Raw genomic sequence first — 230,686 nt, forward strand, 5'->3', positions numbered from 1 at the left:
ACAGCCTCTTCGACGCTCGCGCCGGGGAGGATCTCGTTCGCGATCGCCTCTTGCTCGGCGACCATTCGGGCCAACTCTTCCAGGCCCCACTCATAGGTCTCGTCCAGATCGATCTGCGCGCCGAGGAACCGTTGCGAGTACAGCTGGTACAGGTCGCGCCCGACGCCGTCCTGTTCGGATGCCGCGGGGGCCAGCTCGCGCGTGAAGAAGTCGGCCAGCTGATCGTAGGCGACGCGCGCGGCGTTGCTGCTGGTGGCGAGGTCGCGCGCCAGCGAGGCGGGCAGCTGGCCTTCGGCGGGGGCAGCTTCGCTCGTGAACTCCGCGAAGAAGCCGCCGTCGGCGGTGTAGCGGGCGATCTGCGTCACGACTTCGGTGACCTGACGACGGGCGGGCACGACGCCCGTCGCGATGCCCTCACGCAGCGTCTCGATGTAGCCGCGGATGGCTCCGGGCAGTGCGCCCAAACGGGTCGAGATGACCGACCAGTCCTCGACCGTCGCGGTCGGCATGAGGTCGAACACATTGCGCAGCTCTTGCGCGGGCGAGGCGATCACGTTGACGTCGCGCAGGTGGGCGCCCACCTCGTGCAGGGCGATGTCGAGCTCGAGGTCACGCGAGAGGTCTGCCTTCGTGACGACGTCCACGTCGTCGACGGGGTCAGCCGCCTGCAGGGTGGCGAGCGTGTCCTTCACCGCTGCGAGCGTCTTCTCGTGGCCCGCGAGCGACTGGTCGCCCAAGCGGTCGTTGTACTCGAAGCGCCCGATGTAGGTCGCAAGACTCGGGGCCAGCTCCGCTGCGGTGTCGACCCAGCCCTCGGCGATCGTGTCGATGGGGGTGGGCGTACGTGGGGTATCGGTCATGCTTCGAGGATAGGTAGTGCACCGTCCGTGTCGCCACCCGGTGGCCTGCGGCGCGGCCACGCGTCGCGCCGGTGGCCCCGCGGCGGGGCTCGCGCCGAGGTCAGTGCCCGGCGACGTCCCAGTTCTCGCCGCGGCCGATCTGCACATCCAACGGCACGGAGAGCTGCGCTGCGTCGCCCATGCGGTCGCGGACGATCTTCTCGACGGCATCCCACTCGCCCGGCGCGACCTCGATGACCAGTTCGTCGTGGATCTGCAGCAGCACACGCGAGGTCAGTCCGTCTGCGACCAGTTGGTCGTGGATGTGAAAGAGCGCGAGCTTCATGATGTCGGCCGCGCTGCCCTGGATGGGAGCGTTCAGCGCCGCGCGTTCGGCGTTCTCGCGAAGCACGCGGTTGGGGCTGCCGAGGTCGGGGAACGGCCGGCGCCTGCCGAAGATCGTCTCGGTGTAGCCGTCGATGCGGGCCTGCTGCACGGAGGAGCGCAGATAGTCGCGCACCGCACCGAAGCGCGCGAAGTACTCGGTCATGAGCTGCTTGGCCTCGGCCTGCTCGATGCGCAACTGCTTCGACAGACCGAACGCGCTCAGGCCATAGACCAGGCCGTAGCTCATCGCCTTGACCTTCGTGCGCATGGCGGGCGTGACGTCGGCCGGTTCCACACCGAACACGCGCGAGCCGACGAAGCGGTGCAGGTCTTCACCCGAGTTGAACGCCTCGATGAGTCCGGCGTCGCCCGACAGGTGCGCCATGATGCGCATCTCGATCTGGGAGTAGTCGGCCGTCAGGAGCGTCTCGTATCCGGCGCCGACTTCGAAGGCCGCGCGGATCCGATGCGATTCCTCACTGCGGATCGGGATGTTCTGCAGGTTGGGGTCGGTGCTCGACAGACGCCCGGTCTGGCTGCCCGTCTGCAGGTACGTGGTGTGGATGCGACCTGTCGCGTCGATCGCGGTGTCGAGCGACTCGATGATCTGACGGAGTTTCGTGGCCTCGCGGTGCTGCAGCAGCAGGGCGAGGAACGGGTGGTCGACGCTCTCTTGCAGGTCGGCGAGAGCCGCGGCATCCGTCGAGTACCCGGTCTTGGTCTTGCGGGTTTTGGGCAGCTGGAGCTGCTCGAACAGCACCTCCTGCAGCTGCTTGGGCGAGCCGAGGTTGACCTCACGGTCGATCTCGGCGAACGCCAGTTGCGCGACACCTTCAGCGCGGTCGGCGAGCTCTGCCGAGAACGTGGAGAGCTTGTCGTGCGAGACGGCGACGCCCGCGAGCTCCATGTCGGCGAGCGTGTCGAGCGTCGGCAGCTCGATATCGGTGAGCACGGTGAGGATGGGGGCGGGCATCTCATCGCGCAGCGGTGCGGTCACCCGCAGCGCGTACCAGGCGAGCTGTGACGGCGTCGCACCCTCGGTCTCGGGGACGAGCTGGGTGGGGTCGGCCTCGGGCAGCTTCTCGTCGAGGTAGCGGTCGACCAGGTCGCCGAGGGTCTTGTCGGGGAAGCTCGGGCGCAACAGCCAGCCGGCGAGGATCGGGTCGAACACGAGTCCGCCCAGCCGGACGCCGGCGCGTCGCAGCGCCTTCACCTGCGGTTTGGAATCCGTCAGGATCTTCGGCGCGTCGGAGGTGAGCCACGGGCCAAGCGCGGCCGCGGCGTCATCGGTCCACGTGGCCTCGGCCGCAGCGTCGGCCGATGCGATGCCGATACGCGCCGGAAGTCCCCCCTCGATCGTGATCGTCACGGCCAGCTCACCTGTTGCAGACGCGGCCCAGTCGGCGAGAGCCGCGGCATCCAGCTGCGCGGGCACGGGGGCGGCAACGGCGGGGGCGGATGCCGCGTCGACATCGGCGGCATCGGCACCGACGGCCTCGAACACGCGCGGCAGCAGCGTGCGGAACTCGAGCCGCGCGAAGATGTCGCGGACGGCCTGCGCGTCGATCGGCTGTACCGCGAGGTCTGCGGGCGTGACGGGAAGCTCGACGTCGCGCAACAGGGCGTTCAGCGACCGGTTGCGGCGCACGTCGTCGAGATGCTCGCGGAGGTTGCCACCGACGACACCGGTGATCTTGTCGGCGTTGTCGATCAGGGCATCCAGACTGCCCCACTGCGTCAACCACTTCACGGCGGTCTTCTCGCCCACCTTCGGCACGCCGGGCAGGTTGTCGCTGGTCTCGCCGACGAGCGCGGCGATGTCGGGGTAGTTCGCGGGCGGCAGGCCGTACTTCTCGACGACCGCGTCGGGCGTGTAGCGCTTGAGCTGCGAGACGCCCTGCACGCTCGGATACAGCAGCGTCACGTCATCGGTGACGAGCTGGATCGTGTCGCGGTCGCCCGAGCAGACGAGCACGTCCATGCCCGCTGCGGCGCCCTGCGTGGCGAGCGTCGCGAGGATGTCGTCGGCCTCGATGCCCTCCTTCGTGAGCACCGTGACGTTCATCGCCGCGAGGCAGTCCTGCAGCAGCGGGATCTGACCCTTGAACTCGGCCGGCGACTCAGACCGGGTCGCCTTGTACTCGGGGTACTGGTCGGTGCGGAAGGAGTGGCGCGACGTGTCGAACGCGACCGCGAGGTGGGTGGGCCGTTCGGCCTTGAGCAGATTGACGAACATCGACAGGAACCCGTAGATGCCGTTGGTGTGCTGCCCGTCCTTCGTCGAGAAGTTGTCGACCGGCAGGGCGAAGAACGCACGGTAGGCCAGCGAATGGCCGTCGACGACGAGAAGGGTAGGCTTTTCGGAGTCCGTCACCCTGCAACTCTAGACGCGGGGTGCGACACGCACTCCCGCATCCGATCGCATCCGAAGGTGGACGATGACAGCTCAGGGCACCCCCACGGCATCCGAGGGTCTGGAATGGGCCACGGCCCGCGGCATGGGAGCCCTCGCCCAGAAGATGGGCATCGAGTTCACCGAGTTCACCGTCGAGCGCGCCGTCGCCACGATGCCCGTCGAGGGCAACACGCAGCCGGTGGGGCTCTTGCACGGCGGCGCCTACGTCGTGCTGGGTGAGTCGCTCGGCTCGATGGCGGCGAACCTGCACGCGGGGCCGGGGCGACTCGCCGTCGGCGTCGACATCAACGCGACGCACACCCGGTCGGCGGCCTCGGGCTACGTGACGGGCGTCTGCACGCCCGTGCACCTGGGCCGCTCGATCACGGTGCACGAGATCGTCGTGACCGACGATCAGGGCCGCCGCTGCTCGACGATCCGCATCACCAACATGATCAAGGACCGCTGAGCGGCGTCCCGCCCGATCCCCCGCCGGTCGCTCGCACCGCTCGGCCGCGTCGGTCGCTCTGACCGCGAGACTGCAGTGCTGCGCCGAAACTGCGTGCACGGGCTGCAGTCTCGGTGCACCGGTGCAGTCTCGCGGATGCGACCATCCGCGCGGGGCGTCAGCGCGGGGTGTCAGCCCTTCTTCGGGGAGAGCTGCTCGATGATCGCCTTGGCGACGTCCTGCATCGTGAGGCGACGGTCCATGGATGCCTTCTGGATCCAGCGGAACGCCTCAGGCTCAGACAGGCCCATCTTCTCGTTCAGCAGGCCCTTGGCGCGGTCGACGAGCTTGCGGGTCTCGAAGCGCTCGACCATGTCGGCGACCTCGGCCTCGAGCGTGATGATCTGCTCGTAGCGGGCGAGCGCGATCTCGATGGCCGGCAGCAGGTCGTTGGGCGTGAACGGCTTGACGACGTACGCGAGAGCGCCGGCCTCGCTGGCCCGCTCGACGAGCTCCTTCTGGCTGAACGCGGTCAGCAGCACGACGGGCGCGACGTGGTTCTTGCCGAGCTTCTCGGCGGCGCTGATGCCGTCGAGTACGGGCATCTTGACGTCCATGATGACGAGGTCGGGGCGCAGCTCAGTGGCGAGCTGGACGGCGGTCTCACCGTCTCCGGCCTCGCCCACGACGTCGAAGCCGTTGTCTCGGAGGATCTCGACGATGTCGAGGCGGATCAACGATTCGTCTTCAGCGACGACGACCCGTCGAGGGGCCGCGGGCGTCGATGCGGGGGTCAGTTCCTGCTCAGTCACCTGTCCATCCTAGAGCCAGCGAGAGGACGAACCTGCGATAGTCTCGATTCCACGTGCGCCGGTGTGGCGGAATGGCAGACGCGACCGACTCAAACTCGGTTGCCCGCAAGGGCGTGTGGGTGGGCCCACGCCATCAGAGGCTCCGCGCGTCGCGAAGCGGCGTGTGGAGAGACGGCGGGGACGACTCCCACCACATCGGCGGAGACGCGTCAGCGTCGCAGCCGATCCGCGATAGTCTCTTCTGGGCGTGCGCCGGTGTGGCGGAATGGCAGACGCGACCGACTCAAACTCGGTTGCCCGCAAGGGCGTGTGGGTTCGACTCCCACCACCGGCACGACACGCAGAAGGGCGGATGCCCGGGGGTCCTCCCCCCGGCATCCGCCCTTCTGCTGCTGTCGACCTAGTTCTGCGACTGGTAGATCGGTGCCTTGCCGTGGACGGCGTCACCGATCTTGTGCACGCGGATGTCGTTGGTCGAGCCGATGATTCCGGGAGGCGAGCCGGAGATCACGACCACCTTGTCACCTTCCTTCGCGAGTCCCTGACCGAGGAAGAACTCGTCGACCTGGATGAACATGAGGTCGGTGTGCGCGACGTGCTCGACGAGGGTCGACTGCACGCCCCAGGTGAGCGCCATGCGGCGGCGGATCGCGGGGTCGACCGCGAACGCCATCATCGGGATGCCGGGGCGCAGGCGCGACATGCGGCGCGCCGTGTCACCGGACTCCGTGAAGATGCAGAGGAACTTGGCCTCGACGAACTCGGCGACCTCGTTGGCTGCGAGGGTGAGGATGCCGCCCTGCGTGCGAGGCTTCGCGCTGAACGGGCGAATGCGGTCGAGACCGTGCTCCTCCGTCGACTCGACGATGCGCGCCATGGTCTGCACCGTGACGACGGGGTACTCGCCGACACTCGTCTCGCCCGACAGCATCACCGCGTCTGCACCGTCGAGGACGGCGTTGGCGACGTCGGATGCCTCGGCGCGCGTGGGCACCGGGGCGTGCGTCATCGACTCGAGCATCTGGGTCGCGACGATGACTGGCTTCGCCATGCGGCGGCACATCTCGACGGCGCGCTTCTGCACGATCGGGACGGCCTCGAGCGGCAGCTCGACGGCGAGGTCACCACGGGCGACCATGATGCCGTCGAAGGCGTCGATGATCTCTTCGAGGTTGTCGACAGCCTGCGGCTTCTCGATCTTGGCGATGACGGGAACCTTGCGGCCCTCCTCCGCCATGATCTCGTGCACGCGGGTGACGTCGGCGGCATCGCGCACGAACGACAGCGCGATGAGGTCGGCACCGGCCTGCAGGCCCCAGCGCAGGTCCGCCTCGTCCTTCTCGGACAGGGCGGGGACGCTCACGGCGACGCCAGGCAGGTTGATGCCCTTGTTGTTGGAGACCGTGCCGGCGACGACGACCTTGGTCGTGACGACGGGTCCGTCGACGCTCTCGACCTGAACGCGGACCTTGCCGTCGTCGATGAGCAGGAAGTCGCCCGGCGAGACGTCGCCGGCGAGACCCTTGAAGGTCGTGCCGACGAGGTCGCGGGTGCCGACGACATCCTCGGTCGTGATGCGGAACGTCTCGCCGACGGCGAGGTCGTGGGGTCCGTCAGAGAACTTGCCGAGCCGGATCTTCGGGCCCTGCAGGTCGACGAGGATGGCTACGGCACGGCCGGCGTCATCCGCGGCCTTCCGCACGTTCGCGAAGCGGACTTCGTGCTCCGCGTACGAGCCATGGCTGAGGTTCATGCGGGCCACGTTGACACCGGCGTCGATGATCGCACGGATCATCTCATACGACTCGGTGGCGGGGCCCAGGGTGGCGACGATTTTCGCGCGTCTCACGTACTGACTCTCCGGTCTGGATCGGTTGTTCGGGGGTTGGCTTCAGCCTACGCGGGCTGCAGGCCGATCGCGACGTCGCGCGGGCCGACCGGCGACGGCAGGTTGGTCTGCCCCATCAGGTACTCATCGACGGCAGCGGCCGCGGCCCGCCCCTCAGCGATCGCCCAGACGATCAGGGACTGCCCACGACCGGCATCCCCGGCCACGAACACGCCGGGAGCCGTCGACTGGTAGTCGTCGGTCCGCTCGACGTTGCCACGGCCCGTGAACACGGTACCGAGTTGCTCCTCGAGAGCGCTACGCTCCGGGCCGGTGAAACCCATCGCGATCAGAACGAGGTCGGCGGGGATCTCGCGTTCGGTGCCGCTGCGGGGCACGCGACGGCCGTCGGCCAGGTACTCGGTCTCGGCCAGGCGCAGGGCACGCACTTCGCCCGCCTCGTTGGCGAGGAACTCAACGGTGGATGCCAGGTAGGCACGCTCGCCGCCTTCTTCGTGCGCCGAGGAGACCTCGAACACGGTCGGCATCATCGGCCACGGCTGGTGCTCGGGCCGCGCCGACGGCGGCTGCTTGCCGATCGCGAGGTTGGTGACGCTCAGTGCGCCCTGGCGGTGCGCCGTGCCGATGCAGTCGGCTCCGGTGTCGCCACCGCCGATGACGATGACGTGCTTGCCCTCCGCGTGGATCTGGTTGGGCACCTGGTCGCCCGCGACGGCCTTGTTGGACTCGACGAGGTACTCCATCGCGAAGTGCACGCCGTCGAGGTCGCGCCCGGGGATCGCGATGTCGCGCGGCACGGTCGAACCGGTCGCGACGACGACCGCGTCGTACCGGGCACGGAGGTCGGCCCATGTGATGTCGACGCCGATCTGCACCCCGGCGCGGAAGCGCGTGCCCTCGTCCTGCATCTGGCGCAGGCGCGACTCGAGGTGCTTCTTCTCCATCTTGAAGTCGGGGATGCCGTAACGCAGCAGACCGCCGATGCGGTCGTCGCGCTCGAACACGGCGACCGTGTGGCCGGCGCGCGTGAGCTGCTGAGCGGCGGCCAGGCCCGCGGGGCCCGACCCGACGACGGCGACCGTCTTGCCGGTCAGACGCGCGGGCGGCTCGGCCTCGACCCAGCCGTTGGCGAAGGCGTCGTCGATCGTCGAGACCTCAATCTGCTTGATCGTCACCGCGGGCTGGTTGATCCCGAGCACGCACGAGCTCTCGCACGGAGCGGGGCAGAGGCGACCGGTGAACTCCGGGAAGTTGTTGGTCGCGTGCAGACGCTCGATCGCCGCGCGGCCCTCGCCGCGCCACATGAGGTCGTTCCACTCCGGGATCAGGTTGCCCAGCGGGCATCCCTTGTGGCAGAACGGTACGCCGCAGTCCATGCAGCGACCGGCCTGACGACGGAGGACGGCGGGGTCGCCCGGCTCGTAGACCTCTTTCCAGTCCATGATGCGCACGGGAACCGGCCGGCGCGCCGGGAGCTCACGCTCGGTGGTCTTCAGGAAGCCCTTCGGGTCAGCCACCGGTCACCTCCAGGATGCGGGTCCAGACGACGTCGCCGTCGGGGTCGAGCCCCTCGGCGGCCGCGTCCATACGGGTCTGCAGCACCGCGGCGTAATCGCGCGGCAGGACACGGACGAAGTTCGCGGCCTCAGCCTCGAAGTCGTCCAGCAGGGCGGCGGCGAGCGTCGACCCCGTCTCGGCGACATGCTGCTCGAGCAGGTCGCGAAGGATCTCGATGTCGCCCGAGCCGAGCTGGAGCAGCTCGAGCTCTCCACTGGCGATCGCCTCGCGGTTGACGAGCGCGCGATCGAGTTTGTAGACGTAGGCGGAACCGCCGGACATGCCGGCCCCGAGGTTGCGCCCCGTCGCACCGAGGATGACCGCGAGGCCACCCGTCATGTACTCGAGTGCGTGGTCGCCGACGCCTTCGACGACGGCGGTCGCGCCCGAGTTGCGCACGAGGAACCGCTCGCCCACGACGCCGCGCAGGAACATGCTGCCCTGCGTCGCGCCGTAGCCGATGACGTTGCCGGCGATGACGTTCTGCGAGGCATCGAACTCGGCGTCGCGCGGCGGCCGTACGACGATCTGCCCGCCCGACAGGCCCTTGCCGACGTAGTCGTTCGAGTCGCCCTCCAGCCGCAGGGTGATGCCTGCGGGCAGGAACGCGCCGAACGACTGGCCGGCAGAACCGGTGAGGTTCACCTCGATCGTGCCCGCCGGCAACCCGTGCTCGCCGTGTGCGAGGGTGACGCGGTTGCCGAGCATCGTGCCGACAGCGCGCTCGGTGTTGCGGATCGGCAGGTCGATCGCGATGTGACCGCCGTGCGCGATGACATCCTGCGCACGCTCGATCAGACCGACGTCGAAGTGCTCGTCGAGCTCGTGGTCCTGATCGCGCAGGTGGCGACGCGGCACCTCGGGGGCGAACGCGGGACCGTCCAGGATCGGCGCGAGGTCGAGGCCGCTCGCCTTCCAGTGCTCGATCGCGCCGTTCACGTCGAGCAGGTCGTTGCGGCCGATCGCCTCATCGAGCGAGCGGAAGCCGAGCTCGGCGAGGTACTCGCGCACCTCCTGGGCGATGAACTGCATGAAGTTGACGACGAACTCCGGCTTTCCGCTGAAGCGGGCACGCAGCACGGGGTTCTGCGTCGCGACACCCACGGGGCACGTGTCGAGGTGGCAGACGCGCATCATGATGCAGCCTTCGACCACGAGCGCGGTCGTCGCGAAGCCGAACTCCTCGGCGCCCAGCAGGGCGGCGATGACGACGTCACGGCCGGTCTTGAGCTGCCCGTCGGCCTGGACGACGACGCGGTCGCGCATGTCGTTGAGCATGAGTGTCTGCTGCGTCTCGGCCAGGCCCAGCTCCCACGGCGTGCCGGCGTGCTTGAGCGAGTTCAGCGGGCTCGCGCCGGTGCCGCCGTCGTGACCCGAGACGAGGATGACGTCGGCGAGGGCCTTGGCGGTACCCGCCGCGACCGCGCCGATGCCCGACTGGCTCACGAGCTTCACGTGCACGCGCGCGGCGGGGTTGGCCCGCTTCAGGTCGAAGATCAGCTGCTTGAGGTCTTCGATCGAGTAGATGTCGTGGTGCGGCGGCGGCGAGATGAGTCCGACGCCGGGCGTGCCACCACGCGTGCGCGCGATCCAGGGATACACCTTGCCCGGGGGCAGCTGACCGCCCTCGCCGGGCTTGGCGCCCTGCGCGAGCTTGATCTGGATGTCGTCGGCGTGCGTCAGGTACATGCTCGTGACACCGAACCGGCCCGATGCCACCTGCTTGATCGCGCTGCGACGCTGCGGGTCGAGCAGACGCTCGACGTCTTCGCCGCCTTCACCCGTGTTCGACTTCGCACCGATCGAGTTCATCGCGATCGCGAGCGTCTCGTGCGCTTCGCGCGAGATCGAGCCGTAGCTCATCGCTCCCGTCGAGAAGCGTGTGACGATCGACTCGATCGGCTCGACCTCGTCGATCGGCACGGGCGGGCGCTCGCCCGTCTTCAGCCGGAACATGCCGCGCAGCGTCTTCAGCTCGGCCGCCTGGTCGTCGACGAGCTTGGTGTACTCGCGGAAGATGTCGTACCGACGGTTGCGCGTCGAATGCTGCAGGCGGAACACCGTGTCGGGGTTGAACAGGTGCGGGGCACCGTCGCGACGCCACTGGTACTCGCCGCCGGTCCACAGGCGCTCGTGCGCCCGCGCGGCCTCGTCCTCGGGGTAGGCGTAGTCGTGCCGCGCCTGGTTCTCACGGGCGATGTCGACGATGCCGATGCCACCGAGCTTGGTCTCGGTGCCGGTGAAGTACTTCTCGACGAGCTGCTCCGACAGGCCCACGGCCTCGAACACCTGCGAGCCGGCGTACGACGACACCGTCGAGATGCCCATCTTGGACATGATCTTCAGCACGCCCTTGCCGAGCGCGTAGATGAGGTTGCGCACGGCCTTCTCGGGTGAGATGCCCGTGATGAACCCGGCGCGCACGAGGTACTCGACGGTCTCCATCGCGAGGTACGGGTTCACGGCGGATGCCCCATACGCGATGAGCGTCGCGACATGGTGCACTTCGCGCACGTCACCCGCTTCGACGACGAGCCCGACCTTCATGCGGTTCTCGCGACGGATGAGGTGGTGGTGCACGGCCGAGATCATCAGAAGCGACGGGATCGGGACGAGGTCCTTGTTCGAGTCGCGGTCGCTCAGGATGATGAACTCCGCACCCTGCTCGATCGCCTCATCAACCTCGGCGCACATCTCGTCGAGGCGCTCTTCGAGGGCGTGCTCGCCGCGGTCGAACCGGTACAGGCCGCGGACGATCGCCGAACGGCGACCGGGCAGCGCACGGTCGATGTGCTGCAGCTTCGCGAGTTCATCGTTGTCGATGACCGGGAAGTCCAGTCCGATCGTCCGGGTGTGCTCGGGCGTCGACTCCAGCAGGTTGCGCTCGGGGCCGAGCGCCAGCGCGAGCGAGGTGACGACCTCTTCGCGGATCGAGTCGAGCGGCGGGTTGGTCACCTGAGCGAACTGCTGCACGAAGTAGTCGAACAGCAGGCGCGGGCGCTCGCTGAGGACGGCGATCGGGGCATCCGACCCCATCGCGCCGAGCGGCTCGGCGCCGTTCTGGCCCATCGGGGTCAGGAGGATCCGAACCTCTTCCTCGGTGTAGCCGAACGTGCGCTGACGGCGCGTGATGGACGCGATCGGGTGCACGATGTGCTCACGCTCGGGCAGGTCCTTCAGGCGCACGCGACCGGAGTCGAGCCATTCCTGCCACGGCTGCAGCGCGGCAAGATCCGCCTTGACCTCTTCGTCCTCGACGATGCGCTGCTGCGCCGTGTCGACGACGAACATGCGGCCGGGGCGCAGGCGCCCGCGCCGCTTGATGCGCGACGGCTCGAAGTCGAGCACGCCGGTCTCAGAGCCGATGACGACGATGCCGTCGGTCGTCTCGGTCCAGCGGCCCGGGCGCAGGCCGTTGCGGTCGAGCGTCGCGCCGACGAGCGTGCCGTCGGTGAAGATGAGCGCCGCCGGGCCGTCCCACGGCTCCATCTGCATCGCGTGGTAGTCGTAGAACGCGCGCAGGTCAGCCGAGATGTCCGCCTGCTTCTCGTAGGCCTCGGGCACCATCATCATGATGGCGTGCGGCAGGCTGCGGCCGGTGAGGGTCAGCAGCTCCAGGACCTCATCGAAGGATGCCGAGTCGCTCGCGCCCTCCGTGCAGATCGGCAGCAGCGGGCGGATGTCACCGAGGAGCTCGGACTCGAGCTGCGACTGGCGCGCGCGCATCCAGTTGCGGTTCGCGCCGACCGTGTTGATCTCGCCGTTGTGCGCGAGCATGCGCAGCGGCTGCGCGAGCGGCCACGACGGGAACGTGTTGGTCGAGTACCGCGAGTGCACGACGGCGAGTTCGCTGACGAACCGCTCGTCCTGCAGGTCGGGGTAGAACGGCTCGAGCTGCAGTGTCGTGACCATGCCCTTGTAGCCGAGCGTGCGCGAGCTGAGCGAGACGAAGTAGGCGTCGTACTCGTTGCGGGCGCGCTTGCGCAGGCGGTAGACACGCCGGTCGAGCTCGATGCCGCTCAGCGCAGGCGCGTCGCCGACGGCGGGGCGCGAGACGAACAGCTGCTCGAACGCCGGGCGTGCGGCATGCGCGAGCTTGCCGAGGTGCTCCTCTTCGGTGGGCACGTCGCGCCAGCCGAGCACCGTGAGGCCCTCGGCGGCAGCGAGCTGCTCGACGCCTGCCTTGACGGACTTGCGTGCCTCTTCGTCGAGGGGCAGGAAGGCCAGGCCCGCGGCGTACTCCCCCACCGGCGGCAGGTCGAAGTCGACGACGGCGCGCAGGAAGGCATCCGGCATCTGCGTCAGGATGCCCGCGCCGTCGCCGGTACCCGCGTCGGAGCCGATCGCGCCGCGGTGCTCGAGGTTGCGCAGCGCCGTCAGCGCGAGGTCGACGATGTCGTGCCCCGGCTCACCGCGCAGCGTCGCGACCATCGCGAGGCCGCAGGCGTCCTTCTCGAACGCGGGGTTGTACATCCCCTGCTTTCCGGGGAAACCGGAGGGGTGTCGCGTGGTCTCTTCTCGACGGGGGCTCGAAGCCATACCTACCGTCCTCATGGTCATGCTCAAACGGGGACGACGTCGGCCCTTGCGTGTAGCTGTGGTGTTAGTTCGAGGCGACTGTGCTTGTGGCGGTGTCCGTGATGGTGTCGCGCGTCGGGGGTGCGCTGACGTCGACGAACTCATCGGTGTTCTGCGATTGTACATTCTTGCCGCCGGTCCACTCGCGACCCCGCTGATACGGCGAGGGCTCGAAGCCGGGATGACGGCGCTTCTGCACGAAGAAGATGACGAGACCGATGACGACGCCGAAGATCGCCGCCCACACGTTGGTCCGCAGGCCCAGGATCACTTCGCTGGGGTCGATGCGGATGTTCTCCCAGACGATGCGGCCCGCGCTGTACCAGACGAGGTACAGGGCGAACAGGCGCCCCCACTGCAGCGTGAAGCGCTTGCCCGCCCACAGCAGGAAGATGACGCCCAGCGTGTTCCAGATCACTTCGTACAGGAATGTGGGGTGGAAGAGGGTCCCTTCGGGAAGGCCCGCGGGCCACGCGGCGTTCGGGTAGTCGATCTGCAGGCCCCACGGCAGGTCGGTGGGCTGACCGTACAGCTCCTGGTTGAACCAGTTGCCGAACCGGCCGAGAGCCTGCGCGAGCAGCAGGCCGGGGGCCAGGGCATCCGCGAACGTCCAGAACCGGATGCCGGTCCACTTGCAGCCGAGCCAGGCACCGATCGCGCCGCCGATGAGGGCGCCGAAGATCGCGATGCCGCCGTCCCAGATGTTCCAGATGGCGTCCTTGACGAACGGGTTCCACCACTCGCGACCCTGGTCGAAGTAGTACGCCCAGTGCGTGAACACGTGGAACAGACGCGCGCCGATGAGGGCCAGCGGCACGGCGAGCAGCACGATGTCGATCACGACCCACGGCTCGGCGCCGCGCTTGGTGAGGCGGCGGTTGGTCATGAGCGCCGCCACGACGATGCCCGCGAGGATGCACAGGGCATAGAAGTGGATCGTCAGCGGGCCGATCTGGAAAGAGCTGATCGACGGGCTGGGGATGCTGGCGACGACAGAGGAGGAAAGCACGAGGGGAAGTCTACTTCGCCGTCACGCTCTGCCCGTGCCGCATCGCGCACGCGTCAGCGCGCGGTGCCGGATGCCAGCGACCGCGCCGTCTCGGCGAGGCCCGCGACACCGCCGTCGCGCAGCGCGCGCACGAGGGCCGTCCCGACGATCGCGCCGTCGGCGTAGTCGACGACGCCCGCGATCTGCTCGGGCGTCGAGATGCCGATGCCGACACAGGCGCGCTCGACGCCGTGGTCGCGCAGCCGCGCGACGAGCGTGCGGGCGGCGGCATCCAACTCAGCGCGCTCGCCCGTGATGCCCATCGTCGAGACGGTGTACACGAAGCCGGTCGAGTTGTCGGCGATCAGCTGCAGGCGCTCGTCGGTCGAGGTCGGTGCGACCAGGAAGATCCGGTCAAGGTCCGTGCGCTCGGAGGCCGCGATCCACTCGCCGGCGGCATCGGGCGTGATGTCGGGGGTGATCAGGCCCGCTCCCCCGGCGGCCAGCAGGTCGTCGGCGAACCGGTCGACGCCGTACTGCAGGACGGGGTTCCAGTACGTCATCACGAGGATCGGCACATCGACGCGGGCGGCGATCTCGCGCACGGCCGTAAACGTGTCGCGCAGGCGGAATCCGGCCGCCAGGGCGGCATTGGTCGCCTCTTGGATGACCGTGCCGTCCATCACGGGGTCGGAGTAGGGCGGACCGAGCTCGAGGATGTCGGCGCCGGCCTCTGCCAGTGCCACGGCGGCATCGATGCTGGTCTGCAGATCGGGGTAGCCGATCGGCAGATAGCCGATGAAGGCGCCGCGCCCGGCCGCCTTCGCGGCATCGATCGCGGCGGCGACGCGGGAGGTCATGCCGTGGCTCCTTCGTCGTACAGGCCGAACCAGCGCGCGGCGGTGTCCATGTCCTTGTCGCCGCGGCCGGAGAGGCTCACCGCGATGACGGCGTCGGGGCCCAGCTCGCGGCCGAGGCGCAGCGCACCCGCGAGGGCGTGGGCGGACTCGATGGCGGGGATGATGCCCTCGGTGCGACTCAGCAGCCGCAGGGCATCCATCGCCTCGGTGTCGGTCGCGGGGATGTACTGCGCGCGACCGATGTCGGCGAGCCACGCGTGCTCGGGGCCGACGCCCGGGTAGTCGAGCCCGGCCGAGATCGAGTGCGACTCGATCGTCTGGCCGTCCTCGTCCTGCAGCACGTACGTCTTGGCGCCGTGCAGGACGCCGGGGCGACCGCGCTCGATCGAGGCGGCGTGCTTCTCGGTGTCGACACCGTCGCCGGCTGCCTCGACGCCGTAGAGCTTCACGCCCTCGTCGTCGAGGAACGCGTCGAACATGCCGATCGCGTTCGATCCGCCGCCGACACAGGCCACGACGGCGTCGGGCAGGCTCCCGGTCTCGTCGAGGAGCTGCTGGCGTGCCTCCTCAGAGATGATCTTCTGGAAGTCGCGCACCATCGCGGGGAACGGGTGGGGCCCTGCCGCGGTGCCGAAGATGTAGTTGGTCGTCTCGACCGAGGCCACCCAGTCGCGGTACGCGTCGTTGATGGCATCCTTCAACGTGCGGGACCCGGTCGTCACTGGCACGACCTCAGCGCCCAGCAGCCGCATGCGTGCGACGTTGAGCGCCTGGCGCTGCGTGTCGACCTCGCCCATGTAGACGGTGCAGTCGAAGCCGAACAGGGCCGCCGCGGTCGCCGTGGCGACACCGTGCTGGCCGGCGCCGGTCTCGGCGATCACGCGCGTCTTGCCGAGGCGCTTGGTGAGCAGCGCCTGACCGATGACGTTGTTGATCTTGTGCGAGCCGGTGTGGTTGAGGTCTTCGCGCTTGAGGAAGATGCGTGCTCCCCCGGCGTGCTCGGCGAATCGCGGCACCTCGGTGAGGGCGGAGGGGCGACCCGCGTACGAGTGCAGGAGCGAGGTGAACTCCGCCTGGAAGGCGGGGTCGATCTTCGAGGCCTCGTAGACCGCCGTCAGCTCATCGATCGCCGAGATGAGCGCTTCGGGCATGAAGCGCCCACCGAACTCGCCGAAGAAGGGACCGGGCTGTTCGCGCAGGCTCATGCTCCCGCCTCCAGGAATGCGTGCAGAGTGGATACGGGGTCGTTCGTGACGAGCGCTTCGCCGATCAGTACGACGTCGGCGCCGGCCGAGCGGTAGTGCGCCACGTCGGCAGGCGCGAGAACGGCCGACTCGGCGATCTTGACGGCATCCGCCGGGAAGTGCTCGGCGAGCGAGCCGAACAGGTCGCGGTCGAGCTGGAAGTCGACCAGGTTGCGCGCGTTCACGCCGATCAGGCGCGCGCCGATGTCGGCGGCGCGCTCGAGCTCTTCGCGCGAGTGGGTCTCAACCAGCGGCGTCATGCCGAGCTGCCGGACGAGGTCGTGCAGCTGCGCGAGCAACGGCTGCTCAAGGGCGGCGACGATCAGCAGGACGATGTCGGCGCCGGATGCCCGGGCCTCGAGCACCTGGTAGGGGGTCGCGATGAAGTCCTTGCGCAGCACGGGCAGCGAGACGCGCGCCTTGACGGCTTCGAGATCGGCGAGGCTGCCCTTGAACCGGCGGCCTTCGGTCAGGACGGAGATCGCCGAGGCGCCGCCCTCTTCGTAGCGGGCCGCCTGCAGCGCAGGATCGGGGATCGCGGCGAGATCGCCACGCGACGGGCTCGCGCGCTTGACCTCCGCGATGATCTTGACGCGGTCGGCGGGAGCGAGGGCGGCGAGGGCGTCGAGTGCCGGGGCCTGCGCGAGCGCGGCGCGCTCGAGCGCGGCGAGCGGCCGCTCGGCCGCGCGTGCCTCGGCATCCTCCACCGCGCCGGCGGTGAGGCCTGCCAACATGTCAGTGCTGCTTCGACGCGTACTTGGTGCCGTTGACGCCGTAGCCGACCTTCGCCATCACCCAGCCGACGATCGCGCCGACGATGAGCAGGCCCACCGATGCGAACACGAGCACGGGCAGGTCGAGGACGTAGAAGACAGTGCCCAGCGTGACCGCGAGGAGCATGATCACCACGGCGGTCCACGCAGCCGGCGAGTGTCCGTGGCCGGGGTCGTCGATGGGGTTGCTCATGGTTCTCCTTCACGAGGCGCGGGTGTTCCCGGCCAGTCTAGCGGTCGGTCGGATCCTGACCGTGCGACAGATCGTCCCACGAGTCGATCGCGTCGTACGGGCGCGACCCCGAAGGGGCGTCAGTCACGGCGGCATCGCGGCGGTAGCGGCGACCGCCGGCGCGCCAGCGGTGCGCCGTGAGCACCGTCAGCAGGCCACCGACGAGCACCAGGACGCCCGCTGCCGCAGCGGCGAACGGCCACGCCGTGACGGCAAGCGAGGCCACCAGATCAGCGATCGCGGACGCGCCGGACAGGCCCGTCGCCTCCGTGACGGCCGCGGCGACGGCATCCAGCGGCTGCTCGATGCCGATCCGACCCGAGCCGATCAGCAGTCCGACGCCGATCGCCGCGGCGATCACCCCGAAGACATAGCGCAGAACGCGCCCGACGATCGACAGCGCGAGCCCGAGCGCGAGCGCTGCCAGGCTCAGCGGCGCGAGCAACGGGAACGCCGCGGCGCCCGGCACCGGCAGCGAGGTCGTCGCGCCGACGCGCAGCGTGACCTCCAGCCACGTCTGCGTCGACGCGATGATCGCGATCGTGCCGCCGAGGATGATCGCGACGACCGAGATGGTCCGCGCCCGTGCGATCACGCGGATCCCTCGACCGGGGCCAGGTCGTCCGCGTCGAAGCACGTGCGGTCGCCGGTGTGGCAGGCGGCGCCGATCTGCTCGACCTCGATCAGCAGGGCATCGCCGTCGCAGTCCAGACGTGCACCCTTGACGTATTGGGCGTGGCCCGACGTGTCGCCCTTGCGCCAGTACTCCTGGCGCGAGCGTGACCAGAAGGTGACGCGTCCTTCGGTGAGGGTGCGGCGCAGCGCCTCGGCATCCATCCAGCCGAGCATCAGCACTTCGCCCGTGTCGTGCTGCTGGATGATCGCCGGGGCCAGACCGTCGGCGTTGAACGCGACGCGCGCGATGCGGTCGGCGACGGACTCGCTCATGCTCGCACCTCGATGCCGTCCGCGACAAGGGCATCCTTCACGTCGCCGATCGTCAGCTGGCCGGAGTGGAAGACGGATGCCGCGAGCACGGCATCGGCACCCGCGTGGATCGCCGGCGCGAAGTCGGCCGCGGAACCCGCACCGCCCGAGGCGATCACCGGCACCGACGAGAGCTCGCGCATGAGGCCGACGAGTTCGAGGTCGAAGCCGTCCTTCGTGCCGTCGGCGTCGATCGAGTTGACCAGCAGTTCGCCCGCGCCGCGGTCGATCGCCTCGCGCGCCCAGTCGAGCGCGTCGAGCGTGGTCTCCGTGCGCCCGCCGTGCGTGGTGACGACGAACCCCGACTTCGTGCCGGCGGCACGCTTGATGTCGAGCGAGAGCACGAGCACCTGTGCGCCGAACCGGTCGGCGATCTCGCCGATCAGCTCGGGGCGTGCGATGGCGGCGGAGTTGACGCCCACCTTGTCGGCGCCGACGCCGAGCAGGCGTGCGACATCGTCGGCACTGCGGACTCCCCCGCCGACTGTCAGCGGGATGAAGACCTCTTCCGCCGTGCGGCGCACGACGTCGTACGTCGTGGAGCGGTCGTCGACCGTCGCGGTGACATCGAGGAAGGTCAGCTCATCGGCGCCCTGCGCGAAGTACAGCGCGGCAAGCGCGACAGGGTCGCCCATGTCGCGCAGGTTCTCGAAGTTGACGCCCTTGACGACCCGGCCCGCCGCGACGTCGAGGCACGGGATCACCCGACAGACGAGCGACATCAGAGCCTCGCGTTGTGGATCGCCGTCACCAGGATCGCCCGGGCGCCGATCGCGTACAGGGCATCCATCACCTGGTTGACCGTGTTGCGGGGGGTCATGACGCGCACCGCGACCCACTCGGGGTCGCGCAGCGGCGAGATCGTCGGCGACTCGATACCGGGGGCGATCGCGACCGCCTCGTCGACGAGCGCGGCCGGCAGGTCGTAGTCGATCAGCACGTAGCGCCGAGCCACCATGACGCCGCGCAGGCGCCGCAGCAGCGTCTCGGTGCCCGCCGCCTCGACCGGCGCGCCGATCAGCACGGCCTCGGACTGCAGGATCACGGGGCCGAAGACGGCGAGCCCCGCCTGCTTGAGGGTCGTACCGGTCTCGACGACGTCGGCGATCGCGTCGGCGACGCCGAGATCGATCGCCGACTCGACGGCGCCGTCCAGCGGCACGAGGTCGGCGGCCACACCGTGGCTATCGAGGAAGCTGTCGACCAGGCCCGGGTACGACGTCGCGACGCGCACGCCGTCGAGGTCGGCCACTTCGGCGTACTGGTCGGGCCGCCCGGCGAACCGGAACGTCGAGCGGGCGAAGCCGAGCGCTTCGATCTCGCGGGCGCCGGGCATCCGGGCATCCAGCAGCAGGTCACGGCCGGTGATGCCGACGTCGAGCGCACCCGAGCCGACGTAGGTGGCGATGTCCTTCGGACGTAGGTAGAAGAACTCGACCTCGTTCACGGGGTCGATGACGTGCAGGTCTTTCGAGTCGCGGCGGCCGGTGTATCCGGCTTCCGCGAGCATCTCGGCGGAGGTGTCGGCGAGCGACCCCTTGTTCGGCACGGCGATGCGCAGCATGTGCGGTCTCTTTCGGTGGCTGAGCGGTCGGGGCGAAGGCGCGCTCAGAGATGTCGGTAGACGTCGGCGAGGGTCAGCCCCTTGGCGAGCATCAGCACCTGCAGGTGGTAGAGCAGCTGCGAGATCTCTTCGGCTGTCTCGTCATCCGACTGGTACTCGGCCGCCATCCACACTTCGGCGGCCTCTTCGACGATCTTCTTGCCGATCGCGTGCACACCGCGGTCGAGTTGTGCGACCGTGCCGGAGCCTTCGGGGCGCGAGGCGGCGGTCGCGGTCAGCTCCGCGAACAGTCCGTCGAACGTCTTCACCATGACAGGCTACCGTGCCGCGCGGGATGCGCAGCGCGGGCTGCGCTCAGTGGCGCCGCAGTGGCGCCTCAGTGGCGGTGGTGAGCGGATGCCTCGGCGCGCAGCGCCGCGATCGCCTGCTCGGGGTCGCCCGCGCCGAAGACGGCAGACCCGGCGACGAACGTGTCGGCGCCCGCCTCGGCCGCCTGCGCGATCGTCGAGGCCGAGATGCCCCCGTCGACCTGCAGCCATACCTGGGACCCGCGGCGGCGTGCTTCATCGTGCAGCCGCGCGAGCTTGGGCATCTGGTCAGCCATGAAGGATTGGCCGCCGAACCCGGGTTCGACCGTCATCACGAGGATCTGGTCGAACTCGTCGAGCACGTCGAACAGGCCCTCCACCGGCGTCGCCGGCTTGACGGCCACACCCGCACGCGCGCCGATCTGCCGCAGCCGCCGCGCGAGGGCGACGGGCTCTGCGGCCGCTTCGAGGTGGAAGGTGACCGATGCCGCGCCGATCTCCGCATAGCCCGGCGCCCACCGGTCGGCGTCGGTGATCATGAGGTGCACATCCAGCGGCACCGGGCTCGTGTCCTGGATCCGCTGCACCATCTGCGGGCCGAAGGTCAGGTTGGGCACGAAATGGTTGTCCATGACGTCCACGTGCACGAAGTCCGCGGTCGCGATGCGGGCGAGATCCGCCTGCATGTTCACGAAGTCGGCAGACAGGATGCTGGGGTTGATGCGGGCCACACCCCCACCCTATGCGGGCGGGTGTCAGCGGCGGCGCAGCAGCGAGATCGACATCGCGTCGGTGCCGTGACGGTGCGGCCACAGCTGCGCGCGTCCGCTGCCGTCGGCGAGGTCGATGGGGTTCTGCGAGACGGATGCCACGACGGCGCGGGCATCCAGTTCTTCCACCTCGCCCGCGTGCGTGCGCAGCGCCTCGGAAACGATGCCCGCGGTCTCGGCCAGGTGCGGCGAGCAGGTCACGTACGCGACGACGCCGCCGGGCCCCAGCGCCGCGATCGCGGCTTCGAGCAATTCGGTCTGCAGGGCCGCGAGCGTCGGCACATCGGCGGGCTGCTTGCGCCAGCGCGCTTCGGGGCGGCGGCGCAGGGCACCGAGGCCCGTGCAGGGCGCGTCGACGAGAATCCGGTCATAGCGGCCGCGGCCGGCGCGCGTGCGGCCGTCCTCTTCCGACACGGGCACCTCGAGCGGGATGCCTGAGACCGAGTCGCGCACGAGGCCGGCGCGCGCCGGCGACAGCTCGTTGGCCTCGACGTGGGCACCGTGCGCGAGGGCTTCCGCGGCGAGCACGGCGGTCTTGCCCCCGGGGGCCGCACACAGGTCGAGCCACTGCTCCCCCGCCCGCACGGGCAGTGCACGCGTCAGCGCGAGCGCCGCGAGCTGCGATCCCTCATCCTGCACGCGGATGCGACCGCCGGATGCGACGACGAGGGACGCCGGATCGCCGCCGGCCGACCGGAACCCGATCGGCGAGAACGGCGTCGGCACCGCCTCGGCGGGCACGTCGGCAAGACCCGGCAGTGCGGTCAGCGTCACGCTGGGCGACGCGTTGTCGGCCTCGAGCAGCGCCGCGAGCTCGTCGGCGCGGTCTTCGGCGGCGAGGGCACGCCGGAAGGCGCGGATGACCCACACCGGGTGGGCATACCGCAGGCCCAACCGTTCGTCCTCGGAGCGCGCGGCGGCGTCGAGGCGCTCGAGCCACTCCTCCGCGGTCCGCTCGGAAACCCGCCGCAGGACGGCGTTCGCGAAGCCCGATGCCGGCTTACCCGCCGCCTGCCGCACTTGCCGCACGGTCTCGTTGACGGCGGCGTGCGAGGGCGTGCGCATCGACAGCAGCTGGTGGGTGCCGAGCCGCAGGGCGTCGAGGACGGCCGGATCGATGGCATCCGTGCCCCGTCGCGCGGCTTCGGCGATGATCGCGTCGTAGGTGCCTTCGCGGCGCAGCGTGCCATAGGTCAGCTCGGTGGCGAGACCCGCGTCGGCAGGCGACAGGCCGGCACGCGCGATCGCGCGCGGCAACAGGAGGTTGGCGTACGCATCGGAGGTGTGCACGGCGCGCAGGGTGTCATAGGCGACCCAGCGCGCGGACTGGCCGGCGCCGCTCACGGGGAGCCTCCTGACAGGTCTGGCGGGCCCGGTAGGGCTGCCCGGTCCGGCAGGTCGGCGCGCGGCGCGTCGCCGCGCAGGCCGCGCCACCAGTCGGCGGCGTTCATGGCGCCCTTTCCAGCTGGTTGGACGGTCTTCAGCAGCACCGTGCCCTCGCCCGTGCCGACGACGACGTCACGGCTGTTCAGCGCGAACGCGCCGGGCTCGAGCGTGAGATCCGGTCCGCGCAGCGCCGCGAGCACCTTGAGGCGCTGGCCGTCGACCTGCACATGCGCGCCGGGCTCGGGCGTCGTGCCACGGAACCGGTCCAGCACGCGCTCGGCGGGGAGCGTCAGGTCGAGCGCGCCGTCGGCGAGCGTGAGCTTGGGCGCCAGGGTCGGCTCGCCGGCCTGCAGGATGGCCCGTGCGGTGCCGTCCCCGATCGCGGCGACGACGTCGGTGAGAAGGGCCGCACCGCGGTCCGCCAGCGCGGTGAGGACCTCCCCCGCGGTGTCGCCACGCGGGACGTCGTAGCGCAGCTGCGCGAACACGTCGCCGGCATCCAGCGCGGGCACGAGCTGGAACACGGCTGCGCCCGTCGTGCGGTCGCCCGCGATGAGGGCGTGCTGGACGGGAGCCGCGCCGCGCCAGCGCGGAAGCAGCGAGAAGTGCAGGTTGATCCAGCCGTGGCCCGGCAGCGACAGCAGCGGCTCGCGGACGAGCCCGCCGTACGCGACGATCACGCCGAGGTCGGGGCGCAGTGCCGCGATCTGGTCGGTCGCGGCGGCGTCGAGGCGATCGGCCTTGATGACGGGCAGACCGAGCTCGGCAGCCGCCGCGGCGACCGGTGACTGCGTCAGGACGCGCTTGCGCCCGATCGGGGCATCCGTGCGCGTGACGACGCCGACCAGCTCGTGGCCGCCGTCGGACGCGGCGGACGCGAGCGCACGCAGCGACGGGACGGCGGGGTCGGGAGTCCCGGCGAAGACGATGCGCATGGGAATCCTCGGGGCGTTCGAACGGGTCACAGATCGAGCTCGGGAACGTCGAGCCGCACCCTGAGTGTAGTCCGGGGCGCGAAGCGGTCTCCGCTCGAACCGCGCCGGCGGCGCCCGCGCAGGGCGTCCGCGACGACGGATGCCCGGAGGGTGTCGGCCACCGTCTTGCCCGCCGCGTACTCGAACCGCACGAGGGCACGCACGCCCTCGCCCTCGACCGGCACGGGTCCGAGGACGGCCGTGGGCTCCAGTCGCGGTAGCGCGCCGCGCAAGTCGGCGATCGCGTTCTGCACGCTGGCGGCGGTGCCCTCGACCGTCGCGACCCGCACGGCGGGCGGCATGTGCAGCGGCGCGCGGTCGGCAAGCTCAGCACGCGCGTACGCGGGCTGCGTCCACGTCGCGAGGGCCCGCGCGACGGGACCTGCCACCCCGACCAGGTGGACGGGTGCGCCGGGTGCTGCGAGGGCCGCGGCGTTGGACCACCAGCGCAGGCAGGACTCGCCGATCCGCAGCTGCTCGGCCAGCAGCATTCGGTCGCCGTCGAGCAGGATGATCGCGTGATAACCGCCCTCGGCGTGCGGTTCGGCGCCGCGCGTCGCGACGACGAGCGCGGGGCGGGCATCCACCGACACGACCGGATGGTCGCCGTCGGCGAGGATGACGCGCGTATTCGGGAACGCACGTCCGAGCTCATCGGCCGTCCGCTCACTGCCCGACGACGCCATCCGCAGTGTCGTGCTCTGGCAGTGCGGGCACGCCCACGACGAGATCGTGCGCCCGCACCACGTGCAGTCGGGCGCGGCGCCCTGGCGGCGGGCGCGGAGAGGTCCCGTGCAGTGCGGGCACCGCGCGGGCGTGCGGCACTGGGCGCACACGAGCACGGGCGAGTAGCCAGGCCGCGAGACCTGTACGAGCACGGGGCCGTGCGCGAGCGCCTCGCGCGCCGCGGCGAAGGCCGCCGACGGCACCCGCTGACCGCGAGACTCGCCTTCACGCGTCGCCGACAGCACGACGGTCGGGCTCTGCCGACGGTGGGCGGGCACGTCGCGGACCCAGCCCAGCTGCACGAGCCGCTCGACGTCGGTCGTGCGGGTGTGACCGGCGAACACGAGCGCGGAGCCTTCGAGCTCTTGCCGCACGAGCGCCGCATCGCGGGCGTGCACGCCCGGGCTCAGCGGCTCGGACAGCAGCGGATCGCCGTCGTCCCACACCAGCACCGCACCCACGTCACGGGCCGGCGCATACACCGTCGAGCGGTTGCCGACGACGATCGCGGCGGGCCCGCCCAGCAGCCGCAGGTAGCCGGCGTAGCGCTCCGGGTTCGGCCGCCGCGCGTCATCCCGCAGCACGGCCTCTTCGGGCGCACGCGCCGCGAGCACGGCAAGCACCTGGTCTTGGTCGCGCTGATCGGGCACGACGATGAGCGTGCTGCGTCCGCGTGCGAGCGTGTCGATCGCGATGGCCGCGAGCAGCTCTGCCCACGCGCCGACGGGCAGGTCACGCGCGGGCCGCGGCGGCGCGTCGACGGCGATCCGCGTGCCGGCGGCGACCGCGTCGTCCAGCCCGGGGAACTCTGCGAGCACGGCGCGCGCCCAGTCGACCGCTGCCGGGTCGGGTGTGGTGGCGGATGCCTCGGCATCCCGCTCTGCCGCGAGCCAGGCCTTCTCGGCGCGCACCATCCGTTTCGGGATCGCGAGCCGCAGGATGTCGCTGGCCGACCCCGCGGCCCGGTCCGCCGCGCGACGCGCGAGCGCGTACAGCTCCGGCGTCAGGACGGCGACGGGTGACACCACGGCATCCAACTCGGACAGTGGCTTCGACGTCGCCTGCGCGTGCGTCGCATCGACCACCTCGACGAGATACCCCTCGACGACGCGGCCCGCCGTGCGCAGCGGCACCTTCACGCGCACACCCGGCACCGCTTCGGCCTCTAGCCGCGCCGGGATGGCGTAGTCGAACAGCCGATCCAGCTGTGGCAGCGGCGAGTCGATCAGGACCCGCCCGACGAGCGGCATGATGCGAGCGGTGTCAGAGGCCGGCGGCGGCGCGGAGCGCGTCGACGCGGTCGGTGCGCTCCCACGTGAATTCGGGCAGCTCGCGACCGAAGTGGCCGTACGCGGCCGTCTGCGCGTAGATCGGGCGCAGCAGATCGAGCTCGTCGATGATCGCCTTCGGGCGCAGATCGAACACGTCACGGATCGTCTGTGTGATGACCTCGTCGGCGACGTGGCCCGTGCCGAATGTCTCGACGTACAGGCCCACGGGCTGCGCCTTGCCGATCGCGTACGCGACCTGCACCTCGAGGCGATCGGCGAGGCCCGCGGCGACCGCGTTCTTGGCGACCCAGCGCATCGCGTATGCGGCCGAGCGGTCGACCTTGGAGGGGTCTTTGCCGCTGAACGCACCGCCGCCGTGCCGGGATGCCCCGCCGTACGTGTCGATGATGATCTTGCGGCCGGTGAGCCCGGCGTCGCCCTTCGGCCCGCCCGTCACGAACGGTCCGGCCGGGTTGATGACGTAGCGGACGTCCGACACATCGAGCCCCGTAGTCTCGAGAATGGGGTCGATGACCTCGGCCCGCACCGCGGCGCGCAGCGCCGGAAGCGAGATATCGGGGTTGTGCTGCGTCGACAGGACCACTGTGTCGACGGTGCGCGGCACGGCGCCGTCGTACCCCAGCGTGACCTGGGTCTTGCCGTCGGGGCGCAGGAAGCCGAGCGCGCCCGAGCGCCGGGCATCCGTCAGGCGTTCGGCGAGGCGATGCGCCGTCCAGATCGCCATCGGCATCAGCTGCGGCGTCTCGGTCGTCGCGTAGCCGAACATGATGCCCTGGTCGCCGGCGCCGAGCGCGTCGACGGGGTCTTCCGACCCGCCTTCGCGGTGCTCGATCGCCGTGTCGACGCCGGCGGCGATGTCACCGGACTGCTCACCGATCGACACCGTGACGCCGCACGAGTCGCCGTCGAAGCCCGTCTCGCTCGAGGTGTAGCCGATTCCGTTGACGACGCGACGCACGATGCCGGGGATGTCGACGTAGCCGTCGGTGCGGACCTCGCCGGCGACATGGACGAGCCCGGTCGTGACGAGCGTCTCGACCGCGACGCGGCTGTTCGGGTCTTCAGCGATGAGCGCGTCGAGGATCGAGTCGGAGATCTGGTCACAGATCTTGTCGGGATGCCCCTCGGTGACGGACTCAGAGGTAAACAGACGCAGACTCATCGGACGCTCCTGAAGGTTCGGTGGTGACGCAGACAATCATGCCCGCCCTGTCCGACATCGGCGGAAGGGGCGGGCATGAGGATGCCACGGAGCGTCACACGGCTCCGTGGCATCCGAAGATCACTCGGCGTGACGCAGGCGCAGCTTGTCCTCGTGGATCTCGTGCAGCGCGATCGTCAGCGGCTTGTCCTCGACGCTTGAGTCGACGAGCGGGCCGACGTTGTCGAAGAGGTTGCCCTCGTGCAGGTCGGAGTAGTAGTCGTTGATCTGGCGCGCGCGCTTGGACGCGTAGATGACGAGCTGGTACTTCGAGTCGACCTTCTCGAGCAGTGCGTCGATGGGCGGGTCGATGATGCCCTTGTCGCGGTTTACCATGCGGACCTCCTGGGTCTGGCGGTGGGGAAAGTCGGATGCCGGCGCCTCGAGCAGCGAGGATGCCATGGCATCCGACCATTCTATCAGCGCGCGAGCCCCTCCTCCCACGACGCAACTGCAAGGTCCGGGGCGCGACACGCCGGGCATCCGCCCGCCTCCACGGCGCGTCTCGGGCGAAGCCTTGCAGTTCGGTTCCGCGAGCGGGCGGCGCGGCGCGGCGCCGTCAGCGGGCGAGCGCGGCGACCTCGCCCGCGGCGCGGGCGACCTCGTCGTTGACGACGCGGTAGTCGAACTCGCCCTGCGAGGCAAGCTCGCCCTTGGCGGTCTTGAGGCGGCGCGCACGCTCTTCGGCATCCTCCGTGCCGCGCCCCACGAGGCGCTGCACGAGCTCATCCCAGCTCGGCGGCAGCAGGAACACGAGCGTCGCGTCGGGCGCTGCGGCGCGCACCTGACGAGCGCCCTGCAGGTCGATCTCGAGCAGGACCGTCCGTCCTTCGGCGAGAGCCTTCTCGATCGGCGCCTTCGGCGTGCCGTAGCGGTAGCGGTTGTGCACCGTCGCATACTCGAGCAGCTCGCCGTCGGCGACGAGCCGGTCGAACTCGGCGTCGTCGACGAAGTAGTAGTGCTCACCGTGGACTTCACCCGGTCGCGGGCTGCGCGTCGTGGCAGACACCGACAGCAGGATGTCGGGGTGGTGGTCGCGGATGTGCGCCGCGACGGTGCCCTTGCCGACCGCAGTCGGCCCCGCCAGCACCACGAGCCGGCTGCGCCCCGCGCGCGCGACAGGCTGCGGGAAGCGGGTGTCGAGCCACTGCGCGAGGGCCGTGCGCTGGCGCGCGCCCAGCCCGCCGAGACGCTTGACCGGCGAGATCTCGAGGTCGGCGAGGATGCGGTCACGCTTGCCTTCGCCGATCGCGGGCAGCGCGGTCAGGAACTCCGTGATCCGCATCGCCCCGGCCGGAGACTCGGGGTTATCGAGCGCGCGCTGCAGCAGCTGCTGCGGCGTGATGACGCGCATCGCGACATCGTGCTTGAGCGCGGCACGCTCGCGTCGCGCGGCGACGGCGCGACGGGAGGCTGCGGCGCGGTCGACCTCGGGTGGGCGTCGCGAATCAGGCATTTCCCTCACTACGGTACAGGTTCGCGCGTTCCTCGATCCGCGCGGCGAGGCTGCCGGGACCGGCAGACAGGATGCTGCGGCTCTCGCTCACGATGACAGTCGGCGCCGCCCCTCCGAACCGGGCGAGGTCTTCCGCGGCAGCGCCCTGGAATCCGAAGCCGGGGCCGAGGATCGGCGCGGGCGGCACGGGGGCGATCAGCCCCGCCTCCGTCCAATCGACGGTCGCGCCGATGACGAACCCGAGCGCCGCCCAGTGGCCGGAGGGAGTGTGCTGCGCGTTGCGCGCCGACACCTCGGCGATGACGCCCGCCGACACCGTGTCGCCGCTGATGAGCCGAGCGCGCTGCGCGGTGAAGGCATCCGCATTGCTCGTCGCGGCCAGGACGAAGACGCCCTTGCCGTGCGCCTCGGCCAGATCGAAGGTGTGGTCAAGCGTGCCCACACCGAGGAACGGGTTCGCCGTCAGCGCGTCTGCCTCGAGCGGCGAGCCCGGAGTGAGCCACGCGTCGCCGTAGGCATCCATCGTCGTGCCGATGTCGCCGCGCTTGGCGTCGGCGATCACCAGCAGGCCGGCCGACCGTGCGGCGGTGAGGACCTCTTCGAGGGCGGCGAACCCGGCACTCCCCCAGCGCTCGAAGAACGAGACCTGCGGCTTGACGATGCCGACGCGGCCGGCGGCGGCATCCACCGTGCGCAGGCCGAACTCGCGTGCACCTGCAGCGGATGCCGGCAGGCCCCACTCCTCGAGCAGGTGCGCGTGCGGGTCGATGCCGACGCAGAGGCGACCGCGGTCGGCGAAGACGGTGCGCAGGCGTTCGCCGAAACCGGTCACGCGTTCGCCAGCCGCTCTGCGCGGTCCTTCGCGTATTCCTGCAGGCTGCGCACGGCGAAGCCCTCGCGCAGCACCGGCAGCGCCGACACAGCCGCGCCCAGCACGGCCATCGTCGTGAACAGCGCCTTGTCGGCGGCGACGGCCGCGGCGCGGATCTCGTAGCCATCGGCGCGCGCGATGCCGCCCGACGGCGTGTTCACGACGATGTCGATCTCGCCGGCGTTGATGAGGTCGACGACGTTGCGCTCGCCCGATTCCTGCGTGTCGGAGTACTTGTGCACGACGTCGACGCGGATGCCGTTGCGCGCGAGGATCTCGGCGGTGCCCTCGGTCGCCAGCAGGCGGAAGCCGAGCTCCTGCAGCCGGTGGGCGGGCAGGATCACGGCGCGCTTGTCGTCGTCGGAGACCGAGAGGAACACGGTGCCCGACGTCGGCATGCCGCCGTACGCGGCCGACTGGCTCTTGGCGAACGCCGTCGGGAAGTCGCGGTCGATGCCCATGACCTCGCCCGTCGAACGCATCTCGGGGCCGAGCACCGAGTCGACCGTGTGGCCGTCGGCGGTGCGGAACCGCTTGAACGGCAGCACGGCCTCCTTGACGGCGACCGGGGCGTCCAGCGGCACGCGGGAGCCGTCCTGCGCGGGCAGCATGCCCTCGGCCTTGAGCTGCGCGATCGTGGCGCCCGCCATGATGCGCGACGCGGCCTTCGCGAGCGGGATGCCCAGCGCCTTCGACACGAACGGCACGGTGCGCGATGCGCGCGGGTTCGCCTCGATGACGTAGAGCACGCCCGCCGAGACGGCGAACTGGACGTTTAGCAGACCCCGCACGCCGACCCCCTCCGCGATCGCGAGGGTCGCTGCGCGCACGCGGTCGATCTCGGTGCGGCCGAGCGAGATGGGCGGCAGGGTGCACGACGAGTCGCCGGAGTGGATGCCGGCCTCTTCGAGGTGCTCCATGACCCCGCCGATGTACAGCTCGTCGCCGTCGTAGAGCGCGTCGACGTCGAGCTCGATCGCGTCATCGAGGAAGCGGTCGACCAGCAGCGGCTTGCCCGGCTCGATGACGACCTCACCGGCCGTGCGGACGAAGTAGTCGCGCAGGCTCTCGGTGTCGTAGACGATCTCCATACCGCGGCCACCGAGCACGAAGCTCGGGCGCACGAGCACGGGGTAGCCGATCTCCTCGGCGATCGCGACGGCGCCGGCCTCGTCGATGGCCGTGTCGTGGCGCGGTGCGACAAGGCCCGCGCGGTCGAGCAGCTGCGAGAACAGCTCGCGCTCCTCGGCGATGTCGATCGCGGCGGGCGAGGTGCCGAGGATCGTGTACCCGGCCTCCTCGATGCCCTTCGCGAGGCCCAGCGGCGTCTGGCCGCCGAGCTGGCAGACGACGCCGTGGATCTCACCCGACGCGCTCTCTGCGTGCAGCACCTCAAGCACGTCCTCGAGCGTCAACGGCTCGAAGTACAGGCGATCCGACGTGTCGTAGTCGGTCGAGACCGTCTCGGGGTTGCAGTTGACCATGATGGTCTCGTACCCGGCATCCGACAGTGCGAACGACGCGTGCACGCACGAGTAGTCGAACTCGACGCCCTGGCCGATGCGGTTCGGGCCCGAACCGATGATGACGACCTTCTTGCGGTCGGAGGGGGTCACCTCGGTCTCGTAGTCGTAGCTCGAGTAGTGGTACGGCGTCAGCGCGGGGAACTCGCCCGCGCACGTGTCGACCGTCTTGAACACGGGGCGGATGCCCTGGGCCCAGCGGACGCCGCGGACCTCGGCCTCGCTGATGCCGCGCAGCTGCGCGAGCTGCGCATCGCTGAAGCCGTGCTCCTTCGCGAGGCGCAGCGTCGCGGCATCCAGTTCGGGAGCCGTGCGCACGAACTCGGCGACCTCGTTGATGAGGGCCATCTGGTCGAGGAACCACGGGTCGATCTTCGTCGCCTCGAAGGCCTGCTCGACCGTCGCGCCCTTGCGCATCGCCTGCTGCAGCACGACGATGCGGCCGTCGGTCGGCACCTTCGCGATCTCGAGCAGCTCGTCGACCGTGCGGTCCTCGGAGCCCCAGTGGAAGCTCGACCCGCGCTTCTCGAGCGAGCGCAGCGCCTTCTGCAGCGCCGTCGTGTAGTTGCGGCCGATGGCCATCGCCTCGCCGACCGACTTCATGGTGGTCGTGAGGGTGACGTCGGCGTTCGGGAACTTCTCGAAGTTGAACCGCGGCACCTTGACGACGACGTAGTCGAGCGTCGGCTCGAAGCTTGCGGGCGTCGCCTGCGTGATGTCGTTGGGCACCTCGTCGAGGCGGTAGCCGATCGCGAGCTTCGCGGCGAGCTTCGCGATCGGGAAGCCCGTAGCCTTGCTTGCGAGAGCCGACGAGCGCGAGACGCGCGGGTTCATCTCGATGACGATGATGCGCCCGGTCGCCGGGTCGACGGCGAATTGGATGTTGCAGCCGCCCGTGTCGACGCCGACGGCACGGATGATGTCGATGCCGATGTCGCGGAGCTTCTGGTACTCGCGGTCGGTGAGCGTCAGCGCGGGGGCGACGGTGATCGAGTCGCCGGTGTGCACCCCGACGGGGTCGACGTTCTCGATCGAGCAGACGACGACCGTGTTGTCGGACGTGTCGCGCATGAGCTCGAGCTCGTACTCCTTCCAGCCGAGGATCGACTCCTCCAGGAGCACCTCGGTCGTCGGCGAGTCGCGCAGGCCCGCGCCGCCGATCCGGCGGAGGTCCTCTTCGTCGTACGCGAAGCCCGAGCCGAGGCCGCCCATCGTGAACGAGGGCCGCACGACGAGCGGGTAGCCGAGCTCGGCGGCACCGGCGAGCAGGTCGTCCATCGTGTGCGCGATGACGCTGCGGGCGACGTCTGCACCGGCATCCAGCACGAGCTGCTTGAAGATCTGGCGGTCCTCGCCCTTGCGGATGGCATCGACCTTCGCGCCGATCAGTTCGACGCCGTACTTTTCGAGGATCCCCTGCTCGTGGAGTGCCATCGCGGCGTTGAGGGCCGTCTGGCCACCGAGCGTCGGCAGGATCGCGTCCGGCTTCTCCTTGGCGATGATCGTCTCGATGACGGCGGGCGTGATCGGCTCGACGTAGGTCGCGTCCGCGAAGTCGGGGTCGGTCATGATCGTGGCCGGGTTGGAGTTGACGAGGATGACGCGCACGCCCTCCTCGCGGAGCACGCGGCAGGCCTGCGTGCCCGAGTAGTCGAACTCGCACGCCTGACCGATGACGATCGGCCCGGAGCCGATGACGAGGACGCTCTTGATGTCGTCGCGCTTGGGCATTACTTGTCACCCTTCCGGTGATCGAGTGCGCGCGAAGCGCGTGTATCGAGATCAGCGGCGACGAGGTCGCGGAACCGATCGAACAGGTAGTTGGCGTCGTGCGGGCCGGCGGCCGCCTCGGGGTGGTACTGGACGCTGAACGCGGGGATGTCGAGGGCGCGCAGGCCCTCCACGACGTTGTCGTTGAGGCCGATGTGGCTCACCTCGACGCGGCCGTAGCCGTTCGGCGACTCGGTCGCGCCTTCGAGGGGCGCGTCGACGGCGAACCCGTGGTTGTGTGCCGTGATCTCGACGCGGCCGGTCTGCTTGTCGAGCACCGGCTGGTTGATGCCGCGGTGGCCGAACGGCAGCTTGTACGTGCCGAACCCGAGCGCGCGGCCGAGCAGCTGGTTGCCGAAGCAGATGCCGAAGAACGGCAGCTTCTGGTCGAGCACGGCCCGCAGCAGCGCGACGTGATCGCCGGATGCCGCCGGGTCGCCCGGGCCGTTCGAGTAGAACACCGCGACCGGGTCGATCGCGAGGATGTCATCGATCGTGACGTCCTGCGGCAGCACGTGCACCTCGAAGCCGCGCGCGGCGAGGTTGTCGATCGTTGCCTGCTTGACGCCGAGGTCGAGGACGGCGAGGTTGCCGATCCGCTCTGTCGTCGCGCGGGTGATCTGAGCCTGCGTGATCGAGACCTCCGCCGACAGGTTCTGGCCGGCCATCTGCGGGGCCTCGCGGACGATGCGCAGCTGCTCCTCGGCATCCAGGGCCGCGGCCTCACCCGAGAAGACGCCGCCGCGCATCGAGCCCGCCGAGCGCAGCACGCGCGTGATCGCCCGCGTGTCGATGCCGGAGATGCCGACGATGCCGTCGCGCACGAGGGCGTCGTCGAGCGACTCCTCGGCGCGCCAGTTCGAGACGACGCGCGAGGGGTCGCGCACGATGTAGCCGGCGACCCAGATGCGGCGCGACTCGGGGTCTTCGCTATTCATTCCTGTGTTGCCGATGTGCGGCGCCGTCTGCAACACGATCTGGCCGGCGTAGGACGGGTCGGTCAGCGTTTCCTGGTATCCGGTCATGCCGGTCGCGAAGACGACTTCGCCGAGCGTCGTGCCACGAGCGCCGTAGGCGCGCCCGGGGTGGCGGGAGCCGTCTTCGAGCACGAGGACGGCGGGGTCGGTGTGGAAAGTCATGCGTCGTGTCCCGTCATGGAAGCGGTGGGTTCGATGGGGGCGGATGCCGTGGCATCCGTCGCCGGCAGGATCGCGGCGATCGCGTCGGCGAGGGCGCGCGCCGAGCCGTCCTGCGGGCGGAGGTACGAGTCGACGGCCACGTCGGCGCCGTCGCGCCCCGTGGTGCGCCAAGAGAGGCGTACGAGGCCGCCCACCTCGACGACGCGGTCGATCGCGACGCGCGCGAGGTCGACGCCGTCGAGACGGGAGGCGGCGAGGAACAGGCGTGGCTGGCCCGTGAGGTCGAGCGCGACACCGGCATCCGTCACCGTCACATCGACGCGCGAGCGGAACGCGATGCCCGTGATCGCGAGGCGCTCGAGCGGCTGGTCACGGGGTGTCGTTGCGACGTAGAAGCCCGCGGTCACGCTCGCGACCGTGGCGCCTGCAGGGATCTCGGCGACGGGGGCGGCAAGGCCCGCGTCGCGTCGCGTGCGGCGCATCCACGCCACGACGCCGAGCGCTAGCAGCACGACCGCGAGCGCGACCATGAGGATGAGGGCGAGCTCGCGCGTCATGCGAGCTCCCCCGCGGCGAGCTCGACGAGCGCGCCGTCGGCGACCGTCGCGACGCCCCGGAAGAGCGTCCAGCGGATCTCGCCCGGCAGCTCGCGACCCAGGTACGGCGAGTTGACGCTGCGACCGCGCAGGTCCTCGCGCGCGAACGTGCGGCGCGGAGCCGGGTCGTGCAGCGTGAGCGACGCGATCTCGCCCGCGGCCAGCGGCGTACCGGCGTCCCCGCGGCGGCCGATGCGGGCGGGTGCCGTCGACATGACGCGCGCGACGTCGTTCCACGTGAGCATGCCGGTGTCGACGACCGCCTGCTGGACGACCCGCAGCGCCGACTCGAGCCCCACCATGCCGTTGGCGGCGGCGGGCCATTCGCACGACTTCGCCTCGTCGGGGTGCGGCGCGTGGTCGGTCGCCACGATGTCGATCGTGCCGTCGGCGAGGCCCTCGCGCACGGCCTGCACGTCTTCGTCGCGGCGCAGCGGCGGGTTGACCTTGAAGCGCGCGTCGTAGCCGCGCACGAGCTCTTCGGTCAGCAGCAGGTGGTGCGGCGTGACCTCGGCCGTGACGTTGACACCGCGCTTCTTGGCCCAGCGGATGATGTCGACCGAGCCGGCGGTCGAGAGGTGGCACACGTGCAGGCGCGAGCCGACGTGCTCGGCGAGCAGCACGTCGCGGGCGATGATCGACTCCTCCGCGACGGCCGGCCAGCCGGCGAGGCCCAGCTCGGCCGAGACGGTGCCCTCGTTCATCTGGGCGCCCTCGGTCAGACGCGGGTCTTGCGCGTGCTGGGCCACGACGCCGTCGAAGGCCTTCACGTACTCGAGCGCGCGGCGCATGATGAGCGGGTCGAAGACGCAGAAGCCGTCGTCACTGAAGACGCGCACACGCGCCCGCGACGACGCCATCGCGCCGAGCTCGGCGAGTCGCTCGCCCTTCTGCCCCACGGTGACGGCGCCGATCGGCTGCACGTTCACGTAGCCGGCGGCCTCGCCGAGGGCGAGTTCCTGCTCCACGACGCCGGCGGTGTCGGCGACGGGCGAGGTGTTCGGCATCGCGAAGACGGTCGTGTAGCCGCCCGACGCTGCCGCGCGCGAACCTGTGAGGATCGTCTCGGATGCCTCGTAGCCGGGCTCGCGCAGGTGCGTGTGCAGGTCGACGAGGCCGGGCAGGGCGATGAGCCCGTCGGCGTCGATGACGGTCGCGCCGGCGCGGCTGAGGCCCGTGCCGACCTCGGCGATGCGGCCGTCCGTGACGACCAGGTCTGCCGCGTCTGCGCCGTTCAGCTTCGCTCCGCGGATGAGGTAGGTCTCGCTCATCGTGTCGCCTCCTGTGTCGCGTGGGTGTTCCGCTCCCCCGCCAGCAGCAGGTACAGCGCCGCCATCCGCACCGACACGCCGTTGGCGACCTGCTCGAGCACGGTCGACTGCGGTGAATCGGCGGCATCGGCGGAGATCTCCAGGCCCCGGTTCATGGGACCGGGGTGCATGACGATGCTACCTTCCGGCAGCGCGCGCAGGCGTGCCGCGTCGAGCCCCCAGCAGCGGGAATACTCCCGCTCAGTGGGGAAATACGCGGCGTTCATGCGCTCGAGCTGGATCCGCAGCATCATGATCGCGTCGGGTCCCGCCGCGATCGCCTCATCGAGGTCATAGACGATGCGCACGGGCCACGCCGAGACGTCCTGCGGGATGAGGGTAGGAGGTGCGACGAGGGTCACCTCGGCGCCGAGCGTCGTCAGCAGCCACACGTTTGAGCGCGCGACGCGCGAGTGCAGCACGTCGCCGACGATCGTGACGCGGATGCCGGCCAGGTCGCGCCCGCGGCTGTCGTCGCCGAAGCGGCGCTTGCGGATCGTGAAGGCATCCAGCAGCGCCTGTGTGGGGTGCTCGTGCGTGCCGTCGCCCGCGTTGACGACGCCGGCCGAGATCCAGCCGCTCGTGGCGAGCGTCTGTGGCGCGCCGGAGGCGCCGTGGCGGATCACTACGGCATCCGCCCCCATCGCCTGCAGGGTCTGCGCCGTGTCTTGCAGCGACTCGCCCTTGCTGACCGACGACCCCTTCGCCGAGAAGTTGATGACGTCGGCGGAGAGGCGCTTCGCGGCCGCCTCGAACGAGATGCGGGTGCGCGTGGAGTCTTCGAAGAAGAGGTTGACGACGGTCTTGCCGCGCAGCGTCGGGAGCTTCTTGACCTCGCGCGACTGGGTGTCGCGCATGTCTTCGGCGACGTCGAGGATGCGCAGGGCGTCTTCGCGGGCGAGGGTCTTGGTGTCGAGCAGGTGCCTCATGATGCGATCGTCACCTCTTCGATGCCGTCGGTCTCGGCGAGGTGCACGTTGACCCGCTCGCTGCGTGCGGAAGGCAGGTTCTTGCCGACGAAGTCGGGGCGGATGGGCAGCTCGCGGTGGCCGCGGTCGACGAGGATCGCGAGCCGCACGGCGGCGGGGCGCCCGATGTCGTTCAGCGCATCGAGCGCGGCGCGGATCGACCGACCCGAGAAGAGGACGTCATCGACGAGCACGACGGTCTTGCCGTCGATGCCGCCGTCGGGGATCGCCGTCGGGCGTGGCGTACGCGTCGGATTGCGGTGCAAGTCGTCGCGGTACATCGTGACGTCGAGGGCGCCCACCGGTACGGCCTGGCCCGAGATGTCGGCGAGCAGGCCGCCGACGCGTTCGGCGAGCGTCACGCCGCGCGTTGGGATGCCGAGGACTACGAGGCCGTCGGGGCCCTTGTTGGACTCGAGGATCTCGTGGGAGATCCGAGTCAATGCCCGGGCGATATCGGCCGAGTGCATGACGGTCCGCGTGGACTCATTCTCACTCATCTGCCGCTCCCTTCTCCGCCTCACAGGACGGTGTTAAAGGTTGCTGTGGTTGTGAACCACCCTACCGCGTTTCGTCTCGTCGCGGCGCTCGTCGCTCAACGACCGGACGAGGATGCCGACGCGGTCTCTATGATGCGCGAGGCGCGAATGGGATGCCCGGGCGTTGTGATGCACTGGCCGGAGGCGAGGTCCCACTTCCAGTCGTGCAGCGCGCACGTGAGCACGCCGTCCTCGATCTTGCCGGTCTTGGTCAGGTCGGCGCGCAGGTGCGGGCACCGGCGCTGCAGCGTCCACTCACCGATCTCGGCATCCTCGGTCTGGTCGGTCTGCTCGGCGTACCAGTTCTCGACGTACTCGATGCGGTCGCGCGAGAGGCACTTCAGGAACGTCGTCAGGAACTCGTTGAACTTGCCCGAGCGGCCCACTTCGAACTGCATCGACAGGAAGATCGAGTTCGACCAGTCGATCTCGTGGTCGGCGATGTTGGTCGAGACGAGGTCGGCGGGGATCGTGTACCAGTAGATGCACTCCTCGCCCGCGTACTCGCGCACCTTCGCCTTCGGGAAGTCGACAACCATGTCGAGCTCACCGATGCGGAACCGCACGTTCCCGCCGACGCCGTTGCGGATCGTGCGGGCGCGGCGCAGCAGCGGCTCCCACCACTCCTTGATCGCGGCGAGCATCTCTTCGGGCGGCAGCACCGGCGCACGCCGGGTCTCCTCGGCCTGCACCTCGGCCTGGCGGTTGTCGCGCTGCGACGCGAGATAGTCCCACTTCTCGTCGAAGATGTGGTCGATCTCGCCCTGCGTGTAGAGCGTCTGCGTCACGGTGACCTGATCGTGGTCGAGGTCGACCTGCGTGCCCGGGACGAACTCGTAGCCGCGCTGGGTGGGACGCTGCTCGCGCATGTGAGCCAGGAACTGGCGCTGGTCGGTGAAGATCGAGTCGTTCTCGAGGCCCAGCCCGTTGAAGCGGAACAGCTCCTCGCGCAGGAACATCGGCGGACCCGCCATGGGGAACACGTGCGCGGCATCCACCTTCTCGATGTAGTACATCGCGCGCTTGTTCTGCGCGTCACGCTTGAGCTGTGCGAAGTTCTGCTTGGCATCTTGCGGCAGGTCGTAGACCATCGGCCACCAGATCGCGCCGGACACCTGCGTGAAGTAGGCGTCGGGCTTGCTGAAGCTCAGCAGCTTGTCGAGGTCGAGCGGGTGCGAGTCGTTCTGGTTCAGGATCGATGCCGTGCCGTCGTCGACCGACAGCGACGAGTCGCCGATCGGGCCGTCGCTCGGCGCCCGCAGCGGCGTGACCATGATCTTCAGGCCGTTCTCGTACTCGAGCGTCTCACCGGGCTGTGTGTAGATGAGGTTCTCGTAGCCGAGGGCGCGGAGGTCGGTCTCGAGGTCGTCGGTCGGGTAGGCCGGAAGCAGGACGCGGATGTCCTTGGGGACGTAACGCTCGAGCAGGGCCGGGTCGAAGTGGTCGCGGTGCCGGTGCGAGATGTAGAGGAAGTCGGCGCGCCCGAAGCGCTGCCAGTCCAGACCCCGGTTGTCAGGGAACGGGAACCACGAGCCGAAGAAGCTCGGCCCGATCACCGGGTCGCACAGGATGCTGCCGCCCGTCGTCTCGATGAACATGCCGGCGTGACCGAGACCTGTGATGCGCATGGATGACCCTCCTGGAACAAGCGACGACGAGTCTACGCGGGCCGGGCCACGCCACCCTGGCGACCGGCCGGGAACGCCGTCGCTACGTCTCGAGAAGCCCCCGGATGTCGTCGGCCGTCAGGCTGCGGGCGAGCAGGTCATCGTCACCCATCACCGACGCGAACAGGCGCGCCTTGCGCTGCTGCAGCGCGAGGACCTTCTGCTCGATCGTCCCGGCGGCGATGAGGCGATACACGTTGACCGGGCGCGTCTGCCCGATGCGGTGGGTCCGGTCGATCGCCTGCGCTTCGGCGGCCGGGTTCCACCACGGGTCGAGCAGGAACACGTAGTCGGCCTCGGTGAGCGTGAGCCCGAAGCCACCGGCCTTGAGACTGATCAGGAACACCGGCGCGGTGCCGGTGCGGAACGCCGTGACCACGTCGGCGCGGCGCCGCGTCGATCCATCGAGGTACTCGTAGGCGACGCCGTGCGCTTCGAGATCTGCCCGCACGAGGTCGAGGTATGACGTGAACTGGCTGAAGACGAGGGCACGGTGGCCTTCCGCCACCAGTTCCCCGAGCAGTTCACGCAGCGTGTCGAGCTTGGACGAGCGGATGCCCGGGCCTTCGACCGGCTCCGCGTCGACGAGCGCGGGCGCGAGCGCGAGCCGACGCAGCAACGTGAGCGAGCGGAACACGATGAACCGATTGCGATCGAGGTCATCGAGCAGACCCAGCACCTTCTGGCGCTCACGCTGCAGCACCGTGTCGTAGAAGGCGCGGTGCGCGGGCGACAGTTCGACGTGCAGTTCCTGCTCCTGCCGATCGGGCAACTCGGGTGCCACCAGTTCTTTCGTGCGGCGTAACAGGAAGGGATGCAGACGTGCGCGCAGCCGCGCGAGGCGCCGCTCGCGGTATGGCGCGCCCTCTTCGTTCTCAGGTACCTTGCCCTGCTCGATCGGTTTGACGTACTGGTCGCGGAACCGGCGCGCCGACGGAAACAGCCCGGGGCAAGCGAGCGAGAGGATCGCCCACAGCTCGGTGAGCGTGTTCTCCAGGGGCGTGCCGGTGACGGCGAGCACCATGTCACTGCGCAGGCCCGCGACCGCCTGATGCAGGCGTGTGCGCGGGTTCTTGACGAACTGGGCTTCGTCGAGCACGACGATCGCCCAGTCCACCGCGGTGAAGGTATCCTCATCGAGCCGCAGCAGCGTGTACGAGGTGACGACGACATCGGCATCCGCCAGCGCCACGTCACGCGTTCGGGTCGTCTTCTCCTGCACCGTCACCTGCAGATCGGGCGCGAAGCGGGCCGCCTCATCCCGCCACGTCGCGAGGACCGACGTGGGCGCGACGACGAGGAACGGTCGCTTCTCGCCGCCCTCGCGCGCATGGGTCAGCAGCGCCAGCACCTGCAGCGTCTTGCCGAGGCCCATGTCGTCGGCGAGGATGCCTCCGAGCCGGTGCCGCCACCACAGCGCGAGCCGGTCGAGCCCCTCCCGCTGGTAAGGACGTAGCTGCGCGTGCAACCCCGCGGGCACCGGCGTCGGCGCGGGCGTGCCGGCACTGCGCAGGGCCTGCGCGGCAGCACGCCAGGCGACGGACGGCTGGGCTTCATCGGCGAGGTCTTCGAAGTCTTCCCACCACGGCATCTGATAGCGGCTGATGCGCGGGCCGGCATCCCACTCAGCCAGCTCCCCCGCTTCGGCGATGAGGTCGCGCAGACGGTCGAGTGCGGGGTGGGCGAGCGAGAAGTAGCCGCCGTCGCTGAGCAGCAGCTTCTTCTGCCGCGTCGCGAGCGCCGTGAACAGCGGGCGGAACGGGATGCTGCGTCCGCCGATCTCCACGATCACACCGAGGTCGAACCAGTCGGCGTCGTCGCTCTCCATGGTCTTCACCGTGATGCGGGGGTCGCCGCTGAGTTCGCGATACGCACGCCGCTTACCGCGCGTCTCGACGCGGATGCCCTCGACGGCTTCCAGCGCCGGCAGAACGTGCGCCACGAACTCCGCCGCCTCGAGGCCGATGAGCGTGCGCGCCGGCGCGAACGCGAACTCGGGCGCGAACCGCCACGCCTCAGCGACGGCGGCGCGCAGTTCGCGCTCGACCCCATCGCCCTCGACGTGTTCGTCCCACGCCGCGCGCCCGTGGCCGTCCCGCACCCACTCGAGGCGGTAGTCGACGACATCCCCGGCGCGGAAGGCGACCGTCAGCGCGAGCGATGTCGGGTCGGGCTCGGGCATCGTGATGCTCGGCGGCACGCGGACGACGGTGTCGCGGCGCAGCCGCGGGTACGCCTCGAGGGCGAACGCCTCGGCATCCTCCGCCGGAACGATCACGGGACGATCCGCCGTCAGCAGCGCATGGATGCCGTCGCTCAGCGTCGCCGGCGCGAGCGTGACGCGCAGGCCCGCGCCATCGGCCGCGACGGCGTACACGCCACTCCGCCCGATCGGCCGGACGTTCGCCGTGTCGACCGCCGCGTCGTCGATCTCGACCTCCGGGACGAGCCGCCAGGCGCCCTCCGCCCCGTCGTCCACGCGGATCGCGACGTCGGCCTCGCCCGCGAGGGTGACGGCCTGCTTCTTTGCGGCGGGCACCAGCGGGATGCCGCGTTCGGCGGCACCCCGCAACAGCGGCCACAGCAGCGTCGAGGTCACGGTGTCGAGGGTGAGCCACTCCGAGGCATCCCGCGCCGACCCGAACAGCCGCGCGTCGTGCGCGATGCCGTACAGCTCGATGAACCACGCACGCTGATCGGCGCGGTGTCTGCTCGCATCACGCCGCAGGAAGTCCCACGACACCTCTGAGCGGATCCAGTTGCCCGTCCCGATGCTGCGCGTCATCGGCCGCACGCCGAGCGTGAAGTCCGCACCCGGCTGGGCGAGGTCGGCGGCGATCGCGGTGCGGACGCGGCGCGGCCCCCAGTGCGTGACGGCGGCGGGCTCGCGCAGTCGCAGCTCGAATCCGAGCGCCAGCGTGCCGGTCGCCGCCCCGGCACTTGAGCCGAGCAGCACGTCGCGCCAGCCAGGCGGAGCGGGTGGCGGTGACGGAGGCGCGGGCCGCGCCCAGGACGGGAGGTCGGGGCCTGCCGGCGCGCCCAGCGATTCGGCGCTGCCGAACGCCGGCGCGACGACCTCCGAACCTGCGCCGGCATTGCTGCGCAAGAGCGTCGCGACGGCGTGTTTGCAGCCTTCGCCGACGGGGCACGAGCAGCGCGTCGACGAGATCCGCACGGCATCCGCCGTCTGCAGCCGGATGGTGGCCCGGTACAGCTGTCGCGCGGAGCCCGCAACGAGACCGGTCAGCGTGCGCGTGGGCTCATCCCACGAGACGCGGCGCACCGCACCGTCGCGGGCGTACTCCACCCCTCGTTCGTACGAGTACCCGACGGCCATCGCGCGGATGGCGGCGTAGGGGACGAGGGGCGCGGTCACGGCATCTATCCTGCCCGGCAGCGGCGACATGACCCGCGCCGCGGGCCGTGTCTGCTCAGGACGAGCGGTCGACGCGAGCCAGCACGCCGTGCACGAACGAGCCGGAGTCGTCGGTCGAGAACTCCTTCGCGAGCTCCACGGCTTCGTCGATCGCGACGGCCGTCGGCACCTCGTCGTTGAAGACGATCTCCCACACGCCGATCCGCAGGATCGCGCGATCCACCGCCGGCATCCGCTCGAGCTTCCAGTCGCGCGCGTGCGTGACGATCTGCTCGTCGATCGCGTCACGGTTGTCGATGACGCCGTCGACGATCTCGCGCGCGTACAGCCACGAGGCCTCACGCGCCGGTTCGCTCGCGGCCCGCTTCGCCTCGGCGGCGAGCGTCACCGCGAGCTCGTCACCGCGGACGTCGGACTGGAAGAGGATGTCGAGGGCGCGCTTGCGCGCCTTGGAGCGAGCGCTCATCTGGTCAGGCGCCCGAGGTCAGTTGACGCGGCCGAGGTAGTCACCCGTGCGGGTGTCGACCTTGACCTTCGTGCCCGTCTCGAGGAACAGCGGCACCTGGATCTCGTAGCCGGTCTCGACGGTGGCGGGCTTCGTGCCGGCCGACGAGCGGTCGCCCTGCAGGCCCGGCTCGGTGTACGTGATCTCGAGGACGACCGATGCCGGTAGCTCGATGTACAGCGGGTTGCCGTTGTTCAGCGCGATCTGCACCTGCTGGTTCTCGAGCAGGAAGTTCGCCGCGTCACCGACGGTCGCCGCACCGACGGTGAGCTGGTCGTAGTCGTCGACGTCCATGAAGACGAAGCTGTCGCCGTCGTTGTAGAGGTAGGTGAAGTCGCGGCGGTCGACGTTCTCGATCTCGATCTTCGCTCCGGCGTTGTAGGTGCGGTCGACGGTCTTGCCGCTGACGACGTTCTTGAGCTTGGTGCGCACGAACGCGCCGCCCTTGCCCGGCTTGACGTGCTGGAACTCGATGACGCTCCAGAGCTGCCCGTCGATCGACAGGACGACGCCGTTCTTGATGTCTGCGGTGGATGCCATGAGTGTGGAGTTCCGTTCTTGAGGTTCGTGGGGGCGACAGCTGAGCACGTCGAAGCAGGCCCGACGTACGATTCTACGGGATAGCCGGGTTCAGCCCTCCGCACCACCCGTGATGGCGTCGATCAGCAGTGCCGTCGCCCGGGCGTAACCTGCGACACCCTCGCCGATGACGTGCACAGCGGCGACGTCGTGGACGTAGGAATGGTGACGGAACTCCTCGCGCGCGTACACGTCGGAGATGTGCACCTCCGCAACCGGCAGGGCGACCCCCGAGAGCGCGTCGCGCAGCACGACGGAGGTGTGGGTGAGGCCGCCGGGATTGATCACGATACCGTCGCACGTCGTGCGTGCGGCGTGGATCGCGTCGAGCAGTACGCCCTCGTGGTTGGACTGCACCGCCGTCACGGCGAAGCCGCGCGCCGCCGCGGCATCCGTCACAATCTTCTCGACATCGGCGAGCGTGTCGTGCCCGTAGACGTCGGGTTCGCGGATGCCGAGCAGGTTGAGGTTCGGTCCGTTGACGAGCAGGAGGCGGCGGGTGGTCACGCCTGCACGCTACCAGCCTGTTCACGCGTGCTCGTCGGCGCCGCGCGCGTCGTCCTTCCGGCCGATCGCTCGCCGCTGCCCGACCTTCGATCGCTGCTGCCGGGGCGTCGCAGGGCAGGTTGCTGCCGCGCAAGGCTCACGCTCAGCTGTTCGGCTCGCGAGTCGATCCCCGCCTGGCGACGAAGTCGGTCACGTTCGCTGCGCTTGTGATGCCACGCGGCCCCGGGGGCGACCGGATCACAGTCGTGCAGGAGCATCTGCATCGTCGGCCGCTCTGGTTCGGCATGAACGTCCAGATGTGCCGGTCGACGGCGACCGCCGAGGTCACGGAACACGTCACGGGGCATCGGCTCAGCCGTGCCCGCGTTCGCGTCGACGACCACGAGCCGCAGGCCAGCAACTGCAAGCAGCCGCTCGAAGGAACGAACGCTGACGTCACCGCCGCTCTCGATTCGGCTGATGACGGCCTGCGGGGTGCCCACACGCTCGGCAAGGTCCCGTTGACTCAGATCGGCCAGCCTTCGCACGCGCCGCACATACCCGGACACATCGAGCCCTGCGGACTCAGCCGCGTCGTCGGTCCGCGCGGCGTCGGTCCGCGCGGCGTCGGTCCGCGCGGCGTCCGTCCGCGTCGTGTCGGCGGCCAGCGTCGTGTCGGCGGTCCGCGTTGGGTTTTCGGTGTGCTCCATGCAGAGATGATCCAGCACCCCACCGACATCGGAGCCTGAACGCCGCCCGGCCGTCGTCACGTCGGCACACTCCCGAACTGATCCGCTCAGAGGATCAGATGGGGAGCACCGACTGCGCACGTTCCCGAACTGATCCGCTCAGAGGATCAGTTCGGGAGCATGCGCGGCATAGGTGTGGGCGCGCGAGTGGCGTCGACGCAGGAGGAGCGTCGGCGCAGGAGCTGTGTCAGCGCGGGAACAGGCAGGCAATCGGATGGGGCGAAACAACCGGATGGGGCGAAACAACCGGATGCCTCGGACGAGACGATCTCCTACGATGCGGCGATCTCCTGGTAGGCGGCGAACAGCAGCGACTCGTCGGGAGCCTGCAGGACGGTCGGCTTGGCGATGTCGTCGAGCACGATGAAGCGCAGCATCGCGCCGCGGGTCTTCTTGTCGCGCTGCATCGTTGCAAGAAGCTGCTGGAAGGCGCCGGCACGATACGACGTGGGCAGACCCAGCAGCTCAAGGATGGTCCGGTGGCGCGTCGCCGCGGCATCCGACAGCCGCCCGGCAAGACGCGACAGCTCGGCCGCGAACATCATGCCGACCGAGACCGCGGCGCCGTGGCGCCACTGGTACCGCTCGGCGTGCTCGATCGCGTGGCCGAGCGTGTGGCCGTAGTTGAGCACCTCGCGCAGTCCTGCTTCGCGCAGGTCCTCGCCGACGACCTTCGCCTTCATCTCGATGGCCAGTTCGATGCAGCGGCGGAAGGCGGGGCTCGTCGGGTCGGTAGCTGCCTCGGGGTCGGCCTCGATGAGGTCGAGGATCTCGGGATACCAGATGAAGCCCGCCTTCACAACTTCGGCGAAGCCCGCGACGCGCTCGTTGCGGCTCAGTGAGTCAAGCAGCGCGAGGTCGCAGATGACGGCCGTCGGCGTCCAGAACGCGCCGACGAGGTTCTTGCCCTCGGCCGTGTTGATGCCGGTCTTCCCGCCGACCGCCGCATCGACCATGCCGAGCACGGTCGTCGGCACCTGCACGACGGCGACGCCGCGCAGCCACGTCGCCGCGACGAAACCGGCGAGGTCGGTGACGGCTCCCCCACCGAAGCCGACGACGGCGTCGGTGCGCGTGAAGTCGGCCTGGCCCATGACCTGCCAGCAGAACGCCGCGACCTCGACGCGCTTGCCCTGCTCGGCATCGGGCACCTCGGCCAGCAGCACCTGCAGGTCACCCGACGCCATCAGCGAATCGCGCAGCGCGGATGCCTGGGCCGCCAGCGTCGGCGGGTGCACGACGAGCACCTTGCGCGCCGCATCGGGCAGCGCATCGGCGACCAACGACAGGATGCCGCGGCCGATCGTGACCTCATACGGACGTTCACCTGCGACGGGGATGACGGTGTTCTCGCTCATTCGGGTGCTCCTGTCTCGTCTTCATCGGTGGGCTCGGCCGCATCGGCCTGCTGCTCACGCGCCCACTGCACGATCGCGTCAACGACCTCCTGCAACGGGCCACCAGACGTGTCGAAGGTGATGTCGGCGAGCTCTTCGTACACGGGCTTGCGCGCCGCGTAGATCTCGTGCCAGCGCGCGATCGGGTCCTCGTCCTGCAGCAGGGGGCGACGCGAGCCGCGGATGCGGGATTCGACATTCTCCGGCGCGACGGTCAGCAACACGACGCGGTGTGCGCCCAGCGCGGATCGCGTCTCGGGGTGCAGCACCGCACCGCCGCCCAACGAGACGACGCCACCACCGGCGAGCCCGGCGGCGACCGCTTGGCGCTCCAACTCACGGAAGTGCGCTTCGCCGTGCGTGTCGAAGAGGTCCTCGATGGTGCCGTGCTCACGCACGACGGCGGCGTCCGTGTCGGAGAACGGCACGCCGAGCGCCTTCGCGACGCGGCGTCCGATGCTCGTCTTGCCGGCCCCCATCGGACCAATGAGGACGATCGCGACCGTCATCCGAGCGCGAGGTCGCTGTCGGATGCCGTGTGCAGAGACTCCGGGATGGCAGCGAGGTAGCTCTCGAGGTTGCGCCGTGTCTCGGCGATCGCGTCGCCGCCGAACTTCTCCAGCACGGCTTCGGCGAGCACGAGCGCGACCATCGCCTCGGCGACGACACCGGCGGCAGGCACAGCGCACACGTCAGAACGCTGGTGGTGCGCCGTCGCGGCTTCACCCGTCGCGACGTCGATCGTGCGCAGTGAGTGCGGCACGGTCGCGATCGGCTTCATGCCGGCCCGTACCCGCAGCACGGTACCCGTCGACATGCCGCCCTCGGTGCCACCGGCCTTGTCGCTCGAGCGGGTGATGCCCTCGCCCGCGGCGAAGAGCTCGTCGTGCGCGGCGGAGCCGCGGCGGCGGGTCGTCTCGAAGCCGTCGCCGACCTCGACGCCCTTGATCGCCTGGATCGACATGAGCGCCTGCGCCAGCCGCCCGTCCAGGCGCCGGTCCCACTGCACGTGCGAGCCGAGCCCCGGCGGCAGTCCGTAGGCGAGCACCTCGACGATGCCGCCGAGGGTGTCGCCGTCGCGCTTCGCGGCATCCACTTCGGCCACCATCGCGGCCGAGGTCGCCGCGTCGAAACAGCGCAGCGGATCGGCGTCCAGTGCATCGACGTCGTCGGGCGTCGGCAGCGCGGAGCCCTCGGGCACCTGCACCGGACCGATCGACAGCGTGTGGCTGACGAGGCGGATGCCCAGTTCACCGAGGAACGAGCGCGCGATCGCGCCGAGCGCAACGCGGGCGGCGGTCTCGCGCGCGCTCGCGCGCTCGAGGATCGGCCGGGCCTCGTCGAACCCGTACTTCTGCATGCCCACGAGGTCGGCATGGCCGGGGCGCGGGCGGGTCAGCGCGGCGCCGCGGCCGCGCGACTTCTCGGTCAGCTCGACCGGTTCGGCGCTCATGACCTCGGTCCACTTCGGCCACTCGGTGTTGCCGACGCGCAGCGCGATCGGGCTGCCGATGCTGAAGCCGTGGCGGACTCCGGCCGAGAGGGTCAGTTCGTCTTCCTCGAACTTCATGCGCGAGCCGCGGCCGTAGCCGAGCTTGCGGCGCGCGAGATCCGCCTGGATCGCGGCGCGCGAAATCGGGACGCCGGACGGCAGGCCCTCCATGAAGGCGACGAGTTCGGGGCCGTGCGATTCGCCGGCCGTGAGCACGCGGAGCATTCGTCTAGTCTCCCATGACCGCGCGGCGCATGACGGCCACGACGGCATCCTCGCGCTCGAGCGGATCGGTCGCCTCACCCGTCGCGAAGATCCGGATCTGCCGCACCGCCTGCTGCAACAGCATGCCCAGGCCGTTCACCGCCGGGTGCCCTGCCGCCTGCCACGCGGTCGCGAGCGCCGTCGGCCAGTGACCGTAAACGACGTCGTAGAGCAGTCCGCCGCCGGCGGAGAGCCGCGCTGTGACATCGGCAGGCAGGTCGGCACCGCCCGGCAGCGTCGAGATCGTGACGGGCACGGATGCCGGTGCTGCAGCATCCAGCGGCACCGCTGTGACCGAGAGTGACAACCGCTCCCCCAGCGCGACCAGCGGCGCGGCCGCCGCCGGCCTGCGTGCCACGACCTCGACGTGCGTCGCGCCAAGCTCGGCCAGTGCGACGAGGGCCGAGGTCGCTGTCGCGCCCGCGCCCACGATGCGCGCGCGGTCGATTCCGTCGACACCCTGCTCGCGGACGTCGGCGACGATCCCGCCGACGTCCGTGTTGAAACCGCGCGGCCCGGCCTCGGTCAGCAGCAGCGTGTTGACCGCGCCGGTGAGTTCGGCGGGCAGGTCACGTTCGGCGGATGCCGCATACGCGACCCCCTTCAGCGGGAACGTCAGCGACAGGCCGCGGTACTGCGTGCCCAAACTCGCCAGCTCGGTCGCGAAGGCCGCGTCATCGACGCGGCGGCGTCCGTACGTCCAGTCCCAGCCGAGCTCGGCATACGCGGCCGCGTGCAGCGCCGGCGACAGACTGTGTGCGATCGGATCGCCCCACACTTCGAGCAGAGAGCCGGTCATGACCTCAGCACCCGCGGTTGTCGTTCGCCGCGCACCAGGCATCCCACTTCGCGATGCCGGCCTGATGCTCGGCGTAGGTCGCCGAGAAGATCGTCTCGCCGGTGTCCATGTTCCAGGTGACGAAGTACAGCCAGTCGCCTTCGGCGGGGTTCATCGCCGCGTCGATCGCGGTGTCGCCGGGGTTCGAGATGGGACCGACGGGCAGTCCGTCGACGACGTACGTGTTCCAGGGATTGTCGTCGGCGAGGGCTTCGGCCGACGAGCTCGCCGTACCGTCGTGCATCTCGCCGTAGCCGTACTGCGCCGTCGAGTCCATCTGCAGCTGCATGCCGTCGGCGATGCGATTGGAGATCACCCGCGAGACCTTGTAGAAGTCATCCTCCAGCCGCGCTTCGCGCTGGATGATCGAGGCGATCGTCAGGATCTCCTGCCGCTGGTCAACAGGTACCCCCACGGCATCCAGCGACTGCACGGTGCGGTCGACGAGCGTCTGGATGACCTGCTGCGCCGTCGTGCCCGGGTCGAACGTGTAGGTCGCGGGGAACAGCCAGCCCTCGAGCGGCTGACCGCCCGCGGCGACGACGTCGGGATCCGGCGTGATGCCGTACACCGAGGCATCCGCCACGGCCGCTTGGAAGTCCTCGAGCGGGATGCCCGTGCCATCGGCCAACAGCGACAGGCTCTCGTCGACGGTGAGCCCCTCGCGCAGCTGGGCGGTGTTCTCGAGCTTGTTGGCTGGATCTTCGAGCGCCGCGAGCGCCGCCTCGGAGGTCATCTGTTGCTGCAGCTGGTACGAACCGGGGTAGAACGTCGGGTTGAGGCCCTGGTCGACGAGGTAGCGGTAGAACGCCGTCGGCGTCTTGGTGACGCCCGCGTCGTAGAGCGTCTGCGAGATCGTTGCGGGGATGTCGCCGTCGGCGATCGTGATGACCACTTCGCCGGTCGCCATGCCCGCCTCGTAGTCGCGCGGCTCTTCCCAGCCCATGAACTCGCGGATCTTGTCCTCGTAGGTGTTCCAGACGTAGAAACCGCCGGCCGTCAGACCGCCCAGGATCGCGATGATGACGCCGAAGACAACCCACCCGGCGATGCGGCTCTTGCGCCGGTCGCGCTGGTGCCGCGCCTGGCGGTGGCGCTCGTCGTCGTCCGGCTCGAACAGGGCGTCCAGAGTGCGGGCGGCCGGCGCAGCCGGCTGGGGCGCGGCCTGTGCAGGCGCCGCAGCCGTCGCAGCCGCGACGGGGTCCGCCGCCGCCGGCCCAGACTCGACCGCCGCGGCCTGCTCCGCCGCGGCGTTCTGTGCGGCTTCCCGCGCCGCGCGGCGGCTCGTCGGTGCGTCGCTGTGCGGGGTTTCGGGCATCAGGCAGGCTCCTGCGTCTCAGGAAGGACGGCGCCGGCCGGGGTACCGGTGCTCTTCTCGACGTCGATGGCCTGCTGAAGCAACACGACCGCCGCGACTTGATCGACAATCCTACGAGAAGACTTCTGGGAACGACCAGCACTGCGCAGGGCCGCGTGCGCCGAGACGGTGCTCAGTCGTTCGTCGACCATCCGCACGGGAAGCCCGGTTGCGGTCGCCAGCTCTGCCGCGAACGCGCGCGCGTCGTCGGTGGATGCCGTGTCTCCCCCCGACAGGCTCACCGGAAGGCCCACCAGCAGTTCGAACGCCTCGTACTCGGTTGCCAACGCTGCGATGCGCGCAGCTGCAGCATCGGTCCGCGCGACGGTCTCCACGGGCACTGCGAGCAGGCCGTCGCGATCGCAGCGCGCGACGCCGACGCGCGCTTTGCCCACGTCGACACCGAGGCGCACCCCGCGCCGGAAGCCGGTCACGCGGTCGTCGCCGCCAGCGCGGTCACGACGGCGGTCAGCGCTGCGGGCAGCGCCGAGGCATCCGTGCCGCCGCCTTGCGCGACGTCGTCGCGGCCACCGCCGCCTCCGCCGAGCGCGGCCGCAGCGGCCTTCGCGAGGACGCCGGCCTTCGCACCCGAGGTGCGAGCGGTCTCATCGGTCGCGACGATCACGACGGCCCGACCGGCCACCTCGGCACCGAGGGCGACGACGGCGCCGGACCCGACACGCTCGCGCACCTGGAGTGCGAGGCTGCGCACGTCGTCGCCGGATGCCGCGGTGCCGATCGACTCGGCCACCAGGCGATACGGGCCCTCGGTGCGTGCCGATGCGGCAAGCGCAGGGACGCGCCCCTCGAGCGCCTTCGCCTCGAACTGGGCGATCTTCTTCTCCGCCGCCTTCAGGCTCGCCGCCAGATCCGCGATACGCGCGGGCAACTGGTCCTTGGGGGTCTTCAGCGACGCCGACAGCTGCGAGACCAGCGCGCGCTCGGCGGCCAGCTCGCGGAAGGCATCGAGACCCACGAGGGCCTCGACGCGCCGGTTGGAGGCGCCGACCGACGATTCGCCGACGAGGTTGATGAGTCCGATCTCGGCCGACGTCGACACGTGCGTGCCCGCGCACAGCTCACGCGACCACGGCCCGCCGATGTCGACCATGCGCACGGTCTCGCCGTACTTCTCACCGAACAGCGCCATCGCACCGAGGCCCTTCGCCTCGTCGAGCGACAGCACGCGTGTCGTGACCTGCAGGTTGTCACGGACCGCGTTGTTGGCGATCTCCTCGATCTCGGTCTTGGTGGCATCCGACAGGGCCTGACCCCACGCGAAGTCGAAGCGCAGGTAGCCGGCGCGGTTGAGCGAACCGGCCTGCGTCGCCGTCTTGCCCAGCGTGTCGCGCAGGGCCGCGTGCACGAGGTGCGTGGCCGAGTGCGCCTGCTGCGCGGCGCGGCGGTTGACGGCGTCGACAACGGTGGTCGCGGCCTGATCGACGCCGACCTCGCCGCTCGTGACCTCAACCGTGTGGCTAATGAGGCCCGGCACGGGCTTCTGCACGTCGACGACCTCGAGCTCGTATCCGGGCCCGACGATGACGCCCTTGTCGGCGACCTGGCCGCCGCTCTCGGCGTACAGCGCCGTCTCGGCGAGGATGACCTCGACGATCTGACCTTCGGTCGCGCGCTGCACGGGCACGCCGTCGTTCAGGATGCCGAGCACCGTCGATTCGGTTTCAAGGTCGCTGTACCCGGTGAAGACCGTTTCGCCCTTGCCGCGCAGGTCGCGATAGACACTCGTGTCGGCGAGCTGACGCTTACGCGAACGCGCATCGGCCTTCGCGCGGGCGCGCTGCTCCGCCATCAGCGTGTCGAATGCGCCTCGGTCGACGGTGAGACCGGCCTCTTCGACGATCTCGAGAGTGAGGTCGATCGGGAAGCCGTACGTGTCGTGCAGCAGGAACGCCTCGGCGCCGCCGAGGCGGTCACCACCGGCGGCCTTGACGGCTGCGATCGAGGCATCCAGGTTCTCGGAGCCTGCCGCGAGCGTGCGCAGGAACGTCGCCTCTTCAGCGAGGGCGTACTGCGAGATGCGCGCGTAGTCGCTCTCGACCTCGGGGTACGACTCCTTCATGGCGTCGCGCGACACCGCGAACAGCTCGGCGAACGTCGGCCCGTCGACACCGAGCAGGCGCATCGCGCGGATGACCCGACGCATGAGCCGGCGCAGGATGTAGCCGCGACCCTCGTTCGACGGCGTCACACCGTCGCTCATCAGCATGAGCGAGGAGCGCACGTGGTCGGCGACGACGCGGAAGCGCACGTCGTCCTCGTGGTTCGCGCCGTAGGTCTTGCCGCTGAGTTCGACAGCCTTGTCGAGCACGGGACGCACCTGGTCGGTCTCGTACATGTTGTCGACGCCCTGCTTGATGAACGCGATGCGCTCGAGACCCATGCCGGTGTCGATGTTCTTGTTGGGAAGTTCGCCCACGATCGTGAAGTCGTACTTCGAGCGCACGTCGGTGATCTCGTACTGCATGAAGACGAGGTTCCAGATCTCGACGTAGCGGTCGTCGTCGGTGGCCGGCCCCCCGTCGATGCCGTAGGCGGGGCCGCGGTCGAAGAAGATCTCCGAGCAGGGGCCGGCGGGACCGGGCAGGCCCGTCGACCAGTAGTTTGTGTCCTTGCCGAGGCGCTGGATGCGCTCGACGGGCAGATCGGTGAGCGTGCTCCAGAGCTCGTGCGCCTCGTCGTCCTCTTCGTAGACCGTGACCCACAGGTCCTTCGGGTCGAAGCCGAGGCCGCCGTCTTCTTCGGAACTGGTCAGCAGCTCCCACGCGAAGCGGATCGCGCCCTCTTTGAAGTAGTCGCCGAACGACCAGTTGCCGAGCATCTGGAAGAACGTGCCGTGCCGCGGCGTCTTGCCGACCTCTTCGATGTCGTTGGTGCGGATGCACTTCTGGTTGTCCGCCGCGCGCTTGTACGGGGCGGGCACGTCTCCCGACAGATATGGGATGAACGGCACCATGCCGGCGACGGTGAACAGCAGCGCCGGGTCATCGGTGACGAGCGAGGCGGAGGGCACGATCGTGTGCCCCTGCTTCTGGAAGTAGTCCAGGTAGCGCTGGGCGATTTCAGCGGTCTTCATTGCGAGGGGTCCTCAGGCAGGGCTCAGCCGCGCGCTCTCAGAGCGCGGCAGCGGGCGGGGGTCAGTCGGCGAGCGAAGCGGCGGCATCCCGCGTCGTGGCGGTGGCATCCTTCACATCGGCGGCGATGCCGTCGATCTTCGCCTCCTGCGCGCGGTACGCCTCGCCGATCCGGTCGGTGAACTCCGTGATGCGCGCATCGACCTCGGCGAGCACCTCGTGGCCGCGCGGGTCCTTGTCGACGAAGTGCGCGGCGACGAAGCCGCCGGCGAGTCCGAGCACGAACCAGAGGACGTTCTTCATGGGTTCCATGTTAGGTGCAAACGCCGAAGGGCGCCGGGAGACCCCGACGCCCTTCGTGCCCCGCTCGCCTCGCGAGACGAGCGAGTCGAAACGCAGTTAGCGCGCTGCGTAGTACTCGACGACGAGCTGCACGTCACACGTGACGGGCACCTCGGCGCGCTTGGGACGACGCACGAACCGGGCGTGCAGCTTGTCGAGCTCGACCTCGAGGTAGGCCGGAACGTTCGGCAGCACCTCGGCGTGGCCACCGGCAGCGGCGACCTGGAAGGGCTCGAGCGCCTCGCTCTTCTCCTTGACGTGGATGAGCTGACCCGGCTTCACGCGGAAGGACGGGCGGTCGACGAGCTGGCCGTCGACGAGGATGTGACGGTGCACGACGAGCTGGCGGGCCTGTGCCGTGGTGCGGGCGAAGCCGGCGCGCAGGACGAGCGCGTCCAGACGCATCTCGAGCAGCTCGACGAGGTTCTCACCCGTCAGGCCGTCCTTGCGGCGAGCCTCGTTGAACGTGTTGCGCAGCTGCTTCTCGCGGATGCCGTACTGCTCGCGCAGACGCTGCTTCTCACGCAGACGGACGGCGAAGTCGCTGTCCTGCTTGCGCTTGGTGCGGCCGTGCTCACCCGGAGCGTAGGGACGCTTCTCGAGGTACTTGGCTGCCTTGGGGGTGAGGGCGACGCCGAGAGCGCGCGAGAGGCGCACCTTGCGGCGGTCCTGGGACTTCGTAGCCACGAAGTTCTCCTTCTGCTGACGCGGCCGTGGCTGTCACGGCTCGCGGACGTATCTCCCGCTCTTCGCCCTGCTCGGACTGCACGCCGGGGCACGCCGAGAGGTCTTCGTCAGAAGAGGGGGATGCCCGAAAACACGGTTTCGAGCCGATCAAGTCTATCAGAGCGCGTCAGCCGACCGCGATGACGAGCGTCGCCCCCGCCAGGACCAGACAGACGGGCGTCATCACGGCCCGTTCGGCGCGGGAACGGGATGCCAGATTCATGGCGACGCCGAGGCAGAAGTACGCGAACAGCATCCACGCCGCGACCCGGCTGAACTCCGTCGGCGTCGCGCTCGCGCGATCGACGAGGAGCCACGCCATCCCGGCGTAGAGCAGGACCGATGCCGCGCTCGCCCACCGCAGACGGCGCGGAAGCGTCCGATGCGCTCCGCCCCACACGAGCCGACCCCCCGGCGCGCCGCACGCGACGGCCAGCTGCAGCACCGCAAGGCCCGCGAGCAGCGCCAGCGCGACCGCGCACGCGACAGTCACGGCCACAGGAACACCGCGGACAGGAACACGAGATAGAGGATGCCGGCGCCGACGGCCAGCACCTGCGACGGCCGCCCCCAGCGACCGCGGGTGGCTGCGGCGGCGAGGGCGCCGGCCAGCAGCACCCAGACGCCCTGGTGCCCCAGGTCGACGATGACCCGCCGCGCCCCGGTCGCGTCGGGCACCTCGACGCCGTCGCCGACCGTCGAGAACACCACGGCGACGACCGCCGCGACGACGGCCGCGAGCGTGAACCAGCGCCGCCGCGGGGCGGGGATCGTCTCGGTCATGAGAAGTCGGCCTCGCACTCGCGCAACCACGTGATCAGCGTGTCGTGCGCGCGCAGCCCGTACGCGAGCGTCGCGCGCTGCGGCGCGAACAGCGTTCGAGCCGCCTCGTCGAGGTCGGATGACTGCGCGTCGAGGTCGCGCGCGAGCGCACGCAGCCTCGCTGCTGAGGCCTCGGCCTCTCCCCGGATCGCGGCGAGCACCTCCCGCCGCTCCCCCGCGTCGGCGACGCGTCCGAGGAGGAACACCTTCGCGAGCGCGGTGGTCTCGGCGTCGGCCCGCCGGGCCGTCGGCGCGTGCATCCAGTCGCGCCAGGCGTCGGCCCCGTCGGGCGTGATCCGGTACACACGGCGCCGCCGCCTGCTGTCCGGATCGTCCTCGGTCACGGCATGGCCGACCGCCACGATCTGCCGCAGCGCACGTTCGATGCTGCCGGAACTGGCGCTGTAGAAGTGCGCGAGGCCGCCCGCGAACCGCTTCTGCAGGTCGTACAGCGATAGCGGGCCGTCGAGCAGCAGTCCCAGGATCACGTGATGCACATCACTCATGCTACATCCCTCAGAGGGATATTGTCACCGGCCCAGATCGAGCGGCTGACGGGATGGAACGGCAGGGCGTCCGTGCCGAGCGTGTCGAGGCGGTACCAGCTGACGGTCGTGTCAGCGTCGCGCTGAACTCGCGCCGACGGCATCGTCAGCGCGCTCGCCGAATTCCATACCACCACCTGGTGCGCGGAGGAATCGGTCGCCCTCGCGGCCGACGTCCTCTTCGGCGAGCATCCAGCCATCGCTCCCCCGATGGGGCCGGGCCGGCCGTTTGGGTCTACTCGCCCAGAATCTTGCGGATCTTCTCCAGGCGGGCGGAGATGTCGCGCTCGAGGCCGCGGCCGGTGGGCTCGTAGTAGTGGCGGCCGCGCAGCTCATCGGGCAGATACTGCTGCGTCGCGACGCCCACCTCCAGATCGTGCGGATACACATACCCCTTGCCGTGGCCGAGCCGCTTGGCACCCGGGTAGTGCGCGTCGCGCAGGTGGGTCGGCACGCGCCCGAACCCGCCCGCGCGCACATCGGCGATCGCCTTGTCGATCGCCATGTAGGCGGCGTTGGACTTCGCGGTCGTCGCGAGATACGCCGTCGCCTCGGCGAGCGGAATCCGCCCCTCGGGCATCCCGATGAACGCGACCGCGTCGGCCGCCGCCGTCGCGATGACGAGCGCCTGCGGGTCGGCGAGGCCGATGTCTTCGGATGCCGAGATCACGAGCCGCCGCGCGATGAACCGCGGGTCCTCCCCCGCCTCGATCATCCGCGCGAGGTAGTGGATCGCCGCGTCGACGTCCGATCCGCGGATCGACTTGATGAACGCACTGATGACGTCGTAGTGCTCGTCGCCCTGTCGGTCGTAGCGCAGTAGCGCGCGATCGACGGCCTGGGCGACCTGCTCGGCGGTGATCACGCTGCCGGTCTCCGAGTCCGTCGAGGGGTCGACCATCGACGCGGCAGCCTCCAGCGATGTGAGCGCCCGACGTGCGTCGCCGGATGCCAGCTGGATCAGCGCCGTGCGCGCTTCGGGTGTCAACTCGATCGCGCCCGACAGACCGCGCGGGTCGGTCACCGCCCGGTCGATGAGGGTGCCGAGGTCGTCGTCGGTGAGCGGCTGCAGCGTCAGCAGCAGCGACCGCGACAGCAGCGGCGAGATGACGGAGAACGACGGGTTCTCCGTCGTCGCAGCGATCAAGATGACCCAACCGTTCTCGACGCCGGGCAGCAGGGCATCCTGCTGCGCTTTGGTGAAGCGGTGGATCTCGTCAAGGAACAGGATCGTCGACGTGCCGTACAGATCGCGCTGCGTCATGGCATCCTGCATCACCTCGCGCACGTCGCGGACGCCGGCCGTCACAGCCGACAGCTCGACGAACCGCCGACCCGAGGTGCGGGCGATCGCCTGGGCGAGCGTCGTCTTGCCGGTTCCCGGCGGGCCCCACAGGATCACCGAGACGGCGTTCTTGGCACTGCCGGCGGGGTCAGCGAGTGCGACGAGGGGCGACCCCGGCCGCAGCAGATGCGACTGGCCGGCGACTTCGTCCAGCGAAACGGGGCGCATGCGCACGGCCAGCGGTGTCTGACCTTGGAAGAGAGCGGATGCCTGTGCCACCTGTCCAGGCTAACCGTGGCCACCGACGCGGCGGCGCGCGCCGGAAGCAGAGAGCGTGCCGGGATAGGATTTGTGCGGCCCGGCACACCGGGGACGAAGGAGGTTCCCGTGGCAGCGGGCGCAGGCAAGAGACAGTCACGCGACGAGCGGGAGCGCACCCGTGTCTATCAGGCACGCCAGGAGTTCCACGAGGGTCTGATCGCACGTCGTCGCCGTGACAACCTCATCGCCGGCATCGCCGGTGGCGTCCTGATCCTCGCCGTCGTCGGCGGCCAGATCGCCTACTACACGCTCGGACCCGGCGCCCCGGTGCCCGAGCCCACCGCGACCGCCACGCCGACGCCGAGCGTCTCGGAGACCCCGGCTGTCGAAGAGTCGCCCGCGGCGACCGACACGGCGACCGAGACCCCGGCTCCCTGACCGGCGAACCCGCCTGTCTCCTGCCCCGCCGCCGTATAGGCTGGGGCGCGTGACTGACGCCACTTCTTCCTCGACCGACGAGACGGCTCCGCTCGAGCCCGCCGTCGACGAGACGACCATCGACGCCGCCGCCGACAACGCCGCTGCGGAGCCCACAACCGACGACGCCCCGGCGGATGCCGCGGAGGAGACTCCCGCGGAGAACGCTCCGGCTGAGGAAGCTCCGGCTGAGGACGCTCCCGCCGACGAGGCACCCGCGGCGGAGACTCCCGCTCCCGCCACGCCGGCCCCGCCCGTACCGAGCCCGTCGCGTATTCCGCTTCCGAAGCCGCCGGCGCAGCGCGCCGCGGTCACCCCGATCGTCACGGCACCCGCCGAGTCGTTTGGCCGGGTGGAAGACGACGGCACCGTCTCGGTGCGCGAGGGCGAGTCGTGGCGCGTCGTCGGCCAATACCCGGACGGCACTCCCGCCGAGGCCCTTGCCTACTTCGAGCGCAAGTACGCCGACCTCGCCGGCGAGGTCACGCTGCTCGAGACGCGTCACCTCGGTGGCGGCGCCTCTGCATCCGATCTGCGTGCCACGTCGAAGGCTGTGCGCGAGCGCGTCGTCGGCGCTGCTGCCGTCGGTGACCTCGCGGCGCTTGAGGCCCGGCTCACGGCGCTGGATGCTGCTCTCAGCGAGGCATCCGCCGAAGAGGCACAGGCACAGCGCGAAGCCGTCGACGGCGCCATCGCCGAGCGCACGGCGCTCGTCGAGCGCATCGAGGCGATCGCCGCACGCGACCCCAAGACGATCCAGTGGAAACAGACGTCGGCCGACGTCACGGCCCTGTTCGAGCAGTGGCAGTCGCACCAGGCCACCGGGCCGCGACTGCCCAAGGGCACGAGCCAGCAGCTGTGGAAGCGATTCCGCGATGCCCGCGCGACGCTCGACAAGCACCGCCGTGAGTTCTACGCAGGTCTGGACGAGCAGCACAAGAGCGCCCGCGATGCCAAAGCCCGCCTCGTCGAGCGTGCAGAAGCGCTCGCCGGCAAGGGCGAGGACGGCATCGGCGCGTACCGCACGCTGCTGGATGAGTGGAAGGTCTCCGGTCGCGCCGGCAAGAAGGTCGACGACGCACTGTGGGCGCGGTTCAAAGCGGCCGGCGACGCGCTGTACGCGGCGCGTGCCGAGCGCGAGCAGGCCGACGCCGAGGAGTCCCGCGAGAAGATCGAGGCCAAGCGCGCCCTCCTCGTCGAGGCCGCTGCGGTGCCCAAGGAGAAGGAGACTGCGAAGGCCCGCACGCTGCTCACGCGCATCCAGCGTGCGTGGGACGAGATCGGTCGCATCTATCCGCGTGAGGCCGAGCGCGCGCTCGACGACGATCTACGCAAGATCGAGCAGGGCGTGAAGTCCCGCGAGGATGCCGACTGGAAGAGCAACAACCCCGAGACCAAGGCGCGTCAGAACGACATGACGCAGCAGCTGCGCGATGCCATCGCGGGCCTGGAGGCCGACCTCGCAGGGGCCGAGGCATCCAAGGACAAGCGCGCGATCGCGAAGGCGACCGAGGCGCTCGAGGCACGCAAGGGCTGGCTCAAGGCACTCGGCGGCTGACCGCCTCCTCCCCAATCGCGGAATCGCGGCAACTTTCCACATTCGGCGGCACCAGCGCCCCACGGCGCTGCGCCGGCTGGCACACTCACGTGCATGTCGTCGACGTTTCTGTACTTCGCGAGTGAGCGGCTGTCCTCAGCCGAACTGACCGGCGCCCGGCTGGACGGCGATCTCGTCGAGATCGGTGAGGCGTTCATGCCGACCGATGCGGTGGAGACGCCTGAGCTGCGCGCCGCGTCGCTGCGCGCGAGCATCCCCGAGACCGTCGCCGTGACGCGGCAGACCGCGGCATGGCTGCACGGGGCGACAGCAGCTGCGCCGGCCCGCCACACGGTGCAGCGCCGGGTGGCGGTGCGCGGCAACCAGGTCATCGATCCGCGCCTGGAGTACCGCGGTCACCTTGTCGAGCAGCGGTACCTCACCTGGGTCGGATGCCTGTGGGCGACAACCCCCGCATACACGCTCACCGATCTCATCCGCGCGCACTGCGCGGGAGAGGACACCGCGTCAGCCGTCGCGAGCCTCCTGGCATGGCGACCAGAACTGGCCGCCGAAGCGCAGCAGTTGCTGGAAGACGGCAGGGCGGTGCACCACAAGCGACCCGCACTCGCCTTCCTGCGGGCCGTCAGGACGACGTGACGCGATACACGTCGTAGACGGCGTCGATGCGGCGCACGGCATTGAGCACCCGGTCGAGGTGCACGATGTCGCCCATCTCGAACACGTAGCGGCTCAGCGCGAGACGATCGTTGGTCGTCTGCACCGATGCCGACAGGATGTTCACGTGGTGCTCGCTCAGCACACGCGTGATGTCGCTGAGCAGCCCCGAACGGTCGAGCGCCTCGACCTGGATGTGCACGAGGAACACGCTCTTGGTGGTCGGCGCCCAGGACACCTCGATCATGCGCTCCGGGTCGTCCATGAGCGAGCGCACGTTGGTGCAGTCGGCGCGGTGCACCGACACGCCGCTGCCGCGCGTCACGAAGCCGACGATCTCGTCGCCCGGCACGGGCGTGCAGCACTTCGACAGCTTGACGAGGATGTCGGGGGCGCCACGCACCAAGACGCCCGAGTCGGCGCCGCGGGCAGCCTTCGACCGTCCCACGTGCGGGATCTCGATCGGGCCTGTGGAGGTGTCTTCCTGCGAGCTGACGAGCGCGGTGACCTTCTCGATCACCGACTGGGTCGACACGTGTCCCTCGCCGACCGCGGCGTACAGCGCCGTCACGTCCTCGTAGCGCAGCTGATGGGCGACGTCGGTGAACGAGTCCTGGTTCATCAGGCGTTGCAGCGGCAGGTTCTGCCGACGCATCGCACGGGCGATGGCATCCTTGCCCTGTTCCACCGCCTCTTCGCGGCGCTCCTTCGTGAACCAGCCGCGGATCTTGTTGCGCGCGCGCGTGCTCTTGACGAAGGTCAGCCAGTCCTGACTGGGTCCGGCGTCGGGGTTCTTCGAGGTGAAGACCTCGACGACTTCACCGGAGTTCAGCGGCGTCTCGAGCGGCACGAGCCGGCCGTTGACCTTCGCGCCCATCGTGCGGTGGCCGACCTCGGTGTGCACGGCGTAAGCGAAGTCCACGGGGGTGCCGCCGGCAGGAAGGCCGATGACACGCCCCTTCGGCGTGAAGACGTAGACCTCCTTCGCACCGATCTCGAAGCGCAGCGAGTCGAGGAACTCGCCGGGGTCGGCGGTCTCTGCCTGCCAGTCGGAGATGTGCGCGAGCCACACCATGTCGGCATCCACCGACTTCGTGTCGGTGTTCTTGCCCGACATCCGCTCCTTGTACTTCCAATGCGCCGCGACACCGTACTCGGCCTGCTGGTGCATCTCGTTGGTGCGGATCTGGATCTCGACCGTGCGGCCACCGGGACCGATGACAGTCGTGTGCAGCGACTGGTAGAGGTTGAACTTCGGCGTCGCGATGTAGTCCTTGAACCGGCCGGGGATCGGCGTCCACCGCGCGTGGATCGCACCCAGCACGGCGTAGCAGTCGCGCACTGTGCCCACGAGCACGCGGATGCCGATGAGGTCGTAGATATCGTCGAACTCGCGACCGCGCACGACCATCTTCTGGTAGACGGAGTACAACTGCTTCGGTCGCCCCATCACCCGGCCGCGGATGCGCAGATCGCGCAGATCCGACTCGACGGCATCGATGACGGTGTGCACGTACTCTTCGCGCTGCGGGGTGCGTTGCTTGACGAGGCTGTCGATCTCGGCGTACAGCTTGGGGTGCAGCACAGCGAACGAGAGATCCTCGAGTTCGCTCTTGACGGCCTGGATGCCGAGGCGGTGGGCCAGCGGCGCATAGATCTCGAGCGTCTCGGTGGCCTTCTTCGCCGCCTTCTCCGGCGGTACGAATCCCCACGTGCGTGCGTTATGCAGACGGTCGGCGAGCTTGATCAGCAGCACGCGGATGTCCTTCGACATCGCGACGATCATCTTGCGGACCGTCTCAGCCTGCGCCGCGTCGCCGTACTTGACCTTGTCGAGCTTGGTGACGCCGTCGACGAGCATCGCGACCTCGTCGCCGAACTCCGCCGTGAGCTGGTCGAGGCTGTAGTCGGTGTCTTCCACCGTGTCGTGCAGCAGCGCCGCGGCGATCGCGCGGGGCCCGAGTCCGAGGTCGGCGAGGATCTGCGCGACAGCGAGCGGGTGCGTGATGTACGGCTCACCGCTCTGTCGCTTCTGCGACTGGTGTGCCGCCGCCGCGACGTCGTAGGCGCGCTCGATGATCGCGACATCACCCTTGGGGTGATGCGTGCGGACCGTGCGGACGAGCTGTTCGACGCCGTTGCGCGCGGGCGTGCGCGAGAAGATGCGGGGAACGAGCCGCCGCAGCGACGAGCTCTGCGGCGGATTCTGGGCGGACGCGGGCGCTGTTTCGGTCATGCGCTCACCTCCGGCTCATACAGCCCGTCAATCCTACGCCCGGCGTACAGGACCTCGCGTCAGACCTCGACGGCCGCACGCTCGCGGGCAGCCAGCACCCGCGCATCGCGCGCCTTGATGTCGGGCTCGTTCTCACGCAGCAGCGAGTACAGCGGCGCCGCGACGAACAGCGTCGAGTAGGCGGCGACGATCGTTCCGACGAAGATCGACAGCGAGATGTCGGTCAGCGTCTGCGCACCGAGCCACAGGGCACCGATGAACAGGATCGCACCGGTCGGGATCGCGGCGACGACGGTCGTGTTGATCGACCGGATCAGCGTCTGGTTCACCGCGAGGTTGACCGATTCGCCGAATGTGCGCCCGGAGATCTCCCCGTCTTCGCGGGTATTCTCCCGGATCTTGTCGAACACGACCGTCGTGTCGTACAGCGAGTACGACAGGATCGTCAGGAAGCCGATCACGGCAGCCGGCGAGATCTCGAACCCGAACAGTGCGTAGACGCCGATCGTGATGACCAGCACGTCGACGAGGCCGATGATCGCGGCGACCGACATCTTCCAGGTGCGGAAGTACACCGCGAGGATCACGAAGGTCAGTGCGAGGAAGATCGCGAGGCCCCACAGCGATTGGCGCGTGACGTCCTCACCCCAGCTCGGGCCGATGAACGACGAGCTGACCTCGTCTTCGGCGACGTCGAACGCCGACGCGAGCGCGGTCGTGACGGCGCGCGTCTGGGCATCCGTCATCTGATCGGTCTGGACGCGGATCGACTGCTCGCCCTCGGTCGTACCGATCGTGGTGACCTTGGTGTTCGCGTCGGTCACGACGGACTGCACGGCCGTCGTCGCCACAGACTGGTCGGGGTTCGTCAGACCGCTGACGGTGAACTGCGATCCGCCGGTGAACTCGATCGAGAACGAGATGGGACGGATGAGCGGCACGAGAGCCGCGCCGATCACGAGGATCGCGGCGATGATGAACCACAGGTTGCGGCGGCCGACGAACGGGAACGAGGTCTTGCCGGTGTAGAGGTCGTTACCGAACTGGTTCATGGAGCGCATCAGTCGTCCCCCTCCGTCGTGTTGCGGGTACTCGCCGACAGCTCAGCCTGCTTGCGTTCGGCGATCGTCTGGCGACGCTCCGCCTCACCGCGCGAGCGGCTCGTACGACGTGCGGCCGCGCCCTTGCCTGCCGCCGCGGCGACTGGCTCGCGGAACTGCGCACGGCCGCGGTAGACGGCGCCGAGCGCCTCGGGGTCGAGGCCCGACAGCGGGTGGCCGCCACCGAAGAACCGCGTCCGCGCCAGCAACTGCATGACGGGGTGGGTGAACAGGATGAAGATCCCGATGTCGATGACGGTCGTCAGGCCCAGCGTGAACGCGAAGCCCTTCACCGTGGCATCCGCCAGGATGTACAGCACGACGGCGGCGAGGATGTTGATCGACTTCGAGATGTAGATCGTGCGCTTCGCGCGGCCCCAGCCGTCTTCGACGGCGCCCGTGATCGACTTGCCGTCGCGGAGCTCGTCACGGATGCGCTCGAAGTACACGATGAACGAGTCGGCGGTGAAGCCGATCGTGACGATGAGGCCCGCGACGCCGGCCAGCGACAGGCGGAAGCCCATGCGCCACGCGAGGATGCACAGGATGATGTACGTCAGCACGCCCATAACTGCGAGCGATGCGATGATCACCGAGCCGAGCGCCCGGTAGACGATCAGCGAGTACAGCGCGACGAGCGCAAGACCGATCAGGCCCGCGATGAGACCGATCTGCAGCTGCTGCGAACCGAGGGTCGCGGAGATCGAGTTCGAGCTCACGACGTCGAAGCTCAGCGGCAGGGCGCCGTACTTGAGCTGGTCGGCGAGCGTCTTGGCGCTCTCCTGATCGAACGAGCCGCTGATCTGCGGCTTGCCGTCGAGGATCACGCCGTTCATCGAGGGCGCCGAGATCACGACGCCGTCGAGCACGAACGCGAACTGGTTCTGCGGAGTGGTACCTGCCTGCGTGAACGCGTAGAGACGCTGGCTGACCTCGCCGAAGATCTGCGTGCCCTCGCTGTCGAACGTGATGTTGACGACCCACTGGCCGTTCTGCGTGTTCACACCGCTGGTGGCATCCGTGATCGCCGAACCGTCGAGCTCGACCGGTCCGAGCAGGTACTTCGCCGTGCCGGTCGGGTCACACGCGATGACCGGCTCGTCCTTCGGCTCGTTTGCCGGGTCGTTCGCCGGGTCAGAGCAGTCGTACGCCAGGAACTTCGCGTACAGCGCGTCGGTGATCCAGTTCAGGTCGCTGCCGTTGGTCGGCGCAACCGTGGGCGTCGAGTTGAGCGTGGGATCGGGCGTCGGGTACGGCGTCGCATTGCCGTCCTCGCCGACGTACGTCGTGCTCGCAGCCGTCGTGTACAGCACGGCACGCAGCTGCATCTGGGCGGATGCCTCGATGCGGTTGCGCGTCTCTTCATCAGCCACGCCGGGGATCTGCACGACGATCTGGTTCGCACCCTGCGTCGAGACGTCGGCCTCGCCGACACCCGACGCGTCCACGCGCTGACGGATGATGGTGGCCGCCTGGTCCATCTGCTCGGTGGACGGTGCCGATCCGTCCGGCGTGTTCGCCTCGAGGATGATCTGCGTGCCGCCCTGCAGGTCGAGCGCGAGCTCAGGGACCCACGAGCTCTTGCCGAACGCGTAGACGCCCAGGGCGTTGATGCCGAAGAGCACCACGACGATCGCGAGCAGGCCGGTCAGCGCGCGCCAGGCATGACGCACGGGGGTGGGTGTGGCCACGGAGGGTCAGCTTTCTTCGAAGAGCCGCGAAGACGCGGAGTGGGTCAGGACTGCGGCTTGTCGCCGGGCTCGGCGTCGGATGCCGCGGCGCGGTCTGCTGCCTGGTCATCGCTGAGCGAGGTGATCTCGCCGTCGGCGACGTCGGCTGCGTACTCGGCCTGGTCGGCCTCCGCCTCGATGAAATCGTCCTCGGTGAGCGTCTCTTCCTCGACGACGCGCAGGATCGCCTGACTGTGCACCTCGACCTCGAAGCCCGGAGCCAGCGCGACGCGTGCCGACTTCGACAGGTCTTCACCGTCGTACTCGACGAGCGTGCCGTAGAGACCGCCCTGCAGCAGCACCTTCACGCCCGGAATCATGGCGCGCGACTTGGCCTCCTGCTCGGCCTTCATGCGGGCAGCGCGGCGACGCGAGCTCCAGAACATGAAGATGAGCAGTGCCGCCATCGCGACGAGCAGAATCCAGTCCATGAATACAACCTCTCGGGAGCGCGCCCATCGGCGCGAAGCATGCGGCAGAAGCCTTCAGCGATTATAGGTCATCGAGTTGAAGTGCCTCGCCCGGGTGGGGCACGCGCAGGTGCGCGTAGGCGTCGGGGGTCGCGATGCGACCGCGCGGCGTGCGCCCCAGGAACCCGATGCGCACGAGGTACGGCTCGACGACCGACTCGATGGTCTCACCCTCTTCACCGACCGTGACGGCGAGCGTACTGAGCCCGACCGGCCCGCCGCGGAAGCGTCGCACGATCGCGTCGAGCACGGCACGGTCGAGGCGGTCCAGGCCGATGGCATCCACGTCGTAGAGATCCAGCGCCGCTGACACGTCGTGCTCGGTTGCCGGGCGCATGGTCCCCGAGCCTGTCGAGGGGCCGCCGCCGTGGACGATGACGTAGTCGCGCACGCGGCGCAGCAGCCGGTTCGCGATGCGCGGTGTGCCGCGCGAGCGCCGCGCGATCTCTTCGCGCGCGGCCGGCGGCACGTCGACGCCGAGCATGACGGCCGACCGCGCGATGACGCGTTCGAGCTCGTCGGGTTCGTAGTACTCCAGGTGCGCGGTGAAGCCGAAGCGGTCGCGCAGCGGGTTCGGCAGCAGCCCCGAACGGGTCGTCGCACCGACGAGTGTGAACGGTGCGAGATCGAGCGGGATGCTCGTGGCGCCGGCGCCCTTGCCGACCATGATGTCGATGCGGAAGTCCTCCATCGCGAGGTACAGCATCTCTTCTGCCGAGCGCGCCATGCGGTGGATCTCGTCGATGAACAGGACCTCACCGGGCGTCAGGCTCGACAGCAGTGCGGCGAGATCGCCGGCGTGCTGGATCGCCGGCCCCGATGACAGACGCAGCGGACGCTCGCTCTCGTGCGCGACGATCATCGCGAGGGTCGTCTTGCCGAGTCCGGGCGGGCCTGACAGCAGGATGTGATCTGCGGGGCGCTGTTGGATGCGCGCGGCATCCAATAGCAGCTGCAACTGACCGCGTACCTTCTGCTGGCCGACGAACTCGGCGAGCGAGGTCGGGCGCAGCGCGCCCTCGACGGCGAGTTCGGTCTCGTCCTCGGCGAGGCTCGGGTTGCGGGCGGCGTCGTCAGACACGTGCGCGCTCCGTTCGGCTCGGGCCGAGCTGCGCGAGCGCGAGTTTGAGCATCGCGGGCACGGATGCCAGGTCGGTCGACGCGGCCGTCTCGGTGATCTCGTGGACGGCCTCGGTGCTGACGCGCTCGTTCCAGCCGAGGGCGACAAGCGCCGCGACGACTTGGCCGGTGATCGCCGTCGGCGCGGACGCCGGCGCCGCGCCGGGCGTGGCGGCTGCATGGAGCTTGCCCGCCAGTTGCACGACGATCAACTTCGCGGTCTTGGGTCCGATGCCGGACACCTTGCGGAACGGCGCGTCGTCTTCGGCAGCGACCGCCGCGGCGATCTGCGGCACAGACAGGCCCGAAAGCACCCCCAGCGCCGACTTCGGGCCGACGCCCGACACGCTCAGCAGCAGGATGAATGTCTCGAGTTCGTCGCGCTCGGCGAATCCGAACAGCGACAGCGCGTCCTCGCGCACGACCAGGTGCGTGTGCAGCACGGCCTCATCGCCGGCGTGCAGTATGCGTGCGACGGGAGTGGGCACGGCGACCGAGAACCCGACGCCTCCGACTTCGACGATCACCGACTCGGCATCCGTATGCAGCACTCGGCCGCGCAGCGAGGAGATCATGCCGCCAGCCTACGTGCGCGTTCGCATGTTTGTTCGACCGACACGCCTCGGGGTTGCGCCTGCTCGTGGGGCGGCGGCGTCGTTCATCCGTCCCGAAGTGTCGCCTGCGGCTTTCGTCAGCGACAGAAGCGGACGGATGAGCGGCCGCTCGCGGCGAGGCATCCCCACTCATCCGTCCCAGCCTGTCGCCTCCGGCGCACGCCAGCGACAAAAGCGTACGGATGAAGGAGGATGCCTAGCGCCGCGCCGCGGCGCGTTCGGCATCCGCCCACGCGCGCTGCGCGGGGGTGAGCGCTCCGCCGCCCGAGCCCGCGGACGGGCCGCAGCGGCGCCAGGCGTGGCACAGCGCGATCGCGAGGGCGTCGGCGGCATCCGCGGGCTGCGGCAGCGCGTCGAGGCGCAGCACGCGCGCGACCATCGTCTGCACCTGCAGCTTGTCGGCCGAGCCGTAGCCCGTGATCGCGGCCTTCACTTCTGAGGGCGTGTGCGTCGCGGCGGGCAGGCCGTGCTCGGCCGCGAGCAGCAGCGCGACACCGCTCGCCTGCGCTGTGCCCATCACCGTGTTGCGGTTCTGCTGCGCGAACACGCGCTCGACGGCGACGACATCGGGCGAGTGCTCGGCGAGCACTCCGCGCAGGCCTGCTGCGATCACAGCGAGGCGCTCACCGATCGGCAGGTCGGTCGCCGACCGGACGACCCCGACGTGCACGAGCGAGGCAGACCGGTCCGCGCGCACGTCGACGACGCCGACGCCGCAGCGGGTGAGGCCGGGGTCGATGCCGAGAACGCGAAGAGCGGATGCCACTCCCCCACGCTAGGCGTCGGGTTCGCGGCATCCGCCCTGCGAAACGCGAGTTGCGGCTTACTCGTCGTCCTCGAGCTCGGCCTGCACCTCGGCGGTGAGGTCGAAGTTGCTGAAGACGTTCTGCACGTCGTCGCTGTCTTCGAGTGCGTCGATGAGGCGGAAGATCTTGCGCGCCGTGTCGGCGTCGATCTCGACCTTGAGGTTCGGCACGAACTCGACGTCGGCCGACTCGTACTCGATGCCGGCATCCTGCAGCGCCGTGCGGACGGTCACGAGGTCGGTCGCCTCGGTGACGACCTCGAAGCCCTCGGCGTGCGGCTCGACCTCTTCGGCGCCGGCCTCGAGCACGGCGAGCATGACATCATCCTCGGTCGTGCCGTCGCCCGAGACGACGATGACGCCCTTGCGGCTGAAGTTGTAGGCGACCGAGCCCGGGTCGGCGAGCGTACCGCCGTTGCGCGACAGCGCCGTGCGCACTTCGGCCGCGGCACGGTTCTTGTTGTCGGTCAGACACTCGATCATGAGGGCGACGCCGTTCGGACCGTAGCCCTCGTACATGATCGAGGCGTACTCGACCGACTCGCCGCCGATGCCGGCGCCGCGCTTGATGGCTCGGTCGATGTTGTCCTTCGGGACCGAGGTCTTCTTCGCCTTCAGAACCGCGTCGAACAGCGTCGGGTTACCCTGCAGGTCGGGGCCGCCGAGCTTGGCCGCGACTTCGATGTTCTTGATGAGCTTCGCCCACGACTTGGCACGGCGCGAGTCGATGACCGCCTTCTTGTGCTTCGTGGTGGCCCATTTGGAGTGTCCGGACATAAGTCTCCGCTCGTCGTCTCGCCCCGGCTCGCGCCCAGGGCATCGTCTATTCTAAACGGCCCGCGCCCCCGACCTACGGCCAGGTACCGCGACAACACTCAGCTCGCGTTCGCGATCTTCTCGAGTGTGCGCAGGTTCCGGGTCGTCGTGGTGGCCTTGTAACGCGCCTTCGCGAGGATCTTCGCGAACGGAGTGTCAACCGACCGGCCCTTCTCGGGACTCCAGTACAAAACGCCCTGGCCCGTTTGCACCGGGTCTTCGCCCGGGTCGACGGATGCCGTAGCCTCCGCCAGCTCTGCCCGCACCACCTCGTCGCTGCAGAAGATCACGTACGGCTGCCGCCCCGCGTCGGCGGCGTCAAACGGATACCCGTCGATCGCCGCGCGCAGCTCGTCGATGCTCACCAGGACGATCCACGCGTCATAGTCGAACCGCTCGCGCAACGCCTGTTCGATGCGGAGCTTCAGTTCGGTGCGGCTGGACGCCGGGGCATCCGCTTCGAACCGCACGTTGCCACTCGCGAGGATCGTCTTCACGTCGGCGATACCGAGGTCGCGGAAGAGCGTGGCGAGATCCGCGCTCCGGATCGTGATGCCGTTCACATTGACGCCGCGCAGCAGCGCCACCCAGGTGGTCATGCTCGTACGATAACGACCGCGTGCGACGTCCGTTGTATCTCACGGTCATCCCACCGACACTTAGGAGGTATGGATGAAAGAGAGCGAGCGCTCGATGTCGCCCATCGTGCGGCTACGGAGTTCTACGCATCACTCCCCGATCGGCCGGTCTGGCCGCGCACGACACTCGACGAGATGCAGGCCGTCTTCGGCGGTCCGTTGCCCGAGAACGGCGAGGATGCGGCGAGCATCATCGCGGACCTCGCGGGGCGCGGCGATGCGGGACTTGTCGCCATTCCGGGCGGACGCTTCTTCGGCCTGGTGGTCGGCGGCACGCTACCCGCGGCCCTCGCGGCCGACTGGCTCGTCTCAACGTGGGACCAGAACGCCGGCTCGAGCACGCTGACGCCCACGACTGTCGCACTCGAGCGGGTCGCGGGGGAATGGGTCTGCGACCTCCTGGGCCTTCCGACCGACGCGGCGGTGGCGTGGGTGACAGGCGCTCAGATGTCCAACTTCGTGTGTCTCGCGTCGGCTCAGCACGCCGTCCTCCGCCGCGCCGGCTGGGACCTCACCCGACGGGGCCTGCGCGGTGCGCCGCCGGTGCGCCTCGTCGTCGGCGAATACAGGCACGGGGCAATCGACCGCGCGGCGCGGTTCTGCGGCATCGGCCTCGACGAACTGACGATCGTCGCAGCAGACGATCAGGGGCGAATGCTTCCCGGCGCCCTCGCAGCGGCCCTCGACGCGACGCCGGCCGGGCGGACGATCGTGTGCCTGCAGGCGGGCGAGGTGCACACCGGTGCATTCGACCCGTTCGCCGAGCTCATCCCGATCGCTCGGCGTCACGACGCGTGGGTGCACATCGACGGCGCCTTCGGACTGTGGGCCGCGGGCGCGCAGGACCCAACCCTGCGCGCACTCACGACAGGGATCGGCGCGGCCGATTCGTGGACGACGGATGCGCACAAGACGCTCAATGCCCCGTACGACTGCGGGATCGCAATCCTCCGCGATCCGGAGGATGCCGTCGCGATGTTCCGTGCCGGCGGCGACTACCTCGTGCATTCGTCGCTCGATCCGTGGGACGTCACTCCCGAACTCTCCCGCCGCGGTCGCGGCGTACCGGTCTGGGCGGCGCTGCGCAGCCTCGGCCGTGACGGCGTCGGGCGCCTCGTGGACCGGCTGCACGACAACGCCGTGCACCTCGAGGCGGCGCTGCGCGGCATCCCCGGCATCACCGTCCTGAACGACGTCGTCTATACGCAGGTCATGTTCCGCCTCGAGGATGACGACGCGACGCGCACGCTCGGAGCCGCGATCCTCGAGGAGGGTACCGCCGCGCTCACCGGTGCCGTGTGGCAAGGGCGGGCGAGCCTGCGCTGCTCGATGTCATCGTGGGCGACGACGGCGGACGACGTCGATCGCACTGTCGCCGCCATCGCACGGATCGTGCGCGACCACGCCGCGCAGTGACATCACGCCGCGCGGACGAGATCGAGGAACAGCTCGTGGAAGCGGGTCTCGCCGGCGACCTCGGGGTGGAACGCCGTGCCGAGCAGATTCCCCTGGCGCACCGCGACAACACCGCCGTCGGGCAGCGCGGCCAGCGCCTGCGCCCGCGGCCCGACCTCGGTGACGAGCGGCGCGCGGATGAAGGCGGCATGCACGGGTTCATCGAACCCGTCGACCGTCAGCGCGGTCTCGAACGACTCGACCTGCCCGCCGAAGGCGTTGCGCTGCACCGTGACGTCGAGGCCGCCGACGCTCTGCTGCCCGGCGATCGGGTTCGCGATGCGGTCGGCCAACAGGATCAGGCCCGCGCAGGTGCCGTACACCGGCATCCCGCTCTCGATCGCGTCGCGCAGCGGCTGCTGCATGCCGAACGCGCGCGACAGCTTGTCGATCACGCTCGATTCGCCGCCGGGCAGCACGAGTCCGTCGACGGATGCCAGTTCCTCGGGCCTCCGCACGAGCACGACCTCCGCGCCGAGCGCCGTCAGCACCCGCGCGTGCTCGCGCACGTCACCCTGCAGGGCAAGCACCCCCACCCTCGTCACAGCCTCACCCCTCCCTGGCCATTCCTGTCCCGGGCATCCATGTCCCACTTACCGCAGACCATGTCCCACTTATGGCTGCTTCCGGATGCCGCAAACAACCGAAAATGGGACATGGTCGGTGTCACCAGCCGCGCTCGGCGAGGCGGTGCGGCGCGGGCAGGTCGGTCACGTTGATGCCGACCATCGCCTCACCCAGGCCGCGCGAGACGTCGGCGATGACCTTCGCGTCGTCGTAGAAGGTCGTCGCCTTCACAATCGCGGCGGCGCGCGCGGCGGGGTTGCCGCTCTTGAAGATGCCCGATCCGACGAACACGCCGTCGGCGCCGAGCTGCATCATCATCGCGGCATCCGCCGGCGTCGCGACGCCGCCCGCGACGAACAGCACGACCGGCAGCGTGCCGGTCTCAGCGATCTCGGCGACGAGGTCGTACGGCGCCTGCAGTTCCTTCGCGGCGACGTAGAGCTCGTCCTTCGACAGCGCGCCGAGCGCCGCGATCTCACCGCGGATCTTGCGGATGTGCTTCATCGCCTCAGAGACGTCGCCCGTGCCGGCCTCACCCTTCGACCGGATCATCGCGGCGCCCTCGGTGATGCGACGCAGCGCCTCGCCGAGGTTCGTGGCTCCGCAGACGAATGGCACGGTGAAGTCGTACTTGTCGATGTGGTTGACGTAGTCGGCGGGCGACAGCACCTCGGACTCGTCGATGTAGTCGACGCCGAGCTCCTGCAGCACCTGCGCCTCGACGAAGTGGCCGATGCGCGCCTTCGCCATGACCGGGATCGAGACGGCGTCGATGATGCCGTCGATCATGTCGGGGTCGCTCATGCGCGACACGCCGCCCTGGGCGCGGATGTCGGCGGGCACGCGCTCGAGGGCCATGACGGCGACGGCACCGGCATCCTCGGCGATCTTCGCCTGATCGGGGGTGACGACGTCCATGATGACGCCGCCCTTGAGCATCTCGGCGAGGCCGCGCTTGACGCGGGACGATCCGGTGGTGGGAGTGGACACTCGGGCTCCTTCGTATGACACGGCAGGATGCCGCGTTTGACCTAGGCCAAAACGTAGCATGTTCCGTGACATAGACTCGCAACGATGACGGATGTGACGACGAGCGCGCAGATCTCGGGAGCCGCGGCGACCGAGATCGCCGACAGTGTGCGGCAACTCGTCGAACGCGGCACGCTGTCGCCCGGCGCCGCTCTGCCCCCGGTGCGCGCGCTCGCCGACGACCTCGGCGTCAACCGCAACACGGTCGTCGCCGCCTACCGCCTGCTCACCCAGGCCGGCGTCGTCGAAGCACGCGGACGCGCCGGCACCCGCGTGACCGATCGCACGCCGGTCGCTCAGGAAGGGTTCGCGCACGGCACCGTCCTGCGCGACCTGGGCACCGGCAACCCCGACCCTGCACGCATCCCCGATCCGTCCGCCGCGCTCGGCCGCATCGTGGGACGCCCCGTGCTCTACGGCGAGCCCGTGATCGACCGCGACCTCGAGGCTTGGGCGACCGACTGGATGCGCACCGCCGTCGGCGACGACCGACCGCTACAGCTCACGATCACCGGCGGGGCATCCGACGCCATCGAGCGCCTCCTCGCGCAGACCCTCACCCGCGACGACGCGGTCGCCCTCGAAGACCCGTGCTTCCTCGCGAGCCTGAACACGGTGCGCCTGGGCGGGTATCGTCCGGTCGCCGTGCCGGTGGATGCCGAGGGCATGACCGTCGCGGGGCTGCAAGCTGCGCTGGATGCCGGCGTGCGGGCCGTGCTGCTCACGCCGCGCGCCCAGAACCCGACCGGCGCAAGCCTGTCAGCGCAGCGGGCCGCCGCGCTGCGTGCCGTGCTCGCGGCGCACCCGTACGTGCTCGTCATCGAGGACGACCACTTCTCGCTGCTGTCGGCGCAGCCGTTCCACTCGGTGATCGGCCCGGGTCACCACCGGTGGGCGTTGATCCGGTCGGTGTCGAAGTTCCTCGGGCCGGACATGTGTCTGGCCGTGACCGCCTCCGACCCCGACACGGCCGAGCGCCTCGCACGGCGCCTGAACCCCGGTGCGACGTGGGTCAGCCACCTGCTGCAACGGCTGAGCCACGCGCTGCTCACCGATCCGGATGCCACCGCTGCCGTCAGCGCGGCCGGCGCGCACTACGCGCGGCGCAACGCCGCGGCATCCGCCGTTCTCGCCGCACATGGCGTCGACGTGACCGCCGGCGACGGCCTGAGCCTGTGGGTGCCGCTGCCCGTCGCGGCACGCGCGGTCTCTGAGCAGCTCATGCGCCGCGGCTGGCTCGCCCGGCCCGGCGACGAGTTCGTCCTCGAAGGTGACGACGCGACCCGCCATCTGCGCCTGACCGTCCACGACCTCTCCGACGCGGAGCTCTCGCGTCTGGCATCCGACCTGGCCGACGCGATCGACGCGGCGGCCGCGACCTCGAAAGCAGGATGATCGTGAAGATCCTCTCCATCCAGTCCGCCGTCGCCTACGGACACGTCGGCAACTCCGCCGCCGTCTTCCCGCTGCAGCGCATCGGCGTCGAGGTGCTGCCGGTCTACACGGTGAACTTCTCCAACCACACCGGGTACGGCGCGTGGCGTGGCCCGCTCATCTCGCCCGACGACGTCCGCGACGTCATCACCGGCATCGAAGAGCGCGGCGTGCTCGGTCAGATCGACGTCGTGCTGAGCGGATACCAGGGCAGCGAGGGCATCGGTGACGTGATCCTCGACGCCGTCGCGCGGGTGAAGTCCGCGAACCCGGATGCCGTGTACGCCTGCGACCCGGTCATGGGCAACGCGAAGAGTGGATGCTTCGTCGCACCGGCGATCCCGGTGCTGCTGCGCGAGCGCGTCGTGCCGAACGCCGACATCATCACCCCGAACCAGTTCGAGCTCGGGTTCCTCACCGACACCGAGCCGAGCGACCTGGACTCGACCCTTGCTTCCGCCGATGCGGCGCGGGTGATGGGCCCGAGCACCGTGCTCGTCACGTCGGTCGAGCGCCCCGACCGGCCGGAGGGCACGATCGAGATGCTCGCCGTGACCGACGAGGGCGCCTGGATCGTGCAGACTCCGCACATCCCGATGAAGGCGAACGGCTCGGGCGATGTGACCGCGGCGCTGTTCACGGCGCACTACAAGGCGTCGGGCGACGCGTCATCCGCCCTCGCGCACACCGTCTCGAGCGTGTACGACCTGCTCCAGGCGACGTACAACGCGGGCTCACGCGAGCTGCTGCTGGTCGAGTCGCAGGAGTTCTACGCGCACCCCCGCCTGCAGTTCGCCGTCACCCGCGTGCGCTGACAGGGAGGGGCGACAACCGGTCGTTGAGCGAGCGCGGCGAGACGAAACGTCCCCCACCGCACGACGTTTCGTCTCGTCGCTACGCTCCTCGCTCAACGACCAGGAGGGCCCACCACCGGTCGTTGAGCGAGCGCAGCGAGACGAAACGTCGGGTCAGGCGGGCCAGGCGGATGCCAGGGCCTCGCGCACCTCGCCGAGCAGCTGCGGCAGCGCCTTGGTGCGCGCGATGATCGGGAAGAAGTTCGCGTCGGATGCCCATCGGGGCACGATGTGCTGGTGCAGGTGCTCGTCGACACCGGCGCCCGCGACCGCCCCCTGGTTCATGCCGATGTTGAACCCGTCGCACCGTGAGACCTCGCGCAGCACGCGCATACCGGTCTGCGTGAGGGCGCCGATCTCGGCAACCTCTTCCGGCGTGGCCTGATCGTAGGTCGCCACATGCCGGTACGGGCATACGAGCAGGTGACCTGAGTTGTACGGGAAGAGATTCAGCAGCACGTAGGACGTCACGCCGCGATAGACGATCAAGCCGTCGGCGTCGGACTTACCGGGTGCGGCGCAGAACGGGCATCCCGTGCCGCGCAGCGCGTCGGCGCCGGTGTTGATGTACGCCATGCGATGCGGCGTCCACAGGCGCTGGAACCCATCCGGGACACCGGCGAACGCGCTGGCCTCCTCCAGCCCCTCGACAAGCTCGGGGACCCCCTCGACAGGCTCGGGGACCACGGGGGGCTCCGTCACGCGAGGTCCGCGGCGGTGTCGACGAGGGCGTGCAACGCGATCGCGGCGGTGATCTTCTCGATCGCCTCGTCGACCGGGATGCCGTTGGTCTGCGTTCCATCGCGGAAGCGGAACGACACGGTGCCGGCCGAGCGGTCCTGCTCCCCCGCGATCAGCTGCAGCGGCACCTTCTGCGTCGTGTGGGTGCGGATCTTCTTCGGCATCCGGTCGGACGAGTGGTCGACCTCGGCGCGCACGCCACGTGCGCGGAGCCGGTCGATGATCTCATCGAGGTACGGCGCGAAGTCGTCCGCGACGGGGATGCCGACGACCTGCAGCGGCGACAGCCACACCGGGAACGCCCCGGCGTAGTGCTCGAGCAGAATCGCGAAGAAGCGCTCGATCGAGCCGAACAGCGCCCGGTGGATCATGATCGGGCGGTGGCGCTCACCGTCGGGGCCGGTGTACTCCAGATCGAAGCGCTCCGGCAGGTTCGGGTCGACCTGCACGGTCGACAGCTGCCAGGTGCGTCCGATCGCGTCACGTGTCTTGAGGTCGATCTTCGGGCCGTAGAACGCGGCTTCGCCCGGCACCTCGGTGAGCTTCAGACCCGACGCGACTGCGACCTTGCGCAGGGCATCCGTCGAGTACTCCCAGAACTCGTCCGAGCCGATCCACTTGCTCTTCTCGTCATCGCGCATCGACAACTCGAGCTCGAAGTCGGTCAGGCCGAAGTCGCGCAGCATCGAGATGACGAACTCGAGCACGCGGGTCGCTTCGGTCTCGAGCTGGTCGGGCGTGACGAACAGGTGCGAGTCGTCCTGCGTGAAGCCGCGCACGCGGGTCAGGCCGTGCAGTGCGCCGGAGAGCTCGTTGCGGTAGACCGTGCCGTTCTCTGCAAGGCGCATCGGCAGGTCACGGTAGCTGCGGGCACGCTCCTTGTAGATGAGGATGTGCATCGGGCAGTTCATGGGCTTCAGGTAATAGTCCTGGCCCTGCTTGGTGATGTTGCCCTCGGCATCCCGCTCTTCGTCCATGACGATCGGCGGGAACATGCCCTCGCGGTAGGTGACGAGGTGGTTCGAGGTGAGGAAGAGGTCTTCCTTGGAGATGTGCGGCGTGTACACGTAGGTGTAGCCGGCCTCGATGTGTCGACGCCGCGCGTGCTGCTCCATCTCGCCGCGGACGACACCGCCCTTGGGATGCCAGACCGACAGTCCCGAGCCGATCTCATCCGGGAACGAGAAGAGGTCGAGCTCCTTGCCGAGCTTGCGGTGGTCGCGCTTGGCGGCCTCTTCGAGGCGCTGCTGGTAGGCGCGCAGCTCGTCCTTGGTCGCCCACGCCGTGCCGTAGATGCGCTGCAGCTGCGGGTTCTTCTCGCTGCCGCGCCAGTAGGCGCCCGCGATGCGGGTGAGGTCCCAGCCGTTGCCGACGAGGCGGGTCGACGGCACGTGCGGGCCGCGGCAGAGGTCACGCCACGCCGTCTCGCCGTCACGGGTGACGTTGTCGTAGATCGTGAGCTCACCGGCGCCGATCTCGGCGGAGGCACCTTCGGCAGCGTTCGCGCCCGAACCCGGGCCTCCGGCGAGATCGATGAGCTCGAGCTTGAACGGCTCGTCGGCCATCTCGGCGCGCGCTTCGTCTTCGGTCACGACGCGACGGACGAAGCGCTGGCCCTCGCGGACGATGCGCTCCATCTCCTTCTTGATCGCCTTGAGGTCTTCGGGCGTGAACGGCTCGGCGACGCCGAAGTCGTAGTAGAACCCGTCAGTGATCGGCGGACCGATGCCGAGGTTCGCCTGCGGCTTGATGCGCTGCACCGCCTGCGCGAGCACGTGCGCCGTCGAGTGGCGCAGGATCGACAGTCCGTCGGGGCTGTCGATCGTCACCGGCTCGACCGCGTCGGTCGCCTCGACGACGACGGCGAGGTCCTTGAGCTCGCCGTTGACGCGCAAAGCGATCACGGAGCGGTCGGGGAACAGGGCGAATCCGTCGGCGGGGTAGGTCACCGCGGGCGACGGGATGGATTCAGGGGCGACGTCAGTCAAAGGGATTCTCCAGAAAAGGCTCGAATCTAGGCTACTCAGTTTTCGAGCACGTTCCGCGCCCCGCGCGGGGGCACAGCAGCCCGCGCGGCCGCGAGCCGGCGACAGAACGATCGCGTGGCTCATCGCGCTGCGCGCCGCGCACTCGGAGGAACCCGGGGAGCGCGCCCCTGCGCGACTGGGTCGGACGATCGCGAGCGATCAGGCGACGGTGAGGTCGACCTGGATCTCCCCCGCGAGCGCTTCGAGGGCGCGGGTGATCGCTTCAGCATCCGCACTCGCCGGCACGCTGACAGAGACGGATGCCTCGAAGAGCGTGCCGCCGGCCATGGGAGCCTCGAGGGTACGACTGCGGAAGGTGTCGATCGACAGGGCGTGTGCGGCGATCGCAGCCGTCACATCGCGGACGATGCCCGGGCGATCGTTGCCCAGCACGGTGAAGGCGAGGGTGTGACCGGACTCCCCGGCCGCAGCATCAGCGGCGGAGCCTGTATGCGCCGTGACGCTCAGCAGACCGTCAAGGTCGCGAAGCGCGGTGGTGAACGCCGCGACGTGGTCGTCGGGAACGGACACGAGCACGATGCCGGCGAATGCGCCCGCAAGCTCGGCGAGCTCGCTCTGTTCCCAGTTGCCGCCGACCTCGGCGATCTTCTGTGCGAGCGCGTTGACGAGTCCGGCGCGATCGTCGCCGACGACGGTGAGCACGAGCTGAGCCATGTGCTGAGCCTAACGAGAAAAGCCCCCGGAGAACCGGGGGCTTCATTCGGTGCGCGATACTGGGATCGAACCAGTGACCTCTTCCGTGTCAGGGAAGCGCGCTACCGCTGCGCCAATCGCGCCTATACAGGCATATTCAGTTGTGAGGCGAGGTGGCGACGGGATTCGAACCCGTGTAAACGGCTTTGCAGGCCGGTGCCTAGCCGCTCGGCCACGCCACCATGTGGTTCGACCCACGTGTCGGAATCATCCCGTAGGAAGACACCTGCACTCGAGCGGATGACGAGACTCGAACTCGCGACCCTAACCTTGGCAAGGTTATGCGCTACCAACTGCGCTACATCCGCGTGCTCCCTGGTTGCCCCGGGAACTTCATCGACTTTAGTCGAGGAATCTCCGAACGCCAAACTGAGCGCGTCTCGCGCGTGTCACGCCGCGGATTCGGTGCCGCGGCCCGGCATCGGGTAGCATCGGATCTCGGCCCTTGTGGGTCTTGGGCGATTGGCGCAGTTGGTAGCGCGCTTCCTTCACACGGAAGAGGTCGTCGGTTCGAGTCCGGCATCGCCCACCGAAATCTCTCGGCATCCGCCTGCTCAGTCGTGAATCCAGCCGTAGCGCCGCGACAGCACGCGGGCGACGCGGGCGAACACGTCCGCGGACACGGCGGATGCCTCGCGCCGGATCCCCGCGGGATGCACCCGGTACACCTGGTCGATGTCGAGCCAGCTCTGTCGTCCCTGCGCGTCCCACGGCCCTGAGCCGAGGGCGAGGTAGTCGCGGTCGCGATCGTGCGAACGGCTCGTCAGCTTCATGGCGAGCAGATGCTGCGCGTCCTGTCGCCCGATGATGAGCAGCGGCCGGTCTTTGCCGCGGGTCGGATCCTCTTGATAGGGCACCCAGGCCCACACGACTTCACCGGGGTCAGGTCTGCCGTCGCGCCGCGGCGCGTACGCGAGGCGCACTCCCCCGCGGTCGGGCAGCGGAACCTCGACCGTCGTGTGCGCGCCGATCCGGGGCGTGGATCCGTCTGCGGCCGGCGCGGTGTCGGTCTGCGCGCGCCGCAACCGCGTGTGGCGCCGTACGGGCCGCAGCGCGCGCTGCAGGCACCACCAGGCGAACAACGCCCACGCGACCCACACGACGATCCCCTGCGGTCCGTCGAGCGCTCCCGACGTCACACACGCGCTTGTCGTCGGGTCGACCGCGTCGTTGCACTGACCGACGGTCGTGAAGGTCAGCACCCACAGCACGACCCCGACGACGAGGGCCAGCACGAGCCAGCCGCCGGCGATCCGGCCGCGGCGGTCAGCCACCCACACTCCAGCCGTATCGCTTCTGCAGCGCCTGCGCGACCCGTGCGAACCGTGTCAGATCGAGGGCGGATGCCTCGCGACGCATGCCGTCGCGGTGCACGCTGTAGACCTGCTCGATGTCGACCCACGACGGGCGACCCTGCGAATCCCACGCTCCGGGTCCGATCGGCAGGAAGTCGCGATCACCCTCGTGCGACTTGCTCGTCAGTCGCACGGCGTATGCGCGCTGCGCGTTCTGCACGCCGATCACGAGAACGGGCCGGTCCTTGCCACGTCCGTCACCCTCTTCATAGGGCACCCACGTCCAGACCACTTCCCCGGCATCCGGATCCCCATCGCGCTGCGGGGCATACGTGAGCACGAGCCCGTCGGCAGCCGGCGGCTCGATCTCGATGGTCGCAGCCGGCCCCCTCTGCCCAGCGTGCTCATCCACGCCCGCGTTCTCGTCTGTGCCACCTCTACCGCTCGTGTCGCTCACGGGGCCAGCGTAGCAACGAGCTCGCCCAGCGGCCGGGCAACGACGGGTCAACGGCGAAGGGCGCCGGACCGGAGTCCGACGCCCTTCGTGCGTGCTGTGTTCGGTGGGTGTCAGTCGACCAGGGCGTAACCCTCTTCGCCGTGCACGACGGTGTCGATGCCCGCGATCTCGTCTTCGTTCTTGACGCGGAAGCCGATCGTCTTCTCGATCGCGAAGCCGAGGACGTAGGCGACGATGAAGGAGTAAGCGAGGACCGCGAAGGCGGCGATGAACTGGACGATGAGCTGGTCGGCGTTGCCACCGAGGAACAGGCCCGTGTCGGTGGCGAAGAAGCCGAGGTACAGCGTTCCGATGAGACCACCCACGAGGTGGATGCCCACGACGTCAAGCGAGTCGTCGAAGCCGAGCTTCCACTTCAGTTCGACAGCGAGGGCACAGACGGCACCGGTGAGGACACCGAGCAGCAGGGCCCAGCCCGGAGCCAGGTTGGCGCAGGAAGGCGTGATGGCAACCAGGCCCGCAACGGCACCCGAAGCGGCGCCGACCGAGGTGGCCTTGCCGTCCTTGAGCTTCTCGACGACAATCCAGCCGATGATCGCGGCCGCCGTGGCACCGAGCGTGTTGAGGACGATGAGGCCCGCGCCACTGAAGTCACCCGCGTACTCCGCGCCGGCGTTGAAGCCGAACCAGCCGAACCACAGGATGGCTGCGCCGAGCATCACGAGCGGCACGTTGTGCGGCTTGTGGATGCCCTTCTGGAATCCGACGCGCTTGCCGAGCACCAGGGCGAGAGCGAGCGCTGCCGCACCGGCGTTGATGTGGACGGCGGTACCACCGGCGTAGTCGATGACCTCAGCCGACAGGCCCATCGAGGTGCCGAGGTTGAGGATCCAGCCCCCGCCCCAGACCCACGCGGCGACCGGGAAGTAGACCAGCGTCGCCCACAGGCCGGCGAAGATCAGCCACGAGCCGAACTTGGCGCGGTCGGCGATCGCGCCCGAGATCAGCGCGACGGTGATGATCGCGAAGGTCGCACCGAAGGCGGTGCCGACGAGCGCCTCGCTGTCACCGGCGATGCCGCCCAGGCCGAAGTCCGAGAACGGGTTGCCGGCGAACGACCACGTGCTGTCGACGCTCGCCATGTTGGCGCCGTACAGGATCCACAGCACGGCGACCAGGCCCAGCGCGCCGAAGCTCATCATCATCATGCTGACGACGCTCTTGGCCTTGACGAGGCCGCCGTAGAAGAAGGCGAGTCCTGGCGTCATGAACAGCACCAACGCTGTGGCCGTGATCGCCCAGGCGAATGCTCCAGAGTCCATTAGGTGTTACCTCACTTGTTCGAGTGACATGTGCCAACGCCCGCGTTTCGGGATCGGGTCGTCGCTGGAGCAAGTTTCGCGAGGCTTCATTTCGGAGCGCATACGAGCCACATTTCGGGTTCGTTACGTGATGCTCCCTCCGGTAAACATCGCGTTTCGGCATCCTGCGCATTGAGCGCAGAAACGATCAAGAGTGCGTGAGAGCGTTCAAACGCGAGATGGCGCGCAGGTACTTCTTGCGATAGCCGCCGCCCAGCATCTCGGGGGCGAAGACCTCATCGAGCGGCAGTCCGCTCGCGTGCACCGGGATCTGCGCGTCGTAGGCGCGGTCGACGAAAGCGACGAAGCGCAGCGCCGCGGACTGGTCATCGAGTTGCACGACGTCGCGCATGCCGATCGCGTCTACGCCCTCGATGAGCCGGATGTAGCGCGACGGGTGCACGGTGGCGAGGTGGCGGATCAGCCCGGCGAAATCGTCGTCCGATGCCGTGCCCGCCGCCGCGGCATCCGTCACTGCCTGCGCGTAGGCGCCGTCATCGAGCGCGATCGCGTGCCCGTCGATCGCCCGCTGGCGGTAGTCGGTACCGTCGATGCGCAGGGTCTCGAAGCTCGCCGACATCGCGTGGATCTCGCGCAGGAAGTCCTGCGCCGCGAACCGCCCTTCGCCGAGCGCGTTCGGAGGCGTGTTGGACGTCGCCGCAAGCTTCGTCCCGGTCGGCACGAGCTCGCCGAGCAGCCGCGTCATGACCATCGTGTCGCCCGGGTCGTCGAGCTCGAACTCGTCGATGCACAGCAGATCGGCGCCGCGGAACAGCTCGACGGTCTTCTGGTAGCCGAGCGCACCCACGAGAGCCGTGTACTCGATGAACGACCCGAAGTATTTCCGGCGAGCCGGCATCGCGTGATAAATGGATGCCAGCAGGTGGGTCTTGCCGACGCCGAAGCCCCCGTCGAGGTAGACGCCCGGCTTCATCTCCGGGGCGCGCTTCGCGCGACGGAACAGCCCGCCGCGCTCGGCCGGCGCTCCCCCGCGGCTGAACGAGATCAGCAGATCCTTGGCATCCTGCTGCGACGGATACGCGGCATCGGCGCGGTACGTCTCGAACGTCGCGTCGTCGAACTGCGGCGGCGGCACGAGCGCGGCGACCATCTCGGCGCCGGACACCTGCGGACTGCGTTCGGTCAGGTGCACGACGCTCACGGGGCGAGCTCCTCGCTGGGCGCCAGGTCGTGTCGGCGCAACCAGTCGCCGATCGCGTCCGTCCAGCGCTGCTGGTCGTAGTTCCAGAGCTTGGTGTGCCGAGCCGTCGTGAACACCTGCAGCTCGACGAGGTCGGGCCGCGCCTGGGCGAGCCCGTGCGACGCGGTCGACGGCACGAAGCCGTCGTCGTCGCTGTGCAGGATGAGCACCGGATGCCGCAGCTCGCCCGCGCGCGCGACGATGTCGAGCCGGTCGAACGGGATGCCGCCGTCGGCGCGCGTCGCCGGCGCCGTCCAGTCGGCGCGCAGCGTCTCGATCGCCAGACCCGTGACGGGGCCAGGAAGCCCCATCTCGTGACCCTGGAAGTTCAGCACCGTCCGCCAGTCGACGACCGGCGAGTCGAGGATCAGCCCGACGATCCGCTCGCGGTGCGCGGACCCCAGCGCGACCTGCAGCGCGATCGCGCCGCCCATCGACCAGCCCATGAGCACGACCCGCTTCGCACCGCGACGCAGCGCCCACGTGATCGCGGCATCCACGTCGCGCCACTCGGTGGCGCCGAGCGCGTAGCTGCCGGTGCGGGTGCGCGGCGCCTCGCCGTCGTTGCGATACGACACGACGAGTGACGTGATCCCGAGCGCGTGGAAGACGGGCACCGCGCGCAGGCACTCGGAACGCGTCGTGCCGCGGCCGTGGATCTGGATGACCCACGTGTCGGTGGTCTCGCCGTCCTCCCCCGCCGGGAACAGCCAGGCCGGGCAGCTGCCGAGCGCCGCGTGCACGAACTCGTCGGTGAACGGCAGGTGCAGCTCACCGGGGCCTCGGTAGTACCAGCCACTGAAGGCGGCGTCGGAGCCGAGCGCCATGCCGTCGCCGACCTCGGTCAGCAGCTTCCGCTTGACGCTGTCTTCGCCGGTGGACAGCACCGACCCGATCTTGAGGTAGTCGGCCGCCCCCGTCGTGAACAGGCCGTAGCGCCCCGGCAGCATCGTGTCGGGCGTGCGCGAGAGGGTGATCGTCTGTGCGGCCACGTCGACGTCGAGGATCCGCGTATCGACCGCACGCGCGGCCGGCATGACGACGCGGCGCGCGACGCGGACGGTGAGGAACGCGATCGCGGCCGAGACCGCGACGAGAGCGGATGCCAGAACGACGGCGGCCCCTCGAAGGACCGCCGCGGTGCCGCTGCGTGAGTCGCCGATGGCGGCGCGCCTGGATGCCTTCATCGTCCCCACATCCTAGTCTGACACCGTGGATGAACCCCGTCCGCCGGCTGAACCTATGACGTTCGCCGGCGTCGCCGACGCGCTGCGCGCGATGGACTTCCGCGCGGACTTCACGGTACGCGAGATCGCAGCCCCTTCTTCACTGGCGCCGGATGCCTTCGCGATCGCCGGTGACGTGCGCCCCGACGAGGAGGGCGTCGACTCGGCTTACGGCACCGGGCGGCTCATCCTGTTGCACGATCCGGCCGAGCCGGATGCTTGGGGCGGAGCGTGGCGCATCGTCTGCTTCGCGCAGGCGCCGCTGGAGACCGAGATCGGCACCGACCCCCTGCTCGCGGATGTCGCGTGGTCGTGGCTCATGGATGCCCTGAAGGCACGCGGCGCGGGGTTCCACTCGGCATCCGGCACCGCCACCAAGACGCTCTCGAAGGGTTTCGGCAGTTTGGCCGACGAAGGCGATGGTGCTCAGATAGAGTTGCGCGCCTCGTGGTCGCCGTCCGGCGACCTGGCCGCTCACGTCGACGCGTGGGCAGAGCTGGTGTGCATGTTGGCGGGGCTCCCGCCGGGGTCGGAGGGGATCGCCGTGTTCGGATCGCACAGGACGACGCGTGGCTGAGTACGACGTGATCGCGGATGCCGCCGGCCTCCGCGAGGCCGCTGCCGCATTGCGAGACGGGACGGGCCCCGTCGCCGTCGACGTCGAGCGCGCCTCCGGGTTCCGCTATTCACAGCGCGCCTACCTCGTGCAGGCGTTCCGCCGCGATGCCGGCGCGTTCCTGTTCGACCCGCCCGCGATCGGCGACATGGCCGCGCTGCAGGAGTCCATCGGCGGCACCGAGTGGATCCTGCACGCCGCCAGCCAAGACCTGCCGTCGCTGCGCGAGCTGCACCTCGAGCCGCCGTCGATCTTCGACACCGAACTGGCGTCGCGCCTGCTCGGGCACGAGCGCGTGGGACTCGGCGCCGTCGTCGAAGACACGCTGGGCATCACCCTCGCGAAGGCGCACTCCGCCGCCGACTGGTCGACGCGGCCGCTGCCCCAGCCGTGGCTCGAGTACGCCACGCTGGACGTCCTGCACCTCGTCGACGTGTATGACGCGCTGGTCCTGGAGCTTCAGGAGCAGGACAAGACCGAGATCGCCGCGCAGGAATTCGAAGCCGTGCGCACCCGGCCCGACAAGCCGCCGCGCGAAGAGCCGTGGCGACGCCTGAGCGGGCTGCACACCGTGCGCGGTCGGCGCTCGCTCGCGATCGCCCGCGCGCTCTGGCAGGCACGCGAGGAGTACGCCCGTGACCAGGACACGGCGCCCGGGCGCCTCGTGCCCGACCGCTCGCTGATCGCCGCGGTGCTCGCCGACCCGTCGAGCAAGCAGGAGCTCTCACGCGTCAAGGAGTTCACCGGGCGCGCGAGCCGCACGCAGCTCGACCGCTGGTGGGGAGCGATCGAGGCCGGTCGCGCCGATCCCGCACTGCCGGTGGAGCGGGTGCCCGGTGACGGGATGCCTCCCGTCCGCGCCTGGGCCGACCGCAATCCGCCCGCGGATGCCCGGCTCAAGGCCGCACGCCCGCTCGTCGAGCAGCTCGCCGCAGACCTCAAGATGCCGACCGAGAACCTGCTGACCCCCGACACACTACGCCGCGTCGCGTGGATGCCCCCGGCCGAGATCGACGCGGCATCCGTCGGCGACGCGCTCGCCGCCCACGGCGCACGGCCGTGGCAGATCGCGCTCACGAGCCCCGTCATCGCGCATGCCTTTGTCGAGTCGGGCCAGGAGGCCGACGCCGACGAGGTAGCCGCCTCGTAGAATCGAACCAAGCGATTCCGCGGGACTGAGTCTCACGTTAGGCTGTACTCAATCCCATTTACTTTGGAGGCAGTGTGGCCGAGATCTCGGACGTCTACTTCGTCGACGGCATGCGCACCCCGTTCGGGCGCGCCGGCGAAAAGGGCATGTATTGGAACACCCGCGCCGATGACCTCGCGGTCAAGGCGACCATCGGCCTGATGGCCCGCAACGAGAAGGTTCCGGCCGATCGCATCGACGACGTCGCGATCGCCGCCACGAGCCAGACCGGCGAGCAGGGCCTGACCCTCGGCCGCTCGGTCGCGATCCTCGCGGGGCTGCCGCAGACCGTCCCCGGCTTCGCGATCGACCGCATGTGCGCGGGCGCGATGACGAGCGTGTCGATGATGGGCGCGTCGATCGCGTCGGGCATGTATGACCTCGCCCTCGCGGGCGGCGTCGAGCACATGGGCCACTACCCCATCGGCGGCAACGCCGACCCGAACCCGCGCTTCGTCGCCGAGAAGATGGTCGACCCGGGCGCGCTCAACATGGGCGTCACGGCCGAGCGCATCTTCGACCGCTTCCCGCACCTGACCAAGGAGCGCAGCGACCGCTTCGGCATGCTGAGCCAGCACAAGGCGCAGGCCGCCTACGAGGCCGGCAAGTTCCAGCCCGACCTGGTGCCCGTCGCGATCAAGGATGCCGAGGGCGGTTGGGGCCTCGCGACCGAAGACGAGGGTCGCCGCCCGCAGACCACGATGGAAGACCTCGCGGCCCTGAAGACCCCGTTCCGCCCGCACGGTCGTGTGACGGCCGGCACCTCGTCGCCGCTCACCGACGGCGCGACGATGTCGCTGCTGGCCGGCGGCAGCGCCGTCAAGGAACTCGGCCTCACACCCAAGATGCGCATGGTCTCGTTCGCCTTCGCGGGCGTGCAGCCCGAGATCATGGGTATCGGTCCGATCCCCTCGACCGAGAAGGCGCTGCGCAAGGCCGGCCTGAAGATCGACGACATCGGTCTGTTCGAGCTCAACGAGGCCTTCGCCGTGCAGGTGATCTCGCTGCTCGACCACTTCGGCATCGCCGACGACGACCCGCGCGTCAACCAGTGGGGCGGCGCGATCGCGCTCGGGCATCCGCTCGCCGCATCGGGCGTGCGCCTGATGATCCAGCTCGCTGCGCAGTTCGCCGAGCGCCCCGACGTCCGCTACGGCCTGACCGCGATGTGCGTCGGTCTCGGGCAGGGCGGCTCGGTCATCTGGGAGAACCCGCACTACAACGGCAAGAAGCGCTGAGGGAGCAGACCATGACGAACTACGAGGAGATCGACTTCTCCCCCATCCTCGCCGACACCGCCGACGAGGTCATCACGCACGCCCGTGTGCGCGACGTGACCCTCGCCTCGGGCAAGGTGCTGGCCCTGGTCACGCTCGACAACGGCCGCGACCACACGCGCCCGAACACTCTCGGCCCCGCCACCATGGCCGCGCTGGGCGACACGCTCGACGGCCTCAAGGCACGTGCTGCGGCCGGCGAGATCCAGGCGGTCGGCGTCACCGGCAAACAGTACATCCTGGCCGCCGGCGCCGACCTGTCCGACATCTCCAAGGTCGGTTCGAAGGCCAACGCCAAGCTCGTCGCGCAGCTGGGCCACAAGGTGTTCGGCAAGCTCGGCGGCCTCGGCGTGCCGACGTTCGCGTTCGTCAACGGCCTCGCGCTCGGCGGCGGACTCGAGATCGCGCTGAACTCGGACTACCGCACGGTGGATGCCTCGGCCGCCGCGATCGCGCTGCCCGAGGTCTTCCTCGGCATCATCCCCGGTTGGGGCGGTGCGTACCTGCTGCCGAACCTCATCGGCATCGAGAACGCGCTCGAGGTCGTCGTGTCCAACCCGCTGAAGCAGAACCGCATGCTCAAGCCGCAGCAGGCGTTCGACCTCGGCATCATGGACGCGATCTTCCCCGCAGCGACGTTCCTGGAGAGCTCGCTCGCGTGGGCCGACGGCGTGCTCACCGGCGCGACGAAGGTCGAGCGCAAGAACCAGCCCGGCAAGATCGAGCGCACCGTCAAGTGGCCCGTCGCCATCAAGATGGCGCGCGGCATGCTCGAGTCCAAGATCGGCACCGTGCCCCGCTCGCCGTACGTCGCACTCGACCTGCTCGAGAAGGCCAAGGGCGGCACGAAGGAAGAGGGCTTCGCCCGCGAGGACGAGGCGCTCGCCGACCTCGTCACGGGCGACCAGTTCGCGGCATCCATGTATGCCTTCGACCTCGTGCAGAAGCGCGCGAAGCGCCCCGTCGGCGCCCCCGACAAGGCCCTCGCGAAGAAGGTCACGAAGGTCGGCATCATCGGTGCAGGCCTCATGGCCAGCCAGTTCGCGCTGCTGTTCGTACGCAAGCTGCAGGTGCCCGTGCTCATCACCGACCTCGACCAGGCGCGCGTCGACAAGGGCGTCGCCTACATCCACGACGAGATCGGCAAGCTCGAGGCGAAGGGACGGCTCGACGCCGACACCGCCAACCAGTTGCGCGCACTCGTGACCGGCACGACCGACAAGAGCCTCTACGCCGACTGCGACTTCGTCATCGAGGCCGTCTTCGAAGAGGTCGGCGTCAAGCAGCAGGTGTTCGGTGAGATCGAGAAGATCGTCGCCGAGGATGCCGTGCTCGCGACCAACACGTCGTCGCTGTCGGTCGAGGAGATCGGGTCGAAGCTCGCACACCCTGAGCGGCTCGTGGGCTTCCACTTCTTCAACCCGGTCGCGGTCATGCCGCTCATCGAGATCGTGAAGACGCCCGTCACGACCGAGGCCGCCCTGTCGACGGCGTTCGTCGTCGCGCGCGGGCTCGGCAAGAACGCCGTGCTGACGGCCGACGCCCCCGGGTTCGTCGTCAACCGGCTGCTCGCGAAGGTCATGGGCGAAGCGGCGCGTGCCGTCTACGAGGGCACGCCCGTCGCCGACGTTGAGAAGGCGTTCGCGCCCCTCGGTCTGCCGATGGGGCCGTTCCAGCTCATCGACCTCGTCGGCTGGAAGGTCGCAGCCCACGTGCAGGACACGATGGTGCACGCGTTCCCCGATCGCTTCTACGCCAACGAGAACTTCCATGCGCTCGCCGAGCTGCCGGCGGTCGTCGAGAAAGACAAGGGCGGTCGTGTCACGGGCTTCACGAAGGCCGCTGCGAAGCTCGTGAAGGAGGCTGCGGGCTCTGCCCCGGCATCCGCCGACACGATCCTGCGCCGCGTGCAGGATGGACTTGCGACCGAGATCAAGCTGATGCTCGACGAGGGCGTCGTGCCCGAGGTCGAAGACATCGACCTGTGCCTCATCCTCGGCGCAGGCTGGCCGTTCATCGACGGCGGCGCCTCGCCGTACCTCGACCGTGAGGGCGCGTCGGAGCGCACGTTCGGCGACACGTTCCACCACCCGCCGATCCGGGGCATCGCCGGCTGAGCAGGAGTCGACAAGAGGGCGGTTCCGCGTGCGGGGCCGCCCTCTTGTCGCATTTCAGCCGAACGTTCCGGGACGCTTCGGTGAACATTCGCGTCACAACGCGTCGCGTGACGTTCGGAGCCTGCGGCACACGAGATCCTGTGGAGGTGATCGACACCATCACGTCGCTGTTCGGGACCTCCAACATGAACTCGCTCATCAAGACGGGCGGGGCGATCCTGACCGTGCTGCTGGTCGTGCCGGCGCTGTTCAAGCTACTCGTCGTGACGATCGACGAAGGTGAAGCGGCGATCCGCACCCGCAACGGGCGGCCCATCATCCGCCGGCGCACGCGCGGGGGTGTCGAGGCCGGCGAGGTCGTCGTACTGGGTCCCGGATCGCACGCCGTGTTCCCGATCCTGGCCTGGTACCGCCGTGTCGACACGCGCGTGCGGTCGACCGATCTGCCCGCCCGCCAGCTGACCGCCGGTGGCGGCCGCCAGCACCTCGTGCACGCGTCGTTCGACTGGCGTCCGTTCGTCACGGGCTCGGACCTGCGGGTGTTCGAGCTCGACGTCGTCGACGTGAAGGAGCGCACCGGCAACATCGTCGGCGCCGCCCTGCGCGACCTCGTGCACGGCGAAGAGGCGGGCCGCCTGCCGATCAACACCGACCTGTCCGCCGCGGTGCTCGACGCGTGCGCCGAGCGGGTGCGCAACGCGTGCGGCATCGAACTGCTGTCGGTCGTCATCACGGGTGACGCGCTGACCGACGGATATCTGCTCGCCGATGCGATCACGGGTCGCTCGCCGGCGCAGTCGCTCGAGACGGATGCCTGGGCAGGTGCCGTCGCCGTGCTGCGCAGCGTCGAGGCTTGACCCGGCACGACGGCGCGGCGCTGGGCTGCCCGTCAGGGTCTTGCGCGGCGCGGTCTTGCGCTGCGCGGTCCTACGCGACGCGGTCTTGCGCGGCGCCGTCTTGCGCCGCGCGCACACGCAGGTCGCGGGCGAGGCCGTCGCGCGATTCGATCACGAGGCGGCGCAGGGCAGCGGGGGCATCCGGGTGCATCGGCAGCCACGCGTCGACGGCGTCGAGCGTGTCGGAGGCCGGGAACAGTCCGACCACGAGTCGGCGTGCGATCTCGATGCTGCGACGGGTCCACACCGGTTCGATGCGGGCGAAGTAGTCGTCGTCGAACGCCGCGATCAGGTCGCGCCGGCCGCCCGCACGGACGCCGGCGATCGTCGCGTCGAGGTGATCGTTGGTGAGCGACTCGTCCTCCCACGCGGCGTGCCATGCGGCGGAACGCACCGCCGCGTCGGGCCGAGCCGCCAGCACCGTGCGGTGCGCCGTCAGGCCCTGCGAAGACGGGTCACGGTCGCGCTCGGCATCCGCATCGGCCTCGGTCGCGTGGCCCGTCGCTGCCAGCGCCGTGAGCCACGCCCACCGCAGCTCGGGGTCGAGCACCAGTCCCGCGGGAACGGGCCGCACGCCGGCGAGCATGTCACGGATCTGCCCCGCCCGATCGTCGCAGCGCGCCGCGGCGGCCCCGAGGGCGCGAGCCCAGGCGAGTTGGGCATCCGACCCCGCATCGGCCTGCGTCAGCGCCGCAACGGTGGTGGTGAGCCACTGCGCGGCCAGCCCCGGCCGGTCCACGGCGCGGGCGTAGTGGCCGATCGCGAAGTCGGCGTGTCCGAGCGCGTCCGCGAGCAATGCCGCGTTGGGCTCGCGCGGGGCGTGCTGGGCGACGATCTCCAGGTAGCGCGCAGCGGGCAGTAGACCGTCGCGGGTGGCGTTCCACAGCGCCGCCCAGACGACGGCGCGCGTCGTGGCATCCTCGATCGTGCTGAGGTGTTGCGCGACCGCCTGTGTGGACGAGGCATCCAGTCGCACCTTGGCGTACGTGCGATCGTCGACGTTCGGGACGATCAGCACGATGTCCTCCCCCGCCGTCGCCGCGAGCGGCGTCCGCGCACCCGCCGCGTCGACCTCGACGGCCGCGCGCGGCTCGAGGCGCCCCCGCTCGAGGGCGTACAGTCCGACCGTGAGCCGGTGCGGCCGCGGGTCGGTCTGCACGAGCGTGAGAGCGCCGTCCGCGCCGCGCTCGACCGAGATCTCCGACATGCCGGTGGTCTGCAGCCACGCGGCGCTCCAGGCCGCGAGATCGCGTCCGGATGCCGCCTCGAGCGCGGCGAGCAGGTCCGGCAGCGTCGTGTTGCCGTACGCGTGGTCGGCGAAGTAGCGCCGCGCGCCCGCGAAGAAGGCATCCTCCCCCGCGTACGCGACGAGCTGCTTGAGGACGGATGCCCCCTTCGCGTAGGTGATCCCGTCGAAGTTGAGCTTGGCGGCCTCGAGATCGGTGATGTCGGCCACGATCGCATGCGTCGTCGGCAGCTGGTCCTGCGCGTACGCCCAGCCCTTGCGGCGGCTCGCGAACGTCACCCAGGCATCCGGGTACCCGGCCGCAGTGACAGCGGCATGCGCGCCCATGAAGTCAGCGAACGACTCCTTGAGCCAGAGGTCATCCCACCAGCGCATCGTCGCGAGGTCACCGAACCACATGTGTGCCATCTCGTGCAGGATCGTGTTCGCACGACCCTCGTGCTGCGCCGCCGTCGCCGCCCCGCGGAAGACGTAGCGCTCGGTGAACGTGACGAGTCCGGGGTTCTCCATCGCGCCGAGGTTGTACTCGGGCACGAAGATCTGGTCGTACTTGCCCCACGGGTAGGTGAGGCCGAACGCGTCGGAGAAGAACGTCAGCCCACGGCGGGTGATCTCAAGGATCTCGTCGGCTCCGTTGCTGCCGTCGAGGTAGGAGGCCAGCGAGGCACGGCACAGGACGCCCAGCGCGACCTCGCCGTCGGGTCCGCGCCAGGTGCCGTCGACGCGGTGGTACGGACCCGCCGCGACCGCTGTGATGTAGCTCGACAGCGGCAGCGTCTCGGCGAACGCGACGCGCACGCCGTCGGTGAGGTCGGTGCGCGAGATCTCCGCGCCGTTCGACAGCACCTGCCATCCGGTGGGCGCGGCGACGGTGAAACGCCAGCGTGCCTTCAGATCAGGTTGCTCGAAGCAGGGGTACACCCGGCGGCAGTCGGCCGGCTCGTACTGCGTGTAGAGGTAGACCTCGTCGTCGACCGGATCGCGGAAGCGGTGCAGGCCCTCGCCCGAGGTGCTGTACCGGCCGCGGGCGCGCACCGTGACGGTGTTCTCGGCAGCGAGGCCGGTCACACTGATGCGGGCACCGTCCCACATGACGTCCTGCGGTACGCCGTTGACAACCACTTCGTCGACGGATGCCCCGATGAAGTCGATCCACGAGTCGGCGACGCTCGCGCTGAACACGAGCGTCGACACCGTCGCGAACGTCGCCTGCGCGCTGTCGCGCGCGTCGCGCAGGTCGAGCTCGACCTCGACCGTGCGCAGGCGGATTGAGGCTGCCCGACCCGCCGTCTCGTCGCGGGTCAGGTTCGCAGTGCGGGAGAGATCGGCGTGGGGCATCCCCCCATGCTGTCACGGCGGTGACTATGCGGGTGTTCAGCGCCACCGTTGCCGCCACCCGGCTCGGCCAGCCGCCGCAACAACTCAGGAGTTGCGCTCGCGCGCGCGACGGCAGCCCGCGTGATCTCGCGGCGCTGCGACTCACGCAGGCTCCACGCGGGTCGGCGTTCCTGAGTTATTGCGGCGCACGCGCTGCGACGGCGCTGAGAGGTCGCGGCGCAGCCGCGCGAGACGACGCCCCGCGGGAGCCCAGACCGAGCTCAGGAGCGCGAGTCGTCGCGCTCGGCGGCGCTGTCACCCTGCGTGACCGACCAGATCGCGCCGGTGTCGGCCGAGGGGCGTGCGACCGGGATGCGCGTGCCGAGCACCTGCGCGACGACGTCTTGCGCGATCTTGGCGGCCGTCAGGCCCGCGTCCTCGAGGATCTGCTCACGCGTCGCGTGGTCGATGAACTCGTCGGGCAGACCCAGCTCGTCGACCGCCGTATCGACGCCCGCTTCACGCAGCACCTGGCGCACGCGCGTACCGACACCGCCGACGCGGATGCCGTCTTCGATGGTGATGACGAGGCGGTGCGTCGCCGCGAGCGTGACGACACTCGGCTGCACGGGCACGACCCAGCGCGGATCGATGACGGTCGCACCGATCCCCTGCGCGCGCAACCGCTCAGCGACGTCGGTCGCCAGGTGCGCCATCGGGCCGATTCCGACCAGCAGCACGTCCTCCGCGCCCTCGCGCCACAGCACGTCGGTGCCGTCGGAGAGTCGCTCGAGCGCGGGCAGCTCCGGCGAGACGGCCCCCTTCGGGAACCGGATCACCGTCGGCGCATCGCCTATCGCGATGGCCTCGTCGAACTCTTCGCGCAGGCGCGCCTGGTCGCGCGGTGCGGCGATGCGGATGCCGGGAACGATCTGCAGCATCGCAAGGTCCCACACGCCGTGGTGGCTGGGGCCGTCCGGCCCTGTGACCCCAGAGCGGTCGAGCACGAAGGTGACGCCCGCCTTGTGCAGCGCGACGTCCATCAACACTTGGTCGAAGGCGCGATTCATGAAGGTCGCGTAGAGCGCGACGACAGGGTGCAACCCGCCGAAGGCGAGGCCCGCCGCCGATGCGACCGCGTGCTGCTCGGCGATGCCGACGTCGTACACGCGGTCGGGGAAGCGCTGGGCGAAGGGCTGCAGGCCCGTCGGGCGCAGCATCGCGGCCGTCATCGCGATGAGGTCTGTGCGTCGCTCGCCGGCGGCGACCAGGGCATCCGCAAAGGCGTCGGTCCAGGCGATGGCGGTGGACGAGCCCAGCGGCTCACCCGTGGCCGGGTCGATCTTGCCGACGGCGTGGAACTGGTCGGCCTCGTCGTTGCGGGCGGGTTCGTAGCCGCGCCCCTTCTCGGTGATGACGTGGACGATGACGGGTGCGCGGTATGCCTTGGCGAGCCGCAGCGTCTCCTCGAGCACAGGCAGGTCGTGCCCGTCGATCGGGCCGAGGTACTTGATGTCGAGGTTCGAGTAGAGGGCGACGTTGTTGGTGAAGCGCGAGAGGAACCCGTGCGTGCCGCCGCGCACGCCGCGGTACACCGCGCGGCCCACCGGACCCAGGCGGCGGAAGAACGAATCCGAACCGCGGCGCAGGTTCTCGTACCCCTCGGTCGTGCGGACGCGGTTGAGGTAGCGCGCCATGCCGCCGATCGTGGGCGCATAGGAGCGACCGTTGTCGTTGACGACGATGACGAGGTTGCGGTCGTTGTCGTCGGAGATGTTGTTGAGCGCCTCCCACGTCATGCCGCCCGTGAGCGCGCCGTCGCCGACGACCGCGACGACGTGGCGGTCGGTACGGCCCGTGCGCGTCAGGGCGCGCGAGATGCCGTCGGCCCAGCTGAGCGAGCTCGAGGCGTGCGAGGACTCGACGACGTCGTGCGGACTCTCCGAGCGCTGCGGATACCCCGCGAGCCCGCCGCGGGAGCGCAGCGCGCTGAAGTCCTGCCGGCCCGTGAGCAGCTTGTGCACGTATGACTGGTGCCCGGTGTCGAAGACGAACGGGTCTTGCGGCGAGTCGAAGACGCGGTGCAGCGCGATCGTCAGTTCGACGACGCCGAGGTTCGGACCCAGGTGTCCACCGGTGCGCGCGACGTTCTCGACGAGGAACTCGCGCACCTCCGCGGCGAGCTGCTCGAGCTGCTGCGGAGTTAATGCGTCGAGATCGCGCGGACCACGGATCGACTCGAGCAGGCTCATCCCCCGAGTCTACTTCGCAGACGCCGAAGGCCCCGGCATCCCTGCCTGCTCGGGGCAGGATGCCGGGGCCTTCGCACGCGGACCTCAGACGAGCGAGCGCAGAACGTACTGCAGGATGCCACCGTTGCGGTAGTAGTCGGCCTCACCGGGTGTGTCGATACGGACCTTCGCGTCGAAGACGATGGTCTCCTTACCCTCCGCCGAGAACTCGCTCGGCGCGGCGGTCACCTTGACCGTCTTCGGGGTGACGCCCTCGTTGAGCTGCTCCAGGCCCTCGATCGAGACGATCTCGGTGCCGTCCAGGCCCAGCGACTTCCAGGACTGTCCCTCGGGGAACTGCAGCGGGACGACGCCCATGCCGATCAGGTTCGAGCGGTGGATGCGCTCGAAGCTCTCGGTGATGACCGCCTTGACGCCGAGCAGCGACGTGCCCTTGGCCGCCCAGTCGCGCGACGAGCCCGAGCCGTACTCCTTGCCGCCGAAGACGACGAGCGGGGTGCCCTGCGCCTGGTAGTTCTGGCACGCGTCGTAGATGTACGACTGCGGGCCGCCGGCCTGCGTAAAGTCACGCGTGAAGCCGCCCTCGATGACCTGACCGTCGTTGACGGCCGCGACCATCTCGTTCTTCAGGCGGATGTTCGCGAACGTGCCGCGGATCATGACCTCGTGGTTGCCACGACGCGAACCGAAGGAGTTGAAGTCCTTCTGGGCGACGCCATGCTCGGTGAGGTACTGCGCGGCGGGCGTGCCCGCCTTGATGTTGCCGGCCGGCGAGATGTGGTCGGTCGTGACCGAGTCACCCAGGGTCGCCATGACGCGGGCCCCGGAGATGTCGCTGACGGGCGTGAGCTCCATCGACATGCCGTCGAAGTAGGGCGCCTTGCGCACGTACGTCGAGTCGGCATCCCATTCGAAGACCGGGCCCTCGGGCGTCGGCAGGCTCGTCCAACGCTCGTCGCCGTCGAAGACGGTCGCGTACTGCTTGATGAACTGGTCACGCGAGATCGACGAGTCGATGACCTCCTGCACCTCGTCGGGCGAGGGCCAGATGTCCTTCAGGAACACGTCGTTGCCGTCAGTGTCCTTGCCGAGCGGGTCGGTCTCGAAGTCGAAGTGCATCGACCCGGCGAGGGCGTACGCGACCACGAGCGGCGGCGAAGCCAGGTAGTTCATCTTGACGTCGGGGCTGATGCGACCCTCGAAGTTGCGGTTGCCCGAGAGCACGGCCGTCACGGCGAGGTCGTTGTCGTTGATCGCCGTCGAGACCTCTTCGATGAGCGGCCCGGAGTTGCCGATGCAGATCGTGCAGCCGTAGCCGACGGTGTAGAAGCCGAGGCCCTCGAGCGCCTTGTCGAGGCCCGACTTCTCGTAGTAGTCGGTGACGACCTTCGAGCCGGGGCCGAGCGTCGTCTTGACCCACGGCTTGCGCTTGAGGCCCTTGTCGACGGCCTTCTTGGCGAGCAGGCCCGCCGCGAGCATGACCGACGGGTTCGACGTGTTCGTGCACGACGTGATCGCGGCGAGCGTCACGGCGCCGTTGTCGAGGATGTACGACGAGCCCTCAGGCGTCGTCACCTTGACGGGCTTGGATGCCGCGGCCGGTGCGCCGCTGTTGATGTGCACCTCGCGCGTCTCGGGTTCTTCGTCGCCGGGGGCGCTACCGGGGTCGGAGGCCGGGAAGGAGTGCTTCGACTCGAGGTCGACGATGTCGTGCGTGACCGACGGCGTCGCGTAGTTCAGGATGTCCTTCTCGAACTGCGTCTTCGCCTCGGAGAGCAGGATGCGGTCCTGCGGGCGCTTCGGGCCTGCGATCGACGGCACGACGGTGCCGAGGTCGAGCTCCATGTACTCGCTGTAGACGGGCTCATTCGCGGCGTCGTGCCAGAGCTTCTGCTCCTTGGCATACGCCTCGACGAGGGCGACCGCCTGCTCGTCGCGACCGGTCAGGCGCAGGTAGTCGAGCGTGACGTCGTCGATCGGGAACATGGCGGCCGTCGAGCCGAACTCGGGGCTCATGTTGCCGATCGTGGCGCGGTTGGCCAGGGGCACGGATGCCACGCCGGCGCCGTAGAACTCCACGAACTTGCCGACCACGCCGTGCTTGCGCAGCATGTCGGTGATCGTCAGCACGACGTCGGTGGCCGTGACGCCGGCGGGGATCTCGCCGGTCAGCTTGAAGCCGACGACGCGCGGGATGAGCATCGAGACGGGCTGGCCGAGCATCGCGGCCTCGGCCTCGATGCCGCCGACGCCCCAGCCGAGCACGCCCAGGCCGTTGACCATCGTGGTGTGCGAGTCAGTGCCGACACAGGTGTCGGGGTAGGCGCGCAGCACGCCGTCACGCCCGGTGCGGTCGTAGATGACCTTCGCGAGGTGCTCGATGTTGACCTGGTGGACGATGCCGGTGCCGGGCGGGACGACCTTGAAGTCCTGGAAGGCGGTCTGGCCCCAGCGCAGGAACTGGTAGCGCTCGCCGTTGCGCTCGTACTCGATCTCGACGTTGCGCTCGAGGGCGTTCTCGGTGCCGAACAGGTCGGCGATGACCGAGTGGTCGATGACCATCTCGGCGGGCGAGAGCGGGTTGATCTTGTCGGGGTTGCCGCCGAGGGCGGTGACCGCCTCGCGCATCGTGGCGAGGTCGACGATGCAGGGCACACCGGTGAAGTCCTGCATCACGACGCGTGCCGGCGTGAACTGGATCTCGGTGTCGGGCTCGGCATCGGCATCCCAGTTGCCGAGTGCTTCGATCTGCGCCTTCGTCACGTTGGCACCGTCTTCGGTGCGCAGCAGGTTCTCCAGCAGAACCTTGAGGCTGAACGGAAGCTTCTCGTAACCGGCGACGGTGTCGAGGCGGTAGATCTCGTAGTCGGTTCCCCCGACCGTGAGGGTGCTCTTGGCACCGAAGCTGTCAACAGTGGACACGTCTGCTCTCCTTCGTCGGGGGCACGGGCGCGGGCTGAGATCGCGGTGGGCGACCGCAGCGGCCTGTCTCTCCATCTTCCCCGCCTGCGTCGCGCCCGGCTAGTGAGGCAGTCCTTACCGGACCGGTCTCCGCGGAGGGAAGATTTATCTTGATATCAAGATAAATCTATCACGGCTCGGTCGGGGTGTCGGCTGCGGCGCGCTGGGGGTAGACGGCGCGCACCGCGAGCCACGTGACCGCCACCAGCGGGGCGAAAAGCGGCAGACCCATCGCAATCTTGAGGGTGCCGAGCGTCGTGATCGCTTCGTCCGTGCCCGCGAGATAGAACGGCAGCTGCACGCCGAGGCGCGTGAAGAACAGTGCGGCCCAGGCGATCGCGAGCCAGAAGAAGACGCGGCGCTTGCGCGGCTCTTTGCGCCACGCCGTGCCCTCGTTCATGAGGAACCCGACGGCGAGCCCGATCAGCGACCAGCCGATGAGTGCCGAGATGAGGAACGCCGTGCCGTACGCGGCGTTCGTGAGCAGGCCCAGCACGAAATTGTCCTGCCCGCGTCCGGTCCACAGCGCCAGCGCCGCCGCCGCACCTGTCGCGATGAGCCCACCGAAGGCCGCACCGGCGGGCGAGCGCTGGACGAGCCGCACGACCGTGAAGATCGCCGCCATGCCGACCGATACGACAAGGGCGAGCACGAGGTTGCTCGTGAAGGTGAACAGCAGCACAAACGCGAGTCCGGGCAGCACCGACTCGAAGACGCCACGCCAGCCGCCCATGGCAGCCCACACGATGTGTCCCGTGTGGGCGTCGGCCGCAGGGTCGAGGCCCGCGCGCCGTGCCGCGCCACCGAGGGCCTGTCCGACGAGTTCGGATGCCGAGGGCACGCGCTCCTGGTCAGCGTCCTGCTCGGAGCGATCGTCGGGCGTGGTCATGCTGTGCCGGGAGCGGCGGGCATCTTCAGCGGGATGAGGTCGCGCGGGGGCATCGGCGTGCCGCCGCGGACGACGACGATCGAGCGGAACAGGTCTTCCACCTTCGCCGCGGCATCCACATCGTTCGTTGCCGCTCCCCCGATCACTCCGCGCAGGAACCAGCGCGGGCCGTCGACGCCGATGAAGCGCGCGAGGCGCTTGCCGGGCGTCGCGTTCGGGCCGGCCGCGACGGGCACCTCCGCGAGAAGCTCGGGGCCGAGCGGCCCTTCACGCTCTTCGACGCGGCCACCCTGCTGACGGATCTGCTGGCGGATCTGCTCGCGCGTCTCGCCCCACAGTCCCGTCGTGCGGGGCGCGGCGAACGGCTGCACCTGCAGGGTCGACTCGGCGTAGTCGAGGCCGACCGCGACGATGCGCTTGGTCTGCTCCTCGACCTCGAGCCGCAGGTTGAGGCCTTCGCGCGGCAGCACCTTGATGCCGCCGAGGTCGATGTAGGGCCGCACCGGGTTGGCTTCGGCTTCATCGAACGGGCCTGAGCTCGCCCGGTCGGCCGGGGCCGATTTGTCCTGCACGTCATCACTCATGACTGTGCTCCTGTCTGATAGCCGGTCGAGCCGAAGCCGCCCTCTCCTCGGGTGGAGTCGGGAAGTTCGTCGACCGGGATGAACCGGGCCCGCGGAACGGGCATGACGATGAGCTGCGCGATGCGGTCACCGACGGCGATGTCGTATGCCTGCGAGGCATCCGAGTTCAGCAGCGACACCTTGATCTCGCCGCGATAGCCGGCATCGACGGTGCCCGGCGCGTTCACGATCGTTATGCCGTGCTTGGCGGCCAGGCCGCTGCGCGGCACGACGAAGGCGACGAAACCGTCGGGCAGCGCGATGCGCACCCCGGTCCCCACGAGCGCCCGCTGGCCGGGCTCCAGCCGCAGCGCCTCGGTCGACACGAGATCGGCGCCGGCATCACCGGGGTGGGCATAGACGGGGACCTGCGACGCGATAATGGGAACGTCCACGGAATCGATCACCACAAGAGGCTAATGCACGCCCCCATGAACACAGACACCCGCTCCGCGCCGAAATCGCAGGCGATCTACCGCGAACGCCTCAGCCCTTCGCTGTGGGCGCTGCTGAGCGCCGCGGTGGCCGCGCCGATGGTCGCGCTCGTGTTCGTGCCGTTGGATGCCACGGTGGCGCTCGTCACGGGAATCGCGGTCGCCGTCGCGCTCATGGCGGCGCTGATCCTGCTCTCGCCCGTGGTCGAGGTGCGCGGCGGCGAGCTGCGCGTCGGGCGCGCGCACATTCCCGTCAATCAGCTCGGTGAGCCGATCGCCTACACCGGTGACGAGGCTCGCCTCATCCGCGGGCCGGCGCTCGAGCGCACGGCGTGGCACATGCTGCGCGGCGGAATCGACGGGGTCATACGTGTGCCGGTGATCGACGACCGCGATCCGATCACCGAGTGGGTGTTCTCCACTCGCACACCGGAGCGCGTCGTCGCCGTGATCACGCGGGCACAGACCGCGGCGGCCGGCGCCGCGGCGACGCAGGCCTGATCAGGCCGCGCACTCGACGCAGATCGCGCCGATCGAGGTCTCGTGGTCGATCTGCGTGCGGTGCTTGACGAGGAAGCACTCGATACAGGTGAACTCGTCTTCCTGCGGGGGCAGGACGACCACGTCGAGTTCGAGGTCGGACAGGTCGGCTCCGGGCAGTTCGAAGCCCGAGGGGTTGTCGGCGTCTTCGTCGCCGACGGCGCCGGAAAGCTTGTCCGGGACGCGCTCCTTCAGGGCCTCGATCGACTCGCTGTCGTCTTCGGTCTTGCGGGGTGCGTCGTAATCGGTCGCCATGCTCTCACTTCCAGGATCTGACAGTTGCAACCCCACACCGTGGGCGTGGGGCGGCGATAGTTTGCACGACGGGGCCGCTTTTCGCAAATGCCCACCTCGTGCCACCCGACTTCCGGTGGGTGCTCGTACGTGAACTCGCGGCGCGCCCGCGATATTCCCGCCGTCGGCGGTGCGCCGTGTCAGCATGGGCGCGGCACCATTGTCGTGCCTACGCAGGGATCTGGAGGCGTGTTTCCCATGGAGCAGCTCAAAGTCATCGGAATCGAAGAAGGCGTGCTCGTCGTCGCGACCGAGGCCGGTGAGCGCTTCGCGCTCGCCGTCGACGAGACGCTGCGCGCGCAGCTGCGCCGCATCCAGCGTGACGCCGAACCCCGCGCGCCGCGCCCGAGCCCGCGCGACATCCAGGCGCACATCCGCTCCGGACTGACTGCGGCGGAGGTCGCCGAGCTGCTCGGCGCACGCATCGAAGACGTCCAGCGGTACGAACGCCCGGTCCTCGCTGAGCGCGAGCACATCGTCGGCCAGGCACTTGCAGTGCCGGTGCTCATCGCGGGAGAACTCGACGCAGACGCCCAGCCCACGTTCGGCGTCGCCGTGCGTGCCAAGCTCGCCGATGCGGGCGCGGTGGGCGAGCGCTGGACCAGCTGGCGCGAAGAGTCAGGCTGGATCGTCAAGCTCGAGTTCACGGCCGCCGACGTCGACCACGACGCACGCTGGAGCTTCGACCCCCGCCGCAGCACGCTGGCGCCGCTGAACGCCGACGCGACGCAGCTGTCGCGTCAGGGCTCGCTGCCGGAAGGGCTGATCCCGCGCCTGCGCGCGCTGGACTCGTCGCCCCTGAAGGACTCGTCACGCTTCGACTCGGGCGCGTTCGGACCACGACGCATCGAACCGGATGCCGAGATCGCACGCCCCGAGATCCGTCCGACGGTCACCGCGGCCGTTCAGGAGGCCGCCATCAAGCGCGCCCCCGACCAGTCGGTCACCTCCGCTGAGACCGCTGATCTGCTGGAGGCACTGCGGCGCCGCCGGGGGCTGCGCGAGCCCATGCCCGCCGACGAGCAGGCCGACCAGGCGCACACGCCGGTCGCGCTGTTCGACGCGCTCGAGCCCGGGTACGACGACGCTGTCGAAGAGGCATCCGACGACACGCTCGATGACACCGTCATCTCGGAGTCGTCTCGCCGCAAGGGCCGCACGTCGATGCCCTCGTGGGATGAGATCGTCTTCGGCGCCCGCACCGAGGATGGTTCCTGAGCCCCACCGACGCGGGAGTTTCGGTCGCTTGAGGGGTCCGAAACTCGCCTCGCCGGAGTTTCGGTCGCTTGAGGGGTCCGAAACTGGCGCGGCCCGCGTCAGCGTGCGAACGCGCCGAGGCGGATGAGCGGCACGATCCGCTCCTGATCGGTGAGCGATCCGTGCTGGCCGATCATGCGCTGCGGCTTCTTGTCGGCAAGCCGGTCGTCGTAGTACGCGACGGCGCCGCGCGCAGCGATCAGCACGTCGCCGATGCGGGGACGCACCTCGGCATCCACCGTCTCGCCGTACAGGCCGGCGGCGATCGCCTCATCGCGGGTCAGCACCCACGAGCGCGCGTCCTCGCTCTCGCGCCAGCGCGCGGCGACGTCGTCCGCCGCGCCCGCGCGCGTGTAGAGCTGCAGCAGGCGCGGCTCGCCCGCGACGAGGTCGACGTCGTCGACCAGCGCGTCACCGTGACGCAGCAGCACGTGCCGATGAGCGGGCACGTCGACCATGCCGTGATCGGCCGTGACCAGGATGCCCGTGCCGGCCGCGGCCTGCTCATCGAGTCGGCGCAGCGCGGCATCCAGCCGCTCGAGCCCCGCGATCCACTCGTCGCTCTCCCACCCGCGCGCATGGCCGATCGTGTCGAGCTCGGGCAGGTAGACGTAGACGAGAGCGCCCGCATGCTCTGTGGCGAGGGCGGCCGCCACGTCGAGGCGTTCCTCGGGTGTCGCGCCCGCGACGAAGGTCGCGCCGCGCTGGATCGCCCGCGTGAAGCCCGACGTCGCGTAGATGCCCTTCGAGACGACGAAGCACGGGCGGCCGAGGGCCGCCTCACGCTCGAGCAGAGGCTCGGCGCGCTGCCACGTGTACGGGTCGAGCCCGTCGGTCTCCCACCCCTTGAGCTGGTTCGGTGCGGTGTCCGTTCCGGGCACGCGGGCGCGATAGCCGACGATGCCGTGCACACCGGCATCCACGCCCGTCAGCAGGCTCGTGAGGGCGGTCGCGGTCGTCGCGGGGAAGACGGTGCGTGCGGCATCCTTCTTCGCCATGTGCGACGTCAGGAACCGCGCGTGACCGGCGCGCGTGGCGAGGTTGCCGCGGCCGAGTCCGTCGACGAGGACGAGGATCGCTGACCGTGCCGGCGCGAACCACCCTTCCCTGCCGCTCAGAGACGTCAGCAGTTGCGGCACGACACCGGTGAGGCTCCGGGCAGTCGGCGGGTCCGCGGGTAGGCTGAAGGACATCGGGGCCAGTCTCGCACACGGCGCACAGGGCCCCTTCCCGTCACCGGAGGCCCGCTAGATCCATGGCAGCATCGCGCACCGAGTCCATCCCCGAAGGTCATGGCCGCATCGAGGACGTCGACGTCGCCGCGGAGATGCAGGACTCGTTCCTCGAGTACGCCTATTCGGTGATCTACTCGCGGGCGTTGCCCGATGCCCGCGACGGACTCAAGCCCGTGCAGCGGCGCATCCTGTTCCAGATGGCCGACATGGGGCTGCGACCCGATCGCGGCCACGTCAAGAGCGCGCGCGTCGTCGGCGAGGTCATGGGAAAGCTCCACCCGCACGGCGACTCGGCGATCTACGACGCGCTCGTGCGCCTGTCGCAGCCGTTCGCGCTGCGTGTGCCGCTCGTGGACGGGCACGGCAACTTCGGATCGCTCGACGACGGCCCCGCCGCCGCGCGCTACACCGAGGCGCGTCTCGCCCCGGCCGCACTCGCGCTGACCGAGAACCTCGACGAGGATGTCGTCGACTTCGTCCCGAACTATGACGGACAGTTCCAGCAGCCCGCCGTGCTGCCCGCCGCGTTTCCCAACCTGCTCGTCAACGGCGCGACCGGCATCGCGGTCGGCATGGCCACCAACATGGCACCGCACAATCTCATCGAGGTCGTCGCCGCCGCCATCCACCTGCTCGACAACCCCGACGCGACCACGGCCGAGCTCATGGAGTTCGTGCCCGGCCCCGACCTGCCCGGCGGCGGCATCATCGTGGGGCTCGACGGCATCACCGAGGCGTACGAGTCGGGCCGCGGCACGTTCCGCACGCGCGCCAAGGTCGCGGTCGAGTCTCTCGGACCCCGCAAGACGGGCCTGGTCGTCACCGAACTGCCGTACATGGTCGGCGTCGAGCGCGTGATCGAGAAGATCAAGGATGCCGTCAATGCGAAGAAGCTCACCGGCATCGCCGACGTCACCGATCTCACCGACCGCAACCACGGACTGCGCCTGGTCATCGGCATCAAGACGGGGTTCGACCCGAACGCCGTGCTCGAGCAGCTCTACCGGCTGACGCCGCTTGAGGACTCGTTCGGCATCAACAACGTCGCCCTCGTCGACGGCCAACCACAGACGCTGGGCCTCAAACCCCTGCTGCGCGTCTACCTCGACCACCGCATCCAGGTCGTCACGCGGCGCAGCCGCTACCGCCTCGCGCGCAAGCAGGAGCGCCTGCACCTCGTCGAGGGTCTGCTCATCGCGATCCTCGACATCGACGAGGTCATCCAGGTCATCCGTGCGTCGGATGACTCAGAGCAGGCACGCACGAGGCTCATGAGCGTGTTCGACCTGTCACAGCTGCAGGCCGAGTACATCCTCGAGTTGCGTCTGCGTCGCCTCACGAAGTTCTCCCGCATCGAGCTCGAGTCCGAGCGTGACGCCCTCAAGGCCGAGATCGCCGACCTCGAGGCGCTGCTGGCCAGCGAGACCCTGCTGCGTGCACAGGTCGCCCGCGAGCTCGACGCCGCCGCCGAGACCTTCGGCACGCCGCGGCGCACGCTGTTGCTCAACGGCGGTCCCGTCGCACCGCGCTCGCGCGCCGCGGCTCCGGCAGACCTGCAGATCGCGGATGCCCCGTGCCGGGTCTTCCTGTCGGCGACCGGTCGCATGGTGCGCGCCGAGCTCCGTGAAGCACAGGGCGACGGCGAGACGGGCGGCATCGTCCCGCCGACCCGGCGGTCGAAGCACGACGCGATCCGCGCCGCCGTCGACACCACGACGCGCGGCGCTGTGGGCGCCGTGACGACCGCGGGGCGCCTGGTGCGCTTCTCCCCCGTCGACCTGCCGTCTGTGCCCGCCAACGCCGTCCAGCTGGCTGCAGGCACCCGCGCCGACCAGTATCTGGGGCTCGGCGCCGGTGAGCACGTCGTGTCGATCGTGCCGCTCGGCGATGACGTGCTCGCCCTCGGCACCGCCCACGGCGTCGTCAAGCGCGTCGCCGCCTCCGAGCTGCCCGCCGGCAAGCACGACGTCGAGATCATCGCGCTCAAGCCCGGCGACCGGGTCGTCGGCGCTGATGTCGCCCCCGACGGCGCCGAGCTCGTGTTCGTGGCCTCCGATGCGCAGCTGCTGCGCTTCGATGCCGACGCCGTGCGCCCGCAGGGGCGAGCCGCGGGCGGAATGTCGGGCATCCGTCTGTCTGCGGGTGCCGCGGTCATCGCCTTCCTCACCGTGCCTACCGGGGCGGATGCCGCGGTCGTGACCGTCGCAGGATCCGCACAGGCGATCGCCGGCACCGACGCCGGCAGCGCGAAGGTGTCGTCGTTCAGCGAGTTCCCTGCGAAGGGCCGCGCGACCGGCGGCGTGCGCGCACAGCGCTTCCTGAAGGGCGAGGACTCGCTCACCCTCGCCTGGGTCGGCGTCGAGCCGCGTGCGGTCGGCGCGGACGGCTCGGTGCGTCAGCTGCCCGCCGGCGATGCCAAGCGCGATGCGTCCGGGCAGGCGCTGGATGCCGTGATCGGCGCGATCGGCACCGCGATCGCCTGAGCCCGTCGCCGGCTTGAGACGGGGAGCCGTCAGGAGATCGTGACGAGCCGCAGCTGCGTCGCGCGGATCAGCACCTGGATGCGGTCGCGGACGCCCCACTTGGCGGTGATGCGCCCCAAATGCGACTTCACGGTCGCCTCCGACACGAACAGCGTCGCCGCGATCTCGGCGTTGGACATGCCCTGAGCGAGCAGCGTGACGACCTCGAGCTCACGGTCGGTGAGCTCTTCGTCGCGACCCACGGAGCGCGGATGTGCGGGCTCGTTGCTCTGCACCGAGGAGATGAGCTCTTTCGCCACCCGCGGCGACAGCACGTACCCGCCCTCGTAGGCGAGCCGGGCCGCATCGAGGATGCGATCGGGCGACGTGTCCTTGACGAGGTAGCCCGATGCGCCGGCACTGAGCATGGGCACGATGACCCGCTCGGCCGAGAAGGTGGTCAGGGCGACGATCTTCAGCCCCGGGAACTCCTTGATCAACCGTCCCGTGGCCTCGATACCGTCCATGATCGGCATCTGGACGTCCATCAGCACGACGTCGGGACGGGTCTCACGTACGAGCGTGATGGCATCCGCGCCGTTCTCGGCCTCGCCGACGAGTTCGAAGCCCTCGGACGATTCCAGGAAGACGCGCAGCGCGGCGCGCACCAGCGACTCGTCGTCAACGATCATCACGCGTATGGAGTCAGTCACATCGCCATCCTACGGACCGTCCGGCCGCGCTCTCGCCGAACGGATATAGACAAAAGTCGCTATTGATGTAGCCATTCGTCGGTCGCGCGGGGGGACGTGAGTTTGAAGAATCGATTCGAGACATTGAAGGAGGTGGAACGTATGTGGTACTGGCTCGGACAGCTCATCGGCATCTACAAGTGAAGCGCGCACGCGGAATAATCACAGCATGACTCTATTGGGCGCACGCCTGCGCAGCGCGTTGCGCACACCGTGGTGGGAGTACCAGCCGCTCAGTCCCTGGGCGCGACGAATCCTCATCACCGTTGCGGGTGTGACCATCGTCCTCGACTCGCTCTTCCGAGCGACAAGCGGACGCCCCGATAACATCGCTTCCGCGGTCGTCACGACAAGCATCACCCTCGCGGTGGCGCTGTATGCGTGGAGACCACCCGTCGGCACTCTGGTCATGATCGTGGTCGCTGTTGTGGCCGCCGTGACCGGTGTTACTGACACGCTCCTGGCAGGAGCAGTCCCACTCGGACTCGTCGCATTCAGTTGCAGCGTGCCGCTCACTGTCACCTATGCAGTCGCGTGGACCGGATGGCTCTTGGCATCCATCCTGCGACCAGAATCTGGATTCCAGCCTCTCGGCGGAATCATCATCGCCATCGTCGGACTCCTGAGCCTCTTGATCGGACTGGCCATCCGTCAGCAACAGGAGCGGGCGAGAAACTTGACCTTGCAGCTGGAAGCGACCGAACGCGAGATCGCAGAGCAGCTGCGACACGAGCGTGACCTCATCGCCGACGAGCTGCACGACATCGTCGCCCACGAGATCACGATCGTCGCGTTGCACGCGGCGGTACTCGATCGCACCGACGACATGAAGACACGCGCACAATCCCAGACCGCGATCCGGGAAGCCGCCGTTCAGGCGCTGACCGACATCAGACGCGTCCTCGGCATGGTGCGCGGCGAAGAGAATCTCTCCCCCGAACGCGTGCCGTCCGCAGACAGCATCGAGGGCACGGTGGCAGCTGTCACGAAGGAACTCGCGCAGGCCGGCATCGCCGTGACCGCGCAGATTCCCGACGACGTCCGACTGCCCAGTGCCTCTCTGGTCGCGCTCGTCCGCGTGATCCGCGAGAGTTCGACCAACGTACTCAAGCACGCGACAGGGGCACGCAACGTCCACATCACGCTCCGGATCGAGCGCGGGTGGGCCCACCTCGACTTCACCGACGACTCACCACCATCGCGCACCGCGGGCCTTCCCGCCTCCGGCTACGGCATCATGCGCTTGCGTGAGCGCTTCCGGCTCTTCGGCGGGTCCTTCTCGTCAGAGCGCGGAGCCGCCGGCTGGGTCGTCTCCGCCGCGATTCCCTTGGAGTCGTGAGCCTGCCCACCCGATACCGACCTGACCCCAGAACTAGACAAAAGTCGCAACCGATGTAGCCTTTCGGCCATCGGGCATCCGGCGTCATGCCACTTACGCTTGATCTTGCCGAAGGACTGATCCCCAGTCAGCCTTCACTGAGCGTCAAGCTGCGATGTCTGTGATTTCGGGGACGATGGAAGCGGATCCGCACCATCGTCATCACGACTACGCGCTGGTGCCGCGGCGATGGCCCGAAATCGATCCCCCCAGCTCGGTTTCGGGCCCCGCGTCGTTCCCGGCGGGCTTCGCTGGGAACGACGCGGCATTCACGCGTCGGACGCGGCATTCACGCGTCGATGGCCTCGCGGTCGAGCCGGTCGCTCGATGACACGATGAAATCGCGCCGCGGCGCGACATCGCTGCCCATGAGCAGCTCGAAGACGCCCGCGACAGCCTCGGCATCCTCCACCCGCACGCGGCGCAGCGTGCGACCGACGCGATCCATCGTCGTCGTCGCGAGCTGGTCGGCATCCATCTCGCCCAGGCCCTTGTAGCGCTGCACCGGCTCTTGCCAGCGGCGCCCGCTCTTCTGCACCTTCGCCAGGAGGGTGTGCAGCTCTTGCTCGGAGTACGTGTACACCGTCTCGTTGGGCTTGGAGCCCGGGTTGACGATGATCACGCGGTGCAGCGGCGGCACGGCGGCGTACACGCGCCCCGCCTCGATCAGCGGACGCATGTAGCGGAAGAACAGTGTCAGCAGCAGCGTGCGGATGTGCGCGCCGTCGACATCCGCGTCGCTCATCAGGATGATCTTGCCGTAGCGGGCGGCGTCGAGGTCGAACGAGCGGCCCGAGCCGGCCCCGATCGTCTGGATGATCGCCGCGCACTCGGCGTTGCTCAGCATGTCGCTGATCGACGCCTTCTGCACGTTGAGGATCTTGCCGCGGATCGGCAGCAGCGCCTGGAACTCGCTGTTGCGCGCGTGCTTTGCCGTGCCGAGCGCCGAGTCACCCTCGACGATGAACAGCTCGGACTGCGCCACGTCGTTCGTGCGGCAGTCCGCAAGCTTGACCGGCAGCGACGACGACTCGAGGGCGTTCTTGCGCCGCTGCGTCTCTTTGTGGGTGCGCGCCGAGATGCGCGCCTTCATCTCGGAGACGACCTTGTCGAGCAGCAGCGCGGTCTGCGCCTTGTCGTCGCGCTTGGTCGACGCGAAGCGCGCGGTGAGCTCTTTCGTGACGACGTTCGCGACGATGTTGCGCACGGCCGGCGTGCCGAGGATCTCCTTCGTCTGACCTTCGAACTGCGGCTCAGGCAGTCGCACCGTCAGCACCGCCGTAAGGCCGGCGAGGATGTCGTCCTTCTCGAGCTTGTCGTTGCCCACCTTGAGTCGACGTGCGTTCTGCTCGACCTGGGTGCGGATCACCTTCATGAGACCCTGCTCGAAGCCGGCCTGGTGGGTGCCGCCCTTCGGCGTGGCGATGATGTTGACGAACGAGCGCGTCACGGTCTCATAGCCGGTGCCCCAGCGCAGGGCGATGTCGACGTCGCACGTGCGCTCGACCTCGGTGGGGACCATCGCGCCGCCGGGCTGCAGCACCGGCACGGTCTCGGTGAAGGTGCCCGCCCCGGTGAGGCGCCACGTGTCGGTGATGCCCGCGTCAGGGGCGAGGAAGTCCGAGAACTCCGAGATCCCGCCGTCGTAGCGGAACGACGTGGTCGCGGCCGCGTCGCCGCGCTCGTCGGCGATGTCGATCTGCAGTCCCGGCACGAGGAAGGCGGTCTGACGCGCGCGCTGCTCGAGCTCGTCGAGGGCGAAGGTGGCATCCTTCGTGAAGATCTGCCGGTCGGCCCAGTAGCGGATGCGCGTTCCCGTGACGCCCTTCGCGGCCTTGCCGACGACGCGCAGCTCGGAGGCGCGCTCGAACGGCGTGAAGGCGGAGTCAGGACTGGGGCCCGCGAACACGCCGGGCTCGCCGCGGTGGAACGACATCGCGTACGTCTTGCCGCCGCGGTCGACCTCGACGTCCAGCCGCTCGCTCAGCGCGTTGACGACCGACGCGCCGACGCCGTGCAGACCACCGGATGCCGCGTACGACCCACCGCCGAACTTGCCGCCGGCGTGCAGCTTTGTGAAGACCACCTCGACACCGGTCAGACCCGTGCGCGGCTCGACATCGACGGGGATGCCGCGGGCACGGTCACGCACCTCGACACTGCCATCGGAATGCAGCACGATGTCGATGCGATCGCCGAAGCCGCCGAGCGCCTCATCGACCGCGTTGTCGATGATCTCCCACACGCAGTGCATGAGGCCGCGTGAGTCGGTCGACCCGATGTACATGCCCGGGCGCTTGCGGACGGCCTCCAGTCCTTCGAGCACCTGAAGGTGATGGGCGGAATACTCGGCGGTCACAATCTCCAAGCGTATCCAGGGTCTCGGACACGGGGGCGGCGACACACGCGGCGGGCGCCGCAGGGCCGTATTCCCGCCTCCGACAAACGTACGCGCACAGCGAAATGTGACCGGATCGCGGCATTCTCCCGGCATCCGCGTGGTTGTATGTGATGCAACCGCACCGCAACGGACGCACCAAGGAGGAACCCGAAATGAGCATCTCGACCACCGCTGAGCCTGCCGTCCTCGAGTACCGCCTGACCGCCACGGATCGTTGCGACTCGTGCGGCGCCCAGGCCTACATCGCCGCCGAGGTCAACGGCAGCGAGCTTCTGTTCTGCGCCCACCACGGCCGCAAGTACGAAGAGAAGCTGCGCGCGATCGCCACCAGCTGGCACGACGAGACGGCCCGTCTGGCCGAAGCGCGCTGAGCCTCACCTTCTAGACTGGAGGGATCGTCTCCCCCAGTCCGGAAGGACTCTCATGGCTTCGAGCGGACTCGCTCTCAACGACCGTCTGCGCTTCCTCTGGCAGCGCGCCCGCGGCTTCGACGTCGCCTCCGTGACGGAGCGCGCGCGCAAGACCGCGCGCATCCACGGCAAGAGCTACCCGCTCGTGCTCGTCGACATGCTGTGGTCGGCTGCGCGTCATCGCGTCGGCTTCAACGACTACATGGAGTTCGACTTCGCGATCCTCACGCGCGCGGAACGCGCGACGTGGGTCACCAGCCCGCTCGCGCTCGAGCTGTCGAAGAGGTACGACGACCCCGCGTACGTGCACCACTTCCACCACAAGACCGATTTCAACCGCCTGTTCGACCGCTACCTCGGCCGCGAGTGGCTCGACCTCGAGACCGCCGGCCCGGATGAGTTGCGCGCGTTCGCACAGCGGCACCCCGTTCTCATCGGCAAGGAGCCCGTGAGCAAGTCGGGATTCGGTGTCAGCCGGTACGACACGACCGAGGTCACCGACTGGGCGGCTCTGCACGCCGAGCTCGTTCAGCGGGGACAGACGCTCGTCGAGGAGCGCATCGAGCAGCATCCCACTCTCGAGGCGATCGCCCCGGGCACGGCCAACACGACTCGCGTGACGACGTTCGTCAAGGACGACGGCACGGTCGAGATCGTCAACATGGCGCAGAAGTTCGGGCGCGGCAAGGTCAGCGACCAGGGCGCCTTCGGCGGCTTCTACACCGCCCTGCACGAAGACGGCCGGGCGATGGGCATGGGCTACGACATCCACGGCGAGCTGTACGCGACCCACCCCGACACGGGTGCGACGATCGCCGACTTCCAACTGCCCGACATGGATGCCGTCCGTGCGCTCATCACCGAAGTCGCCCTCGTCGTGCCGCAGGTGCGCTACGTCGGGTGGGACATCGTCGCGACAGCGAAAGGCCCCGTGCTCGTGGAGGGCAACTGGGGCGCCGGGGTGTTCGAGAACAAGCCCACCGCCACGGGCATCCGCCACGGACACCTCCCCCGCTACCGCGCCGCGATGGGCTTCTGAGCCCGCGCTCCGCCGAGTGCGCCGGTTCGTGCCGACAACGCCCCTTCGGGCGCGCGCACTACCGGCGCACTCGACGTCAACCGGCGCACTCGACGCGAACACTCGCGCCACGGCGCGCGCGGGTCAGTCGCGGCGGATGATGCCCAGCGGGGTGGACTGGTGGCCCTGACCCAGGGGATTATCGGCGAGGATGCGGACGAGCTGCTGCTCCCCCGGCTTGTCGAGGGTCGAGCCCAGGATGTTACCGCCGATGTCGTTGATGTCGACGACGGCGACCTCCGCACCGCCACCCAGCAGCGCCTTCAGGCGCGCCGCGACGGCATCCGGCTCGGTCGGGCCCAGCACGACTGCCTTGTTGTACGGCGGGATCGTGCCACTCGTGGGTCCGTCGATCGCACGCGCCTTGTCGCCCGCGATGCGGTAGAAGTCGCCACGCCGGCCGAACAGCTTCGTGACGGCGCTGACGGCGGCGGCGAACAGGATGCGCGGCGTGCCGCACTCGCGCAGGGCCATCTCCATCGTCTCGGGCATGCCGAGGCCGATCCCATACGAGGTCTTCGTCACGTACTTCGACAGGAAGCGCGCGAGCGGGCGCGGCGTGATCTCGTCGAGCGTGAACGAACGACCCTGCGTGATCGCGACGATCTTCTCCGTCACGAACAGCGTGTCGCCGTCGCGGACCACGCCGCGCGCGTACTCCGAGATGAACGAGTCCAGGTCGTCGCCGGGCATGACGACACGCGTGCGGATCGGGATCCGCTTGAACGTGCCCGCGTCGATCGTGACCGACAGGACCTTGCCGTCGTTGGGAGCCTCGCTCATTCGAGGTAGTCCCGCAGGGACTGCGAACGCGACGGGTGACGCAGCTTCGCCATCGTCTTCGACTCGATCTGGCGGATCCGCTCGCGGGTCACGCCGAACGTGTCGCCGATCTGGTCGAGCGTCTTGGGCTGACCGTCACCGAGGCCGAAGCGCATGCGGATCACGCCCGCCTCGCGCTCGGACAGCGAGTCCAGCAGCGACTCGAGCTGACGCTGCAGCATCGTGAAGCCCACCGCATCTGCCGGCACGACCGCCTCGGTGTCCTCGATGAGGTCACCGAACTCGCTGTCGCCGTCCTCACCGAGCGGCGTGTGCAGCGAGATCGGCTCGCGGCCGTACTTCTGCACCTCGATGACCTTCTCGGGGGTCATGTCCAGCTCGCGCGACAGCTCTTCGGGCGTGGGTTCGCGACCGAGGTCCTGCAGCATCTGCCGCTGCACGCGGGCGAGCTTGTTGATGACCTCGACCATGTGCACGGGGATGCGGATCGTGCGCGCCTGGTCGGCCATGGCACGGGTGATCGCCTGGCGGATCCACCAGGTCGCGTAGGTCGAGAACTTGAAGCCCTTCGTGTAGTCGAACTTCTCGACGGCACGGATCAGGCCCAGGTTGCCCTCCTGGATCAGGTCGAGGAACTGCATGCCACGACCCGTGTAGCGCTTCGCGAGCGACACGACGAGGCGCAGGTTCGCGCCCAGCAGGTGGCTCTTCGCACGCTGACCGTCACGGGCGACCCACTGCAGGTCGAGGCCCAGCTGCGACGACTTCTCGGCCGCCGTCATGTGCGAGAGCTTCTCTTCGGCGAACAGACCCGCCTCGATCCGCATTGCGAGCTCGACCTCTTCGGCCGCGTTCAGCAGCGGGACCTTGCCGATCTGCTTCAGATAGTCCTTGACCGGGTCGGCCGTGGCACCGGTGATCTGCGTCGAGTAGACCGGGACGTCATCCTCGTCGTTGGACGAGATGACGATCGCACCCGTGGGCAGCGGCTCAGAGAAGGCAGGCTTGGTCTGGCCTTCCTCGTCTTCGTCGTCTTCCTCGTCGTCAGCGGCGCCCTTGGCATCCTTCTTCGCGGGCGCAGTCTCGTCAGACTCGGTGTCGTCGTCGTCGGTCTCGTCGGCGTCGACGTCTTCGCCGTCGTCCTCGAGTTCGACGTCGTCGTCCAGCTCTTCTTCGTCAGCGTCGGATGCCTTGCCGGATGCCTTCTTGGCGGTGGTCTTGGCGGCGGTGGTCTTCGCCGCAGCGGTCTTGGCCGCGGGAGCCTTCGCCGCAGCGCTCTTCGCGGGCGCCTTCTTCGCGGGGGCCTTCTTCGCCGGCGCCTTGGCATCCGCCGCGGGCGTCTGCACAGCGGTCTCGGTTGCGGCCTGGTCGACCACGTCGGTGTCGTCTGCCTTGCGTGTACGGGGGGTCTTCGTAACGGAAGTCACGTCTCGCCTTTCACCGACGGGAGCCGTCGGGGTTTCGGACACTAGTAAGACCCTTGTCAAGTCCTGCGTCTTCCCGGGCATGGGATGACGCCGTCAAGACAACGGGTCGGTGTCCCATTGTCGCATACCCCAGCCTGCGAACATGCGCAATGGCCGGAAGTGCGTTCTGCTCTCTCGTTACAACCGTCTGGCGGCGCCGGGCATTCCGCCCGAAGCGCCGCGACGGGTCAGCGCCAGCCGCGCTTGTCGTCGTCCGGGCGGCGATCGGCGAGGAAGCGCTCGAGCTCGGCGGCGAGCTCATCGGCACTCGGCAGGTCGCCCGTGTGGATGATCGGCTGCGCGAGCGTCGACCCCGCCATATAGGAGTCGTAGCGATCCTCGAGGGTGCGCAGCATCGCCGTGAGCTCTTCATTGCCCTCGACCTGGTCATCGACCTTGGTGAGGTACTCGCGGTTCTCCTCGCGCACGCCGTCGGCATCGAAGACGAGACCTGTCGCGACTGACACGCTGTCCAGGCCCGCGATGGCAGCCGCCGGGTACTCGGTGTCGCCCAGGTAGTGCGGGACGAGCAGCACGAAGCCCGCCACAGGCATGCCACTCTGCGCGAAACGCAGTTCGAGCAGGTGGCCCATCGTGGCCGGAACCTGCGTGTGCGGCTTCCACACCGAGTGCGCCTCGGTCAGCTCGGTGCGCGTGCCGCTGACGGTCGTGCCAATGGGCCGCGTGTGGGGCACGGGCATCGGGATCGCGTGCACCCACGTGACCGTGGAGACCTGCAGGCCCTCCGCGAGACCGACGACGGTCTCAGCGAAGGCGTCCCATGCGAAGTCCGGCTCGTATCCGGCCAGCAGCACGAACGGCTGTCCGAGCGCGTCATGGGCGAGCGCGAGCTCCAGCCGCGGCGCGCGATAGTCGAGCAGGTGGTCGCCGTCGAAGGTGACCGTCGGGCGGCGGGCGCGGTAGTCCAGCAGGACGTCGGACGAGAACACCACGACCGGCGATGGCTCAAGGTCGTCGCGGAACAGTTCGATCATGCGCGAGACGGCGTTTCCGGCATCCGTGAATCCGGTCAGCGCGACGATCATCGGCAACCCCGCGGGGACGGGGGGCGCTGACGCAACACGCTCATAGAGAGGACCGTTCAAGGGCATGCATCCACTGTACGAGCCGCGCACGGGCGCGCGGCCGAGTCGCGCTGACAGCGAACACGGCATCCCACACTCGCCGCGTTTTCGTCGGACCCGGCGTACGCGGCAAACCTAGGATGGGTCGCATGGCGTTTCCCGAGTTGTCCACGTCCACCGCTGCCCTGCACTCGCCGGACGCCCAGACAGAAGTCGACGCGCTCGTGCTCGCGCTGCCGCCCCTCGACGAAGCCGAGGTGGCGCTGGCGGAGTGGCCGGGTCTCGCGGCAGCCCTGACCGGCATCGGCTTCACGGGTGCCCTCGCGACGGTGAGTCGGGTGCACGCGCCGGATGCCACGGAGCTGCCCCTCGTCGTCGTGGGCACGGGCACACAGCCGGGCGCCGCCGCTGTGCGTGATGCCGTCGGCGCCGCCGTGCGCACGACGACCGGATTCGCACGCCTGGCCGTCGCTGCCCCTGCCGCCGATGACGCCCTGTGGAGCGCGGCTGCTGAGGGTGCGCTGCTGGGCGGCTACCGCTTCGACGACTACAAGAAGCAGAGCACGGGATCTGCGCGTGCCGAGCAGGTTCGCCTGCACTGGTCGCAGCCCGCGGACGACGCACAGATCGCCCACGCCGGTGCGGTCGCCGCCGCCGCCGCACTCGTGAAAGACCTCGTCAACACCCCCGCGCAGTGGCTGGGCCCGCGGGACGTCGCCGACGCGGCGATCGCGTCGCTCGCGGACCTGCCCGTGACCGTGACCGTCCTCGATGAGACGGCTCTGGCTGAGCAGGGGTACGGCGGCATCCTCGGTGTCGGCCAGGGGTCGGTCCGCCCGCCGCGCCTCGTGCACCTCGACTACGCGCCGGACGGCGCCGACCGCCACATCGCCCTGGTCGGCAAGGGCATCACGTTCGACACCGGCGGCCTGTCGCTGAAGCCGCCGGCATCCATGGTCGGCATGAAGTACGACATGGCCGGTGCCGCGACTGTGCTCGCCGTCGTGCGCGCGGCCGCGCAGCTCGGTCTGCCGGTGCGCGTGTCGGGCTGGATGTGCGTCGCCGAGAACATGCCCTCGGGGTCGGCGCTGCGCCCCGGCGACGTCGTCCGCATCGCCGACGGCACCAGCGTGGAAGTGCTCAACACGGATGCCGAAGGGCGCGTCGTCCTCGCCGACGGGCTCGTGGCCGCGAGCCGCACCTCACCCGACGTGATCGTCGACGTGGCGACGCTCACAGGAGCGATCATCGTCGCGCTGGGCCACCGACACACCGGCGTGATGGGTGACACTGACGCTGTGGCCGCCTATCTCTCCGCTGCCGATCGCGCCGACGAGCTCGCGTGGCATCTGCCGCTGCCGGCGTACATGGAAGAGGAGCTGGACTCCCCCATCGCCGATCTGCAGAACGCGAAGATCGGCGACACCTCGGGCGGCTCGCTGTTCGCCGGCCTGTTCCTGCAGCACTTCATCGGACGCACGTCGGAGGAGGATGACGCTCCGCGCATCCCCTGGGTGCATCTCGACATCGCCGGCAGCGGCACGGCCCGTGCCGCGAGCGGCGCGACCGACAAGGGACCGACCGCGGCGACCGTCCGGTCGCTGCTGGAGTTCGTGCAGAAGGGTGGGCGATGACCGAGCACACGGCAGACCTCGTGGTCCTCGGCGGAGGCAGCGGTGGCTACGCCGCCGCGATCCGCGCGTCCGAGCTCGGCAAGAGCGTCGTGCTGATCGAGCAGGACAAGGTCGGCGGCACGTGCCTGCACCGCGGCTGCATCCCGACCAAGGCGCTCCTGCACACGGCGGAGGTCGCCGACCACGTGCGGGATGCCGCGAAGGTCGGCGTCGGCGCGAGCTTCACCGGCATCGACCCCGCCGCCGTCACGGCGTACCGCGAGGGCATCGTGGCGAAGAAGTTCAAGGGCCTCGAGGGTCTGCTCAAGGCCCGCGGGATCACGGTCGTCACCGGGAGCGGCCGGCTGCTGGCCGACCACGGCGTCGCGGTCGGCGACGACGTCTATCGCGGGACCGACGTCATCCTCGCGACCGGGTCGTACAGCCGATCGCTGCCTGGTCTCGAGCTCGGCGGTCGCGTCCTCACCAGCGAGGGTGCGCTCGCGCTCGAGGTCGTGCCCGACCGTGTCGTCATCCTCGGCGGCGGTGTGATCGGCGTCGAGTTCGCGAGCGTGTGGCGCTCCTTCGGCGCCGAAGTGACGATCGTCGAGGCGCTCGATCACCTCGTCCCCAACGAAGACCTCGCACTGAGCAAGGGCCTCGAGCGCGCGTTCCGCAAACGCGGCATCACGGCGAAGCTCGGCATCCGCTTCGCGGGCGTGACGCAGTCGGATGCCGGTGTGCAGGTCTCGCTCGAAGACGGCTCGACGATCGACGCCGACTACCTGCTGGTGGCGGTCGGCCGCGGCCCCGCGACGGCAGACCTCGGCTTCGAGGACGCCGACGTCACCCTGGACCGCAGCTTCGTCACGGTGGACGAGCGCCTGCAGACCTCCGCTGCGCACGTCTGGGCGGTCGGCGACATCGTCCCGGGGCTGCAGCTCGCGCACCGCAGCTTCCAGCAGGGGATCTTCGTGGCCGAGCAGATCGCCGGCCTGTCGCCTGTCGCCGTCGCCGAGACCTCTATTCCGCGCGTGATCTACAGCAGTCCGGAAGTGGCATCCGTGGGCCTCACCGAAGCGCAGGCGCGCGAGAAGCACGGCGATGCCGTCGCCACGACCGAGTTCAACCTCGCGGGAAACGGCAAGAGCGAGATCATCGGCACGGCGGGTCTCGTCAAGGTCGTCCGCGTCACGGACGGCCCCATCGTGGGCGTGCACCTGCTGGGCGACCGGGTCGGCGAGCTCATCACCGAGGGGCAACTCGCGGTCGGCTGGGAAGCCCACCCCGAAGACCTCGCGCCGCTCATCCACGCACACCCCACGCAGAGCGAGGCGCTCGGCGAAGCGTTCCTCGCCCTCGCCGGCAAGCCCCTGCACGCACTCTGACACCTGCCACCTGCGCGGGTCACTAAGCTAGAACAACATCGCACTTTCTGAAGGAGACACAGTCATGAGCACATCCGTGGTCCTCCCCGCGCTCGGCGAGAGCGTCACCGAGGGAACGGTCACCCGCTGGCTCAAGAACGTCGGCGACACGATCGAGGCCGACGAGGGACTGCTCGAGATCTCGACCGACAAGGTCGACACCGAGATCCCCTCTCCCGTCTCCGGCGTGATCGAGGAAATCCTCGTCGCCGAGGACGAGACCGTCGAGGTCGGCGCCATCCTGGCGAAGATCGGCGACGGCTCGGGCGCCGCCGCTGCTGAGCCGGCCGCCGCACCTGCTGCCGCTGAGCCGGCGCCCGCCGCTCCCGTCGCTGAGCCGGCGCCCGCCGCGCCCGTCGCCGAGGCTCCCGCCGCGCCCGCTGCCCCGCCCGCCGCGCCCGCTGGTGACGCGAAGGACGTCGTGCTCCCCGAGCTCGGCGAGAGCGTCACCGAGGGCACCGTCACGCGCTGGCTGAAGCAGATCGGCGAAGACGTCGCCGTCGACGAGCCGCTGCTGGAGATCTCGACCGACAAGGTCGACACCGAGATCCCCTCGCCGGTCGCCGGCACCCTGCAGGAGATCCTCGTTGCCGAGGATGAGACCGTCTCGGTCGGCGCAGTCCTGGCCCGCATCGGCTCGGGCGCTGCGCCCGCCGCTGCCCCGGAGGCCGCTCCGGCGCCCGCCGCTGCCCCCGCGCCCGCCGCTGCTCCCGCCCCTGTGGCCGCTCCGGCGCCTGCCGCCGCGCCCGCTCCGGCCGCAGCACCCGCCGCTCCGGCTCCCGCTGCACCCGCCGCTCCGGCCGCACCCGCTACCCCGGCTCCCGCAGCCGCCGCGGACGAGGACGTCGTCACCTACGTGACCCCGCTCGTGCGTCGCCTGGCGCAGCAGCAGGGCATCGACCTCGCGACGGTCACCGGCACGGGCGTCGGCGGACGCATCCGCAAGGAGGACGTCCTGCAGGCTGCTGAGGCAGCGAAGGCTGCCCCGGCCGCTGCCGCCGCTCCGGCTCCTGCCGCCGCCCCCGTCGCCGAGGTCTCGCCGCTGCGCGGCACGACCCAGCCAATGTCGCGCCTGCGCAAGGTTCTCGCCGAGCGCGCCGTGGCATCCATGCAGCAGACGGCACAGCTCACGACCGTCGTGAAGGTCGACGTGACCAAGGTCGCGGCCTACCGCACCGCTGTCCAGTCGGACTTCGTCGCCAAGACCGGCGGCAAGCTGTCGTTCCTGCCGTTCTTCGTGCTCGCCGCGGCCGAAGCGCTGAAGACGTTCCCCGTCATCAACGCCACGGTCAACGGCACCGACATCGTCTACCCGGCCACCGAGAACATCTCGATCGCGGTCGACACCGAGCGTGGCCTGCTGACCCCCGTGCTCCGCGACGCGGGCGACAAGACGCTCGCCGGCATCTCGAGCGAGATCGCCGACCTCGCCGCGCGCACGCGTGACAACAAGCTCAAGCCCGACGAGCTGGCCGGCGGCACCTTCACGGTGACCAACACCGGTTCGCGCGGTGCGCTGTTCGACACGCCCGTCGTGTTCCTGCCGCAGTCGGCGATCCTCGGCACCGGCGCGGTCGTCAAGGAGCCCGGCGTGGTCAAGGTCGACGGTGTGGATGCCATCGGCATCCGCTCGTACGTCTACCTCGCGCTGTCCTACGATCACCGCATCGTCGACGGCGCCGACGCCGCGCGCTTCCTGGGCGCGGTCAAGGCCCGGCTCGAGAACGCCGCGTTCGAGGGCAGCCTCGGCATCTGACACCCGTGATCATGGCTGGTCCGCGACGTCGTACACGTCGCGGACCAGCCATTTTCCGTTGCTGCTGACGAGCACCAGAATCTGCGGATCCGCGCCAGCCGCCTCGACGCGGTAGACAGCGACACCGCCGTACTCGTCGAGCATCGTCGCGGTCGCGCCCGACGTAGCCACCGCACCCTCGGGCACCGGAGCGCCCGGGTCCTCCATCACGTCGGGGCAGGATGCACCGGATGCCGCGGCACATGCGCCGATCTCGCGCAGCGCGGCGTCGGCCGCCGCATCAAGGTCGTCGCCGGTGGGCGCCGTCGCCGGGTCGGCCGTCGCCGGGTCGGCCGTGGCCGGGTCAGCCGTCGCCGGCGCAGGCTCGCCTTCGCCGACCGGCTCGCCCTCGTTGACCGGCCCAGTGGCGTCCGTCGGCATCGGTGACGCTGCCGAGACCGCCGTCGAGCGGTCCTCCGGCCATGCCAGCCCGACCACGATCACGACCGCCGCCGCGCCCGCAGCCACGGCCCACAGCGCCCGACGCGGCGCCCTTGTCTTCTCGGGACGCTTCCGCGCCATCCGATCGCGCAGCGCCGCGGGCGCGGCGAGAACTCCACGCAGAGCCGCCGGCGCGGCGAGCACGCCCCGCAGCGCGGCCGTGACGCGGACCGCCCACTCGGCATCCATGATCCGCGCCGGCCACGCGGCGACCTCTTCCACCGTGCCCACTTCGCGCCGCACCGACTCCGCGCGGCGCGGCGCGAGAGCCGTCACCGTCAGGTCCGTCGGCAGCACGCCTGCTGCTGGCGCGGCCGCGCCCAGCGCACCGAGCGGCGCGGGCTCTGCGAAAGTGAACAGCGCATCCTCGCACGCGATGACATCCTCGATGGGGCAGCGCGAACGCCCGAGCAGTGCCGCAACATCGTCGATCGCGTCGCGCAGCGGCGCGGCCGCCGTCGCGGCGAGTTCTCGCAGCAGCGGCACGCCCTCTGCAGACCACGCCCGGTCGCCGCCGGCGGCAAGCACCGGACGCCCCGACGCATCGAGCCACCACGAGCCGCACTCTATGCCCTCGCTTCGCGCCTCTTCGGCCGCACGCAGCATGCTGACGGCGACGGTCACGATCTGCCCCGGCGACGCGCCCGCGCGCACGGCATCCGCCAGTCGCTGTGGACAGTGCGGCAGCACGGCGACGTGACCGCCGCGCGTGCGCGCCAGATCGACCGGGGCGAGCAGGTGTCCGTCAGGTGCGCAGCGCCACACGACCTCGGGAATCGCCGCGAGCTCCACCCACACCGTCGGCGGGGCTGTCGCCTGCAGCATCCCCGGATACGGCGCCTCATCGTCGCGCAGCCGGCGCAGCGTCGCGGACGCGTCGAAGAGCGGGACGGGAGCGGTGGCCATGCTCACGAGTGTGCTCGTCACGGCGTCGCCCGTGCGGCGCGGGAGCGCAATCTGTGGACGCTCCGCGAGATCCGCGAATTGTGGAGGAGGCGGCGGCGAGAACCGGGCGGCCCGCAAAGGTAGGCTGTCAGCATGTCATCCCGCAGTACCGCGCCTGAGAAGCGCCCTGGATTATTCGCGCAGCTGCGCTCGCTGTTCACCTTCACCAAGGCCGAGTTCGCGTGGTTACCGTGGGTGCTCATCGGCGTCGTCGTCGTCGGTATCGGCCTCGGCCTGCTGCTCGGGTTCCTGATTCAGCCCGTCGCGGTCTGGAGCGTCATCCTGTGGAGCATCACGGGCCTGATGTTCGGCGTGCTCGGCGCCATGATCCTGCTGACGCGTCTGTCGACGCGCGCGATGTACAAGAAGCTCGACGGGATGCCCGGCGCTGCCGGCCACGTGCTGTCCACGTCGCTCGGTCGCAAGTGGGTCGCCTCCGACATGCCGGTCGGCATCAACCCGAAGACGCAGGATGCCGTCTACCGCGTCATCGGACGCGGCGGTGTCGTCATCGTCGCCGAGGGTGCCCGTGGCCGCCTCACCCGCCTCGTCAACGACGAGAAGATGAAGGTGCAGCGCGTGGCATCCGGCGTGCCGATCGAGGTGCTCTACGTCGGTCACGGCGAGGGCGACGTGCCCATCTCGAAGCTGTCCTCGACCATCAAGGCGCTGCCCAAGAAGGTCGACACGGCAACGATGGCCGCCGTCGTCAAGCGCGTCGACTCGGTGTCGCAGTCAGTCACGTCGCTGCCGATCCCGAAGGGCATCGACCCCACGAAGGCCCGCGCGCCCCGCCCGCGGTAACCTGCGCTCGCGGGGTGTGTCGAGAACAGGCGATCACCCCAAAACAGGCCGATTCACCAGGCTTCCGCCTGTTTTCGCGCGCTTGCCTGTTTTCGCGTCGGATGCCCCGCGCCAGATGACCCGCGCTCAGCCGCGCAGCAGCACCGTGCCTGCCGCCTTGTCGTGCAGGCCGCGCTGATCGGCATCCCACACGACCGCCGGGATCACGACGATCAGCAGCAACGTCCGCACGATCGGCCGCCACAGCCCGACCCAGCCACCGCCCACGAGCTGCAGCCGCATGCCCAGCAGGCGGTGCCCGGGTGTGCCGCCCAGCGTCGGCAGGAACACGAGGTTCATCGCCGCGAAGACGGCCATCGGGGCGAACTGGGTCCAGCCTGCTTCCTCCGGAAGCGCGAACTGGTCGTACCCGAAGAAGGCGATCGCGATGATGGTGGCGGCGGCGTAGTCGATCGCGAGAGCCCCGATGCGTCGCCCCGCACGGGCGATGCTGCCGGGGCCGGACTCGGGAAAACCGAGACGCTGCCCCGGATAGGTGTTCTCGCTCACGGCATCCGTCACTGCATCAGCCTAACGGCGACGTCGTAACATCCCTGAAACACGCGGGATACTGGTGAGCAACCCTCCCCCGATAGCGTCGAGGCGAGCCTGATCCCGTCAGGCGTGTTCCACACCCGATCTTGGAGACTCCATGTTCAAAGATTCATCCGAGGTTCTGAAGTTCATCAAGGACGAGGACGTCAAGTTCCTCGACATCCGTTTCACGGATCTGCCTGGTGTGCAGCAGCACTTCAACATCCCGGCCTCGACTGTCGACGAGGAGTTCTTCACGGTCGGCCAGCTGTTCGACGGTTCGTCGATCCGCGGCTTCGCGAACATCCACGAGTCGGACATGCAGCTGATCCCCGACGTCTCCACCGCCTACCTGGACCCGTTCCGCGAGGCGAAGACGCTCGTCATGCTCTTCGACATCTACAACCCGCGCAACGGTGAGATCTACTCGAAGGACCCGCGTCAGGTCGCCAAGAAGGCCGAGAAGTACCTCGCCTCGACCGGCATCGCCGACACCGCGTTCTTCGCTCCCGAGGCGGAGTTCTACATCTTCGACGACGTCCGCTACGAGGTGAAGCAGAACTCGAGCTTCTTCGCGGTCGACTCCGAAGAGGGCGCCTGGAACACGGGCCGCGTCGAAGAGGGCGGCAACCTCGCCAACAAGACCCCGTACAAGGGCGGCTACTTCCCGGTGTCCCCCGTCGACAAGACCGCTGACCTGCGCGACGACATCTCGCTGCACCTCATCGAATCGGGCCTGATCCTCGAGCGCGCCCACCACGAGGTCGGCACGGGTGGTCAGCAGGAGATCAACTACCGCTTCGACACCATGGTGCACGCGGCCGACGACATCCTGAAGTTCAAGTACATCGTCAAGAACGTCGCCGAGGCGTGGGGCAAGGTCGCGACCTTCATGCCCAAGCCGCTGTTCGGCGACAACGGCTCGGGCATGCACACGCACCAGTCGCTGTGGCTCGAGGGCAAGCCCCTCTTCTACGACGAGAAGGGCTACGGCGGGCTCTCCGACCTCGCCCGCTGGTACATCGGCGGTCTCCTGGCGCACGCGCCGGCGGTGCTCGCGTTCACCAACCCGACGCTGAACTCCTACAAGCGTCTCGTCAAGGGCTACGAGGCCCCGGTCAACCTGGTCTACTCGGCCGGTAACCGCTCGGCCGCCATCCGCATCCCGATCACGGGATCGAACCCCAAGGCCAAGCGCATCGAGTTCCGCGCGCCGGATGCCTCGGGCAACCCCTACCTCGCCTTCGCGGCGCAGATGATGGCGGGCCTGGACGGCATCAAGAACCGCATCGAGCCGCACGAGCCGGTCGACAAGGACCTCTACGAGCTGCCGCCCGAGGAGGCCAAGAACATCCCGCAGGTGCCCAACTCGCTGCTCGACTCGCTCGAGGCGCTGCGCGCCGACCACGAGTTCCTGCTCGCGGGTGGCGTGTTCACGCCCGAGCTGATCGAGACCTGGATCGAGTACAAGATCGAGAACGAGATCAAGCCGCTGGCCGCGCGCCCGCACCCCTTCGAGTACGAGTTGTACTTCGGCGTCTGACGCACACCTGATCGAAACGCCCCGGCATCCTCTCGGATGTCGGGGCGTTTCGCTTCGGTGCCGCCGCTCGAACTGCAAGGAATCAGGCGCGACACGCCGGCATCCTGACCCTCAACCCGGCGTGTCGGCCACGATCCCTTGCAGTTGGATCCACAACAGGATGCCCGCGGCGCTCGCGTCAGCCGTAGAAGAGCTTCTCGAAGTCGCGGCGGGCGCGGCGCGCGGTGCGCAGCCACTCCTCTTCGACGAGCGTCGCCGACCGGGGCGGATACTCCAGCAGGCGACCGATGCCGTCGAGCTTCCCGCGGTCGGTCGGCAGCACGTCACTCGTCTGGCCCGACAGCAGAGTGTTGGCCGACCGCAACCGGCTGGCAAGGCGCCAGGATGCCTCGAGGCGCGCCGCCGCGGCATCCGGCACCAGGCCCGCTTCGCGAGCGGCCTCGAGTGCCGTGAGCGTCGAGGTCGTCTGCAGTCCCACGATGCGGTGGGCGTGCTCGTGCTGCAGCAGCTGCACGAGCCACTCGACGTCGCTGAGCCCGCCCGGTCCGAGCTTGAGGTGACGGGCGCGGTCGACACCCTGTGACAGGCGCTCGTTCTCGACGCGCGCTTTGATGCGCTTGATCTCGCGCAGATCCTGCAGCGCGACCTGCGCCGGGTACCGCACGTCGTCCGCGAGCGCCATGAACCGCGTGATGAGCTTGACGCTGCCCGCGACGCCGCGCGCCCGCAGAAGCGCCTGAGCCTCCCACGAGAGCGACCAGCGGCGGTAGTACTCGGCGTACGACTCGATCGAACGCACGAGCGGGCCGTTGCGCCCCTCGGGTCGCAGATCGGCGTCCAGATCGAACGGGACGCGGTGATCCTCCGAGTACGCCCGCAACCCGGTCACGAGCTGCAGCGCGAGCTCATGGGCACGCTGCGGGTCAAGGCCGTTCGCATCGTAGACGTAGAGCACGTCGGCGTCCGACCCGAAGCCGAGCTCGCCGCCGCCGAACCGGCCCATCGCGATGACCGAGAAGTCCAGTGCGGCATCCTCCGGCGGCACGACCTCGCGGCGCACGGCGCGCAGCGTCGCCTGGATCGTCACTTCGCTCACGGTCGTCAGCCCGTCGGCGAGCTCGTCGATCGTCAGCGTGCCGAGCATCGAGCCGAACGCGAGACGCAGCAGTTCGCGCCGGCGCAGCGCGCGGACGGCGCCCATCGCCTCGACGATCGTCTCGTGCCGGGTCTGGATCGCCCGCGCCTCGTCCTGCAGGGCCCGACCCGTGCGCGGGCGCAGTTGCTCTTCCGCGTCGAGCCAGGCGACCGACTCGGGAATCCACTCCATCAGCTCACCGATGTAGCGCGATCCCGACAGCACGCGCGTGAGCCGCTCGGCCGCGCCGGATGAGTCGCGCAGCATCCGCAGGAACCACGGGGTGTCGCCCAGCCGCTCGCTCACCCGGCGAAACGCGAGCAGCCCGTAGTCGGGATCGACGCCGTCGGCGAACCACCGGATCATGATCGGCATGAGGTGACGCTGGATCGTGGCCTTGCGACTGAGACCGCCCGTCAACGCCGCGATGTGGCGCAACGCCCCCGCGGGATCATGGAACCCGATCGCCGCGAGACGGTCGTGCGCCTGCGCGGTCGACAGCACCTGCTCTTCGGCGGGCAGGGCAGCAACAGCCGACAGCAGCGGCCGGTAGAACAAGCGCACGTGGATCTCGCGCACTTCGCGCTTGATGCCCTCCCACACATCCCAGATCGCGCCGCTGTCGGGGGCCAGGTGCGAGGCACGCGCCAGCACGCGCAGCCCCTCGGGCGTCTGAGGCATGAGGTGCGTGCGGCGCAGCTGGCGCAGTTGCACGCGGTGCTCGAGTACGCGCAGCCGGCGGTAGTCGCGCGCGAACGCCGCCGCGTCGTGACGACCGATGTAGCCCTCGGTCACCAGGGCATCGAGCGCGTCGAGCGTGCCGCGCTGGCGGATGCGGTCGTCGGCGAGGCCGTGCACGAGCTGCAGCAGCTGCACCGTGAACTCGATGTCGCGGATGCCCCCGGGCCCGAGCTTGAGCTGGTACGGCACATCCGCGGCCGGGATGTGCTCGGTGACGCGCTCACGCATCCGCTGCACGCTGTCGACGAAGTTCTCCCGCGCGGCGCTCGTCCACACCTTCGGCTGCACCGCCGCGACATATGCCTCACCGAGCATGCGATCGCCAGCGAGTGGGCGCGCCTTCAGCAGCGCCTGGAACTCCCAGCTCTTCGCCCAGCGGTCGTAATACGAGAGGTGCGACTCGAGGCTGCGCACGAGCGCCCCCTGCTTGCCCTCCGGGCGCAGATTGGCATCCACTTCCCACAGCGGCGGCTCGATCTCCATGCCCGAGATGCCGCGCATCGTCTGCACGGCGAGCCGCGTCGCGATGTCGATCACGCGGCTCTCGCCGACCTCTTCGAGCAAATCGCCCGACGCTCCCCCGACGAAGATCACGTCGACGTCGCTGACGTAGTTCAGCTCGCGAGCCCCGGTCTTGCCCATCCCGATGATCGCGAGCTCGGTGCCGGCGACCTGATCCCGCGGGAACAGACCGGCGCCGACGCCGCCGCCTGCGACACGGGTGCGGGCGACGGCCAGGGATGCCTCGAGGGCCGCGCCCGCGGCATCCGCCAACGCTGCGGCGACGGCCGGCAGCACCTCGACGGGGTCTGGCGCACTCAGATCGAACGCCGCGATGCGGGCAAGTACGCGCCGATACCGCACGCGCAGCGCCACCCAGGCGCTCTCGTCTCCGGTGCCGGCGAAGCCCTCGGCATCCGCCCCGACCGACTCGAGCAGGTCGGCCACCAGCTCGTCCCCGGTCGGCAGACGCCCGTCGGATGCCGTGAGCTCGGCCAGTTCGGCAGGATGCCGCAGGTAGAAGTCCGCGAACCCGTTCGAGGCACCCAGCAGCAGCCACAGCGTCGGACCCACGCGCCGCACGGCGGCGCTCACGGCAGCCGCGTCGCGGCGCGCGATCCGCGCGAGCGCGGCGAGGGCTGCGTCGGGATCGGCCGCCGCGTCGGCACCGACGAGGATCTCTTGCCGGGTGATGCCGAGCCCATCGGACAGCTCGGTCAGCAGCTGATCGGCCTGCCCGATCTCACCGAAGCCGTCACGAGCCAGCTCGGTCCGTACGGACGTGCGCTCGCTCCCGGTCATGAGCGGCCTAGAGCATCTCCAGGTTGCTCTTCAGCTCGAAGGGCGTCACCTGAGAGCGGTACTCCGCCCACTCGCGGCGCTTGTTGAGCAGCACGTAGTTGAACACCTGCTCGCCCAGCGTCTCGGCCACCAGCTCGGAGTCCTGCATGTACTCGATCGCGTGGTCGAGGCTCGCGGGCAGCTGCGCGTAACCGAGCGCGCGGCGCTCGGAGTCGGTCAGCGACCACACGTTGTCCTCGGCCTCGGGCGGCAGGTCGTAGCCCTCTTCGATGCCCTTCAGGCCCGCCGCGAGCATGAGCGCGTAGGCCAGGTAGGGGTTGGCCGCAGAGTCGAGGGCGCGGTACTCGATGCGCGTGGACTGGCCCTTGTTGGGCTTGTACATCGGCACGCGCACGAGAGCCGAGCGGTTGTTGTGGCCCCAGCAGATGAAGCTCGGGGCCTCGTCGCCACCCCACAGCCGCTTGTACGAGTTGACGAACTGGTTCGTCACCGCCGCGATCTCGTTCGCGTGCGTCAGGAGCCCCGCGATGAACTGACGGCCGGTCTTGGAGAGCTGGTACTGCGCGCCCTCTTCGTAGAAGGCGTTCTGGTCGCCCTCGAACAGCGACATGTGCGTGTGCATGCCGCTGCCGGGCTGGCCAGAAAGAGGCTTCGGCATGAACGTCGCGTAGACGCCCTGCTCGATGGCGACCTCCTTGACGACCGTGCGGAACGTCATGATGTTGTCGGCCGTGGCGAGGGCGTCGGCGTAGCGCAGATCGATCTCGTTCTGACCGGGACCGCCCTCGTGGTGGCTGTACTCGACCGAGATGCCGAGATCTTCCAGCATGCGCACGCTGCGGCGACGGAAGTCGTGGGCCGTGCCACCGGGCACGTTGTCGAAGTAGCCCGCCGAGTCGACCGGCTCGGGGCCTTCGGTGCCGAACGACGACGACTTCAGTAGATAGAACTCGATCTCGGGATGCGTGTAGAACGTGAATCCGGCATCCGCAGCCTTCGCGAGTGTGCGCTTGAGCACGTGCCGCGGGTCGGCGACGGCGGGCTGGCCGTCGGGCGTCGTGATGTCGCAGAACATGCGCGCGGTGGGGTCGATCTCGCCACGCCAGGGCAGCGTCTGGAACGTCGTCGGGTCGGGGTGCGCGAGCAGATCGGACTCGTAGGAGCGCGTCAGTCCCTCGATCGCCGAGCCGTCGAACCCGAGCCCCTCGGTGAAGGCGCCCTCGACTTCGGCCGGGGCGATCGCGACCGACTTGAGCGTCCCGATCACATCCGTGAACCAGAGGCGGACGAACTTGACGCCCCGCTCCTCGATCGTGCGCAGTACGAAGTCCCGCTGCTTGTCCATCGCGTCCTCTCACACACGGCTTCGCACACGAAACCGAACCGAAGGCCAGACTATCGGCCCGCGTCACCTTGCGAGGCGCGCCGGGCCGGTCAGATCAGGCCGTTTGGTCGTCCTCACCGGTGCTGCCGCCCCAGGCATCCTCGGCGGCGTCCTCCTCAGCCCACGCGCGAGCGCGGTCGGCGAGCAGCTTGGGCGCCGCGGCCGCCTCTTCCGCCGTGTCGAACGGACCGGCCCGGTCGACGGCGGGCGACTCGAACCCGCGCTCCACGGCGCCGGTGGTCAGGTTGTACCAGAACTTCTCTTCGCCAGCGGTCATCGCGGGCTCCTTCCCGTGGATCACGTCACCGTCGCTCTGATCCTAACGAGCACACCTCCCTCTCACGAGCGCCGCCCGCGACCCGGTTAGGCTGAACCCATGACGACGAAGGCGACCCGCGCGGTCGGTGTGGACATCGGCGGAACCGGCATCAAGGGTGCCCTGGTAGACCTCGAGGCCGGTGAGCTGCTCAGTGACCGTGTGAAGGTCGCCACTCCCGTCGGGGCCGAGCCCGCCGACGTGCTCGCCGCAGTGCGCCAAGTTCTCGACACGCTGGGCGTCACCGATCGTCACGACGTCCCACTCGGCGTCGCCTTCCCCGCGATCGTCAAGCACGGCCGCACCCTGTCAGCGGCCAACGTCGCCGACACCTGGATCGGCTTCGAAGCCGAGAAGTTCTTCGAAGACGGTCTCGGCCGCGAGATCCATTTCGCGAACGACGCGGATGTCGCCGGCATCGCCGAGGTGCAGTTCGGCGCGGCGCACGGTGTCGACGGGCTGACGATCCTCACGACACTGGGCACGGGAATCGGCACGGCCCTGCTGTACAACGGCGTCCTGATCCCGAACGCGGAGCTCGGTCACCTGCAGCGCGCCGAGAAGAAGAAGGACTTCGAAGGCGTCGCCGCGTATTCGGCGATGGAGCGCGAATCGCTGTCGTGGCCGGAATGGGCGGGCCGCCTGCAGGCCTACTACGACCACCTCGAGTTCCTCTTCAGCCCCGACCTGTTCGTGGTCGGCGGCGGCGTGTCCAAGCACGCCGACGAGTTCCTGCCGCTGCTGAAGCTGAACACGCCGATCGTGCCGGCGCGACACCGCAACAACGCGGGGATCATCGGCGCGGCAGCACTCGCGCTACAAGACGCCCACTGATACGCGCCAGCACACGTATCAAGGCATCCTTCCTCCCTTCCATTGTCCCACGCGGGTGGGTGCTTGCGGCAAGACCCCCTCTGTGATGCAGAATCGCTGATCGCGCGCACTTTTCGCATGCGCGGGTACAGGGAACGGGATGCCGATGAACGATGCCGCCACGAGCGCTTTCGCACTGCCTGCACGCCTTCACGCCAAAGGTGAGCCGGCGCTGATCGCGATGGATGAGCGGGTGTTCACCCGGATCCGTCGCTCGCTCGACACGGCTGCCGCAGACACCGAGGCGCGACTGGCACGGACGCGACTGCTGCCGGGCAGGTCGGGCCAGGAGGCGATGGACCGCGACCTCGAGACGCAGCGGCTGAGCGCACGTCTGCGCCTGCTGCGCCGTTTCGGCCTCGACGCGTGCATCGGTCGGATGACCGCGACCGATGGCACGCACCGCTACGTCGGCCGCTTCGGGCTCGCCGGCGACACCAGCGGCAGCGACACCAGCGGCACCAGTGACACCGACGACACCGACGACCGGCTGCTCATCGACTGGCGTGCGCCCGCCGCCGAGCCCTTCTTCGCGGCGAGCCACGGCAACCCGATGGGGCTGTCGAGCCGGCGCCGCTATCGCTGGGCCGGCGGCCGCATCGTCGACTACTGGGATGAGGTGTTCACCCCGGACGGCCTCGACCATTCCGCGGCGCTCGACGATCAGTCGGCCTTCATCGCGAGCCTGGGTGCGGAACGATCCGCCCGCATGCGCGACGTGCTGGGAACGATCCAGACCGATCAGGATGCCATCATCCGCGCCGACTCGCACGGCGCGCTCGTCGTCGACGGCGGCCCCGGCACGGGCAAGACGGTCGTCGCGCTGCACCGTGCGGCGTACCTGCTGTACGCCGACCCTCGGCTGCAGACCGGGCGCGGCGGTCTGCTGTTTGTCGGTCCGCACCGCCCGTACCTCGACTACATCGACGACGTGCTGCCCAGCCTCGGCGAGGAGGGCGCGCTCGTGGCGACGCTGAACGATCTCGTTCCCGGCTTCGCGGACGCTCCGCAAGAGACGAACGCGGGCGCGCGTCGCGCGAAGGCCGACGCGCGCCTGGCGGACGCGGTAGATGCGGCCACCCGGCTGTGGGAGCGTCCGCCCCGTCGTGCGGTGCGGATCCCGACGCTGTGGGGCGTGGTCACGGTGACGGCCGCGGAGTGGGCCGAGGTGTTCGCCACGGCGGAAGACGGCCTGCCGCACAACGAGGTGCGTGGCCAGGCGTGGGATGCTCTGCTGGAACTGCTGACCGAACGCGTCGACGCGACGCTGCGCGATGGCGCGGCCGACGCGGTCGACGACCGCTGGGCGCAGGGCTGGGGGGATGCCTCGAGCGACGACGTCTACCGTGACGCGATCGCGGCCGACGGCGAGTTCGACGCGTACGGCCTCGACAGCGATGAGGGACCGACCCGGGGCATCCTCGAGCAGGACGAAGAGCTGCGCGCGCTGTTCGACCGTGCCTGGCCGCTGCTGGACCCTGAGGCGCTCGTGCGCGGCCTGTGGCGGGATGCCGCGCTGTTGCGGACGTGCGCGCCGTGGCTGAGCACGGAGGAGGTCGCGACACTCACCGCCGGTGCGCGCGCGGGTGCGACCCCCGCGTGGACGGATGCCGACCTCCCGATCCTCGACGCGGCGCGCTTGCGCGTCGGCGATCCCCGCGGCGAGGTGCGCCGGCGCCGGGCACGCGCCGAAGCGGCGGCCGACCGCGAGGTCATGTCAGATGTCGTGACGCACCTGATCGCCGCCGACGACTCGGATCTGAAGCTCATGTCGATGCTGCGGGGGCAGGATCTGCGGCGCACGCTCGCGACGGCGGCTGACTCCCCCGCCGACCCGCTGGCCGGCCCGTTCGCGCACATCGTCGTCGACGAGGCTCAGGAGCTGACCGACGCGCAGTGGGCGATGCTGTTGCGCCGTAATCCGGCGCGCAGCTTCACGATCGTCGGCGACCGCGCGCAGGCACGGCGCGGCTTCGCCGAGACCTGGGCCGACCGCCTGCGCCGGGTCGGACTCGATCACGTCGAGATCGCGCGACTTACCGTGAACTATCGCACCCCCGAAGAGGTGATGTCGGTCGCCGGGCCGGTCATCCGCGCGGTGCTGCCCGACGCGAATGTGCCGGTCGCCGTCCGGCGCAGCGGCGTGCCCGTCCGCTTCGGTCGGCGCGCCCAGCGCGACGGCATCGTGGATGCCTGGCTGGCTGATCACTCCGGCGGCATCGGTGTCGTCATCGGCGACCCGTCGTTCGCGCCCCGCGAGCGCGTGCGGTCGCTGTCGCCGCAGTTGGTGAAGGGTCTCGAGTTCGACCTCGTCGTGCTCGTCGAGCCCGACAGCTTCGGCGCGGGCATCACCGGCGACGTCGACCGCTATGTCGCGATGACCCGCGCGACGGGCGAACTGGTGATCCTCGCGGGCTGAGCGGAGCTGAGCGGAGTTGAGCGGAGCTGAGCTGAGCAGCGCGGCGCGGGCTGGGCGAATGGGCCGGCCTGTACGCCGGGTTCTGTCCTGGAGTCTGAGACATGCTCGCGCTCCGTGGACGGTCATCTCTCTCGGCGACACGTTGCCGTGCCGCTCCAGCGGCCTACCCGGGGACTCGGCGAGCCGCGTCAACATCCCCTGTCTGGCCTTGCTCCGGACGAGGTTTACCGTGCGAGCCGTGTCACCACGGCCCCGGTGGTCTCTTACGCCACCCTTTCACCCTTACCACTGGACCCCTCGACAAGCTCGGGGACCAGCGGCGGTCTGCTCTCTGTGGCACTGTCTCGCGGATTGCTCCGGGTGGGTGTTACCCACCGCCCTGCCCTGTGGAGCCCGGACGTTCCTCGGTGCGGATTGCCCCGCCACGCGACCGTCCAGCCGACCCATTCGCAACACGATTCTACGGGAGGGGTACCAAATCGCGCCGTGAGTGGTAGTTTGACCTCAAGCGGTCCACTGGGGGACAGGGATCGTGAGGGCTGGGGGGCCCGAAATAATGCACAAGAAGATGATTCTGTCTGTCTGTGCGGCTGCAGGGCTGGTGTTTGGGGCACCAGCGGCTGCGGTCGCCGTGGATACGTCCACCTCGACCACCGACGCGCCCGACGACGCGGGCAGCTACACGCCGGACAAGCCGGACGAGCCGTCGCTTGCCGGCTCGTCTGTCGCCGCGTACTGCCTCGACAACGCGCCGTGGATCGACTTCTCGGTCGAGCTGACCGATCCGGACGACATCGCGACGTCGCACGTCGCACGTCTGGTGTTCAGCAACGGCACGAACACCACGACCGTCACCCTGGGAACGCTTGTCGACGGAGCGCTGTCGGGTTCGGTGCTGTGGCCCGGTGCGGCGGTCGACGGTTCGACCGCGACGGCATGGCCTGGGTGGGAGTACTTCGGCGGCGCATGGCACGAGACCGGTGGCAACTTCGGCTGGACGAAGGGCGACGACGTCACCGCGACGATCGAGGTGAACCCGGTGCTGGTCTTGCCGGTGTCGTACCCGAACGCGACCTCGGCGTGCGAACCGGTCGTGGGTGAGGTCGCCGGAGGCTCGGTGCAGTCTGCCGGGCTCGCAGCGACCGGTGGCGACATCGTCACCGCTGCCGGTGTCGGCATCGCCGCCATCGCCCTCGTCGGTACCGGCGCGGCGCTCGTCGTGCGCCGCCGGAAGGCGTGACCGGACACCGAGCGACTGTCCGCATCAGCACCGGCCACCTCGTGGTGGCATCGGTGCTGCTCGGGGTGTCGCTCGTGGCTGCCATGGGGTGGATCGCGTTCCGCGTGTGGGACACAGCCACCTCGCTGCAGCGCGCCGCGGAGGCGGGCAAGACGGCGGCATCCGCCCTCGCTGCCGGTGACCTCGACGGTGCGCGCGCGGGGCTGGTCGAGCTCTCGTCGGCAGGGGCCGCCGCCGGCAGCGCCGCGCAGGACCCGACGTGGGCCGTCGCGGCGGCCATGCCGGTACTCGGAGACGACATCGCGGCGGTGGGCGTCCTCGCACGCGCCGTCGACACGCTGGCGCGGACGCTCGCAATCCCCGCCGCCGCGATGTTCACCGACAGCACGGATGCCACCGGTACCGCCGAACTGGCCCGCTGGGCACCGACTCTGGACTCGGCTGTCGCAGGCCTCGCCGATGTCCGCACCGAGCTCGCCGGCGTGGACACGACCGGGCTCGTCGGGCCGATCGCGAATGCCGTCGATGAGCTGACGGGCATCCTGGATCAGGCCGCACCTGCAATCGAGACCGCCCGCGCGGGCGCCGCCGTAGCTGGGGTGCTGAACGGGGGCGAGACCTCCGTGCTCGTGCTGATGCAGAACAGCGCCGAACTTCGCACCGGCGGCGGCATCACAGGCTCGTTCGCCCTGTTGCGCATCGCAGATGGCGAAGTCAGCCTCGAGGCGCAGGCCGACTCCTCGACGTTCCCGGCGCTCCTGGAGCCCATCGTCCCGGTCACCGCGGCGCAGGACGCACTGTACGGGGACGTCGTCGGGCGATTCGTGCAGAACGCGTCGATGCCCACCGACTTCGCCGAGACGGCGCAGCTCGCATCGGCATGGTGGCAGAGCGCCGGGCATGCGGCGCCCGACCTGGTCGTCTCGGTCGACGTCCCCGCAATCGGCGCGCTGCTGAACGTCGTGGGAGCGGTGCGACTGCCCGACGGGTCAGAGCTGACGGATGCCAACATCGTGCAGCGCGTGCTCGTCGACCCCTACCTGTCGCTCGACAGCGATCAGCAGACGCAGCTGATGCAGTCCGCGGTCGCGGCGACCGTCGACGGGATCGCGGGCGCGCAGATCGACCCGCTGCGCTGGCTCTCCGCTCTTGCGACACCCATCTCGGAAGGGCGGCTATCGGTGTGGAGCGCTGACGCCGACGTCGAGACGCTGTTGCAGCAGTCCGCCCTCGGTGGGCCCGCCGCCCGCGTCGCGGCGGCCGGCGACGATGCGTTCGGCGTGTTCTTCAACGACGGCACGGGCGGCAAGATGGACGTCTACCTGCACGTCGACATGGTGGTCACGAGCGCGGCCTGCCGCCCCGACGGCCTCGCCGACGTCGTCGTGCAGCTGACGATGTCGAGCAGCGCACCCGCGGACGCCGAGTTCGCGCTGCCCGGCGATGTCACGGGGCGCGGGCTGTTCGGCACCGGTGTCGGCGACATCGGAACGAGCGTGTCCGTCTCCGCGCCGCCCGGAAGCTACTTCGGCGGCGTCACGAAGGACGGAGCACGCGCACTGTCTGTCGACGTCGACGATGCGGGCCGCCCGACGAGCCTGGTGCGCGTCAACCTCTCCCCCGCCGAGGTGAACGTCGTCGAGTTCCACTTCACGATGGGCACGCCCGGTCAGGTGACGCCGACGATCGTGCACACACCGCTGCTGAACGCCGCCGCCGTCACCGTGGCTGAGGGCGGGTGCGGCTGAGGGCGGCTGTGACCGGGCCGGGAGCTCAGGTCTTCGCGGCATCCGTGGTGATCCGGAGGTCCAGCGGCACATCGATCGGGAACTCGCCGAACAGCAGACGCGCCGCGCGTGCCGCGGTGCGCTGCACAGCGGCCGCCACGAGCGCCGCGTGTGCGGCGGGCGTGTGCACGATGATCTCGTCGTGCAAGAAGAAGCACAGGTGGGCACGACGGCCGAAGACGGGCCCGGATGCCGGGGCCGCGTCGGCCTCGGCGACCCGCGGCAGCAGCGTCAGTTCGCCACGCAGGTCGGCCAGCCACGCCAGTGCCCACTCGGCGGCCGTCCCCTGCACGACGAAGTTGCGCGTGAACCGGCCCCGGTCGCGCGCCGATCTGCGGGCCCGCGTGCGATCGGCCTCGGTGGCATCCGGCGCTCCGGCACGATCCTGCGCATCCCGCCAGACATCCCCCGCGACGGGGCTCGACCGGCCCAGCCACGTGCTGACGATCCCACCCTCTTCCCCCGTGCGCGCGGCCTCGTCGACGAGGCCCATCGCGCGGGGATAGGCACGGCGCAGAGCCGGCACCAGCCGCCCGCTGTCGCCCGTCGTGGCCCCGTACATGGCGCCGAGCATCGCGATCTTCGCCTCTTGGCGGGTGCTGACGATGCCGCTGTCGACGATGCCGTCATACAGGTCTCGGCCGCGGGCGGCGCTCGCGAGTGCGCGGTCGGAGGCCATCGCGGCAAGCATGCGCGGCTCGAGCTGCGCGACGTCGGCCACGACGAGCATCCAGCCGGGGTCGGCGCGCACCGCCGGGCGCAGTTGACGCGGCAGCTGCAGGGCACCGCCGCCCGATGACGCCCACCGTCCGGTCACGACGCCGCCCGGCACGTAGACCGGTCGGAACCGGCCGTCGGCCGCCCACTCGTCGAGCCAGGCCCAGCCGTTGGCGCTTACGAGACGCGTGAGCTTCTTGTACTGCAGCAGCGGCGCGATCACGGGGTGGTCATACTCGGCGAGCTCCCACCGGCTCGTCGACTGCGCGAGGATGCCGATGCGATGAAGACTCCGCAGCAGCTTCGGCTGCGAGTCGAGGCTCGCTGCCGGGTCGCCCAGGGCTGCGCGCACGATCGCGCCGAGCTCCTGCACACGCGGCGCGACAGCGCCGGGCGCGGGCCGGGCGCCAAGCGTCTCTTCCAGCAGCGACTCGTGCACGGCGCGACTCCAGGGCATCCCCGCGGCGTGCAGTTCGACCGCGAGCAGGGCGCCGGCCGATTCGGCCGCCAGCAGCAGGCGCAGTCGGTCGGGGTCGGATGCCTGTGCGACGGCGGCGAGCTGGCGCCGCAGCTCGGCGAGCACCGACTCGATGTCGTCGGGGATCCCGCCGGGCGCGTCGGGGCCTGCCTCGAGATCGAACAGCGCGGGGCGACCGTCGGCGTCGGGCTCGGCCGGCGCGGCATCCCACGCGTGCGCCGCCCGCAGCGGCGCCGGGTCGGTGACCAGCGCACTGTCGCGCAGGATGGCGTGGCAGAGCCTCAGGTCGTGGCATCGCGCGATCGTGACGCCGGCCGCGACCAGGTCGGCGTACCAGCCCGGCGTGTCATTCCAGACCCAGCGCGCGTCGGGAGCATCCCCCGTCGCCGCGGACGCCCACGCGGGCAGGGCTGGCGTCGCGAACCGCTCGCGCGCGAGCTCTGACAACTCGGCATCCAGTTGCACGACCACGACGTCCGCACCGTCACGCGCGACGACCTGCCAGCGCGTACGGGCGCGTGGGGTCACAGCCCCGATTCGTCGGTGCGCACGAGGATCGCGCCGCACTCGGGGCACATCACGACGTCGTCCTCGGCCGCCTGGCGCAGCGTCTGCAGGTCGGTGCCCGAGAGCACCATGTGGCAGGCCTCGCACGTGCGACGCCGCAGCAGGCCGGCACCGTTGCCGCGCGCGGCGAGTCGGTCGTACACGGCGAGCAGCTCGGCGGGCACCTTGGCGGCGACCGCCTCGCGGTCGCGGGTCGCCGATTCGAGGCGTGCGGTGGCGGCGGCGACGGCATCCTTGCCCGCAGCACTCAGCCGAGCCCCCTCGGCGTTGGTCTCGGCGACGAGCGCCTCCTGCTCGGCGACGGATGCGTCGGCCGCCTCGAGGCGCTCCATGAGCTCGAGCTCAGCGTCTTCGAGGTCGCTCTTGCGCTTGGCGAGCGATGCGAGCTCGTGCTCGAGTCCCTGCGCCTCTTTGACGTTCGCGGTCGCGGCGAGCCGCTCGGTGTCGCGCGCCACGCGCGCCTCAACGAGCGCGACATCCGACTCGAGTCGCTTCATCTCGGCGCGTGCATCATCGCGCACACCCAGACGCGTCGTCAGTTCGGCCGACTGGGCCTGCCGCTGTGCGAGCAGCTCGGTCACGCGGGCACCCTGCTCGGGGTTGCGGCGGGCGTGGTCGGCGGCGCGGATGGTGGCATCCAGGCTCGCGACCTCGACGAGGAGCAGCTGGTCGGCGGGAGGTGCTTTCACGCCCTCCAACCTACCGTGGCCGGGCGACGCAGCGGATGCCTCGTAGACTGACTGCACCAGGGCCTTTAGCTCAGCTGGTAGAGCGCCACGTTTACACCGTGGATGTCGTCGGTTCGATCCCGGCAGGGCCCACTTCAGGCGGAACGTCGGATGCCCGACGCAGCCGCATGGCGCCGATGAACCCGAGCACGAGGAACACGGCCGCGACCAGCAGCGCCCAGCGCGTCGCGTCAGCGAAGCCCGCCGACAGCGCGTCGACCGCGGCGGCCGTCTGGTCGCCGAGCGAGCTGTGCGTGCCCTCGGCGCGCAGCTGGGTGATCGTGGTGCCGGCCGACTGCCGCGTGGCATCCGCCAGTGTCGTCGCCGAGTCGCCCGTGAGCCCGGCGGCGCTGAGCGCACTCGGCAGCGTCAGCGCGAGGGAGATCGACAGCGCCGCGCCGGCGAACGCCGTGCCGAGAGCCGAGCCGATCTGCCGCACCGTGCTCTGCGTGGCGGATGCCTGGCCCGAGACCTCGACGGGGATGTCGCGCAGCACCGTCCCGGTCAGTTGCGCCGACGCGAGGCCGAGCCCGAGTCCGTACACGGTGAGCGGGATCGCGACGAGCCAGCCGGGGGTCGCCGGTCCGATCAGGAGGGCGAGGACGACGACGCCGAGCACCTCGAGGCCCAGGCCGATGAGCACGGTGCCGGGCGAGCCGAACCGGGCGGCGAGGTGACGGGCGGCGGCGCCCGAGAGGAACGCGCCGACGGCCATCGCCGCGAGCACGAGGCCCGCGCCCATGACATCCATGCCGAGTGCGTTGATGAGATACAGCGGCAGCACGAAGATGATCGCGAACTCGCCCACCGCCACCATCGCCGCCGTGAGGTTTCCCCACGAGAACGTGCGGAACGAGAACAGGCCGAGGTCGAGCAGCGCCGCCCGCCGCGCCCTCTCGCGGTGCCGCTCCCAGACCACGAAGAGGACGAGAGCGACGACGGCGATCGCGAATGCGACCGGCACGGCCGAGATCGCAGCGTCGGCCGGCCACACCCACCCGAACATCGCGAGGTCGGTCTTCGGCTTCCACCAGCCGAGATCCGGCCCTTCGATGACGGCGAAGACGAGGGCGCCGAACCCGATGGCGCTCAGCAGTGCCCCGTCGACGTCGACGCCCGGACGCTTCTTCACACCGCGGGTCTCGGGCACGGTGATCAGCGCCGCGACGAACACGATGACGCCCAGCGGCAGGTTCACGAGGAAGATCCAGTGCCACGACGTCCACTGCGTGAGGGCACCACCCGCAAGCGGACCGATCGCGGCCGCGCCCGAGATGACGGCGCCCCACACGCCGAACGCCGCCGCGCGATACCGCCCGCGGAAGACGGCGTTCACGGTCGACAGCGTCGACGGCATGATGAACGCGGCGCCGATCGCCTGCACGGCACGCGCGGCGATCAACATGTCGGCCGCCGATGACGCCGCTGCCAGCAGGCTCCCCACGACGAAGATGGCGAGACCCGCGAGGAACAGGCGCTTGCGACCCCACCGGTCGGCGAGGTTGCCCGTCGACAGCAGCAGGGCCGCGAGCAGCACGGCGTAGAGGCTGTTGACCCACTGCGCGTCGGTGAGGTCGAGACCCAGGTCGCCGATGATGGCGGGCAGCGCCACACCGACGATCGTGCCGTCGAGCACGATGAGCCCGAGTCCGATCGACAGGACGGCGAGGGCCCACCATTCGCGGCGGGTCGGCGCGGGGGCCTCGGAGGCGGCGCCGGGAGTTGTCGTCACGAGCGGCTTTCCTTTCGCGGGTGGTGCACGGTCAGATCAGTCCGGTCTCCTGCGCGACGCGGATCGCGCGCGAGCGCCCGTCGACGCACAGTTTGCCGAAGATGTGCACGAGGTGGCTCTTGACCGTCGCTTCGGTGACGAAGAGGGTGCGGGCGATCTCTCGGTTCGTCGCTCCCGTCGCGAGCAGGCGCAGCACGTCGCGCTCGCGGTCGGTGAGCTTGGGCAGCGGGCTGCGCATGCCCTTCAGCACGCGTGCCGCGAGGTCGGGTGCGAGGACCGTCTCGCCGGCGGCCGCCCGCGTGATCCCCTCGATGATCGCGTCGGGTATCACTTCCTTGAGCAGGTAGCCCGCTGCGCCCGCCTCGATCGCACCGAGGATCTCGGCATCGCGGTCGTAGGTCGTGAGGATGAGCACGGCAGGGGCAGGGTCGAGCGCGCGCAGCGCCGCCGTCGTCTGGATGCCATCAAGACCGTCGCCCAGACGCAGGTCGCACAGCACGACATCCGGGTGAAAGTGGGACGCGAGCGTCAGCGCTTCCTCGCCCGTGGCGGCTTCGCCGACGACGCGCACGGTGTCGGTCGCGTCGAGCACGGCCCGCAGGCCGCTGCGCACGACGGGGTGATCGTCGACGAGGAGCACTGTGGTGGTCATCGTGTCTCCTCAGGTGTGCCGGGCGCGACGCTCGGCGACGGATCGGGGTGGATCGGCAGCGACACCGACAGTGCGGTGCCCTCGCCGGGTGCGGTCTCGATGTCGAGTCCGCCGCCGAGCTCACGCAGGCGCGTGCGCATGAAGCGCAACCCGTAGCTCGACGCCGCGTCGGCGCTGTGCTCCCACGCGGCCAGGTCGAAGCCGACGCCGTCGTCGATGATGTCGAGCCGCACGGTGTCGTCGGCGTCGATGAGGCTCATCACGATGCGGGATGCCCGGGCGTGCAGTCGCACGTTGGCAAGCGCCGACTGCGCCGTGCGCAGCAGGGCCACCTCGACGGGTGTCGGCAGCGCCGGAAGCGAGCCGTCGACGTGCAGCTCCGCGGCCAGGCCGGCTTCCTCGCGCGTGCGCTCCAGCATCCGCTCCAGTGCATCCGCCAGCGCATCGTTCTCGAGCTCTGCGGGGGCGAGCTCGGCGATGATCCGTCGGACGTCGACGAGGCTGTCACCCGCGAGCGCCTCGACCTGGGCGAGCGTCCGCGCGGCATCCACGTCGGTCGTACGTCCTGCCCCCGCGTGCGCGAGGAGGCGCACCGACGAGATCGCCTGGGCGATCGTGTCGTGGATGTCGCGCGAGATGCGCGTGCGCTCGGCGATCGCGCCGGAGTGCCGCTGCGCCAGCGCGAGCTCGTCCTGCAGCTGCGCCATCTCGGTCTGTGCTCGCCTGAGCGAAGTGACGAGGCGTTCCCGTTCCGCGGCGTCGCGCAGCAGCTGCAGGTAGCCGCGCGAGATGCCGAAGGTGAAGACGCCGCCGATCAGCGGCCCGAACACGTTGGCGTAGCTCGTCGTGCCGTGGTGCGCGACCGGTGCGACGACCACGACGACGAGCACCAGGGCAGAGAACAGCAGCCCCCACCGCAGGGGCAGCAGGTGCCCCGCGAGCAGCCAGAGCAGGAACGCGACCCAGATGAACTCCGCCGAGACGGCGACGGTGACGACCCAGATCGCGGCGAATCCCACGAGCCACCACGCCGCGAGGGCGCGCGAGTGGGTCTTCGACGGCAGCACGGTGCCGGCCGTGTGCCACACGAGGATCGCGATGCCGCAGGCGATCGCCGCGGGCATCCCGACACCATCGCCGACCGCGCGGGCCACACCGATCGTGGTGAGGACGAGCGCGATGAGGTGCTGACCGACCTCCATCGCCCGCACGGTCGCGCCGGCGACGGCCGAGCTGGCCGGCTCAGTGCGCGTCAGCGGCAATCGGACGAGACTCATGCGTCGATTCTCCCTGCGAGGCGGTCGGCTTTCCCGGCCACCAGATCCGATCTCCGACGATAGTGAAGATCGCGGGCACGATCACGGTGCGCACGACCAGCGTGTCGACCAGCACGCCGACGCCGACGATGAGCCCGAGCTGGCCGAGCACGACCAGGGGCAGCACGCCGAGCGCGGCGAAGACAGCGGCGAGCACGATGCCGGCGCTCGTTATCACAGCACCCGTGTGAGTCACAGCCTCGACCATGCCGGCGGCGGTGCCTCGGCGTGCGGACTCGGCATGGGCACGGTGCACGAGGAAGATCGTGTAGTCGATGCCGAGTGCGACGAGGAACAGGAACGCGAGGATCGGCACCTGCAGATCGAGCGCCGGCTGGTCGAGCAGCACGCGGCTCAGCCACGCTCCCGCGCCGATCGCGGCGACCGCGCTGGCGAGGTTCACGAGCAGCAGCAGCACCGGCGCGGCGGGCGAGCGCAGCAGGAACACCAGCACGAAGAAGCTCAGCGCCAGCACGAGCGGGGCGATCAGCAGCAGGTCGTGCTCGCTGCCCGCGCGCGCGTCGACATCCGTCGCGACGGCACCGCCGACGAGGGCATCTGCTCCGTCGATCCGATGCACGGCCGCACGCAACTCATCGGTCTGCGCGAGGCTCGCCTCGGTGCCCGGCGAGTACTCGCTCGTCACCATGATCTTCGTCAGCGTGCCGTCTGCGGTCTGCCCGGCCGGATGTGCCCGCACGACGCCTTCCACGTCACCGGCGGCGGTGGTGACGGCATCCGCTTCCGCGGTGTCGGTGATGATCCAGATCGGCTGTGCCTCACCCGCCGGGAAGTGCGCCGACAGCGTTTCGAGACCCGTCGCCGACTCGGACTGCACGCGGAACTTCTCGAGTTGATCCAGGCCCACGGAGGTGCCGAACAGGCCGGCCGCCATGACGGCGAGCAGGGCGACGCCACCCAGCAGGCTCACGACGGGGCGTGCCGACACGCGAGCCGCGATCGAACGCCAGACTCCCCGCTGACGGCGCTGCTCCCCCGGGCGCGGGACGAACGGCCAGAACACCCGGCGGCCGCACACGGCGAGAAGCGGCGGCAGCACGAACAGCACCGCGAGCAGTGCGATCACCAGCCCGATCGCGGCAGGCACGCCGAGGCCCCGGGTCGACGGGATGACCGCGAGCAGCAGCGTCAGAAGAGACAGGACGACCGTGACGTTCGACGCGAGGATCGCCGGGACGGTCTTTCGCCACGCGCGGGCGAGCGCCGCACGGTCATCGTCTGTGCGTCGCAGCTCTTCGCGGTAGCGGGAGATCAGCAGGAGCGCGTAGTTCGTGCCGGCGCCGAAAACCAGCACGCTCACGATGCCGGCATCGAACTGCAGGTTCCACAGCGACCCCGCGGCCGCCGTGACACGTCCGGCGAGCCCGTCGGCGAGGGCGACGACGACGAGGGGGATCAGCCACAGCACCGGCGAGCGGTAGGTGACGATCAGCAGGATCGCCACGATCAGGATCGTGACCAGCAGAAGCGTGAAGTCGGCGCCCTCGAACGCGTTCGCGACATCCACACCGAACGCGGGGCCGCCCGTCACCTGCAGCACGAGTCCCGCGGGGGCATCCGTCGCGATTTCGGTCCGCAGGTCTGCGATGGTCGCCGCCGTCTGTGCCGTGTCGTCGCCGACGGCGATCGGGGTGACGATCACGGCGGCCTCGCCGTCGTCGCTCACGAGGGGGCCGGACGGCTCATCGGCTGTCTGCGCCCCGATCGCGGGCAGCATTCCGGTGAGCGCGTCGACGTCGGATGCCGAGAGCGTGGCGCCGTCGCTGCGCGTCGCGACGATCAGAACCGACTGACGGTCGGCGTCGGGGAACTGCGCCAGCAGGTCGCTCACCTGCGTCGACTCGGCGCCCACGGGCGCCTGCCCTGTGCGCCCGGGCGCCTTCGCGCTGCCGAAGATGCCGAACAGCACCACCATCGCGAGCAGCGCGATGACGAGGGTGAACCAGGCGCCGCGTCGCGACGTCATGCGATCAGAGAAGCGCGTGTGAACCGAAGAATCTGCCATACCTACGACTTCACCAGCGCACGCCCCGGAGGACATCGCAAGCACGATGGAACTGAATGTCAACCATTCGGACGATGTGTACGCGCCCGCTCCGACGCAGAGGCACGACGGGCATCCGATCCCCGCCGAAGTGACTAGGCTGATTCGGGATGCGTTGTTCGCGCTGTACAAAGCCGCGCGCATCCAGAAGCCCTATCCCTGGCATGATCTGCCAGACGACGAAAGGTGTCCCGTGACGGTCAACGATCAGGATCCGTACTCCCAGGGGCCGCAGGACAGCGACCCGGACGAGACCTCGGAATGGCAGGAGTCGCTGCAGCAGCTCGTCGACAGCAAGGGGGCGGGCCGCGGTCGCGAGATCATGTTGAGCCTGCTCAACAAGTCGCACGAACTGCAGCTGAACGTGCCGCAGGTTCCGGTCACGGACTACATCAACACGATCGCGCCCGAGAACGAGCCGGCCTTCCCCGGTGATGAAGAGCTCGAGCGCCGCTACCGCCGCTGGATCCGCTGGAACGCGGCCCTCACGGTGCACCGCGCGCAGCGCCCCGGCATCGGTGTCGGCGGCCACATCTCCACGTACGCGTCGTCCGCGTCGCTGTACGAAGTCGGCTTCAACCACTTCTTCCGCGGGCTGGATGACCCGAACGGTGGCGACCAGGTCTTCATCCAGGGTCACGCCTCCCCCGGCATCTACGCGCGCTCGTTCCTCGAGGGGCGACTGTCCGCCGACCAGCTGGACGGCTTCCGCCAGGAGAAGTCGAAGGCTCCCCTGGGCATCCCGTCGTACCCGCACCCGCGCCTCATGCCGGAGTACTGGCAGTTCCCGACGGTGTCGATGGGTCTCGGCCCGATCAACGCCGTGTACCAGGCGATGACCAACAAGTACCTCACCAACCGCGGGATCAAGGACCTCTCGAACTCGCACGTGTGGGCGTTCCTCGGCGACGGCGAGATGGACGAGGTCGAATCGCGCGGTCAGCTTCAGGTCGCCGCCAACGAGGGCCTGGACAACCTGACGTTCGTCGTCAACTGCAACCTGCAGCGCCTGGACGGCCCGGTCCGCGGCAACGGCAAGATCATCCAGGAGCTCGAGGCGTTCTTCCGCGGTGCCGGCTGGAACGTCATCAAGGTCGTCTGGGGCCGCGGATGGGACGAGCTGCTCGGTCGCGATACCGACGGTGCGCTCGTGCGCCTCATGAACACGACGCCGGACGGCGACTTCCAGACGTACCGCGCCGAGGACGGCAAGTTCATCCGCGACCACTTCTTCGGTCGCGACGAGCGCACCGCCGAGATGGTCAAGGACCTCTCCGACGACTACATCTGGGGCGGCCTGCGCCGCGGTGGCCTGGACTACCAGAAGCTCTACGCCGCCTACAAGGCCGCGACCGAGCACAAGGGTCAGCCCACCGTCATCCTCGCCAAGACGATCAAGGGCTACGGCCTCGGTCACCACTTCGAGGGCCGCAACGCGACCCACCAGATGAAGAAGATGACGCTCGAGGACCTCAAGCACTTCCGCGACTCGATGCGCATCCCGGTGACCGACGCGCAGCTCGAAGAGAACCCCTACCAGCCGCCGTACTTCCACCCCGGCGCCGAGGACGAGACCATCCAGTACATGGTCGAGCGTCGTCGCGCACTCGGTGGGTTCCTGCCCGAGCGCCGCACCCACCACGTGCCGATCACCCTCCCCGACGACAGCGCCTACGCACTGCCGAAGAAGGGCTCGGGCACGCAGGAGATCGCCACCACGATGGCGTTCGTGCGACTGCTCAAGGACTTGCTGCGTTCGAAGGACTTCGGCAACCGGATCGTGCCGATCATCCCCGACGAGGCGCGCACCTTCGGCATCGACGCGTTCTTCCCGACGGCGAAGATCTACAACCCGAACGGCCAGAACTACACGTCGGTCGACCGCGAGCTGCTCCTGGCGTACAAGGAGAGCCCGCAGGGCCAGATCATGCACGTCGGCATCAACGAGGCCGGCGCCGTCGCTGCGTTCACCAACGTCGGCACGTCGTACTCGACGCACGGCGAGCCGCTGATCCCGGTGTACATCTTCTACTCGATGTTCGGCTTCCAGCGCACGGGCGACGCCCAGTGGGCCGCGGGCGACCAGATGGCCCGCGGGTTCATCATGGGCGCGACGGCCGGTCGCACGACGCTGACCGGTGAGGGCCTGCAGCACGCCGACGGCCACTCGCACCTGCTCGCCTCGACGAACCCCGCGACGGTGTCGTACGACCCCGCCTACGGCTACGAGATCGCGCACATCGTCCGCTCGGGCCTGGACCGCATGTACGGCGGTAACCACCCCGACCCGAACGTCATGTACTACGTGACGCTCTACAACGAGCCGATCGTCCAGCCGGCCGAGCCGGAGAACGTGGATGCCGAGGGCATCGTCCGGGGCATCCACCGCATCTCGGAGGGCACCGGCGACGGTCACCGCGTCCAGCTGCTGGGCTCGGGTGTGGGTGTGCCGTGGGTGCTCGAGGCGCAGCAGCTGCTGCGCGATGACTGGGGCATCGCGGCGGACGTGTGGTCGGTCACGAGCTGGACCGAGCTGCGCCGCGACGGCCTCGCCGCCGACGAGCACAACTTCCTGCACCCGCTCGACGAGCCGCGCACCGCGTACCTGACCGAGAAGCTGCGTGACAGCCGCGGTCCGGTCGTCGCGGTGAGCGACTTCATGCACGCCGTGCAGGACCAGATCCGCCCGTGGGTTCCGCAGCGCTTCGTCACGCTCGGTGCCGACGGCTTCGGCTTCTCCGACACGCGTGCCGCGGCACGACGCTTCTTCAAGATCGACGGCCCGTCGATCGTGGTGCGCGCGCTGCAGGCGCTCGCGGAGGAAGGTCTCGTCGACCGTTCGCTGTCTGCCCAGGCGATCGAGAAGTACCGCCTGCACGACGTGACGGCCGGCACCACCGGCAACGCCGGCGGAGAGAGCTGACCGCTTCGATGCCCGCCCGCCCCACACCCGAGGAGAAGGCCGAGACCCTCGCCTGGTTGCGGCGGATCTCCGGCGACCTCGCGACGGCCACGATCAAGCGACTCGAGGATTCGCTGCCGTGGTACGCCGACATGCCGCCGGCGCGCCGCTCGGCCGTCGGACTCGTGGCGCAGGCGGGCATCACGTCGTTCATCCAGTGGTACGACGACCCGTCGTCGACCGCATGGATCGCCGCGGATGTGTTTGCGGCCGCTCCCCGCGAGCTGCTGCGCAGCGTCAGCCTGACCCAGACGCTGCAGCTCGTGCGGGTGACCGTCGCGGTCACTGAGGAACGCATCGCGGGCCGCGGTGAAGACCTGCGCGAGAGCATCCTGCTGTACTCGCGCGAGATCGCGTTCGCCTCGGCCGACGTCTACGCGCGTGCGGCCGAGGCGCGGGGGCTGTGGGATGCCCGCCTCGAGGCCCTCGTCGTCGACTCGATCCTCACCGGTGAGGCCGACGGCGAGCTGCCCAGCCGCATCGCGGCCCTGGGCTGGCACGGTCACGGCGAGGTCGCAGTACTCGTGGGCACGACTCCCCCGCAGTTCGACGTCGACCAACTGCGCCGCCTCGCGCGCAAGATGGGCGTCGACGTCCTGATCGGGGTGCAGGGCTCGCGGCTCGTGCTCGTGATCGGGCGCGCCGACGCGCCGACCGGCGACGCGGCATCCGAACTGTCCTTCCCCGAGATCGCCCGGCGACTCGAGCCCGGCTTCGGCAGCGGCCACCTCGTGCTGGGCCCGCCTGTGCCGGCCCTCGTCGACGCCGGGGTCAGTGCCCGCGCCGCGCTGGCCGGTTTCGCGGTGGCCGGCGCCTGGCGCAACGCGCCGCGGCCTGTCGAGGCCGACGATCTGCTGCCCGAGCGGGCTCTCGCCGGCGACAGCGCTGCGAAAGCGACGCTCGTCGAGCGCATCTACCGTCCGTTGCAGGCGCACTCGTCCGACCTCGTCACGACGCTGTGGAGCTATCTCGACAACGGCCGGTCGCTGGAGGCGACGGCGCGCGAGCTGTTCGTGCACCCGAACACGGTCCGCTACCGCCTGAAGCGCGTCTCGGACGTCATCGGGTGGGATGCCACGGGCCCGCGCGAAGCGCTCATCCTGCAGACGGCCCTGATCATCGGCTCGATCGGCACGGAGGTCACGCGGCGCCGCTCCGTCGGCGCCCGACGCCCCTCGTGACGCCACCGGCCACGGGCCGTATTGTGAGACACACACAAGGCTTTCCGCGGTTCTTGTGACATGACCCCCAGCACGCGCGGGGAGATCTTGGGAGGATAGAGCAGTGATCATCACCGTCTTCCCCGGACAGGGTTCGCAGACGCCTGGCTTCCTCGAGCCGTGGCTCGCCTTGGACGGCGCCCGCGAGAAGCTCGAGCAGTACTCGCAGGACAGTGGTGTCGACCTCGTCGCCGCCGGCACCGAGTGGGATGCCGACCGCATCCGCGACACGCAGGTCGCCCAGCCGCTCATCGTCGCGGCAAGTCTGCTCTCCTACACTGCCCTGACGGATGCCGCGGGCACCCGCCCCGCGGGCGTCGCCGGGCACTCGGTCGGCGAGATCGCCGCACTCGTCGCCGCCGGCGTGCTCACCGGCGCCGACGGCATGCGCCTGGTCGGCATCCGCGGCCGCGCGATGGCCGAGGCCGCCGCGATCGAGCAGACCGGCATGAGCGCGATCCTCGGCGGCGACCGCGACGCCGTCCTGGCGCGCCTCGAAGAGCTCGATCTCACGCCCGCGAACCACAACGGCGCCGGCCAGATCGTCGCCGCAGGCGCCCTGCCCGCGCTCGCTGAGCTCGCCGCCACCCCGGTGCCCGCGAGCCGCGTCATCTCGCTGCAGGTCGCCGGCGCCTTCCACACCCGCTTCATGGCACCCGCCGTCGAGACGCTGCGCGCGGCCGCGGCGGATGTCACGGCATCCGACCCCGCTCTCACCCTGTGGACGAACCACGACGGGTCGACGGTCGAGTCCGGCAGCGCCGCCCTTGATCTGCTCGTCGCGCAGGTCGCCTCACCGGTGCGCTGGGACCTGTGCATGCAGTCCTTCGCCGACCTCGGCGTCACCGGCATCATCGAACTCGCTCCCGCCGGCACCCTCGTGGGGCTGGCCAAGCGCGCCCTGCGGGGCGTGCCCACCGTCGCGGTCAAGACGCCCGACGACCTCGCGGCTGCCGCCGCCCTGCTGACAGGAGAAGGCGCATGACCGCCGCGCTCACCCAGTCCACCGGCCCGGCCCACACGCGCATCTACGCGTACGGCGCCGCCCGCGGCGAGAACGCCGTGCCCAACGACGACCTCGTGGGCCCGATCGACTCGAGTGACGAGTGGATCCGCCAGCGCACCGGCATCATCACGCGCATGCGCGCGAACGCGGAGACGACGGCGATCGATCTCGCCTCGGATGCCGCCGCTGAAGCCATCTCACGTTCGGGCGTCGACCCCGAGCTGATCGACGCCGTCATCGTCGCGACGATCTCGAACCCGAAGCAGACCCCGTCGGTCTCGGCGATCGTCGCCGACCGCGTCGGCGCCAACCCCGCCGCCGCGTACGACGTCAACGCCGCGTGCGCCGGCTTCGCCTACGGCGTCGCGCAGGCCGACGCCCTCGTCCGCGCGGGCGCCGCGCGCTACGCCGTCGTGGTGGGTGCCGAGAAGCTCAGCGACATCGTCGACCCGACCGACCGCTCGATCTCGTTCCTGCTCGGTGACGGTGCCGGCGCCGCGGTCGTCGGGCCGAGCGACTTCCCCGGAATCGGCCCCACGGTGTGGGGCTCGGACGGCTCGAAGGCGGATGCCGTCGCGATGAACCACACGCTCGTCGAGTTCCGCGACGGGCTCGCGCCCTGGCCGACGCTTCGCCAGGAGGGTCCGACGGTCTTCCGGTGGGCCGTGTGGGAGATGGTCAAGGTCGCCCGCCAGGCGCTCGAGGCGGCCGGCATCGAGGCATCCGATCTCGCCGCATTCGTGCCGCACCAGGCCAACATGCGCATCATCGACGAGTTCGCCAAGCAGCTGAAGCTGCCCGAGAGCGTCGTCATCGGCCGCGACATCGAGACGACCGGCAACACGTCGGCCGCATCGATTCCGCTGGCCACGCACCGCCTGCTCGAAGAGCACCCCGAGCTCAGCGGCGGGCTGGCCCTGCAGATCGGGTTCGGCGCGGGACTCGTGTTCGGCGCCCAGGTCGTCGTCCTCCCGTGACCGGCGAAGGCCCGCACCTAGACTGATCACCGACCCTGTCGGGTCGTCACCACCCGAGAATCACTCTCAGAAAACAAGGAGAAACCCCATGGCTTTCAGCAACGACGAGGTCCTCGCCGGGCTTGCCGAGCTCATCACCGACGAGACCGGCATCTCGGCCGACGAGGTCGCGCTGGAGAAGTCGTTCACGGACGACCTCGACATCGACTCGATCTCGATGATGACGATCGTCGTCAACGCCGAGGAGAAGTTCGGCGTGACGATCCCCGACGAAGAGGTCAAGAACCTCAAGACCGTCGGCGACGCCGTCACCTTCATCACCACCAACCAGGCCTGACCTGCCCTGCCGGTGGGGGCACGCGCCCCCACCGGAGCATCGCGAGGACACAATGAGCATTCCCCGAATCGTCGTCACCGGCATCGGCGCATCGAGCCCCATCGGCGGCACGGCGCCCGACAGCTGGTCGGCGCTGCTGGCCGGTGCCTCCGGCACCCGCACGCTCGAGTACGACTGGGTCGAGCAGTACAACCTGCCCGTCACCTTCGCCGCCCAAGCAGCCGTGCGTCCGGACACGATCCTCGAGCGCCCCATCGCCAAGCGCCTGGATCCGTCTTCGCAGTTCGCGCTCGTCGCGGCGATGGAGGCGTGGGCCGACGCCGGCAGCCCCGAGGTCGACCCGGAGCGCCTCGGAGTGGACTTCGCGACCGGCATCGGGGGCCTGTGGACCCTCCTCGACGCGTGGGACACGCTGCGTGAGAAGGGCCCGCGACGGGTCCTGCCGATGACGGTGCCCATGCTCATGCCGAACGCGGCAGCCGGCAACCTGTCGCTGCACTTCGGTGCCCGCGCGTATGCGCGTACGGTCGCGTCGGCCTGCGCCTCGAGCACCGAGTCGATCGTCAACGCGATCGAGCACCTGCGCGACGGCCTGGCCGACGTCGTGATCGCCGGCGGCACCGAATCGGTGATCCACCCGGTCACGATCGCGTCGTTCTCGTCGATGCAGGCGCTGTCCAAGCGCAACGACTCCCCCGAGACCGCGTCGCGGCCGGGCAGCATCGACCGTGACGGCTTCGTCATGGGCGAGGGGGCCGGTGTGCTGATCCTCGAGACGGAAGAGCACGCGAAAGCCCGCGGCGCGAAGATCTACGCGGCCGTCGTCGGCGGCGGCGTGACAGCGGATTCGTACCACATCACGGCGAACGACCCCGAGGGCACCGGAGCGGCACGCGCCGTCAAGCTCGCCCTCGCCATGGCGGATGCCTCGCCCGACGACGTCACGCACATCAACGCGCACCTGACCTCGACCCCCGTCGGCGACCCGAACGAGTACACGGCGCTGCACAGCGTCTTCGGCGACCGCGTCGAAGAGATCCCCGTCTCGGGCACGAAGGCATCCACCGGTCACCTGCTGGGTGGTACGGGCGCCCTCGAGGCGATCTTCACCGTGCTGGCGCTGCGCGACCGCGTCGCACCGCCGACCATCAACCTCACCGAGCAGGACCCGGCCGTGCCGTTCCTGCTGTCGACGCAGCCGACGCCGCTGGGCGCCGGCGACCAGCTCGCGATCAGCAACTCGTTCGGCTTCGGCGGCCACAACGCCGTCGCCGCCTTCGCGTCGGTCTGACCCGCACTGCAGCCACACGAAAGTCGCCCCGCGGTCCTGTGGCCACGGGGCGACTTTCGTGACAGACGGGGATGCGTGCTCTCGGTCTCCGGGAAGCCATCCGAAGCCGGTACCGGCGCCTCGACCCGTCTGGGTCCTTGTGCCGGCTCAGCCGACCTTGTGCAGCCAGACGACGGGTGCGTCGTCGCTTGCGTGGCGGAACGGGTCGAGTTCCTCGTCCCATGCGGCGCCCAGCGCGACCTGCAGCTCGCGCTGCAGTTCGAACATGTCACCGGCCGAGATCTCCATCGCGTACCGGATGCGGTCCTCACCGATCACGACGTTGCCGGCCGTGTCGGTCTGCGCGAAGTGGATGCCCAGGCCCGGAGTGTGCATCCACCGGCCGCCATCGCTGCGCGGCGTGGGGTCTTCGCTGACCTCGAAGCGCAAGTGCTCCCAGCCGCGGATCGCCGTCGCCAGGGCAGCACCGGTACCGACCGGCCCCTCCCAGTAGAACTCGGCGCGGCGGCTGCCCGCGAGCACCGGCTGGTCAGCCCAGTCGAAATTCACCGCACGACCCAGCGCACGCCCCACCGCCCACTCGAGGTGGGGGCACAGCGCGCGTGGCGCGGAGTGGATATAGATCACTCCGCGCGCCAGTGTGGTCGCCTGTGTCGCCATCGGACTCTCCGTTTCTTCAGGTACGTCTTCCCCTACGACCTGTTCGCCGGAATGTCTGGCGGGCTATGCGGTTATGCGCCCATTATTGCCGATGGCACGGCGGAATCACAACTGTGTCATTCCGCGGTCACAGCTCCAGCACGAGCCGGGGGCAGGCAGCGCGCGAGACGCACACGAACATCGTGTCGTTGCGTGCCCGCTGGGCGGGGCTGAGGATCGCATCGCGGTGATCGACCTCGCCTTCCAACACCGGCGTCTCGCACGTGCCGCAGGTGCCTTCCGTGCAGCTGGAGAGCACGAGGGCGCCCGCCTCTTCGGCAACCTGCAGGATCGAGCGGTCGGGCGGGACCTCGACGGTGACTCCCGTGAGCGCCAGCTCGACCTCGAAAGATCCCGCCCACACGGGCGCCGACAGGGCCTCGGCCTCGAACCGCTCCATGTGCACATCGACGCCGTGTGCGGCGCCGGATGCCTCGAGCGCATCCAGCAGGCGCGCGGGGCCGCACGTGACGATCTGCGCCCCCACGCGGGCCGCGTCAGCGACGAGGGTGTCGACGTCGAGCCGCTCCCCCGCCTCGCTGACATGCAGGGTCAGCTGGTCGCCGTGCACCCCGCGCAGCTCATCGATGAACGGCATCCGATTCTCGTGTCCGGCGTAGTGGACGGACACCTCACGGCCCGCCGCGCGCGCGGCGGCCGCCAGCGGCAGGATCGGCGTGATGCCGATGCCGCCGGCGACGAAGACCAGCGGCACGTGGGCCTCGGTCTCGGGCAGCGCGAAGTGATTGCGTGGGCCCGCCGCACGCAGCACCGCTCCGTCCTTCAGCCGGTCGGCGATCCAGCGCGACCCGCCGCGCCCGGCCTCCTCACGCAGGACGCCGATCCGCCACGTGCCCGCCCCCGGCACCCCGGCCAGCGAGTACTGTCGCACGAGCCCTGACGGCAGCACGAGATCGATGTGTGCGCCCGGCTCCCACTCGGGCAGGGCTGCCCCGCGCCCGGCGAGCTCGACCTCCACGACATCGGCGGCCGCCGCATGGACGGCGACCACGTCGAGTTCGTAGTCGCCCTTCGGAGCGCTCATGCGCCCGACTCCTTCACGACGATCAGCCGGTAGGCTCGGCCGTCGGCTGCACGCCAGCGGTGGCCCGTGCCACCCGGCGTGTACGCCGAGTCGCGGGGGCCCAGTCGGTGCACCACCCCACCCAGTTCGAGTTCGATCGTGCCCTCGATGACGTGCAGGAACTCATCTTCGGCGTGGGCGACGACCTCGCCCCATTCGGCGTTCTCGCCCGTGTACTCGATCGGTCGGAACGGACGCCGTGCGCCCGACACGAGCACGCGTCCCAGGCCGCTGCCGAACCCGCCGACGATGCCGTCATCCGCCCGCACGATGCTGACCGCCGCGGCCTCATCGGCGGCGCCGCGTTCATCGGCCAGGAGTTCCACGACGCTCGTGCCGAGCGCGCTCGCGATCTTCTCCAGCGAGGCCATCGAGGGCCGCGCGAGGCCGCGCTCGAGCTGACTCAGGAACGGGTGCGACAGATCTGCCAGCGCTGCCAGTTGCACGAGCGTGAGCCCGCGCTGCGTGCGCAGGGCGCGAACGCGCGGTCCCAGGGGCAGCAGGGTGCCGGCGGCGGTCTCCGCCGGGCTGGGGGGTGCGGTGGTCACATCGCCTCCTCGAAGGGAATCTGCATCATTTGGTATCACGTCGGGCAGCGTCCGCGTGAATGCCGACGCCACGTGACACAAGGGCCGCGCACCGTGATTAACAGAGGGACACGATCATGTCACCCGCCCGAAACACGGCGGTCGTAGCGTCGCCAATGTTGAGGCTATCAACATCAGGCCGTGACAAACGCACACCCGAGTGCCACGCACACACCCGACCACCAGAGGAGAATCGTGTCCCTTCCGCGTCCCCTCCGCACTCTGCGCAACGCGATGCTGCCGGGCGGCTCGCGCGCCGATGTGGTGCTCGATGGCGAGACCGTCGCGCAGGTCGTCGCGCCCTGGACCGCGCCGATGACGCACGCCGATCTCGACCTGACCGGCTACGTCCTGCTGACGGCGGCAGCCGACCCACACGCGCACCTGGACAAGTCGCGCACGTGGGATCTCATCTCGCCCGCCTTCGGCGACCTGCCCACCGCGGTCGCGCAGTACGCCGAGTACGCGGATGCCGAGACACGTGAGTCGATCGCCGATCGCGCCCGCACGACGGCACTCGACATGCTCGCGCACGGCGTCACCGCGGTGCGTTCGCACGCGAACTTCCTGTCGGGCGAGGACCCGCTGCGCGGCATCGACGCGCTGCTGCAGGTGCGCGACGAGCTTCGCGACCTCATGGACATCGAGCTGTGCACGCTCGGCGACGAGACCGTCACCGACGACCTCCACACCGAGGCGATTGCCCGCGGCGTCGACCTCATCGGTGGGGCACCGCACCTCGCGACAGACCCGCAGACAGAGCTCGACCGCCTCCTCACCCTCGCGGAGCGGCTGGGAACGGGCGTCGACATGCACACCGATGAGGCGCTGCACGGACCGCTCACGATCGTCGAGTTGGCGCGGCGCACGGCATCCTGGACACACGGCACGGCGTCGGCCGGCCACTGCTCACGTCTGGGCACGCTGACCGCCGACGAGCTCTCCCCCGTCATCGACGCCGTCCGCGACGCTGACCTCGGCGTGATCACGCTGCCGATCACGAACCTGTATCTGCAGGGCTGGGATATGCCGACCTCGACGCCGCGCGGCCTCACCGCCGTCCGCGCGCTGTTGGATGCCGGGGTGCGCCTCGGCGCCGGCGCCGACAACGTCCGCGACCCGTTCAACCCGCTCGGCCGCTGTGATCCGCTCGAGACCGTCGCGCTGCTGGTGACCGCGGCGCACCTCACGATCGACGAGGCGATCACGCTCGTCTCCGACGGCTCGCGCTCGGTGATGCGACTCGCGCCCGCGGGGGCGACTCCCGGTGCCCGGGCCGAGTTCGTCGCCGTGCGAGGCACGAGCGTCGCCGACGTCGCGGCATCCGCCGACCCCAACCGTCACGTCATCCACCGGGGACGACTCGTCTCGTCCACCGTCGCCACCGTGACCACCGCCGCGTGGTCGCCCGCAACCGAAAGGCAGGTGTCCGCGTGAGCGAGACCCTCCTCGACTTCACCAACGTCGAGATGACCTTCCCCGGCGGCACCGTCGCCCTGCGCGGCGTCGACCTCACCGTCGGCCGCGGCGAGTTCGTCACCGTCGTCGGCCCCTCGGGCTGCGGCAAGTCGACGCTGCTGCGCATCGCGTCGGGCCTCGAGACCGCCAGCGACGGCACCGCACAGGTGAACACCGACCGCATCGGCTACGTGTTCCAGGACGCGACGCTGCTGCCCTGGCGCGACGTGCAGGCCAACGTCGAACTGCTCGCCGAGCTGAACTGGCAGACGAAGGCTGTGCGCGCGAAGAAGGCGGCCGAGACGATCGAGCTCGTCGGTCTCACCGGCTTCGAGAAGCACCTGCCGCGGCAACTGTCCGGCGGCATGCGCATGCGCACGTCGCTCGCACGCTCGCTCACGCTCGACCCCGAACTGTTCCTGTTCGACGAGCCGTTCGGAGCGCTCGACGAGATCACCCGCGAGCACCTCAACGACGAACTGCTGCGTCTGTTCGTCGAGACCCGGTTCGCGGGCCTGTTCATCACGCACTCCGTGTCGGAAGCGGTCTACCTGTCGACCCGCGTCGTCGTCATGTCGGGGCGTCCCGGACACATCGTCGATCAGTTCGAGGTGCCCTTCGACATGCCGCGTGACCCCGACATCCGCTACACCGGCGCCTTCGCTGAGCTCGTCGGCCAGGTATCGCACGCACTGAGAGAGGGGCACCACTGATGTCCGACACCGAACAGGCCACTGCGCCGGAGACCGCGATGCCGGATGCCGCGCCGGATGCCGCGCCGGATGCCGCGCGGGATGCCGTGGCGCCCGCCGTCGATCCGCAGGAGATCGCGGCCGAGCAGGCGACTGTGCCACGTCGCCGCACGTCGCTGTGGGCCCGCCCGAGCTACTGGGTGCCCCCGATCCTGCTTCTCGCCCTGATCATCGGCGTCGTCTACCTGATCAACGCGCTGCTCGGCACCCGCGGCTACCTCATGCCGCAGCCGCACGTCATCTTCGCCGTCTACACCGATCCCAAGACGGGCCCGGAGATCTTCGAAGCGCTGTGGAACACCGCCCAGGTCGCGCTCGTCGGGCTGGTCATCGCGATCGTCATCGGCGTCGTCTGGGCCGTCGCGATGAATCTCGCGAAGTGGGTCGAGCGCACGACCTTCCCGTACGCGGTCATCCTGCAGTCGATCCCGATCCTCGCCGTCGTGCCGCTCATCGGCTTCTGGTTCGGGTACGACTTCATCGCCCGCACGATCGTGTGCGTGCTGATCGCGCTGTTCCCGATCGTCTCCAACACCCTGTTCGGCCTGCAGTCGGTCGACCGCGGCGCACGAGAGCTGTTCCAGCTGCAGAAGGCGACACGCTGGATCGTACTGCGCAAGCTCGAGCTGCCGACGGCCCTTCCCGCGATGTTCGCCGGCATGCGCATCTCGGCCGGCCTGTCGATCGTCGGCGCGATCGTCGGAGACTTCTTCTTCCAGCGCGGCACCCCCGGCATCGGCGCCCTCATCGCGAAGTACCAGTCGCGACTGCAGAGCCCCGAACTGTTCGCCTCGATCCTGCTGGCGTCGCTGTTCGGCGTCGTCATCTTCCTGTTCTTCGGCTGGCTCGCGAGGCGAGCCGTCGGCAAGTGGTACGACTTCGGCTGATCAGCCGCGGTTCGTCCGTCACAGCACCACCGTCCCGTCCGCACCACCAATCCCTAGGAGAACCATGCGCATCACCCGCAAGAGCGGCTTCGCCGCCGCCGGCCTCGTCGTCGTCAGCGCGCTGACCCTCGCCGGCTGTTCGTCTTCGTCGCCCGAACCGGCGGCATCCGAGAGCTCCGACGGGCTCGCGATCGGTGCCGTCGACCTGGCTGCGGCCGGATGCCCCGCCGACATCCGGATCCAGACCGACTGGAACCCCGAGTCCGAGCACGGTCACCTCTACCAGCTACTCGGCGACGACTACACGATCGACAGCGACGAGAAGTCGGTCACCGGCCCCCTCATGGCCTCGGGCGAGTACACCGGCGTCGACGTGACGATCCTCTCCGGCGGCCCCGCAACGGGCTTCACCCAGCCGAACGCCCAGATGTACAACGACCCGTCGATCTTCATGGCGTACGTGGGCACCGATGAGGCGATCGCCCACTCGGGCGACCTGCCGACCGTCGGAGTGTTCGCGCCGCTGCAGAAGGACCCGCAGATGCTCATGTGGGATCCGGAGACCTACCCCGACGTGAAGACCATCGCCGACCTCGGCACCGAAGGCGTCACGATCCGGGTCTTCCCCGGCGGCACGTACATCGACGCGTTCGTCGGTCAGGGCATCCTCTCGGCCGACCAGATCGACTCGACCTACGACGGCACGCCCGCCGTCTTCGTCTCGGAGGACGGCAAGATCGCCCAGCAGGGCTTCGCCTCGGCAGAGCCCTACATCTACGAGAACGAGGTCGCACAGTGGGGCAAGCCGGTGAGCTACCAGCTCATCAACGACGCCGGCTACCCGAAGTACGCCGCGGTCCTGAGCGTCATCCCGGAGAACATCGACACGTACAGCGAGTGCCTCACGGCCCTCGTGCCGGTGCTGCAGCAGGCCACGGTCGACTTCTTCGCCGACCCGCAGCCGACGATCGATCTGATCCTCGAGCTCGTCGACGCTTACGACACCGGCTGGGTCTACAGCCAGGGCGTCGCGGAGTTCTCCGTCGACACGATGCTCAGCGACGGCATCGCGGGCAACGACGCGGATGGCGCGATGGGCACGGTGGATGCCACGCGCATGACCGACCTGTTCGACCTGGTCACCCCGATCTACACCGAGCAGGGTCTGCCGGTGAAGGACGGCGTGAGCGTCGACGACATCTGGACCGACCAGTTCCTCGACTCGTCGATCACCTTCTGATCCGTCTCCGCACCATTCACTGATCCCCCGCGAAAGGCCCCTCCGATGACGACATCCACGACACGCCTGCACGGCGCCACGGCCATCGTCACCGGAGGGGTCGGCGGGATCGGTGCCGCCATCGTGCGTCGCCTCGTCGACGAAGGCGCAGCCGTCGTCATCCTCGACCTCGCCGGCGAATCCTCGGCGGCGCGTGCTGCCGAGTTGGGAGCACACTTCCTGCCCGTCGACCTGGCCGACCCGGTCGACACGCGGGCCGCCGTCGCGCAGGCCGTCGACCTGCTCGGCGGTGTCGACGTGCTGGTCAACTGCGCGGGGGTGTTCCGCCTCGTGCCGGTCCTGGAGATCACCGACGCGGAGTGGGACCGCGTCATGAACATCAACGCCCGCGGCACCCTCACGACCATGCAGGCCGTCGCGCCCGTCATGATCGAGCGCGGCGGTGGGCGCATCGTCAACCTCGCGAGCATGGCCGCGAAGGCCGGCGGCGCGATGGAGGCGCACTACGCAGCATCCAAGTCGGCCGTCGTCGCCCTCACCCGCGCCGCCGCGATCGAGTGGGGCGGCCACGGCGTGACCGTCAACGCGATCTGTCCCGGCTACGTGCTCACCGACATGGGCGCCGGTACCCGCACCGAAGAGCAGGTCGCCCAGTGGACGGCGAAATCTCCACTCGGCCGCCTCGGCGTGCCGGACGACGTCGCGGGCCTCGTCGCGTATCTCGCGACCGACGGCGGCTACGTCACCGGCCAAGCCCTCAACGTCACGGGCGGCATGGTCATGCACTGACGTGCGGGCCCTCACCGTCATCTTCGAAAGGAACCACCCCATGCCTCACGCCGACCTCGATCAGGCCACGATCGACGCACTGGCCGCAGAGCTGCGCGAACTGCTCGGCGCGGACGCTGTCAGCGATGAGCCGCAGGCTCTCGACCGGGCATCCATCGACGGATCGCACCTATCGCCCGTCATCGCCGAGCAACTGCCGCTCGGACGCGCGCAACTGGTCGCCTACCCCGCCACGGCGGAGGACATCGCGGCGACCGTCGGCGCGGCCGTGCGCCAGGGCGTGCCGATCACGCCGCGCGGCAAGGGCACCGCCAACTACGGGCAGACCCTGCCGATGGCGGGCGGCCTCGTGCTCGACACGTCTCGTGCGCGGAAGATCCTCGAGGTCGGCGACGGCTGGCTGCGCGCCGAAGCCGGGGCGACGATGATCGCGATCGAACAGGCGGCCATCCGCAGCGGCCAGCAGGTGCTGCAGTATCCGTCGACGGCGCAGTCGACCGTCGGCGGCTTCGTCTCGGGCGGATCAGGCGGCACCGGATCGATCGCGCACGGCATGATCCACACGGGTTTCGTGACGGCGCTCGACGTCGTGCACGCCGTACCCGACGCGACCCTGATCCGCGTCGAGGGCGAGGCGACCGAGCCGTATCTGCACAAGTACGGCACCGTCGGCGTCATCGCGACGGTGACGGTGCGGCTCGAGCCCCTGCAAGAGTGGCGCGCGTTCTTCGCGAGCTTCGACGACTTCCACGACCTGCTGAGCGTCATCCGGGCCTTCCCCGAGCTCGAGCCGACGCCCCGCCTCGTGTCGGGTGACCTGCCGACGCTTGCCGAAGCGTTGCCCGCCGACCCGGCGATCTTGCCCGGGCGGGCAAGCCTGCGCGCTATCCTCGACGCCGACAGCATCGCCGCCGCGACCGCTCTCGTCGAGGCCGCCGGCGGTCGCGTCGACGACGTGCGCGAGGGCGCGCAGGCGTGCATCAAGCTGTCGATGACGAGCTACAACCACCCGATCGAATGGCTGCAGAAGGCCTACCCGAACACGTATTTCCACGTCGAAGTGTGGGGCGACGCGATCATCGACCGCATCGACGAACTGCACGAGGTGTACGACGGCGGGATGCTGCACATCGAAGCCCAGCAGGGCCGCCCGATCGGCATGCTCGCGGGCGTCTACCACGGCGCCGACGAGGTGTACGCCGGTCTGCCGAAGATCGAGGCCCTCGGCGTCGGCTGGCACAACCCGCACCAGTGGTACGTCGACTATGAACCGGCCGCGACGATCGCGTTCGCCGCCGAGACCGACCCGCAGGGCCTGATGAATCCGGGCAAGCTCGTCGCCCCCGGCACCTTCCAGACCGGGAGCCAGATGTGAGCGCCCTCTCGTCGCGCCGGTGGGGCGACGCCCCGGGGCCCGCGCTAGCGGAAGCGCTGACCGAGGCATCCGTCCTCGTCGTGCCGGTCGGTGCGGTCGAGCATCACGGCCCGCACCTGCCTCTCGCGACCGACGCGATCATGGCCGAGCAGATCGCGACGCGCATCGTGGACGGCGCCGTTGCGGCCGGCCATGACGCGTGGCTGCTGCCGACCCTCGCCGTCACGAAGTCGGACGAACACGCGTGGGCCCCCGGAACCCTGTGGCTGTCTGCCGACACTTTTTCGCGGGTGTTGGCCGACCTCGGCCGATCGATTGCGACGACCCGCGCCCGCACCGTGCTGTTCTACAACGGGCACGGCGGCAACATCGCGCCGCTCACGGTCGCCTTGCGCGAGCTGCGGCGCCAGTTCGGGCTGCGCACGTTCCTCGACGGTGTGCAGGTGCCTGCGGGGCCGACCGAGCGCGGCTTCCGCATTCACGGCGGACACGGCGAGACCTCGCTGTTGATGCATCTGCGCCCTGATCTCGTCGACGAGGCGGCGTTCGCGCCCGCCGTCCCGGAGGCGATCGCAGGCTTCGAACGCATCGGGTTCGCGGGTCATCCCGTGCAGTTCGGCTGGTGCTCGGACGACTTCGGCACCGGCGGCGTCATCGGCGACCCGACCACGGCGACCGCCGCAATCGGCGAAGTGCTGGCGGCGCAACTGGTCGCCGACGGTGTCGCGACGATCGACGAGATCGTGCGCTGGCCCATCGGTCCGAGGGCGGTGTGACGATGTCGACCGACGAATGGGACGCCCTGACCGACGATCCGATGCCGCTGTTGAGCGCTTGGCTGCCGGGCAACGACGACGCCGCCCGCCCGCTGATGACCCTCGCCACCCTCGACGAGAACGGCGCACCGGATGCCCGGTCGGTGCTGCTGTCGGAGTGGGATGCCGACGGCTTCTACTGGCACACGGATGCGCGGTCGCGCAAGATCGCGCAGGTCACAGCGGCGCCGGCCGTCGCCCTCTGCATCCCGTTGCTGGGGGTGCCGCACGCCGATGCGAAGCACCAGCTCGTCGTGCAGGGCGTCGCCGAGCCGGCGCCGCAGGCGGAGCAGGATCGTGCCTACGCGGCACGCCCGCCGTACCTGCAGCAGCTCGCCTGGCAGAACACGCCCGAGTTCGCCGCTCTCCCTCAGCGTGAGCGCATCACCGCGTGGGCCGAGTTCGCCGCCGCGCATGCGGATGGCTTCACCGCGCCGGATGCCTGGACCGGGTGCCTCGTCCGCCCACACCGCCTGACGTTCTGGTTCGGCAGCGAACACACTGCCAGCCGTCGCGTGGAGTACACGCGCGGCGAGGACAGCACGGCCGGCACGATCGGCTGGAAGCGGCAGATCCTTGCCGGTTGACGAGCTCGCGCGGGTGGATGCCACCGCCGCGTGCCCGAAGCACATGGAGTACGGGCCATGCGGCGGGGTCGGCTTCGACGGCTCGTGCGAGATCGACGCCGCGCATGCCTGTCCCTTCGTGCAGCTCGACACCGTGCGCTGGCACGGCGTCGTCGCCGAGCGGAGCCCGCGGCCGGCCGACCCCGTGCCCGAGCCGACGCCATCCGCGGGCTCGGCGCGCGTGCGTGCACTGCTGGAGACCCGCCGGATCGTCGTCGCGGACTTCCCCGCCCGCGCCCTCGACGCCCGCTCGCTCGACGACTGCGTCGCCGAGATGGCGGGCACGGTGGATGCCGTGCTGTCGGGCGACGCAGGCCCCGCTCGCGTGCAGTTCGCACCGACCTACCGCGCGCGCCTCATCGCCGACGCGGGCATGCTGCCGTTCATCGGTGTCAACTGCCGCGACCGCAACCGGGTGGCGCTTGAGGGCGAACTCGCCGGCCTCGCGCACGCGGGGGCAGGCGTCGTGCACTGCGTCACGGGCGACCACACCGAGACCGGCTCGCGGCCCGATGCGAAGCCGGTGTTCGACCTGGACTCCACCGAGCTCGCCGCCCTCGCTCGTGCCGCAGGGCACCTCGTCTCGGTCGGCGAATCGCCCACGACCCCACCCGTCGATCGACGTGCCGCCCGCCTGCGCGAGAAGGAGAAGGCGGGCGCCGAGCTGTGCTTCGTCAACCACTGCGGCGGCGCCGATCCCGTCGCCCGCTTCATCGCCGAAGCCCGCGCGCTCGGCTCGACGTCACGGTTCATTCCGTGCATCCCCGTCGTGCTCGACGAAGGGTCGGCACAGTTGCTGCGCACCTTCACGACGCTCGTGCTGCCGCCGGGCTACCTCGAGGGCATCCTGCGTGCTGCCGACCCACGTGAGGCCGGCATCGCCGCCGCCGTCGAGCTGTCCCGCGCGATGCTCGCGGTCGACGGCGTCGCCGGCGTCGATCTGTCCGGCGGCGCGGCCCCGGGGCGTGAGACCGCCCACGCACGCGACCTCGCCGAGATCGCCCGACGACTGGAGGATGCCCTGTGACCGCACGCGGATACCGATTCACCGGCGCCGTCGCGATCGTGATCGACGGTCACACTGAACTCGCCGACGGCGCGGAGCTGATCGTGCGTGACGGGGTCGTGCAGGAGGCGGCGCGCGGAGACGAGATCGAGGTCGACGCGACGGGGTGCGTCATCACGCCGGGCCTCGTCAACGCGCACCATCACCTGTTGCAGAGCGCGTTCCGCACGCTGCCCGGCACCCGCAGCGTGCCGATGGCGGTGTGGCTGCCGACGATGGCCGCCGCGTATGCACGGGTCGGGGTGGATGCCGAGCTCGCGGGAGCCGCGGCATCCGTCGGCGTCGCGGAGGGTCTGCTCGCCGGTGTCACGACGGTAGCCGACCACCACCTCACGTGGCCTGCGGGTGCCGACGGGCTCGCGATCGCGACGGCGACGATCGACGCCGCCGCTGCGCTGGGCGGCCGGCTCGTGTTTGTGCGCGGGTCCGCGCGCGACGATCCGCAGGATGCCGCGGCGGGCGCCGACGCGATCGCGGCGGCATTCCTCGGCGGCGAGACGTCGGGCGGCGTGACCCGCGACGGCATGCTGCAGGTCGCGGTGGGTCCCGCGGGCGTGCACTCCGATGCCCCGGAGACGTTCGCACTGATGGCCGAGGTCGCGGCACGGCATGGCCTGCGCCGACGTACGCAAGCGAACGAGCAGGTGGATGTCGCGATCGCGCTGGAGAAGTGCGGGCGCCGTCCGCTCGATCTGCTCGAGGAGTGGGGCTGGCTGGCAGAGGACGTCACGATCGCGCACCTGTGCGACGTCACGCCGGACGAGATCGCGCGCGTCGCCGCGCACGGCGTGACCGCGACGCACGCACCCGGCTGCGACGTGCCGATGGGCTGGGGCGTCGCCCCCGTCGCGGCGCTCGCCGACGCCGGAGTCACCGTGGGGCTCGGCACGAGCGGAGGCGGGTCGAACGACGCGGGACACCTTTTCGCCGACGCGCGCCTCGCGATGCAGGTGTCGGGGCTGGTCGGTCCGGCCCTGGCCGCGCGGACGGTGATCGCGATGGCGACCTCCGGCTCTGCCGCTGGACTCGGGCGCCCCGAGCTCGGCCACTTGCGCCCCGGCGCTGCCGCCGACCTGTGCCTGTGGGATGTGTCGGGCGTCGCCGATGCCGGCGTCTCGGATCCCGTCGCGGGTCTGCTCTGGGCATCCCCCGGTCGACGTCCACGCGACGTCTACCTCGCGGGCCGCGAGGTCGTGCGCGCCGGCACGCTCGTCACCGCCGACGCGCACGCGGTCGGCACGCGTCTGCGGAGCCTGCTCGCCGCGCGCGGCGCCTGAGCGCCTCGCTGCGCCGAGTGCGCCGGTTGCTGCCGACCGCGCCACGTGATGCGCAGGCACAACGGGCGCTCTCGACACCAGGCGGCGCACTCGACGGCGCGCGAGTCGCCGTCCCGCTGGCGCCCGCTCAGCCCTGTGGCACCAGCACAGGCGCGGCCTGAGAAGCGACCATCTCGGCGAAGCGCTCGTAGTCGTCGATCATCCGTCGACGGTCGACCCGCGTGCGGGCCGCGACCGCGGCCTGACGGCGTGCGCGGCGCTCCTCCCACGCCTGATCCCACGCGGCGGCGACGCCCGCAGGGTCGCGGCCCGTCACCAGTCCCACGCCTGCAACCTCGCGCGCCGCGTCGCCGACGTCGGTCGTGACCGGGATGACACCGCTCGCGATGCCTTCGATGAGGCACAGCGGCGATGCTTCACCGAAAGCGCTCGTGAGGGCGACGATGTCAGCCGCCTGGTAGATCGCCGGCATGTCATCACGGATGCCGAGCGCGTGCACGCGAGAACGGTCGGCGATGCCGACGCGGTCGGCCAGCTCGGCGAATGCCGGGTTGTCCCACGTCATGCCAGCACCGCACAGCACGTAGTTGCTCACGCGGTTGGCCGCCATGTGGGCGCTGGTCGCCCGCAGGAACAGCTCGGGGTCCTTCATCGCGTCGAACCGGGCGGCGAGCAGGATGACCGGTCCACCGCCACGGATGCCGAGCGCCGCGCGCCGGCGCCGCCGGGTGCGCGCGGACGGCGGCTGGAACCGTGTCGTGTCGATTCCGTTGGGGATGACCGCGGAGGCACGCGCGATGACACCGGCATCCACGTACGCGTCCTTCGTGCTCTGCGCGCAGGCGATCACGCCGGTGACGAGGCCCGTGGAGGTTGCTTCACGCAGCCAGTCGAGGGCCGGGCCGGAGTGCTCGGGGTCGGATCGATGCAGGCAGGCGATGACCGGGATCTCGGGCATGAGCCGCGCGCGCTGCAGCTCGAGCAGCAGCGCGAGCGGCTGCTCCTTCAGCGTCAGGATGAGGTCTGCATCCGCGACGGCTGCGGCCGCCGTGCGCAGTTCGTCCGCCGTGAACGCGGACGGCGGCTCGGCACCGGCCGTGCGATCTAGCGCCGTGATGCTGACGCCGGACGCGACCAGTTGCTGGTAGCGGAGGTCGTCTTCGGCGCGCTGGACCGTTCCTTCCCGCTGCGCTTCGTCGGTCAGCGACAGGACCGAATGCTGTTGTCCGCGCTCGTGCAGCGACGCGACGACATCGGTATGGAGGATGCGGGCGCCACCCGCGAAGAAGCCTTCGTAGAGCGAGAGCACACGGCGTGTCTGAGGCATGATCCACATACCAACAAGACCGTGCCCGAGAGTCAACAGCGCGGAGGTAAACGTTCCCCGCCGGTCACCCGCGCGTGACGTCTCCGCAACATCTGACAGTGGACCGTGGGCATCGGGGCACTGCGGCACTCGGGCGCCTGTCAGCGGAGGACGAGCTCCGGCACACTCCGCAGCGCGTACTGTTCGTCGGCGAGACGTTCCACAGCAACCAGGACATCCATCGACGGGCTCACAGAACCGGACAGGTACGTGCTGAGCCGCGAACGTGAGGTGCCAAGCCGGGCGGCGAGCTCGCGCTGCGTCAGGCCCGTGGCCGCGAAAGCGTGGCGTAGGCGCTGGACAGCACGTTCCCGGTCGTCACGTTGGTCGTGCTCAATCAGTGCCCGGATCAGGCGCACCGTCGAGCGAGACTCGGCAGCCTCGGCGGCGTCCTCGAAAGTCGGTTCAAGGCCGGGGTCTGCGGCCACAGCGCTCGCAAGACGAGTCCAGTGCTCCGCGTACCCACGGTCGATCGCGGCGAGCATCCCCTCGAAGCCCCAGCTGGCGACCGGGTCGTCGGGGGTGGCTTCGATGTTTCGAAACCGCAGAGGCATGGACGTTCCTTTCAATGGGACATATGGACGGCAAGGGTGGTGCACTCGGCGATGACCGCGTCCCAGTTGTGCCACTTCACATCGAGAGCCTTGTAGCGCGGCAGCTCGTCGATCCGTCGATGGTCTTTCGGGGAGGGGTCCGCGAGTTGCCGCGCCAACTGGGATTTCACCGGGCGGTCCGCGGCGTGCGTGTCATCCGAGTAGTAGTCGTCGATCCCGGAGAGTGTCGCGCCGATCCGCTCGGGTGTGAACTTATGGGAAAGGGCGGCGACGTCGAGATAGTCGCGGACTTGGTTGCGCTTCACGATGAGGTAGCCCTTGATCCGGGCGATCTCGTCCACCGTGGGGACGGTGAGCGTCCGACCGGACGGGAGCGTCACCCGCTGCACTTCCAGCGGGCGCGTGCGGATCATCTGACGCACGCCCGCCTCGATGCCTCCGAGCTCTCCCAGGATGATCTTGCCGGGCGATGCCCGGTTGAGGATCCAGTCGCCGTCACGGTCGAGTGCATCCAGCACGACGTCGAACCGGTCCCGCAAGTCGGTGAGGATGTGGTCATGGTCGGTGGACATCCGATGCCGCGCGTAGAGCGAAGCCGCGGACCCGCCGACCAGAACCGCGTCCGGCACCATCTCCTGCAACCGTGCGGCGGACTCGAGGACTTCCTCGAGCCCTTCAGGTAGTGCCGTCAGCGCATCGATGGGCGCATCGTTGCCGTTCAGCGCGTGGCGTACGTCGTCACCATGCTCGTGCCCATTGCGATCCATCTCGTAAGCGTATCAGATGTGATACACCCAGTGAAGAGTAGGGCGGGTGGGACTTGAACCCACGATCGTCGGGTTATGAGCCCGCTGCCTTGACCAGCTTGGCCACCGCCCCGCGCCGAACGGATCCGGCGGGTTCGAGTTTAGCGGCGCCGGTCGTCGCCGCGTTCACGCACTGGCGGCTCGGGCCACACCTTGGAGACAGCCTCGGTGATCCGGATCGAACCGGTCTTCGGGTGCGCCGGGTCGCCGCTGCTCCCCCGCGGGATCGGCAACTCCTGACTGTCGCTGATCACCTGCGGGTGATAGCGCGCCAGCTGGAACACGCCGATCACGGCAAGTGCCCCGGCCAGGACGAAACCGATATAGGCCCCGAGCGGGGCACCGTCGGCCTCGTGCAACACCGTGAGACCGATGATGATCGCGACGATCGGATCGACGACGGTGAGCCCCGCGATCACGAGGTCCGGCGGCCCCGAGGCGTACGCCGTCTGGACGAAGTACGCCCCGACGGCGGTGCCGGCGATGAGTGCGATGGCGCACGTGAGCGTGAGCCAGTCGAAGTCGCCTGCCTGAATGCGGCTGATGACGACCTTCGCGAGGGTCGCGACGAAACCGTAGATGACTCCCGCCGAGACGATGTAGAACAGCGCCGACGTGCGACGGCGCAGCCACATCCAGCCGCCGCCGAGCATCACGATGACGACCGCGAGGATGATCAGCACCGTGATCAGCTGCTGGTCGGTCACGGCCGTGTCTACGGCATAGAGCGCGGCGATCGTGACGAAGATGAGGATGCCCACGACGCACAGCACGATCGCCGTGATCGACCGTGCAGTGGGCTTGTGCCCGCTGATGCGGGCGTTCAGCAGCGTCGTGATGACGAGCGAGATCGCACCGATCGGCTGCACGAGGATCAGCGGGGCGAATGACATCGCCGACAGCTGGCAGACGATCGCCAGCCCCAGCATGAGCGTGCCGACGACCCACGAGGGCCGCCGCAGCAGGTTGAGCAGCTGGCCCCCTGTGAGCCCCGTGTTGCCGGCGGTCGCGGTGAGCCGCTCGACCTTCTGCACGCCCCGGTGCTGGTACTGCGCACCGAACGACATGAAGACCGCGCCGAGAAGAGCCAGCGGAATGCCGATCAGGATTGCGGGGTCTTTGAAGATGCCGACGAGGTCGTCGGTGATGTCGACCAAGGCCATGACCGCGGCATCCACTCTTCGACACTAACCGGATCGCACCCTCGGTAGGCTCAGGGACGTGGCTGTTCTTCCGATTCGCATCATGGGCGATCCCGTCCTGCACGCCCCCGCCGAGCCCGTCGGCGAGATCACCGACGAGATTCGACAGCTCGTCGCCGACATGTTCGAGACGATGGATGCCGCGCCGGGCGTCGGCCTCGCGGCGCCGCAGGTCGGCGTCGGTCTGCGCATCTACACGTACACCTACCAGGACGACGAGGGCGAGCCGTGGCGCGGCGTGCTCATCAACCCCGAGCTGTGGATGACGCCGACGATCCCGGGAGCGCCCGACCCTGACGACGAGTCGGAGGGATGCCTGTCGTTCCCCGGCGAGCGTTTCCCGCTGCGCCGCTCCGAGCGCGTCCAGGTGACGGGCATCGACCTTGAGGGCGCGCCGGTGCGCATCGAGGTCGACGGCTGGCGTGCGCGCATCATGCAGCACGAGTTCGATCACCTCGACGGCATCCTGTACATCGACCGCCTCGACGACGGCGACTGGAAGACCGTGCAGAAGATCGCCCGCAAGCGCGGTTGGGGCCGCCCCGGCGCCGCGTGGATGCCCGGCGTCGACGACATCGACGCCTGACCGCGCTTCTCGCGGCACCAATGAAGAACGGCCCCAGAGTGGAGTCTGGGGCCGTTCGCTCCCCGGCTTGGACTCGAACCAAGAACCTGCCGGTTAACAGCCGGCTGCTCTGCCAATTGAGCTACCGAGGATCAGTCACCCGCGAGCGGGCAACCCGTCTATGTTAGCAAAGTCTGAGGGGTGCTCGTGCACGTGGGGCACGATCGCCGCTCGGTCATGAGGCGATGCGACTGCCCCCGTCGGGCGTCCACAGGACGTCCGCCATACCGTGGCCGAAACCGACCGGATGCCCCGCACGCAGCACCAGTACGTCGGCGTCCAGTTCGGCGACGGTGACCGGGTCATTGGTGACGACCAGCATCGCCATCGCGTGCTCGCCACGACGGCGCAGCAGCGCATCACGCGCGGCCTGCCGCACCTCGAGGTCAAGATTGGCGTACGGGTCGTCACCGATGAACACGCGCGGATCGAGCACGAGGGCCCGCGCGAGCGCGACCCGCTGGCGCATGCCCGAACTGAGCTCGTACGGGTACTTCGTCGCAGCCCCCAGGGGCAACTGCAGTTCGTCGAGCAAGCCTGCGATCCGCAGCGACAGCGCACGCTGATTCACCCTGCGGTCGCGTGAGGTGACCGGCTCGCCGATCACCTCCGACACCGTCAGACGCGCGGGCAGCGCCGCGCCGGCACCCTGCGCGAGATAACCCGTGACGTAGCGCCGCACGCGCAGCGAGCGGCCACCCTTGCGCACCGAGATGCCCTCCACGCGGGCAGACCCTCCGACGACGGTCAGCGACGGGTCGTCCGCGCCGGCGAGCACGCCGACGAGACTCGACTTGCCGGCACCGGTCGGCCCCATGATCGCGAGCGCCCCACCGGGCGCGAGGCGGAAGCTGATTCCTTCCGCGACACGGCTGCCGCCGCGGGCCACCGACAAGTCGTCAGAGGTGACGGCGGCATCGTCGGCGGAGCGCAGCTGCATGGGGTTCATCCTGCCTCGTCCGCTCGCCGTCCGCCACTTCGCCGGGCCGGCGCCGCGCGGGGCTCACTCGATCTGGGTGAGCGTCGCTCGCTGCGCGTCGAGGTCGCGCAGCGCGATCCGCACCGCCCGCCCCTCTTCCGAGTCGGCGGACAGCCGCTGGATCGCGCCCAGCAGCTCGCGCTTCTGATCGTCGACGGCGCGCACCCGCAGACGCCGCGCGAGTGATGCGGTCGAGAGCTGCGCCTCCGGCTCGGTGAGCGCGGGGAAGCTCGCCGTCAACAGCTCGACGGCGAGAGAGCGGTACGGCTCGCGCACCGCCTCGGCGGCCGTCGCCGCCCACCCGATGCGCGTGCGATCGGGCTGCGCCAGGATGCCCTGGCGCACGGCATCCAGCGCCGCGACGTGCATCGGCAGCGCGAGCGCCGCGTCGACGTCGGCGCTGTCGACGAGGTGACCGTACTGCAGGATGCCCATGAGCGCGTCACGCTCGAGTGCGGCATCGGCCGTGCGCGGCAGTGTCGCGATCGTCACGCGGGCGACGGGCGCCGATGCATCCGGCGCGCCTGCGGTGTCGGCGACCGGTGTCGCGCTCCCGGGTGCTCGCTCGGAGAGCACCGGCGTGCGCGACGCGCGCGCGGCGCGGTCCACCGCAGAGCGGACCTCGCCGAGGTCCATGCCCAGCTTGCGGGCGAGGACGCGCGTGTAGCCGGGCCGCAGCGCCGAGTCGCGGATGTCGGCGACGATGGGAGCCGCCGCCCGCAGCGCGCCGACGCGGCCCTCGACGGTGCCGAGGTCGAAGCCGGCGAGACGCTGGTCCATCACGAACTCGAACATGGGGGCCTTGCTGTCCATGAGGGCGCGCACCGCGGCATCCCCCTTGTTCAGCCGCAGGTCGCACGGGTCGAGCCCGTCGGGGGCGACGGCGACGTACGTCTGTGCCGCGAACCGCTTCTCATCGCCGAAGGCGCGCAGCGCCGCCTTCTGCCCCGCGGCGTCGGGGTCGAACGTGAAGACGACCTCACCGGCGGCGCTGTCATCGCCCATGACCCGGCGCAGCACCGTGATGTGGTCGGAGCCGAAGGCCGTGCCGCAGCTGGCGATCGCGGTCGTGACGCCGGCCAGGTGGCACGCCATGACGTCGGTGTACCCCTCGACGACCACGACGCGATGCGAGCGCGAGATGTCCTTCTTTGCAAGGTCCAGGCCGTACAGCACCTGCGCCTTCTTGTAGATGGGCGTCTCGGGGGTGTTCAGGTACTTGGGCCCCTGATCGTCCTCGTACAGGCGCCGCGCGCCGAACCCGATCGTCTGCCCCGTCACGTCGCGGATCGGCCAGACGACGCGACCGCGGAACCGGTCGTACACACCCCGCTGGCCCTGCGAGAGCAGGCCGGCGGCCAGAAGCTCCTCATCGGTGAAGCCCTGCGCCTTCAGGGCATCCCGCACGCCGTTCCACCCCTTGGGCGCGTAGCCGACGCCGAAGTGCGCGGCTGCGCCGGCGTCGAAGCCGCGCTCGCCGAGGAACCGGCGCCCCGCGTCGGCTTCCGGCGTCGCGAGCTGCGAGCGGAACCAGTCCGCCGCCGCGGTGTTGGCCTGGTACAGCCGCGTGCGGCCGCTGGTCTCGGGCGCCGCACCACCGTCTTCGTAGTGCAGTGTGTAGCCGATGCGCCCCGCCAGACGCTCGACGGCCTCGGTGAACGACAGATGGTCCATCGCGCGCAGGAACGAGTACACGTCGCCCGACTCGCCGCAGCCGAAGCAGTGGTAGTAGCCGACCTGCGGGCGGACGTGGAAGCTCGGGCTGCGCTCGTCATGGAAGGGACACAGTCCCTTGAGCGAGCCGACCCCCGCCGACTTCAGCGCGACGCGCTCGCCGACGATGTCGGCGATGTTGGTGCGCGCCTTGATCTCGTCGACGTCGGACTGCGCGATGCGGGCCATCAGTCCCCCTCGCCGGGCCAGAGTCCCGCGATCGGCTCGGGCATCGCGAACCCGCTGTGCAGGGTCGTGCGGCCGTCGCCCGAGCGCAGGCCCAGTTCGCGCAGGTCGACGGGTCCGATCATCCGCGCGTGCCACTCGATCGCGAATCGGTCGGTCAGGCTTGCGACCTGGTCGACGATGACGCGCCTGCGCGCGGCATCCGTCTCAGCCGCTGCGAAGTCCTCGGCGTGCAGGCGGTCGAGGTGCTCGGGCCGCTCCGACAGCGCGGTGGCGAGACGCTTGAGCACGCGACGCTGCTCCTTGTAGAGCCCCTTGCGCCCGTCGATCGACACGACGAACGCGCCGATGATGCCCTTGAGCACGGCCATCTCGACCTCGATGACACGCGGCACGACGACGCGGCCGCGGTAGCGGGTGAGGGATGCCGCGGTGTACGCCTCGCGCGTCGCGGTGGTCGCCGCGCGCGCGAACCGCCCGATCAGGTCGGAGGTGAGGTTCTTCAGCCCCGCAACGGCCGCCCGGTCACCCGAGAAGGCGGTCAGCCACACCGGCAGCCGCATCAGCCGGTAGAGGGCATCGCCCAGCTCGTCGCGCGAGTATCCGTAGCCGACCCAGTTCTGGATCGCCGTCAACAGTGCGTCGCGCTCGCGGGCGTCGTCGAGGCGAGCGGGGTCGAGATAGCCGTTGAGGACGGCATCCTCGAAGTCGTGCACGGAATACGCGATGTCGTCGGAGAGGTCCATCACCTCAGCCTCGATGCAGCGCAGCCGCCCGGGCGCGCCCTCGCGCATCCAGCGGAAGACATGCTCGTCTTCGGGGTACACGCCGAACTTGTCGCGTCCGCCCGGGTCGGGGATCGCGTGCTCGACCGTCCACGGGTACTTGCACGTGGCATCCAGGCTCGCCCGCGTCAGGTTCAGCCCGAAGCTCGCCCCGTCGGGGCCGATGACCTTCGGCTCCAGACGCGAGAGGATCCGCAGCGTCTGCGCGTTGCCCTCGAAGCCGCCGATGTCCTCGGCCCACTCATTGAGCGCGCGCTCGCCGTTGTGCCCGAACGGCGGATGCCCGATGTCATGACTCAGGCACGCCGTGTCGACGACGTCGGGTGACAGCTCGAGCGCGATCGCGAGCTCACGACCGACCTGGGCGACCTCGAGCGAGTGCGTCAGCCGGTTGCGCGCGAAATCGGCGGGGCTCGCCGGGCTCAGCACCTGCGTCTTGGAGGCGAGCCGGCGCAGCGCCGCGGAGTGCAGCACGCGCGCGCGGTCACGCGCGAAGCTGTCGCGCTGCGAACGGTGCGTCTCGGCCAGGAGTCGCTCGGCGTCGTGGTCGTCGTACCCCGCAGGGCGTCCGGCCGCGATGACGACGCCGCCGCCCTCACCCGCCACTGGTGTCCAACTCCGCATCGGCGAGCGTGCGGGATGCCTCACCGGACATCTCGCGCGTCGCGAGCCAGCCGTCCGGCAGTGCGGGGCGCTTCGGAGTGCCCGCCCGGCCGCGCTGACCCTCCGCCGCGGCGCCCGGGTACGGGGCGTCCCTGTCGAGCGTCGCAAGCAGGTCGTCGATCTCGGCAAGGGTCGACGCCGTCGCGAGCGCAGCCCGCGTGTCACCGCCGACGGGGTACCCCTTGAAGTACCAGGCGACGTGCTTGCGGATGTCGCGGCATCCGCGGCCCTCGTCCTCGAAGAACTCGACCAGCAACGCGGCATGCCGGCAGAACGCATCGGCCACGAACCCGAGGGTCGCATCGGGACGGATGCCAGGCGCCCCGAACGCGGCGGCGAGATCGCCGAACAGCCACGGGCGGCCGAGGCATCCGCGCCCGACGACGACGCCGTCGCAGCCGGTCTGCGCCATCATGCGCACGGCATCCTCGCCCGACCAAATGTCACCGTTGCCCAGCACGGGAATGCTCGTCACGGCCTGCTTGAGCTGTGCGATGGCATCCCAGTCCGCGTTGCCGGAGTAGAACTCCGCGGCCGTCCGCGCGTGCAGCGCGACCGCGGCGGCACCGGCATCCTCGGCGATGCGCCCCGCGTCGAGGAACGTGAGGTGGTCGGGATCGATGCCCTTGCGCATCTTCACCGTGAGCGGCACATCGCCGGCCGCGCGCGCCGCGCGCGTGACGATGTCGCGGAACAGCCCCGTCTTCCAGGGCAGCGCGGCTCCCCCGCCCTTGCGGGTCACCTTGGGCACGGGGCACCCGAAGTTGAGGTCGATGTGGTCGGCGCGGTCTTCTTCGACGAGCATCCGCACGGCGGCCTCGGTCGTGGCGGGGTCGACGCCGTAGAGCTGGATCGAGCGCAGCGACTCGGACTCGTGGTGCGTGATGAGCCGCATCGTCGTGGCGTTGCGCTCCACCAGCGCCCGCGTCGTGATCATCTCGCTGACGTACAGGCCGGTGCCGTACTCGCGGCAGAGCCGCCGGAACGCCGCGTTCGTGATGCCCGCCATCGGCGCGAGGACGACCGGCGCGTCCAGCTCGATGCGCCCGATGCGCAGCGCTGGCCGCACGGCGGCAGCAGCCGTCGAGGCGGAAGGGGGCGCGATCGTGGACATCCTGTCCATTCTCCCAGACTCCGTCGCGCCCGGTCGCCCCGCACGGGCATATCGTGGACAACATGGCCGAGACACAGACTGTGGATATCCGCGACATCGCCTTCCTCGACGCCGAGGGCACCGAACACACGCTCTCCGAGTACGCCGGCAAGGAGCTGCTGATCGTCAACGTGGCGTCCAAGTGCGGGCTCACGCCGCAGTACGAGCAGCTCGAGCAGTTGCAGAAGACCTACGGCGACCGCGGCCTGCAGGTGCTCGGCTTCCCGTGCAACCAGTTCATGGGGCAGGAGCCCGGCTCGATGGACGAGATCCTCGAGTTCTGCTCGGTGACCTACGGCGTCTCGTTCCCGATCATGGACAAGGTGCGCGTCAACGGTTCACACGCCGCACCGCTCTACAAGGCGCTCAAGAAGACTCCCAACGCCGAGGGCGCGAAGGGCCCGGTCATGTGGAACTTCGAGAAGTTCCTGGTGACCGCTTCGGGTGACGTGCACCGCTTCCGCCCGCAGACCAAGCCGGATGACCCCGAGGTCATCGCCGCGATCGAGGCGGGCCTGCCCGCCTGACGCCGGCGCGTGTCGGCGCGGGTCAGGCGTCCTGCTTCTCCGCCCACACCTGGCGCGTGATCTGCGCGAACGCCTCCGGCGGCTGAGCGCCGCTGACGCCGTACTTGCCGTCGATGACGAAGAACGGCACACCCTGGATGCCGTAGGCCTGCGCCTGCGCCTGATCGGCGCGCACGTCGGCGAGGTGACGGCTCGACTCGAGCGCTTCGCGCGCGGCGTCGGCGTCGAGACCCGCCTCTGCGGCGAGGTCGACGAGGTCGTCGACGCGTCCGACGTGACGACCCTCGGTGAAGTACGCCGACATGAGGCGCTCGGTCATCTCACGCTGCAGGCCCTGCGACTTGGCGAAGTGCAGCAGCTCGTGCGCCTTGACGGTGTTCGTGTGCTGAAGCAGGTCGAACCGGTACTCGAGCCCCGCGTTCGCGGCGACGCCCGTGACGTTCTCGAGCATCTCGGTGACGCGCTCACGGGGCATCCCCTTGCGTCCCGCGAGGAAGTCGACCTCGTCACCGTCGAAGTCGACGGGAGTGTCGGGCGAGAGCTCGAAGGAGTGGAAGGTCACCTCGACGATGGGCGCGTCCTCGTCGGTCGCGGCCTCGGCGAGTCCCTTCTCGAGGTTGCGCTTGCCGATGTAGCACCATGGGCAGGCGATGTCACTCCAGATGTCGATCTTGATGGCGTCTGTCACATCTGGGGCAACGCGTCGGATGCTGTGGTCTATTCCCGCACCGGCATGATCGGTCGGCGTGAGCGGCCTCGTCAGCTCTTGGGCGCGTCGACGGCTCCACCGAACCGACGGTCGCGGTCGAGGTACAGCTGGATCGCATGCCACAGGTCGGTGCGCGAGAAGTCGGGCCACAGGGTGTCGAGGAACACCATCTCGGCATACGCCGACTCCCACAGCAGGAAGTTCGACGTGCGCTGCTCACCGCTTGACCGCAGGAACAGATCGACGTCGGGCATGTCGGGGATGTAGAGGTGCTTGCGCAGAGACTTCTCGGTGATCGCCGACGGCTTCAGCCGCCCCGATGCGATCTCAGCACCCATCGCACGCATCGCGTCGATGATCTCGTGGCGACCGCCGTAGTTGATGCACATCGTGAGCGTGAGCACGTCATTGTCGCGGGTGAGGGCCTCGGCGACCCGGAGTTCCTTGATGACCGATCCCCACAGGCGCGGCGTGCGGCCCGCCCATCGGATGCGCACGCCCCACTCGTTGAGCTGGTCGCGCCGGCGGTGCAGCACGTCGCGGTTGTACCCCATCAGGAAGCGCACCTCTTCGGGTGACCGCGCCCAGTTCTCGGTCGAGAACGCGTAGACGCTGAGGTGCTTGACGCCCGCCTGGATCGCACCCGCGACCACGTCGAGCAGCACCTCCTCGCCCGCACGGTGCCCCTCGATGCGGGTCAGCCCGCGCCGGTTCGCCCACCGCCCGTTGCCGTCCATGACGATCGCGACGTGCCCCGGAACGCCGCCGCGCGGGAACTTCGGCGGGTGGATGCCCGTCCAGTCGAGCGGCCGGTACGGGACGGCGTCACGGTGCGTATAGGGCTTCGGGGTCACCGGTGGGTCTCCACTCGTTCGACGAGGGACAGCGATCGGATGCCGCGCTCGAGGTGGTACTGCGTATAGGCGGCGATGAGGCCGGATGCAGCCGCTGCGGTGCGATCGGTCGCGGCATCCACTGTCTGCCACTCCCCCGCGATCAGCGCGTGCAGCAGTGCGCGGGTGTCGGGCAGGATGCGCGCCGATCCCGCCGGCGCACAGTTGCCGCAACTGCTGCCGCCCAGCTGCGCGACGAACCAGTCATGCGGCCCGACCGCGCCACAACGCGCGCAGTCGTCGAGCGCGGGAGCCCAGCCCGACAGCGCCATCGTGCGCAGCAGGTACGAATCGAGCACCGACCGTGCCGCGTGCCCGCCCTGCGAGAGCGTGCGCAGCCCGCCGACGAGCAGCAGGTACTGCTGCGGGGTCGCCTCAGCCTCGCCGAGCCGGTCGGCGGTCTCGACCATGGCGTGCGCGGCGGTGTAACTGTCGTAGTCGCCGGCGATCGCGGCGCCGTACGAGCCGAGCGACTCGGCCTGCTGCACGATGTCGAGGCTGCGGCCCTGATAGAGCTGGACGTCGGCGACCATGAACGGCTCGAGCCGCGCGCCGAACCGCGACGACGTGCGCCGCACACCCTTCGCAACGGCGCGCACCTTGCCGTGACGGCGGCTGAGCATCGTCACGATGCGGTCTGCCTCACCGAGCTTGTGGGTGCGCAGGACCACGACCTCATCCCGGTAGGTGACCACTATCGCTTGCTCCGCACGCTTCCATTATCCCCGCCCCCTGCGACACGGGCCGGTGCGGCGCGGTGCGTTCCGCGCGATGGCGGGCCGCGAGCACGACAATGGAGGCGTGACCGAACCGCTCTTCGTGATCCCGCTATGGGCCGACCTGCTCGCCGTGGGCCTCGGCGGCGTGCAGGGCGCGCTGTTCGCCTCGGGCTTCGTCGGCCAGCGACGGCTCGACATGCTGGGAGTCGCGATCATCGGGATCGTCATGGGCATGGGTGGCGGCCTCATCCGCGACCTGCTCCTGGGCGTGAGCCCGACGACGCTGCAGAGCAACTGGTACCTGCTGACGGCGACAGGAGCCGCACTCGTGGGGATGCTCCTGGCGGGCACGTTCGCGCGACTCAACGGCGTGATCGTCGCCCTGGATGCCGTCGTCATCGGCCTGTTCGGCGCGTTCGGCACCTCGAAGGCGCTCGTGCTGGGGCTGCCGGACGTGCCCGCCGTGTTCGTCGGTGTGTGTGCGGCCGTCGGCGGAGGCATCCTGCGCGACGTCATCATGGGACTGCCGGTCGCCGTCATGCACGTCGGCTCGCTCTATGCCGTCGCGGCGGGTGTCGGCTGCGCCGTGCTCGCGGGTGCCGTCTCGCTCGGCGCGCCGGTCGTCGCGGGGGCGGTCGCGTGCGTCATCGTGACGGCCGTCATCCGCGTGCTCGCCGTGCTGTTCGACATCTCGCTGCCCGAGCAGCGCGCGCTGCACCGCCGCAAGGTCGCCCTCGAGACGAGCGCGATCCCCATCATCAAGCCGCCCGCCGACTGACCCCGCCCGCCGCGCCCCGCACCCCCGGTCGCGCCGCGCCGCGCATCCACCCGTGAGACTGCAGTGGTGCACCGAGACTGCGCGCGGTGGCTGCAGTCTCGGTGCACCAGTGCTGTTTCGCTGTCGGGGGCGCCGACCCCGGGACCGACCGTCAGACGGAGGCGAGGGCGGGGGCTGACGACCGGGTGCGGATCGCGCGGTTGACCGCCGAGATGATCGCCTTGAGGGATGCCGTGGAGATGTCGCCGTCGATGCCGACACCCCACAGCCGCTCGCCGTCGACCTGCAGCTCGACGTAGGCGGCGGCCTGCGCGTCACCGCCCGTGCTCAGGGTGTGCTCGACGTAGTCGTACAGCGTGATGTCGAAGCCCTGCGCGCGCACCACTTCGAGGAACGCCGACACGGGTCCGTTGCCGACCCCCTGCGTCACAACCCGGTCATCCCCGTCACGCAGCGTGACATCGAGCGAGACCTCGCCCGACATGTCGCTCTGCGTGCGCGTGGACAGCAGCTCGAAGCGCCCCCACTTGTCGTCGGCGGCGGCCGCCGGCAGGTACTCGTCGGTGAACACGTCCCAGATCTGGTCGCTCGAGACCTCGCCGCCCTCGGCATCGGTCTTGGCCTGCACCACGCCCGAGAACTCGATCTGCAGCTTGCGCGGCAGATCCAGCGCGTGGTCGGTCTTCAGCAGGTACGCGACCCCGCCCTTGCCCGACTGCGAGTTGACGCGGATGACCGCTTCGTACGAGCGGCCCAGATCCTTCGGGTCGATCGGCAGATACGGCACGGCCCACTCGATGTCGTCGACGGTGACACCGGATGCCTGAGCCCGGGCATCCATCGCCTCGAAGCCCTTCTTGATCGCGTCCTGGTGCGAGCCGCTGAACGCCGTGAAGACGAGGTCACCCGCCCACGGGCTGCGCTCGGGCACGGGCAACTGGTTGCAGTACTCGGCCGTGCGTTTGACCTGGTCGATGTCGCTGAAGTCGATCTGAGGGTCGATCCCCTGCGTGAACAGGTTGATGCCCAGCGCGACGAGGTCGACATTGCCGGTGCGCTCGCCGTTGCCGAACAGGCATCCCTCGATGCGGTCGGCGCCGGCCATGTAGCCGAGCTCGGCCGCCGCGATCGCCGTGCCGCGGTCGTTGTGCGGGTGCAGCGACAGGATGACGTTCTCGCGGTGTGCGAGGTGGCGACTCATCCATTCGATCGAGTCGGCGTAGACGTTCGGCGTCGCCATCTCGACGGTCGCGGGCAGGTTGATGATGACCTTGCGCTCGGGCGTGGGCTCGAAGACCTCGATGACCTGATTGCAGACGTCGAGGGCGAACTCGAGCTCGGTGCCGGTGTACGACTCGGGCGAGTACTCGTAGTACACCGTCGTGTCGGGGATGCGCTTCTCGAACTCGCGGCACAGGCGCGCGCCCTCGAGCGCGATGTCGATGACGCCCTGCTGGTCGGTGCGGAAGACGACCTCGCGCTGCAGCACGCTCGTCGAGTTGTACAGGTGCACGATGGCCTGCTTGGCACCGGCGATCGCCTCGTAGGTGCGCTCGATCAGGTGCTCGCGCGCCTGCGTCAGCACCTGGATCGTGACGTCGTCGGGGATCAGGTTCTCGTCGATCAGCTGGCGCACGAAGTCGAAGTCGGTCTGGCTCGCGCTCGGGAAGCCGACCTCGATCTCCTTGTAGCCCATCTTCACGAGCAGCTCGAACATGATGCGCTTGCGCTCGGGGCTCATCGGGTCGATGAGCGCCTGGTTGCCGTCGCGCAGGTCGACCGCGCACCAGCGCGGCGCGGTCGTGATGCGGGCGTCAGGCCACGTGCGGTCGGGCAGGTCGACGCGGATCTGCTCGTGGTACGGGCGGTACTTGTGGACCGGCATGCCGGAGGGAGTCTGGGTGTTCTTCATTGGTCGCTTCTGTCTCGTCAGATCGTGGGGGCCCGTGGCGTCAGACAATGACGAAGCTCCGCGACGAGGAAGGCCCTAGATCGAGGCCTCGTCGCGGCAGCTAAGAAGGAGCTGGCCGAAGCGCATGCGAACAGGTTACACCCGTGCGGCGGGTGAGACGAACGCCCGCAACGCGACACTGTCAGGGCATGAGGAACACTCGGGCATCCGCCATCGCCGCCGTCGCCGCGTTGTGCGGCCTGCTGCTCACCGCCTGCGCGACGTCGGCCGCGCCCGGTACCGCCGGCGCTCCCGCGCTCCCCGACGTCGTCTCGGGCCTGCCCGACGGCGAGGTGCTCGCGCAGGGCACTGTGATGGATGCCGGCGGCGAGCTCGAACTGTGCCTCGGCGCGATCATGGAGTCCTATCCCCCGCAGTGTCACGGCATCCCGCTGGTCGGCTGGTCGTGGGGCGGCGTCGAGGGATCCGAGCAGGAAGGCGACATCCGCTGGGGTGCGTACGCCGTGCAGGGCACGTACGACGGCACCTCGTTCACGGTCACGCAGCCGCCGATCATGCTCGCGCTCTTCGATCCGGCGATGCGCGACGACCCGACCGGCGGCGTGCCCGGACCGGCCGACGAGGCGACGCTGACCGCGACGCAGGATGACCTGAACACCCAGCTCGGCGACCGCGTGCTCTCGTCGTGGCCGCAGGACGGGCGCGTGTGGGTACAGGTCGTCTGGGACGACGGAATGCTGCAGGATGCCGCGGATGCCCGCTACGGCGACGACGTCGTGCTCGTGCAGTCCGCGCTGCAACTCGTCAGTGCACCATAGCCCAGGCATAGGAACCGCAAAGGAGGGTCGGTTGGAATCGTCTCATTGAAAGCGTGTGCTGACAGGAGACGATGATGAGACGACGGACGAAGATCGCCACAGGCGTGATAGCTGCGACGCTGCTGCTCGCGGGCTGCGGAGCGACCGCTCTGGAGAGCACCGACAGCACGGCGGTCTCTGCCGGCACCAGCACGACGACCACCGAGGAGTCCTCGACGTCGACCACGGTCGACACGACGGTCTCGGGCGTCGACGTCGACTGGAGCTCTCTGCCCACGACCGATGTGACTCTCACCGATGACGGCATCACGATCACCGAGGCCGGCACCTACGTGCTGACTGGCTCGTCGACCGGACAGGTCGTCGTGAACAGCGATGGCGCCGTGCGCCTGATCCTCAACGGCGTGACGATCGACAGCTCGGCAGGAGCCGCGATCCAGGTCGACAACGCCGAGCTCACCGTCATCGAGCTCGCCGACGGCACGACCAACACGGTGTCGGATGCCGGAACGCGCAGCGACGAGGCGATCGACGGAGCCATCTATTCGTCTGACGATCTCTACATCACCGGCACCGGTTCGCTCACGGTCACCGCGAACTTCGCCGACGGCATCGTCGGCAAGGACGACCTGTGGATCCTCGGCGGCACGATCTCGGTGACGAGCGTCGACGACGGCATCCGCGGCAAGGACTCGCTGACGATCAGCGGCGGCACCCTTACGATCGACGCGGCCGAGGATGCCCTGAAGTCGAGCAACGACACCGACGCCGGCAAGGGTGTGCTCACGATCACCGGCGGCGACATCACGATCACGGCGGGCGATGACGCGATCAAGGCCGAGCAGGCGATCTCGATCACGGGCGGCACGATCGACATCACGACCTCGGTCGAGGGATTCGAGGCACCCGTCATCGTGATCGACGGCGGCACGATCAGCCTCTACGCCTCGGACGACGGCATCAACGCCTCGGCATCCGCGATCGTCACCTCGGGCCTGAGCATCACGATCAACGGCGGCGACATCACGATTGAGATGGGCTCGGGCGACACCGATGCGATCGACAGCAACGGTGACCTCACCATCACGGGCGGAACGCTCAACATCACCGCCCAGTCGTCGTTCGACTACGACGGCACCGGCACGATGACCGGTGGCAACATCACCGTCAACGGGTCGACAGTGACGCAGCTGTCGAACTCGATGATGGGTGGCGGAGGCGGCAGCCGCCGGCCCTGATTCCTCCGGCGCGCTGCTCTGCGGCGGGGTCCACGCAAGTGGGCCCCGCCGCTTCGCGTGGGTGCGGCGATGCGGGTGTCTCGCCGCGGTGGTGTATCTAGCCGTGCGCTGGGCGCCTCATTACGATCAGCATCGAGACATCGTGGGATGCCGCGTGCGTGGTGGGGGTGCCATGAGATCGCCGGAGGAACGGGCCGTCGAGGTCGTCGTGCTCGCGAACAGCTTTCGCGCGGGACGCGATGCGATCGCGCGCGACTTTCCCGCCTCGGTCACCGCGCTGTATGACGCGGTCATCACCCGTCCCGAGTGGGCGTCGGCGGCGACGCTGACCGAGCAGGCGCTCGTCATCGCGCACGTGCTCGAGGACTCCCCCGAGCTCGCCGCGGCCTATCAGGCCGACGTCGACGCGGGCCTCCTCGGCTTCGGCGCCGGCGACGATGCCGAGGTGGATGCCGCGATCCACAGTGTGCAGGATGCCCTCGAGCCGAAAGCCGAGATGGCGGGGCCGGATGATGGGCTGCTCAGCGGCCCGGTCGACGGCGACACCGACACGGCGTGGCGTCCTCTTCCCGGCGGTGAGCCCGGGCCGCCGCCGGTACCGTCTCCGTCGCCGGCTCCGTCCGTGCCGCCGGCTCCGTCCGTGCCGCCGGCCACGCCGCCACCGCCTCCAATGCCTGCCCCGGTCGTGCCACCGGCCACCCCGGCCACGCCACCGCCTGCAGACGCACCACCCGCCGACGCGGTCCAGACCTGGCTCAACGCCGAACTCAATGATCCGCACGCTGCCCTTCAGGTGGCGCAGACGCGTACTCTCGCTCTCTCCTACGGCGAGAAGAGCGAGCAGGCCGTCGCCGCGGCCGCCGCGACGCTCATGATCCCGCGCGACGAGGCGACGATCGACGTCACCGTCACCCTCGCGAGCACCGACTTCACGGTGCCGCCGTTCCCGCAGCAGCTGCGGATCGGTCGCGACGGGCACTCGGTCGGGCGCGCCCTGTTCGACATCACGCCGCTGCATTCCGGCCCGTCGACGCTGAGCGTCCTGGTCGATGTGAAAGGCAACTTCCTGCAGCGACTCGAGATCACGTTCGACGTCGGCGCGGCATCCACCCCCGACATCACGAACTACGGTCGTCCGGCGGCCGCGGCATCCGTCCTCGAAGAACGCACCGCCACGATGCAGTTCATGCCCGCCGTCGGCGGCTATCAGTTGATTGCGCCGGCCGTCGCGGCCGAGCCGATCGACGTGCTCGTCACGCAGGATCAGCTCGCGGCGCGCATCCAGAGCGTGCGCGACGCACTGCTGGGCGTTGTGTCAGATCCCGCCGTGTCACTCAATCTCGACATCGCCAAGGAGCTCGGTGATCAGGCGCTGAGCACGCTCGCTTTCGAGGGGTTCCGGCTGTTCCAAGCGATCTTCGCAGGCCCGCAGGCGGGGGCCGAGCTGCGCTCGGTCGGTGCGTGGCTGCGCGAGACCCTCAGCGGCGATGTGACGACACTGCAGGTCGTCTCGAGCGGATTCCCGGTGCCGTGGGCGCTCATGTATCTGACCGAGCGCTTCGATGCGACCCCGCTCACGTGGGACAACTTCATCGGCATGCGGCACGTCGTCGAGCAGATTCCGATGGCCGAGATCGCCGCAGTGCCTCCGGCCCCGACGATCGCATCGACGCCCGAGCTGAGTGTCCGCGTGCTGCTCAACGAGGGCATCGACGCCCAGATGCCGTCGCATCCGATCGCGACGCAACGCGAGTATTGGACAGGTCGGGGCGTGGCTTTGACCGAGGGCACGAAGGTCGACGACCTCGTGAGGTCCGCGCTGCTGCCCGCCGCGACCGACAAGGTGCTCTACCTCTTCTGCCACGCCGTCGCGTCGCCGACCGACTCCGACGACTCGCACCTGATCCTGTCGGGCGGGCAGAGCGTCACCCTCGCCCAACTGTCGGTATACGCGCCGATCGAAGACGCCCTGCCTGCGCATCCGCTCGTCTTCATCAACGCGTGCGAGTCGGCAGAGCTCTCGCCCAACTTCTACGACGGCTTCGTGCCGTACTTCCTCGCGAAGGGCGCGCGCGGCGTCATCGGCACCGAGTGCAAGACGCCGGGGCTGTTCGCGAGCGAGTGGGCGAAGGCGTTCTTCGACGAGTTGTTCGCGGGCAAGTCTCTCGGCGAGGTCGTGCTCGACCTGCGGCGGCGCTTCTTGGCGGAGCACAACAACCCGCTCGGCCTGCTCTACGGCATCCACTGCGACACCGATACCCGGGTCGACCCTGCGCTGGTCGGCGCAGTGCACTGAACCGGAAGGATCTCGTATGTCTCTGAGGCGCATTCCCGGTAAGAACCAGGAGTACTTCCTGATCAGCTACGACAAGAAGGGGCGCGAGGTGCCGGATGCCGACGGGTCGTCGGCGAGCCAGGCGATGCTCGACGCGCTGACGGCGCCGGGCAGCGCCGTCACCGACGTGTTCGTCCTGAGCCACGGCTGGCAGGGCGACTACGACGACGCGATCAGTCAATATGACAGGTGGGTCGGTGCGGCGGACCCCGACACCGCAGACGACGGCATCCGGCCATTCGTCGTGGGGCTGCACTGGCCGAGCAAGGCATGGAGCGACCGCGAGTTGCGCAGTGCGCCGAGCGGTCTTCTCGGCGACGACCCGGAACCCGCCGCGGACGGCATGACGGTCGACGAAGCCGTCGACGAGTACGCCGCGACCCTCGGTGACGATGCCGACACGCGTGCCGCTCTGGCCGCGGTGCTGACGTACGCGTCGACCGTCGATCCGGCACGGGATGCCTCAGCCGCCGACGCGCTGCCGACGTCGGTGGCATCCGCCTATCGACAGCTCGCCGGCGCCGCGGGCGCGGAGCCCGGTGACGACCCGCTGCTCGGCGGGGGGTGGGATCCGGCCGTGGCGTTCGCGGGTGCGCTCACTGGGCCCGCCGACGACGGACTTCTCGGCGACGGGATCTTCAGCAAGCTGCGCGAGGCGATCTTGACGCCGCTGCGGCAGCTGACGTTCTGGCACGGCAAGAATCAGGCGCGCGAGTTCGGCGAGAGCGGAGCGGCCGACCTCGTGCGCGAGATCATGCGCGCGACACCGGCCAAGACGCGCGTGCACCTGATGGGCCACAGCTTCGGGACGATCGTGGTGTCGGGCGCCGTCCGCGGGCCGGGCGCGCGGCCTGCGCCACCGCCGCGGCCCGTCAGCTCGATGCTGCTCGTGCAGGGCGCCGTGTCGCTGTGGGCGTTCGCCGAGAGCGCTCCGGCGGTCTTCGGCGGCGGGCGCGGGTACTTCGCCGATGTCGTGACGCCCGCGTTCGTCTCGGGGCCGATCGTCGTGACGCGCTCGAAGTGGGACTACGCGGTCGGCAAGTTCTATCCGCTCGCCGTGCGGCTGGCGGGTCAATACCTGCTGGGTGACGAGCCCAAGTACGGCGGGATCGGCGCGTTCGGGGCCGTCGGCGTCTCGGGCTCCGTCGAGCTGCCTGCCCTCGCGCCGAGCGCACGCGTCGACGGCCCGTTCACACCGCACACGCTCTACAACATCGATGCGAGTGGCGTGATTGCCCACCTCGACGGCGCCGCGGGTGCGCACAACGACCTCGCGCATCCCGAGCTGTCCTGGCTCGCCTGGACCATGGCGACCGCCCGCCCCGCGCACTGAGACGCACCCGGTCCGCGCGCTGGTTTCGATACGCCTCGCTGCGCGAGGCTACTCAACCTTGACCCGGACCGCGTCAAGTCCGCTCCGCGGCCGTGACCCGGACCGCGTCAAAAACCGAGGCGGCCGAGCTGCTTGGGGTCGCGCTGCCATTCCTTCGCGACGCGCACGTGCAGCTTCAGGAACACGCGCGTGCCCACGAGCGGCTCGATCTGGGCGCGGGCGCGCGTGCCGACGTCGCGCAGGCGCGAGCCCTTGTGCCCGATGATGATCGCCTTCTGGCTGTCGCGCTCGACGACGACGTTCGCGTAGATGTCGGTCATCGACCCGTCCTCACGCTCGGCCAGGTCTTCGATCGTGACGGCGATCGAGTGCGGCAGCTCGTCGCGCACACCCTCAAGCGCCGCCTCGCGGATGATCTCGGCGATGCGATCCTCGAGCGACTCATCGGTGACGACGCCCTCTTCGTACAGCGCCGGACCCTCGGGCATGAGCGTCAACAGCTCGTCGGCGAGCACGTCGAGCTGCTCGCCCGCGACGGCCGACAGCGGGATGACCGCGGCCCAGTCCTCGCGCAGGCTGTCGACCTCCATGAGGCGCTCGGTGATCTCGTCGCGTGACGCGATGTCGGTCTTCGTGACGATCGCGACCTTCTTCGCGCGGCCGTAGCCGTCCAGCGACGCGGCGATGCGGCGGTCACCGGGGCCGATCTTCTCGGTCGCCGGCACGAGGAACCCGATGGCATCCACGTCGCCGAGCACCTGCTCGACGAGATCGTTGAGACGCTGGCCGAGCAGGGTGCGGGGCTTGTGGATCCCCGGCGTGTCGACGATCACGAGCTGCCCGCCGGGACGGTTCAGGATGCCCCGGATCGCGCGCCGCGTCGTCTGCGGCTTGTCGGATGTGATCGCGACCTTCTCACCCACCAGGGCGTTGGTCAGCGTGGACTTGCCGACGTTCGGCCGCCCCACGAACGTCACGAACCCCGATCGTGTCTCGGTCATCTCTGTTCGCCCTTCTGCACGTCGACCTTCTTCGTGTCGACCTTCTTGGCGTCGGCTTTCGGCGCGTCGCTCTTCTTCCGTTCAGACTTCTGCCGTTCCGGTTTCTGCACCGGGACGGCGCCCGTGCGGGGCGCCCGTGTCGGCTTCGCGGTGGATGCCGGGGCGAGGGCCGCTTCGGCCGCCACGAGGGCGTCACTGGCCTGCACGAAGACGGTCGCCAGGCCCCGCCCGCGGCCGCGCGCGGTGCCACCGGTGAGGATGAGTCCGCCGTACTCGGCCGTCGCGCCCGGCTGCGGCACGCGCTCGAGAAGCTTGCCCAGAAGACCGCCGATCGAATCGACGTCATCGTCGTCGAGTTCGATGCCGAACAGCTCGCCGACCTCGTCGAGGCCGAGTCGCGCGCTGACGCGGAAGCGCCCGTCGCCGAGGTCGGTGATCTCGCTCGAGCGCGGGTCGTACTCGTCGGCGATCTCGCCGACGAGCTCTTCGATGAGGTCTTCGAGGGTCACGAGCCCCGCGACGCCGCCGTACTCGTCGACGACGAGGCACACGTGCACGGCATCCCGCTTCATCTGCTGCAGCAGCGTCTCCACCTTCATCGATTCCGGAACGAAGACAGCCGGGCGGGCGATGGGAGCGATGGGAGCGTCGCGCCAGCCGGACTCGTCGCGGAAGCCGAACTGCACGAGGTCCTTCAGATAGAGGACGCCGACGACGTCGTCCGCGTCGGCGTCGACGATCGGCGCCCGCGAGATGCCCTTGTCGAGGAAGATCCTCATCGCCTCGCGGGTGGAGGTCGAGGCATCCACCGTCACCATGTCGGTGCGCGGGACCATGACGGCGCGCACGATCGTGTCGGTGAAGTCGAACACCGAGTGGATGAGCTCGCGATCGTCCTCTTCGATGAGGTCTTGCGAGGCGGCCTCGTCGACCATCGAGAGCAACTGCTCCTCGCTCGCGAACGACGTGCCGCGCTGCACCCCGGGCGTGACCCGATTGCCGATCACGACGAGAAGATGCGCGAGCGGCCCGAGGATGACGCGGGCACCGCGGATGACCGGCGCGCACGCGCGCAGCAGGCCCTTCGCGTGCTGCCGGCCGACCGCACGCGGACTCGCGCCCACGAGCACGAACGAGACCGCCGTCATCAGGACGGCCGCCGCCAGCATCGCCCACCAGATGTTGCCGAACAACAGCGTGAAGGCGACCGTGACGATCACCGCCGCGGTCGTCTCGGCCAGAATCCTGATGAAAACGACCGCATTGCCGTGTGCTTCGGGATCGGCGGCGACAGCCGCCAGCGCTGGGCCGTTGCGGCCGCTCGCCGAGAGGTCGAGCAGGTCGGCTCGCGAGGTGACGCTGAGTGCGGCATCGAGCGCCGCCATCAGACCGCCGAGTGCGACCAGCAGCACCGCCGCGACCAGCAGCAGGAACTCGGTCATGTGCGACGGCGGCGCTCGGAGACGTGGAACGACTGGATCAGGTCGCGCTGCAGACCGAACATCTCACGCTCTTCCGCGGGCTCGGCGTGGTCGAACCCGAGCAGGTGCAGCGTGCCGTGCGTCGTCAGCAGGATCAGCTCGTCCAGCGTCGAGTGCCCGGCGGCCTGCGCCTGCGTCTCGGCGACCTGCGGGCAGAGCACGATGTCGCCGAGCAGACCGGCTGGCGTGGGCTGCTCGGCCGTGCCGGGCCGCAGTTCGTCCATCGGGAAGCTCAGCACGTCGGTCGGGCCCGGCTCGTCCATCCACTGCACGTGCAGCGCTTCCATGGCGCCCTCGTCGACGAGGAGGATCGCGACGTCGGCATCCGCGCTCACGTGCAACTCGCCGAGGTTGTGCTCGGTGAGGCGCAGCAGGACCGTCTCGTCGATGTCGATCCCGGACTCGTTCGTGATCTCAATCGTCATGACATGCCTCGCTTCGGAAGGTGGTCTCGGGGGCCGCCGGGGCGGGATTGCTGTCCGCGGCGCGTCGCACGGTTCGCGAATGCGGATGCCTCGTCGTGCTCGCGCCGCGAGGCGAGTCGCTGCTCGTCGTACTCCGTGTAGGCATCCACGATGCGGCCGACGAGCGTGTGGCGGACGACGTCGTCGCTGGTGAGGTAGACGAACTCGATGTCGTCGATGTCGCGCAGCACGCGGGTCACGAGGCGCAGGCCAGATGCCCCCTGCGGCAGGTCGATCTGCGTGATGTCGCCCGTGACGACCATGCGCGTGCCGAACCCGAGGCGCGTCAGGAACATCTTCATCTGCTCGGGCGTCGTGTTCTGCGCCTCGTCGAGCACGACGAACGAATCGTTCAGGGTATTGTGCGTCACCAGGAAATCATCGGTGACATACAGCGAGTCCTCCGCGGCAACCTGGATGCACACCGTCTCCACCTCGCCCGCGGGCTCGATGGAATGCACATAGCGCTGCGGGCGACCTACCGGGGTCGCGCGGTAGCGGTCACGCTTTCGTGTCAGCCGGAAGGGCTCCACGTGGTCGGGCAGCCGAATGTCCATCACATATGCGTCGTGCACGTACGGCACGGGCCGACCGCCGGCAACGCCGGGTGTGCGTCCCTCGGCCGCTCGGGTCCGCACGTACGCGACGCCTCCGAGCGAACGGACCAGGTACACGACATCGTCGCGCAGCCGCGCTGAGGTCGTCGTGTACTGCACACGACACGACCGGCTCCGCTGCGCCACCGGGCCACCGTCGGTGTCCAGGAGTCCCTGCAACAGCGCCAACCGCACCTCGACAGAGTTCACGAGGTACTGCGACGGCACGAACTTCGTAGACGAAGTCGTGCCCGCCAGGCCGAGGTCACGAATGATCGTGGTCAGCGGGTTCGCCGTGATGACCCCGCCGCGTCCACCCCCACCCTTGCGCTGGAGCACGTAGTCATACCGGTCCTTGTGGACGACATCGATCTCGGGGATGCAATCGCTCAGCCGCTCGACGAGTTCCGCGTCGGCCGTGCAGAACGTCGGTGTCGTCCGAGTCGTGATGCAGCCGTCGCCGAGGAGCAGTCCAAGAGCATAGGCATCCAGTGGTATCGGCTGTGCGACCATGTGCACCGGCTCGACGAGTGGTAGCTCGTAGCGGTGATAGTGACTCGCACGCAGGTTGCCGACCATGTCGGATGTCTGGATGACGCGAGAGCGACCACGTCGCTTGTCGTCCCGGGTTGTGACCGTCCAGAGATGCTCCCCACAGGCCAACGTCGCGCCGCCGTCTTGTGTGCCGACGCGGTACACCTGCTTCTTCCCCTGGGGAAAGACACCCAGAACGGCTGTCGGCTCACCATTGGATCCGATGACGAAATCGCCGACCTTGAGGGAGCCGATCGGTACGAAGCCATCGGGAGTGAGGACGTTCGCATCGAGGGGTTGCGCACGGCCACGCATATACGCCAGCGGGGCGACTTCGATCGTTCCGGATGCCATGAGCTTCGGCACGATCTCGGGATCCATCATCTCGTTGAGCGCGTCGTAGAGCGGCCGCAGGTAGGGATCGATCTTGTCGGTCAGCGTTCCGGGCAGGAAGCCGAGCCGCTCCCCCGCCTCGATCGCGGGCCGGCTCAGGATGATGCGGCTGACCTCCTTGCGCTGCAGCGCCTGCACGGCCTTGGCCATCGCGAGATAGGTCTTGCCCGTGCCCGCGGGGCCGATGCCGAACGTGATCGTGTTCTCGTCGATCGCGTCGACGTAGCCCTTCTGGCCGAGGGTCTTCGGGCGGATGATCCGCCCGCGCGACGACAGGATCGCCTCGCCGAGCACTTCCGACGGACGCTGCCCGGAGTCGCCGCGCAGGATCCGGTCGCTGCTGACGACGTCGGACGGGTCGAGGCCGTGACCGGTGCGCGACAGGGCGATGAGCTCGTCGACGAGCGCGTGGGCGCGCGCTACGGCATCCGCCGAGCCTCTCAGCGTGATCTCGTTGCCGCGCACGTGCACCTGCACGTCGGGGTGCTCGCGTTCGACGACGCGTAGCAGGCGGTCCTGCGGGCCAAGCAGCTGCACCATCGCGACGCCGTCGGCGTAGATGCGCTCGACGACGTCATCGCCCGCCGTGTGGTGCGCGGCGTCGTCCGCGCTGCGCTCTGGGCCCTCAGGCACCGAGGCTCCCCTCAGACAGCCCACCCGCGAGCACGTGCGCGTGCACATGGAACACGGTCTGACCCGCGCCCGCGCCGGTGTTGAACACGAGGCGGAAGTCACCGTCGGAGTGCTCGGCGGCGACAGTGTTCGCAAGACCCACGACCTCGGCGAGCAGCGCCGGGTCACCCGCGGCGAGCTCGACGACGTCGCGGTACTGGGCCGTCTTGGGGATCACGAGCAGGTGCACGGGAGCCTTCGGCGCGATGTCGCGGATCGCGAACGCGTTCTCGGTCTGCGCGATGATCTCGGAGGGGATCTCGCCCTGCAGGATGCGCGTGAAGATCGACGGTTCGCTCATGCGTTCAGTCTATTGCGGGCCCGCCTCTGCGTGGCGGCGACGCGTCACCAGCGCCCGAGGCGGGCGTTGAGCAGCGCGAGCGCGGCGGGGCCGGCCGTCGAGGTGCGCAGGACCGTGCCGCCCAGGCGTACGAGCTCGGCGCCGGATGCCTCGAGGGCGGTGAGCTCTTCGGGGGCGATGCCGCCCTCAGGTCCGACGATCAGAACGAGATCGCGGGTGTCACCGGCATCCTGTTCGATGCTCGACAGCGCGACGGATGCCGTCGGCTCGAGCACCAGCAGCCGGGCATCGCTCAGCGCGGCCAGCTCACGCGTCCTCACCGGTGCGGTCACCTCGGGCACCCACGCGCGGTGGGCCTGCTTGGCGGCCTCGCGCACGATCGTCTGCCACCGCGCGACGCCCTTCTGCGCCTTGGCGGCATCCCACCGCGACACGCTACGCGCGGCCTGCCACGGCACGATGCGGTCGACGCCCAGCTCGGTCGCGGCCTGCACCGCGAGCTCGTCACGGTCGCCTTTCGCGAGCGCCTGCACGAGAACAAAGCGCGGGGATGCCTCGGGGCGCGTCTCGTGCGCCGCCACACGCACGGCTACGCGTCGCGGCGCAGCTTCGGTCACGACGCCGGTCAGCCACGTGCCGCGCCCGTCGCCGACCGTGACCTCCTCATCGACGCGGACGCGGCGCACGACCGCCGCGTGGTGTGCCTCGGCGCCGGTCAGCTCGACGACGTCGCCCGGCCTGGCACCGCGCACGGCGACCTCAGCCTCGTCGACGAGGAAGTGCAGCGCCATCTCAGCCCCGGAACTTGTCGCGCAGCTTGGAGAACAGTCCCTGGTGGAACTGCGCGAGCTGCGGCGCGGGTGCCTTCGTCTTCTTCGCGAAGTCTTCGATGAGCGCACGCTCCTTCGCGCCGAGCTTCGTCGGCGTCACGACCTGCACGCCGACGCGCAGGTCGCCGCGGCTGCCGCCGCGCAGCGGCGTGATGCCGCGGCCCTTGATCGTCAGCACGTCACCCGACTGCACACCCGCGCGCACCTCGAGGTCGACCTCACCGTCGAGCGACGAGATCGTCGTCTGCGTGCCGAGGATCGCGTCGGGCATCGAGACCTCGAGGGTCGCGAGCAGGTCGTCGCCGTCGCGGCTGAACACGTCGTCGTGGGCGACGGTGACCTCGAGGTAGAGGTCACCGTTGGGGCCGCCGGCCGGGCCGACCTCGCCCGAGCCCGGCAGCTGCAGCCGCAGCCCCGTCTCGACGCCACCGGGAATGTCGACCGACACGGTGCGGCGCGCGCGCACGCGACCCTGGCCCTGGCACGTGGCGCACGGGTACGGGATCGTCGTGCCGTAGCCCTGGCAGGTCGTGCACGGCTGCGACGTGACGACGTTGCCGAGCAGGCTGCGGACGGTGCGCTGCACCTGGCCGGAGCCGTGGCAGATGTCGCACGTGACGGGCTGGGTGCCCGGCTGGCAGCACGAGCCCTCGCACGTCTCGCAGAGGATCGCGGTGTCGACCTCGAGGTCGCGATGCGTGCCGAAGACGACGTCCTTCAGGTCGAGGGTGACGCGCACGAGGGCATCCTGGCCCCGTTCTCGACGCGACCGGGGGCGCCCGCCGCGGCCGCCCGCTCCGCCGCCGAAGAACGTCTCGAAGATGTCGCCGAAGCCACCGAAGTTCGCGCCGCCACCGAACGGCGAGCCGTCGCCGCCCATGTCGTAGCGCTGACGCTGCTCGGGGTCGCTCAGCACGTCGTACGCGTGCGTCACGAGCTTGAATCGCTCGGACGCCTCTTCCCCCGGGTTCACATCCGGGTGCAGCTGGCGCGCGAGACGGCGGTACGCCTTCTTGATCTCTTCGGGGCTCGCGTCACGCGCGACGCCCAGTACTTCGTAGTGGTCGGCCACAATCGCCTTTCCTGCCCGCTGCGGGCGCGGTGGGTTGTTCGTCGGTGCGGGCCGCTCAGCGGGACGTGTCGTCCTCGTCGAGCAGCCGACTGAGGTAGTGCGCGACGGCGCGAACCGCCGCGAGGTTGGTGGGATAGTCCATGCGCGTCGGGCCCAGCAGCCCGACGCGGGCGCGCGTGCCGGCGCCGTCGTAGTCGCTCGTGACGACGGATGCCTCGGCGAGCCCGAACGGCGCGTTCTCGCGGCCGATGCTGGCCGCCAGGCCCTTGTCGTCGGCGACCATTTCGCCCATGAGGCGCAGCAGCGTCACCTGCTCTTCGATGGCCTCCAGCAGCGGATAGATGCTGCCGCGGAAGTCACCCTCGCGCTTGGCGAGCGTCGCACTGCCGGCCATGACGAGCTTGTCCTGCCGGAAGTCGTCGAGCTCCTCGGCGACGATGCGGGCGACCGTCCGCACCGCGTCGTCGACGCGCGTGCCCGTGGCAGCGCCCGCCTGCAGGTCGGCGATCGCCTGCGCGGCATCCGCCACCGGCTTCCCCGTGACCAGGGCCGCGATCTCGGCCTTGACGAGGGCGACATCGTCTTCATCGAGCTCGTCGCGCAGGAACGCGAGGCGCTGCGAGACGCGCCCCGTGTCAGTCACGACGATGACGACGATGCGTGCGCCGCCGAGGTGCACGAACTCGACGTGCGAGACGCTCGCACGTGCAAACGACGGGTACTGCACGATCGCGACCTGTCCGGTCAGCTGCGTCAGGGCCCGGACGGTACGCATGAGCAGGTCGTCGAGATCGACAGGGTCGGCGAGGAACGTCGAGATCGCCGCGCGCTGCGCGCCGGACAGCGGCCGCAACTCGGCGAGATGATCGACGAAGACGCGGTAGCCCTTGTCTGTCGGGATCCGCCCCGACGAGGTGTGCGGAGCCGCGATGAGCTCCTCATCTTCGAGCAGCGCCATGTCGTTGCGGATGGTCGCCGCCGACACCCCGAACTGGTGCCGATCGACGATCGTCTTGCTGCCGACGGGCTCGTTCGTGTCGACGTAGTCCTGCACGATCGCGCGGAGGACCTGCAGGCCGCGTTCCGAGACCATCGCTCCTCCTCCGCCAGCTGGCACTCCGGGTCTTCGAGTGCCAATCTTACCGCGGTCACCCTACGATGATCCGTATGCGCGACGATGCCATCGACTCCGTCCCTGTCCAGACGTCTCACGGACCGGTCATCGGCCGTCGATCGGGCGAGACCGTGCGCTTCCTCGGCATCCCGTACGCGTTGCCGCCGTTCGGGGCGCGCCGCTTCGCCCTGCCCGAGGAAGTTCCCGCGTGGACCGAGCCGAGGGATGCCACGGCGCACGGCGCGACAGCCCCGCAGGACCCGTACTTCGGCGCCCTGGGCGAACTGCTCGGGTCGGTCGAGATCCCCGGCGACGACATCCTCACCGTCAACGTGTGGGCGCCGGTCGATGCCCTTTCGCCGGGCGGGGCGCCCGTGTTCGTCTGGTACCACGGCGGGGCGCTCGAGCGCGGAACGGCCGCGCTTCCGGCGTATGACGGTGCGGCGTTCGCCCGCGACGGCATCGTGTTCGTCTCGATCAATCACCGCATCGGTGCGGAGGGCTTCTCTGTGCTCGACGGCGCGCCGCGCAACCTCGGCCTGTCGGATGCGGCCGCGGGCCTGCGCTGGGTCCAGCGCGAGATCGCGGCCTTCGGCGGCGACCCGGCTCAGATCACGATCGCGGGCGAATCGGCGGGCGGTGCGCTCGTGGCGGCGTTGCTCTCACGGCCCGACACGGCGTCGATCCCCCGAGCGGCGATCATCGAGTCGGGGCCGCTCGAGGCGGTGCCGGTCGCACGCGCCGCGCGTGTCACGCAGGCGACCGCCAAGAAGCTCAAGGTCCCGGCGACGCGCGAGGCGTTCGCCGCCCTCACGCCGCGCCAGCTTCTCGACGCCCGGCGGGCACTCGCCGAGGGGTCCAGCCCGCTGTCCGGCGTGGCCGGATACACACTCGCGATCGACCCCGACAGCCTGCCGGTCTCGCCCGTCGAGGCGTTGCCTCGCCTCGGCATCCCTCTGCTGATCGGCACCAATAGTGACGAGTACCGTCTCTGGTTCACGCCCGCTCAGCTCGCGGCCATCTCGCCGCTCAAGCTCGAGCCCGCGCGGCTCGCGACGCGCATCCGTCGCAGCGCCGTGCGCGCCTACCACGAGGCGCTGCCGGGCGCGTCGGCGGGCGAGATCCTCGGCCAGATCGTGACCGACCGCATGCTGCGTGGCCCCGCCCTGAAGGTCGCCGGCGCGAAGCGGTCCCCCACCTACGTGTACGAGTTCGCGTGGCGCAGCCCCGTGCGCGACCTGCGCGCGGCGCACGCGCTCGAGATCGGGTTCGTCTTCGACCGGGTGGATGCCGCCGAGTCGCGCCAGCTCGTCGGCGACGCTGCTCCGCAGCAGCTCGCCGACCGGATGCACGCCGACTGGGTGCGCTTCACCCGCAGCGGCGACCCCGGCTGGCCCGCGTACGATGCCGGGCGTCAGGTGCAGGTGTTCGACACCGAGTGCCGCATCGAGCCCGTACGCCGCGCCGCAGCCGTGGATGCGCTGGCCGGCTGAGCCAGCCCGTGCCATCGACTGCGCCATCTGCTGCCGAGTGCGCCCGTCATGCGGGCGCCGCGACCGGCGCACTCGGCACGAAGCGGCGCACTCGGCACAGAGCGGCGCACTCGGCATGGCGCGAAGCGGCGCCAGCTGACCGCCGGTCAGGCGGTGAGTGCGCGCACCACGGCATCCGCCAGCAGGCGGCCGCGGCGGGTCAGCACGACGCGCCCGCGCACGGCGGCGGCGCCCTCGATGAGCCCGTCGGCGATGAGGGATGCCACGGCGTGCCGCCCCGTGTCTTCGAGTTCCGACACGGCGAGGCCCTCGGCGATGCGCGAGCGCAGCAGCACGTCCTCAAGGCGCCGCGCGGCGGCATCCGGCCGTTCCCGCGCGGCGGCGGGCGACTCGCCGGCTGCCAGTCGCTGTGCGTAGGCGGCGGGATGCTTGACGTTCCACCAGCGCAGCCCGTCGACGTGGCTGTGTGCGCCCGGGCCGTAGCCCCACCAGTCGGTGCCGCGCCAGTACGCGAGGTTGTGACGCGAGCGATGCTCGGGTGCCGTCGCCCAGTTCGACACCTCGTACCAGTCGAACCCGCTGCCGCCGAGCAGGTCGTCGACGAGTTCGTACATGTCGGCCTGCAGGTCGTCGTCGGGCGCGGCGATCTCACCGCGGCGGATCCGGCGCGCCAGTTGGGTGCCGTCCTCGACGATGAGGGCGTACGCCGAGATGTGGTCGGGCTGCAGCGCGATCGCGGCGCGCACCGAGCGCTCCCAGTCGCCCAGCGACTCGCCCGGCGTGCCGTAGATCAGGTCGACGCTCACGTCCAGCCCCGCGCCGCGCGCGGCGACGACGGCACCGGCCACGCCCTCCGGGTCGTGCGTGCGGTCAAGCGTGCGCAGCACGTGCGGCACGACCGACTGCATGCCGATCGACAGCCGCGTCACCCCGGCGTCGGCGAGCACTGCCGCAAGCGCCGGCGTCACGGTGTCGGGGTTGGCCTCGACCGTCACCTCGGCGCCGGATGCGAGGCCGAACGCCTCGCGGATGCCCGCGAGCATGCGCGCCAGGTCGCCGCCGGGCAGCAACGTCGGCGTGCCTCCGCCGAAGAAGACCGTCTGCGCTTCGCGCAGCGGGCCGCGTGCGGCGAGCACACCGCGCGACAGCGCGATCTCGCGCAGGACCTCGTCGGCATAGGCATCCTGCCGTGCCCCGCGCAGTTCGGATGCCGTGTACGTGTTGAAGTCGCAGTATCCGCACCGCACGCGGCAGAACGGGACATGCAGATAGACGCCGAAATCACGCTGCGGGTCGATCGTGAGGTCATCCGGCAGCGCCCCGTCAGCCGGCGCGGGGTCACCCAGGGGAAGTGCGGAGCCCATCAGGACGGCGTCGTGTACATCGGTGAGATCGCGCGCAGGTACCCCTGGAACAGCTCGCGCCGGCGACGCTTGACGAGCTGCGGGAGCACTCGGTACAGGAACGAGACCGGGCGGTCGAAGGCCCGCACCGTGAAGCGCACCTCGTCGGTGTCATCCCACTCGATCATGAACGACTCTTCGCCGCTGACGACCGAGCCGCCCACGGTGCCGAGCGCGAAGCCGACGCGGCGCGCCTCTTCGATCGCCGAGATGACCCGCAGCTCGCCGTCGGCGTTCATGCCCTTGACGCGCCCCTGCGCGCGGATCGTCGTGCCGGCAGCGACGTACGGAGTGCCGTCGGCATCGAAGCGCTGGTCGGCCTCGAGGCGCGACGGTGCCACCGGCGCACCTTCGGCGTCGAAGCCGACGCCCGAGTACATGGGTCCGGATGCCGGACGCACGTCGGCGACCGTGAGGCCCGCACCACGCAGTGCGCCCCACGACAGCAGCGCGTCGGCCGAGCTCTCGAACCGCGCCTGACCGCTGCCGATGCGCCAGGATGCCTCGGCCGGGACGCTGTGCTCGGGCGGATAGGTCATCAGGTCATGGGCGTTCGTGGCCCCCACGGCCGCGTAGTCGACCGTGCCCTCCTGGAAGTTCCCGCGGCGCATATGCGATCTCCCGTCGCTGACTCGTGTTCCCGACGTCACTTCTTGGCTTCGACGTCACCCGACAGGGCAGCGATGAACGCCTCTTGGGGCACTTCGACGCGGCCGACCATCTTCATGCGCTTCTTGCCCTCCTTCTGCTTCTCGAGCAGCTTGCGCTTGCGGGTGATGTCACCGCCATAGCACTTGGCGAGCACGTCCTTGCGGATCGCGCGGATGTTCTCGCGCGCGATGATGCGCGCGCCGATCGCGGCCTGGATGGGCACCTCGAACTGCTGACGCGGAATCAGCTTGCGCAGACGCTCGGTCATGAGCGTCCCGTACGCGTACGCCTTCTCGCGGTGCACGATCGACGAGAAGGCATCCACCTTCTCGCCCTGCAGCAGGATGTCGACCTTGACGAGGTCGGCCTCCTGCGAGCCGGCCGGCTCATAGTCGAGCGACGCGTAGCCCTGCGTCTTGGACTTCAACTGGTCGAAGAAGTCGAAGACGATCTCACCGAGCGGCATGTTGTAGCGCAGTTCGACGCGGTCTTCGCTGAGGTAGTCCATGCCGAGCAGGGTGCCGCGGCGGCTCTGGCACAGCTCCATGACCGTGCCGACATAGTCCTTCGGCAGCAGGATGCCGACCTTCACGACCGGCTCGGAGACCGACGCGACCCGCCCGTCGGGGTACTCGCTGGGGTTGGTGACGGTGACCATCTCGCCCGTGTCGGTCGTCACCTCGTAGGTGACCGACGGGGCCGTCGTGATGAGGTCGAGGTCGAACTCACGGCTCAGCCGCTCGGTGATGATCTCGAGGTGCAGCAGCCCCAGGAACCCGCAGCGGAAGCCGAAGCCGAGCGCGACCGAGGTCTCGGGCTCGTACTGCAGCGAGGCATCCGAGAGCTTGAGCTTGTCGAGCGCTTCGCGGAGGTCCGCGTAGTCGCTGCCGTCGATCGGGTAGATGCCGCTGAAGACCATCGGCTTCGGATCGGTGTACCCGGCGAGGGCGTCGCTCGCGGGCTTGCGCTGATTGGTGATCGTGTCGCCGACCTTCGACTGGCGCACGTCCTTCACGCCCGTGATGAGGTAACCGACCTCGCCGACGCCGAGCCCCTTGGTGGGCACCGGCTCAGGGCTCGACACGCCGATCTCGAGCAGGTCGTGCGTAGCCTTCGTGGACATCATCTGGATGCGCTCGCGCGGTTCGAGCTTTCCGTCGACCATGCGCACGTACGTGACGACGCCGCGATACGCGTCGTAGACCGAGTCGAAGATCATCGCGCGCGCGGGTGCCGTCGCGTCACCGACCGGGGCGGGAATCTGCTCGACGATGCGGTCCAGCAGCTCCTCGACGCCCATGCCGGTCTTGCCCGAGACACGCAGCACGTCCTCGGGCTTGCCGCCGATGAGGTTCGCGAGCTCGGCCGCGTACTTCTCGGGGTCGGCCGCCGGCAGGTCGATCTTGTTGAGCACCGGGATGATCTGGAGGTCGTTCTCCAGCGCCAGGTAGAGGTTCGCGAGCGTCTGGGCCTCGATGCCCTGCGCCGCGTCGACGAGCAGGATCGCGCCCTCACACGCGGCGAGCGACCGCGAGACCTCGTACGTGAAGTCGACGTGACCCGGCGTGTCGATCATGTTCAGCGCATACGTGCTCGCCGCGCCTGTCGACGGGTCGGTCAGGGCCCAGGGCATCCGCACGGCCTGCGACTTGATCGTGATGCCGCGCTCGCGCTCGATGTCCATGCGGTCGAGGTACTGCGCCCGCATGTCGCGGTCGCTGACCACGCCGGTGATCTGCAGCATGCGATCGGCCAGCGTGGACTTGCCGTGGTCGATGTGGGCGATGATGCAGAAGTTGCGGATCAGCTCGGGAGGGGTCGCAGACGGCTCGAGAGGCTTCAGGGCACGGGGTGACATGTCCCGAGCAGTCTACCGGCGGTCGGCTGTGCGCAGCGGCGGATGCCTCGGCTGAGCCGTTCGTGCCGCGAACGATAGCGGGCCGCGAGGGAGACACGCCAGGGGTCTGGGCGATGAGAAAGAGTTAACCCAGCTGTCTCTTGCCCAACCGATAGCGGGCACAGAATGCTCGATCTGGCGGCCGACGTCTGCGCGAGCACCCTTTCGCGCGCGGACCGCCTTCGGAGAGACGATCGTGTCGCATTTGCAGCATCCCTCAGTTCCCCCCGCTTCCCACCCGCTCCGCAGATCGCTGGCGATCATCGCCGCCATGGCGACTGCGACGGCGGGCGCCGTGCTCGTGCCGACTGCGGCACAGGCGGCGGTGTCGACGGACGCCCCCGTCGTGATCTCGGAGGTGTACGGCGGCGGCGGCAACAGCGGCGGCGCGTTCAACCGTGACTTCATCGAGCTCGCGAACGTCTCGGGCGCGCCGATCGACCTGTCCGCGTACAGCGTGCAGTACGCGTCGACGAGCGGCAGCTCGTGGCAGGTCACGGCGCTCACCGGTATCACCGTCCCGAAGGACGGCCAGGTGCTCATCGGTGAGGCGTTCGGCACGAACTCGGCGCAGCCGGCCATCGAGGCCGACGTCGAGGGCAGCATCCCGATGTCGGGCACGGGCGGCAAGGTCGCACTCGTCTCGAACCAGACGGCCCTGTCGGGATCGGCCGACCTGACCACGCGCGACGACGTCGTCGACTTCGTCGGCTGGGGCGCGGCCACGCACTTCGCCGGCACGGGCGCGGCGCCCGCGACCACCAATGGCACGAGCGTGTCGCGCTCGGCGTCGTTCGCGAACACGGCCGACAACAAGGCCGACTTCACCGCCGGCACCCCCACGCCGACGGGCCTCGGCTCGGATGACACCGACCCGACCGACCCGACCGACCCGACCGACCCGCCGGTTGACCCGACCGATCCCCCGGTCGACCCGACGATCGTCGCGATCGCCGACATCCAGGGCGCAGGCGCGGCATCCCCGCTGGTCGGCACGACCGTCACGACGGAGGGCGTCGTCACGGCGTACTACCCGACCGGTGGTTTCAACGGCTACGTCATCCAGACCGCAGGCACGGGCGGCGCGATCGACCTCGCCGCACACACCGCGTCGGACGCGATCTTCGTCTACTCGCCGAGCGCGACCGGTGAAGTGGCCCTCGGCGACACCGTGCGCGTCACGGGCGCCGTCTCGGAGTTCAACGGCCTGACCGAGCTCACCGTCGGCGCCGGCGGCGCCGTGAAGGTCGCCGCACAGACCGCCCCGACTCCCGCGACCGTCGGCTGGCCGACGGATGCCGCGCAGCGCGAGTCGCTCGAGTCGATGCTCGTCGCCCCGCAGGGCGAGTTCACCGTCTCGAACACGTACTCGACGAACCAGTACGGCGAGGTGGGCCTTGCCGCCGGCAGCACTCCCCTGCAGCAGCCGACCGACGGTGCACGCCCCGGCACCGACGCGGCAGCGGCCATCGCGGCCGACAACGTCGCCCGCGGCGTGACCCTCGACGACGGCACGAGCATCAACTACCTGTCGTCGGCCAACAGCGGCCTCACCCCCGCGTACGTCTCGCTCACCGAGCCGATCATCGTCGGGGCATCCGTCACCTTCACCGACGCCGTGATCGTCGACTACCGCAACAACGCGTGGAAGCTCAACCCCACCGGCCCCCTCGCCGGTGACGGCACGGGCACCGACGGCGTCGTGTTCTCCGACCCGCGCACGACGGCCCCCGAAGAGGTCGGCGGCGACGTGCGACTCGCGTCGTTCAACGTCCTGAACTACTTCACGACCCTCGGCAACGAGAACCCCTCCTGCGTCGCGCACACCGACCGCTTCGGCGACGGCGTCACGGTGCGCGAGGGCTGCGACCAGCGCGGTGCGTGGGACGCCGATGACCTCCAGCGTCAGCAAGACAAGATCGTCGCGGCGATCAATGCCCTGGACGCCGATGTCGTCGGTCTCATGGAGATCGAGAACTCGGCCGCGCTCGGCGAGCAGGCCGACGAGGCGACTGCGACGCTCGTCGCGGCGCTCAACGCCGCCGCGGGTGCCGACACGTGGGCCTTCGTCCCGTCGTCGACCGACCTGCCCCCGGCATCCGAGCAGGACGTCATCACCAACGCGATCATCTACCGCACCGCGTCCGTCGACCGTGTCGGCGAGTCGCGCGCGCTGGGCGACCAGAGCGGCGCGGGCGAGGCGTTCAGCAACGCCCGTGAGCCCATCGCGCAGGTCTTCGAGGCCGCCGGCGGCGGCGACCCGTTCCTGTTCGTCGTGAACCACTTCAAGTCGAAGGGTTCGGCGGGCCCCTGGCCCGGCGACGCTGACGCAGGTGACGGTCAGGGCTCGTCGAACGAGTCGCGCGTGCGTCAGGCGACGGCCCTGCGCGACTGGGTCGCCGAGATCCAGGGTGACGTCGACACCGTCGCACTCGCTGGTGACTTCAACTCGTACACGGCGGAGGACCCGCTGCAGGTGCTGTACGACGCCGGCTACGTGGATGCCGCGCAGGCGCTCGACGTCGACACGTCGTCGTACAGCTTCTCGGGTCTGTCCGGCTCGCTCGACCACATCCTGCTGAGCGGTGCTGCGAAGGACCGCGCAACGGGTGCCGACATCTGGAATATCAACTCCGGTGAGTCGGTCGCGCTCGAGTACAGCCGCTTCCGTTCGCACGGTACCGAGTTCTACGCTGCCGACGCCTACCGCTCCAGCGACCACGACCCCGTGCTCGTGGGGCTGTCGGCCGAGGCTGCTCCGGTTGAGCTGACCCTGCTCGGCATCAACGACTTCCACGGTCGCATCGACGCCAACACGGTCGCGTTCGCCGGCACCATCGAGCAGGAGCGCGCCGCGGCATCCGGCCCGACGCTGCTGCTGTCTGCAGGTGACAACATCGGCGCCTCGCTGTTCGCGTCGTCGGTCGCGCAGGACCAGCCGACGATCGATGTCCTCAACGCCCTGGGCGTGCAGGCCACGGCGGTCGGCAACCACGAGTTCGACCGCGGTTGGGCCGATCTCTCGGGCCGTGTGACGGATGCCTCGGACTACCCGCAGCTCGGTGCGAATGTGTACCTTGCGGGTACCGAGACTCCGGCCCTGCCCGAGTACGCACTGCTCGATGCCGGTGGCCTCGCGGTCGGCGTCATCGGCGCCGTCACCGAGGAGACGCCCACGCTCGTCTCCCCCGGCGGCATCACGGACATCACCTTCGGCGACCCGGTCGAGGCGGTCAACCGCGTCGCCGGTCAGCTCACCGACGGCGACCCGTCCAACGGCGAGGCGGATGTGCTCATCGCGCTGTACCACGAGGGTGCCGGAGCGGGAACGCCCGACGGCGCCACGCTCGACGAGGAACTCGCCGCCGGCGGGCCCTTCGCGTCGCTCGTGAACGACACCGCCCCGAGCATCGCCGCGATCTTCACCGGTCACACGCACAAGGAGTACGCGTGGTCGGCGACGATCCCCGGCACCGACCGCACCCGTCCTGTCGTCCAGACCGGCTCGTACGGCGCGAACGTCGGCAAGATCACGCTGACGATCGACGGCTCGGACGGCACCGTCACGGCGCACACCGAGCAGCTCGTGAAGCGCACGACGACGCCGGCGGCCGACCTCATCGCGACCTACCCCAAGGTCGCGGCCGTGGACGGCATCGTGAAGCAGGCGATCGCTGCGGCGGCCGAGGTGGGCAACACCGCGGTCGGCGAGGTCGCCGGCGACATCACGACGGCCTACTCGGGCGGCGCGTTCGTCGACGGCGTATGGACCGGCGGCAGCCGTGACGACCGCGCGAGCGAGTCGACGCTCGGCAACACGGTCGGCAATATGCTGCGCGACAGCCTGTCGGGCCTGCCGAACGGCGCCACGATCGGTGTGACGAACCCGGGCGGTCTGCGCGCAGACCTGTGGGACACGCAGGCCGAGTTCGGCGCGACGGCTGTGGCCGGTCTCGCCGACGGCACGGTCTCGTTCTCGCAGGCGAACGCCGTGCTCCCGTTCAACAACACGCTGGCGCTCGTGAGCCTCACCGGTGCCCAGTTCAAGACGCTCCTCGAGCAGCAGTGGCAGCGCGCCGCGGACGGCACCGTCCCGCAGCGTCCGTACCTGCAGCTGGGTCTGTCGGACAACGTCTCGTACACGTTCGATTCCACCCGCCCCGAGGGTGACCGCGTCACGTCGGTCACGATCGACGGTGCCCCGCTCGATGTGGCGGCGACGTACCGTGTCGGCACGTTCTCGTTCCTCGCGACCGGTGGTGACAACTTCCGGGTCTTCACCGAGGGCACGGACTACGTCGACACCGGCCTGCTTGACTACGAGGCCTGGATGGACTTCATCGCCGACGGCTCGCCGCTCGCGCCCTCCTACGCCAAGCAGGCGGTCGAGGTCACGGGTGCACCCGCGACGGTGAAGGCCGGCGAGCAGGTGTCGTTCGGTGTGGCGGGTCTCAACCTGACCAGCCGTGGCGCGCCGGAGAACACCTCGCTGCAGGTCTCGCTCGGCGGCATCGACCTGGGTGAGGTCGCTGTCACCGGTGGCGCCGCGCAGGTGAGCGTGACGGTTCCGGCCGGAACCCCGGCGGGCGCAGCGACGCTGACACTCACGGCTCCGGCATCCGGCACGGTCGTCGAGGTTGCGATCACGGTCGAGCAGTCGGTGCAGCCGGCGGCGACGTCGACGAACCTGTACGCACTGCTGCCCGTCCACATCAACCGCCTGCTGCCGACGACGCTCGTCGCGACGGTGCGTCAGGACAAGGGCACGCCGGACGGTGTCGTGGTCTTCCGCGAGGGTGACAAGGTCGTCGCGAAGGTGGCCGTCAAGTACGGCATCGCGACGTACCGTCTCGGCACGCTGAGCCGCGGCACGCACACCTACACGGCGACGTTCGAGCCGAACGACGCCACGGTCGCTAAGAGCTCGAAGAGCTCGGCGGTCAAGGTGCGCTCGCTGTTCTAGATCGCACGGCGTCACGCCGAATGCGGCGTCGTCCTTCGGGGCGGCGCCGCATTCGCGTGTTCAGGCGCTGTCACGGCGCCTCGTGCCTAGGCTGGCTTCGTGGTGACGACGGTGGTGATGGTGCACGGCATCCGCACATCCGCAACGATGTGGCGCGCGCAACTCGCGCACCTCGAGGCGCGCGGCACGCCCGGGGTCGCCGTCGACCTTCCCGGCCACGGCGCGCGGATGGCGGAGCCGTTCACGCTCGAGGGCGCGTTCGCGACGATCGACGGGGCGGTCCGTGACGCCGCCGCCGACGGCAAGGTGCTGCTGGTCGGCCACTCGATGGGAGGCCTGCTGTCGACGGCGTACGTCGGGCAGGAGACCAAACCGCCCGTGGATGCCTTCATCGCGGCATCCTGCACCGCGATCCCCCGCGGTGCGGGCCTCGCGACCTACCGCGCCCTTGCGCGCGGGTTCGACCTGCTGCCGCAGCGCGGCGATCCGATCAGCGCGTGGGTGCTCGCGCACACGCTGCCGCCCGAGACGCGTGCCGATTTCGGCGCCGGTGGGTATGCGTACGACGCGCAGGATGTCGCGCTGCGCAGCCTCTCGGTGCTCGATCTGCTCGCCGCGCTGCGACGCATCGACGTGCCGATGTGGTTCATCAACGGGCAGTACGACCAGTTGCGCATCAACGAGCGCCTGTTCGTCTCGCAGGTGCCGGGAGCGGAACTGATCGTCGTGCCGCGCACGAGTCATCTCGTGACGGCGATGCGTCCGCGCGTGTTCAACGCGCTGCTGGATCTCGCGTTGGCCACGATGGATGCCGGGGCATCCGGCGCGGTCTCAGACGCGGCGGGCTGAGCGGGGGCGGTTGCGGATCGCGAGTGTCATCGCGCCGCCCGCGATCGAGAGCACGCCGCCGACGGCGAACAGCAGCCAGAAGTTGCCGACGAGGGCGACCAGGCCCGCGCCGATGAGCGGACCCAGGAGTTGCCCGAGGCTCGCCGACACGTTGAACAGGCCGAGGTCGCGGGCGCTGTCTTCGGGTGACGGCAGCAGGTCGGTCGCGAGCGCCAGGCTCACCGACATGTACGCGCCGTACCCGACGCCGAGCAGCGCCGCGGCGATCATCGTCGTCTCGTACGACGGGGCCAGGGCGATCAGCAGCGACGCGATGCCCTGCACGATCGCCGCGCCCACGGTGAGGACGATGCGGTGCCCGCGCCGGTCGGAGATCCGGCCCGAGACGATCGCGGCCGCGACGACGAACACGGTGTACACGACGATGAGCAGCAGCAGGTCATCCTCGGCAGTCGCGGCATCGCGATCGAGGCCGTAGAGCAGGTAGAAGAGCAGGAGTCCCGTGCCGAGGGCGTTGCCGATGTTGACGATCAGGCGGCCCCACAGCAGCCAGGCGAAGTCGCGGTCGCCGAAGGCGGCGAGTCGCTCGCCGATGGTGCGCGACGAGCGCGCCGCCGCCGACGCACGCGGGGCCGGCGGGTCGGGCAGCAAGAGTGCCGCCGCGACACCCGCGACCAGGAGGAAGCCGGCGAGGGCGAGATATCCCGCCACCAGGCCGAGTTCGAGCAGGACGATCACGCCGACGCCGACGACGATCCCGACGGCCTGGCTCGACGAGACGACAGCGGCGGCGGCGCCGCGCTGAACGGTGAGCTGATCGGCGATGAGGGCCGTGAAGGCAGAGGATGCCACGGCCGTGCCGACCGAGACGCCGACCCAGGCGATGCCGACGCCCCACGGGCCTGTCGCGAAGCCGATCGCGACGAGCGACGCGGCGCCGAGGACGACACCGCCCAGCGCCCATGGGCGTCGGCGGCCGAACGCGCCACGGGTGCGGTCGCTCATGGCGCCCGCGAGCGGTGCTGCGATGACACCCGCGAGTCCGCCGGCGGCGAGGACGAGCCCCGACGAGATCACGCCCGAGATCCAGCCGTCCGCGTCGTCGGGAGTGTTCAGCTGCAGCGGGATGAGCAGCTGCAGCGGAGTGAGTTGCACCGTCCACAGGGCGAGCCACGCGAGGGTGAAGAGCGTGAACCAGCGGGCGCCTGCGCGCACAGGCCGGGTGGTCGCTGGGGTGGTACCGGGAGGAAGCGACGACACGGGTGGGGGCTCCTTCGTCGATGAGCGGCCGGTCGGGCACCGGTGAGTCGATCATGCCGCATGCGGAGGCGGCCTGCGCGCATTGGGTGGGTGCGGTGGGTGGGCGGGGGCATCCGCTCATCCGTCCCGACACGCGGCAACCCACGCCGACACCCGACCGATCGGGACGGATGACGCGCGGATGCCGAGGCGCACGCTGGCGGGCATCCCCTCATCCGTCCCAACACGCGGCAACCCACCCCACCACCCGACCGATCGGGACGGATGACGCGCGGGCGCGCAACGCAGAAGAGCCCGCCCCACGCGGGGACGGGCTCTTCTCGAAGGTGATGCGGCTCAGAGAGCGGCGACCTGCTTGGCGATCGAGGACTTGCGGTTCGCCGCCTGGTTCTCGTGAATGACGCCCTTGCTCACGGCCTTGTCGAGCTTGCGGGTCGCCTTGGCGAGTGCCTTCTCGGCAGCGGCCTTGTCGCCGGCTGCGATGGCCTCGCGGGTGCGACGCACCTCGGTCTTCAGCTCGCTCTTGACGGCCTTGTTGCGCTCGCGGGCCTTCTCGTTGGTCTTGTTGCGCTTGATCTGCGACTTGATGTTCGCCACGTTCGACGGCTCTTTCGTTCGGAGTTTTCGATGGATGTGCCGGGGTAGCGGTAGAGGGGCGCCTCCGGCGGCGTGCAGGGTGGGACCCGCACGCAAGCCAATCACCGAGTCTACCAGGTGGATGCCGCGATGCCGGAATCACGCATCCCGGCGCCGCGCTTACGCTCATCCGTCCCGATCTGCGGCATCCGCAGCCGCGAAGCGGCACAACGGGACGGATGAAGGGATGCCACGCGCCGCGGGCGGCCACGCCCACGCGTCCCGCCCGACTCAACCCCCGAACGGGGCGCGGGTCGCGATGACGGTGACGAGGCGCTCCACGGCGAAGACCGGGTCGCGGGAGGCGCCTTTGACCTCGGCATCCGCCCGCGCCGCCGCCTGGATCGCCATGCCGAGGGATGCCTCGTTCCAGCCGGTCAGGTCGCGCCGGGCGCGGTCGACCTGCCAGTCCTTCATCCCGAGACGCGCGGCGAGGGCCGACGACGACTCGCGCGCGCCGGCGACCCGCGCCATCGTGCGCAGCTTCGAGGCGATCGCCGCAACGAGCGGCACGGGGTCGGCACCGCTCGCGAGCGCATGCCGCAGGGCCACGAGGGCATCGCCGTAGCGGCCGGCGATCGCGGTGTCGGCCACCGTGAACGCCGACGTCTCGACGCGCCCGCCGTAGTACCGCTCGACGACCTGCTCGGTGATGTCGCCGGGCACATCCGCGATGAGCTGCTGACAGGCCGCGGCCAGCTCCGTGAGGTCGTCGGAGAACGCGCCCACGAGCGCCCGCAGCGCAACGGGCGCGATGCGCTTGCGCGCGGCTTGGAACTCGCCCGCCGCGAAGTCGAACCGGTCGGAGTCGCGCTTGACGGCCGGGCACGCGATCTCGACGCCGCCCCCGGTGCCGGCGCGGATCGCGTCGAGCAGCTTCTTGCCGCGCACGCTCGAACCGGTGTGCCGCAGCACGACGGTCGCGCCGTCCTGCGGCGCCTCGAGGTACGCGAGCGCTTCGGTCAGGAACGTGTCGGAGCACTTCTCCACGCCCGACACCCGGACCAGTCTCGGCTCGCCGAACAGCGACGGCGACGTCAGCCCGAGCAGACTGCCCGATGCGTAGTCGTCGGCGCGCAGGTCGGACACCTCGAGGCTCTCGTCTTCGGCACGCAGGAAGTCGCGGATGCCGGCGATCGCCCGCTCAGCGCACACCTCTTCGGGCCCCGAGACCAGCACGATCGGCGCCGGCTGCGGCGCACGCCAGGAGATCTGCGGAATCGCGGACGCCGTGCGACCGGTTCCGCCCCGCGAACTGGAACGGCGCGGCGCGGGACTCATGCCAGCCAGCCTACCCATCGCCCCCGACACCAGAGCCCGCAGCACCCGAGCCCCCGACACCAGAACCCAATGCTCCATCACCCGCGGCACCACGGCGCTCATGCCACAGCCGCAGGCCGGCATCGTCGGTCCACGCCGCGATCATCCCCTCGTGGTCGGTGCGCGCGACGCGGGCACCGAGCGCCGTCAGCATCTGCAACGTCTCGGCGCGGGGATGCCCGTAGTCGTTCTCGCCGACCGTGACGAGGGCGAGTCTCGGCCGCAGCCGCGTGTACAGCGACGCGGACTGGTCGGCGCTGCCGTGGTGGGCGACCTTCACGACGTCGTAGCGGGTGCGTAGCACAGCGCCGGATGCCATCGCCTGTTGCCCCGCTTCGGACAGATCCCCCAGGAACAGCGCCGTGGGAACTCCCCCGCCGATGACCTCGACGACGACGCTCGCGTCGTTGCCCGGTGGCGTGTCAGCGCGCGGCCACAACGCGCGCCAGCGGGCCCCGCCCAGCGCACCCGTCATGCCCCGCACGGCCGTGATCGACCGTGCACCGGATGCCTCGAGCCCGGCCAGCAGCGCCGCATCGGCGTCACCGCCCGGCGGTCCGTGCAGCACGGTGCCGATCCTGCCGCGCACGGCATCCACGCCGCCGCGGTGATCGAGGTCGAAGTGCGTCAGCACGAGCAGGTCGATGCGGTCTATGCCGAGCCGGTCCAGGCACTGCGCGAGCGGCTCGGGCGCCGGTCCCGTGTCGATCAGCGCGATCTGCCCGGCAGACCGCACGAGCACGGCATCGCCCTGCCCGACGTCGCACGCGACGATCGCCCAGCCGGTGGGCGTCTCGGCGCGCGTGATCGCCTCGCGCACGGGCCCGAGCGCCACCCCCACGCCGACGGCCGCCGCCAGCACCAGCACGCCGATTCCGCGCACGCGCGCCGGGACGGGCGCAATGACCGCGGCGACCGCCGCGCCGAGCACCGCCAGCGCGAGGAATCCGAGCGGCCCCTCCTGCCACGCGACGACGCTGCCGGGTAGCGTCGCGAAGGTGTCGGCCGTGCCTGCGATCCACGCGGCGGGCAGCCATGCGACCGCGACCAGCCCGCTCCCGAGCAGCGGCACTCCCGCCGTGAGGCACGCGGCGAGCCCGACGACGGTGCCCGCCGGCGCCGCGGGCGCGGCGAGGATGTTCGCGACCACGCCGAACACCGACACCTGCGGCGCGATCAGCACCAGCAGCGGGCCGCACGCGAGCTGCGCGGCCAGCGGCACCGAGATCGCGAGGGCGAGCGGCTGCGGCATCCATCGCGACAGTCCGTCGGCGAGGGGACCGGCGCCGACGAGCAGCGCGCCGGTCGCGGCGACCGACAGCGCGAACCCGAGCGAGAGTGCGAGCCACGGATCCACGATGAGCAGCACGACGACCGCGGTCGTCAGCAGCGACAGCCCCGCGCCCGGTCTGCCCAGCAGCAGCCCGAGCATCGCGATCGCCGCCATCGCGGCGGCGCGCACGACCGACGGCTCCGGCGAGACGAGGATCACGAACGCGACGAGTGCACCCAGACCCGATGCCACACGGATGCGCCGCGGCGCCCGCAGCAGCGCCGCAACCCCGAAGGCGATCGCCACGACGAGCGCACAGTTCGCCCCCGACACCGCCGTCAGGTGCGACAGCGACGACGTCTTCATCGCGGCATCCAGCTCGGGTTCGACGGCACTCGTGTCGCCGACCGCGAGCCCGGCGATGAGCCCGCCACCGGGCTGCGGAAGCGACGCTGCCGACGCGACGAGACCGCGGCGCAGGGCGGATGCCACGGCGAGCACACCCGGCGGCTCGGTGAGGATCTCGGGTTCGGCGGTCGCGTCGATCACGAGGACAGCACGCTCGCCGGCATCGGCGTGCCATGCCGTCGCCCGCATGCGCAGGCGTGCCCCGAGGTCGAGTTCGGGCGGGGCCTCGTCGATGCGGACGAGGACCGGCACGCCCGATCCGAACGACTGCGGCTCGCCGGTGCGCGCGCCGAGCCATGCACGATCGAGCGTCGCATCGAAGCGCCAGCCGGTGGCGCTGCGCTCGATCTTGCCGACAGCCGTCACCTCGACGACGAGCGCTCTTCCGCCGGAGATCTCCAGGCTGCGCGCCGCCGCACGCGCCGGCTCGGCGACTGCCACGTGGGTGCACACCGCGGCGGCTGCGGCAAGGCACACCGCGAGCACAGCCCACCAAGCCGTGCGCCGCACGCCGCGGCGCGTCGCGACCACGAGCACGCCGCCTGCCGCCAACCACAACACCGCGGCGGCCGGCGCCGCGAGTTCGGCGTGCAGCGTCGCGAGCGCCGCCGCAAGCCACGCGAGCGCGGCCACCGGAACGAGTCGTGCATCACGCCGGCGAGCCCGGCGCAGCGACGTCACACCGTCACCAGGTCGCGCAGGCTCGCGAGCATCTTCTCGCCGATGCCGGGCACCGACAGCAGGTCGTCGACGCTCGTGAATGCGCCGTTCGCCTCGCGCCACTGGATGATGCGCTCCGCGATCGCGGGCCCCACGCGCGGCAGCGTGTCGAGAGCGGCGACATCGGCCGTGTTGAGGTTGACGCGCCCGTCGCTAGCGACGCCGCCGGCCGCGCTCGCGGGCGGCTCCTCCCCCACGACCGGCACCCGCAGCTGTTCGCCGTCGGTGACGCGCCGCGCGAGGTTGACCGCCTCTTCGTCGGCGTCGGATGCGAGACCGCCCGCCGCCGCGATCGCGTCGACGACCCGCGCACCGTCGTCGAGGCGATACAGCCCGGGGCTGCGGACGGCTCCCGAGACGTGCACGTACAGCGCGGGGAGCTCAGCGGATGCCGTGGTGTCGATCTGCTCGCTGACGACCTCGCCCGCCGCATCCGGCGCGCCGGCGGCACGGACCATGCCGATCATGACCGACACGGCGGCGGCCACGAGCACCAGCACGATCGCCGCACCCACGCCGAGGCGGCGACGTGCCGGTCTGTCGATCGTCGCCCCGGTCACTCCGACACCCTGACAGTGTCAGAGCGCCCGTGGTGGCCCGCTCCCCGGATCAGTGGACAGATCGCGAAATCCGCCACTTGGGGAGGAGGCTATGCGGTGGTGAAGCTCACGACCTTCGGCGCACGCACGACGGCGCGAGCGATCTCGCGGTCGCCGAGCGAACGGACGACCTTCTCGTCGGCGCGAGCCAGCGCCTCGAGCTCATCCGCCGAGATGCGGGCCGGCACCGTGAGCGTGCCGCGCACCTTGCCGTCGATCTGCACGACGGCGGTCACCGACTCCTCGACGAGCAGCGTCGGGTCGGCCTGCCGCCACGTCGCCAGGCCCACGAACGGCTCGTGGCCAAGCAGCGACCACATCTCCTCCGCGGTGTGCGGTGCGAACAGGTCGAGGATCATCGCGATCGCCTCGGCCGCTTCGCGCACGGCGGGGTCAGACGGTCCTGCCGGACCGTCGATCGTCTTGCGCGTCACGTTGACGAGTTCCATGAGGCGCGCCACGACGACGTTGAACTTCGTCTGCTCGACCAGGCCCGGGGCATCCGCCCACAGTCGGTGGGTGGCACGGCGCAGGTTCTGGTCGCCGTCCGCCCAGACGACGTCCGGGCTGCTGGACACGTCGTGCGCGATGCGCCACGCTCGCGCGAGGAACTTCTGGGCGCCCGTGGTCGACACGTCCTCCCAGTTGATGTCGTCCTCGACGGGCCCGGCGAAGGCGATCGCGACGCGCACGGCGTCGGCACCGGGGTCGACCATGCTCGAGGCGAACTCGACCAGGTTGCCCTTGCTCTTGGACATCTTCGAGCCGTCCAGCAGCACCATGCCCTGGTTCACGAGGCTCGAGAACGGCTCGGTGAACTCGATCAGGCCCATATCGAAGAGGACCTTCGTGATGAACCGCGCGTAGAGCAGGTGCAGGATCGCGTGCTCGACACCGCCGATGTACGCGTCGACGGGCTCCCAGCGGTCAGCCTCGGTCGTCGAGAACGCCTCGATCTGGTCGCCCGGGTTCAGGAACCGCAGGAAGTACCACGAGCTGTCGACGAACGTGTCCATCGTGTCCGGGTCGCGCAGCGCCGGCTCGCCGGTCTCGGGGTCGACGGTCTGCATCCACTCGGTCGCGCCGCCCAGCGGCGAGGTGCCCTTGGGGGCGAGGTCGAGACCGCGCGCGTCGGGCAGCGTGAGGGGCAGCTGATCGTCGGGCACGGGGACGACCCGGCCGTCCGCGGTGTGCACCATCGGGATCGGCGTGCCCCAGAAGCGCTGACGCGAGATGAGCCAGTCGCGCAGGCGGTACGACTTCGCCGCACGGCCGGTGCCGGATGCCTCGAGCTGCTCGATGCTGCGCGCGATCGCGTTGCGCTTGCTCAGGCCGTCCAGCGGGCCGGAGTTCACCATGCGGCCGTCGTCGGTCAGGGCGATGCCTGTCACCGCGGGGTCGATCTCGTCGAGCACGGGGCCCGGATCGATCGGCACGCCGTCGTCGTCGAGTTCGATCACCGGGATCGCACCCGTGACGGGCGCGGTCGTGTCGACGACGACCTTGACCGGCAGATCGAAGGCACGGGCGAAGTCGAGGTCGCGCTGGTCGTGCGCGGGCACGGCCATGACGGCGCCGTGGCCGTAGTCGGCCAGCACGTAGTCGGCGGCCCAGATCGGCAGCCGCTCGCCGTTGACCGGGTTGATCGCGTACCGACCGAGGAAGACACCGGTCTTCGGACGGTCGGTGCTCTGGCGCTCGATGTCGGTCTGCTTCTGCACGTCGTCGAGATATGCCTGGAAGCGCATACGCACCTCGGCATCCGCACCGGCTGCCAGTTCGGCGGCGAGATCGCTGTCGGGGGCGACGACGAAGAACGTCGCGCCGTACAGCGTGTCGGGCCGCGTCGAGAACACCGTGACGGTGCCCTCGCGACCCTCGATCCTGAAGTCGATGTCGGCGCCCACCGAACGACCGATCCAGTTGCGCTGCATCCGGATGACCTTCTGCGGCCAGAAGCCCTCGAGCTGGTTGAGGTCATCGAGCAGGCGGTCGGCGTACTCGGTGATCTTGAAGTACCACTGCGTGAGCTTCTTCTTGATCACCTCGGCGCCGCAGCGCTCGCAGTGCCCGTCGACGACCTGCTCGTTGGCGAGCACGGTCTGGTCGTTGGGGCACCAGTTGACCGGGCTCTCCTTGCGGTAGGCCAGGCCGCGCTCGTACAGGCGCTGGAACAGCCACTGGTTCCAGCGGTAGTACTCGGGGTCGCTCGTGTGCAGGACACGGCTCCAGTCGTACGACGACCCGAACTCGCGGAAGCTCTTCTTGTGCTGGTCGATGTTGCGGTAGGTCCACTCGCGCGGGTCGCTGCCCGCACCGCCCTTGATCGCGGCGTTCTCGGCGGGCAGGCCGAACGAGTCCCAGCCGATCGGGTTCAGGACGTTGTAGCCGCGGTGGCGCCAGAAGCGCGCGACGACATCGACGTAGGCGTAGTTCTCGGCGTGCCCCATGTGCAGGTCACCGGACGGGTACGGGAACATACCGAGCACGTACTTGCGCGGGCGGGTGTCTGCCTCACCGCCGGCGCGGAACGGGTCATCCTGGGCCCAGCGCGCCTGCCACTTCTGCTGAATGGCGTACGGATCGAAGCCGTCGCCGGGCGCGACAGACTCTGTGGAGGCATGGATCGTGGACACAGGTCACCAATCGTGGAAAGTCGGGAACGCGCGAACGCGTCCATCCAGATTACCGGACGGCGACTGGATCGCTCCCGGAGCCGTCCCACGCCTCCCACTCGGGCGGCAGTGCCGAGCCCAGCGCGGCGAGCGGCCCGCGCGCCTTGACAGCGACCTCGGCGACTTCGTCGGCGGCGTGCGAGAGCCACGTGATGCCGCCGCCGGCGCCGACATACGCGCCGCCGGGGTGCACGACGATCGAGCGGATCGTCATCGCGAGATCGGCCCGGCCGTCTCTGCCGACCCAGCCGAAGCACCCCGCGTAGACGCCCCGCGCCGCGCCCTCCAGATCATGCAGGATCGTCATCGCCGACAGCTTCGGTGCCCCCGTCATGCTCCCCGCGGGGAACGCGGCACCGAGCAACTCCCCCAGCGTCACGCCGTCGCGCAGCCGTCCCGCGACCGTGCTGACGAGCTGATGGACGGCGGGATACGACTCGACCTCCAGCAGCCGCTCGGCCGCGACCGTTCCGGGCAGGCACACGCGCTGCAGGTCATTGCGCATGAGGTCGACGATCATCACGTTTTCGGCACGTTCCTTGACGCTGTCGACGAGCTCCCGTGCCAGTGCGGCATCAGCGGCGGCATCGGCGCCGCGCGGGCGCGTGCCCTTGATCGGCCGCGTGCGCACGATGCCGCCCGTGACATGCAGGAACTGCTCGGGGCTCGCGCTCAGCAGCGCATGGTCGCCGACGCGGATGTATCCGCCATGGTGCGCCGGTTGCGCGCGGCGCAGCCGCAGATACACCGCGACCGGGTCGATCGGTGCCGCCGCGTCCGCCGCGAGCTCGAACCGCGTCGTGAGACACAGCTGGTAGGCATCCCCCGCGCGGATCGCGCCGCGGCACCGCTCGATGAGGTCGACATAGTCATCGGGCGCATGACGTGCTGAAGCGATGCGAACGGATGCCTGTGCCGCAGGAGGCGCGGCGAGGTCTGCGAGGCGCGCGCGCCAGACATCGAGCTGTGCTCGGGCATCCGTCAGCTCCGTCTGTGGCGCGATGAGCCACGCAGAGCGGGCCGCGTGGTCGAAGGCGACGAGCCGTCGCACCGCGAGTGCGGCGCGGTCGGGCGCGAGGCCGTCGCTCGTCGCGGGTGCCCCCGCGGTCGCCGCGGCGCCGTCGTACCCTGCCCAGCCGACCCAACCGCCGGCGAACCCGCCGGGGATGGACCCCGTCTCGCGCTGTTGCAGCGGGATGTCGGTGGGCAGCCCGGCGGGCTCGCCGATGCCCATCCAGCTCCAGCCGGTGCGCGCGTCGGGCCCTGCGTCGAGCCAGAACGCGTGCGACGCTCGCGCGGGCCCGGCGCGGAACAGGTCGGCGGGATCGACCCAGTCGATCCGCGCGGCGACGGACTCGGCAGACACTCATTCAGGGTAGAGGTCGGCGGCATATTCTTGAGCGGTGAACGACTTTCTGACGTGGCTGTTGGATGCCGTGCAGAGCGTCGATCCCGTCCTGCGAGCGGTGCTGGCGGGCGTCGCGATCATGCTCGAGACCAGCGTCCTGGTCGGGCTCGTCGTGCCCGGTGACACGGTCGTCATCGTCGCGTCGACCGCCGTGGGGAGCTTCACCGAGGCCGTGATCCTCACCGTGACCGTGATCGTCGGAGCCCTCATCGGTGAGAGCATCGGCTTCTGGCTCGGTCGGTGGCTGGGGCCGCGCATCCGGCATTCGCGGGTCGGGCGGTGGCTCGGCGAGGACAACTGGTCGCGCGCGGAACTGTATCTGCGGCGCCGTGGAGGTCCGGCGATCTTCCTGTCGCGGTTCCTGCCTGTGCTGCATTCGCTCGTGCCGCTCACGGTCGGCATGAGCGGCTTCGCCTACCGGCGCTTCCTCGCGTGGACGGCGCCGGCCTGCGCGGTCTGGGCGATCGCCTACGTCGGCGTCGGCGCGGCCGCTGCGGGCACCTATCGCGAGCTGTCCGACCGGTTGCACGGGGCGGGCTACATCTTCGTGGGGATCATCGCGGTCTTCCTCGTGCTGGCGTATCTCGCCAAGCGCCTCATCGTCCGCGGCGAGGCTCGCCACATGAGCCGCCAGAGCTCGGAGGGTGATCCGTCGTCCGACGACGTGGGAGAATGAGGTGATGCCTTCCGAACCCGCACCCCGCACCAAGGTGCTGTGGATCGCCCGCCTCGAGTATCGCTTCCACGCGTGGCGCGAGCGGCGTGCGCGAGCCCGCGGGAACACGCCGAGCGTCTCCGGGTATCCGGGTTACGGCACCGAGGAGTGGATCCGCGTTCTCGGCCGCGTGCTGATCGTTCCGCCGCTGCCGACGCGTCACCGCGGTGAGTACGCGAGCGTGCGCGGCTGGCGCTCGTTCGCGTCCGTCCCGGTCGGCTACGCGCAGGTGACCGTGACCGTCGACGGCGTCGACCACGACGTCGTCGCCGACCGGGGCGGCGTGATCGACACGGTCCTCCCGGCTCAGCTGCCACCGGGGTGGCAGACCATCACGATGTCGGTGGAAGGCTCAGAGCCGTTCGAGACCCGCGTCTTCATCGTCGGCGCCGACGTGCGCTTCGGCGTCGTCTCCGACGTCGACGACACCGTCATGGTGACGGCACTCCCCCGGCCGTTCGTCGCCGCGTGGAACTCGTTCGTCCTCGACGAGCACGCGCGCCAGCCCGTCCCCGGGATGGCGGTGCTGCTCGAACGCGTGATGCGCGGGCATCCGGGTTCGCCCGTCATCTACCTGTCCACCGGCGCATGGAACGTCGCGCCGACGCTGCAGCGGTTCCTGCGCCGCAATCTCTTCCCCGCCGGTTCGCTGCTGCTGACCGATTGGGGTCCGACGCACGACCGGTGGTTCCGCAGCGGTCGCGAGCACAAGGCCGACAATCTGCGTCGCCTCGCCCGCGAGTTCCCCCACATCACGTGGCTGCTGATCGGCGACGACGGGCAGCACGACGATGCGCTGTACACCGCGTTCACGAGCGAGTTCCCCGACCGCGTCGCGGCGGTCGCGATCCGGCGCCTCTCGCCCACCGAGGCGGTGCTCGCCGGCGGGCGCACGGCGGTCAATGACCACTCCGCGGCGGACGTGCCGTGGGTGAGCGAATCCGATGGTGCGGGGCTGCTGGACCGGCTGTCCGAGCACGGCATCGTCGCGCCGGAGTGATCCGCCGCGACGCGCGTCGCGCGTGTGTCCGATGCCCGTCGTAGGCTGACGATCATGTGCGGACGTTTCGTGGTCGCTTCCCGTGGCTCAGAGCTGGTCGGGGTTCTGCGCGTCGATCTCGAGGGCGACGAGCTGCCGGCGCCATCGTTCAACATCGCGCCGACCGATCGCGTCGCGATCGTGCTCGACTCGGCCAAGACCGAGCCGCCGACGCGGCGGCTCGAGAGCGCGCGGTGGGGCCTCGTGCCGACGTGGGCGAAAGATCCCGGCATCGGCGTCAAGGCGTTCAACGCGCGCGCCGAAGAAGTCGAAGACAAGCCGATGTTCCGCCAGGCCCTCATCAAGCGGCGTGCTGTGGTCCCGGCATCCGGATACTACGAATGGCACACCGAAGACGGCGTCAAGACGCCGTACTACATCCATCCGACCGACGACTCCCCCCTGATGTTCGCGGGGCTCTACGAGTGGTGGAAGGATCCCTCGAAGGCCGACGACGATCCGACCAGGTGGCTGCTCAGCTTCACGATCATGACCCGGTCGGCCCTCGGTGCGCTCGGTTCGATCCACGACCGGATGCCCCTGTTCATCGACGCCGACTACGCGGATGTCTGGCTCGATCCGACGACCGACAACGTCGGCGACCTGCTGGATGCCACGATCGACGCCGCCCCCGAGATCGTCGACAGCCTGTCGATGCGCGAAGTCGGTCGCGAGGTAGGCAACGTGCGCAACAACGGGCCCGAGCTGATCGAGCCGGTCAGCTGATTCGGGCTGATTCGGGCTGCATGCCCGGCCACTGGCGACTCGGCCGCGCGGCTCGCCGCGCTCGAGGACGCGATCAGCGGTTGACGTAGCCCATGTGCAGTGCGTTGTACCGGTCGCCCTGCACGCCGATGCGTGCCGCGAGGGCGTCGAGATCGGCGAGGTCGTCGGCCGACAGCGCGACGGTCGTGGATGCCGCATTCTCCTGGATCCGCGCCGTGCGCCGAGTGCCGGGAATCGGCACGACCCACGGACGCTGTGCGAGCAGCCAGGCGAGTGCGACCTGGCCGGGCGTCGCACCGCGTGAGGCGGCGAGCTCCGCGACGTGGCTGACGAGCGCCTGATTCGCCGCACGGTTGTCGGCGGTGAACCGCGGGATCGTGCCGCGCACGTCGCCGTCGCTGAAGGAGGTCGCAGCGTCGACGATGCCCGTCAGGAACCCCTTGCCGAGTGGGCTGAACGGGACGAACCCGATGCCGAGCTCGGCGAGCGTCGGCAGGACGTCGGCCTCGGGGTCGCGCGTCCACAGCGAGTACTCGCTCTGCACGGCCGTCACAGGAAACACCGCGTGGGCCGCACGGATCGTGGCGGCGGATGCCTCAGATAGCCCGAAGTGGCGCACCTTGCCCGCGGCGACGAGGTCGACGACGGTGCCGGCGACGTCTTCGATGGGGACATCCGGGTCGACGCGGTGCTGGTAGAACAGGTCGATCGTGTCGGTGCGCAGTCGCTGCAAAGATTGGTCGGCGACGCGGCGGATCTGCTCGGGGCGGCTGTTCAATCCGACGCTGCGTCCAGCCTGGATGTCCCAGCCGAACTTCGTCGCGATGACGACATCGTCGCGCAGCGGCTCGAGTGCTTCGCCGACGAGCTCTTCGTTGATGTAGGGCCCGTAGACCTCCGCCGTGTCGAAGAATGTGACCCCGGCATCCGGTGCCGAGCGCAGCACCGCGATCATGTCATCGCGGTCGCCGGGGTTCGGCCCGTAGCTCTGCGACATGCCCATCGCGCCGAGGCCGATGGCCGACACCTCGAGTCCCTGTCCGAGTGTGCGGGTGTGCATCAGTTTGTCTCCTCGACGGTCGACGGGATCGGCGCGGCCGGCTCTACCCGTGTGGCCGGTGGGGCGGGCTGAGTCGCGACCCAGCTGGCCAGCAGCTTGAGGCGCTCTTCGGAGGGCGACCCCGGTTCGGCGGTGTAGATGAGGAACGACATGCCAGGCTCGGCGGTCAACTCCATCCCCTCGTAGCTGAGGGTGAGGTCGCCGACGACGTGGTGGTAGAAGTTCTTGACGCCCGAACCGTGCCGGCGCACGTTGTGCGCGCCCCAGCGCGTGCGGAACTCGTCGCTGCGCGTCGACAGCTCGCCGATGAGGTCGTGCAGTTGCTTGTCGCGCGGGTCACGGCCGGCCTCGATGCGCAGGATCGCGACGCTCGTGTCGGCGGCGGTGTTCCAGTCGGGGTAGAACTCGCGCGAGCGCTCGTCGAGGAAGTTGAACTTCGCGAGGTTACCGTCCGCCGGGCCCTCGAGCACCCAGTCGTAGAACGCGCGGCCGAGGTCGTTGACGGCCAGCACATCCATGCGGCCATTGCGGACGAAGGCGGGGCCGGCGGTGATCGCGTCGAGCGCGAACTGCAGGCCCGGGCGCGTCGTCCACTGCTTCGGCTTGCGGCGTGGGGGGACGACGGTGAGGCCGTTTGCGGCGTGGGCGAGGTCGAACAGGTGCTCGCGCTCGGCGTCGTCGAGCTGGAGGGCACGGGCGACGGCATCCAGCACCGAATCAGAGACGCCGGCGAGGTGGCCGCGCTCGATCTTCGCGTAGTACTCGATGCTGACGTCGGCGAGCATGGCGACCTCGCTGCGGCGCAGCCCCGCGACGCGTCGGTTCGCGCCCGCGGTGAGTCCCGCGGCCTCCGGCGTGATCCGGTCGCGGCGGGTGGTGAGGAACTCCCTCACCTCGTTGCGGTTGTCCATGACCTCGACGTTACGCCGCCCACAGGATCGCAGGGATGCCCTATCGGTACACCCCAGACGCTCAGCGCAGCGCGAGTCGTGTCTGTGTCTGCACCGCGCGGCCGTCGGATTTGAGAGTCCGGAGCAGCCGATTGAGTGTCTCGGTGTCGCGGACGCGCACGTGCAACAGGTAATCGTACGGACCGGTCACGTGCACGGCATCCCAGATCTCCGGAACACCGCGCGACCACGCGAGGAAGTCCTCGGACTCTCGCTCCGCGTCGAGCCGGACGTCGATGAACGCCCCGAGTCCCCCGGCACCATCGGCGACGTCGGGGGCGAGGACGACGCGGTAGCCGAGGATGACGCCTGACTGCTCCATCCGCCGGATCCGGGCGGCGGCCGCGTTCGTACTCAGGCCGACCTGGCGCCCGACCTCACTGAACGATGCACGCCCATCTTCACGAAGAATGTCGAGGATCTTGTCGTCGAGGGCATCCATGGCACTCATTCTCGCAGTGATGCTGCACGATCGCGCAGTTCTGCGCGCACGCCGTTCGCAAGATGAGGCACATGGATGCCCTCGTCACGTTCCCCGTCGGCGCACTCGCCGGGCTCGCACTCGCCGCGCCGCTGGGCGCGATCGGCGTGCTGCTGATGCAGGAGGGACTCGAGCGCGGCCTGCGCGGCGGACTGCCCGCGACGGCCGCTGTCGCGACCGTCGACACGCTGTACTGTGTGATCGCCGTCGTCGCGGGGACGCTCGCGGCACCCGCGATCGCGGGTCTTGCGCCCTGGCCGCAGCTCGGCGGAGGCGTGGTGCTGATCGCGATCGGCATCCGCGCGCTCGTGCGGAGCCTGCGAGCGACCGGCGCCGCGCCGGGGCGACCGCGGACTGCCACGACTTCGACACGTGGCCGCTATCCGCTCTTCCTCGCCCTCACCGCGATCAACCCCGCCACGCTCCTGTACTTCGTCGCGATCTTGCCCGGCCTGGCGCAAGTCGCCGGCTCCGCGACGTCTCGCTTCGCGTTCGTGGCGGGCGTCGCCACCGCCTCGTTCGCCTGGCAGATGCTGCTGGTGGTGGTTGGCGCCGCGCTGCGCCGCACGACCGGCCCGCGGTTCCGATTCGGGACGGCACTGGTCGGCAACGGCGTGGTCATCCTGTTCGGCATCCTGCTGATCGCCCGGGCGCTCTGAAATCGCCTGAGCCGCCGCGCCGCCGGGTCTCCGTCGCCCGGTCTCACGCCGAGAGCGTGCCGAAATACTGCTCGCTGGTGCAGAAGTGGCCTCGGCGGGGTGGCTGAGGCGACTTCAGCACCGTGCTGCAGGACTTCGGCACGCGAGCGCCGCGAGCCGCGCCACACCCGGCTCCAGGGACAGCGCGATCATCCGGTGAAGCCATCCAGACTCAGACTCTGACCACTGCGCGCGCCTGTCGTCGCGATGCGGGAAAATGATCGGAGAGTCGACAGTCGCAGTGTCCAGGAGATGATTCAGTGCCCGAGTGGTTTGTCGTGGTGCTGGGCGTGCTCGGCGGCTTCATCCTGCTGTGGTTGGTGTTGCTGCTCGTTCTGCTGAATCAGCAGCGTCGCGCGGGCGCGGACGTCGATTGGAAGGGCCTGCTGCGCTTGGTGCCAGATGTGATCCGGCTGGTCAAGCGGCTCGCGAGCGATGCGACCGTGCCGCGAGCAACCCGGTGGTGGCTCATGGCACTGCTCGGGTACTTGCTCATGCCGATCGATCTGGTGCCGGACTTCATTCCCGTGCTGGGATGCGCCGACGACGCCATCGTGGTGGCGATCGTCCTCAGATTCGCGATCCGGCACGCCGGGCTCGAAGCGATCGAGCGGCACTGGCCGGGAACACCGGCAGGCCTGCACAGCGTACTGACCCTCGCCGGATACGGGAGAGTGACGAGCGCACCGTAGCGATGCCTATTTCGCGATGACGTACACGTTCTCCGACAGACGGATGTAGTCGCCGTCGGGCGCTTGGCCTCTGCCCGGAACGAGCAAGTAACTGACCGCGCTACCTTCGCTCACGCTGATGTCATGACCCGCGACGTCGCAGGCAACCTGAGCGTTGCCATCGCTCGGCGCGATCACGAGGCACGCGCTGTCTTCGGATGCCCCCAGCGAAACCCGGACCTGCGTGCCCTTGTACTCACCGACCCGCCGGGCCGACTCCGCATCGCCAGCAGCGTCGGACGCCACCGCATCTGGCAGTTGGTCCGACGGCTGTGCCGTCCGATCCAGATCCGAGTATGGTGAGCCGACCGCAGCGCAGCCAGCGAACGCAAGTGCACTTGCTGCCAGCGCGACTGCGAAGCCGACGGGTCGGAACAATCGTGCCGATGTCATGCGAGTCAGGATAGTAGCGCCCCGAGTTCGCGGCCGTCAGCTTTCCAGCACGCGCGCCAACCGACGATCATCATTGCGCGACTCTCGCTGGATCTGTCGACGAAGGAACGGTTCAGCGATCCGGGCTATGCCATGGAGGCTGAACTGCATCTCGCACGTCACCAACGTGCTTGGCACCACGGCCGGACCGACCGAGGCGGAGGCATCCTCGGGCTCAGCTGCGCCGAACCGATAGGTGACGCGACCAGAAACCGTACCGTCATCGACCTCGAACGCCACCAGCCTGTCAGGCTCGTAGTCGACATAGCGTGTGCGCGACTCGTACCGCCGCCCCAGCATCGAGCGCACGAAAACATGCTCCGTGCCGACGCCGATCGGGCCAGGCGTTATGCGCCGCACTTCCACGAGCCCGGTCTGCCAGCGCGGTGTGTTCGTCTGATCCGCGACAAAGGCAAATACCTCGGCAACCGCGCGATGGATGAGGATCTCGGTGTTGAGCGTGAACAAGTTGACCTCCTCGCTGCATCGCATTTGGAGTCCCTATGTACGCTCAATGTAGGCCGCAATGTCAAACGTGACCATACTGGCGAAACCAAAAACGAGAGCCCGGCCGATGGCCGGACTCTCGTGAGTGACATATCTCGCGACTCATCACACTGTGGACCTGAGGGGACTCGAACCCCTGACCCCCTGCATGCCATGCAGGTGCGCTACCAGCTGCGCCACAGGCCCATTTCTGGGATGTCACCGCTCGCGCGGCAACCCCTCGATATTACTACATCGCGGGGCGTGCAACGAATCGGCGCACTCAGTCGGGCGCGTCGACCGGGACAGCCGTCGGGATGACGGGGCAGTCCTTCCACAGCCGCTCGAGGCCGTAGAACGTGCGCTCCTGCTCGTGGAAGACGTGCACGACGAGGTCGCCGAAGTCGAGCAGCACCCAGCGAGCCTCGCTGCGCCCCTCGCGGCGCAGCCGCTTCACGCCCTCTTCGAGCATCGCCTCTTCGACGGCATCCGCGATCGCCGCGACGTTGCGCTCGCTGCTTCCGGTCGCGAGCAGGAAGGCATCCACGAGCGGCAGCGGCTCGGACACGTCGAACGCGACGAAGTCCTCGCCGCCCTTGCTCTCGGCGGCAGCAGCGGCGATGGTCACGAGCTCGCGCGTGCGCTCACTTGCCGTCACTGGAAGGCCCCCGTCACCAGCGCGACGATGAGCACGCCGGTCAGTGCCAGCGCGAGCGCGCCGGCGGTGATCACGAGAGTCAGCATCAGCCGACTGCCCTTCTCGGGCGCCGGAGGTTTGATGATGTCCTCCGCGCTCTTGATCGTGCTGATCGCGGCACTGGCGGCGATCGGCGTCGGCGACGACGTCGCCGGCAGCTCGCCGTCGACGAGGATCGCGTCGATCTCCTTGCCGTCGGATGACCCGCGCGACGTGCCGGTCGACCCGAACGCCTCGGGCAGGTTGTACGTCCCCGTGATCAAGACCTCGCCGGTCGCGGTGACCGGCGACACGAGCGACGCCGTCTCCGGAGTCTGCGACAGGATCAGCGCGTTCGAGGCCGACAGCGCGCCGGTCGCCGGGCTGCGGGTGAGCAGCTGGTCGAACGACGCGGGCAGTTCCAGTTCGACGTTCTCGCCGGCGAGAAGCTCCGATCCAAACGTCGGCGCCACGACGGGACGCGGCTCTTCGGATGCCTCGGGCTCGGCGGACGGCGCTTCGACAGGCTCAGCGGCCTCGGAGGCCTCGACAACGTCGGGAGCGTCGGCCACCTCCGAGGCGTCGTCCTCGTCCGACGACGCTTCGACAAACTCAGCGACCACGGAGGCGTCGTCCTCGGCCGACGCCGCTTCGACAGGCTCAGCGACCACGGGGGCGTCGGTCTCGCCCGACGGCGCTTCGACAGGCTCAGCGTCCAGCGGCGCGTCAGCCGCTTCGACAACTTCAGCATCCACGGGAGCAGCGGCCTCGGAATCGTCGCCGCCCTCGGGGACATCCGCCACGTCGATGACCGCGGCCGGCTCGACCGCGTCGACGGAGTCGACGACATAGGTGTCGCCCACGGCATCCGCATCTTCCGGCTCGATGACGGGGACGGATGCCGTGCGCAGACGCTCCTGCTGGCGGGCCGCACGCCGGGTGAGTGCGGGCGCGTGCAGATCGACGTCCTCGGCGACCGGCGGCTCTTCGGCGGCCGGCAGCGGTTCGACGGCACGCGGCAGGGGCGCGACCGGCGCCGCCGGCGCGGGCGACTCGTCGGCAGACTCACTGACTGCAGCGGCGGCGGCTTCCGCCTCTTCGGGCGTGATGATCGGGGTCGACGCAGTGTTGCGCAGCTCGCGCAGCTGGCGTCGGGTCAGCTGGGGCGTCTCAGGCTCGTCGGGTGTGGTCATGCCTCGCTCCGGTACAGGTGATGCTTCGCAATGTATTGGACGACGCCGTCGGGCACGAGGTACCACACCGGGTTTCCCTCACGAACCCGCCGGCGGCAGTCCGTCGATGAGATCGACAGCGCCGGGATCTCGAGTTGGCTCACGTCGTCGCTGGGCAGTCCCTCGGTGTTCAGAACGTGCCCCGGGCGCGACACCGCGACGAAATGCGCGAGCTCCCACAGCTCATCGTGATTGCGCCAGCTGAGGATCTGCGCAACGGCATCCGCGCCCGTGATGAAGAACAGCTCGGCATCGGGCCGGGATGCCTTCAGGTCGCGCAGCGTGTCGATCGTGTAGGTCGGGCCGTCGCGGTCGATGTCGACGCGGCTGACGGTGAACCGGGGATTCGATGCGGTCGCGATGACCGTCATCAGGTAGCGATGCTCGCCCTCGGTGACCTTCTCCTTCTGCCACGGTAGACCCGTGGGCACGAAGACGACTTCATCGAGGTCGAACGACTGCGCCACCTCGCTCGCGGCGACCAGGTGCCCGTGATGGATCGGGTCGAAGGTGCCGCCCATCACCCCGATCCGCGGGGCGCGTGCCGAAGCCATGAAACCGGCCTCAGTGGTGGCCGTGGCCCGCCTGTGCCGCGTCGGGGTGAGCCTTGGCGTAGGCCTCGGCCTTCTGCGAGTGGCGGTTGGCCACGTTGCGGTAAGACAGCGTGACGAGGCCGAGCGCGATGAAGATGACGAACGCGATCGCGCCGTAGATGAACGTCTCCGCCTGGACGTTGCCGTGGTGCTCGGCGCCCTCTGCGGCGAGGGTGACGATCGTGGCGAGGGTCATGCGGACTCCGTTCGGTTCGGGTGATTCAAGTTTAGGTGGTCAGGCGCGGATCTGCCCGGACCCGCGGGCGAGCCATTTCGTGCTGGTCAGCTCGGGAAGTCCCATCGGGCCGCGCGCGTGCAGTTTCTGGGTCGAGATGCCCACCTCGGCGCCGAAGCCGAACTCGCCGCCATCGGTGAACCGCGTCGATGCGTTCGCCATGACGACGGCGGCATCGACCTCAGCGAGGAAGCGCTCGGCGCGGGCATCGTCGGTCGTGATGATCGACTCGGTGTGGTGGGTCGAATAGCGGCGGATGTGATCGAGCGCCTCGTCGAGATCGTCGACGACACGCATCGACAGATCGAGGCTCATGTGCTCGGTCGCCCAGTCCGCCTCTTCCACTGGCACGGCTCCGGCAACCAGCGCACGCACGGCGTCGTCTCCATGGATCGTGACGCCGGCATCCTCGAGCGCCGCGGCGACCGGCGGAATGAGGCGCTCTGCGGCATCGCGCAGCACGAGCACCGTCTCGACCGAGTTGCACACGCTCGGCCGCTGGACCTTCGCGTTGACGACGATCTGCTCGGCCCACTCGAGCGGCGCGGTCGTGTCGAGCACGATGTGCACGACGCCGGCGCCGGTCTCGATGACGGGAACGGATGACTGCGTCACGACGGTCTCGATCAGCTGCGCGCTGCCGCGCGGCACCAGGACGTCGACGAGACCACGCGCCTGCATGAGGGCGTTCGCGCCGTCACGACCGAAGTCGTCGACCGTCTGGATCGCCTCGGGATCGATGCCGTCAGCGGCAAGAGCCGCGCGCATCACGTCAATGAGCGCCGCGTTGCTCGACCGGGCGGCGGTGCCGCCGCGCAACACGACGGCGTTGCCCGAGCGCAGCGCGAGTGCCGCGATGTCGACCGTGACGTTGGGCCGCGCCTCGTAGATCGAGCCGATGACACCGAACGGGACGGAGACCTTCTGCAGCGCAACGTCGTTGTACAGCACCCGCTCGTCGAGAACGCGCCCCACCGGGTCGGGCAGATCGGCGACATCGCGCACGGCGTCCGCGAGCGCCTGCACGCGCGTCTCGTCGAGACGCAACCGGTCGAGCAGACCCGCCGAGAGGCCGGTCTCGCGCCCGCGCGCCAGGTCTTCCGCGTTGGCGGCGACGATCTGCGCGGTCGCGGCCTCGAGCCCGTCCGCGATCGCGCGCAGCGCGTGCGCCTTGGCCGCGTCGGTCAGCAGGCCGACACTGCGCGAGGCATCCTTCGCGCGCACCATGCGCTCGTGCGCTGTCGTCGCGGTGATCGTCATATCGTCAGTGTACCGAGGGTCCTGATGCGGCGGCGTGCGCAGCGTCATGCCCCCGGCGTCGTGCGCAGGACGCCGGTCGCCGTCAGCGGCTGGACCGTGGGGTCGGGTGCGAACCACGTGCCGATCTGCTCGCCCGCCAGCGCCTCGGCGATCAGGTCGGCGCTCGTGACGAGCACGCCGATGCCGGATGCCGCCGCAAGGCGCGCGGCCGACACCTTGGTCGCCGCTCCCCCGGTGCCGACGCTGTTGACCACGACCGACCCGAACTCGAAGCCTGCCAAGTCATCGCCGAACTCGACGGTGTCGATCGGCAGGGCGCCCGGCTCGTCCGGCGGCCGCGTGTACAGCGACTCGATGTCGCTCAGCAGCACGAGGCCGTCGGCGCCGATCAGGACGGCCACGAGGGCTGCGAGACGGTCGTTGTCGCCGAAGCGGATCTCGTGCGTCGCGACGGTGTCGTTCTCGTTGACGATCGGCAGGATGCGCAGGCCCAGCAGCCGGTCCAGCGCGCGGCGCGCGTTGGAGCGGTGGGTCGGGTTCTCGAGGTCACCGGCGGTCAGCAGCACCTGGCCCGCGAGGATCGTGAACCGGTCGAGCGAGGTCTGATACCGCCACATCAGCACGTTCTGCCCGACCGCGGCTGCGGCCTGCTGCGTCGCTAGGTCGTTGGGGCGACCCCCCAGATCGAGGAACGGGATCGCGGTCGCGATGGCACCCGATGACACGAGCACGACCTCGGTGCCGCGTGCGTGCGCCTGCGCGATCGCGGCGACGATCGTGTCGATGCGGAACGCGGCGTCACCGCTGATCGATGACGAACCGACCTTCACGACGATGCGTCGCGCACCCTCGATGCCGGCGCGGTCGCGCAACGTCATGCGTCATCCTCCACCCAGTCGTCCTCCCACCCGTCGACGCCGCCCAGGCGCTCGCTCTCGAGCTCGGCGCGGGCCTCGGCCTTGGCATCCATGCGGTCGTGATAGCGCTCTCGACGCTGCGACGTCGTCCGTCGCGGGTTCAGATCCAGTCGCGGGTCGGTGCCGCGCGGCGCCGTCATGAGCTCGGCGGCCGACGACAGCGACGGATGCCAGTCGAAGACGACACCGTCGTCCACACCGATCACCACGGTCGAGCCGGCGACGGCGCCGACGCGGAACAGCTCGTCTTCGATGCCCAGCTTCTCGAGACGGTCGGCCAGGAACCCGACCGCTTCTTCGTTCTGGAAGTCGGTCTGCTGCACCCAGCGCTCGGGCTTCGCGCCGATGATCCGGTACAGGTTGCCGTACGTGCCGCCTTCGACACGGATCTCGAACTCGCGATCGGCGCCCTGCGGGCGGATGATGATGCGCTCGGGCGCGGGGACGGCAGCCTGCTCGACCCGGTGCCGCGCGACGATGTCGCCCAGCGCGAACGTCAGCGGGCGCAGTCCCTCGTGGCTGACCGTGGAGATCTCGAACACGCGGTAGCCGCGTGCCTCGAGGTCGGGGCGCACGAGGTCTGCCAGATCCTTGGCCTCGGGCACGTCGACCTTGTTCAGGGCGACCAGCTGCGGGCGCTCGAGCAGGGGCAGCTGCCCCTCCGGAACGGGATAGTTGCCCAACTCTTCGAGGATGACGTCGAGATCGCTCAGCGGGTCGCGCCCCGGCTCGAGCGTGGCGCAGTCGAGCACGTGCACAAGGGCCGTGCAGCGCTCGACGTGACGGAGGAACTCCAGGCCCAGGCCTTTGCCCTCACTCGCGCCCTCGATGAGGCCGGGCACGTCGGCGACGGTGAAGCGCACGTCGCCCGCCTGCACGACCCCGAGGTTCGGGTGCAACGTCGTGAAGGGGTAGTCCGCAATCTTGGGGCGCGCGGCCGACACGGCGGCGATGAGGCTCGACTTGCCCGCCGAGGGGAAGCCGACCAGCGCGACGTCGGCGACGGTCTTCAGCTCGAGAAGGACATCACCCTCCCAGCCGGGAGTGCCCAGCAGCGCGAAGCCGGGGGCCTTGCGCTTCGGGTTCGCGAGAGCCGCGTTGCCGAGGCCACCCTGACCGCCCGGCGCAGCGACGAGGCGCATGCCCGGCTCGATCAGGTCGGCGAGCGTCGTCCCGTCGGCATCCTTCACGACGGTGCCCACCGGAACAGGCAGCTCAAGGGTCTCGCCGTGGTAGCCCGAGCGGTTGTCGCCCATCCCGAACCCGCCGTTGCCCGCATTGCGGTGCGGCGAGTGGTGGTACGACAGCAGCGTCGTCACCTGCGGGTCGGCGACCAGCACGACGTCGCCGCCGTGGCCGCCGTTGCCCCCGTCCGGGCCGGCGAGCGGCTTGAACTTCTCACGGCGCACCGACACACAGCCATTGCCGCCCTTGCCGGCACGCAGGTGCAGCGTGACCTGGTCGACGAAGCTGACCATGTCGGTCTCCTTACATACAGATGAGGGGCGAGCACGAAGCCCGCCCCTCACTTTGGCATCTCGTCCGTTGGCGTACCACCGGACGAAACCTGAGTCTGTTACTCCGCGACAGCCGCCACGATGTTGACGACCTTGCGGCCGCCCTTCGTGCCGAACTCGACCGCGCCGGCCTCGAGGGCGAACAGCGTGTCGTCGCCACCGCGGCCGACGTTCGCGCCCGGGTGGAAGTGCGTGCCGCGCTGGCGGACGATGATCTCGCCGGCGAGGACCTGCTGGCCGCCGAAGCGCTTCACGCCCAGTCGCTGGGCGTTGGAGTCGCGACCGTTACGGGTAGAGCTTGCGCCCTTCTTGTGTGCCATCTCTGCGTCTCCGAATCTTTACTTGATGCCGGTGATCTTGACGCGCGTGAGGTCCTGGCGGTGGCCCTGGCGCTTCTTGTAGCCGGTCTTGTTCTTGAACTTCTGGATCACGATCTTCGGACCGCGCTCCTCGCCGAGGACCTCGGCGGTGACCTTGACCTTCGCCAGCTTGTCGGCGTCGGTCGTCACGGCGTCGCCGTCGACGAACAGGACAGCGGGAAGCTCGATCTTGTCGCCGATCTTCGCCTGCTGGCGGTCGAGCACGACGACCGTGCCGACCTCGACCTTTTCCTGCCGGCCGCCGGCGCGCACAACTGCGTAAACCACTTCACACCTGTTTCTTCTGTGGAGCGCTCGGCTCCGAATTGTCCTTGTGGGACGTGTACGTCCTCAGGGAAAGTCATGGTGCGGATGTCCACCGGACGGGCCGGGACGCGACGCACCAAGCGACTACTTTACCGGATGCCGGGCCAAGGGGCAAAAGCGCCGCCCGGGCGTGTCGCCGGTCCCTACGATGGGGACGTGGTGATCCTCATCGACGATGCCCGGTGGCCCGCCCACGGGCGCCTCTGGGCGCACATGGTCAGCGACAGCGATCTGGCTGAGCTGCACGCGTTCGCTGCCGCCAACGGCATCCCGCCGCGCGCCTTCGATCTGGACCACTACGACGTTCCCGAGGACGCTCTCCCCCGGCTCGTCGCAGCGGGCGCCCACCACGTCAGCGGGCACGAGCTCGTGCGCCGCCTGATCGCTTCGGGCCTGCGGATCACGGCGCGCGAGCGCCGCGGCCGCTAGGACTCGCTGACCTCGGGCGTCGCCGGTGTCGCCGCGACGGGCGTTCCGCTGAGCGCCGCCGTCGTCACGCGACGCCGTCCACGACCCTGACCCGGGGCCTTCGGCTCGGGCAGCGCGCTGAGCACCGAGTCGAGCAGGAGATCCTTCTCGGTCTTGGGCGCGGCACCGGCATCCGACTTCGCACCGTTCTGACGCGGGCTGTCGGTGCGCTTCTTGCGCGCCTTCTTCGGCCGCTCGACGGGCGCCGCGAGCGGTGCCTCGAGGTCGATGATCACGGGCGCCGCGGTCTCATCCACGGTCGGGTGAATGGTGGATGCCGCGATCTGCGCAAGCGCCGACTTGGCGCCCTCGGTGATCACGTGCGTGCCGCCGTTGCCGTTCGAACCGGATGCCGTGGCCTGCTGCCGCGGGCGGCGTCCGCCGCCGGACGAACCCGAGCCGGTCTGCTGGTTCGGGCCGCGGTGCTTGACGACGGGGTCGTGGTGCACGATGACACCGCGCCCGGCGCAGACCTCACACGGCTCGCTGAAGGTCTCGAGCAGGCCGAGGCCGAGCTTCTTGCGGGTCATCTGCACGAGGCCGAGCGAAGTGACCTCGGCAACCTGGTGCTTCGTGCGGTCACGGCTCAAGCACTCGATCAGGCGGCGCAGCACGAGGTCGCGGTTGGACTCGAGCACCATGTCGATGAAGTCGACGACGATGATGCCGCCGATATCGCGCAGACGCAGCTGGCGGACGATCTCCTCAGCCGCCTCGAGGTTGTTCTTGGTGACGGTCTCTTCGAGGTTGCCGCCCGACCCGACGAACTTGCCGGTGTTGACGTCGACGACGGTCATCGCCTCGGTGCGGTCGATCACGAGCGAACCACCCGAGGGCAGCCAGACCTTGCGGTCGAGCGCCTTCTCGATCTGCTCGGTGACGCGGTACCGGTCGAACGGGTCCTGGTCGTCTTCGTACTTCTCGACCCGCTCGAGCAGGTCGGGGGCGACGCCGGTCAGGTACGCGGTGATCGTCTGGTGCGCGTCTTCGCCCTGGATGAGCATCTTCGAGAAGTCCTCGTTGAAGACATCGCGGACGATCTTGACGAGCAGGTCAGGCTCGGAGTGCAGCAGCGCGGGCGCCTGGATCGTCTCGACCTGCTGGCTGATGTGCTCCCACTGCGAGGTGAGCCGCTGCACGTCGCGCGTGAGCTGGTCTTCGGTCGCGCCCTCGGCCGCCGTGCGGACGATGACACCGCTCGACTCGGGCAGCACCTCCTTGAGGATGCGCTTGAGACGCGCACGCTCGGTGTCGGGCAGCTTGCGCGAGATGCCGTTCATCGCCCCACCCGGCACGTACACGAGGTAGCGGCCCGGCAGCGAGATCTGGCTCGTCAGGCGTGCACCCTTGTGGCCGACCGGGTCCTTGGTGACCTGGACGAGCACGCGGTCGCCCGACTTCAGGGCGAGCTCGATGCGGCGCGGCTGGTTGCCCGTCTCGACGGCATCCCAATCGACTTCACCGGAGTACAGCACGGCGTTGCGTCCGCGGCCGATGTCGACGAAGGCGGCCTCCATCGAGGGCAGGACGTTCTGCACGCGGCCGAGGTACACGTTGCCGATGAGCGAGGACTCCTGGCTGCGCGCGACGTAGTGCTCGACGAGCACGTTGTCCTCGAGCACCGCGATCTGGATGCGGCCGTTCTTGGAGCGCACGATCATGTCGCGGTCGACGGCCTCACGGCGGGCGAGGAACTCGGCCTCGGTCACAACGGTGCGTCGGCGGCCGGCCTCACGACCGTCACGGCGGCGCTGCCTCTTGGCCTCCAGACG

General features: G+C 69.7%; 198 protein-coding genes, 10 tRNA genes, 1 other RNA gene and 3 pseudogenes (2 of these 212 cut by a window edge). 63 read left to right on the forward strand and 149 right to left on the reverse strand.

The features are described from left to right. On the reverse strand, window positions 1-860 hold the 5' portion of the coding sequence (locus BGO46_RS06320; protein WP_292677016.1) for a DUF885 domain-containing protein. It extends 817 nt beyond the left edge of the window; 860 of the gene's 1,677 nt are visible here — the first part of the coding sequence; it begins with the start codon at window positions 858-860; its stop codon lies beyond the left edge, outside the window. 100 nt (window positions 861-960) lie between these two features. Next, on the reverse strand, window positions 961-3,600 hold the full coding sequence (gene polA / locus BGO46_RS06325) for a DNA polymerase I (RefSeq protein WP_292677014.1): 2,640 nt from the start codon (window positions 3,598-3,600) through the stop codon (window positions 961-963). A 64-nt stretch (window positions 3,601-3,664) separates the two neighbouring features. Between polA and BGO46_RS06330 the strand changes: the two genes are divergently transcribed. Beyond that, window positions 3,665-4,090, forward strand: a complete 426-nt coding sequence (locus tag BGO46_RS06330) for a hotdog fold thioesterase (RefSeq protein ID WP_292677012.1) — start codon at window positions 3,665-3,667, stop codon at window positions 4,088-4,090. 170 nt (window positions 4,091-4,260) lie between these two features. Here BGO46_RS06330 and BGO46_RS06335 read toward each other — a convergent pair whose 3' ends face one another. Further along, window positions 4,261-4,881 (reverse strand): response regulator, encoded by a 621-nt coding sequence (locus BGO46_RS06335; protein ID WP_292677010.1) that lies wholly within the window; start codon window positions 4,879-4,881, stop codon window positions 4,261-4,263. A gap of 57 nt (window positions 4,882-4,938) precedes the next feature. Here BGO46_RS06335 and BGO46_RS06340 point away from each other — a divergent pair. Next, a tRNA-Leu gene (locus tag BGO46_RS06340) sits at window positions 4,939-5,082 on the forward strand. A 50-nt stretch (window positions 5,083-5,132) separates the two neighbouring features. After that, window positions 5,133-5,215: transfer RNA gene (locus BGO46_RS06345), tRNA-Leu, on the forward strand. Window positions 5,216-5,281: 66 nt separating this feature from the next. On the opposite strand, the gene pyk is transcribed toward BGO46_RS06345, so the two are convergent. From pyk to BGO46_RS06575, 46 genes are all read right to left on the reverse strand, one after another. Continuing rightward, complete coding sequence (gene pyk / locus BGO46_RS06350; protein ID WP_292677008.1) at window positions 5,282-6,730, reverse strand: pyruvate kinase; 1,449 nt, start codon at window positions 6,728-6,730, stop codon at window positions 5,282-5,284. A 47-nt stretch (window positions 6,731-6,777) separates the two neighbouring features. Beyond that, the gene (locus BGO46_RS06355) at window positions 6,778-8,247 is read right to left on the reverse strand and encodes a glutamate synthase subunit beta (protein ID WP_292677006.1); all 1,470 of its coding nucleotides are present in this window, start codon (window positions 8,245-8,247) and stop codon (window positions 6,778-6,780) included. Further along, a complete protein-coding gene (gltB, locus tag BGO46_RS06360) occupies window positions 8,240-12,826 on the reverse strand; it encodes a glutamate synthase large subunit (RefSeq protein ID WP_292677005.1) in 4,587 nt (1,528 codons plus the stop codon). Before gltB ends, BGO46_RS06355 begins: the two co-directional genes overlap by 8 nt. 64 nt (window positions 12,827-12,890) lie before the next feature. Next, entirely contained in the window at window positions 12,891-13,874 is a 984-nt protein-coding gene (gene lgt / locus BGO46_RS06365; RefSeq protein WP_292677002.1) for a prolipoprotein diacylglyceryl transferase, read from the reverse strand. A gap of 53 nt (window positions 13,875-13,927) precedes the next feature. Next, the gene (trpA, locus tag BGO46_RS06370) at window positions 13,928-14,713 is read right to left on the reverse strand and encodes a tryptophan synthase subunit alpha (RefSeq protein ID WP_292677000.1); all 786 of its coding nucleotides are present in this window, start codon (window positions 14,711-14,713) and stop codon (window positions 13,928-13,930) included. Then, window positions 14,710-15,918 (reverse strand): tryptophan synthase subunit beta, encoded by a 1,209-nt coding sequence (gene trpB / locus BGO46_RS06375; RefSeq protein ID WP_292676998.1) that lies wholly within the window; start codon window positions 15,916-15,918, stop codon window positions 14,710-14,712. The genes trpA and trpB overlap by 4 nt, the downstream gene beginning before the upstream one ends. Then, the gene (trpC, locus tag BGO46_RS06380; protein ID WP_292676996.1) at window positions 15,915-16,691 is read right to left on the reverse strand and encodes an indole-3-glycerol phosphate synthase TrpC; all 777 of its coding nucleotides are present in this window, start codon (window positions 16,689-16,691) and stop codon (window positions 15,915-15,917) included. The genes trpB and trpC overlap by 4 nt, the downstream gene beginning before the upstream one ends. Before the next feature lies 1 nt (window position 16,692). Beyond that, on the reverse strand, window positions 16,693-16,923 hold the full coding sequence (locus BGO46_RS06385) for a DUF6704 family protein (RefSeq protein ID WP_292676994.1): 231 nt from the start codon (window positions 16,921-16,923) through the stop codon (window positions 16,693-16,695). A gap of 37 nt (window positions 16,924-16,960) precedes the next feature. Next, a complete protein-coding gene (locus tag BGO46_RS06390; protein WP_292676992.1) occupies window positions 16,961-17,557 on the reverse strand; it encodes a Trp biosynthesis-associated membrane protein in 597 nt (198 codons plus the stop codon). Beyond that, entirely contained in the window at window positions 17,554-17,910 is a 357-nt protein-coding gene (gene hisI, locus BGO46_RS06395) for a phosphoribosyl-AMP cyclohydrolase (protein ID WP_292676989.1), read from the reverse strand. Before hisI ends, BGO46_RS06390 begins: the two co-directional genes overlap by 4 nt. After that, window positions 17,907-18,671, reverse strand: coding sequence for an imidazole glycerol phosphate synthase subunit HisF (gene hisF, locus BGO46_RS06400; RefSeq protein ID WP_292676987.1), 765 nt, complete (start codon window positions 18,669-18,671; stop codon window positions 17,907-17,909). The genes hisI and hisF overlap by 4 nt, the downstream gene beginning before the upstream one ends. Then, the gene (gene hisG, locus BGO46_RS06405) at window positions 18,671-19,513 is read right to left on the reverse strand and encodes an ATP phosphoribosyltransferase (protein WP_292676985.1); all 843 of its coding nucleotides are present in this window, start codon (window positions 19,511-19,513) and stop codon (window positions 18,671-18,673) included. The genes hisF and hisG overlap by 1 nt, the downstream gene beginning before the upstream one ends. A gap of 44 nt (window positions 19,514-19,557) precedes the next feature. After that, on the reverse strand, window positions 19,558-19,821 hold the full coding sequence (locus tag BGO46_RS06410) for a phosphoribosyl-ATP diphosphatase (RefSeq protein ID WP_292676983.1): 264 nt from the start codon (window positions 19,819-19,821) through the stop codon (window positions 19,558-19,560). Window positions 19,822-19,889: 68 nt separating this feature from the next. Then, the gene (gene rpe, locus BGO46_RS06415; protein WP_292676981.1) at window positions 19,890-20,552 is read right to left on the reverse strand and encodes a ribulose-phosphate 3-epimerase; all 663 of its coding nucleotides are present in this window, start codon (window positions 20,550-20,552) and stop codon (window positions 19,890-19,892) included. A 24-nt stretch (window positions 20,553-20,576) separates the two neighbouring features. Next, entirely contained in the window at window positions 20,577-21,935 is a 1,359-nt protein-coding gene (locus BGO46_RS06420) for a transcription antitermination factor NusB (RefSeq protein ID WP_292676979.1), read from the reverse strand. Then, a complete protein-coding gene (gene fmt, locus BGO46_RS06425) occupies window positions 21,932-22,912 on the reverse strand; it encodes a methionyl-tRNA formyltransferase (RefSeq protein ID WP_292676977.1) in 981 nt (326 codons plus the stop codon). The genes BGO46_RS06420 and fmt overlap by 4 nt, the downstream gene beginning before the upstream one ends. 26 nt (window positions 22,913-22,938) lie before the next feature. After that, entirely contained in the window at window positions 22,939-24,927 is a 1,989-nt protein-coding gene (locus BGO46_RS06430) for a primosomal protein N' (protein ID WP_292676975.1), read from the reverse strand. Window positions 24,928-24,940: 13 nt separating this feature from the next. Then, the gene (metK, locus tag BGO46_RS06435; protein WP_292676972.1) at window positions 24,941-26,131 is read right to left on the reverse strand and encodes a methionine adenosyltransferase; all 1,191 of its coding nucleotides are present in this window, start codon (window positions 26,129-26,131) and stop codon (window positions 24,941-24,943) included. Window positions 26,132-26,251: 120 nt separating this feature from the next. Then, a complete protein-coding gene (gene rpoZ, locus BGO46_RS06440) occupies window positions 26,252-26,506 on the reverse strand; it encodes a DNA-directed RNA polymerase subunit omega (RefSeq protein WP_292677192.1) in 255 nt (84 codons plus the stop codon). 223 nt (window positions 26,507-26,729) lie between these two features. Then, window positions 26,730-27,626: a guanylate kinase gene (gene gmk, locus BGO46_RS06445; RefSeq protein WP_292676970.1), complete on the reverse strand. Its 897-nt coding sequence runs from the start codon at window positions 27,624-27,626 to the stop codon at window positions 26,730-26,732. After that, entirely contained in the window at window positions 27,619-28,458 is an 840-nt protein-coding gene (gene pyrF / locus BGO46_RS06450) for an orotidine-5'-phosphate decarboxylase (protein ID WP_292676968.1), read from the reverse strand. The genes gmk and pyrF overlap by 8 nt, the downstream gene beginning before the upstream one ends. Continuing rightward, window positions 28,455-31,751: a carbamoyl-phosphate synthase large subunit gene (carB, locus tag BGO46_RS06455; protein WP_292897302.1), complete on the reverse strand. Its 3,297-nt coding sequence runs from the start codon at window positions 31,749-31,751 to the stop codon at window positions 28,455-28,457. The genes pyrF and carB overlap by 4 nt, the downstream gene beginning before the upstream one ends. Further along, window positions 31,751-32,929 (reverse strand): glutamine-hydrolyzing carbamoyl-phosphate synthase small subunit, encoded by a 1,179-nt coding sequence (carA, locus tag BGO46_RS06460; protein ID WP_292676966.1) that lies wholly within the window; start codon window positions 32,927-32,929, stop codon window positions 31,751-31,753. The genes carB and carA overlap by 1 nt, the downstream gene beginning before the upstream one ends. After that, entirely contained in the window at window positions 32,926-33,486 is a 561-nt protein-coding gene (locus tag BGO46_RS06465; RefSeq protein WP_292676964.1) for a hypothetical protein, read from the reverse strand. Before BGO46_RS06465 ends, carA begins: the two co-directional genes overlap by 4 nt. Beyond that, entirely contained in the window at window positions 33,483-34,796 is a 1,314-nt protein-coding gene (locus BGO46_RS06470; protein WP_292676962.1) for a dihydroorotase, read from the reverse strand. Before BGO46_RS06470 ends, BGO46_RS06465 begins: the two co-directional genes overlap by 4 nt. After that, window positions 34,793-35,764: an aspartate carbamoyltransferase catalytic subunit gene (locus BGO46_RS06475; protein ID WP_292676960.1), complete on the reverse strand. Its 972-nt coding sequence runs from the start codon at window positions 35,762-35,764 to the stop codon at window positions 34,793-34,795. Before BGO46_RS06475 ends, BGO46_RS06470 begins: the two co-directional genes overlap by 4 nt. Next, window positions 35,761-36,303: a bifunctional pyr operon transcriptional regulator/uracil phosphoribosyltransferase PyrR gene (pyrR, locus tag BGO46_RS06480; RefSeq protein ID WP_292676958.1), complete on the reverse strand. Its 543-nt coding sequence runs from the start codon at window positions 36,301-36,303 to the stop codon at window positions 35,761-35,763. The genes BGO46_RS06475 and pyrR overlap by 4 nt, the downstream gene beginning before the upstream one ends. A 95-nt stretch (window positions 36,304-36,398) precedes the next feature. After that, the gene (locus BGO46_RS06485; protein ID WP_292676956.1) at window positions 36,399-37,970 is read right to left on the reverse strand and encodes a Rieske 2Fe-2S domain-containing protein; all 1,572 of its coding nucleotides are present in this window, start codon (window positions 37,968-37,970) and stop codon (window positions 36,399-36,401) included. An 82-nt stretch (window positions 37,971-38,052) separates the two neighbouring features. Further along, entirely contained in the window at window positions 38,053-41,385 is a 3,333-nt protein-coding gene (locus tag BGO46_RS06490) for a DEAD/DEAH box helicase (protein ID WP_292676954.1), read from the reverse strand. Between the two features lie 55 nt (window positions 41,386-41,440). Further along, a complete protein-coding gene (gene nusB, locus BGO46_RS06495; protein ID WP_292676952.1) occupies window positions 41,441-41,851 on the reverse strand; it encodes a transcription antitermination factor NusB in 411 nt (136 codons plus the stop codon). 18 nt (window positions 41,852-41,869) lie between these two features. Next, complete coding sequence (efp, locus tag BGO46_RS06500; protein WP_292676950.1) at window positions 41,870-42,430, reverse strand: elongation factor P; 561 nt, start codon at window positions 42,428-42,430, stop codon at window positions 41,870-41,872. Window positions 42,431-42,520: 90 nt separating this feature from the next. Then, window positions 42,521-42,976, reverse strand: a complete 456-nt coding sequence (locus BGO46_RS06505) for a type II 3-dehydroquinate dehydratase (RefSeq protein WP_292676948.1) — start codon at window positions 42,974-42,976, stop codon at window positions 42,521-42,523. Further along, the gene (locus BGO46_RS06510; RefSeq protein WP_292676946.1) at window positions 42,973-43,665 is read right to left on the reverse strand and encodes a helix-turn-helix transcriptional regulator; all 693 of its coding nucleotides are present in this window, start codon (window positions 43,663-43,665) and stop codon (window positions 42,973-42,975) included. Before BGO46_RS06510 ends, BGO46_RS06505 begins: the two co-directional genes overlap by 4 nt. A 311-nt stretch (window positions 43,666-43,976) precedes the next feature. After that, entirely contained in the window at window positions 43,977-45,062 is a 1,086-nt protein-coding gene (gene aroB / locus BGO46_RS06515; protein WP_292676944.1) for a 3-dehydroquinate synthase, read from the reverse strand. Next, window positions 45,059-45,610 carry a shikimate kinase gene (locus BGO46_RS06520; protein ID WP_292676942.1) on the reverse strand — a complete coding sequence of 184 codons (552 nt, stop codon included), beginning with the start codon at window positions 45,608-45,610 and terminating at the stop codon, window positions 45,059-45,061. Before BGO46_RS06520 ends, aroB begins: the two co-directional genes overlap by 4 nt. After that, entirely contained in the window at window positions 45,607-46,818 is a 1,212-nt protein-coding gene (aroC, locus tag BGO46_RS06525) for a chorismate synthase (protein ID WP_292676940.1), read from the reverse strand. Before aroC ends, BGO46_RS06520 begins: the two co-directional genes overlap by 4 nt. Before the next feature lie 4 nt (window positions 46,819-46,822). Continuing rightward, window positions 46,823-47,656 carry a shikimate dehydrogenase gene (locus BGO46_RS06530; RefSeq protein WP_292676938.1) on the reverse strand — a complete coding sequence of 278 codons (834 nt, stop codon included), beginning with the start codon at window positions 47,654-47,656 and terminating at the stop codon, window positions 46,823-46,825. Between the two features lie 4 nt (window positions 47,657-47,660). Next, window positions 47,661-49,013, reverse strand: a complete 1,353-nt coding sequence (gene mltG, locus BGO46_RS06535) for an endolytic transglycosylase MltG (protein WP_292676936.1) — start codon at window positions 49,011-49,013, stop codon at window positions 47,661-47,663. Continuing rightward, window positions 49,013-49,486: a Holliday junction resolvase RuvX gene (gene ruvX / locus BGO46_RS06540; RefSeq protein WP_292676934.1), complete on the reverse strand. Its 474-nt coding sequence runs from the start codon at window positions 49,484-49,486 to the stop codon at window positions 49,013-49,015. The genes mltG and ruvX overlap by 1 nt, the downstream gene beginning before the upstream one ends. Beyond that, window positions 49,483-52,146: an alanine--tRNA ligase gene (alaS, locus tag BGO46_RS06545; RefSeq protein ID WP_292676932.1), complete on the reverse strand. Its 2,664-nt coding sequence runs from the start codon at window positions 52,144-52,146 to the stop codon at window positions 49,483-49,485. Before alaS ends, ruvX begins: the two co-directional genes overlap by 4 nt. A gap of 61 nt (window positions 52,147-52,207) precedes the next feature. Continuing rightward, window positions 52,208-52,447 carry an ATPase gene (locus BGO46_RS06550; RefSeq protein WP_292676931.1) on the reverse strand — a complete coding sequence of 80 codons (240 nt, stop codon included), beginning with the start codon at window positions 52,445-52,447 and terminating at the stop codon, window positions 52,208-52,210. A gap of 96 nt (window positions 52,448-52,543) precedes the next feature. Further along, window positions 52,544-53,173 carry a 30S ribosomal protein S4 gene (gene rpsD, locus BGO46_RS06555; protein ID WP_292897299.1) on the reverse strand — a complete coding sequence of 210 codons (630 nt, stop codon included), beginning with the start codon at window positions 53,171-53,173 and terminating at the stop codon, window positions 52,544-52,546. 166 nt (window positions 53,174-53,339) lie between these two features. Further along, on the reverse strand, window positions 53,340-53,705 hold the full coding sequence (locus BGO46_RS06560; RefSeq protein WP_292679156.1) for a hypothetical protein: 366 nt from the start codon (window positions 53,703-53,705) through the stop codon (window positions 53,340-53,342). Next, window positions 53,702-53,995 carry a hypothetical protein gene (locus BGO46_RS06565; protein ID WP_292679152.1) on the reverse strand — a complete coding sequence of 98 codons (294 nt, stop codon included), beginning with the start codon at window positions 53,993-53,995 and terminating at the stop codon, window positions 53,702-53,704. The genes BGO46_RS06560 and BGO46_RS06565 overlap by 4 nt, the downstream gene beginning before the upstream one ends. Then, window positions 53,992-54,540 (reverse strand): PadR family transcriptional regulator, encoded by a 549-nt coding sequence (locus BGO46_RS06570; protein WP_292679149.1) that lies wholly within the window; start codon window positions 54,538-54,540, stop codon window positions 53,992-53,994. Before BGO46_RS06570 ends, BGO46_RS06565 begins: the two co-directional genes overlap by 4 nt. Before the next feature lie 274 nt (window positions 54,541-54,814). Beyond that, window positions 54,815-56,143 (reverse strand): replication-associated recombination protein A, encoded by a 1,329-nt coding sequence (locus tag BGO46_RS06575; protein ID WP_292679146.1) that lies wholly within the window; start codon window positions 56,141-56,143, stop codon window positions 54,815-54,817. A gap of 108 nt (window positions 56,144-56,251) precedes the next feature. Between BGO46_RS06575 and BGO46_RS06580 the strand changes: the two genes are divergently transcribed. The 3 genes from BGO46_RS06580 to BGO46_RS06590 all read left to right on the forward strand — a co-directional run bounded on the left by BGO46_RS06580 (window position 56,252) and on the right by BGO46_RS06590 (window position 58,799). After that, complete coding sequence (locus tag BGO46_RS06580; protein ID WP_292679144.1) at window positions 56,252-56,563, forward strand: dioxygenase; 312 nt, start codon at window positions 56,252-56,254, stop codon at window positions 56,561-56,563. A 358-nt stretch (window positions 56,564-56,921) separates the two neighbouring features. Further along, entirely contained in the window at window positions 56,922-58,160 is a 1,239-nt protein-coding gene (locus BGO46_RS06585) for a DUF349 domain-containing protein (protein WP_292679169.1), read from the forward strand. Window positions 58,161-58,253: 93 nt separating this feature from the next. Beyond that, the gene (locus tag BGO46_RS06590) at window positions 58,254-58,799 is read left to right on the forward strand and encodes an SAM-dependent methyltransferase (RefSeq protein ID WP_292679142.1); all 546 of its coding nucleotides are present in this window, start codon (window positions 58,254-58,256) and stop codon (window positions 58,797-58,799) included. Here BGO46_RS06590 and BGO46_RS06595 read toward each other — a convergent pair. The 9 genes from BGO46_RS06595 to BGO46_RS06635 form a co-directional block, all read right to left on the reverse strand. Further along, entirely contained in the window at window positions 58,786-61,053 is a 2,268-nt protein-coding gene (locus tag BGO46_RS06595) for a bifunctional (p)ppGpp synthetase/guanosine-3',5'-bis(diphosphate) 3'-pyrophosphohydrolase (RefSeq protein WP_292679141.1), read from the reverse strand. The genes BGO46_RS06590 and BGO46_RS06595 overlap by 14 nt on opposite strands. A 59-nt stretch (window positions 61,054-61,112) precedes the next feature. Further along, complete coding sequence (gene secF, locus BGO46_RS06600; protein ID WP_292679139.1) at window positions 61,113-62,114, reverse strand: protein translocase subunit SecF; 1,002 nt, start codon at window positions 62,112-62,114, stop codon at window positions 61,113-61,115. Continuing rightward, on the reverse strand, window positions 62,114-63,844 hold the full coding sequence (gene secD, locus BGO46_RS06605; RefSeq protein ID WP_292897297.1) for a protein translocase subunit SecD: 1,731 nt from the start codon (window positions 63,842-63,844) through the stop codon (window positions 62,114-62,116). Before secD ends, secF begins: the two co-directional genes overlap by 1 nt. A 44-nt stretch (window positions 63,845-63,888) precedes the next feature. Beyond that, a complete protein-coding gene (locus BGO46_RS06610) occupies window positions 63,889-64,314 on the reverse strand; it encodes a preprotein translocase subunit YajC (protein ID WP_292679133.1) in 426 nt (141 codons plus the stop codon). Window positions 64,315-64,375: 61 nt separating this feature from the next. Continuing rightward, a complete protein-coding gene (gene ruvB, locus BGO46_RS06615; RefSeq protein WP_292679131.1) occupies window positions 64,376-65,434 on the reverse strand; it encodes a Holliday junction branch migration DNA helicase RuvB in 1,059 nt (352 codons plus the stop codon). Next, entirely contained in the window at window positions 65,427-66,047 is a 621-nt protein-coding gene (gene ruvA / locus BGO46_RS06620) for a Holliday junction branch migration protein RuvA (RefSeq protein ID WP_292679130.1), read from the reverse strand. The genes ruvB and ruvA overlap by 8 nt, the downstream gene beginning before the upstream one ends. 235 nt (window positions 66,048-66,282) lie before the next feature. Then, window positions 66,283-66,852, reverse strand: a complete 570-nt coding sequence (gene ruvC, locus BGO46_RS06625; RefSeq protein ID WP_292679128.1) for a crossover junction endodeoxyribonuclease RuvC — start codon at window positions 66,850-66,852, stop codon at window positions 66,283-66,285. A gap of 57 nt (window positions 66,853-66,909) precedes the next feature. Next, window positions 66,910-67,668 (reverse strand): YebC/PmpR family DNA-binding transcriptional regulator, encoded by a 759-nt coding sequence (locus tag BGO46_RS06630; RefSeq protein WP_292679126.1) that lies wholly within the window; start codon window positions 67,666-67,668, stop codon window positions 66,910-66,912. A gap of 98 nt (window positions 67,669-67,766) precedes the next feature. Further along, on the reverse strand, window positions 67,767-68,306 hold the full coding sequence (locus BGO46_RS06635) for a DUF1697 domain-containing protein (RefSeq protein WP_292679124.1): 540 nt from the start codon (window positions 68,304-68,306) through the stop codon (window positions 67,767-67,769). Between the two features lie 69 nt (window positions 68,307-68,375). Between BGO46_RS06635 and BGO46_RS06640 the strand changes: the two genes are divergently transcribed. Further along, the gene (locus BGO46_RS06640) at window positions 68,376-69,761 is read left to right on the forward strand and encodes an aminotransferase class V-fold PLP-dependent enzyme (RefSeq protein WP_292679120.1); all 1,386 of its coding nucleotides are present in this window, start codon (window positions 68,376-68,378) and stop codon (window positions 69,759-69,761) included. A gap of 2 nt (window positions 69,762-69,763) precedes the next feature. On the opposite strand, the gene pdxT is transcribed toward BGO46_RS06640, so the two are convergent. Together pdxT and pdxS are read right to left on the reverse strand one after the other, a co-directional pair. Further along, complete coding sequence (pdxT, locus tag BGO46_RS06645; RefSeq protein ID WP_292679117.1) at window positions 69,764-70,345, reverse strand: pyridoxal 5'-phosphate synthase glutaminase subunit PdxT; 582 nt, start codon at window positions 70,343-70,345, stop codon at window positions 69,764-69,766. Window positions 70,346-70,466: 121 nt separating this feature from the next. Continuing rightward, window positions 70,467-71,357 carry a pyridoxal 5'-phosphate synthase lyase subunit PdxS gene (pdxS, locus tag BGO46_RS06650; protein ID WP_292679115.1) on the reverse strand — a complete coding sequence of 297 codons (891 nt, stop codon included), beginning with the start codon at window positions 71,355-71,357 and terminating at the stop codon, window positions 70,467-70,469. 84 nt (window positions 71,358-71,441) lie between these two features. Here pdxS and BGO46_RS06655 point away from each other — a divergent pair, with 84 nt between their 5' ends. Together BGO46_RS06655 and pdxY are read left to right on the forward strand one after the other, a co-directional pair. Continuing rightward, window positions 71,442-72,791: an aminotransferase class I/II-fold pyridoxal phosphate-dependent enzyme gene (locus BGO46_RS06655; RefSeq protein WP_292679113.1), complete on the forward strand. Its 1,350-nt coding sequence runs from the start codon at window positions 71,442-71,444 to the stop codon at window positions 72,789-72,791. Window positions 72,792-72,793: 2 nt separating this feature from the next. Further along, window positions 72,794-73,645, forward strand: a complete 852-nt coding sequence (pdxY, locus tag BGO46_RS06660; protein ID WP_292679111.1) for a pyridoxal kinase PdxY — start codon at window positions 72,794-72,796, stop codon at window positions 73,643-73,645. Between the two features lie 153 nt (window positions 73,646-73,798). On the opposite strand, the gene BGO46_RS06665 is transcribed toward pdxY, so the two are convergent. The 6 genes from BGO46_RS06665 to BGO46_RS06690 all read right to left on the reverse strand — a co-directional run bounded on the left by BGO46_RS06665 (window position 73,799) and on the right by BGO46_RS06690 (window position 77,474). Then, window positions 73,799-74,371 (reverse strand): HIT domain-containing protein, encoded by a 573-nt coding sequence (locus tag BGO46_RS06665; RefSeq protein WP_292679109.1) that lies wholly within the window; start codon window positions 74,369-74,371, stop codon window positions 73,799-73,801. A gap of 11 nt (window positions 74,372-74,382) precedes the next feature. Further along, complete coding sequence (gene thrS, locus BGO46_RS06670) at window positions 74,383-76,413, reverse strand: threonine--tRNA ligase (protein ID WP_292679106.1); 2,031 nt, start codon at window positions 76,411-76,413, stop codon at window positions 74,383-74,385. A 198-nt stretch (window positions 76,414-76,611) separates the two neighbouring features. After that, complete coding sequence (locus tag BGO46_RS06675; RefSeq protein ID WP_292679103.1) at window positions 76,612-77,127, reverse strand: ACT domain-containing protein; 516 nt, start codon at window positions 77,125-77,127, stop codon at window positions 76,612-76,614. A gap of 50 nt (window positions 77,128-77,177) precedes the next feature. Further along, window positions 77,178-77,249, reverse strand: a tRNA-Val gene (locus BGO46_RS06680). 28 nt (window positions 77,250-77,277) lie between these two features. Continuing rightward, window positions 77,278-77,348: transfer RNA gene (locus BGO46_RS06685), tRNA-Cys, on the reverse strand. Window positions 77,349-77,401: 53 nt separating this feature from the next. Then, window positions 77,402-77,474, reverse strand: a tRNA-Gly gene (locus BGO46_RS06690). A 148-nt stretch (window positions 77,475-77,622) separates the two neighbouring features. On the opposite strand from BGO46_RS06690, the gene BGO46_RS06695 reads away from it, so the two are divergent. Further along, window positions 77,623-77,695 (forward strand) — tRNA-Val (locus BGO46_RS06695). Window positions 77,696-77,720: 25 nt separating this feature from the next. On the opposite strand, the gene BGO46_RS06700 is transcribed toward BGO46_RS06695, so the two are convergent. The 5 genes from BGO46_RS06700 to BGO46_RS06720 all read right to left on the reverse strand — a co-directional run bounded on the left by BGO46_RS06700 (window position 77,721) and on the right by BGO46_RS06720 (window position 82,667). Next, window positions 77,721-78,440 (reverse strand): type II toxin-antitoxin system PemK/MazF family toxin, encoded by a 720-nt coding sequence (locus BGO46_RS06700; RefSeq protein ID WP_292679101.1) that lies wholly within the window; start codon window positions 78,438-78,440, stop codon window positions 77,721-77,723. Beyond that, a complete protein-coding gene (locus BGO46_RS06705) occupies window positions 78,433-78,873 on the reverse strand; it encodes a type II toxin-antitoxin system PemK/MazF family toxin (protein WP_292679099.1) in 441 nt (146 codons plus the stop codon). The genes BGO46_RS06700 and BGO46_RS06705 overlap by 8 nt, the downstream gene beginning before the upstream one ends. A 155-nt stretch (window positions 78,874-79,028) precedes the next feature. Continuing rightward, window positions 79,029-80,240, reverse strand: a complete 1,212-nt coding sequence (locus BGO46_RS06710) for an ammonium transporter (protein WP_292679095.1) — start codon at window positions 80,238-80,240, stop codon at window positions 79,029-79,031. Between the two features lie 187 nt (window positions 80,241-80,427). Next, window positions 80,428-81,390, reverse strand: a complete 963-nt coding sequence (zapE, locus tag BGO46_RS06715; protein ID WP_292679166.1) for a cell division protein ZapE — start codon at window positions 81,388-81,390, stop codon at window positions 80,428-80,430. Between the two features lie 47 nt (window positions 81,391-81,437). Further along, window positions 81,438-82,667, reverse strand: a complete 1,230-nt coding sequence (locus BGO46_RS06720; RefSeq protein ID WP_292679093.1) for an alpha/beta fold hydrolase — start codon at window positions 82,665-82,667, stop codon at window positions 81,438-81,440. Window positions 82,668-82,722: 55 nt separating this feature from the next. On the opposite strand from BGO46_RS06720, the gene BGO46_RS06725 reads away from it, so the two are divergent. From BGO46_RS06725 to BGO46_RS06745, 5 genes are all read left to right on the forward strand, one after another. Beyond that, entirely contained in the window at window positions 82,723-83,283 is a 561-nt protein-coding gene (locus BGO46_RS06725) for a DUF3000 domain-containing protein (protein WP_292679163.1), read from the forward strand. Continuing rightward, window positions 83,276-84,472: an HRDC domain-containing protein gene (locus BGO46_RS06730; protein ID WP_292679090.1), complete on the forward strand. Its 1,197-nt coding sequence runs from the start codon at window positions 83,276-83,278 to the stop codon at window positions 84,470-84,472. Before BGO46_RS06725 ends, BGO46_RS06730 begins: the two co-directional genes overlap by 8 nt. 74 nt (window positions 84,473-84,546) lie before the next feature. Continuing rightward, entirely contained in the window at window positions 84,547-85,749 is a 1,203-nt protein-coding gene (locus BGO46_RS06735; RefSeq protein ID WP_292679088.1) for a thiolase family protein, read from the forward strand. Between the two features lie 11 nt (window positions 85,750-85,760). Next, window positions 85,761-87,905, forward strand: a complete 2,145-nt coding sequence (locus tag BGO46_RS06740) for a 3-hydroxyacyl-CoA dehydrogenase NAD-binding domain-containing protein (protein ID WP_292679085.1) — start codon at window positions 85,761-85,763, stop codon at window positions 87,903-87,905. Window positions 87,906-88,051: 146 nt separating this feature from the next. After that, window positions 88,052-88,762 (forward strand): SPFH domain-containing protein, encoded by a 711-nt coding sequence (locus BGO46_RS06745; protein WP_292679082.1) that lies wholly within the window; start codon window positions 88,052-88,054, stop codon window positions 88,760-88,762. A gap of 70 nt (window positions 88,763-88,832) precedes the next feature. Here the strand turns inward: BGO46_RS06745 and pepN are convergent, their stop codons facing one another. From pepN to dut, 6 genes are all read right to left on the reverse strand, one after another. After that, window positions 88,833-91,385, reverse strand: coding sequence for an aminopeptidase N (pepN, locus tag BGO46_RS06750; RefSeq protein ID WP_292679079.1), 2,553 nt, complete (start codon window positions 91,383-91,385; stop codon window positions 88,833-88,835). A 260-nt stretch (window positions 91,386-91,645) separates the two neighbouring features. Next, on the reverse strand, window positions 91,646-93,616 hold the full coding sequence (dxs, locus tag BGO46_RS06755; RefSeq protein WP_292679076.1) for a 1-deoxy-D-xylulose-5-phosphate synthase: 1,971 nt from the start codon (window positions 93,614-93,616) through the stop codon (window positions 91,646-91,648). A gap of 84 nt (window positions 93,617-93,700) precedes the next feature. Continuing rightward, window positions 93,701-96,538, reverse strand: coding sequence for an aconitate hydratase AcnA (gene acnA, locus BGO46_RS06760; RefSeq protein ID WP_292897294.1), 2,838 nt, complete (start codon window positions 96,536-96,538; stop codon window positions 93,701-93,703). Window positions 96,539-96,707: 169 nt separating this feature from the next. After that, complete coding sequence (locus tag BGO46_RS06765) at window positions 96,708-97,466, reverse strand: DUF3159 domain-containing protein (protein ID WP_292679073.1); 759 nt, start codon at window positions 97,464-97,466, stop codon at window positions 96,708-96,710. Continuing rightward, a complete protein-coding gene (locus tag BGO46_RS06770) occupies window positions 97,463-98,050 on the reverse strand; it encodes a DUF3710 domain-containing protein (RefSeq protein ID WP_292679070.1) in 588 nt (195 codons plus the stop codon). The genes BGO46_RS06765 and BGO46_RS06770 overlap by 4 nt, the downstream gene beginning before the upstream one ends. Further along, a complete protein-coding gene (dut, locus tag BGO46_RS06775; RefSeq protein WP_292679067.1) occupies window positions 98,047-98,496 on the reverse strand; it encodes a dUTP diphosphatase in 450 nt (149 codons plus the stop codon). Before dut ends, BGO46_RS06770 begins: the two co-directional genes overlap by 4 nt. Window positions 98,497-98,520: 24 nt before the next feature. Between dut and BGO46_RS06780 the strand changes: the two genes are divergently transcribed. Then, window positions 98,521-99,024 carry a DUF3093 domain-containing protein gene (locus BGO46_RS06780; protein WP_292679064.1) on the forward strand — a complete coding sequence of 168 codons (504 nt, stop codon included), beginning with the start codon at window positions 98,521-98,523 and terminating at the stop codon, window positions 99,022-99,024. Here the strand turns inward: BGO46_RS06780 and BGO46_RS06785 are convergent, their stop codons facing one another. Continuing rightward, complete coding sequence (locus tag BGO46_RS06785; protein ID WP_292679061.1) at window positions 99,025-99,318, reverse strand: DUF4193 domain-containing protein; 294 nt, start codon at window positions 99,316-99,318, stop codon at window positions 99,025-99,027. It abuts the gene before it with no gap. Window positions 99,319-99,555: 237 nt separating this feature from the next. On the opposite strand from BGO46_RS06785, the gene sepH reads away from it, so the two are divergent. After that, on the forward strand, window positions 99,556-100,575 hold the full coding sequence (gene sepH / locus BGO46_RS06790) for a septation protein SepH (RefSeq protein WP_292679058.1): 1,020 nt from the start codon (window positions 99,556-99,558) through the stop codon (window positions 100,573-100,575). Between the two features lie 98 nt (window positions 100,576-100,673). Here the strand turns inward: sepH and BGO46_RS06795 are convergent, their stop codons facing one another. Then, window positions 100,674-101,807, reverse strand: a complete 1,134-nt coding sequence (locus BGO46_RS06795) for a nucleotide pyrophosphatase/phosphodiesterase family protein (protein ID WP_292679056.1) — start codon at window positions 101,805-101,807, stop codon at window positions 100,674-100,676. 62 nt (window positions 101,808-101,869) lie between these two features. Between BGO46_RS06795 and BGO46_RS06800 the strand changes: the two genes are divergently transcribed. Beyond that, a complete protein-coding gene (locus BGO46_RS06800) occupies window positions 101,870-104,332 on the forward strand; it encodes a DNA topoisomerase (ATP-hydrolyzing) (protein ID WP_292679054.1) in 2,463 nt (820 codons plus the stop codon). A gap of 29 nt (window positions 104,333-104,361) precedes the next feature. Here the strand turns inward: BGO46_RS06800 and BGO46_RS06805 are convergent, their stop codons facing one another. Further along, window positions 104,362-105,024, reverse strand: a complete 663-nt coding sequence (locus BGO46_RS06805) for a response regulator transcription factor (protein WP_292679052.1) — start codon at window positions 105,022-105,024, stop codon at window positions 104,362-104,364. 208 nt (window positions 105,025-105,232) lie between these two features. On the opposite strand from BGO46_RS06805, the gene BGO46_RS06810 reads away from it, so the two are divergent. Next, the gene (locus BGO46_RS06810; protein WP_292679050.1) at window positions 105,233-106,402 is read left to right on the forward strand and encodes a histidine kinase; all 1,170 of its coding nucleotides are present in this window, start codon (window positions 105,233-105,235) and stop codon (window positions 106,400-106,402) included. A 328-nt stretch (window positions 106,403-106,730) separates the two neighbouring features. Here BGO46_RS06810 and BGO46_RS06815 read toward each other — a convergent pair whose 3' ends face one another. Next, the gene (locus BGO46_RS06815; protein WP_292679160.1) at window positions 106,731-108,803 is read right to left on the reverse strand and encodes a DNA topoisomerase IV subunit B; all 2,073 of its coding nucleotides are present in this window, start codon (window positions 108,801-108,803) and stop codon (window positions 106,731-106,733) included. Between the two features lie 191 nt (window positions 108,804-108,994). On the opposite strand from BGO46_RS06815, the gene BGO46_RS06820 reads away from it, so the two are divergent. Together BGO46_RS06820 and BGO46_RS06825 are read left to right on the forward strand one after the other, a co-directional pair. Beyond that, window positions 108,995-109,213: a hypothetical protein gene (locus tag BGO46_RS06820; protein ID WP_292679047.1), complete on the forward strand. Its 219-nt coding sequence runs from the start codon at window positions 108,995-108,997 to the stop codon at window positions 109,211-109,213. Window positions 109,214-109,265: 52 nt separating this feature from the next. Further along, window positions 109,266-110,291, forward strand: coding sequence for a sugar-transfer associated ATP-grasp domain-containing protein (locus BGO46_RS06825; RefSeq protein WP_292679044.1), 1,026 nt, complete (start codon window positions 109,266-109,268; stop codon window positions 110,289-110,291). Window positions 110,292-110,414: 123 nt separating this feature from the next. On the opposite strand, the gene BGO46_RS06830 is transcribed toward BGO46_RS06825, so the two are convergent. The 3 genes from BGO46_RS06830 to BGO46_RS06840 all read right to left on the reverse strand — a co-directional run bounded on the left by BGO46_RS06830 (window position 110,415) and on the right by BGO46_RS06840 (window position 113,691). Further along, window positions 110,415-111,113, reverse strand: a complete 699-nt coding sequence (locus BGO46_RS06830; protein WP_292679041.1) for a coenzyme F420-0:L-glutamate ligase — start codon at window positions 111,111-111,113, stop codon at window positions 110,415-110,417. Next, entirely contained in the window at window positions 111,110-112,540 is a 1,431-nt protein-coding gene (locus BGO46_RS06835; RefSeq protein ID WP_292679038.1) for an RNA polymerase sigma factor, read from the reverse strand. Before BGO46_RS06835 ends, BGO46_RS06830 begins: the two co-directional genes overlap by 4 nt. Before the next feature lie 227 nt (window positions 112,541-112,767). Then, the gene (locus tag BGO46_RS06840; RefSeq protein ID WP_292679035.1) at window positions 112,768-113,691 is read right to left on the reverse strand and encodes a PAC2 family protein; all 924 of its coding nucleotides are present in this window, start codon (window positions 113,689-113,691) and stop codon (window positions 112,768-112,770) included. A gap of 122 nt (window positions 113,692-113,813) precedes the next feature. Here BGO46_RS06840 and BGO46_RS06845 point away from each other — a divergent pair, with 122 nt between their 5' ends. The 3 genes from BGO46_RS06845 to sucB all read left to right on the forward strand — a co-directional run bounded on the left by BGO46_RS06845 (window position 113,814) and on the right by sucB (window position 118,460). After that, window positions 113,814-115,298: a leucyl aminopeptidase gene (locus BGO46_RS06845; protein ID WP_292679032.1), complete on the forward strand. Its 1,485-nt coding sequence runs from the start codon at window positions 113,814-113,816 to the stop codon at window positions 115,296-115,298. Beyond that, window positions 115,295-116,665 carry a dihydrolipoyl dehydrogenase gene (lpdA, locus tag BGO46_RS06850; protein WP_292679029.1) on the forward strand — a complete coding sequence of 457 codons (1,371 nt, stop codon included), beginning with the start codon at window positions 115,295-115,297 and terminating at the stop codon, window positions 116,663-116,665. The genes BGO46_RS06845 and lpdA overlap by 4 nt, the downstream gene beginning before the upstream one ends. A gap of 64 nt (window positions 116,666-116,729) precedes the next feature. Then, on the forward strand, window positions 116,730-118,460 hold the full coding sequence (sucB, locus tag BGO46_RS06855; protein WP_292679026.1) for a 2-oxoglutarate dehydrogenase, E2 component, dihydrolipoamide succinyltransferase: 1,731 nt from the start codon (window positions 116,730-116,732) through the stop codon (window positions 118,458-118,460). Between the two features lie 9 nt (window positions 118,461-118,469). Here sucB and BGO46_RS06860 read toward each other — a convergent pair whose 3' ends face one another. After that, window positions 118,470-119,846 carry a hypothetical protein gene (locus BGO46_RS06860; RefSeq protein WP_292679024.1) on the reverse strand — a complete coding sequence of 459 codons (1,377 nt, stop codon included), beginning with the start codon at window positions 119,844-119,846 and terminating at the stop codon, window positions 118,470-118,472. A 132-nt stretch (window positions 119,847-119,978) separates the two neighbouring features. Between BGO46_RS06860 and BGO46_RS06865 the strand changes: the two genes are divergently transcribed. Further along, entirely contained in the window at window positions 119,979-120,689 is a 711-nt protein-coding gene (locus BGO46_RS06865; protein WP_292679022.1) for a DUF4191 domain-containing protein, read from the forward strand. 126 nt (window positions 120,690-120,815) lie between these two features. On the opposite strand, the gene BGO46_RS06870 is transcribed toward BGO46_RS06865, so the two are convergent. Next, window positions 120,816-121,250 carry an RDD family protein gene (locus tag BGO46_RS06870; protein WP_292679019.1) on the reverse strand — a complete coding sequence of 145 codons (435 nt, stop codon included), beginning with the start codon at window positions 121,248-121,250 and terminating at the stop codon, window positions 120,816-120,818. Window positions 121,251-121,380: 130 nt separating this feature from the next. Here BGO46_RS06870 and glnA (BGO46_RS06875) point away from each other — a divergent pair, with 130 nt between their 5' ends. Continuing rightward, window positions 121,381-122,805: a type I glutamate--ammonia ligase gene (gene glnA / locus BGO46_RS06875; protein WP_292676490.1), complete on the forward strand. Its 1,425-nt coding sequence runs from the start codon at window positions 121,381-121,383 to the stop codon at window positions 122,803-122,805. A 178-nt stretch (window positions 122,806-122,983) separates the two neighbouring features. Here glnA (BGO46_RS06875) and BGO46_RS06880 read toward each other — a convergent pair whose 3' ends face one another. The 3 genes from BGO46_RS06880 to BGO46_RS06890 form a co-directional block, all read right to left on the reverse strand. Further along, the gene (locus tag BGO46_RS06880; RefSeq protein ID WP_292676487.1) at window positions 122,984-125,983 is read right to left on the reverse strand and encodes a bifunctional [glutamine synthetase] adenylyltransferase/[glutamine synthetase]-adenylyl-L-tyrosine phosphorylase; all 3,000 of its coding nucleotides are present in this window, start codon (window positions 125,981-125,983) and stop codon (window positions 122,984-122,986) included. A gap of 7 nt (window positions 125,984-125,990) precedes the next feature. Next, window positions 125,991-127,328 carry a type I glutamate--ammonia ligase gene (gene glnA / locus BGO46_RS06885; RefSeq protein WP_292676485.1) on the reverse strand — a complete coding sequence of 446 codons (1,338 nt, stop codon included), beginning with the start codon at window positions 127,326-127,328 and terminating at the stop codon, window positions 125,991-125,993. A 94-nt stretch (window positions 127,329-127,422) separates the two neighbouring features. After that, window positions 127,423-127,644: an SPOR domain-containing protein gene (locus BGO46_RS06890; RefSeq protein WP_292676484.1), complete on the reverse strand. Its 222-nt coding sequence runs from the start codon at window positions 127,642-127,644 to the stop codon at window positions 127,423-127,425. Between the two features lie 99 nt (window positions 127,645-127,743). Between BGO46_RS06890 and ppgK the strand changes: the two genes are divergently transcribed. Together ppgK and helR are read left to right on the forward strand one after the other, a co-directional pair. Then, window positions 127,744-128,517, forward strand: coding sequence for a polyphosphate--glucose phosphotransferase (ppgK, locus tag BGO46_RS06895; protein WP_292676482.1), 774 nt, complete (start codon window positions 127,744-127,746; stop codon window positions 128,515-128,517). Between the two features lie 145 nt (window positions 128,518-128,662). Further along, window positions 128,663-130,975, forward strand: coding sequence for an RNA polymerase recycling motor ATPase HelR (helR, locus tag BGO46_RS06900; RefSeq protein WP_292676479.1), 2,313 nt, complete (start codon window positions 128,663-128,665; stop codon window positions 130,973-130,975). A 55-nt stretch (window positions 130,976-131,030) separates the two neighbouring features. On the opposite strand, the gene rnpB is transcribed toward helR, so the two are convergent. Then, an RNA gene (gene rnpB / locus BGO46_RS06905) (RNase P RNA component class A) lies at window positions 131,031-131,421 on the reverse strand. Between the two features lie 185 nt (window positions 131,422-131,606). On the opposite strand from rnpB, the gene BGO46_RS06910 reads away from it, so the two are divergent. Together BGO46_RS06910 and BGO46_RS06915 are read left to right on the forward strand one after the other, a co-directional pair. Then, window positions 131,607-132,215 carry a cell wall protein gene (locus BGO46_RS06910; RefSeq protein ID WP_292676477.1) on the forward strand — a complete coding sequence of 203 codons (609 nt, stop codon included), beginning with the start codon at window positions 131,607-131,609 and terminating at the stop codon, window positions 132,213-132,215. After that, window positions 132,212-133,963 carry a DUF4012 domain-containing protein gene (locus tag BGO46_RS06915; protein ID WP_292676475.1) on the forward strand — a complete coding sequence of 584 codons (1,752 nt, stop codon included), beginning with the start codon at window positions 132,212-132,214 and terminating at the stop codon, window positions 133,961-133,963. Before BGO46_RS06910 ends, BGO46_RS06915 begins: the two co-directional genes overlap by 4 nt. A gap of 25 nt (window positions 133,964-133,988) precedes the next feature. Here the strand turns inward: BGO46_RS06915 and BGO46_RS06920 are convergent, their stop codons facing one another. Next, window positions 133,989-135,725 (reverse strand): bifunctional 3'-5' exonuclease/DNA polymerase, encoded by a 1,737-nt coding sequence (locus BGO46_RS06920; RefSeq protein ID WP_292676473.1) that lies wholly within the window; start codon window positions 135,723-135,725, stop codon window positions 133,989-133,991. Further along, window positions 135,722-136,453: a C4-type zinc ribbon domain-containing protein gene (locus tag BGO46_RS06925; protein WP_292676471.1), complete on the reverse strand. Its 732-nt coding sequence runs from the start codon at window positions 136,451-136,453 to the stop codon at window positions 135,722-135,724. Before BGO46_RS06925 ends, BGO46_RS06920 begins: the two co-directional genes overlap by 4 nt. 59 nt (window positions 136,454-136,512) lie before the next feature. Here BGO46_RS06925 and BGO46_RS06930 point away from each other — a divergent pair. Further along, window positions 136,513-136,585, forward strand: a tRNA-Val gene (locus BGO46_RS06930). Here the strand turns inward: BGO46_RS06930 and BGO46_RS06935 are convergent. From BGO46_RS06935 to BGO46_RS06950, 4 genes are all read right to left on the reverse strand, one after another. Next, complete coding sequence (locus tag BGO46_RS06935; RefSeq protein ID WP_292676512.1) at window positions 136,545-138,152, reverse strand: DHA2 family efflux MFS transporter permease subunit; 1,608 nt, start codon at window positions 138,150-138,152, stop codon at window positions 136,545-136,547. The genes BGO46_RS06930 and BGO46_RS06935 overlap by 41 nt on opposite strands. Before the next feature lie 103 nt (window positions 138,153-138,255). Then, a complete protein-coding gene (locus BGO46_RS06940; RefSeq protein ID WP_292676469.1) occupies window positions 138,256-138,876 on the reverse strand; it encodes a response regulator transcription factor in 621 nt (206 codons plus the stop codon). Beyond that, entirely contained in the window at window positions 138,873-140,153 is a 1,281-nt protein-coding gene (locus BGO46_RS06945) for a sensor histidine kinase (protein WP_292676467.1), read from the reverse strand. Before BGO46_RS06945 ends, BGO46_RS06940 begins: the two co-directional genes overlap by 4 nt. Beyond that, a complete protein-coding gene (locus BGO46_RS06950) occupies window positions 140,119-142,179 on the reverse strand; it encodes an MMPL family transporter (RefSeq protein WP_292676465.1) in 2,061 nt (686 codons plus the stop codon). Before BGO46_RS06950 ends, BGO46_RS06945 begins: the two co-directional genes overlap by 35 nt. A gap of 271 nt (window positions 142,180-142,450) precedes the next feature. On the opposite strand from BGO46_RS06950, the gene aceE reads away from it, so the two are divergent. The 6 genes from aceE to BGO46_RS06980 all read left to right on the forward strand — a co-directional run bounded on the left by aceE (window position 142,451) and on the right by BGO46_RS06980 (window position 150,050). Further along, window positions 142,451-145,180: a pyruvate dehydrogenase (acetyl-transferring), homodimeric type gene (gene aceE, locus BGO46_RS06955; protein WP_292676463.1), complete on the forward strand. Its 2,730-nt coding sequence runs from the start codon at window positions 142,451-142,453 to the stop codon at window positions 145,178-145,180. Window positions 145,181-145,188: 8 nt separating this feature from the next. After that, window positions 145,189-146,400, forward strand: a complete 1,212-nt coding sequence (locus tag BGO46_RS06960; protein ID WP_292676461.1) for a PucR family transcriptional regulator — start codon at window positions 145,189-145,191, stop codon at window positions 146,398-146,400. A 103-nt stretch (window positions 146,401-146,503) separates the two neighbouring features. Beyond that, window positions 146,504-147,424 (forward strand): ACP S-malonyltransferase, encoded by a 921-nt coding sequence (locus BGO46_RS06965; RefSeq protein ID WP_292676459.1) that lies wholly within the window; start codon window positions 146,504-146,506, stop codon window positions 147,422-147,424. Beyond that, window positions 147,421-148,422, forward strand: coding sequence for a beta-ketoacyl-ACP synthase III (locus BGO46_RS06970; protein ID WP_292676457.1), 1,002 nt, complete (start codon window positions 147,421-147,423; stop codon window positions 148,420-148,422). The genes BGO46_RS06965 and BGO46_RS06970 overlap by 4 nt, the downstream gene beginning before the upstream one ends. A gap of 88 nt (window positions 148,423-148,510) precedes the next feature. Then, entirely contained in the window at window positions 148,511-148,759 is a 249-nt protein-coding gene (locus BGO46_RS06975; protein ID WP_005049448.1) for an acyl carrier protein, read from the forward strand. Between the two features lie 52 nt (window positions 148,760-148,811). Continuing rightward, window positions 148,812-150,050: a beta-ketoacyl-[acyl-carrier-protein] synthase family protein gene (locus BGO46_RS06980; protein WP_292676455.1), complete on the forward strand. Its 1,239-nt coding sequence runs from the start codon at window positions 148,812-148,814 to the stop codon at window positions 150,048-150,050. Between the two features lie 147 nt (window positions 150,051-150,197). Here BGO46_RS06980 and BGO46_RS06985 read toward each other — a convergent pair whose 3' ends face one another. From BGO46_RS06985 to BGO46_RS06995, 3 genes are all read right to left on the reverse strand, one after another. Next, window positions 150,198-150,710: a DUF3145 domain-containing protein gene (locus BGO46_RS06985; protein ID WP_292676453.1), complete on the reverse strand. Its 513-nt coding sequence runs from the start codon at window positions 150,708-150,710 to the stop codon at window positions 150,198-150,200. 127 nt (window positions 150,711-150,837) lie between these two features. Next, the gene (locus BGO46_RS06990) at window positions 150,838-151,794 is read right to left on the reverse strand and encodes a PDR/VanB family oxidoreductase (RefSeq protein ID WP_292897291.1); all 957 of its coding nucleotides are present in this window, start codon (window positions 151,792-151,794) and stop codon (window positions 150,838-150,840) included. Further along, on the reverse strand, window positions 151,791-152,381 hold the full coding sequence (locus tag BGO46_RS06995) for a helix-turn-helix domain-containing protein (protein ID WP_292676446.1): 591 nt from the start codon (window positions 152,379-152,381) through the stop codon (window positions 151,791-151,793). Before BGO46_RS06995 ends, BGO46_RS06990 begins: the two co-directional genes overlap by 4 nt. Before the next feature lie 234 nt (window positions 152,382-152,615). Between BGO46_RS06995 and BGO46_RS07000 the strand changes: the two genes are divergently transcribed. From BGO46_RS07000 to BGO46_RS07045, 10 genes are all read left to right on the forward strand, one after another. Further along, window positions 152,616-153,857: an amidohydrolase family protein gene (locus BGO46_RS07000; RefSeq protein WP_292676444.1), complete on the forward strand. Its 1,242-nt coding sequence runs from the start codon at window positions 152,616-152,618 to the stop codon at window positions 153,855-153,857. Continuing rightward, window positions 153,854-154,591 (forward strand): ABC transporter ATP-binding protein, encoded by a 738-nt coding sequence (locus tag BGO46_RS07005; protein ID WP_292676442.1) that lies wholly within the window; start codon window positions 153,854-153,856, stop codon window positions 154,589-154,591. Before BGO46_RS07000 ends, BGO46_RS07005 begins: the two co-directional genes overlap by 4 nt. Next, on the forward strand, window positions 154,591-155,517 hold the full coding sequence (locus tag BGO46_RS07010) for an ABC transporter permease (RefSeq protein WP_292676440.1): 927 nt from the start codon (window positions 154,591-154,593) through the stop codon (window positions 155,515-155,517). The genes BGO46_RS07005 and BGO46_RS07010 overlap by 1 nt, the downstream gene beginning before the upstream one ends. 64 nt (window positions 155,518-155,581) lie before the next feature. Beyond that, entirely contained in the window at window positions 155,582-156,757 is a 1,176-nt protein-coding gene (locus tag BGO46_RS07015; RefSeq protein ID WP_292676438.1) for an ABC transporter substrate-binding protein, read from the forward strand. A gap of 45 nt (window positions 156,758-156,802) precedes the next feature. Then, window positions 156,803-157,546: an SDR family NAD(P)-dependent oxidoreductase gene (locus BGO46_RS07020; protein WP_292676436.1), complete on the forward strand. Its 744-nt coding sequence runs from the start codon at window positions 156,803-156,805 to the stop codon at window positions 157,544-157,546. 40 nt (window positions 157,547-157,586) lie between these two features. After that, window positions 157,587-158,921 carry an FAD-binding oxidoreductase gene (locus tag BGO46_RS07025; RefSeq protein ID WP_292676434.1) on the forward strand — a complete coding sequence of 445 codons (1,335 nt, stop codon included), beginning with the start codon at window positions 157,587-157,589 and terminating at the stop codon, window positions 158,919-158,921. Then, complete coding sequence (locus BGO46_RS07030; protein ID WP_292676432.1) at window positions 158,918-159,697, forward strand: creatininase family protein; 780 nt, start codon at window positions 158,918-158,920, stop codon at window positions 159,695-159,697. Before BGO46_RS07025 ends, BGO46_RS07030 begins: the two co-directional genes overlap by 4 nt. 2 nt (window positions 159,698-159,699) lie before the next feature. After that, entirely contained in the window at window positions 159,700-160,323 is a 624-nt protein-coding gene (locus BGO46_RS07035) for a pyridoxamine 5'-phosphate oxidase family protein (RefSeq protein WP_292676510.1), read from the forward strand. Continuing rightward, window positions 160,313-161,389, forward strand: a complete 1,077-nt coding sequence (locus BGO46_RS07040) for a methylenetetrahydrofolate reductase C-terminal domain-containing protein (RefSeq protein ID WP_292676430.1) — start codon at window positions 160,313-160,315, stop codon at window positions 161,387-161,389. The genes BGO46_RS07035 and BGO46_RS07040 overlap by 11 nt, the downstream gene beginning before the upstream one ends. Then, complete coding sequence (locus BGO46_RS07045) at window positions 161,386-162,705, forward strand: amidohydrolase family protein (RefSeq protein WP_292676428.1); 1,320 nt, start codon at window positions 161,386-161,388, stop codon at window positions 162,703-162,705. The genes BGO46_RS07040 and BGO46_RS07045 overlap by 4 nt, the downstream gene beginning before the upstream one ends. A 127-nt stretch (window positions 162,706-162,832) precedes the next feature. Here BGO46_RS07045 and BGO46_RS07050 read toward each other — a convergent pair whose 3' ends face one another. From BGO46_RS07050 to BGO46_RS07070, 5 genes are all read right to left on the reverse strand, one after another. Then, window positions 162,833-164,032: a glycosyltransferase gene (locus BGO46_RS07050; RefSeq protein ID WP_292676426.1), complete on the reverse strand. Its 1,200-nt coding sequence runs from the start codon at window positions 164,030-164,032 to the stop codon at window positions 162,833-162,835. Between the two features lie 140 nt (window positions 164,033-164,172). Further along, the gene (locus BGO46_RS07055; RefSeq protein WP_292676424.1) at window positions 164,173-164,625 is read right to left on the reverse strand and encodes a helix-turn-helix transcriptional regulator; all 453 of its coding nucleotides are present in this window, start codon (window positions 164,623-164,625) and stop codon (window positions 164,173-164,175) included. A gap of 11 nt (window positions 164,626-164,636) precedes the next feature. Then, window positions 164,637-165,392 carry a hypothetical protein gene (locus BGO46_RS07060; RefSeq protein WP_292676421.1) on the reverse strand — a complete coding sequence of 252 codons (756 nt, stop codon included), beginning with the start codon at window positions 165,390-165,392 and terminating at the stop codon, window positions 164,637-164,639. Window positions 165,393-165,430: 38 nt separating this feature from the next. Next, window positions 165,431-165,504, reverse strand: a tRNA-Ile gene (locus tag BGO46_RS07065). A 28-nt stretch (window positions 165,505-165,532) separates the two neighbouring features. Further along, complete coding sequence (locus BGO46_RS07070; RefSeq protein ID WP_292676508.1) at window positions 165,533-166,594, reverse strand: DMT family transporter; 1,062 nt, start codon at window positions 166,592-166,594, stop codon at window positions 165,533-165,535. Window positions 166,595-166,652: 58 nt separating this feature from the next. On the opposite strand from BGO46_RS07070, the gene def reads away from it, so the two are divergent. Next, window positions 166,653-167,219 carry a peptide deformylase gene (def, locus tag BGO46_RS07075; RefSeq protein ID WP_292676418.1) on the forward strand — a complete coding sequence of 189 codons (567 nt, stop codon included), beginning with the start codon at window positions 166,653-166,655 and terminating at the stop codon, window positions 167,217-167,219. Window positions 167,220-167,277: 58 nt separating this feature from the next. Here the strand turns inward: def and BGO46_RS07080 are convergent. The 5 genes from BGO46_RS07080 to dusB form a co-directional block, all read right to left on the reverse strand. Next, window positions 167,278-167,350, reverse strand: a tRNA-Asn gene (locus BGO46_RS07080). Window positions 167,351-167,433: 83 nt separating this feature from the next. After that, complete coding sequence (locus BGO46_RS07085; RefSeq protein ID WP_292676415.1) at window positions 167,434-168,198, reverse strand: ATP-binding cassette domain-containing protein; 765 nt, start codon at window positions 168,196-168,198, stop codon at window positions 167,434-167,436. Between the two features lie 63 nt (window positions 168,199-168,261). Next, the gene (gene dnaG / locus BGO46_RS07090; protein ID WP_292676412.1) at window positions 168,262-170,139 is read right to left on the reverse strand and encodes a DNA primase; all 1,878 of its coding nucleotides are present in this window, start codon (window positions 170,137-170,139) and stop codon (window positions 168,262-168,264) included. After that, complete coding sequence (locus tag BGO46_RS07095; RefSeq protein ID WP_292676410.1) at window positions 170,139-171,527, reverse strand: deoxyguanosinetriphosphate triphosphohydrolase; 1,389 nt, start codon at window positions 171,525-171,527, stop codon at window positions 170,139-170,141. Before BGO46_RS07095 ends, dnaG begins: the two co-directional genes overlap by 1 nt. Next, window positions 171,517-172,698: a tRNA dihydrouridine synthase DusB gene (gene dusB / locus BGO46_RS07100; RefSeq protein ID WP_292676407.1), complete on the reverse strand. Its 1,182-nt coding sequence runs from the start codon at window positions 172,696-172,698 to the stop codon at window positions 171,517-171,519. The genes BGO46_RS07095 and dusB overlap by 11 nt, the downstream gene beginning before the upstream one ends. Window positions 172,699-172,760: 62 nt before the next feature. On the opposite strand from dusB, the gene BGO46_RS07105 reads away from it, so the two are divergent. Next, a complete protein-coding gene (locus BGO46_RS07105; RefSeq protein ID WP_292676405.1) occupies window positions 172,761-173,264 on the forward strand; it encodes a glutathione peroxidase in 504 nt (167 codons plus the stop codon). A 22-nt stretch (window positions 173,265-173,286) separates the two neighbouring features. On the opposite strand, the gene BGO46_RS07110 is transcribed toward BGO46_RS07105, so the two are convergent. The 3 genes from BGO46_RS07110 to recO form a co-directional block, all read right to left on the reverse strand. Continuing rightward, window positions 173,287-173,952 carry a DsbA family oxidoreductase gene (locus BGO46_RS07110; RefSeq protein ID WP_292676403.1) on the reverse strand — a complete coding sequence of 222 codons (666 nt, stop codon included), beginning with the start codon at window positions 173,950-173,952 and terminating at the stop codon, window positions 173,287-173,289. Between the two features lie 71 nt (window positions 173,953-174,023). Further along, on the reverse strand, window positions 174,024-174,827 hold the full coding sequence (locus tag BGO46_RS07115) for an isoprenyl transferase (protein WP_292676400.1): 804 nt from the start codon (window positions 174,825-174,827) through the stop codon (window positions 174,024-174,026). Continuing rightward, window positions 174,824-175,561 (reverse strand): DNA repair protein RecO, encoded by a 738-nt coding sequence (gene recO / locus BGO46_RS07120; RefSeq protein WP_292676398.1) that lies wholly within the window; start codon window positions 175,559-175,561, stop codon window positions 174,824-174,826. Before recO ends, BGO46_RS07115 begins: the two co-directional genes overlap by 4 nt. Window positions 175,562-175,667: 106 nt before the next feature. Here recO and BGO46_RS07125 point away from each other — a divergent pair, with 106 nt between their 5' ends. After that, window positions 175,668-176,363 carry a TRIC cation channel family protein gene (locus BGO46_RS07125; RefSeq protein ID WP_292676395.1) on the forward strand — a complete coding sequence of 232 codons (696 nt, stop codon included), beginning with the start codon at window positions 175,668-175,670 and terminating at the stop codon, window positions 176,361-176,363. 151 nt (window positions 176,364-176,514) lie between these two features. Here BGO46_RS07125 and leuA read toward each other — a convergent pair whose 3' ends face one another. Next, entirely contained in the window at window positions 176,515-178,275 is a 1,761-nt protein-coding gene (gene leuA, locus BGO46_RS07130; protein ID WP_292676391.1) for a 2-isopropylmalate synthase, read from the reverse strand. A gap of 188 nt (window positions 178,276-178,463) precedes the next feature. Between leuA and BGO46_RS07135 the strand changes: the two genes are divergently transcribed. The 4 genes from BGO46_RS07135 (at window position 178,464) to BGO46_RS07150 (ending at window position 183,999) form a co-directional block, all read left to right on the forward strand. Continuing rightward, on the forward strand, window positions 178,464-179,093 hold the full coding sequence (locus BGO46_RS07135) for a hypothetical protein (protein WP_292676390.1): 630 nt from the start codon (window positions 178,464-178,466) through the stop codon (window positions 179,091-179,093). Window positions 179,094-179,167: 74 nt separating this feature from the next. Next, on the forward strand, window positions 179,168-180,331 hold the full coding sequence (locus BGO46_RS07140; protein ID WP_292676387.1) for a carbohydrate-binding domain-containing protein: 1,164 nt from the start codon (window positions 179,168-179,170) through the stop codon (window positions 180,329-180,331). Window positions 180,332-180,503: 172 nt separating this feature from the next. Beyond that, window positions 180,504-182,627 (forward strand): CHAT domain-containing protein, encoded by a 2,124-nt coding sequence (locus BGO46_RS07145; protein ID WP_292676384.1) that lies wholly within the window; start codon window positions 180,504-180,506, stop codon window positions 182,625-182,627. A 16-nt stretch (window positions 182,628-182,643) separates the two neighbouring features. Continuing rightward, on the forward strand, window positions 182,644-183,999 hold the full coding sequence (locus tag BGO46_RS07150) for a hypothetical protein (RefSeq protein ID WP_292676381.1): 1,356 nt from the start codon (window positions 182,644-182,646) through the stop codon (window positions 183,997-183,999). Window positions 184,000-184,106: 107 nt separating this feature from the next. Here BGO46_RS07150 and era read toward each other — a convergent pair whose 3' ends face one another. The 10 genes and pseudogenes from era to hrcA all read right to left on the reverse strand — a co-directional run bounded on the left by era (window position 184,107) and on the right by hrcA (window position 192,436). Beyond that, window positions 184,107-185,000 carry a GTPase Era gene (era, locus tag BGO46_RS07155; RefSeq protein ID WP_292676378.1) on the reverse strand — a complete coding sequence of 298 codons (894 nt, stop codon included), beginning with the start codon at window positions 184,998-185,000 and terminating at the stop codon, window positions 184,107-184,109. Continuing rightward, window positions 184,997-186,442, reverse strand: a complete 1,446-nt coding sequence (locus BGO46_RS07160; protein ID WP_292676376.1) for a hemolysin family protein — start codon at window positions 186,440-186,442, stop codon at window positions 184,997-184,999. Before BGO46_RS07160 ends, era begins: the two co-directional genes overlap by 4 nt. Next, window positions 186,439-186,906, reverse strand: coding sequence for an rRNA maturation RNase YbeY (gene ybeY, locus BGO46_RS07165; RefSeq protein WP_292676373.1), 468 nt, complete (start codon window positions 186,904-186,906; stop codon window positions 186,439-186,441). The genes BGO46_RS07160 and ybeY overlap by 4 nt, the downstream gene beginning before the upstream one ends. Further along, window positions 186,903-187,304 (reverse strand): annotated as a pseudogene (locus tag BGO46_RS07170) (PhoH family protein); the annotation flags it as partial. The pseudogene BGO46_RS07170 and the gene ybeY, both read right to left, overlap by 4 nt. A gap of 264 nt (window positions 187,305-187,568) precedes the next feature. Beyond that, window positions 187,569-188,390, reverse strand: a pseudogene (locus BGO46_RS14625) (LAGLIDADG family homing endonuclease); the annotation flags it as partial. After that, window positions 188,379-189,008 (reverse strand): annotated as a pseudogene (locus tag BGO46_RS07180) (PhoH family protein); the annotation flags it as partial. The pseudogenes BGO46_RS14625 and BGO46_RS07180, both read right to left, overlap by 12 nt. Window positions 189,009-189,093: 85 nt before the next feature. Continuing rightward, window positions 189,094-189,441, reverse strand: coding sequence for an HIT domain-containing protein (locus BGO46_RS07185; protein ID WP_292676370.1), 348 nt, complete (start codon window positions 189,439-189,441; stop codon window positions 189,094-189,096). 44 nt (window positions 189,442-189,485) lie between these two features. After that, complete coding sequence (locus tag BGO46_RS07190) at window positions 189,486-190,232, reverse strand: 16S rRNA (uracil(1498)-N(3))-methyltransferase (RefSeq protein ID WP_292676367.1); 747 nt, start codon at window positions 190,230-190,232, stop codon at window positions 189,486-189,488. A gap of 1 nt (window position 190,233) precedes the next feature. Continuing rightward, window positions 190,234-191,343, reverse strand: coding sequence for a molecular chaperone DnaJ (gene dnaJ / locus BGO46_RS07195; RefSeq protein ID WP_292676365.1), 1,110 nt, complete (start codon window positions 191,341-191,343; stop codon window positions 190,234-190,236). A gap of 55 nt (window positions 191,344-191,398) precedes the next feature. Next, complete coding sequence (gene hrcA, locus BGO46_RS07200) at window positions 191,399-192,436, reverse strand: heat-inducible transcriptional repressor HrcA (protein ID WP_292676362.1); 1,038 nt, start codon at window positions 192,434-192,436, stop codon at window positions 191,399-191,401. 74 nt (window positions 192,437-192,510) lie between these two features. On the opposite strand from hrcA, the gene BGO46_RS07205 reads away from it, so the two are divergent. Next, window positions 192,511-193,950, forward strand: coding sequence for a carboxylesterase family protein (locus tag BGO46_RS07205; protein ID WP_292676359.1), 1,440 nt, complete (start codon window positions 192,511-192,513; stop codon window positions 193,948-193,950). 146 nt (window positions 193,951-194,096) lie between these two features. On the opposite strand, the gene hemW is transcribed toward BGO46_RS07205, so the two are convergent. From hemW to lepA, 3 genes are read right to left on the reverse strand one after another with little or no spacing between them, the layout of a single operon-like run. Next, on the reverse strand, window positions 194,097-195,314 hold the full coding sequence (gene hemW, locus BGO46_RS07210) for a radical SAM family heme chaperone HemW (protein WP_292676356.1): 1,218 nt from the start codon (window positions 195,312-195,314) through the stop codon (window positions 194,097-194,099). After that, window positions 195,314-195,964, reverse strand: a complete 651-nt coding sequence (locus BGO46_RS07215; RefSeq protein ID WP_292676353.1) for a DUF1990 family protein — start codon at window positions 195,962-195,964, stop codon at window positions 195,314-195,316. Before BGO46_RS07215 ends, hemW begins: the two co-directional genes overlap by 1 nt. Window positions 195,965-195,999: 35 nt before the next feature. Continuing rightward, window positions 196,000-197,862 carry a translation elongation factor 4 gene (gene lepA, locus BGO46_RS07220; RefSeq protein WP_292676349.1) on the reverse strand — a complete coding sequence of 621 codons (1,863 nt, stop codon included), beginning with the start codon at window positions 197,860-197,862 and terminating at the stop codon, window positions 196,000-196,002. Window positions 197,863-198,172: 310 nt separating this feature from the next. Between lepA and BGO46_RS07225 the strand changes: the two genes are divergently transcribed. Further along, window positions 198,173-202,864, forward strand: coding sequence for an ExeM/NucH family extracellular endonuclease (locus BGO46_RS07225; protein WP_292676346.1), 4,692 nt, complete (start codon window positions 198,173-198,175; stop codon window positions 202,862-202,864). Between the two features lie 99 nt (window positions 202,865-202,963). Beyond that, window positions 202,964-203,713, forward strand: a complete 750-nt coding sequence (locus tag BGO46_RS07230) for an alpha/beta hydrolase (protein ID WP_292676343.1) — start codon at window positions 202,964-202,966, stop codon at window positions 203,711-203,713. Here BGO46_RS07230 and BGO46_RS07235 read toward each other — a convergent pair. The 7 genes from BGO46_RS07235 to pabB form a co-directional block, all read right to left on the reverse strand. Further along, window positions 203,696-204,928, reverse strand: coding sequence for an MFS transporter (locus tag BGO46_RS07235; RefSeq protein ID WP_292676340.1), 1,233 nt, complete (start codon window positions 204,926-204,928; stop codon window positions 203,696-203,698). The two genes, BGO46_RS07230 and BGO46_RS07235, sit on opposite strands and share 18 nt — an antisense overlap. Window positions 204,929-205,309: 381 nt before the next feature. Beyond that, the gene (rpsT, locus tag BGO46_RS07240) at window positions 205,310-205,570 is read right to left on the reverse strand and encodes a 30S ribosomal protein S20 (RefSeq protein ID WP_292676335.1); all 261 of its coding nucleotides are present in this window, start codon (window positions 205,568-205,570) and stop codon (window positions 205,310-205,312) included. Window positions 205,571-205,840: 270 nt separating this feature from the next. After that, window positions 205,841-206,890 carry a DNA polymerase III subunit delta gene (gene holA / locus BGO46_RS07245; RefSeq protein WP_292676332.1) on the reverse strand — a complete coding sequence of 350 codons (1,050 nt, stop codon included), beginning with the start codon at window positions 206,888-206,890 and terminating at the stop codon, window positions 205,841-205,843. Window positions 206,891-206,900: 10 nt separating this feature from the next. Beyond that, entirely contained in the window at window positions 206,901-209,243 is a 2,343-nt protein-coding gene (locus BGO46_RS07250) for a ComEC/Rec2 family competence protein (protein ID WP_292676329.1), read from the reverse strand. A 44-nt stretch (window positions 209,244-209,287) separates the two neighbouring features. Then, the gene (locus BGO46_RS07255) at window positions 209,288-209,890 is read right to left on the reverse strand and encodes a ComEA family DNA-binding protein (protein ID WP_292676326.1); all 603 of its coding nucleotides are present in this window, start codon (window positions 209,888-209,890) and stop codon (window positions 209,288-209,290) included. An 89-nt stretch (window positions 209,891-209,979) separates the two neighbouring features. Then, entirely contained in the window at window positions 209,980-212,556 is a 2,577-nt protein-coding gene (gene leuS / locus BGO46_RS07260) for a leucine--tRNA ligase (RefSeq protein ID WP_292676506.1), read from the reverse strand. A 58-nt stretch (window positions 212,557-212,614) separates the two neighbouring features. Further along, window positions 212,615-213,970, reverse strand: a complete 1,356-nt coding sequence (gene pabB / locus BGO46_RS07265; protein WP_292676323.1) for an aminodeoxychorismate synthase component I — start codon at window positions 213,968-213,970, stop codon at window positions 212,615-212,617. Between the two features lie 37 nt (window positions 213,971-214,007). On the opposite strand from pabB, the gene BGO46_RS07270 reads away from it, so the two are divergent. Genes BGO46_RS07270 through BGO46_RS07280 form a run of 3 tightly spaced genes read left to right on the forward strand, consistent with a single transcriptional unit; the run spans window position 214,008 to window position 216,492 of the window. Then, complete coding sequence (locus BGO46_RS07270; RefSeq protein ID WP_292676320.1) at window positions 214,008-214,688, forward strand: DedA family protein; 681 nt, start codon at window positions 214,008-214,010, stop codon at window positions 214,686-214,688. A gap of 4 nt (window positions 214,689-214,692) precedes the next feature. Beyond that, window positions 214,693-215,727 (forward strand): phosphatase domain-containing protein, encoded by a 1,035-nt coding sequence (locus BGO46_RS07275; RefSeq protein WP_292676318.1) that lies wholly within the window; start codon window positions 214,693-214,695, stop codon window positions 215,725-215,727. 54 nt (window positions 215,728-215,781) lie between these two features. Continuing rightward, a complete protein-coding gene (locus BGO46_RS07280; protein ID WP_292676315.1) occupies window positions 215,782-216,492 on the forward strand; it encodes an SOS response-associated peptidase in 711 nt (236 codons plus the stop codon). A gap of 73 nt (window positions 216,493-216,565) precedes the next feature. Here BGO46_RS07280 and BGO46_RS07285 read toward each other — a convergent pair whose 3' ends face one another. The 3 genes from BGO46_RS07285 to BGO46_RS07295 all read right to left on the reverse strand — a co-directional run bounded on the left by BGO46_RS07285 (window position 216,566) and on the right by BGO46_RS07295 (window position 218,944). Next, window positions 216,566-217,552 carry an aldo/keto reductase gene (locus BGO46_RS07285; protein ID WP_292676313.1) on the reverse strand — a complete coding sequence of 329 codons (987 nt, stop codon included), beginning with the start codon at window positions 217,550-217,552 and terminating at the stop codon, window positions 216,566-216,568. Then, on the reverse strand, window positions 217,552-218,463 hold the full coding sequence (locus BGO46_RS07290; protein WP_292676310.1) for a helix-turn-helix transcriptional regulator: 912 nt from the start codon (window positions 218,461-218,463) through the stop codon (window positions 217,552-217,554). Before BGO46_RS07290 ends, BGO46_RS07285 begins: the two co-directional genes overlap by 1 nt. Before the next feature lie 61 nt (window positions 218,464-218,524). Next, window positions 218,525-218,944, reverse strand: coding sequence for an Lrp/AsnC family transcriptional regulator (locus BGO46_RS07295; RefSeq protein ID WP_292676307.1), 420 nt, complete (start codon window positions 218,942-218,944; stop codon window positions 218,525-218,527). Between the two features lie 71 nt (window positions 218,945-219,015). On the opposite strand from BGO46_RS07295, the gene BGO46_RS07300 reads away from it, so the two are divergent. Both BGO46_RS07300 and BGO46_RS07305 read left to right on the forward strand, forming a co-directional pair. Further along, window positions 219,016-219,642 carry a LysE family transporter gene (locus BGO46_RS07300; RefSeq protein WP_292676303.1) on the forward strand — a complete coding sequence of 209 codons (627 nt, stop codon included), beginning with the start codon at window positions 219,016-219,018 and terminating at the stop codon, window positions 219,640-219,642. A 317-nt stretch (window positions 219,643-219,959) separates the two neighbouring features. Further along, window positions 219,960-220,373, forward strand: a complete 414-nt coding sequence (locus BGO46_RS07305; RefSeq protein ID WP_292676301.1) for a DUF1232 domain-containing protein — start codon at window positions 219,960-219,962, stop codon at window positions 220,371-220,373. A 6-nt stretch (window positions 220,374-220,379) separates the two neighbouring features. Here the strand turns inward: BGO46_RS07305 and BGO46_RS07310 are convergent, their stop codons facing one another. The 12 genes from BGO46_RS07310 to rplU all read right to left on the reverse strand — a co-directional run bounded on the left by BGO46_RS07310 (window position 220,380) and on the right by rplU (window position 228,407). After that, window positions 220,380-220,805 carry a hypothetical protein gene (locus BGO46_RS07310; RefSeq protein ID WP_292676299.1) on the reverse strand — a complete coding sequence of 142 codons (426 nt, stop codon included), beginning with the start codon at window positions 220,803-220,805 and terminating at the stop codon, window positions 220,380-220,382. 36 nt (window positions 220,806-220,841) lie between these two features. After that, window positions 220,842-221,312, reverse strand: coding sequence for an SRPBCC family protein (locus BGO46_RS07315; RefSeq protein WP_292676296.1), 471 nt, complete (start codon window positions 221,310-221,312; stop codon window positions 220,842-220,844). Window positions 221,313-221,464: 152 nt separating this feature from the next. Beyond that, window positions 221,465-221,537, reverse strand: a tRNA-Ala gene (locus BGO46_RS07320). Window positions 221,538-221,613: 76 nt separating this feature from the next. Then, the gene (gene rsfS, locus BGO46_RS07325; RefSeq protein WP_292676293.1) at window positions 221,614-221,988 is read right to left on the reverse strand and encodes a ribosome silencing factor; all 375 of its coding nucleotides are present in this window, start codon (window positions 221,986-221,988) and stop codon (window positions 221,614-221,616) included. Beyond that, window positions 221,985-223,199, reverse strand: coding sequence for a hypothetical protein (locus BGO46_RS07330; RefSeq protein ID WP_292676290.1), 1,215 nt, complete (start codon window positions 223,197-223,199; stop codon window positions 221,985-221,987). Before BGO46_RS07330 ends, rsfS begins: the two co-directional genes overlap by 4 nt. Continuing rightward, a complete protein-coding gene (nadD, locus tag BGO46_RS07335; RefSeq protein WP_292676287.1) occupies window positions 223,196-223,792 on the reverse strand; it encodes a nicotinate-nucleotide adenylyltransferase in 597 nt (198 codons plus the stop codon). Before nadD ends, BGO46_RS07330 begins: the two co-directional genes overlap by 4 nt. 10 nt (window positions 223,793-223,802) lie before the next feature. Continuing rightward, window positions 223,803-224,027, reverse strand: a complete 225-nt coding sequence (locus BGO46_RS07340; RefSeq protein WP_292676285.1) for a hypothetical protein — start codon at window positions 224,025-224,027, stop codon at window positions 223,803-223,805. 39 nt (window positions 224,028-224,066) lie between these two features. Beyond that, the gene (locus BGO46_RS07345) at window positions 224,067-225,326 is read right to left on the reverse strand and encodes a glutamate-5-semialdehyde dehydrogenase (RefSeq protein ID WP_292676282.1); all 1,260 of its coding nucleotides are present in this window, start codon (window positions 225,324-225,326) and stop codon (window positions 224,067-224,069) included. 44 nt (window positions 225,327-225,370) lie between these two features. Further along, window positions 225,371-226,204, reverse strand: coding sequence for a glutamate 5-kinase (gene proB, locus BGO46_RS07350; protein ID WP_292676279.1), 834 nt, complete (start codon window positions 226,202-226,204; stop codon window positions 225,371-225,373). Further along, the gene (gene obgE, locus BGO46_RS07355) at window positions 226,201-227,721 is read right to left on the reverse strand and encodes a GTPase ObgE (protein WP_292676277.1); all 1,521 of its coding nucleotides are present in this window, start codon (window positions 227,719-227,721) and stop codon (window positions 226,201-226,203) included. The genes proB and obgE overlap by 4 nt, the downstream gene beginning before the upstream one ends. Window positions 227,722-227,819: 98 nt before the next feature. After that, a complete protein-coding gene (rpmA, locus tag BGO46_RS07360) occupies window positions 227,820-228,080 on the reverse strand; it encodes a 50S ribosomal protein L27 (RefSeq protein WP_292676276.1) in 261 nt (86 codons plus the stop codon). Between the two features lie 18 nt (window positions 228,081-228,098). Then, complete coding sequence (gene rplU, locus BGO46_RS07365; RefSeq protein ID WP_292897331.1) at window positions 228,099-228,407, reverse strand: 50S ribosomal protein L21; 309 nt, start codon at window positions 228,405-228,407, stop codon at window positions 228,099-228,101. Between the two features lie 195 nt (window positions 228,408-228,602). Between rplU and BGO46_RS07370 the strand changes: the two genes are divergently transcribed. Next, a complete protein-coding gene (locus tag BGO46_RS07370; RefSeq protein ID WP_292676274.1) occupies window positions 228,603-228,875 on the forward strand; it encodes a DUF4031 domain-containing protein in 273 nt (90 codons plus the stop codon). On the opposite strand, the gene BGO46_RS07375 is transcribed toward BGO46_RS07370, so the two are convergent. Further along, window positions 228,872-230,686, reverse strand: partial view of an Rne/Rng family ribonuclease gene (locus tag BGO46_RS07375; protein WP_292676272.1) — the 3' portion only. Its footprint extends 654 nt past the window's final position; only the last 1,815 of its 2,469 coding nucleotides appear in the window; the start codon falls outside the window, past its right edge — the gene reads right to left on this strand; it ends in the stop codon at window positions 228,872-228,874. The genes BGO46_RS07370 and BGO46_RS07375 overlap by 4 nt on opposite strands.

The sequence above is a fragment of the Microbacterium sp. 70-16 genome (assembly GCF_001898315.1).
Lineage (GTDB): Bacteria > Actinomycetota > Actinomycetes > Actinomycetales > Microbacteriaceae > Microbacterium.

Bases quoted from the DNA above. Each gene is read 5' to 3' on its own strand.
- BGO46_RS06330 (WP_292677012.1), top strand. From the start codon at position 3,665: ATGACAGCTCAGGGCACCCCCACGGCATCCGAGGGTCTGGAATGGGCC.
- gltB (WP_292677005.1), bottom strand. From the start codon at position 12,826: ATGGCTTCGAGCCCCCGTCGAGAAGAGACCACGCGACACCCCTCCGGT.
- trpA (WP_292677000.1), bottom strand. From the start codon at position 14,713: ATGACCTCCCGCGTCGCCGCCGCGATCGATGCCGCGAAGGCGGCCGGG.
- trpB (WP_292676998.1), bottom strand. From the start codon at position 15,918: ATGAGCCTGCGCGAACAGCCCGGTCCCTTCTTCGGCGAGTTCGGTGGG.
- trpC (WP_292676996.1), bottom strand. From the start codon at position 16,691: ATGTTGGCAGGCCTCACCGCCGGCGCGGTGGAGGATGCCGAGGCACGC.
- BGO46_RS06385 (WP_292676994.1), bottom strand. From the start codon at position 16,923: ATGAGCAACCCCATCGACGACCCCGGCCACGGACACTCGCCGGCTGCG.
- hisI (WP_292676989.1), bottom strand. From the start codon at position 17,910: ATGAGCGAGTCCGTCGCCGACCGCATCGCGCGCGTCGCGTTCAACGCC.
- hisF (WP_292676987.1), bottom strand. From the start codon at position 18,671: ATGTCGCTCGTCTGTCGGGTGATCCCGTGCCTCGACGTCGCGGCGGGC.
- hisG (WP_292676985.1), bottom strand. From the start codon at position 19,513: ATGCTGCGCATCGCCGTGCCGAACAAGGGGTCGCTCGCCGACACCTCC.
- fmt (WP_292676977.1), bottom strand. From the start codon at position 22,912: ATGCGCATCGTCTTCGCCGGGACTCCCGACCCCGCCGTCCCGTCGCTG.
- BGO46_RS06430 (WP_292676975.1), bottom strand. From the start codon at position 24,927: ATGCCGCTCGTCGGGCGGGTCCTGATCGACTCGCCGCTGCCACAGCTG.
- metK (WP_292676972.1), bottom strand. From the start codon at position 26,131: ATGAGTCTGCGTCTGTTTACCTCTGAGTCCGTCACCGAGGGGCATCCC.
- rpoZ (WP_292677192.1), bottom strand. From the start codon at position 26,506: ATGGTAAACCGCGACAAGGGCATCATCGACCCGCCCATCGACGCACTG.
- gmk (WP_292676970.1), bottom strand. From the start codon at position 27,626: ATGCCTGATTCGCGACGCCCACCCGAGGTCGACCGCGCCGCAGCCTCC.
- carB (WP_292897302.1), bottom strand. From the start codon at position 31,751: ATGCCCAAGCGCGACGACATCAAGAGCGTCCTCGTCATCGGCTCCGGG.
- carA (WP_292676966.1), bottom strand. From the start codon at position 32,929: ATGACTTTCCACACCGACCCCGCCGTCCTCGTGCTCGAAGACGGCTCC.
- BGO46_RS06465 (WP_292676964.1), bottom strand. From the start codon at position 33,486: ATGACGCGCGAGCTCGCCCTCATCCTCATGGTCGCGCTCGCGGTCGTG.
- BGO46_RS06470 (WP_292676962.1), bottom strand. From the start codon at position 34,796: ATGAGCGAGACCTACCTCATCCGCGGAGCGAAGCTGAACGGCGCAGAC.
- BGO46_RS06475 (WP_292676960.1), bottom strand. From the start codon at position 35,764: ATGAGGCACCTGCTCGACACCAAGACCCTCGCCCGCGAAGACGCCCTG.
- pyrR (WP_292676958.1), bottom strand. From the start codon at position 36,303: ATGAGTGAGAATGAGTCCACGCGGACCGTCATGCACTCGGCCGATATC.
- BGO46_RS06485 (WP_292676956.1), bottom strand. From the start codon at position 37,970: ATGCGCATCACAGGTCTCGGTCACGCCGGCATGTTCATCGAGACGACG.
- nusB (WP_292676952.1), bottom strand. From the start codon at position 41,851: ATGAGCGCTCGCTCCAAGGCGCGCAAGCGCGCCCTCGACATCCTCTTC.
- efp (WP_292676950.1), bottom strand. From the start codon at position 42,430: ATGGCATCCACCGCAGACATCAAGAACGGCGTCGTCCTGTCGATCGAC.
- BGO46_RS06510 (WP_292676946.1), bottom strand. From the start codon at position 43,665: ATGGAGCACACCGAAAACCCAACGCGGACCGCCGACACGACGCTGGCC.
- aroB (WP_292676944.1), bottom strand. From the start codon at position 45,062: ATGAGCGAGAACACCGTCATCCCCGTCGCAGGTGAACGTCCGTATGAG.
- BGO46_RS06520 (WP_292676942.1), bottom strand. From the start codon at position 45,610: ATGACGGTCGCGATCGTCCTCATTGGTCCGATGGGGGCCGGCAAGACG.
- aroC (WP_292676940.1), bottom strand. From the start codon at position 46,818: ATGCTCCGCGTGCTCACGGCCGGCGAATCGCACGGCCCCGAACTCGTC.
- BGO46_RS06530 (WP_292676938.1), bottom strand. From the start codon at position 47,656: ATGACCGGCTCTCTGCTCGAAGTGTGGGGCGATCCGATCGCACACAGT.
- mltG (WP_292676936.1), bottom strand. From the start codon at position 49,013: ATGCCCGAAACCCCGCACAGCGACGCACCGACGAGCCGCCGCGCGGCG.
- alaS (WP_292676932.1), bottom strand. From the start codon at position 52,146: ATGAAGACCGCTGAAATCGCCCAGCGCTACCTGGACTACTTCCAGAAG.
- BGO46_RS06550 (WP_292676931.1), bottom strand. From the start codon at position 52,447: ATGAAGAACGTCCTCTGGTTCGTGCTCGGACTCGCCGGCGGCTTCGTC.
- BGO46_RS06565 (WP_292679152.1), bottom strand. From the start codon at position 53,995: ATGACCGAGACGATCCCCGCCCCGCGGCGGCGCTGGTTCACGCTCGCG.
- BGO46_RS06570 (WP_292679149.1), bottom strand. From the start codon at position 54,540: ATGAGTGATGTGCATCACGTGATCCTGGGACTGCTGCTCGACGGCCCG.
- BGO46_RS06590 (WP_292679142.1), top strand. From the start codon at position 58,254: ATGTCGTCGACGTTTCTGTACTTCGCGAGTGAGCGGCTGTCCTCAGCC.
- BGO46_RS06595 (WP_292679141.1), bottom strand. From the start codon at position 61,053: ATGACCGAAACAGCGCCCGCGTCCGCCCAGAATCCGCCGCAGAGCTCG.
- secF (WP_292679139.1), bottom strand. From the start codon at position 62,114: ATGCGCTCCATGAACCAGTTCGGTAACGACCTCTACACCGGCAAGACC.
- BGO46_RS06610 (WP_292679133.1), bottom strand. From the start codon at position 64,314: ATGGACTGGATTCTGCTCGTCGCGATGGCGGCACTGCTCATCTTCATG.
- ruvA (WP_292679130.1), bottom strand. From the start codon at position 66,047: ATGATCTCCTCGCTGCGCGGCCGAGTGCTGCATACGGATGCCGAGTCG.
- BGO46_RS06630 (WP_292679126.1), bottom strand. From the start codon at position 67,668: ATGTCCGGACACTCCAAATGGGCCACCACGAAGCACAAGAAGGCGGTC.
- BGO46_RS06635 (WP_292679124.1), bottom strand. From the start codon at position 68,306: ATGACCACCTGGGTGGCGCTGCTGCGCGGCGTCAATGTGAACGGCATC.
- BGO46_RS06640 (WP_292679120.1), top strand. From the start codon at position 68,376: ATGGATGAAAGAGAGCGAGCGCTCGATGTCGCCCATCGTGCGGCTACG.
- BGO46_RS06655 (WP_292679113.1), top strand. From the start codon at position 71,442: ATGACGGATGTGACGACGAGCGCGCAGATCTCGGGAGCCGCGGCGACC.
- BGO46_RS06675 (WP_292679103.1), bottom strand. From the start codon at position 77,127: ATGGCTCAGCTCGTGCTCACCGTCGTCGGCGACGATCGCGCCGGACTC.
- BGO46_RS06710 (WP_292679095.1), bottom strand. From the start codon at position 80,240: ATGGACTCTGGAGCATTCGCCTGGGCGATCACGGCCACAGCGTTGGTG.
- zapE (WP_292679166.1), bottom strand. From the start codon at position 81,390: ATGGTCGCCGCGCTCGTGCCGCCGCCGCAGTTCGACGACGCGACGTTC.
- BGO46_RS06720 (WP_292679093.1), bottom strand. From the start codon at position 82,667: ATGAAGGCATCCAGGCGCGCCGCCATCGGCGACTCACGCAGCGGCACC.
- BGO46_RS06725 (WP_292679163.1), top strand. From the start codon at position 82,723: ATGACGTTCGCCGGCGTCGCCGACGCGCTGCGCGCGATGGACTTCCGC.
- BGO46_RS06740 (WP_292679085.1), top strand. From the start codon at position 85,761: ATGACGAACTACGAGGAGATCGACTTCTCCCCCATCCTCGCCGACACC.
- pepN (WP_292679079.1), bottom strand. From the start codon at position 91,385: ATGCCCCACGCCGATCTCTCCCGCACTGCGAACCTGACCCGCGACGAG.
- dxs (WP_292679076.1), bottom strand. From the start codon at position 93,616: ATGAGCCTGCTCGAGTCGATCCGTGGTCCGCGCGATCTCGACGCATTA.
- BGO46_RS06765 (WP_292679073.1), bottom strand. From the start codon at position 97,466: ATGACCACGCCCGACGATCGCTCCGAGCAGGACGCTGACCAGGAGCGC.
- BGO46_RS06770 (WP_292679070.1), bottom strand. From the start codon at position 98,050: ATGAGTGATGACGTGCAGGACAAATCGGCCCCGGCCGACCGGGCGAGC.
- BGO46_RS06780 (WP_292679064.1), top strand. From the start codon at position 98,521: ATGAACACAGACACCCGCTCCGCGCCGAAATCGCAGGCGATCTACCGC.
- BGO46_RS06785 (WP_292679061.1), bottom strand. From the start codon at position 99,318: ATGGCGACCGATTACGACGCACCCCGCAAGACCGAAGACGACAGCGAG.
- sepH (WP_292679058.1), top strand. From the start codon at position 99,556: ATGGAGCAGCTCAAAGTCATCGGAATCGAAGAAGGCGTGCTCGTCGTC.
- BGO46_RS06795 (WP_292679056.1), bottom strand. From the start codon at position 101,807: ATGTCCTTCAGCCTACCCGCGGACCCGCCGACTGCCCGGAGCCTCACC.
- BGO46_RS06800 (WP_292679054.1), top strand. From the start codon at position 101,870: ATGGCAGCATCGCGCACCGAGTCCATCCCCGAAGGTCATGGCCGCATC.
- BGO46_RS06810 (WP_292679050.1), top strand. From the start codon at position 105,233: ATGACTCTATTGGGCGCACGCCTGCGCAGCGCGTTGCGCACACCGTGG.
- BGO46_RS06820 (WP_292679047.1), top strand. From the start codon at position 108,995: ATGAGCATCTCGACCACCGCTGAGCCTGCCGTCCTCGAGTACCGCCTG.
- BGO46_RS06825 (WP_292679044.1), top strand. From the start codon at position 109,266: ATGGCTTCGAGCGGACTCGCTCTCAACGACCGTCTGCGCTTCCTCTGG.
- BGO46_RS06830 (WP_292679041.1), bottom strand. From the start codon at position 111,113: ATGAGCGAGGCTCCCAACGACGGCAAGGTCCTGTCGGTCACGATCGAC.
- BGO46_RS06840 (WP_292679035.1), bottom strand. From the start codon at position 113,691: ATGCCCTTGAACGGTCCTCTCTATGAGCGTGTTGCGTCAGCGCCCCCC.
- BGO46_RS06845 (WP_292679032.1), top strand. From the start codon at position 113,814: ATGGCGTTTCCCGAGTTGTCCACGTCCACCGCTGCCCTGCACTCGCCG.
- lpdA (WP_292679029.1), top strand. From the start codon at position 115,295: ATGACCGAGCACACGGCAGACCTCGTGGTCCTCGGCGGAGGCAGCGGT.
- sucB (WP_292679026.1), top strand. From the start codon at position 116,730: ATGAGCACATCCGTGGTCCTCCCCGCGCTCGGCGAGAGCGTCACCGAG.
- BGO46_RS06860 (WP_292679024.1), bottom strand. From the start codon at position 119,846: ATGGCCACCGCTCCCGTCCCGCTCTTCGACGCGTCCGCGACGCTGCGC.
- BGO46_RS06865 (WP_292679022.1), top strand. From the start codon at position 119,979: ATGTCATCCCGCAGTACCGCGCCTGAGAAGCGCCCTGGATTATTCGCG.
- glnA (WP_292676490.1), top strand. From the start codon at position 121,381: ATGTTCAAAGATTCATCCGAGGTTCTGAAGTTCATCAAGGACGAGGAC.
- BGO46_RS06880 (WP_292676487.1), bottom strand. From the start codon at position 125,983: ATGACCGGGAGCGAGCGCACGTCCGTACGGACCGAGCTGGCTCGTGAC.
- glnA (WP_292676485.1), bottom strand. From the start codon at position 127,328: ATGGACAAGCAGCGGGACTTCGTACTGCGCACGATCGAGGAGCGGGGC.
- BGO46_RS06890 (WP_292676484.1), bottom strand. From the start codon at position 127,644: ATGACCGCTGGCGAAGAGAAGTTCTGGTACAACCTGACCACCGGCGCC.
- ppgK (WP_292676482.1), top strand. From the start codon at position 127,744: ATGACGACGAAGGCGACCCGCGCGGTCGGTGTGGACATCGGCGGAACC.
- helR (WP_292676479.1), top strand. From the start codon at position 128,663: ATGAACGATGCCGCCACGAGCGCTTTCGCACTGCCTGCACGCCTTCAC.
- BGO46_RS06940 (WP_292676469.1), bottom strand. From the start codon at position 138,876: ATGACCACCACAGTGCTCCTCGTCGACGATCACCCCGTCGTGCGCAGC.
- BGO46_RS06945 (WP_292676467.1), bottom strand. From the start codon at position 140,153: ATGAGTCTCGTCCGATTGCCGCTGACGCGCACTGAGCCGGCCAGCTCG.
- BGO46_RS06950 (WP_292676465.1), bottom strand. From the start codon at position 142,179: ATGACGTCGCGACGCGGCGCCTGGTTCACCCTCGTCATCGCGCTGCTC.
- BGO46_RS06960 (WP_292676461.1), top strand. From the start codon at position 145,189: ATGCCCGCCCGCCCCACACCCGAGGAGAAGGCCGAGACCCTCGCCTGG.
- BGO46_RS06970 (WP_292676457.1), top strand. From the start codon at position 147,421: ATGACCGCCGCGCTCACCCAGTCCACCGGCCCGGCCCACACGCGCATC.
- BGO46_RS06975 (WP_005049448.1), top strand. From the start codon at position 148,511: ATGGCTTTCAGCAACGACGAGGTCCTCGCCGGGCTTGCCGAGCTCATC.
- BGO46_RS06980 (WP_292676455.1), top strand. From the start codon at position 148,812: ATGAGCATTCCCCGAATCGTCGTCACCGGCATCGGCGCATCGAGCCCC.
- BGO46_RS06985 (WP_292676453.1), bottom strand. From the start codon at position 150,710: ATGGCGACACAGGCGACCACACTGGCGCGCGGAGTGATCTATATCCAC.
- BGO46_RS06990 (WP_292897291.1), bottom strand. From the start codon at position 151,794: ATGAGCGCTCCGAAGGGCGACTACGAACTCGACGTGGTCGCCGTCCAT.
- BGO46_RS07010 (WP_292676440.1), top strand. From the start codon at position 154,591: ATGTCCGACACCGAACAGGCCACTGCGCCGGAGACCGCGATGCCGGAT.
- BGO46_RS07015 (WP_292676438.1), top strand. From the start codon at position 155,582: ATGCGCATCACCCGCAAGAGCGGCTTCGCCGCCGCCGGCCTCGTCGTC.
- BGO46_RS07020 (WP_292676436.1), top strand. From the start codon at position 156,803: ATGACGACATCCACGACACGCCTGCACGGCGCCACGGCCATCGTCACC.
- BGO46_RS07025 (WP_292676434.1), top strand. From the start codon at position 157,587: ATGCCTCACGCCGACCTCGATCAGGCCACGATCGACGCACTGGCCGCA.
- BGO46_RS07035 (WP_292676510.1), top strand. From the start codon at position 159,700: ATGTCGACCGACGAATGGGACGCCCTGACCGACGATCCGATGCCGCTG.
- BGO46_RS07050 (WP_292676426.1), bottom strand. From the start codon at position 164,032: ATGCCTCAGACACGCCGTGTGCTCTCGCTCTACGAAGGCTTCTTCGCG.
- BGO46_RS07055 (WP_292676424.1), bottom strand. From the start codon at position 164,625: ATGCCTCTGCGGTTTCGAAACATCGAAGCCACCCCCGACGACCCGGTC.
- BGO46_RS07060 (WP_292676421.1), bottom strand. From the start codon at position 165,392: ATGGATCGCAATGGGCACGAGCATGGTGACGACGTACGCCACGCGCTG.
- BGO46_RS07070 (WP_292676508.1), bottom strand. From the start codon at position 166,594: ATGGCCTTGGTCGACATCACCGACGACCTCGTCGGCATCTTCAAAGAC.
- BGO46_RS07085 (WP_292676415.1), bottom strand. From the start codon at position 168,198: ATGCAGCTGCGCTCCGCCGACGATGCCGCCGTCACCTCTGACGACTTG.
- dnaG (WP_292676412.1), bottom strand. From the start codon at position 170,139: ATGGCCCGCATCGCGCAGTCCGACGTCGACGAGATCAAGGCGCGCACC.
- dusB (WP_292676407.1), bottom strand. From the start codon at position 172,698: ATGTCCACGATCGCGCCCCCTTCCGCCTCGACGGCTGCTGCCGCCGTG.
- BGO46_RS07105 (WP_292676405.1), top strand. From the start codon at position 172,761: ATGGCCGAGACACAGACTGTGGATATCCGCGACATCGCCTTCCTCGAC.
- leuA (WP_292676391.1), bottom strand. From the start codon at position 178,275: ATGAAGAACACCCAGACTCCCTCCGGCATGCCGGTCCACAAGTACCGC.
- BGO46_RS07135 (WP_292676390.1), top strand. From the start codon at position 178,464: ATGAGGAACACTCGGGCATCCGCCATCGCCGCCGTCGCCGCGTTGTGC.
- BGO46_RS07140 (WP_292676387.1), top strand. From the start codon at position 179,168: ATGAGACGACGGACGAAGATCGCCACAGGCGTGATAGCTGCGACGCTG.
- BGO46_RS07145 (WP_292676384.1), top strand. From the start codon at position 180,504: ATGAGATCGCCGGAGGAACGGGCCGTCGAGGTCGTCGTGCTCGCGAAC.
- BGO46_RS07150 (WP_292676381.1), top strand. From the start codon at position 182,644: ATGTCTCTGAGGCGCATTCCCGGTAAGAACCAGGAGTACTTCCTGATC.
- era (WP_292676378.1), bottom strand. From the start codon at position 185,000: ATGACCGAGACACGATCGGGGTTCGTGACGTTCGTGGGGCGGCCGAAC.
- BGO46_RS07160 (WP_292676376.1), bottom strand. From the start codon at position 186,442: ATGACCGAGTTCCTGCTGCTGGTCGCGGCGGTGCTGCTGGTCGCACTC.
- ybeY (WP_292676373.1), bottom strand. From the start codon at position 186,906: ATGACGATTGAGATCACGAACGAGTCCGGGATCGACATCGACGAGACG.
- BGO46_RS07185 (WP_292676370.1), bottom strand. From the start codon at position 189,441: ATGAGCGAACCGTCGATCTTCACGCGCATCCTGCAGGGCGAGATCCCC.
- BGO46_RS07190 (WP_292676367.1), bottom strand. From the start codon at position 190,232: ATGGCGCTGCACTTCCTCGTCGACGAGGCTGAGGTCGCCGTGCGCGGT.
- hrcA (WP_292676362.1), bottom strand. From the start codon at position 192,436: ATGGTCTCGGAACGCGGCCTGCAGGTCCTCCGCGCGATCGTGCAGGAC.
- BGO46_RS07205 (WP_292676359.1), top strand. From the start codon at position 192,511: ATGCGCGACGATGCCATCGACTCCGTCCCTGTCCAGACGTCTCACGGA.
- hemW (WP_292676356.1), bottom strand. From the start codon at position 195,314: ATGGGCTCCGCACTTCCCCTGGGTGACCCCGCGCCGGCTGACGGGGCG.
- BGO46_RS07215 (WP_292676353.1), bottom strand. From the start codon at position 195,964: ATGCGCCGCGGGAACTTCCAGGAGGGCACGGTCGACTACGCGGCCGTG.
- lepA (WP_292676349.1), bottom strand. From the start codon at position 197,862: ATGTCACCCCGTGCCCTGAAGCCTCTCGAGCCGTCTGCGACCCCTCCC.
- BGO46_RS07225 (WP_292676346.1), top strand. From the start codon at position 198,173: ATGGCGACTGCGACGGCGGGCGCCGTGCTCGTGCCGACTGCGGCACAG.
- holA (WP_292676332.1), bottom strand. From the start codon at position 206,890: ATGAGTCCCGCGCCGCGCCGTTCCAGTTCGCGGGGCGGAACCGGTCGC.
- BGO46_RS07275 (WP_292676318.1), top strand. From the start codon at position 214,693: ATGCCTTCCGAACCCGCACCCCGCACCAAGGTGCTGTGGATCGCCCGC.
- BGO46_RS07280 (WP_292676315.1), top strand. From the start codon at position 215,782: ATGTGCGGACGTTTCGTGGTCGCTTCCCGTGGCTCAGAGCTGGTCGGG.
- BGO46_RS07285 (WP_292676313.1), bottom strand. From the start codon at position 217,552: ATGCACACCCGCACACTCGGACAGGGACTCGAGGTGTCGGCCATCGGC.
- BGO46_RS07290 (WP_292676310.1), bottom strand. From the start codon at position 218,463: ATGGACAACCGCAACGAGGTGAGGGAGTTCCTCACCACCCGCCGCGAC.
- BGO46_RS07295 (WP_292676307.1), bottom strand. From the start codon at position 218,944: ATGGATGCCCTCGACGACAAGATCCTCGACATTCTTCGTGAAGATGGG.
- BGO46_RS07300 (WP_292676303.1), top strand. From the start codon at position 219,016: ATGGATGCCCTCGTCACGTTCCCCGTCGGCGCACTCGCCGGGCTCGCA.
- BGO46_RS07310 (WP_292676299.1), bottom strand. From the start codon at position 220,805: ATGACATCGGCACGATTGTTCCGACCCGTCGGCTTCGCAGTCGCGCTG.
- BGO46_RS07330 (WP_292676290.1), bottom strand. From the start codon at position 223,199: ATGACCACACCCGACGAGCCTGAGACGCCCCAGCTGACCCGACGCCAG.
- nadD (WP_292676287.1), bottom strand. From the start codon at position 223,792: ATGGCTTCGGCACGCGCCCCGCGGATCGGGGTGATGGGCGGCACCTTC.
- BGO46_RS07340 (WP_292676285.1), bottom strand. From the start codon at position 224,027: ATGACCCTCGCCACGATCGTCACCCTCGCCGCAGAGGGCGCCGAGCAC.
- BGO46_RS07345 (WP_292676282.1), bottom strand. From the start codon at position 225,326: ATGACGATCACCGCGACGACAGCGCACGAGCGCATGGTGCGCGCGAAG.
- proB (WP_292676279.1), bottom strand. From the start codon at position 226,204: ATGACGTTGCGCGACCGCGCCGGCATCGAGGGTGCGCGACGCATCGTC.
- obgE (WP_292676277.1), bottom strand. From the start codon at position 227,721: ATGGTCAGCTTCGTCGACCAGGTCACGCTGCACCTGCGTGCCGGCAAG.
- rpmA (WP_292676276.1), bottom strand. From the start codon at position 228,080: ATGGCACACAAGAAGGGCGCAAGCTCTACCCGTAACGGTCGCGACTCC.